The sequence below is a fragment of the Erythrobacter crassostreae genome, assembly GCF_019204045.1.
GTDB lineage: Bacteria > Pseudomonadota > Alphaproteobacteria > Sphingomonadales > Sphingomonadaceae > Erythrobacter > Erythrobacter crassostreae.
On record NZ_JAGSPC010000001.1, the window covers coordinates 1,865,483 to 2,094,410 of the forward strand.

General features: G+C 56.9%; 222 protein-coding genes and 6 tRNA genes (1 of these 228 only partly in view). 125 read left to right on the forward strand and 103 right to left on the reverse strand.

The window, feature by feature from the left end; genetic code table 11:
* A protein-coding gene (gene lepB, locus KCG46_RS09185; RefSeq protein WP_218404934.1) for a signal peptidase I crosses the window boundary here: on the reverse strand, positions 1-119 show its start. Its footprint begins 724 nt before the window's first position; only the first 119 of its 843 coding nucleotides appear in the window; the start codon lies at positions 117-119; the stop codon falls past the left edge of the window.
* Between the two features lie 49 nt (positions 120-168).
* Here lepB and pgi point away from each other — a divergent pair, with 49 nt between their 5' ends.
* The 16 genes from pgi to KCG46_RS09265 all read left to right on the forward strand — a co-directional run bounded on the left by pgi (position 169) and on the right by KCG46_RS09265 (position 19,370).
* The gene (pgi, locus tag KCG46_RS09190; RefSeq protein ID WP_218404935.1) at positions 169-1,719 is read left to right on the forward strand and encodes a glucose-6-phosphate isomerase; all 1,551 of its coding nucleotides are present in this window, start codon (positions 169-171) and stop codon (positions 1,717-1,719) included.
* Positions 1,720-1,742: 23 nt separating this feature from the next.
* Positions 1,743-2,468 (forward strand): TIGR02391 family protein, encoded by a 726-nt coding sequence (locus KCG46_RS09195; protein ID WP_218404936.1) that lies wholly within the window; start codon positions 1,743-1,745, stop codon positions 2,466-2,468.
* Positions 2,469-2,667: 199 nt separating this feature from the next.
* Positions 2,668-4,152 carry a DEAD/DEAH box helicase gene (locus KCG46_RS09200; protein WP_218404937.1) on the forward strand — a complete coding sequence of 495 codons (1,485 nt, stop codon included), beginning with the start codon at positions 2,668-2,670 and terminating at the stop codon, positions 4,150-4,152.
* Positions 4,153-4,264: 112 nt separating this feature from the next.
* Positions 4,265-5,620, forward strand: coding sequence for a glutathione-disulfide reductase (gene gorA / locus KCG46_RS09205; protein ID WP_218404938.1), 1,356 nt, complete (start codon positions 4,265-4,267; stop codon positions 5,618-5,620).
* 12 nt (positions 5,621-5,632) lie between these two features.
* Positions 5,633-6,355, forward strand: coding sequence for an SDR family oxidoreductase (locus KCG46_RS09210; RefSeq protein WP_218404939.1), 723 nt, complete (start codon positions 5,633-5,635; stop codon positions 6,353-6,355).
* Positions 6,356-6,435: 80 nt separating this feature from the next.
* On the forward strand, positions 6,436-7,968 hold the full coding sequence (locus KCG46_RS09215; RefSeq protein ID WP_218404940.1) for an acyl-CoA carboxylase subunit beta: 1,533 nt from the start codon (positions 6,436-6,438) through the stop codon (positions 7,966-7,968).
* A 244-nt stretch (positions 7,969-8,212) separates the two neighbouring features.
* Positions 8,213-8,668 carry a methylmalonyl-CoA epimerase gene (gene mce / locus KCG46_RS09220; RefSeq protein ID WP_218404941.1) on the forward strand — a complete coding sequence of 152 codons (456 nt, stop codon included), beginning with the start codon at positions 8,213-8,215 and terminating at the stop codon, positions 8,666-8,668.
* 105 nt (positions 8,669-8,773) lie between these two features.
* Positions 8,774-9,547: an enoyl-CoA hydratase-related protein gene (locus tag KCG46_RS09225; protein ID WP_218404942.1), complete on the forward strand. Its 774-nt coding sequence runs from the start codon at positions 8,774-8,776 to the stop codon at positions 9,545-9,547.
* 78 nt (positions 9,548-9,625) lie between these two features.
* A complete protein-coding gene (gene scpA, locus KCG46_RS09230) occupies positions 9,626-11,779 on the forward strand; it encodes a methylmalonyl-CoA mutase (protein ID WP_218404943.1) in 2,154 nt (717 codons plus the stop codon).
* A gap of 281 nt (positions 11,780-12,060) precedes the next feature.
* Entirely contained in the window at positions 12,061-13,068 is a 1,008-nt protein-coding gene (gene bioB / locus KCG46_RS09235; protein ID WP_218404944.1) for a biotin synthase BioB, read from the forward strand.
* A gap of 1 nt (position 13,069) precedes the next feature.
* Entirely contained in the window at positions 13,070-14,242 is a 1,173-nt protein-coding gene (locus tag KCG46_RS09240) for an alpha/beta hydrolase (protein WP_255551850.1), read from the forward strand.
* Positions 14,239-15,030, forward strand: a complete 792-nt coding sequence (locus KCG46_RS09245) for a heme-dependent oxidative N-demethylase family protein (RefSeq protein WP_218404945.1) — start codon at positions 14,239-14,241, stop codon at positions 15,028-15,030. Before KCG46_RS09240 ends, KCG46_RS09245 begins: the two co-directional genes overlap by 4 nt.
* A complete protein-coding gene (locus tag KCG46_RS09250; RefSeq protein ID WP_218404946.1) occupies positions 15,027-16,331 on the forward strand; it encodes an O-acetylhomoserine aminocarboxypropyltransferase in 1,305 nt (434 codons plus the stop codon). The genes KCG46_RS09245 and KCG46_RS09250 overlap by 4 nt, the downstream gene beginning before the upstream one ends.
* A 10-nt stretch (positions 16,332-16,341) precedes the next feature.
* A complete protein-coding gene (locus KCG46_RS09255; protein WP_255551851.1) occupies positions 16,342-16,743 on the forward strand; it encodes a lysozyme inhibitor LprI family protein in 402 nt (133 codons plus the stop codon).
* 82 nt (positions 16,744-16,825) lie between these two features.
* On the forward strand, positions 16,826-18,907 hold the full coding sequence (locus KCG46_RS09260; RefSeq protein ID WP_218404947.1) for an acetyl-CoA carboxylase biotin carboxylase subunit: 2,082 nt from the start codon (positions 16,826-16,828) through the stop codon (positions 18,905-18,907).
* A 184-nt stretch (positions 18,908-19,091) separates the two neighbouring features.
* On the forward strand, positions 19,092-19,370 hold the full coding sequence (locus KCG46_RS09265) for a hypothetical protein (RefSeq protein WP_218404948.1): 279 nt from the start codon (positions 19,092-19,094) through the stop codon (positions 19,368-19,370).
* A gap of 3 nt (positions 19,371-19,373) precedes the next feature.
* On the opposite strand, the gene KCG46_RS09270 is transcribed toward KCG46_RS09265, so the two are convergent.
* From KCG46_RS09270 to KCG46_RS09280, 3 genes are read right to left on the reverse strand one after another with little or no spacing between them, the layout of a single operon-like run.
* Positions 19,374-20,144, reverse strand: a complete 771-nt coding sequence (locus KCG46_RS09270) for a cyclase family protein (RefSeq protein ID WP_218404949.1) — start codon at positions 20,142-20,144, stop codon at positions 19,374-19,376.
* Positions 20,141-21,280 carry a 3-dehydroquinate synthase gene (gene aroB / locus KCG46_RS09275; protein WP_218404950.1) on the reverse strand — a complete coding sequence of 380 codons (1,140 nt, stop codon included), beginning with the start codon at positions 21,278-21,280 and terminating at the stop codon, positions 20,141-20,143. Before aroB ends, KCG46_RS09270 begins: the two co-directional genes overlap by 4 nt.
* Entirely contained in the window at positions 21,271-21,837 is a 567-nt protein-coding gene (locus KCG46_RS09280; RefSeq protein ID WP_218404951.1) for a shikimate kinase, read from the reverse strand. The genes aroB and KCG46_RS09280 overlap by 10 nt, the downstream gene beginning before the upstream one ends.
* A 38-nt stretch (positions 21,838-21,875) precedes the next feature.
* On the opposite strand from KCG46_RS09280, the gene KCG46_RS09285 reads away from it, so the two are divergent.
* The 5 genes from KCG46_RS09285 to KCG46_RS09305 all read left to right on the forward strand — a co-directional run bounded on the left by KCG46_RS09285 (position 21,876) and on the right by KCG46_RS09305 (position 27,455).
* The gene (locus tag KCG46_RS09285; RefSeq protein WP_218404952.1) at positions 21,876-22,061 is read left to right on the forward strand and encodes a hypothetical protein; all 186 of its coding nucleotides are present in this window, start codon (positions 21,876-21,878) and stop codon (positions 22,059-22,061) included.
* Positions 22,058-23,956 carry a hypothetical protein gene (locus tag KCG46_RS09290; RefSeq protein WP_255551853.1) on the forward strand — a complete coding sequence of 633 codons (1,899 nt, stop codon included), beginning with the start codon at positions 22,058-22,060 and terminating at the stop codon, positions 23,954-23,956. The genes KCG46_RS09285 and KCG46_RS09290 overlap by 4 nt, the downstream gene beginning before the upstream one ends.
* A gap of 8 nt (positions 23,957-23,964) precedes the next feature.
* On the forward strand, positions 23,965-24,840 hold the full coding sequence (locus tag KCG46_RS09295; protein ID WP_369410185.1) for a tyrosine recombinase: 876 nt from the start codon (positions 23,965-23,967) through the stop codon (positions 24,838-24,840).
* 52 nt (positions 24,841-24,892) lie between these two features.
* Complete coding sequence (locus tag KCG46_RS09300; RefSeq protein ID WP_218404953.1) at positions 24,893-25,837, forward strand: acetyl-CoA carboxylase carboxyltransferase subunit alpha; 945 nt, start codon at positions 24,893-24,895, stop codon at positions 25,835-25,837.
* A gap of 145 nt (positions 25,838-25,982) precedes the next feature.
* Positions 25,983-27,455, forward strand: coding sequence for a M48 family metalloprotease (locus KCG46_RS09305; RefSeq protein WP_218405401.1), 1,473 nt, complete (start codon positions 25,983-25,985; stop codon positions 27,453-27,455).
* Between the two features lie 103 nt (positions 27,456-27,558).
* Here the strand turns inward: KCG46_RS09305 and KCG46_RS09310 are convergent, their stop codons facing one another.
* On the reverse strand, positions 27,559-27,723 hold the full coding sequence (locus KCG46_RS09310) for a Flp family type IVb pilin (RefSeq protein WP_218404954.1): 165 nt from the start codon (positions 27,721-27,723) through the stop codon (positions 27,559-27,561).
* Between the two features lie 132 nt (positions 27,724-27,855).
* Positions 27,856-28,038, reverse strand: a complete 183-nt coding sequence (locus tag KCG46_RS09315; RefSeq protein WP_218404955.1) for a Flp family type IVb pilin — start codon at positions 28,036-28,038, stop codon at positions 27,856-27,858.
* Positions 28,039-28,134: 96 nt separating this feature from the next.
* Here KCG46_RS09315 and KCG46_RS09320 point away from each other — a divergent pair, with 96 nt between their 5' ends.
* From KCG46_RS09320 to folE, 3 genes are all read left to right on the forward strand, one after another.
* Positions 28,135-28,539: an NUDIX domain-containing protein gene (locus tag KCG46_RS09320; RefSeq protein WP_218404956.1), complete on the forward strand. Its 405-nt coding sequence runs from the start codon at positions 28,135-28,137 to the stop codon at positions 28,537-28,539.
* A 77-nt stretch (positions 28,540-28,616) separates the two neighbouring features.
* Positions 28,617-28,693: transfer RNA gene (locus KCG46_RS09325), tRNA-Arg, on the forward strand.
* Between the two features lie 291 nt (positions 28,694-28,984).
* On the forward strand, positions 28,985-29,608 hold the full coding sequence (gene folE, locus KCG46_RS09330) for a GTP cyclohydrolase I FolE (RefSeq protein ID WP_218404957.1): 624 nt from the start codon (positions 28,985-28,987) through the stop codon (positions 29,606-29,608).
* A gap of 74 nt (positions 29,609-29,682) precedes the next feature.
* Here the strand turns inward: folE and KCG46_RS09335 are convergent, their stop codons facing one another.
* Positions 29,683-30,162 carry a peroxiredoxin gene (locus tag KCG46_RS09335; protein ID WP_218404958.1) on the reverse strand — a complete coding sequence of 160 codons (480 nt, stop codon included), beginning with the start codon at positions 30,160-30,162 and terminating at the stop codon, positions 29,683-29,685.
* A 212-nt stretch (positions 30,163-30,374) separates the two neighbouring features.
* Between KCG46_RS09335 and KCG46_RS09340 the strand changes: the two genes are divergently transcribed.
* The 9 genes from KCG46_RS09340 to trxA all read left to right on the forward strand — a co-directional run bounded on the left by KCG46_RS09340 (position 30,375) and on the right by trxA (position 44,068).
* On the forward strand, positions 30,375-31,004 hold the full coding sequence (locus tag KCG46_RS09340; protein WP_218404959.1) for a hypothetical protein: 630 nt from the start codon (positions 30,375-30,377) through the stop codon (positions 31,002-31,004).
* 97 nt (positions 31,005-31,101) lie between these two features.
* Positions 31,102-32,520 (forward strand): adenosylhomocysteinase, encoded by a 1,419-nt coding sequence (ahcY, locus tag KCG46_RS09345; protein ID WP_218404960.1) that lies wholly within the window; start codon positions 31,102-31,104, stop codon positions 32,518-32,520.
* Between the two features lie 129 nt (positions 32,521-32,649).
* Positions 32,650-35,013: a sensor histidine kinase gene (locus KCG46_RS09350; RefSeq protein ID WP_218404961.1), complete on the forward strand. Its 2,364-nt coding sequence runs from the start codon at positions 32,650-32,652 to the stop codon at positions 35,011-35,013.
* Entirely contained in the window at positions 35,010-35,465 is a 456-nt protein-coding gene (tsaE, locus tag KCG46_RS09355) for a tRNA (adenosine(37)-N6)-threonylcarbamoyltransferase complex ATPase subunit type 1 TsaE (RefSeq protein WP_218404962.1), read from the forward strand. Before KCG46_RS09350 ends, tsaE begins: the two co-directional genes overlap by 4 nt.
* Positions 35,462-36,451, forward strand: a complete 990-nt coding sequence (locus KCG46_RS09360) for an aminoglycoside phosphotransferase family protein (RefSeq protein WP_218404963.1) — start codon at positions 35,462-35,464, stop codon at positions 36,449-36,451. Before tsaE ends, KCG46_RS09360 begins: the two co-directional genes overlap by 4 nt.
* A complete protein-coding gene (locus KCG46_RS09365; RefSeq protein WP_218404964.1) occupies positions 36,448-37,170 on the forward strand; it encodes a nucleotidyltransferase family protein in 723 nt (240 codons plus the stop codon). Before KCG46_RS09360 ends, KCG46_RS09365 begins: the two co-directional genes overlap by 4 nt.
* Positions 37,163-40,189, forward strand: a complete 3,027-nt coding sequence (gene addB / locus KCG46_RS09370) for a double-strand break repair protein AddB (protein ID WP_218404965.1) — start codon at positions 37,163-37,165, stop codon at positions 40,187-40,189. The genes KCG46_RS09365 and addB overlap by 8 nt, the downstream gene beginning before the upstream one ends.
* Positions 40,186-43,698 (forward strand): double-strand break repair helicase AddA, encoded by a 3,513-nt coding sequence (gene addA / locus KCG46_RS09375; RefSeq protein ID WP_218404966.1) that lies wholly within the window; start codon positions 40,186-40,188, stop codon positions 43,696-43,698. The genes addB and addA overlap by 4 nt, the downstream gene beginning before the upstream one ends.
* 49 nt (positions 43,699-43,747) lie before the next feature.
* The gene (gene trxA / locus KCG46_RS09380) at positions 43,748-44,068 is read left to right on the forward strand and encodes a thioredoxin (RefSeq protein ID WP_218404967.1); all 321 of its coding nucleotides are present in this window, start codon (positions 43,748-43,750) and stop codon (positions 44,066-44,068) included.
* 7 nt (positions 44,069-44,075) lie between these two features.
* On the opposite strand, the gene KCG46_RS09385 is transcribed toward trxA, so the two are convergent.
* Both KCG46_RS09385 and argJ read right to left on the reverse strand, forming a co-directional pair.
* Positions 44,076-44,888 (reverse strand): inositol monophosphatase family protein, encoded by an 813-nt coding sequence (locus KCG46_RS09385; RefSeq protein ID WP_218404968.1) that lies wholly within the window; start codon positions 44,886-44,888, stop codon positions 44,076-44,078.
* Position 44,889: 1 nt separating this feature from the next.
* Positions 44,890-46,116 carry a bifunctional glutamate N-acetyltransferase/amino-acid acetyltransferase ArgJ gene (gene argJ / locus KCG46_RS09390; RefSeq protein ID WP_218404969.1) on the reverse strand — a complete coding sequence of 409 codons (1,227 nt, stop codon included), beginning with the start codon at positions 46,114-46,116 and terminating at the stop codon, positions 44,890-44,892.
* A 106-nt stretch (positions 46,117-46,222) separates the two neighbouring features.
* On the opposite strand from argJ, the gene KCG46_RS09395 reads away from it, so the two are divergent.
* From KCG46_RS09395 to KCG46_RS09410, 4 genes are all read left to right on the forward strand, one after another.
* Complete coding sequence (locus KCG46_RS09395; protein ID WP_218404970.1) at positions 46,223-46,972, forward strand: energy transducer TonB; 750 nt, start codon at positions 46,223-46,225, stop codon at positions 46,970-46,972.
* 75 nt (positions 46,973-47,047) lie between these two features.
* A complete protein-coding gene (locus KCG46_RS09400) occupies positions 47,048-47,323 on the forward strand; it encodes a hypothetical protein (RefSeq protein WP_218404971.1) in 276 nt (91 codons plus the stop codon).
* A gap of 118 nt (positions 47,324-47,441) precedes the next feature.
* Positions 47,442-50,216 carry a preprotein translocase subunit SecA gene (secA, locus tag KCG46_RS09405; RefSeq protein WP_218404972.1) on the forward strand — a complete coding sequence of 925 codons (2,775 nt, stop codon included), beginning with the start codon at positions 47,442-47,444 and terminating at the stop codon, positions 50,214-50,216.
* A 35-nt stretch (positions 50,217-50,251) separates the two neighbouring features.
* A complete protein-coding gene (locus KCG46_RS09410) occupies positions 50,252-51,007 on the forward strand; it encodes a sulfite exporter TauE/SafE family protein (protein WP_218404973.1) in 756 nt (251 codons plus the stop codon).
* Between the two features lie 30 nt (positions 51,008-51,037).
* On the opposite strand, the gene KCG46_RS09415 is transcribed toward KCG46_RS09410, so the two are convergent.
* Positions 51,038-51,112: transfer RNA gene (locus tag KCG46_RS09415), tRNA-Asn, on the reverse strand.
* A gap of 188 nt (positions 51,113-51,300) precedes the next feature.
* Complete coding sequence (locus tag KCG46_RS09420; RefSeq protein ID WP_218404974.1) at positions 51,301-52,119, reverse strand: NAD kinase; 819 nt, start codon at positions 52,117-52,119, stop codon at positions 51,301-51,303.
* Between the two features lie 162 nt (positions 52,120-52,281).
* On the opposite strand from KCG46_RS09420, the gene KCG46_RS09425 reads away from it, so the two are divergent.
* Positions 52,282-53,124 (forward strand): EAL domain-containing protein, encoded by an 843-nt coding sequence (locus KCG46_RS09425; protein ID WP_218404975.1) that lies wholly within the window; start codon positions 52,282-52,284, stop codon positions 53,122-53,124.
* A gap of 122 nt (positions 53,125-53,246) precedes the next feature.
* Here the strand turns inward: KCG46_RS09425 and KCG46_RS09430 are convergent, their stop codons facing one another.
* Positions 53,247-54,278 carry a sugar kinase gene (locus tag KCG46_RS09430; protein ID WP_218404976.1) on the reverse strand — a complete coding sequence of 344 codons (1,032 nt, stop codon included), beginning with the start codon at positions 54,276-54,278 and terminating at the stop codon, positions 53,247-53,249.
* Entirely contained in the window at positions 54,275-55,936 is a 1,662-nt protein-coding gene (locus tag KCG46_RS09435; protein ID WP_218404977.1) for a glycosyl hydrolase family 28-related protein, read from the reverse strand. The genes KCG46_RS09430 and KCG46_RS09435 overlap by 4 nt, the downstream gene beginning before the upstream one ends.
* 169 nt (positions 55,937-56,105) lie before the next feature.
* Here KCG46_RS09435 and KCG46_RS09440 point away from each other — a divergent pair, with 169 nt between their 5' ends.
* The 9 genes from KCG46_RS09440 (at position 56,106) to KCG46_RS09480 (ending at position 66,381) form a co-directional block, all read left to right on the forward strand.
* Positions 56,106-58,955, forward strand: a complete 2,850-nt coding sequence (locus KCG46_RS09440; RefSeq protein WP_218404978.1) for a TonB-dependent receptor — start codon at positions 56,106-56,108, stop codon at positions 58,953-58,955.
* 26 nt (positions 58,956-58,981) lie between these two features.
* Complete coding sequence (locus tag KCG46_RS09445; RefSeq protein ID WP_218404979.1) at positions 58,982-59,764, forward strand: 2-keto-4-pentenoate hydratase; 783 nt, start codon at positions 58,982-58,984, stop codon at positions 59,762-59,764.
* Positions 59,761-60,765, forward strand: coding sequence for a TRAP transporter substrate-binding protein (locus tag KCG46_RS09450; RefSeq protein ID WP_369410186.1), 1,005 nt, complete (start codon positions 59,761-59,763; stop codon positions 60,763-60,765). The genes KCG46_RS09445 and KCG46_RS09450 overlap by 4 nt, the downstream gene beginning before the upstream one ends.
* A complete protein-coding gene (locus tag KCG46_RS09455; RefSeq protein WP_218404980.1) occupies positions 60,765-61,232 on the forward strand; it encodes a TRAP transporter small permease in 468 nt (155 codons plus the stop codon). The genes KCG46_RS09450 and KCG46_RS09455 overlap by 1 nt, the downstream gene beginning before the upstream one ends.
* The gene (locus tag KCG46_RS09460) at positions 61,232-62,509 is read left to right on the forward strand and encodes a TRAP transporter large permease (RefSeq protein WP_218404981.1); all 1,278 of its coding nucleotides are present in this window, start codon (positions 61,232-61,234) and stop codon (positions 62,507-62,509) included. The genes KCG46_RS09455 and KCG46_RS09460 overlap by 1 nt, the downstream gene beginning before the upstream one ends.
* Positions 62,510-62,574: 65 nt before the next feature.
* Positions 62,575-63,594, forward strand: a complete 1,020-nt coding sequence (locus KCG46_RS09465) for a LacI family DNA-binding transcriptional regulator (protein WP_218404982.1) — start codon at positions 62,575-62,577, stop codon at positions 63,592-63,594.
* Between the two features lie 128 nt (positions 63,595-63,722).
* Positions 63,723-64,355: an RpiB/LacA/LacB family sugar-phosphate isomerase gene (locus KCG46_RS09470; protein WP_218404983.1), complete on the forward strand. Its 633-nt coding sequence runs from the start codon at positions 63,723-63,725 to the stop codon at positions 64,353-64,355.
* A gap of 35 nt (positions 64,356-64,390) precedes the next feature.
* Positions 64,391-65,149 (forward strand): 2-dehydro-3-deoxy-D-gluconate 5-dehydrogenase KduD, encoded by a 759-nt coding sequence (gene kduD, locus KCG46_RS09475; protein WP_218404984.1) that lies wholly within the window; start codon positions 64,391-64,393, stop codon positions 65,147-65,149.
* The gene (locus KCG46_RS09480) at positions 65,149-66,381 is read left to right on the forward strand and encodes an alginate lyase family protein (protein WP_218404985.1); all 1,233 of its coding nucleotides are present in this window, start codon (positions 65,149-65,151) and stop codon (positions 66,379-66,381) included. Before kduD ends, KCG46_RS09480 begins: the two co-directional genes overlap by 1 nt.
* Positions 66,382-66,590: 209 nt before the next feature.
* Here KCG46_RS09480 and mfd read toward each other — a convergent pair whose 3' ends face one another.
* Together mfd and KCG46_RS09490 are read right to left on the reverse strand one after the other, a co-directional pair.
* Positions 66,591-70,076 carry a transcription-repair coupling factor gene (gene mfd, locus KCG46_RS09485; protein WP_218404986.1) on the reverse strand — a complete coding sequence of 1,162 codons (3,486 nt, stop codon included), beginning with the start codon at positions 70,074-70,076 and terminating at the stop codon, positions 66,591-66,593.
* Positions 70,077-70,135: 59 nt separating this feature from the next.
* Positions 70,136-70,432 carry an FAD assembly factor SdhE gene (locus KCG46_RS09490; protein ID WP_218404987.1) on the reverse strand — a complete coding sequence of 99 codons (297 nt, stop codon included), beginning with the start codon at positions 70,430-70,432 and terminating at the stop codon, positions 70,136-70,138.
* A 55-nt stretch (positions 70,433-70,487) separates the two neighbouring features.
* Between KCG46_RS09490 and recG the strand changes: the two genes are divergently transcribed.
* Complete coding sequence (gene recG, locus KCG46_RS09495) at positions 70,488-72,551, forward strand: ATP-dependent DNA helicase RecG (protein WP_218404988.1); 2,064 nt, start codon at positions 70,488-70,490, stop codon at positions 72,549-72,551.
* A 63-nt stretch (positions 72,552-72,614) separates the two neighbouring features.
* Entirely contained in the window at positions 72,615-73,145 is a 531-nt protein-coding gene (locus KCG46_RS09500; protein WP_218404989.1) for a hypothetical protein, read from the forward strand.
* On the opposite strand, the gene KCG46_RS09505 is transcribed toward KCG46_RS09500, so the two are convergent.
* Positions 73,137-73,622, reverse strand: a complete 486-nt coding sequence (locus tag KCG46_RS09505; protein ID WP_218404990.1) for a low molecular weight protein-tyrosine-phosphatase — start codon at positions 73,620-73,622, stop codon at positions 73,137-73,139. The genes KCG46_RS09500 and KCG46_RS09505 overlap by 9 nt on opposite strands.
* A 65-nt stretch (positions 73,623-73,687) precedes the next feature.
* Here KCG46_RS09505 and KCG46_RS09510 point away from each other — a divergent pair, with 65 nt between their 5' ends.
* Complete coding sequence (locus tag KCG46_RS09510) at positions 73,688-75,466, forward strand: DUF885 domain-containing protein (protein WP_218404991.1); 1,779 nt, start codon at positions 73,688-73,690, stop codon at positions 75,464-75,466.
* On the opposite strand, the gene KCG46_RS09515 is transcribed toward KCG46_RS09510, so the two are convergent.
* The 3 genes from KCG46_RS09515 to KCG46_RS09525 all read right to left on the reverse strand — a co-directional run bounded on the left by KCG46_RS09515 (position 75,463) and on the right by KCG46_RS09525 (position 78,032).
* Positions 75,463-76,830: an ABC1 kinase family protein gene (locus KCG46_RS09515; RefSeq protein WP_218404992.1), complete on the reverse strand. Its 1,368-nt coding sequence runs from the start codon at positions 76,828-76,830 to the stop codon at positions 75,463-75,465. The two genes, KCG46_RS09510 and KCG46_RS09515, sit on opposite strands and share 4 nt — an antisense overlap.
* A 110-nt stretch (positions 76,831-76,940) precedes the next feature.
* Positions 76,941-77,123 carry a YqaE/Pmp3 family membrane protein gene (locus KCG46_RS09520; protein ID WP_218404993.1) on the reverse strand — a complete coding sequence of 61 codons (183 nt, stop codon included), beginning with the start codon at positions 77,121-77,123 and terminating at the stop codon, positions 76,941-76,943.
* A gap of 135 nt (positions 77,124-77,258) precedes the next feature.
* The gene (locus KCG46_RS09525) at positions 77,259-78,032 is read right to left on the reverse strand and encodes an SDR family NAD(P)-dependent oxidoreductase (RefSeq protein WP_218404994.1); all 774 of its coding nucleotides are present in this window, start codon (positions 78,030-78,032) and stop codon (positions 77,259-77,261) included.
* A gap of 77 nt (positions 78,033-78,109) precedes the next feature.
* Between KCG46_RS09525 and KCG46_RS09530 the strand changes: the two genes are divergently transcribed.
* The 6 genes from KCG46_RS09530 (at position 78,110) to KCG46_RS09555 (ending at position 83,742) form a co-directional block, all read left to right on the forward strand.
* Entirely contained in the window at positions 78,110-78,565 is a 456-nt protein-coding gene (locus tag KCG46_RS09530) for a DUF3429 domain-containing protein (protein WP_218404995.1), read from the forward strand.
* A gap of 70 nt (positions 78,566-78,635) precedes the next feature.
* Complete coding sequence (thyA, locus tag KCG46_RS09535) at positions 78,636-79,577, forward strand: thymidylate synthase (RefSeq protein WP_255551854.1); 942 nt, start codon at positions 78,636-78,638, stop codon at positions 79,575-79,577.
* 121 nt (positions 79,578-79,698) lie between these two features.
* Positions 79,699-81,003 (forward strand): thiamine pyrophosphate-dependent enzyme, encoded by a 1,305-nt coding sequence (locus KCG46_RS09540; protein WP_218404997.1) that lies wholly within the window; start codon positions 79,699-79,701, stop codon positions 81,001-81,003.
* Complete coding sequence (locus KCG46_RS09545; RefSeq protein WP_218404998.1) at positions 81,000-82,058, forward strand: alpha-ketoacid dehydrogenase subunit beta; 1,059 nt, start codon at positions 81,000-81,002, stop codon at positions 82,056-82,058. The genes KCG46_RS09540 and KCG46_RS09545 overlap by 4 nt, the downstream gene beginning before the upstream one ends.
* A gap of 208 nt (positions 82,059-82,266) precedes the next feature.
* Positions 82,267-83,550, forward strand: coding sequence for a dihydrolipoamide acetyltransferase family protein (locus KCG46_RS09550; RefSeq protein ID WP_218404999.1), 1,284 nt, complete (start codon positions 82,267-82,269; stop codon positions 83,548-83,550).
* Positions 83,551-83,665: 115 nt separating this feature from the next.
* Positions 83,666-83,742, forward strand: a tRNA-Asp gene (locus KCG46_RS09555).
* 31 nt (positions 83,743-83,773) lie between these two features.
* Here the strand turns inward: KCG46_RS09555 and KCG46_RS09560 are convergent.
* The 5 genes from KCG46_RS09560 to KCG46_RS09580 form a co-directional block, all read right to left on the reverse strand.
* A complete protein-coding gene (locus KCG46_RS09560) occupies positions 83,774-84,658 on the reverse strand; it encodes a ThuA domain-containing protein (protein WP_218405000.1) in 885 nt (294 codons plus the stop codon).
* A gap of 50 nt (positions 84,659-84,708) precedes the next feature.
* On the reverse strand, positions 84,709-84,954 hold the full coding sequence (locus KCG46_RS09565; protein WP_218405403.1) for a DUF2842 domain-containing protein: 246 nt from the start codon (positions 84,952-84,954) through the stop codon (positions 84,709-84,711).
* Positions 84,954-85,529 (reverse strand): 5-formyltetrahydrofolate cyclo-ligase, encoded by a 576-nt coding sequence (locus KCG46_RS09570; protein WP_218405001.1) that lies wholly within the window; start codon positions 85,527-85,529, stop codon positions 84,954-84,956. Before KCG46_RS09570 ends, KCG46_RS09565 begins: the two co-directional genes overlap by 1 nt.
* 389 nt (positions 85,530-85,918) lie before the next feature.
* Entirely contained in the window at positions 85,919-86,410 is a 492-nt protein-coding gene (locus tag KCG46_RS09575; RefSeq protein ID WP_218405002.1) for a cell division protein ZapA, read from the reverse strand.
* Positions 86,407-86,631 carry a hypothetical protein gene (locus tag KCG46_RS09580; RefSeq protein WP_218405003.1) on the reverse strand — a complete coding sequence of 75 codons (225 nt, stop codon included), beginning with the start codon at positions 86,629-86,631 and terminating at the stop codon, positions 86,407-86,409. Before KCG46_RS09580 ends, KCG46_RS09575 begins: the two co-directional genes overlap by 4 nt.
* A 275-nt stretch (positions 86,632-86,906) precedes the next feature.
* Between KCG46_RS09580 and tkt the strand changes: the two genes are divergently transcribed.
* The 10 genes from tkt to KCG46_RS09630 all read left to right on the forward strand — a co-directional run bounded on the left by tkt (position 86,907) and on the right by KCG46_RS09630 (position 95,209).
* Positions 86,907-88,886: a transketolase gene (tkt, locus tag KCG46_RS09585; protein ID WP_218405004.1), complete on the forward strand. Its 1,980-nt coding sequence runs from the start codon at positions 86,907-86,909 to the stop codon at positions 88,884-88,886.
* A 15-nt stretch (positions 88,887-88,901) separates the two neighbouring features.
* Positions 88,902-89,909, forward strand: a complete 1,008-nt coding sequence (gap, locus tag KCG46_RS09590; protein ID WP_218405005.1) for a type I glyceraldehyde-3-phosphate dehydrogenase — start codon at positions 88,902-88,904, stop codon at positions 89,907-89,909.
* A gap of 41 nt (positions 89,910-89,950) precedes the next feature.
* A complete protein-coding gene (locus KCG46_RS09595) occupies positions 89,951-91,150 on the forward strand; it encodes a phosphoglycerate kinase (RefSeq protein WP_218405006.1) in 1,200 nt (399 codons plus the stop codon).
* Positions 91,151-91,152: 2 nt separating this feature from the next.
* Positions 91,153-91,578, forward strand: a complete 426-nt coding sequence (locus KCG46_RS09600) for a nuclear transport factor 2 family protein (protein ID WP_218405007.1) — start codon at positions 91,153-91,155, stop codon at positions 91,576-91,578.
* 6 nt (positions 91,579-91,584) lie between these two features.
* Positions 91,585-92,052: a PaaI family thioesterase gene (locus tag KCG46_RS09605; RefSeq protein ID WP_218405008.1), complete on the forward strand. Its 468-nt coding sequence runs from the start codon at positions 91,585-91,587 to the stop codon at positions 92,050-92,052.
* Between the two features lie 11 nt (positions 92,053-92,063).
* Complete coding sequence (locus tag KCG46_RS09610; RefSeq protein ID WP_218405009.1) at positions 92,064-92,711, forward strand: 2OG-Fe(II) oxygenase family protein; 648 nt, start codon at positions 92,064-92,066, stop codon at positions 92,709-92,711.
* A gap of 94 nt (positions 92,712-92,805) precedes the next feature.
* On the forward strand, positions 92,806-93,696 hold the full coding sequence (locus tag KCG46_RS09615) for a fructose bisphosphate aldolase (protein ID WP_218405010.1): 891 nt from the start codon (positions 92,806-92,808) through the stop codon (positions 93,694-93,696).
* A 65-nt stretch (positions 93,697-93,761) separates the two neighbouring features.
* On the forward strand, positions 93,762-94,181 hold the full coding sequence (locus KCG46_RS09620; protein ID WP_218405011.1) for a hypothetical protein: 420 nt from the start codon (positions 93,762-93,764) through the stop codon (positions 94,179-94,181).
* Positions 94,182-94,250: 69 nt separating this feature from the next.
* Positions 94,251-94,898: a thiamine phosphate synthase gene (gene thiE / locus KCG46_RS09625; protein WP_218405012.1), complete on the forward strand. Its 648-nt coding sequence runs from the start codon at positions 94,251-94,253 to the stop codon at positions 94,896-94,898.
* Positions 94,895-95,209, forward strand: a complete 315-nt coding sequence (locus tag KCG46_RS09630; protein ID WP_218405013.1) for a hypothetical protein — start codon at positions 94,895-94,897, stop codon at positions 95,207-95,209. The genes thiE and KCG46_RS09630 overlap by 4 nt, the downstream gene beginning before the upstream one ends.
* Here the strand turns inward: KCG46_RS09630 and KCG46_RS09635 are convergent, their stop codons facing one another.
* Positions 95,210-95,572 (reverse strand): elongation factor P, encoded by a 363-nt coding sequence (locus KCG46_RS09635; protein WP_218405014.1) that lies wholly within the window; start codon positions 95,570-95,572, stop codon positions 95,210-95,212. It lies immediately after the preceding gene.
* 223 nt (positions 95,573-95,795) lie between these two features.
* Here KCG46_RS09635 and efp point away from each other — a divergent pair, with 223 nt between their 5' ends.
* The 3 genes from efp to KCG46_RS09650 all read left to right on the forward strand — a co-directional run bounded on the left by efp (position 95,796) and on the right by KCG46_RS09650 (position 97,344).
* On the forward strand, positions 95,796-96,359 hold the full coding sequence (gene efp / locus KCG46_RS09640) for an elongation factor P (RefSeq protein ID WP_218405015.1): 564 nt from the start codon (positions 95,796-95,798) through the stop codon (positions 96,357-96,359).
* Between the two features lie 6 nt (positions 96,360-96,365).
* Entirely contained in the window at positions 96,366-97,184 is an 819-nt protein-coding gene (locus KCG46_RS09645; RefSeq protein ID WP_218405016.1) for an inositol monophosphatase family protein, read from the forward strand.
* 75 nt (positions 97,185-97,259) lie between these two features.
* A tRNA-Leu gene (locus KCG46_RS09650) sits at positions 97,260-97,344 on the forward strand.
* 261 nt (positions 97,345-97,605) lie between these two features.
* On the opposite strand, the gene KCG46_RS09655 is transcribed toward KCG46_RS09650, so the two are convergent.
* Positions 97,606-98,655 (reverse strand): zinc-binding dehydrogenase, encoded by a 1,050-nt coding sequence (locus KCG46_RS09655; RefSeq protein WP_218405017.1) that lies wholly within the window; start codon positions 98,653-98,655, stop codon positions 97,606-97,608.
* Between the two features lie 128 nt (positions 98,656-98,783).
* Here KCG46_RS09655 and KCG46_RS09660 point away from each other — a divergent pair, with 128 nt between their 5' ends.
* Positions 98,784-100,583 carry an SLC13 family permease gene (locus KCG46_RS09660; protein WP_218405018.1) on the forward strand — a complete coding sequence of 600 codons (1,800 nt, stop codon included), beginning with the start codon at positions 98,784-98,786 and terminating at the stop codon, positions 100,581-100,583.
* 24 nt (positions 100,584-100,607) lie between these two features.
* Positions 100,608-101,930 carry an amidohydrolase gene (locus KCG46_RS09665; protein WP_218405019.1) on the forward strand — a complete coding sequence of 441 codons (1,323 nt, stop codon included), beginning with the start codon at positions 100,608-100,610 and terminating at the stop codon, positions 101,928-101,930.
* A 101-nt stretch (positions 101,931-102,031) separates the two neighbouring features.
* Here KCG46_RS09665 and KCG46_RS09670 read toward each other — a convergent pair whose 3' ends face one another.
* Both KCG46_RS09670 and KCG46_RS09675 read right to left on the reverse strand, forming a co-directional pair.
* On the reverse strand, positions 102,032-102,217 hold the full coding sequence (locus KCG46_RS09670; protein WP_218405020.1) for a hypothetical protein: 186 nt from the start codon (positions 102,215-102,217) through the stop codon (positions 102,032-102,034).
* A gap of 118 nt (positions 102,218-102,335) precedes the next feature.
* Positions 102,336-103,934, reverse strand: a complete 1,599-nt coding sequence (locus KCG46_RS09675; RefSeq protein ID WP_218405021.1) for an isocitrate lyase — start codon at positions 103,932-103,934, stop codon at positions 102,336-102,338.
* 153 nt (positions 103,935-104,087) lie between these two features.
* On the opposite strand from KCG46_RS09675, the gene KCG46_RS09680 reads away from it, so the two are divergent.
* The 6 genes from KCG46_RS09680 (at position 104,088) to KCG46_RS09705 (ending at position 112,963) form a co-directional block, all read left to right on the forward strand.
* Positions 104,088-105,422, forward strand: coding sequence for a helix-turn-helix domain-containing protein (locus KCG46_RS09680; RefSeq protein ID WP_218405022.1), 1,335 nt, complete (start codon positions 104,088-104,090; stop codon positions 105,420-105,422).
* A gap of 162 nt (positions 105,423-105,584) precedes the next feature.
* The gene (locus KCG46_RS09685; protein WP_218405023.1) at positions 105,585-106,970 is read left to right on the forward strand and encodes a TIGR03013 family XrtA/PEP-CTERM system glycosyltransferase; all 1,386 of its coding nucleotides are present in this window, start codon (positions 105,585-105,587) and stop codon (positions 106,968-106,970) included.
* Complete coding sequence (gene prsK / locus KCG46_RS09690; RefSeq protein WP_218405024.1) at positions 106,970-109,096, forward strand: XrtA/PEP-CTERM system histidine kinase PrsK; 2,127 nt, start codon at positions 106,970-106,972, stop codon at positions 109,094-109,096. The genes KCG46_RS09685 and prsK overlap by 1 nt, the downstream gene beginning before the upstream one ends.
* Positions 109,096-110,460 (forward strand): PEP-CTERM-box response regulator transcription factor, encoded by a 1,365-nt coding sequence (prsR, locus tag KCG46_RS09695; protein ID WP_218405025.1) that lies wholly within the window; start codon positions 109,096-109,098, stop codon positions 110,458-110,460. The genes prsK and prsR overlap by 1 nt, the downstream gene beginning before the upstream one ends.
* Positions 110,453-111,943 (forward strand): tetratricopeptide repeat protein, encoded by a 1,491-nt coding sequence (locus KCG46_RS09700; RefSeq protein WP_218405026.1) that lies wholly within the window; start codon positions 110,453-110,455, stop codon positions 111,941-111,943. The genes prsR and KCG46_RS09700 overlap by 8 nt, the downstream gene beginning before the upstream one ends.
* A gap of 51 nt (positions 111,944-111,994) precedes the next feature.
* Positions 111,995-112,963, forward strand: a complete 969-nt coding sequence (locus KCG46_RS09705) for a bile acid:sodium symporter (RefSeq protein WP_218405027.1) — start codon at positions 111,995-111,997, stop codon at positions 112,961-112,963.
* Here KCG46_RS09705 and KCG46_RS09710 read toward each other — a convergent pair.
* Positions 112,932-114,008, reverse strand: coding sequence for a DUF475 domain-containing protein (locus KCG46_RS09710; RefSeq protein WP_218405028.1), 1,077 nt, complete (start codon positions 114,006-114,008; stop codon positions 112,932-112,934). The genes KCG46_RS09705 and KCG46_RS09710 overlap by 32 nt on opposite strands.
* 26 nt (positions 114,009-114,034) lie before the next feature.
* Positions 114,035-114,907 (reverse strand): 3-methyl-2-oxobutanoate hydroxymethyltransferase, encoded by an 873-nt coding sequence (gene panB, locus KCG46_RS09715; protein WP_218405029.1) that lies wholly within the window; start codon positions 114,905-114,907, stop codon positions 114,035-114,037.
* Between the two features lie 129 nt (positions 114,908-115,036).
* Here panB and KCG46_RS09720 point away from each other — a divergent pair, with 129 nt between their 5' ends.
* The 4 genes from KCG46_RS09720 to KCG46_RS09730 all read left to right on the forward strand — a co-directional run bounded on the left by KCG46_RS09720 (position 115,037) and on the right by KCG46_RS09730 (position 119,358).
* Positions 115,037-116,437, forward strand: a complete 1,401-nt coding sequence (locus KCG46_RS09720) for a sodium-dependent transporter (RefSeq protein WP_218405030.1) — start codon at positions 115,037-115,039, stop codon at positions 116,435-116,437.
* Positions 116,438-116,569: 132 nt separating this feature from the next.
* Positions 116,570-117,421: an ImuA family protein gene (locus KCG46_RS12670; RefSeq protein ID WP_255551855.1), complete on the forward strand. Its 852-nt coding sequence runs from the start codon at positions 116,570-116,572 to the stop codon at positions 117,419-117,421.
* On the forward strand, positions 117,363-118,946 hold the full coding sequence (locus tag KCG46_RS09725; RefSeq protein WP_255551856.1) for a DUF6504 family protein: 1,584 nt from the start codon (positions 117,363-117,365) through the stop codon (positions 118,944-118,946). The genes KCG46_RS12670 and KCG46_RS09725 overlap by 59 nt, the downstream gene beginning before the upstream one ends.
* Before the next feature lie 79 nt (positions 118,947-119,025).
* Positions 119,026-119,358, forward strand: a complete 333-nt coding sequence (locus tag KCG46_RS09730; RefSeq protein ID WP_218405032.1) for a PilZ domain-containing protein — start codon at positions 119,026-119,028, stop codon at positions 119,356-119,358.
* Positions 119,359-119,429: 71 nt separating this feature from the next.
* On the opposite strand, the gene KCG46_RS09735 is transcribed toward KCG46_RS09730, so the two are convergent.
* Positions 119,430-119,999: a metal-independent carbonic anhydrase family protein gene (locus KCG46_RS09735; protein WP_218405033.1), complete on the reverse strand. Its 570-nt coding sequence runs from the start codon at positions 119,997-119,999 to the stop codon at positions 119,430-119,432.
* 228 nt (positions 120,000-120,227) lie between these two features.
* Here KCG46_RS09735 and KCG46_RS09740 point away from each other — a divergent pair, with 228 nt between their 5' ends.
* From KCG46_RS09740 to KCG46_RS09755, 5 genes are read left to right on the forward strand one after another with little or no spacing between them, the layout of a single operon-like run.
* Complete coding sequence (locus KCG46_RS09740; protein WP_218405404.1) at positions 120,228-121,466, forward strand: putative DNA modification/repair radical SAM protein; 1,239 nt, start codon at positions 120,228-120,230, stop codon at positions 121,464-121,466.
* Entirely contained in the window at positions 121,466-122,926 is a 1,461-nt protein-coding gene (locus KCG46_RS09745; protein ID WP_255551857.1) for a UdgX family uracil-DNA binding protein, read from the forward strand. The genes KCG46_RS09740 and KCG46_RS09745 overlap by 1 nt, the downstream gene beginning before the upstream one ends.
* A 1-nt stretch (position 122,927) precedes the next feature.
* Positions 122,928-126,230 (forward strand): error-prone DNA polymerase, encoded by a 3,303-nt coding sequence (locus KCG46_RS09750; protein WP_439648825.1) that lies wholly within the window; start codon positions 122,928-122,930, stop codon positions 126,228-126,230.
* Positions 126,231-126,245: 15 nt separating this feature from the next.
* Entirely contained in the window at positions 126,246-126,419 is a 174-nt protein-coding gene (locus KCG46_RS12760; RefSeq protein ID WP_439648826.1) for a hypothetical protein, read from the forward strand.
* A 9-nt stretch (positions 126,420-126,428) separates the two neighbouring features.
* Positions 126,429-127,166, forward strand: coding sequence for an extensin-like domain-containing protein (locus tag KCG46_RS09755; RefSeq protein WP_218405034.1), 738 nt, complete (start codon positions 126,429-126,431; stop codon positions 127,164-127,166).
* 6 nt (positions 127,167-127,172) lie between these two features.
* On the opposite strand, the gene phoB is transcribed toward KCG46_RS09755, so the two are convergent.
* From phoB to recJ, 8 genes are all read right to left on the reverse strand, one after another.
* The gene (phoB, locus tag KCG46_RS09760; protein WP_218405035.1) at positions 127,173-127,862 is read right to left on the reverse strand and encodes a phosphate regulon transcriptional regulator PhoB; all 690 of its coding nucleotides are present in this window, start codon (positions 127,860-127,862) and stop codon (positions 127,173-127,175) included.
* 124 nt (positions 127,863-127,986) lie between these two features.
* Positions 127,987-128,658, reverse strand: coding sequence for a phosphate signaling complex protein PhoU (phoU, locus tag KCG46_RS09765; RefSeq protein WP_218405036.1), 672 nt, complete (start codon positions 128,656-128,658; stop codon positions 127,987-127,989).
* Positions 128,658-129,404, reverse strand: coding sequence for a phosphate ABC transporter ATP-binding protein PstB (pstB, locus tag KCG46_RS09770; RefSeq protein WP_255551955.1), 747 nt, complete (start codon positions 129,402-129,404; stop codon positions 128,658-128,660). Before pstB ends, phoU begins: the two co-directional genes overlap by 1 nt.
* Before the next feature lie 38 nt (positions 129,405-129,442).
* Positions 129,443-130,720 (reverse strand): phosphate ABC transporter permease PstA, encoded by a 1,278-nt coding sequence (gene pstA / locus KCG46_RS09775; RefSeq protein ID WP_218405038.1) that lies wholly within the window; start codon positions 130,718-130,720, stop codon positions 129,443-129,445.
* Positions 130,713-132,098, reverse strand: a complete 1,386-nt coding sequence (gene pstC / locus KCG46_RS09780; protein WP_218405039.1) for a phosphate ABC transporter permease subunit PstC — start codon at positions 132,096-132,098, stop codon at positions 130,713-130,715. The genes pstA and pstC overlap by 8 nt, the downstream gene beginning before the upstream one ends.
* Positions 132,099-132,279: 181 nt before the next feature.
* Entirely contained in the window at positions 132,280-133,485 is a 1,206-nt protein-coding gene (locus tag KCG46_RS09785; protein ID WP_255551858.1) for a sensor histidine kinase, read from the reverse strand.
* Positions 133,486-133,599: 114 nt separating this feature from the next.
* Positions 133,600-133,674 (reverse strand) — tRNA-Glu (locus tag KCG46_RS09790).
* 93 nt (positions 133,675-133,767) lie between these two features.
* The gene (gene recJ, locus KCG46_RS09795; RefSeq protein WP_218405041.1) at positions 133,768-135,549 is read right to left on the reverse strand and encodes a single-stranded-DNA-specific exonuclease RecJ; all 1,782 of its coding nucleotides are present in this window, start codon (positions 135,547-135,549) and stop codon (positions 133,768-133,770) included.
* Positions 135,550-135,630: 81 nt separating this feature from the next.
* Here recJ and KCG46_RS09800 point away from each other — a divergent pair, with 81 nt between their 5' ends.
* From KCG46_RS09800 to KCG46_RS09810, 3 genes are all read left to right on the forward strand, one after another.
* Positions 135,631-136,113 (forward strand): flavodoxin family protein, encoded by a 483-nt coding sequence (locus tag KCG46_RS09800; RefSeq protein ID WP_218405406.1) that lies wholly within the window; start codon positions 135,631-135,633, stop codon positions 136,111-136,113.
* A 195-nt stretch (positions 136,114-136,308) separates the two neighbouring features.
* Complete coding sequence (locus KCG46_RS09805) at positions 136,309-137,052, forward strand: hypothetical protein (protein WP_218405042.1); 744 nt, start codon at positions 136,309-136,311, stop codon at positions 137,050-137,052.
* Positions 137,052-137,603 (forward strand): AHH domain-containing protein, encoded by a 552-nt coding sequence (locus tag KCG46_RS09810; protein ID WP_218405043.1) that lies wholly within the window; start codon positions 137,052-137,054, stop codon positions 137,601-137,603. The genes KCG46_RS09805 and KCG46_RS09810 overlap by 1 nt, the downstream gene beginning before the upstream one ends.
* Positions 137,604-137,628: 25 nt before the next feature.
* Here KCG46_RS09810 and KCG46_RS09815 read toward each other — a convergent pair whose 3' ends face one another.
* Entirely contained in the window at positions 137,629-138,615 is a 987-nt protein-coding gene (locus KCG46_RS09815; RefSeq protein ID WP_218405044.1) for an NAD(P)H-dependent flavin oxidoreductase, read from the reverse strand.
* Positions 138,616-138,664: 49 nt separating this feature from the next.
* A complete protein-coding gene (locus KCG46_RS09820) occupies positions 138,665-139,708 on the reverse strand; it encodes an amidohydrolase family protein (protein WP_218405045.1) in 1,044 nt (347 codons plus the stop codon).
* A gap of 266 nt (positions 139,709-139,974) precedes the next feature.
* Here KCG46_RS09820 and KCG46_RS09825 point away from each other — a divergent pair, with 266 nt between their 5' ends.
* Positions 139,975-141,873, forward strand: coding sequence for a DEAD/DEAH box helicase (locus KCG46_RS09825; RefSeq protein ID WP_218405046.1), 1,899 nt, complete (start codon positions 139,975-139,977; stop codon positions 141,871-141,873).
* Between the two features lie 4 nt (positions 141,874-141,877).
* On the opposite strand, the gene KCG46_RS09830 is transcribed toward KCG46_RS09825, so the two are convergent.
* Both KCG46_RS09830 and leuA read right to left on the reverse strand, forming a co-directional pair.
* Positions 141,878-143,056 carry a serine hydrolase domain-containing protein gene (locus KCG46_RS09830; protein ID WP_218405047.1) on the reverse strand — a complete coding sequence of 393 codons (1,179 nt, stop codon included), beginning with the start codon at positions 143,054-143,056 and terminating at the stop codon, positions 141,878-141,880.
* 18 nt (positions 143,057-143,074) lie between these two features.
* Entirely contained in the window at positions 143,075-144,748 is a 1,674-nt protein-coding gene (leuA, locus tag KCG46_RS09835; RefSeq protein WP_218405048.1) for a 2-isopropylmalate synthase, read from the reverse strand.
* Between the two features lie 292 nt (positions 144,749-145,040).
* Here leuA and KCG46_RS09840 point away from each other — a divergent pair, with 292 nt between their 5' ends.
* Positions 145,041-145,601 carry a YHS domain-containing (seleno)protein gene (locus KCG46_RS09840; protein ID WP_218405049.1) on the forward strand — a complete coding sequence of 187 codons (561 nt, stop codon included), beginning with the start codon at positions 145,041-145,043 and terminating at the stop codon, positions 145,599-145,601.
* A gap of 74 nt (positions 145,602-145,675) precedes the next feature.
* On the opposite strand, the gene KCG46_RS09845 is transcribed toward KCG46_RS09840, so the two are convergent.
* Positions 145,676-146,167: a hypothetical protein gene (locus KCG46_RS09845; protein WP_218405050.1), complete on the reverse strand. Its 492-nt coding sequence runs from the start codon at positions 146,165-146,167 to the stop codon at positions 145,676-145,678.
* 280 nt (positions 146,168-146,447) lie between these two features.
* Here KCG46_RS09845 and KCG46_RS09850 point away from each other — a divergent pair, with 280 nt between their 5' ends.
* Both KCG46_RS09850 and KCG46_RS09855 read left to right on the forward strand, forming a co-directional pair.
* Positions 146,448-146,927, forward strand: a complete 480-nt coding sequence (locus tag KCG46_RS09850; RefSeq protein WP_218405051.1) for a YHS domain-containing (seleno)protein — start codon at positions 146,448-146,450, stop codon at positions 146,925-146,927.
* A gap of 112 nt (positions 146,928-147,039) precedes the next feature.
* On the forward strand, positions 147,040-147,441 hold the full coding sequence (locus KCG46_RS09855) for a hypothetical protein (RefSeq protein WP_218405052.1): 402 nt from the start codon (positions 147,040-147,042) through the stop codon (positions 147,439-147,441).
* Positions 147,442-147,577: 136 nt separating this feature from the next.
* Here the strand turns inward: KCG46_RS09855 and KCG46_RS09860 are convergent, their stop codons facing one another.
* The 5 genes from KCG46_RS09860 to miaA all read right to left on the reverse strand — a co-directional run bounded on the left by KCG46_RS09860 (position 147,578) and on the right by miaA (position 152,725).
* The gene (locus KCG46_RS09860; RefSeq protein WP_218405053.1) at positions 147,578-148,180 is read right to left on the reverse strand and encodes a DUF4329 domain-containing protein; all 603 of its coding nucleotides are present in this window, start codon (positions 148,178-148,180) and stop codon (positions 147,578-147,580) included.
* Between the two features lie 19 nt (positions 148,181-148,199).
* Positions 148,200-149,234 (reverse strand): ketol-acid reductoisomerase, encoded by a 1,035-nt coding sequence (gene ilvC, locus KCG46_RS09865; protein ID WP_218405054.1) that lies wholly within the window; start codon positions 149,232-149,234, stop codon positions 148,200-148,202.
* Positions 149,235-149,246: 12 nt separating this feature from the next.
* Positions 149,247-149,762: an acetolactate synthase small subunit gene (ilvN, locus tag KCG46_RS09870; RefSeq protein WP_218405055.1), complete on the reverse strand. Its 516-nt coding sequence runs from the start codon at positions 149,760-149,762 to the stop codon at positions 149,247-149,249.
* Positions 149,762-151,486 (reverse strand): biosynthetic-type acetolactate synthase large subunit, encoded by a 1,725-nt coding sequence (gene ilvB / locus KCG46_RS09875; protein WP_439648827.1) that lies wholly within the window; start codon positions 151,484-151,486, stop codon positions 149,762-149,764. Before ilvB ends, ilvN begins: the two co-directional genes overlap by 1 nt.
* Positions 151,487-151,768: 282 nt before the next feature.
* On the reverse strand, positions 151,769-152,725 hold the full coding sequence (gene miaA / locus KCG46_RS09880) for a tRNA (adenosine(37)-N6)-dimethylallyltransferase MiaA (protein ID WP_218405057.1): 957 nt from the start codon (positions 152,723-152,725) through the stop codon (positions 151,769-151,771).
* Here miaA and serB point away from each other — a divergent pair.
* Together serB and KCG46_RS09890 are read left to right on the forward strand one after the other, a co-directional pair.
* The gene (serB, locus tag KCG46_RS09885) at positions 152,718-153,632 is read left to right on the forward strand and encodes a phosphoserine phosphatase SerB (RefSeq protein ID WP_439648828.1); all 915 of its coding nucleotides are present in this window, start codon (positions 152,718-152,720) and stop codon (positions 153,630-153,632) included. The two genes, miaA and serB, sit on opposite strands and share 8 nt — an antisense overlap.
* Positions 153,633-153,773: 141 nt before the next feature.
* Positions 153,774-154,604 (forward strand): Coq4 family protein, encoded by an 831-nt coding sequence (locus tag KCG46_RS09890; protein WP_218405059.1) that lies wholly within the window; start codon positions 153,774-153,776, stop codon positions 154,602-154,604.
* A 28-nt stretch (positions 154,605-154,632) separates the two neighbouring features.
* Here KCG46_RS09890 and KCG46_RS09895 read toward each other — a convergent pair whose 3' ends face one another.
* Positions 154,633-155,319: a nitroreductase family protein gene (locus tag KCG46_RS09895; RefSeq protein WP_218405060.1), complete on the reverse strand. Its 687-nt coding sequence runs from the start codon at positions 155,317-155,319 to the stop codon at positions 154,633-154,635.
* Between the two features lie 126 nt (positions 155,320-155,445).
* Here KCG46_RS09895 and KCG46_RS09900 point away from each other — a divergent pair, with 126 nt between their 5' ends.
* Positions 155,446-156,273 (forward strand): Coq4 family protein, encoded by an 828-nt coding sequence (locus KCG46_RS09900; RefSeq protein WP_218405061.1) that lies wholly within the window; start codon positions 155,446-155,448, stop codon positions 156,271-156,273.
* A gap of 12 nt (positions 156,274-156,285) precedes the next feature.
* On the opposite strand, the gene KCG46_RS09905 is transcribed toward KCG46_RS09900, so the two are convergent.
* The 5 genes from KCG46_RS09905 to KCG46_RS09925 are packed head-to-tail and all read right to left on the reverse strand — an operon-like array spanning position 156,286 to position 161,207.
* Complete coding sequence (locus tag KCG46_RS09905; RefSeq protein WP_218405062.1) at positions 156,286-157,506, reverse strand: TCR/Tet family MFS transporter; 1,221 nt, start codon at positions 157,504-157,506, stop codon at positions 156,286-156,288.
* Between the two features lies 1 nt (position 157,507).
* On the reverse strand, positions 157,508-157,861 hold the full coding sequence (locus KCG46_RS09910; protein WP_255551859.1) for a DUF6122 family protein: 354 nt from the start codon (positions 157,859-157,861) through the stop codon (positions 157,508-157,510).
* A complete protein-coding gene (gene purL, locus KCG46_RS09915; RefSeq protein WP_218405063.1) occupies positions 157,846-160,080 on the reverse strand; it encodes a phosphoribosylformylglycinamidine synthase subunit PurL in 2,235 nt (744 codons plus the stop codon). Before purL ends, KCG46_RS09910 begins: the two co-directional genes overlap by 16 nt.
* A 15-nt stretch (positions 160,081-160,095) precedes the next feature.
* Positions 160,096-160,770 carry a hypothetical protein gene (locus KCG46_RS09920; protein WP_218405064.1) on the reverse strand — a complete coding sequence of 225 codons (675 nt, stop codon included), beginning with the start codon at positions 160,768-160,770 and terminating at the stop codon, positions 160,096-160,098.
* A gap of 32 nt (positions 160,771-160,802) precedes the next feature.
* Entirely contained in the window at positions 160,803-161,207 is a 405-nt protein-coding gene (locus KCG46_RS09925) for a DUF2177 family protein (RefSeq protein ID WP_218405065.1), read from the reverse strand.
* Positions 161,208-161,271: 64 nt separating this feature from the next.
* Here KCG46_RS09925 and KCG46_RS09930 point away from each other — a divergent pair, with 64 nt between their 5' ends.
* From KCG46_RS09930 to KCG46_RS09980, 11 genes are all read left to right on the forward strand, one after another.
* Positions 161,272-161,553: an exodeoxyribonuclease VII small subunit gene (locus KCG46_RS09930; protein WP_369410188.1), complete on the forward strand. Its 282-nt coding sequence runs from the start codon at positions 161,272-161,274 to the stop codon at positions 161,551-161,553.
* A 1-nt stretch (position 161,554) separates the two neighbouring features.
* Positions 161,555-162,469, forward strand: coding sequence for a polyprenyl synthetase family protein (locus KCG46_RS09935; protein WP_218405066.1), 915 nt, complete (start codon positions 161,555-161,557; stop codon positions 162,467-162,469).
* Positions 162,466-162,930 (forward strand): hypothetical protein, encoded by a 465-nt coding sequence (locus tag KCG46_RS09940; RefSeq protein ID WP_218405067.1) that lies wholly within the window; start codon positions 162,466-162,468, stop codon positions 162,928-162,930. The genes KCG46_RS09935 and KCG46_RS09940 overlap by 4 nt, the downstream gene beginning before the upstream one ends.
* Positions 162,927-163,439 (forward strand): pantetheine-phosphate adenylyltransferase, encoded by a 513-nt coding sequence (gene coaD, locus KCG46_RS09945; RefSeq protein WP_218405068.1) that lies wholly within the window; start codon positions 162,927-162,929, stop codon positions 163,437-163,439. The genes KCG46_RS09940 and coaD overlap by 4 nt, the downstream gene beginning before the upstream one ends.
* Before the next feature lie 107 nt (positions 163,440-163,546).
* Positions 163,547-164,227 carry a peptidylprolyl isomerase gene (locus KCG46_RS09950; RefSeq protein WP_218405409.1) on the forward strand — a complete coding sequence of 227 codons (681 nt, stop codon included), beginning with the start codon at positions 163,547-163,549 and terminating at the stop codon, positions 164,225-164,227.
* 39 nt (positions 164,228-164,266) lie between these two features.
* A complete protein-coding gene (gene queA, locus KCG46_RS09955) occupies positions 164,267-165,301 on the forward strand; it encodes a tRNA preQ1(34) S-adenosylmethionine ribosyltransferase-isomerase QueA (RefSeq protein ID WP_218405069.1) in 1,035 nt (344 codons plus the stop codon).
* Between the two features lie 9 nt (positions 165,302-165,310).
* Entirely contained in the window at positions 165,311-166,255 is a 945-nt protein-coding gene (locus tag KCG46_RS09960) for an ABC transporter ATP-binding protein (protein WP_218405070.1), read from the forward strand.
* An 8-nt stretch (positions 166,256-166,263) separates the two neighbouring features.
* Positions 166,264-167,031 carry an ABC transporter permease gene (locus KCG46_RS09965; protein WP_218405410.1) on the forward strand — a complete coding sequence of 256 codons (768 nt, stop codon included), beginning with the start codon at positions 166,264-166,266 and terminating at the stop codon, positions 167,029-167,031.
* A gap of 4 nt (positions 167,032-167,035) precedes the next feature.
* Positions 167,036-168,166, forward strand: a complete 1,131-nt coding sequence (tgt, locus tag KCG46_RS09970) for a tRNA guanosine(34) transglycosylase Tgt (protein WP_218405071.1) — start codon at positions 167,036-167,038, stop codon at positions 168,164-168,166.
* Positions 168,126-170,186 carry an alpha/beta hydrolase family protein gene (locus KCG46_RS09975; protein WP_255551860.1) on the forward strand — a complete coding sequence of 687 codons (2,061 nt, stop codon included), beginning with the start codon at positions 168,126-168,128 and terminating at the stop codon, positions 170,184-170,186. Before tgt ends, KCG46_RS09975 begins: the two co-directional genes overlap by 41 nt.
* A 30-nt stretch (positions 170,187-170,216) precedes the next feature.
* Positions 170,217-170,519, forward strand: coding sequence for a chorismate mutase (locus KCG46_RS09980; RefSeq protein WP_218405072.1), 303 nt, complete (start codon positions 170,217-170,219; stop codon positions 170,517-170,519).
* 146 nt (positions 170,520-170,665) lie between these two features.
* Here the strand turns inward: KCG46_RS09980 and rpsD are convergent, their stop codons facing one another.
* The 9 genes from rpsD to parA form a co-directional block, all read right to left on the reverse strand.
* On the reverse strand, positions 170,666-171,280 hold the full coding sequence (rpsD, locus tag KCG46_RS09985) for a 30S ribosomal protein S4 (protein ID WP_218405073.1): 615 nt from the start codon (positions 171,278-171,280) through the stop codon (positions 170,666-170,668).
* A 195-nt stretch (positions 171,281-171,475) separates the two neighbouring features.
* Positions 171,476-171,748, reverse strand: a complete 273-nt coding sequence (locus KCG46_RS09990) for a hypothetical protein (protein WP_218405074.1) — start codon at positions 171,746-171,748, stop codon at positions 171,476-171,478.
* A 131-nt stretch (positions 171,749-171,879) separates the two neighbouring features.
* The gene (locus KCG46_RS09995) at positions 171,880-172,725 is read right to left on the reverse strand and encodes an FkbM family methyltransferase (RefSeq protein ID WP_218405075.1); all 846 of its coding nucleotides are present in this window, start codon (positions 172,723-172,725) and stop codon (positions 171,880-171,882) included.
* A 15-nt stretch (positions 172,726-172,740) separates the two neighbouring features.
* Positions 172,741-173,478: an RNA methyltransferase gene (locus KCG46_RS10000; protein WP_218405076.1), complete on the reverse strand. Its 738-nt coding sequence runs from the start codon at positions 173,476-173,478 to the stop codon at positions 172,741-172,743.
* 4 nt (positions 173,479-173,482) lie between these two features.
* Positions 173,483-173,956 (reverse strand): transcriptional regulator NrdR, encoded by a 474-nt coding sequence (gene nrdR, locus KCG46_RS10005; protein ID WP_218405077.1) that lies wholly within the window; start codon positions 173,954-173,956, stop codon positions 173,483-173,485.
* Between the two features lie 12 nt (positions 173,957-173,968).
* Entirely contained in the window at positions 173,969-175,279 is a 1,311-nt protein-coding gene (gene glyA / locus KCG46_RS10010; RefSeq protein WP_305040798.1) for a serine hydroxymethyltransferase, read from the reverse strand.
* Positions 175,276-175,755 (reverse strand): ribose 5-phosphate isomerase B, encoded by a 480-nt coding sequence (gene rpiB, locus KCG46_RS10015; protein WP_218405413.1) that lies wholly within the window; start codon positions 175,753-175,755, stop codon positions 175,276-175,278. Before rpiB ends, glyA begins: the two co-directional genes overlap by 4 nt.
* A 78-nt stretch (positions 175,756-175,833) precedes the next feature.
* Complete coding sequence (locus tag KCG46_RS10020; RefSeq protein WP_218405078.1) at positions 175,834-176,469, reverse strand: DUF2059 domain-containing protein; 636 nt, start codon at positions 176,467-176,469, stop codon at positions 175,834-175,836.
* Positions 176,470-176,530: 61 nt separating this feature from the next.
* On the reverse strand, positions 176,531-177,151 hold the full coding sequence (parA, locus tag KCG46_RS10025) for a ParA family partition ATPase (protein WP_218405079.1): 621 nt from the start codon (positions 177,149-177,151) through the stop codon (positions 176,531-176,533).
* A 463-nt stretch (positions 177,152-177,614) separates the two neighbouring features.
* Here parA and KCG46_RS10030 point away from each other — a divergent pair, with 463 nt between their 5' ends.
* Positions 177,615-179,285: a M66 family metalloprotease gene (locus KCG46_RS10030; protein WP_218405080.1), complete on the forward strand. Its 1,671-nt coding sequence runs from the start codon at positions 177,615-177,617 to the stop codon at positions 179,283-179,285.
* 211 nt (positions 179,286-179,496) lie between these two features.
* Here KCG46_RS10030 and KCG46_RS10035 read toward each other — a convergent pair whose 3' ends face one another.
* The 6 genes from KCG46_RS10035 to KCG46_RS10060 all read right to left on the reverse strand — a co-directional run bounded on the left by KCG46_RS10035 (position 179,497) and on the right by KCG46_RS10060 (position 185,449).
* Positions 179,497-179,628: a ParA family protein gene (locus KCG46_RS10035; RefSeq protein WP_218405081.1), complete on the reverse strand. Its 132-nt coding sequence runs from the start codon at positions 179,626-179,628 to the stop codon at positions 179,497-179,499.
* Between the two features lie 32 nt (positions 179,629-179,660).
* Positions 179,661-180,092 (reverse strand): hypothetical protein, encoded by a 432-nt coding sequence (locus KCG46_RS10040; RefSeq protein WP_218405082.1) that lies wholly within the window; start codon positions 180,090-180,092, stop codon positions 179,661-179,663.
* Positions 180,093-180,233: 141 nt separating this feature from the next.
* Positions 180,234-182,261 carry an RNA polymerase sigma factor RpoD gene (gene rpoD / locus KCG46_RS10045; protein WP_218405083.1) on the reverse strand — a complete coding sequence of 676 codons (2,028 nt, stop codon included), beginning with the start codon at positions 182,259-182,261 and terminating at the stop codon, positions 180,234-180,236.
* A gap of 47 nt (positions 182,262-182,308) precedes the next feature.
* Positions 182,309-184,186 (reverse strand): DNA primase, encoded by a 1,878-nt coding sequence (gene dnaG / locus KCG46_RS10050; protein WP_218405084.1) that lies wholly within the window; start codon positions 184,184-184,186, stop codon positions 182,309-182,311.
* Positions 184,187-184,227: 41 nt separating this feature from the next.
* A complete protein-coding gene (locus KCG46_RS10055) occupies positions 184,228-184,983 on the reverse strand; it encodes a hypothetical protein (RefSeq protein WP_218405085.1) in 756 nt (251 codons plus the stop codon).
* Positions 184,984-184,999: 16 nt separating this feature from the next.
* Complete coding sequence (locus KCG46_RS10060; RefSeq protein WP_218405086.1) at positions 185,000-185,449, reverse strand: GatB/YqeY domain-containing protein; 450 nt, start codon at positions 185,447-185,449, stop codon at positions 185,000-185,002.
* A gap of 160 nt (positions 185,450-185,609) precedes the next feature.
* Between KCG46_RS10060 and carA the strand changes: the two genes are divergently transcribed.
* The 8 genes from carA to greA all read left to right on the forward strand — a co-directional run bounded on the left by carA (position 185,610) and on the right by greA (position 192,538).
* A complete protein-coding gene (gene carA, locus KCG46_RS10065) occupies positions 185,610-186,791 on the forward strand; it encodes a glutamine-hydrolyzing carbamoyl-phosphate synthase small subunit (protein ID WP_218405087.1) in 1,182 nt (393 codons plus the stop codon).
* A complete protein-coding gene (locus KCG46_RS10070; protein ID WP_218405088.1) occupies positions 186,788-187,144 on the forward strand; it encodes a hypothetical protein in 357 nt (118 codons plus the stop codon). The genes carA and KCG46_RS10070 overlap by 4 nt, the downstream gene beginning before the upstream one ends.
* Positions 187,145-187,199: 55 nt before the next feature.
* On the forward strand, positions 187,200-187,424 hold the full coding sequence (locus tag KCG46_RS10075) for a hypothetical protein (RefSeq protein ID WP_218405089.1): 225 nt from the start codon (positions 187,200-187,202) through the stop codon (positions 187,422-187,424).
* The gene (locus KCG46_RS10080) at positions 187,424-187,939 is read left to right on the forward strand and encodes a hypothetical protein (RefSeq protein WP_218405090.1); all 516 of its coding nucleotides are present in this window, start codon (positions 187,424-187,426) and stop codon (positions 187,937-187,939) included. Before KCG46_RS10075 ends, KCG46_RS10080 begins: the two co-directional genes overlap by 1 nt.
* The gene (locus KCG46_RS10085; protein WP_218405091.1) at positions 187,936-188,334 is read left to right on the forward strand and encodes a hypothetical protein; all 399 of its coding nucleotides are present in this window, start codon (positions 187,936-187,938) and stop codon (positions 188,332-188,334) included. Before KCG46_RS10080 ends, KCG46_RS10085 begins: the two co-directional genes overlap by 4 nt.
* Positions 188,334-188,624, forward strand: coding sequence for a hypothetical protein (locus tag KCG46_RS10090; protein ID WP_218405092.1), 291 nt, complete (start codon positions 188,334-188,336; stop codon positions 188,622-188,624). Before KCG46_RS10085 ends, KCG46_RS10090 begins: the two co-directional genes overlap by 1 nt.
* Positions 188,624-191,947 carry a carbamoyl-phosphate synthase large subunit gene (carB, locus tag KCG46_RS10095; protein WP_218405093.1) on the forward strand — a complete coding sequence of 1,108 codons (3,324 nt, stop codon included), beginning with the start codon at positions 188,624-188,626 and terminating at the stop codon, positions 191,945-191,947. Before KCG46_RS10090 ends, carB begins: the two co-directional genes overlap by 1 nt.
* A 114-nt stretch (positions 191,948-192,061) precedes the next feature.
* Positions 192,062-192,538 (forward strand): transcription elongation factor GreA, encoded by a 477-nt coding sequence (greA, locus tag KCG46_RS10100; RefSeq protein WP_218405094.1) that lies wholly within the window; start codon positions 192,062-192,064, stop codon positions 192,536-192,538.
* Between the two features lie 19 nt (positions 192,539-192,557).
* Here the strand turns inward: greA and KCG46_RS10105 are convergent, their stop codons facing one another.
* The 6 genes from KCG46_RS10105 to KCG46_RS10130 all read right to left on the reverse strand — a co-directional run bounded on the left by KCG46_RS10105 (position 192,558) and on the right by KCG46_RS10130 (position 195,407).
* The gene (locus KCG46_RS10105) at positions 192,558-193,046 is read right to left on the reverse strand and encodes a GNAT family N-acetyltransferase (RefSeq protein WP_218405095.1); all 489 of its coding nucleotides are present in this window, start codon (positions 193,044-193,046) and stop codon (positions 192,558-192,560) included.
* A gap of 22 nt (positions 193,047-193,068) precedes the next feature.
* Positions 193,069-193,299, reverse strand: coding sequence for a DUF4170 domain-containing protein (locus KCG46_RS10110; protein ID WP_218405096.1), 231 nt, complete (start codon positions 193,297-193,299; stop codon positions 193,069-193,071).
* 86 nt (positions 193,300-193,385) lie between these two features.
* Complete coding sequence (locus KCG46_RS10115) at positions 193,386-193,961, reverse strand: hypothetical protein (protein ID WP_218405097.1); 576 nt, start codon at positions 193,959-193,961, stop codon at positions 193,386-193,388.
* A complete protein-coding gene (locus tag KCG46_RS10120; protein WP_218405098.1) occupies positions 193,954-194,352 on the reverse strand; it encodes a hypothetical protein in 399 nt (132 codons plus the stop codon). The genes KCG46_RS10115 and KCG46_RS10120 overlap by 8 nt, the downstream gene beginning before the upstream one ends.
* Positions 194,349-194,786 (reverse strand): phage holin family protein, encoded by a 438-nt coding sequence (locus KCG46_RS10125; protein WP_218405099.1) that lies wholly within the window; start codon positions 194,784-194,786, stop codon positions 194,349-194,351. The genes KCG46_RS10120 and KCG46_RS10125 overlap by 4 nt, the downstream gene beginning before the upstream one ends.
* 21 nt (positions 194,787-194,807) lie before the next feature.
* Positions 194,808-195,407 (reverse strand): hypothetical protein, encoded by a 600-nt coding sequence (locus tag KCG46_RS10130; protein ID WP_218405100.1) that lies wholly within the window; start codon positions 195,405-195,407, stop codon positions 194,808-194,810.
* Positions 195,408-195,602: 195 nt separating this feature from the next.
* On the opposite strand from KCG46_RS10130, the gene eno reads away from it, so the two are divergent.
* A complete protein-coding gene (gene eno, locus KCG46_RS10135; RefSeq protein WP_218405101.1) occupies positions 195,603-196,886 on the forward strand; it encodes a phosphopyruvate hydratase in 1,284 nt (427 codons plus the stop codon).
* Here the strand turns inward: eno and KCG46_RS10140 are convergent.
* The 6 genes from KCG46_RS10140 to KCG46_RS10165 all read right to left on the reverse strand — a co-directional run bounded on the left by KCG46_RS10140 (position 196,853) and on the right by KCG46_RS10165 (position 200,287).
* A complete protein-coding gene (locus KCG46_RS10140; protein WP_218405102.1) occupies positions 196,853-197,449 on the reverse strand; it encodes a helix-turn-helix domain-containing protein in 597 nt (198 codons plus the stop codon). The genes eno and KCG46_RS10140 overlap by 34 nt on opposite strands.
* A 157-nt stretch (positions 197,450-197,606) precedes the next feature.
* The gene (locus KCG46_RS10145; RefSeq protein ID WP_218405103.1) at positions 197,607-197,864 is read right to left on the reverse strand and encodes a hypothetical protein; all 258 of its coding nucleotides are present in this window, start codon (positions 197,862-197,864) and stop codon (positions 197,607-197,609) included.
* Positions 197,865-198,010: 146 nt separating this feature from the next.
* Positions 198,011-198,433, reverse strand: a complete 423-nt coding sequence (ribH, locus tag KCG46_RS10150) for a 6,7-dimethyl-8-ribityllumazine synthase (RefSeq protein WP_218405104.1) — start codon at positions 198,431-198,433, stop codon at positions 198,011-198,013.
* Between the two features lie 6 nt (positions 198,434-198,439).
* A complete protein-coding gene (gene ribB, locus KCG46_RS10155; protein WP_218405105.1) occupies positions 198,440-199,687 on the reverse strand; it encodes a 3,4-dihydroxy-2-butanone-4-phosphate synthase in 1,248 nt (415 codons plus the stop codon).
* 105 nt (positions 199,688-199,792) lie between these two features.
* Positions 199,793-199,868 (reverse strand) — tRNA-Lys (locus KCG46_RS10160).
* An 80-nt stretch (positions 199,869-199,948) separates the two neighbouring features.
* Entirely contained in the window at positions 199,949-200,287 is a 339-nt protein-coding gene (locus KCG46_RS10165) for a hypothetical protein (protein WP_218405106.1), read from the reverse strand.
* A gap of 216 nt (positions 200,288-200,503) precedes the next feature.
* On the opposite strand from KCG46_RS10165, the gene KCG46_RS10170 reads away from it, so the two are divergent.
* Entirely contained in the window at positions 200,504-201,214 is a 711-nt protein-coding gene (locus tag KCG46_RS10170; protein ID WP_218405107.1) for a helix-turn-helix transcriptional regulator, read from the forward strand.
* A gap of 5 nt (positions 201,215-201,219) precedes the next feature.
* Here the strand turns inward: KCG46_RS10170 and rodA are convergent, their stop codons facing one another.
* From rodA to KCG46_RS10195, 5 genes are read right to left on the reverse strand one after another with little or no spacing between them, the layout of a single operon-like run.
* Entirely contained in the window at positions 201,220-202,335 is a 1,116-nt protein-coding gene (gene rodA, locus KCG46_RS10175) for a rod shape-determining protein RodA (RefSeq protein WP_218405108.1), read from the reverse strand.
* Positions 202,332-204,407, reverse strand: a complete 2,076-nt coding sequence (mrdA, locus tag KCG46_RS10180) for a penicillin-binding protein 2 (RefSeq protein WP_218405109.1) — start codon at positions 204,405-204,407, stop codon at positions 202,332-202,334. The genes rodA and mrdA overlap by 4 nt, the downstream gene beginning before the upstream one ends.
* Complete coding sequence (locus KCG46_RS10185) at positions 204,407-204,970, reverse strand: rod shape-determining protein MreD (RefSeq protein ID WP_218405110.1); 564 nt, start codon at positions 204,968-204,970, stop codon at positions 204,407-204,409. Before KCG46_RS10185 ends, mrdA begins: the two co-directional genes overlap by 1 nt.
* On the reverse strand, positions 204,967-205,875 hold the full coding sequence (locus KCG46_RS10190) for a rod shape-determining protein MreC (protein WP_218405111.1): 909 nt from the start codon (positions 205,873-205,875) through the stop codon (positions 204,967-204,969). Before KCG46_RS10190 ends, KCG46_RS10185 begins: the two co-directional genes overlap by 4 nt.
* Positions 205,876-205,926: 51 nt before the next feature.
* Positions 205,927-206,970: a rod shape-determining protein gene (locus KCG46_RS10195; protein WP_218405112.1), complete on the reverse strand. Its 1,044-nt coding sequence runs from the start codon at positions 206,968-206,970 to the stop codon at positions 205,927-205,929.
* Positions 206,971-207,159: 189 nt separating this feature from the next.
* On the opposite strand from KCG46_RS10195, the gene mutL reads away from it, so the two are divergent.
* From mutL to KCG46_RS10210, 3 genes are read left to right on the forward strand one after another with little or no spacing between them, the layout of a single operon-like run.
* The gene (mutL, locus tag KCG46_RS10200) at positions 207,160-208,995 is read left to right on the forward strand and encodes a DNA mismatch repair endonuclease MutL (RefSeq protein WP_218405113.1); all 1,836 of its coding nucleotides are present in this window, start codon (positions 207,160-207,162) and stop codon (positions 208,993-208,995) included.
* Between the two features lie 44 nt (positions 208,996-209,039).
* Complete coding sequence (locus KCG46_RS10205; protein WP_218405114.1) at positions 209,040-210,647, forward strand: M20/M25/M40 family metallo-hydrolase; 1,608 nt, start codon at positions 209,040-209,042, stop codon at positions 210,645-210,647.
* A 7-nt stretch (positions 210,648-210,654) separates the two neighbouring features.
* The gene (locus KCG46_RS10210) at positions 210,655-211,092 is read left to right on the forward strand and encodes a hypothetical protein (RefSeq protein WP_218405115.1); all 438 of its coding nucleotides are present in this window, start codon (positions 210,655-210,657) and stop codon (positions 211,090-211,092) included.
* Positions 211,093-211,098: 6 nt separating this feature from the next.
* Here KCG46_RS10210 and ychF read toward each other — a convergent pair whose 3' ends face one another.
* From ychF to KCG46_RS10285, 15 genes are all read right to left on the reverse strand, one after another.
* Positions 211,099-212,199 (reverse strand): redox-regulated ATPase YchF, encoded by a 1,101-nt coding sequence (ychF, locus tag KCG46_RS10215; RefSeq protein WP_218405116.1) that lies wholly within the window; start codon positions 212,197-212,199, stop codon positions 211,099-211,101.
* A 107-nt stretch (positions 212,200-212,306) separates the two neighbouring features.
* Positions 212,307-212,669 carry a PEP-CTERM sorting domain-containing protein gene (locus KCG46_RS10220; protein ID WP_218405117.1) on the reverse strand — a complete coding sequence of 121 codons (363 nt, stop codon included), beginning with the start codon at positions 212,667-212,669 and terminating at the stop codon, positions 212,307-212,309.
* A 114-nt stretch (positions 212,670-212,783) separates the two neighbouring features.
* On the reverse strand, positions 212,784-213,356 hold the full coding sequence (locus KCG46_RS10225; protein ID WP_218405118.1) for a hypothetical protein: 573 nt from the start codon (positions 213,354-213,356) through the stop codon (positions 212,784-212,786).
* A complete protein-coding gene (locus KCG46_RS10230) occupies positions 213,356-214,348 on the reverse strand; it encodes an SDR family oxidoreductase (RefSeq protein WP_218405119.1) in 993 nt (330 codons plus the stop codon). The genes KCG46_RS10225 and KCG46_RS10230 overlap by 1 nt, the downstream gene beginning before the upstream one ends.
* Positions 214,345-214,842, reverse strand: coding sequence for a P-loop NTPase family protein (locus KCG46_RS10235; protein ID WP_218405120.1), 498 nt, complete (start codon positions 214,840-214,842; stop codon positions 214,345-214,347). The genes KCG46_RS10230 and KCG46_RS10235 overlap by 4 nt, the downstream gene beginning before the upstream one ends.
* A gap of 14 nt (positions 214,843-214,856) precedes the next feature.
* Complete coding sequence (pth, locus tag KCG46_RS10240) at positions 214,857-215,429, reverse strand: aminoacyl-tRNA hydrolase (protein WP_218405121.1); 573 nt, start codon at positions 215,427-215,429, stop codon at positions 214,857-214,859.
* A 310-nt stretch (positions 215,430-215,739) separates the two neighbouring features.
* Complete coding sequence (locus KCG46_RS10245; RefSeq protein ID WP_218405122.1) at positions 215,740-216,420, reverse strand: 50S ribosomal protein L25/general stress protein Ctc; 681 nt, start codon at positions 216,418-216,420, stop codon at positions 215,740-215,742.
* A gap of 102 nt (positions 216,421-216,522) precedes the next feature.
* Positions 216,523-217,434, reverse strand: coding sequence for a TraB/GumN family protein (locus KCG46_RS10250; RefSeq protein WP_218405123.1), 912 nt, complete (start codon positions 217,432-217,434; stop codon positions 216,523-216,525).
* Positions 217,431-218,375, reverse strand: coding sequence for a TraB/GumN family protein (locus tag KCG46_RS10255; RefSeq protein ID WP_218405124.1), 945 nt, complete (start codon positions 218,373-218,375; stop codon positions 217,431-217,433). The genes KCG46_RS10250 and KCG46_RS10255 overlap by 4 nt, the downstream gene beginning before the upstream one ends.
* A 60-nt stretch (positions 218,376-218,435) precedes the next feature.
* Complete coding sequence (locus KCG46_RS10260) at positions 218,436-218,633, reverse strand: helix-turn-helix transcriptional regulator (protein ID WP_218405125.1); 198 nt, start codon at positions 218,631-218,633, stop codon at positions 218,436-218,438.
* The gene (locus KCG46_RS10265; protein WP_218405126.1) at positions 218,630-219,106 is read right to left on the reverse strand and encodes a hypothetical protein; all 477 of its coding nucleotides are present in this window, start codon (positions 219,104-219,106) and stop codon (positions 218,630-218,632) included. Before KCG46_RS10265 ends, KCG46_RS10260 begins: the two co-directional genes overlap by 4 nt.
* 16 nt (positions 219,107-219,122) lie before the next feature.
* Positions 219,123-219,497, reverse strand: a complete 375-nt coding sequence (locus tag KCG46_RS10270) for a hypothetical protein (protein ID WP_218405127.1) — start codon at positions 219,495-219,497, stop codon at positions 219,123-219,125.
* Positions 219,497-219,895: a hypothetical protein gene (locus KCG46_RS10275; protein ID WP_218405128.1), complete on the reverse strand. Its 399-nt coding sequence runs from the start codon at positions 219,893-219,895 to the stop codon at positions 219,497-219,499. Before KCG46_RS10275 ends, KCG46_RS10270 begins: the two co-directional genes overlap by 1 nt.
* Before the next feature lie 4 nt (positions 219,896-219,899).
* Positions 219,900-220,388, reverse strand: a complete 489-nt coding sequence (locus KCG46_RS10280) for a hypothetical protein (protein WP_218405129.1) — start codon at positions 220,386-220,388, stop codon at positions 219,900-219,902.
* A gap of 230 nt (positions 220,389-220,618) precedes the next feature.
* Positions 220,619-220,966, reverse strand: coding sequence for a UrcA family protein (locus tag KCG46_RS10285; protein WP_218405130.1), 348 nt, complete (start codon positions 220,964-220,966; stop codon positions 220,619-220,621).
* A gap of 297 nt (positions 220,967-221,263) precedes the next feature.
* Between KCG46_RS10285 and KCG46_RS10290 the strand changes: the two genes are divergently transcribed.
* The 3 genes from KCG46_RS10290 to ppdK all read left to right on the forward strand — a co-directional run bounded on the left by KCG46_RS10290 (position 221,264) and on the right by ppdK (position 227,204).
* Positions 221,264-222,133, forward strand: coding sequence for a glycine--tRNA ligase subunit alpha (locus KCG46_RS10290; RefSeq protein ID WP_218405414.1), 870 nt, complete (start codon positions 221,264-221,266; stop codon positions 222,131-222,133).
* The gene (gene glyS / locus KCG46_RS10295; RefSeq protein WP_218405415.1) at positions 222,133-224,412 is read left to right on the forward strand and encodes a glycine--tRNA ligase subunit beta; all 2,280 of its coding nucleotides are present in this window, start codon (positions 222,133-222,135) and stop codon (positions 224,410-224,412) included. Before KCG46_RS10290 ends, glyS begins: the two co-directional genes overlap by 1 nt.
* Positions 224,413-224,531: 119 nt before the next feature.
* Complete coding sequence (gene ppdK, locus KCG46_RS10300) at positions 224,532-227,204, forward strand: pyruvate, phosphate dikinase (RefSeq protein ID WP_218405131.1); 2,673 nt, start codon at positions 224,532-224,534, stop codon at positions 227,202-227,204.
* Here the strand turns inward: ppdK and KCG46_RS10305 are convergent.
* Positions 227,201-227,953, reverse strand: a complete 753-nt coding sequence (locus KCG46_RS10305) for a methyltransferase (protein ID WP_218405132.1) — start codon at positions 227,951-227,953, stop codon at positions 227,201-227,203. The two genes, ppdK and KCG46_RS10305, sit on opposite strands and share 4 nt — an antisense overlap.
* Positions 227,954-228,009: 56 nt before the next feature.
* Here KCG46_RS10305 and KCG46_RS10310 point away from each other — a divergent pair, with 56 nt between their 5' ends.
* Entirely contained in the window at positions 228,010-228,825 is an 816-nt protein-coding gene (locus KCG46_RS10310) for a ComF family protein (protein ID WP_218405133.1), read from the forward strand.
* Positions 228,826-228,928 lie beyond the last annotated feature (103 nt).

The following is a 228,928-nucleotide window of genomic DNA, read 5'->3' on the forward strand; positions in this document are numbered from 1 at the left end:
ACCGCTGTGACCAGTTTCAGAACGAACTTTGTGAAGCTCCACCAGCTGTCTGTGCCGGTGTCGGTGCCCGTTTCGTCTTCTACTGTGTCGACAGGTGCAGTTTGTGTCTTAACATTCATTGCGGCTCCCCTTACTCGCAGCCGGACATCGCGCAAAGGGGTTTGACACATGACATCATCCGAAACATCCGCAGCTTGGTCTCGCTTGGAGGCTATCGAGCATTCAACGCTGGCCGATCTCTTTGCGAATGATCCTGACCGCGTGAGCAAATTGAGCCAGCGGATCGAGTTCGATATTCCCGATCATGGCCCCAATGGCGTCCTGCTCGACTGGTCGAAAACGCACCTTAGCGACGATTTTCTGAGCGCGTTTGAGGCTTTGGCAGAGGCGGCGGGTTTTGACACTGCGCGCACTGCTTTGTTCGATGGCGGGATGGTCAACCCGACAGAAGGCCGCCCCGCGACCCATGGCGCAATGCGTGGCAGCGGCACCGAAGCGGATGTTGAAGAGGCAATGGCGCTGCTCGCTCGGATGGGCATGCTGGTGGATGCGATCCACAACGGCGCGCTGGGAGAGGTTAAGCACCTGATCCATATCGGTATCGGAGGTTCCGCGCTTGGCCCTGATCTCGCCGTGGATGCGCTAACCCGTGATCTGAAGCGGATGGATGTCCACGTTGTCGCCAACATTGATGGCCTCGCCTTGGAGCAGGCATTTGCGGCTTGCGATCCGGCGACGACGATGATCGCGGTCGCTTCCAAGACTTTCACGACAACCGAGACGATGACGAACGCGGCGAGCGCGCTCAAATGGCTTGGCGACAATGGCGTTTCGGACCCGAGCGGGCGCGTCGTTGCGCTGACGGCTAACCCTGAAAAAGCGGTTGAGTGGGGCGTGGACGAGACGCGCGTGCTGCCTTTCCCTGAAAGCGTCGGCGGGCGTTATTCGCTGTGGTCGAGCATCGGCTTTCCGGTGGCGATGGCTGTGGGCATGGAGGATTTTCAGGCGATGCTGGCGGGCGCGCAGGCCATCGATACGCATTTCCGAGAGGCTGAGGGCCGCGCCAACGGATCGCTGCTCGCGGCGTTTGCTGACCAGTACTACACGCGCCTTCGCGGGTGTCAGACACGCGCCGTGTTTGCTTATGACGAGCGTTTGGCGCTGCTTCCCGACTATCTCCAGCAGCTTGAGATGGAATCCAACGGCAAAAGCGTGACTGCGACCGGAGAGCCGGTCAGCGCCTCAACCGCGCCGATCACGTGGGGCGGGGTGGGCACCGATGCACAGCACGCCGTGTTCCAATTGCTGCATCAGGGCACGCAGCTTGTGCCCGTGGACTTCATCGCCAGCATCGCGCCGGGAGACGAGCTTGATCCCGCGCATCACAAAGCATTGCTGATGAACTGCCTCGCGCAGAGCGCGGCTTTGATGGCGGGCGGCAATATGTCAGCCGACGGCAAAGACCCCGCGCGGAGCTTCCCCGGAGACCGGCCCAGCGCGATGTTCCTCGTCGATGATCTGGATGCGGGCATGTTCGGCGCGCTGATCGCATTCCACGAGCACCGCACTTTTGCCAACGCCGTGCTGATGGGCATTAACCCGTTCGATCAGTTCGGCGTGGAGCTCGGCAAGAAAATGGCCAAGGATATGGAAGGCGGCGAGGGCGAGTTTGACGCTAGCACTACGGCGTTGATGAAAGCGGCTGGGTTGTCCAGCTGATAGTTTTCTCTTATCGTTGCGCAATGCCAGACCAAGAAATACTTCGTAAAGCTAGTGCTCGTGCAAGAGCGCTAAAGAACACAATGGACATGGTTTTGAATAGTAAGACCGCTGACCACGCACGATGGATGGCGTTTCCAGCGTTTTATAAGCAATACAATCCAATTGCAGAAACCTATGTTGCTGAGACTGGTGATCAAAACGTTCAGCGCTACAACATAAATAAAATTCCGAGTGCCGGAAGCGTGATTTGGCCAGTAGCAAAGGCACATTTTGATCAACTCTACACGGATGTACAAACCATCGTAGAGTTACTTTCAGACTACCAGCGGCCCGCTAGGTTGACGATTGGTTTCAACGAACTCCTGCACCCAGAAATTATTGATGTTGCATCAGCACACTACGAAAGCGGCAATTTCCGCAACGCCGTTCTAGATAGCATCGTAGCGATTATGGACAGGTTACGAGCAATTACAGGTTTAGATTTGGACGGAGACAACCTGATAAATCAAGCGTTCTCACCGGCTAAACCTCGAGTAATCCTCAGCGATATTGAAACAGAATCTGGACGAAGTGATCAGCGCGGATTCATGGAAATCTACAAAGGAGCCTATCGGGGGATAAGAAACCCAAAGGCTCATAGTCTTGTTCATGACTTAGACGAAATGAAGGTTGGTCAGTATCTCGTTTTCTTAAGTCTCCTGATGAGGAGACTCGACGAAGCGACCCTAAATGACGTCACAGATTGACTTTACGCCAACGTAAGCCCATATGCCTCGCCGAACGAGACACGCATGCCTAGCGTGAAGCGGCGGCCCTAAATACTCCGCCCCGGCGCATGTCTCCCTACCACTCTAAACTTCCCTATTCACGCGGGCGGTTCTTTAACCACCGCGACCGCGCGCCGATTATGGTGCGCGCTTCGCATATATTGCGAGATTTTTCTCAATGACTTTTGATAAACTCGGGTTGTCTCAACCCGTTCTGCAAGCGCTTGATCTCAAGGGCTATACCGTTCCCACACCTATCCAAGAACAGGCGATCCCGCCCGTTCTTGCAGGCCGCGATTTGTTGGGTATTGCCCAGACAGGCACCGGCAAAACGGCGGCATTCATGCTGCCATCAATCGACCGTTTGCGCGAAAGTGACAAACAGATCCCGTTTAAGAGCTGCCGTATGCTGGTGCTCGCCCCGACACGGGAGTTGGCGGTGCAAATCGCCGACAGCTCGAAAGATTACGGCGCGCTTGCTGGCCTGAAAGTGCAGGTCATCGTTGGCGGCACCTCGGTCAACAAAGACCGTAACAAGCTGCACCGCGGCACCGATATTCTGGTCGCAACACCGGGCCGCTTGCTCGACTTGATCGATCAGAAAGCGTTCAACTTGAACGGCGTCGAAGTGCTGGTTCTGGACGAAGCTGATCAGATGCTCGACCTTGGCTTTATCCACGCGCTGCGCACGATCAACAAACTGGTGCCGAAAGAGCGCCAGACGCTGTTTTTCAGCGCGACGATGCCGAAGGCGATTAAGGAACTTGTCAGCGGCTATTGCACCAACCCCGTGCAGGTTTCCGTTACTCCGGAAAGCTCAACCGCAGAACGCATTGAGCAATTCCTGTTCATGGTTCAGCAGGACGAAAAGCAATCGCTGCTCGAAATGATGCTGCGCGGACGGCACGAAGTTCCAGGCGAGCTTGAGCGCGTGCTGATCTTTACCCGCACAAAGCACGGCGCAGACCGCGTTGTGAAGAAACTGGGGCAGGGCGGCATCGAAGCCAACGCGATCCACGGCAACAAATCGCAGGGCCAGCGTCAGCGCGCCCTGGATGAATTTCGCCGGGGCAAGGTCTCTATCCTGATCGCGACAGATGTTGCCGCGCGCGGGATCGACATTCCGGGCGTGAGCCACGTGATCAATTACGAATTGCCCAATGTGCCGGAGCAATATGTCCACCGCATTGGCCGGACAGCGCGAGCCGGCAAAGATGGTATCGCGATTGCATTTTGCGCCGAGGATGAGCGCGCATATCTGAAAGACATTCAAAAAACGACCGACGCTCAGATGGAGCGCCTGCCGCTTCCGGAAAATTTCCGTGCTGTCGTCGAAGGTGTCGGCCCGACAAAACGCGAAGTGAAACAGCGCCAGCCGCGCGTCAAAGCCAAGCCGTTTCGTAAGAAACCGCAAGGTGGCGGCAAACCGCGTGGCGGCGGTGGCGGCGAGGGACCAAGCGATGGTCCATCACGGCCCAAGCAAAAGCATCAATCCCGCAAGGGCCGTCCAAACCACTCCGGCGGCGGTGGCGGTGGCGGCGGCGGTGGTCGTCCAGGCGGCGGCAATCGCCGTGGTGGTTCGGGTCGCCGTGGCGGCTCGGGCGGCGGCTCAGGTGGTGGCGGCGGTGGCGGCCAGCGCGGCCCACGATCCTCGCAAGGCTAAACCAGCCGAGTAACAATTCCTCCCTTTGCACCGAAAAGCGATTGTATGCGCGCGGGCGGTTGGCAACAGCCGCCGCCCGCGCCATATCGTCAGGCACAATAGGAGGACCACAATGCCCGATACCGAATACGACTATGACCTTTTCACAATCGGCATTGGTTCAGGCGGCACCCGTGCCAGCCGCGTAGCCTCCGCACACGGTGCCCGGGTTGCCGCAGCCGAGGAATACCGCGTCGGCGGAACCTGCGTCATTCGCGGCTGTGTGCCCAAAAAGATGCTCGTTTACGGCGCCCATTTTGCCGAAGACATCGAAGACGCGGCGCAATTTGGCTGGACCATCGAAGGCAAAAGCTTCGACTGGGTGAAGCTGCGCGATCATGTGCAGACCGATATCGACCGGCTCGAAGGTTTGTATGGCGAGACGCTCGACAATCACGGCGTGACCGTCTTCCGAGAACGTGCCGAGATTACAGGCGATCACGAGATCACGCTTTCAAGCGGTAAAGTCATCACCGCAAAGTACATTCTTGTCGCTACAGGCGCGCGCCCGTTTGTGCCTGAATTCCCTGGCAGCGAGCACACGATCACGTCCAACGAAGCCTTCCATCTAGACGAAGTGCCAAAGCGTATCCTGATCGCAGGCGGCGGCTATATCGCCAACGAATTTGCGGGCATCTTTAACGAATTTGGCAGTCGCGTGACCATCGTCAACCGCTCCGATGTGATCCTGCGCAGCTATGACGCGGCATTGCAGGATCGGTTGCTCAAAATCTCCCTCGCGAAGGGGATCGAGTTTTGCTTCAACGCCGAGTTCGAGAGCATCGAAAAGAATGAAGATGGCTCGCTCCGCGTGAAAATGACGGGCCATGATGCGCGTGACTTTGACCAGGTCATGATCGCCACCGGCCGTGTGCCCAATATCGAAGGTCTTGGCCTCGACAAAGTCGGCGTAGAGCTCGGCAAAAAAGGTGAGATCAAGGTCGACGAATTCAGCAAGACGAACGTCGATTACATCTATGCTGTTGGCGATGTGACAGACCGCGTCCAGCTAACCCCGGTCGCCATCCGCGAAGGGCAAGCCTTTGCCGACAGTGTGTTTAGCGACATCGAGCCATACGCGGTCGATCACTCGTGCATTCCAAGCGCGGTTTTCAGCCACCCGCCCATCGCCGCCGTCGGTATGACAGAAGGTGAAGCGCGCAATTCCCTCGGCAATATCAAAGTGTTCCAGTCCGATTTTCGCGCGATGAAGAATGTCGTGGCAGGGCGAAATGAACGCAGCCTCTACAAAATGATTGTCGACGCGGCGAATGACAAGATCGTGGGCATCCATATGATCGGCCCTGAATCGCCGGAGATCATGCAAGCGGCGGCAATCGCGGTTAAAGTCGGTTTGACCAAGGCGGACTTCGATTCCACCACGGCGATCCACCCGACCATGGCCGAAGAACTGGTCCTGTTTAAATAGGGGCCGGATAGCATGGACATCAAAGGCAAGACGGTTCTGCTCACAGGCGGAACGGCCGGTATTGGCAAGGAAATGGCGCTCAAGTTGAAAGAGCTGGGCGCCACCGTTGTAGTGACGGGCCGCAATGCAGAACGGGTTGCCGCGATGCAGGCCGAGGGATTTGAAGTGATCTCAGCGGGGCTCTCAGACGCCGCCGGTGTTGATGCGCTCGTCGCCGAATGGGGCGCACGAGAGCTCGACATTCTGATCAACAATGCAGGCCAGCTGGTCGATCATGACTTCCGAAAAGGCGCTCCCGATGCGGATGCAGCGGATGATTGCATCTATGCCAATCTTAGCGCGCCGATCCGGTTGGGCGGCGCGTTGATAGAGCACCTAAAAGCGCGGCCAGAGGCGGCCATCGTCAATGTCACAAGCGGCCTTGCGATATCGCCTGCCGCGCGTCAGCCGGTTTATTGCGCGACCAAGGCGGGACTGCGGTTTTACACGCTGAGCCTGCGCGAGCAGCTAAAAGACACAAACATCCACGTGATCGAGGCTCTACCGCCTGTAGTCGATACTCAGATGAACGATGGCAACCCGATGAAGAAAATGCCGGCCACAGAATGCGCACGGCAGATCATCTCGGCAATCGCGAAAAACCGTGATGAGGCGAATATCGGCATGACCAAAGCGCTTCGAGTGACGGAAAGCATTCACCCCGCCTTGGCGCGGAGCCTAACGCTCAAATTCTAAGGGGCACGTTTGGCCCGCTAAAGTTGACGCTTGGGCGCGGCTACGGCAACGACCTTTGATCAATCAAACAGAGGTCATCAATGTCCGCCAATATCGCCGAAATGGAACGTCGCCGTGCCGCTGCCGAAATGGGCGGCGGTGAAAAACGGATCGCCGCACAGCATGCCAAGGGTAAGCTGACCGCGCGCGAGCGGATCGACGTTCTGCTGGATGAAGACAGCTTTGAAGAGCTGGATCGCTTCGTCGAGCATGACTGCGTCGATTTCGGCATGGAAACGCAAAAGATCCCCGGCGACGGCGTTGTTACCGGATCGGGCACGATCAATGGCCGCCTCGTTTATGTGTACAGCCAAGACTTCACCGTGTTCGGCGGATCGCTGTCAAAACGCCATGCGGAGAAAATCTGCAAGGTGATGGAAACCGCCATGAAAGTCGGCGCGCCGGTGATTGGCATGAATGACAGCGGCGGCGCGCGCATTCAGGAAGGCGTGGCGTCACTGGGCGGATATGCGGACGTGTTCCAGCGCAACGTGCTCGCATCCGGCGTCATTCCGCAGATCAGCCTGATTATGGGACCATGCGCGGGCGGCGCGGTGTATTCGCCGGCGATGACCGATTTCATCTTCATGGTGAAAGACAGCAGCTACATGTTCGTCACCGGCCCCGATGTGGTGAAGACCGTGACCAATGAAGAAGTCACTCAGGAGGAATTGGGCGGCGCGATCACGCATACGACCAAGACGTCTGTCGCCGATATCGCGTTTGAAAATGACATTGACGCGCTGCTCGCAACGCGGCGGTTCTTCCAATATCTGCCTCTCTCCAACCGCGAGACTGCGCCGGTATTGCCAGTCAACGATCCGTGGGACCGTGTGGAGGAAAGCCTCGACACGCTGATCCCTGACAACGCGAACCAGCCTTACGACATGCATGAGGTGATCGCGAAGATTGTGGACGAAGGCGATTTCTTTGAAATCCAGCCGACCCATGCCGCGAACATCATCTGCGGCTTTGGCCGGGTCGAGGGGCGCAGCGTGGGCGTGGTCGCGAACCAGCCGATGGTTCTGGCGGGCGTGCTCGATATCAACTCGTCAAAGAAAGCCGCGCGCTTTGTGCGGTTCTGCGACGCGTTTGAAATCCCGATTGTGACTCTGGTGGACGTTCCCGGCTTCCTGCCCGGCACCAGCCAAGAGCTCGGCGGCATTATCAAACACGGCGCGAAGCTGTTGTTTGCCTATGGTGAGGCGACCGTGCCCAAAATCACGATCATCACGCGAAAGGCCTATGGCGGCGCGTATGACGTGATGGCGTCAAAGCACCTTCGCGGAGACCTCAACTACGCATGGCCAACAGCCGAGATCGCAGTGATGGGCGCAAAAGGCGCGGTGGAGATTATCTTCCGCCAGGATCGCGGCGATGCCGAAAAAATCGCGGAGAAAACGAAAGAATACGAAGACCGCTTTGCGAACCCGTTTGTGGCCGCACAGCGCGGCTATATCGACGAGGTGATCTACCCACGAAACACGCGCAAACGGATCGCCTTGGGGCTACGCAAGCTGCGCACGAAGCAGCTTGAGAACCCTTGGAAGAAACATGACAATATTCCGCTTTAGGTCAGAACACTGCTTGCACTCTGCTGAGTTAATCACACGATGACTGATTTAGCGACGATCTTTGCGTGCCTTTCGCTTTTCTTGTTTTGTGCCTGGATCGGATTTCTCGTTCTTGCAGCAAGGCAGAAAAAGGCTGGCACTCAAGCTGGCGCGCTGACTATAAGCTGTTCGCTTGGCTTTCAATTCTCCTCGTATTTGCTTTTGCGTTTATGACCTTCACAACCTTTGAGTTAAATGTGATCCAATGAAACTAGGCCGTCTCAACCATATCGGCGTCGCAACGCCTTCCATCGCAGACTCCATCGCGCACTACCGTGACACGATGGGCGCGACGCAGATCACGGCGCCATTCGATCTACCCGAGCAGGGCGTGAAGGTCTGCTTTGTCGATACGCCCACCCATTCGACAGGCTCAGGGTTGTCGGAAAGTGGAGGCACCCAGATCGAGCTGATCGAGCCGTTTGACGAAAGCTCGCCCATCAACGGATTCCTCGCCAAAAATCCGGCTGGCGGGCAGCATCACGTCTGTTTTGAAGTGCCCGATATCGAGGAAGCCCGCGCCGAGTTTGAAGCTATGGGCAAACGTATCCTCGGCCCGACCCGCATCGGGGCGCATGGCACGCCGATCTTCTTTCTCCACCCGAAAGATATGCAGGGCATCCTGACCGAAATTATGGAAACCCCCAAAGAGGCGCATTGATTGCTTGCGCGTGGAACCGATGACGCAGCGCGCCCTAACGGACTTGCGCAGGCTCCTCAGGCGCGCCAAAGACAGTTGCGAAACGAAACGCTTGGGAGAGCTTCTTTGACCTTTGAAACCATTCGCGTCGAAACCGACGGACCGCTCACCACTATCACGCTAAACCGGCCAGAGCGGCTCAATGCGATGCCGCCGCAAATGGCGAATGAAATCGGTCAGGTGTTCTATGATCTCGGAGATGCACGCGCGGTTTTGATCACGGGTGAGGGCAAAGGCTTTTGCTCTGGCGCCGATCTGTCTGCTCGCTCTTCGGATAGCAAGGGCGGCTCGCATGAAGCGCTTTCCAACCATTATAATCCCGCGATCAACCAAATTCTGCGCGCGAAAGTGCCGGTGATCTGCGCGGTAAACGGCCCTGCGGCAGGTGTCGGGTGCAGCCTCGCGCTGGCCGCCGACTTTACCATTGCGGGCAAGAGCGCGTATTTCCTCCAAGCCTTCGTCAATATCGGCCTTGTGCCCGATGGCGGATCGACATGGATGCTGGCCCGCGCAATAGGCCGCGCCCGTGCAACCCGCATGATGATGCTGGGTGAGAAGATCGGCGCAGAACAAGCCGAGGATTGGGGTCTGATCTATAAATGCGTGGATGATGCGGTATTGATGGACGAAGCCCGCGCACTTGCTGCGGAGCTCGCTAACGGGCCGACACTCGCTTACTCCCATATCAAGCGGAATATCGGCGCGGCTCTCGACGGTGCATTGCCGCAGGTCTTGCAGGCCGAGGCAGAGGCTCAGGCCATCGCCGGCGCAAGCGATGATGCGAAAGAGGGCGGGCAGGCATTTCTCGATAAGCGTAAGGCTGAATTTACTGGAAAATAGCGGCCCGTTCGTGCCGAGCCTGTCGAAGCACGAATTCGCCCTTCGACAGGCTCAGGGCGAACGGTTATGGAATTTCTCATGACTGACAAACGTACCCCCGCCGACTGGAAAGCCCTCGCTGACAAGGAATCGAAAGGGCGCGACCTGAAGTGGTCGACGCCTGAGGGTTTCGATATCAAACCGCTTTACACCGAAGCGGATCATGCCGATTTCGATCCGGGCCTGCCGGGCTTCGCGCCGTTCACGCGGGGCGTAAAGGCGAGCATGTATGCGGGCCGTCCGTGGACGATCCGGCAATATGCGGGCTTCTCGACCGCCGAGGAATCCAACGCATTTTACCGCCGCAATCTGGCGATGGGGCAAAAAGGGCTGTCGGTCGCTTTCGATCTGGCCACCCACCGCGGTTATGACAGCGATCACGCGCGCGTTGTTGGCGATGTCGGCAAAGCTGGTGTGGCGATCGATACGGTCGCGGATATGGAAGTGCTGTTCGACCAAATCCCGCTCGATACGATGTCTGTCTCGATGACGATGAACGGCGCGGTCATTCCGGTGATGGCGTTCTATATCGTCGCAGGGGAGCGCTCAGGAGTGCCCGCGGAAAAGCTGTCGGGCACGATCCAGAACGACATCCTGAAAGAGTTTATGGTGCGCAACACCTACATCTATCCGCCAGAGCCAAGTATGCGGATTGTGTCGGATATTATCGCCTACACTTCGGCCAATATGCCGCGTTTCAACAGCATCTCGATTTCGGGCTATCACATGCATGAGGCGGGCGCGACGGCGGTGCAGGAACTCGCCTTCACCATCGCCGATGGCAAGGAATACGCAGAAAAGGCGATGGCGACCGGCCTGGATATTGATGCGTTTGCAGGGCGGCTTTCGTTCTTTTTCGGCATCGGCATGAACTTCTTTATGGAGATCGCTAAACTGCGCGCTGCACGGACGCTGTGGTACAAAGTGATGGACGGGCTGGGCGCGCAGAGCGAGCGGTCGAAGATGCTGCGCACACACTGCCAGACGTCTGGTGTCTCTCTGCAGGAGCAAGACCCGTACAACAACGTGATGCGCACCACGATTGAAGCGATGGCAGCGACATTGGGCGGCACGCAATCGCTCCACACCAATGCCTTGGATGAGGCGATTGCGCTGCCAACGGATTTCTCCGCGCGCATCGCGCGTAACACGCAGTTGGTGCTGCAAGAGGAAAGCGGCATCACCAACGTCGTCGATCCACTCGGGGGCTCGCACTATATCGAAGCGCTGACCGCGACGCTGGTTGAAGAAGCCGAAAAGTTGATGGCGGAAGTCGATGCGGCAGGCGGGATGACCGCTTATGTCGCCACCGGCGCGCCCAAGGCTGCGATTGAACGCGCCGCAGCGGAAAAGCAGACCGGCATCGACAAGGGTGAGACCGTGATCGTCGGTGTGAACAAGTATCGCAAAGACGAAGAAGACCCCATCGACACGCTCGACATCGACAATGCGAAAGTGCGCAAGGGCCAGATCGCACGGATCGAGCAAGTGCGCGCAAACCGTGATGAAGCCGCATGTCAGGCCGCTTTGAAGGCTCTCACAGAGGGATCATTGGGCGGCGGCAACGTGCTTGAGCTCGCGGTGGAAGCAGCGCGCCATGATGCGACACTGGGGGAGATTTCGATGGCGATGGAAACGGTCTTCGGCCGCCACGATGCGACGCCGAAACCCGTCACTGGTGTCTACAAAAGCGCGTACGAATTTGATCGCCGCTGGGCTCAGGTCACAGATGGCGTTGACGCAGTCGAGCGCCGACTGGGCCGCAAACCGCGCATCATGGTCGCGAAAATGGGCCAAGACGGCCATGATCGCGGCGCCAATGTTATCGCCAGTGCGTTTTCGGACATGGGCTTTGAGGTTGTATCAGGCCCGCTGTTCCAGACCCCGCAAGAAACATGCGACAACGCTATCGAAGCCGATGTCGATGTAGTTGGAGCATCGAGCCTCGCGGCGGGGCACAAGACGCTCATCCCTGAACTCATCCGATTGCTGAAAGAAGCGGGCCGGAGCGATATCAAGGTCACAGCAGGCGGCGTGATCCCGCCGCAGGATTACGACTTCCTGCGCGAAGCAGGCGTGCAGGGCATCTACGGACCCGGCTCAAACGTGGTCGAATGCGCTGCGGACATCCTTACGTTGCTCGGGCATAATATGCCGCCGCTGGGTGAGGATCTGGACGAGGCGACGGAGTGAGCAGAGCCTTTATTGTCACGGTAGCTCTGCTCTTGACTGGCTGCGGCGATCCCGACGTTTGGAGCGGTTGGGTTTATCCGGACGGTTCCAACCTTCTGAATGACGTTCCTATTGGCGAATTTGAGAGTTTGGAGATGTGTCGCGATGCCGCGTTGTCGAAACTCGAAAGTGAAAGAAGCTTCCATGTTGGACAGCCCGTTCAGGGCGACTACGAGTGCGGCCTTAATTGTGAGCCGTCAGGCTATGGAAGTAACATCTGCGAAGAAACGAAGCGATAGAAAGTGACTCAAATACGTGCCGACTGGACCCGCGAAGAAATCGCAGACCTGTTCAATCTCCCATTTACAGAGCTGCTGTTTCAGGCCGCAAGCGTCCACCGCGAGAACCATCCCCCTGATCAGATTCAGCTGTGCACTTTGCTCAGCATCAAGACCGGCGGCTGCCCGGAAGATTGCGGCTACTGCAGTCAGTCCGTCCATGCTGATAGCGGCGTTGAGGCCACCAAACTGATGGATGTGCAGGCGGTGCTTCAACGCGCTGCGCAGGCAAAGGATCAGGGCAGCCAGCGGTTTTGCATGGGTGCAGCGTGGCGCAATCCGAAGGATCGCGATATGTCTGCAATTGTCGAGATAGTGAAAGGCGTGCGCGATATGGGTCTGGAAACCTGTATGACGCTGGGCATGCTGGAGCCGGATCAGGCCGAAATGCTCGCGGAAGCTGGGCTGGATTATTACAACCACAACATCGACAGCAGCCCTGAATACTACGAGCGAGTGATTTCCACCCGCGATTTTCAATGCCGTCTCGACACGCTGGATCACGTGCGCAAATCGGGCATCAATGTGTGCAGCGGCGGGATCATTGGGATGGGCGAAACGCGCGAGGACCGCGTTGGCTTTGTTCATACGCTCGCGACGCTGGAAGCGCATCCTGAGAGCGTTCCGGTCAATGCGCTTGTGCCGGTCAAAGGCACGGTGCTGGGCGATATGCTCGCTGATACGCCGCTTGCGCAGATCGACGACATTGAATTTGTCCGCACAGTCGCGGTTGCGCGCATCACGATGCCAATGAGCATGGTCAGGCTTTCGGCAGGACGTGAAAGCATGTCCGAAGCGACACAGGCTTTGTGCTTTCTTGCCGGAGCAAACTCGATTTTCACAGGGGACAAATTGCTGACAGCGCCGAACGCTGGTGATGACAGCGATGGAGCGCTGTTTGCGAAACTTGGCCTGACGGCTCTTCAGCGTGAGGAACCTGCAAGGGTCTGCAAAGTAAGCGAGGCCGCCTAGCATGCGCATAGCGGGCCTCTTTGTATTGGCCGGGGCAATCGCGCTCCCCGTCGATGCATCAGCCTGCACGATGTCCGGTTCGCCCTTCGAAGCCCGCGAGGAGCTTCGCGAAGATAGCGCGTTGCGAAAGATCGAGGGCACATTCTTTGTCGAAGGTGAAATCGAGTGGCCCAAGTCTTACGGTAATCCTGCGATTATCCGAGGACGGGTCGAAAGCAAATCGGGCAGGTCTTATCCGGTACAGCTGCAATATCAGGAACTGCTGGTCCAATGCGGCCTTCAGTTCACTCCGCCCAGAAACGCGAGCGGGACATTCTGGATCTCACGCAAGAAGCGCGACGGCCGATATGAAATGCAGCTTTGGGAGGGGGAATACCTTTCCGAGGCCACGCCAATCATCATCGGAGAGCAACACAGCCTCGAAGCGTTGGGCGAGCAGCGAAAACTGAACATCATTCTGCCCGCTGGCTATCATGACGAGCCCGAAAAGCGCTGGCCGGTCGTCTATATGCTTGATGGCGGCATGCAGCAGGATTTGATGCTCGTGACCGGCCTAGAGCGCTGGAACAGGCTTTGGGGGCGCAGCGAGCAGGCGATCATCGTCGGGATCGAGACCAAAGACCGGCAGCGCGAATTGCTGCCTGCGACGAGTGATCCGGCGGAGCAAGGACAGTATCCCACCGCAGGCGAAAGCGCGGCCTTTCGCAAGTGGATCGCGGGCAGTGTCAAACCATTGATCGAGCAGACATACCGTACAAGCGGCACAGATGTTCTGGTGGGCGAAAGCGCGGCGGGGCATTTTGTGGTCGAGACCTGGATGAACAGTGATGAGCTGTTCGATGGCTATGCAGCCATCTCTCCGAGCATGCAGTGGAGCAATCAAGCCTTGGCGCGCCAGATCACTGGCCCGTTTGAAGGCAAGCCGCCCATTTACCTTTCCATTGCGGATGAGGGCGGTGCCACCGAAGAAGGCATCATGGATCTTGCCGACGCTATGGAGGAGACGCAGGATGTGTGTTTTTCCGACCGGCGCAATGATCTTGTCCATGCCAACAGCTTGCACGGGTTGCTTCCCGAAGCATTGCAGTACTTGCTCCCGGCAGATGCCGATTGGCTGGATGAATACGGGCTCAAGCTGAGATGCGAGCGGTTGGGGCAATCCGGCACGCAATGAGGCTAGGGTTTTCCGTCGATGCATTGCTGCCCAAGGCGCGGGGCGGAGGGCAGCTTCGCATGGGACTCGTTCGGCTTTCGGAAGAAGAATGGCTACAGCCAAATGCGGACATTGCGGCGCGTGCGGAAGGCTTTGAGCAATGGTCCGAAGGTGTGCAGATACTACCGGAAGCCGATGTTCCGGGCGAAGAACTTGCCGAAATGCTCGGAATCGCCGGTGCGCTTCGCGAAGCTGCTCTCTCCAGACACGAAGATATGTGTTTGCTCACAAAGCGCGCAGGTGAGGATGTTTACCGTCTGATCGGAGCCGCCGTTGCATGGCCTTCTGACTGGCACCCCAAAGACAAGATCGGTCTACCACTGCGCGCGCTTCATGCGCCGATTGCGGGCTATGAAGAACACCTCGCGACCGGTGTGGACCGGTTTATGGACACGCTCAAACCGGGCGCAATCTATGGCCGATGCAACTGGTTTGTCGCGCCAACCGATAAGCGGTGCTGGCTGGCGCGAGAGTTGCCAGAGCATGCTTTTGCCCATGTCACGCCTCAAAATGCGGGCGAAACCCTTTTTGTTCGATCCGAAAGACAGACGTTGCGGCGCTTACCAGAGACTGGCGCGATCCTGTTTACGATTGGTATCTATGTCGAACCGCTCGGATCGTTGTCGCTCGCTAATATAGCTATGCTAGCCTCCGCGATAGAATCCCTCGTCAAAGGGGAGGGTGACCGGCGCGGTGCACCGTATTATGCATCCACCATGAAACAATATTGCGAAAGTGCCCTGTCATGACTGATCTGCCGCCTGAGACACGCCTCGAAACTTTGACTGTCCATGCTGGCTGCGTGCCCGATCCGACGACCAATGCACGGATCACACCGATCTATCAGACATCGTCCTATGTTTTTGACAGTCCTGAGCATGCTGCAAACCTGTTTTCGCTTGCAGAGTTCGGCAACATCTATTCACGGATCATGAACCCGACGAATGATGCGCTTGAGAAGAAAGTCGCGGCGTTAGAGGGCGGTGTTGGCGCATTGGGTGTTGCCTCGGGGCACGCAGCTCAATTGATCGCCTTCCACACGTTGATGGAGCCGGGTTGCAACATCGTTGCCGCCAAAAAGCTGTATGGCGGATCGCTCAACCAACTTGGTGAGGCGTTTAAGAAGTTCGGGTGGGAAACCCGCTTTGTCGATGCCGACGACGCGGAAAATGTTCGCGCTGCAATGGATGACAAAACGCGCGTCGTGTTCATCGAAAGCCTCGCCAATCCGGGCGGAGTTGTAAGTGATATCTCGGCGATTGCCGATGTTGCCCATGCCGGCGGTGTGCCGCTGATGGTCGATAACACCATGGCCAGTCCCGCGCTTTGCCGTCCGATTGAACACGGTGCGGATATCATTGTGCATTCGACCACAAAATTCCTGAACGGTCATGGCAATGCCATTGGCGGCGTTCTGGTGGATAGCGGCAATTTCGATTGGAAGGCGCAGGGCAACAAATTCCCTTCGCTCACGGAGCCCAATGGCTCCTATCACGGAGCAGTGTTGGTCGATGCGTTGGAGCCGATCGGTCCGATTGCTTTCATCATCGCGTGCCGCGTCCTTGGCCTGCGCGACCTTGGCCCCGCTATGGCCCCGATGAACGCGTTTCTGGCGCTCACTGGCATGGAGACGCTGCATCTGCGAATGGAGCGTCACTGTTCCAATGCGATGGCTCTAGCGGAATGGCTGACCGAGCAAGATCAGGTCTCATGGGTCAGCTACGCCGGTCTGCCGGACAACCCGTATTACCCGCATGCCCAGAAATATCTTGGCGGAAAAGGCGGGGCCGTTTTCACCTTCGGGTTAAAAGGCGGGCACGAAGCCGGTGTTCAGCTCGTCTCAAACATCAAGCTGTTCAGTCACTTGGCGAACATTGGTGATACGCGTTCACTGATCATCCATCCGGCATCCACCACACACAGCCAGCTTGAAGGCGACGAGCTCATTGCGGCTGGCGCAGGGCCTGATGTAATCCGCGTCTCTGTTGGCATCGAGCATATCGAAGATATCAAAGCCGATCTGGCGCAAGGGTTTGCCGCGCTCGATTGAGGAGAAAAGAATGTCCGCTTTATTGCTATCTTTGTTGTTGCAGGCTCCTCCTATGCCCGTGTGTGACGAAGAAAAACGCGATCAGGGCATCCAGCAAGAGATGAACATTTGCGCTGCAATTGATTACCGGTTGGCCGATGCAGAACTGAATGCCCAGTGGAAGGTCACCAGCGCCAAAATGAAGGCTCGCGATGAAGGTTGGAATCCGGAATGGGATGATCGCCCCGGATGGTTCGCCAGCTTGCTGGAGGGACAGCGGGCGTGGATCACGTACCGCGATGCCCATTGCCGCGTTGATGGATATTGGGCGCGCGGGGGAAGTTTGGAACCGCTGCTCGTTTCGACATGCAAGACCGCTTTGACAGAAGCGCGGACAAAGGAATTGAGCGAATTGGCAGATCGTCCAAGCTGACTGTGTTCCTCGATAGGTTGCCTGCCAGCGCGTGACGCGGCATAGGCGGTGCGACGCTAGTGCACCCTTTCGGAGGTTCCGTTTGTTTTCCAAGATTCTGATTGCCAATCGTGGTGAGATTGCCTGCCGTGTCATCACGACAGCGCGCAAAATGGGGGTCGCCACTGTTGCGGTCTATTCCGATGCTGATGCCCGCGCACCGTTTGTCAAAATGGCGGATGAAGCGGTTCATATTGGCCCCGCACCAGCGGCGGAAAGCTATCTGATCCCTGAAAAGATCATCGCCGCATGCAAGGAAACCGGCGCACAGGCGGTGCATCCCGGCTATGGCTTCCTCTCGGAACGCGCGAGCTTTGTGGAGGCTCTCGAAGCGGAAGGCATCGCCTTTATCGGTCCGCCAACCGGCGCAATCGCGGCCATGGGTGACAAGATTGAATCAAAGAAACTGGCCAAAGAAGCGGGCGTCAACACGGTGCCCGGCTCCGAAGGTGAGATCACATCGACACAGCAGGCGCTCGAGGTTAGCCGAGAAATTGGTTATCCGGTGATGATGAAGGCCAGCGCCGGCGGCGGCGGCAAAGGCATGCGGCTGGCGCATAACGACAAGGATGTCGAAGAAGGGTTCGAAGCCACCCGCCGCGAAGGTCTGAACTCATTCGGCGATGACCGTGTCTTCATTGAGAAATTCATTGAAAACCCGCGCCATATCGAGATTCAGATTCTCGGCGATAAACACGGCAATGTGCTGTATTTGAACGAGCGCGAATGCTCGATCCAGCGCCGCCACCAAAAGGTTGTCGAGGAAGCACCATCGCCGTTTGTGACGGACAAAATGCGCAAGGCAATGGGCGAGCAATGCGTCGCTCTATCCAAGGCTGTTGATTACCATTCTGCGGGCACGGTTGAGCTAATCGTCAGTGGTGCCGATCCAACCGGCGAGAGTTTCTATTTCCTTGAAATGAACACGCGGCTTCAGGTGGAGCATCCCGTTACCGAGGCGATCACCGGCATCGATCTGGTCGAGCAGATGATCCGCGTTGCTGCGGGCGAAGAGCTTGCGATGACGCAGGACGATATCGGGATCGACGGTTGGTCGATTGAAAACCGCGTCTATGCCGAAGACCCATATCGCGGCTTCCTGCCTTCAACTGGGCGCCTCGTTGAATACTCCCCTCCAATCGAAGGTTGGGTGGATGATGGAGAAGTGCAGGGCAAGGCCCGCCGCGGAATCGCCCACGGTGCAGGCAGCATTCGCGTTGACGACGGCGTGTTCGAAGGCGGCGAAGTCAGCATGTTCTATGACCCGATGATCGCCAAACTGATCACATGGGCACCGACCCGCGAAGAAGCCGCCGATCTCCAGATCGAAGCGCTCGACAGTTTCCGCATCAGAGGGCTCGGCCATAACGTCGATTTCCTCAGCGCGATTATGCAGCATGACCGGTTCCGGTCAGGTGAATTGACGACTGGCTTCATCGCAGAGGAATATCCCGAAGGATTTGAAGGCGCACCGGTCACAGACGACTTCCGCCGCATGCTTGCGGCCATTTGCGCAGGCAATGAATTCACGTGGCAAGCCCGTGCCCAGCGGATTTCGGGCCAGCTTGATGGATTGCAGGAAGTTACCAGCGAATGGCTCGTTAAGCTCGGCGATACACGGCATGAGGTCGTGCTGGGCGAGGGCCACGCTGTCGTCGATGGCGAGCGGGTTGACGGCAATTGCAATTGGCTTCCGGGCATGAACGAGGCGGTCGCGACGACCTCTCCCGATGGCGAAGGCGGCGACCGGTATGGCTTGATCGTTGAGCGGGATGGCAATCATTGGGTTATCACGACGCGCGGCGCATCTCACCGCGCATTGGTGGTGCCGCAGCGTCTCGCGCATCTTGAAAGCATGATGATCGAGAAGGAACCGCCTGATCTTTCTAAAATGCTGATCTGTCCGATGCCGGGAATGTTGGTGAAACTGCATGTCGGCGAAGGCGAAGAGGTGCAGCCGGGGCAACCGCTCGCAACCGTCGAAGCAATGAAGATGGAGAACATTTTGCGGGCTGAAAAGCAGGCAACAATCTCCAAAATCAACGCGGTGGAGGGCGAAAGCCTCGCTGTCGATGCAGTGTTCTCGAACTCGAATAGCCGCAACTGGCGAATCATAACTGGCTAGCGACGCGAAACTTTCGCGATTGATTACTGCTGTGAAATTGCCAAACTGTTGTATGCAAACGCCAAATTGTGCGAATTCTTGTGATTTTACACAGTATGACTCGCCATCCACCGCTTCATTAGAGACACTTTGACCGTCGCATTGGCGACACTGGCAAGGCTTGGATCTTGGAGGGATTAGGATCGTGGCTAAAAAAGGCACCGGCTACTTCGATCGTAAGGGCCAATTTTTTAAGACTGCCCGTGAGGCAACCGAAAGCGATATCGCTGCTCTGTTCGGGCAAATTGGCGAAGGTGAAAGCCTTGCGCCGGGCATCGCTCATATGCTGCTTGAGCGGCGCGCGGACGTTGAACGGCTCTTTGCGGAGCATGATGAAATGGTTGCCGAAGAGGCCGCAAACAGAGCCTCGCTAAACGATATCGGATCGAAGGTTTCGAAACTGCCGACGCGGCCTGCGGTCTAGGCTCTATTCCTCAATCATCGCCACGGCGCGGATCCATCCGGCGCTGGCTCGTTCGATCTTGACTGGAAAGCAGCTGAACGTGAAGCCATGCGAGGGCAGCGCTGCGAGATTGGTCAGCTTTTCAATCTGGTAATAGGGGCGAATACGGCCCGCCTTGTGGCCCTCCCAGATAATCGAAGGGTCACGTTTCTCAGCCCATTTTTTGGCCGTGTGGCTGAACGGAGCATCCCAGCTCCATGCATCGGTCCCGACCACTTCAACACAGCGCTCGGTCAGCCACAACGTTGCTTCTGCGCCCAAACCCACGCCCTGATCGGTAAAGTTTTCGGTGCCATAGATCGCTCCCGACTGGATCAGAACGATGTCGAGCGGCTGCAGATTATAGCCGATCTTTGCGAATGCCTCTTCAAGCTCGGCGGCGCTGACTACGTGACCACTTGGAAGATGTGAAAAATCGAGCTTCACACCCGGCCGAAAAAACCGATCCAGCGGCGCTTCGTCGATGCTTGGCGCAGGATTTACCCCACCATCGGTTGTCGAATGGTAATGCCACGGCGCGTCCATATGAGTGCCATTGTGTGTTGAAAGCTCGAGCATTTCGACCGCCCAACCTTCACCGTCGGGTAAATCCTTTTTCTCCAAACCTGGGAAGAACATCGCGATCTGTTCCCACGTATCTTCGTGCGTCATGTACTGGATTTTCGGGCGCATCACCTCTGGATCGGAGATCACATCGTTGGTGATCGGGATCGAGAGGTCGACGAAACGGGTCATTGCGCGCCCAGCTGCTCACCAAGAAATTCTGCAATGTCAGCAAGCTCTACATCACGGGCGAGGTAAGCCTGCCCGATCCCTTTAAGTAGCAGGAAGGGCAGTGTGCCGCCCTCCATCTTTTTGTCGTGGCGCATATGGTCGGCCAGTGCGGAACCGGAACAGGTTATCCCAAGCGACGCGACATTCGCGGGCAGCCCTGCATCACCGATTGCTGTTGAAGCCCGCTTGGCGTCTTCTTGCGATATGTCGCCGCGGCGCGCGGAGTATTGCGCGGCGAGAACCATGCCTGTCGCGACTGCCTCTCCATGCAGCAGCCGGTCCGAAAAACCAGTCTCCGCCTCCAGCGCGTGCCCGAAAGTGTGACCCAAATTGAGCAAGGCGCGAACGCCGGTGGTCTCGCGCTCGTCCTCTGCAACAATGGCCGCCTTGGCACGGATACTGGTTGCAATGGCATGGGCCAGCGCATCGGGCTCCCGTGCGAGAACCTTTGTACCGTTATCTGAAAGCCAGTCGAAGAACACCGCATCGCCGAGCAAGGCGTATTTAATCACCTCCGCATATCCTGCGCGCATTTCGCGGTCGGGCAATGTGTCGAGGACCATGGGGTCGATGAAAACTGCGGCAGGTTGATGGAATGCGCCGATCAGGTTTTTTCCCGCTCGCGTGTTGATCGCTGTCTTACCCCCAACGGAGCTGTCGACTTGAGCCAGTAACGTCGTGGGGATTTGGATGAATTCGCAGCCCCTTTTCAAGACTGCACACGCAAATCCGGTGAGATCACCAACGACGCCGCCACCAAGCGCGATGACATGGTCAGAGCGGGTGATGCCAAGTTCAAGCAACCAATCAGTCAGCTGTTCAAGCACAGCCCAGCTCTTCGCGCCTTCACCGGGCTCAACAACGAACCAGTCTGGTGCCAGACCTTCAGATGCTAGGCTCTGTTCGAGCGCAGCTTTGAAAATGAGGTGCGTGTTCGTATCGGCGACTACCGGCACTTTGCGAGCCTTCACAGCCCCCTTCGCACGGTAGCTCTCGAAGTACTCGGAAGCACCGTGCGCAAAATCATCAAGCACACAGCCGCGCTTGATAGTCACATCATAGCTGCGTCCGGCGAGGGAAACGGGGACTACATCCATTGGTCAATCGCCTCGATAATCGATCTTGCTGTATCTTTATGCGGCCCGTCTTCGCTCAGCACGCGAACTGGAGCCTGACTGTAAAGCGGGTTTCGCTCTTTCATAAGCTTACCAAGGATTTCGCGCGGGTCACCGTTTCTTAGAAGCGGACGGTGATTGCGCCGCGAGGTCCGCTCAACCAGGGTTTCGAGATCGCAATCTATCCAGACTGCGATAGCCTGATCTAGGATGAGAGCGCGTGTTTCCGCATCGACAAAGGCACCGCCTCCGGTTGCGATAACGCCGTGCTTTTCTTCGATGAGCCGCGCAATGACACGGCGTTCCCCATCGCGAAAATACGCCTCGCCAAATTCTTCGAATATTTCGGAGACCTTGCGCTGGGCCGCGTCTTCGATGGCGTCATCAGCATCAATAAAATCGCGGCCTAACATTGCCGCAAGCCTGCGCCCGACAGTTGATTTACCTGCGCCCATCAGACCGATTAGCACAACCGGACGGTCAATCCGCGCGGCAATTCGTACGATATCCTGATCGTTCAAAGTGGTCTCTGCAGTCATTGCGGCATGGCCTATAGATGGGGTAAGGCGCGCGCAATATGTCAAACAAGCCGAACACCTCTCTTGCACAGAACAAAGCCACGGGGCGCATACGGGTCCCGTTGCTGATCGCAGCATTAGTGGTTGGAATTTTGGCGCTTGCCTATATCGATGGCGGTGAAGAACCGATCCGCCCGATTGTCCAGACTGTGACATTGCCGGGCGCGGCTGCGGAGAGCGAATGATGCGTCGTTATTTTTGGTTGGCAAGTGCGGGTGCACTGGGCGTGCTGGGTGCGACGGGCGGCATGCTTGCGACAAGTTTGGCGACTGCGCAGGATGCACCCGAATCGCTGTTACCACCCGGTTTCGATGACCCCGCTCCTGCGCCAACTCCGGCGCCTGCGCCAACCGCTCTACCGACAGCGGCTCCTGCGCCTGCACCCAGCGGAACACGTCCGGGGACGCCTGCCGGGCCAACTGGCCCTGCTCCGTCCATTGGGCCGGGCGCTTTGCCGCCGGTGCCGACTCTTTCCGGCGAGGAATTGAGCGGCCTGCCGACTTTGGAAGAGCTGGAGGCGCTTACGCCAGACGAGCTCGACGACCGGCTCGGCCTAAAGCCAAAATTCGATATCCCGCCAGCAGCGCGGCGTTCGCTGTCACAAGTCGGAGTGATGTCTTCCGAGGAAGGCGGCATGCCGAGCGAATCTCTCGGGAGGCAACCGGCTGGACTGGTCAGAGCCGTTCTTGCCGGAACGCAAAAGCCAATGGTTTCTCGTTGGGGGCACATTATTTTGCGCCGTGCCTTAGCCAGTCGTTTGGCGGCGCCCGATGGCATGAATCCAGTCGAATTTGCGAGTTTGCGCGCGGGCGTGCTGAACCGCATGGGTGAATTCGCCGTGGCGCGGGCGCTCGTACAGGATGTCGACACCGGCAATTGGAACACAGCCCTGACAAGTCAAGCACTCACCGCTTACATCGCATCCAGCGATATGAATGGCGCTTGTCCCGCTGTTAGGCTGCAAGGTTCGGCACGCGAAGATCCGCAATGGGTGATGATGCAAGCAATCTGCAATGCCTATGCGGGTGAGGGCGCGCTTGCCGCGTCTCAGCTTGACCGCGGCATCGAAAACGAAATTGCACCGGAAATCGATTTACTTCTGGCACAGCGTTATGCCGGGGCCGCAGGCCGCGGCCGGCGAGCGGTTGAAATCGAATGGGACGGGATTGATGAGCTAACCCCGTGGCGCTTTGCGCTCGCCAATGCTGTTGGTGAAACGATCCCGCAGGCTTTGCTTGATGGCGCGCTAGAGGGGCCAAATGGCGGATACTTCGCCCGGTCTGCGGCAAGCGCGCCGATGTTGCCTTTGACGATGCGGGAACCGCTGGTTTTGCGCGCCGCGAGTGAAGGTGTTTTCTCTGCAAGCACGCTGGTTGATTTTTACAGTCAGGTTTACGCAGACAATGCGATTGGCGGCGGGATCGGCGATATGGCTGATGCACTGCGGCAGGCCTATGTCGCCCCGAATACCAATGGTAAAATCAATGCGATGCAGAGCGTATGGGGCGAAGATCGCGCCTATGCCGGTTTCATCACCACCGCGTATGCAGCGGCGCGGATTGCTCCTGCAGAAGATCTCGCCGGATATTCGAGTGGGTTGATTGCATCGATGCTTTCCGCCGGGCTTGACCGCGATGCGGCCGCATGGCGCGGAATGATGGCCGATGGCAGCCTTGGCTGGGCATTGTTGGCCGTCGGCACGCCGGGCGTTGGTACCGTTGATCTGGAAGCAATCGACACGTTTGCAGACAATGACGACAGTTCAGAAGCGTGCGCTTCTGCATTTCTCGTCGCGGGACTTGCCGGATTGGACCGGATCGGCGCGGCAGAGCGCGAGTCCATGGAAGGCGCGCTGGGCATTGATCTAAGCCGGACAACGCGCTGGACATCTACAATTGATCAGGCGGCCGAGGTTCAGAACCGGACGCTGGTGATCATGCTGGCCGGTTTGGGCATGCAGGGTGACAGCTGGTCGCAAATGACGCCGCTGCACCTCTATCATATCACCTCCGCATTGCGCCGCGTCGGGCTGGAGGCGGAAGCAAGGATGATCGCAGCGGAAGCTGTCGCGCGGGCCTGATCACGGCAGTGTCGGCATCAACGCAGGCCTTTCTAGATATGCTAGCGGCTGAACGCGGGGCGGCGGCAAACACACTTGCAGCTTACAATCGGGATCTGGCCGGGGCGGAGGAAGCGGTCGGCGATTTGGCCAAAGCATCCCGCGCGCAAATTGGTAAACTGGCCGCTGCCTGGAGCGCTCTCGCCCCGTCAACAGTCGCCCGTAAGTCTTCGGCATTGCGGCAATATTTCGGCTTTGCGGTGGATGAAGGATGGCGGGAAGATGATCCGTCGGGAGCATTGCCGAACCCGCGCACAAGCCGCCCCTTGCCCAAGGTGCTTTCGCACGATCATGTCGAAACCTTGATGGAGCGCGCCGAGCTGGAGGCGCAGAGCGGTAAGCCTGCCAGCATCAGGCAGCTTGTCTTGCTTGAGATGCTTTACGGATCAGGACTGCGCGCGACAGAGCTTGTCTCTCTGCCTCTAAGCGCGGTGCCGCGCGACGCACCGCTCATCACCGTAACCGGCAAGGGCGGTGCCGCGCGCATGGTTCCGGTAAGCGATCGTGCGCGCAGTGCGATGGAGGAATGGCTGAAAGTTCGCCCCGGCGAACCGACCTCAAAGTTTCTCTTCCCGTCGCGTGGAGGTAAGCATTTGAGCCGTGTGCGGCTTTTCCAATTGCTGAAGGAACTTGCAGCCCGCGCAGGACTCGATCCGACCGGTATAAGCCCGCATGTCCTGCGTCACGCCTTCGCCACGCACCTGCTAGAGGGCGGGGCGGACCTTAGGGTTTTGCAGACATTGCTTGGGCACGCCGACATCGCCACAACGCAGATTTACACGCATGTGGATGCGGCGCGATTGGTGTCTCTGGTGAACGCCCGGCATCCGCTCGCCAATCGGTGAAAGAGCACCATGGGCCTTGCTACACGCACAGGATGGGATTAGCGGGAAAGCCATGACTTCATATCTCGATTTCGAGAAACCCGTCGCTCAACTCGAAGAGCGCATTGCCGAGCTGCGAACTGCCAGTGAAGGTGATGAGGTAGATATCTCCAGCGAGCTTGCGCGCCTTGAGACCAAGAGCGCCGATCTCCTCGCCAGCACTTATGCTTCGCTTACGCCGTGGCAGAAAACGCAGGTTGCTCGCCATCCAGAGCGGCCGCATTTTCGCGACTATGTCGCGCATGCGTTTGAGGAATTCATGCCGCTTGGCGGGGATCGGTATTTTGGCGACGATCTTGCCATCATGGGCGGCTTTGCAAAGCTGAACGGCCGGCGTGTAATGTTGATCGGTCATGAAAAGGGCAACGACACCCAAAGCCGGATCAAGCACAATTTCGGCATGGGCAAGCCTGAGGGATATCGCAAAGCGATCCGCCTGATGGAAATGGCGGGCCGTTTCGGTCTTCCGGTTGTGACATTGGTCGATACGTCTGGCGCATTTCCAGGCATTGAAGCCGAAGAGCGCGGTCAGGCAGAAGCCATCGCCCGTTCTACCGAAGCATGCCTAGCCCTGCCTGTCCCGATGGTATCTGTCATCGTGGGTGAGGGCGGTTCTGGCGGTGCAGTTGCTCTGGCGAGTGCCGAGCGGGTTTTGATGCTCGAACATTCGGTCTATTCCGTGATTTCGCCCGAAGGATGTGCATCGATCCTGTGGCGTACATCCGAGAAAGCATCAGAAGCAGCGCAGGCCATGAAGGTCACTGCGCAGCATCTGAAGCGCTTGAAAGTAATCGACCGGATCGTGAAAGAGCCGGCGGGCGGGGCGCATCGCGATCCCACCACGATGGCGCACAATCTGGGCAAAGCATTGTCCGAAGAAATTGATGCGCTTGCCGATCTGCCAAGCGAAACGCTGATCCGCACTCGCGAGGAACGCTTCCTTCAGCTTGGCGGTTGAACGCTTCAACAATTTACATTTATCCGGTGAGGTCAAAGGGTTGCCGCGAGGCTTCGCTTGCCCGATAGTCATGTTTGAAGAGAAATAGCTTGGCCGCAATTGGTGGGACGCGGCGGTTGCCAGGAGGAGAGAGCAAATGCCGAAAATGTCACGTAAAATTCTGATCGCAGGTACAGCGCCAATGGCGCTTGCATTGAGCGGATGCATGGGCGGCGGCGGTTCTGTTCCGTCTGCTTCTACACCGATAACGCAGCAAGAGGCGCAACAAGGCGCACAATATCACCCGCAGTTGCTCTCTGAATTCGGCGGGGCAATGTCGGGATCACAGGCCACCTATGTTGAGCAAGTGGGCAAGAATATCGCTGTGCAATCCGGGCTGGGCAATGCGCGCGATAGCTTTACCGTCAGCCTGCTGAACAGTCCGGTCAACAATGCATTCGCCGTTCCTGGCGGTTACATTTACTCAACCCGTCAATTGGTCTCGTTGATGAACAACGAAGCGGAATTGGCCGGTGTCCTGGGCCATGAAGTAGGCCACGTTGCTGCGCGCCATTCTCAGCGCCGCCAGCAAGCAGCTCAGCGGAACTCCATCCTTGGGGTTCTTGGCGCGATCGGCAGTTCGATTCTGCTTGGTGACAGTTCCATCGGCAACACGGTTTCGCGCGGGTTTATGCAGGGATCACAGCTGCTTACACTTAGGTTTTCGCGCAAGCAGGAATTGGAGGCCGATGATCTCGGCATTTTATACCTTCAGCGCGCAGGCTATGATCCAAAGGCAATGAGCACCGTGTTGGCCAGCCTCGCTGCCCAGAATTCGCTCGATGCACGGCTCCAGGGACGCGGCAATGCGTCGGTTCCGGAATGGGCTTCGACCCACCCCGATCCGGCAAGCCGGGTTCGAACAGCCTTGGCGAAGACAGAAGGTTTGGGCAGCGGCGTCACCAATCGCGACACGTTCCTGTCCCGTATTGATGGCATGATCTACGGCGATGATCCGGAGCAAGGTGTGATCGAAGGCAGCCGCTTCATTCATCCCGAATTGATGCTTTCATTCACCGCGCCGCAGGGCTTCTATATGGTCAACGGTACACGAGCGGTCAGCATCAACGGGCAAAGCGGCAAAGCGCAACTGACGTTAGCGCCCTATGCCGGTGATCTAGACAGCTACATTCGCCAACAATTTAAGACTTTGGGAGGAGAGGAGCAAACACTCGCTCCGTCCAGTATTCAGCGCACGACCGTTAACGGAATTCGCGCAGCCTATGGCAGTGCGCGTGTAAACAACGGGAACAGCCAGGTCGATGTGACGATTTTCGCGTATGAATTTTCGAATGATCGCGCGTACCATTTTCAAGCGATTACGCCCGCTGGCCAATCCAACGCGTTTTCTTCGATGTTTCAATCGATGCGGCGCATTACCCAGCGTGAAGCTAGCGCGGTTATTCCGCGGCAGGTTGATGTCGTGACAGTACGGCGCGGCGATACCGTCAGCTCGCTTGCGCGGCGGATGGCCTACGATTCGAATCAGGTCGAACGGTTCCGTGTTTTGAATGCCATGGAATCAAGCGACACTTTGCGTGCAGGCCAGAAAGTTAAGCTGGTCGTTCGCGGGCGCTGATCGGGTGATCTCATAAGAATTTTCGCTCGCGAAATTTATTGCGGACAAAAGAAAAGCGGCGGGGAAAATCCCCGCCGCTTCCTTTTTCCGTAAGTCGTTAGACTTAGGCAGCCATTTCGGTCTGTACTTCCGAGAAAGTATCCGAAAGGGTCGAGCCGAGGCTCTGCATTGCGGTGATTGCTGCAACAGCGATCAGAGCAGCGATAAGGCCGTACTCAATTGCGGTTGCGCCCTGCTCGTCACGTGCAAGTTTGTTGAAGAATTTCATTGGTAGTCTCCTGGTTATGGTCTTCGTTACCCGTTGTTCAAATCGAATGGTTCGATCCGGACATTGGAGGTTGTAAGCAGCAGCTCTTGAGAAATTGCTAATTCGCAGCCTTTCAAAAGCATTAATTTTTGGTCAGCGGCTTGCTTCCTCCTGCGCAGTCTTCACGTCACTCCAAACCCGTTGGTTCTCTTCGGCTACGCCTTGGAGGGCACCAACCATTGCAATCACGATCAAACTAACAATCAGGCCGTATTCAACAGCAGTGGCACCGGACTGATCCGCTCCAATACTCTTGAAAAATGTCGCTAATTTCATGCTTCACCTGTCAATACGTTCCTGACGAGAGCCGGTATCGCCGCCGAGAATTAAGAAAAGGTTGATGCAGAGCGACAAAATGGAAAGAATTCCGACATGACAGACACGTGGCTCCCCGTAGTCGCCGGCGCTTTAAAGGGCGCTGATGGCAAGTGGCTTATGCATAAGAGGCCACCAGAAAAGCACCACGGCGGGCTATGGGAATTCCCGGGTGGGAAAGTTGAACTATCTGAAATTCCTTTGGAATCCTTGGTTCGTGAACTGCGCGAAGAGCTTGGTATCTCCGTCAATCCCGCCGATTGTGCGCCGGCAGCGTTCGCTCAAAACGTCCTTAGCGAGGACGGAATTCCGATTGTCATTCTTCTTTACAGAATCGAGCGCTGGGTAGGAACGCCCGAAGCTTTGGAAGGCGGCGAGGTTGCTTGGTTCGCCCGCGAAGGCATCGCAAAGTTGGAAAAACCACCGCTAGATTGCGCCTTGGTCGCCAGTCTTTTGGGTTGAAGCGCAAGAAACGTGGGCTTGCCTGCAAACAGAGGTTGCCAATCCCAGCCAGCCCCCTTATGTGCCGCGCTTCAAGCGCACCCGTAGCTCAGCTGGATAGAGTACCTGACTACGAATCAGGGGGCCGGAGGTTCGAATCCTTCCGGGTGCGCCAACAAAAGCCCATCCCTTGCGGGGTGGGCTTTTGTTGTTTGGGCAGTTGTCTGTCCCGCCCGCCGCCTGGCTCAAAGCCATGGCCAGGTCAGCAACGCGGATGCAAAGGACCTAACCATATCAGCATTTTGATATGGTCGGCGAAATCCGTCTGCAGTCTTTAATCCTTCTCTTTGATGCAAATTTTGCAGGGAACCCTTTGTAGACAGAGGGATTTTTATCAGTGGGATTAAGATGAAGTGGAGGATGGCCGTGCACCGGGTCCGCCTCTGTGCGTAGAAAGACGTTAGCCATGAACTATATGAACGTGCATGATCACGATGAATTTGATCCGGAGAATCCTTTGAGCAAGCCTGACGTTCCTGAAGATGTACAAGATGCGGTGCGCACTCTGATTAAATGGGCGGGGGACGATCCCACCCGTGAAGGCTTGATCGACACGCCCAAGCGCGTTGGCCGCGCATGGCTGGAATATTGCGCAGGGAATCAGGAAGATCCTGCTATCCATCTCTCACGAATTTTTGAAGAAGTCGGCGGCTATGACGAGATTGTCTTGCTGAAAGACATCCCGTTTCACTCGCATTGCGAACACCACATGGCGCCGATTAAAGGCAAGGCGCATATTGCTTACCTGCCTGACAAGAAGATCACCGGCATATCAAAACTCGCGCGCGTGCTTCACGGGTTCGCCAATCGCCTGCAGGTTCAGGAACGCCTGACTGCAGAAGTGGCCGAGTGCATCTGGGACAATCTCGAACCGCGCGGCGTTGCGGTGGTGATTCAGGCAGAGCATGGCTGCATGACTGGTCGCGGCGTGAAAGTTCACGAAGTTGAAATGCTGACCAGCCGGATGATGGGCTGTTTCCTTGAAGATCATCGCAGCCGTAAAGAAGTGATGAGCCTGATGGGCTTCTGATCGGAAGTTACTCTCACAATAAAAAAGGGCGCCTCGTTCGGGGCGCCCTTTTTGTATCTAGTGTTGGTTCGGCGTTAAAGCTGGCCGAGCATGTGCTCCGCGCTGGAGACTTTGAAGTCGCCTGGCTCTTCGACGTTCAGCTGCTCAACAACGCCGTCATTTACGACCATTGAGAAACGCTGGCCGCGCTTGCCCATGCCGAAACCGCTGCCGTCCATTGTCAGGCCCACAGCTTCTGCGAAGTCCGCGTTGCCGTCTGCGAGCATAGTAATGTCATCGCTGCCAGCGGCATTGTTCCACGCGCCCATGACGAATGCGTCGTTCACTGCGGTGCCAACAATCTCGTCAACGCCTTTAGCTTTCAGGTCTTCGGCTTTCTCAACGAAGCCGGGAAGGTGCTTGGCCGAGCAAGTCGGGGTGAACGCACCGGGCACAGAAAACAGCGCGACTTTCTTGCCAGCGAAATACTCGCTTGCCTGAACCTGCTCTGGGCCTTCGGCTGTGGCCTTAACCAGAGTCGCCTCGGGAAGTTTATCGCCTACGGAAATTGTCATGGCATCCTCCAAATATGGTGTGTGCTGCGCGGGGTAGGGCGCGCTTCACAACCGATATAGGCGCTCGCACTGCCGCGGCAATGCTTAAGCGAAAGCAAACGAAACCGGATTTGGGTTAAGGGCCCTTTACCGAGGGCTTTGAAGATCGGGTAAACATCTTGGCCATACCTCTGATGCAGCGACGGGGAATCGCGGCAGAGGAGAAACAGGAAATGCGGGTATCAAAAACATTCGGAGCCGGAATTGCGGCCTTGGCCTTATTAATGCCAGGCGGTGCGGGCGCGCAAGAGCTTGATCAGGCATATATCGGCCCGATCGCCGCGAATGCAGAGAACATCCGCAGCCTCAATATCATGCTGATGGTCACCTCGCTTCGCTGCCGCAAAAGTGCGCATGATTTTCGCGGGGAATACGATATGTTTTCCCGTAAGCATCAGCAGAATTTGGCAGAGCCGCATACCCACCTCAGCCGCAATCTTGTTGTCAGCTATGGCGAAGACGGGACGGCGCGGGCGCTCGACAAAACCGGTGTAACGATCGCGAACAGATATGGCGATGGGCACCCAACGCTCAAATGCGCAGACCTAAAGCGTGCAACATTCGACCTTGCCCGAAGTCAGGATCGAATGCGGCTTTCCAATATGGCTGACGCTTTGCTTGAGGGGTGGGCTTATCAGGATCGCCCGACCACAACTGCGCTCGCTCTAGTTGCCGGCGAGACAGCCAAGCCAGCTTTGGAATATGAAGCGCAATTGATGAATGAGTCCAATCCCACACGCACAAATGGCAGTGTTCCAGAGAAAGTCCCAGCATCGAAAGTGCCCATTTGGCTTAGGGGTTAGCGTACGACATAGAGATATAAAGAAAACTTTATATTTGATTGTCGGTGGCTAGATCGCTAGGGCGCGGTAACGCAAATTACCCCCGATGGAGACTAGAATGGCGACCGCCGCACATACGCACGAATATATCATCAAAGACATCGCGCTCGCACAATATGGTCGCGACGAGATTCATATTGCTGAAACCGAAATGCCGGGCCTGATGGCTCTGCGTGAAGAGTATGCCGCATCGCAGCCGCTCAAGGGCGCGCGCATCACCGGCTCGCTACACATGACGATCCAGACCGCCGTTCTGATCGAAACGCTGACAGCTCTTGGCGCGGAAGTACGCTGGGCGACCTGCAACATTTTCTCGACACAGGATCACGCCGCTGCCGCAATCGCCGACCAAGGCATTCCGGTTTTCGCGATCAAAGGCGAAACGCTGGCGGATTACTGGAACTATGTTGGCCGCATTTTTGATTGGTCGACTGAAGACGATGCTGATCTGACAACCAACATCATCCTCGATGATGGCGGCGATGCCACCATGTTCGCTCTTTGGGGCGCGCGGATTGAAGCTGGCGAAGAAATGCCTGCTCCGCAGAACGCCGAAGAAATTGAGATGCAGAAAGCTCTCAAAGCCTATGTTGCTGCGAAGCCTGGTTACCTGACCAAAACGGTCCAGAACATCAAAGGTGTTTCGGAAGAGACCACCACCGGCGTTATGCGCCTTTACCAGATCGCCAAGCAGGGCAAATTGCCTTTCCCGGCGATCAACGTGAACGACAGCGTGACCAAGTCCAAGTTCGACAACCTGTATGGCTGTAAAGAATCGCTGGTCGACGCAATCCGCCGCGCAACCGACGTGATGCTGGCCGGTAAAGTCGCCTGTGTCGCTGGCTACGGCGACGTTGGTAAGGGTTCTGCTGCTTCGCTCCGCGATGGCGGTGCCCGCGTTATGGTCACCGAAATCGATCCGATCTGTGCTTTGCAGGCGGCAATGGACGGCTTTGAAGTCGTATCGATGGAAGAAGCGACCAAGCGTGCTGATATCTTTGTGACCGCAACCGGCAACGAAGACGTCATCACCGGCGAGCACATGAAGAACATGAAAAACATGGCCATCGTGTGCAACATCGGTCACTTCGACAGCGAGATCCAAATCTCCGCGCTCGACAATTACGACTGGAAAGAGATCAAGGAAGGCACCGATATGGTCACCTTCCCTGAAGGCAATTCGCTGCTCATCCTTGCCAAGGGCCGCCTTGTGAACCTTGGCTGTGCCACTGGCCACCCGAGCTTCGTGATGTCCGCTAGCTTTACCAACCAAACGCTGGCCCAAATCGAACTGTTCACCAAGTCGGATGAGTACGAGAACGACGTCTACGTCCTTCCAAAGCATCTCGACGAGAAAGTGGCTGCTTTGCACCTCGAAAAGCTTGGTGTTCAGTTGACACAGCTCAGCCAGAAGCAAGCCGATTATATCGGTGTGCCTTCGGCTGGTCCGTTCAAGCCGGATCACTACCGTTACTAAGCGGTTTTGCTGAGCGAGAGCTCGGTTTATCGACGAGATAGGGAAGCCCCACGCAAATCATCGGATTTGCGGGGGCTTTTCCTTGTGAGAGCAGTTGCATCGGCGCTCTCGGCGGCATAGCTGCAACCTATGGAACTTTCGCCGCTCATTCTTGCCATCATCGGGCTTGTGCTCGCCGCTTGGGCGGCAGGTGCGGCGGTCATGATGATCCGTGCGAGTAAAAAGACGCGGCGAACCAAAGCCCTGCAAACCTCGCTTAAGCGGATGCAGCGCATGATGGACATGGCGCCGGCAATTCCGATGCTGGTGCGGGTCGATGGCCGGATCGAAGCGCCCGAGCGGCTGGCGCGCTGGCTTGGCCTGGAGGCAATGCCGAATTATTTGAGCGAGCTTGCTGCTGAGGATGAAGATGCCGGCCATCAGGGGCTTTCCGATGCTCAGGTGAAAACCCTTTCAGAAAAAGTACGCCTTACCCAGAAAAGCGCGGCACCTTTCCAGATAGCGATTACGCCGCCGGGATCAGGCCGCAGCTTGGCGTTGCAAGGCGCGCTGGCCGATCCGCAAGTCTCGCCCGGAGGGGCGGCGCTGGTTTGGGTGTTCGACTTCACCGAAAGTCAGGACGAATTGTCGCTGATGCGTCAGGCCGCTTCGCAGGCAGAGAGTGACTTTGCTGCGCTGGTGGGGCTGATCGAAGCGGCGCCGGTGCCCATGTGGTTCCGTGGGCGCGACATGCGGTTGCAGCTTGTCAATCAGGCCTATGTTGATGCGGTGGACGCTGAAGACGCAGCCGCTGTTATCGAAGGCCAGATCGAATTGCTTGAAGCGGAGGATGGCAAAAGCCCCGCCCAACAAGCGCGCGGGGTGTTTGAGGCCCTTGAGCAAAAGGAGCGCGTCACAACGGCAACGCTCCATGGTGAACGACGTACTTTGCGGGTCAGCAATCAGCCACTCGGCAAGGAAGGCGTCACTGGTTACGCAATCGATATCGAAGAACAGCAGCAGGTTTTGCGTGAATTCCGTGCCTTCCGCGAAGCTCAACGCGAAATGCTGGACCAGCTTTCCGTCGGCGTGGCGCAGTTCAATGATGCGGAAGAACTGACATTTGCCAACCAGCCATTCCGCCGGCTGTTCGAACTGCCCGATGGCGCGGTGCGTGAGAATATCCGATTTGACCGCTTCCTTTCCGAAGCGCGCGAAAAAGGTCTGACCCCTGAGGTCCGCGACTTTCCGGAATGGCGACGCGAACATGCTGCGTGGTTCGATTCCGCAGATATGCAGGAAGAGGCGTGGCCGCTTGCCGGCGGAGTGCACCTGCGTATTGTGGCGCAGCCATTGCCGGATGGCGGGATTGTCTTGGTGGCGGAAGACCAGACCGAAAGCCTTGCGCTCTCTGCAACCCGCGACACGCTGCTTCGAACCCGCACCGCAACGCTTGACAGTCTGTTCGAAGCGCTTGCGATCTTCGCGCCGGATGGATCGGTCCAGCTCTGGAACCGCAGTTTTGCGGGCACTTGGGGCCTTTCGAGCGAGTTCCTAGATACGCACCCGAGCGCCGATGCGCTGCTGGAAGCGATTGGCAAAAACCTAAGTAAGCCGTCCGAAACAAGACGGATCGGGGCAGTTGTCCGCGCTGCCACTTTGGACCGGACGGAGAAGGAAGGGCGCGTGCAGCTCTCGGATGGACGCTCGCTGCGTTTTGCCGGAGTGCCGCTTCCCGATGGCAATGGTTTGCTTACCGTCCTCGACATTACCGATTCTCAAAAGGCGGAGCAGGCGCTGCGCGAACGTGCGGTTGCGCTTGAGGAGGCGGATGCAGTGAAGGCGCGTTTCCTCGCGAATATGTCATACGAATTCCGGACGCCGCTTACGACCATCGGCGGCTATGCCGAGCTCTTGAAAAGCGGTGCGGCGGGCGAGATCGGGGACGGCGCAGGCGAGTATGTCGATTCAATTCTGACAGCGGTCGCGCGCCTGACCGAACAGGTCGAAAATGTCCTTGATCTCTCTCAGAGTGAGGCGGGGCTATTGCCGATTACGAAGGAAGATGCTGATCTGCTGACGTTCCTGACTAAGCTGGTTCGGGAACGGGAGACCGCCATTATCAAGGCTCAATTGGGATTGGACCTTAAGGGTAAGCGCGGGCGCAAAGTGGAAATTGACGCGCGTCAGCTTGGGCGTGCTGTCGGCAATCTGCTCGATAATGCAATCAACGGTACACCGCCTGACGGGCATATCCTGATCGAGATTCTTAAATCCGATCCAGAGGGCGAATGGCGCACTAGCTTTGTAATCTCTGATAACGGGGCGGGTATGGCGTCGGATGAATTAGAGCGCGCATTGGACGGCGGACGGTCAACGGAGGATGGTGATAATGAAAAGCGCACTGGCCTTGGCATTCCGCTCGCACGCCAATTGATCGCGGCGCATGGCGGCTTGCTGGAAATCACCAGCGAAGAAGGCGTGGGCACCACTGCGGTCATCCACCTGCCGTGAGTGAGCCGAAGCAATACGAACTACCGGATTTGGCGGCCATGGAGGCGTTTGGCGCGCAATTGGCCGAGCGTTTGCAAGCAGGTGATGTCATTGCGCTGGAAGGCGGGTTGGGTGCGGGAAAAACAACACTTGCCCGCGCCATCATTGCAGCGCTTGGATACGAGCAAGAGGTTCCGTCGCCTACTTTCACGATCATCGAAACCTACGATGCGCCGCCGCTGCGCGTGCCGGTCGTCCATGCCGATTTTTACCGTTTGAACGATCCGTCAGAGGTCGAAGAAATCGGATTGGATGACTACCGCGACGGCGCTGCGATGATTGCCGAATGGCCTGATCATGCGGGCGGGTTTACGCATGAGGCGAAATGCCTCTCGATCCTGTTGGAAACCTCTGGTGAAGGGCGAATTGCGATTGCGCGCGCAGGTGCCGATTGGCTAGGACGACTGCCATGAGCGAACTTCCTGATGGGCTACACGAATTTCTGCAAAAGGCCGGATGGGAGAGCGCCGAGATTAACGCGATTCCGGGTGATGCATCGTTCCGCCGCTATTTCCGGTTGCGCAAAGCCGATGGCGCAGGGGCTATGCTCATGCATGCCCCGCCGCCTCATGAAGATCCGGTGCCGTTTCTGAATGTCGCTGAATGGCTTTCAAGCGAGGGGCTTCGCGCGCCGCAAATCTATGCCTCCGATGCGCCTCAAGGATGGGTTCTGATCGAAGATTTCGGCGATGACCGGATGCGCGACTGGCTCGATGTTCACCCTGATCGCGAAACCGCAGCCTATGAAGGCGCGATCGATGCGCTGGTTGAACTGCACAAGCGACCAGCGGGTCCGTTTCCAGCCTACGACATGCCCATCTATGCGCGGGAAACCGGACTGCTCACCGAGTGGTACGCTCCGGCACAAAATCTTGCGGTCGATACCGCTGGATATGATGCCGCATGGAAGGCTGCGCTCGCGCCGATGATGCTTCGCCAGAAGCCGGGCGTGACCGTGCTGCGCGACTATCACGCGGAAAACATCATGCTGCTGGGCGATCCGGCCAAAAATGCGCCTCAGGGTCTGATTGATTTTCAGGACGCGCTGGTTGGCCACCCTGCCTATGATCTCGTCTCGCTTCTTCAGGACGCTCGCCGCGATGTGTCCGAGGAATTGGAGACTGCGATGCTCGCGCGCTATCTTGATCGCGCTGACGCGGATGCTGAGTTTCGCGCGGACTATGCGCGGCTTGGTGCGCAGCGAAATGCCAAAATCGTCGGCATCTTCACCCGCCTTTACAAGCGCGACGGCAAGCCGCGCTATCTGGACATGATCCCGCGTGTATGGGCAGCGATGGAACGGGATTTGGCGCATCCGGCGCTGGAGCCTGTCGCAGATTGGTTCGCTGTGAATATTCCGTCAGAACTGCGTGCGAGGGGTGGAGGAACGATCACATGAGCGGCGATGGTTTGGCCAGCGACACAGCGATGGTGATGGCCGCTGGTATGGGTAAACGGATGCGTCCGCTTACCGCTAGCCAGCCCAAACCGATGGTCCGCGTTGCAGGTAAACCTCTGATCGATCATGCGCTTGATCGCTTGTCAGACAATGGCATCGCAAAGGCTGTCGTAAACGTCCATTACATGGCCGACGCCCTCGAAGCGCATGTGCTTGACCGAAAAAATCCTAAGGTCGTTGTCTCTGACGAACGCGACGCTTTGCTGGAGACGGGCGGAGGGTTGATCCGCGCGCAAGCACATCTGCCTGACCCGTTTTTCTGCCTGAACGCCGACAATATCTGGCTGGACGGTCCGCGCGATGCTTTTCGTGACCTGTCTGAGCTTTGGAATCCGGAGAAGATGGACGCGCTTTTGCTGGTCGTGACCCATGTAAGGGCCGCCAATTTCAATGGGCAAGGTGATTTCTACATGGATGGCGCAGGAAAGCTCTCTCGGCGCTTGCCCGGACGGATCGCGCCTTTCATTTACACCGGCATTCAGCTGATTTCGCATCGGCTTTTGCGAGACGCGCCGGACGGCAAATTTTCGACCAATATTCTTTGGAATCGCGCCATTGAAGAGGGGCGTCTGTACGGCGCGGCCTTTACTGGCCAATGGTTCGAAGTCGGCACGCCAGAGGCGATCGGTCCCACCGAAAATGCGCTAAGACGTGGGTGAGGCGCAGACGCCTGACGTTTATTCCATTGCGGCGCACCGCGGCTTTGCAGACGCGCTGGTTGCCGGTCTGGTCCCGCGATATTCCGAAGCGGGCTTTGGTCTTGCGCGGCTGACACTGCTGGTGCCGAGCTCGCGCGCGGCCCGGACATTGTCCGAAGCTTTCGTGCGGCATTCTGGCGAAGCCGGCCTGCTGATGCCGCGCATGGTGATGGTGGGCGATCTTGAACTGGATGAAGCGCTCGGCAACCTGCTGGACCCGCTTGGCGCGAACGATATTCCGCCAGCGGTTGAGCCGACGCAGCGGTGGTTGGAGCTCGCAAATCTGATCGAAGAGGAGAGTGCCGATGATGGTCAGCCGCCGCTTCCCGGCGCTGCACGGCTGAGATTGGCGCGGGACATGGCGCGGGCGATGGACCGGTTGCTGGTCGAGGATGTCTCGCCTGACCAACTGACCGGTGAAGCTGTGCTGGACATGCTTGGCGATCTTTCGGTCCATTGGAAGAAATCGCTAAGACTGTTTGCGCGGGTTGAGCTGCGCTGGCGGGAAAGATTGGCCGAATTGGGCCGGGTTGATGCGGCAACGCGACGAAACATGCTTTTTGAACGGGCCATGATGAAATGGCGCGAACAAACCCCTGAACACCCGATTATAGCGGCAGGCGTGACGAGCGCTTCGCCTGCTCTCGCCCGTATGTTGCGGGTCATTGCTGACCTGCCCAATGGCGCGGTCATCCTGCCAGACCTTGATCTTTCGATGAGCGATGAAGCGTGGGATGAGCTTGGCCGCGCTGGTGCCTCCGTTGAACCGGGTGGTGAGGTGTTTGGCAAAAAAGACGCGCTCACCCATCCGCAATATCATCTCAAACTGTTGCTTGAGCGGATGGGCATCAACCGGGCTGAAGTGCAGCAATGGCACCGCAAGGGAGAGGGCGCAGCACCGCCAGCGCGCACTCACGCAATCAGCTCGCTATTTCTTCCGCCGCAGGCAAGCCAGTCATGGATCAGCATGGAGGCCGACAAGCGCCGCCTTTCCGGAGTGCGGCTGATGACAAATGCGACCAGTGAAGAAGAAGCGCAGGCAATTGCGATGCTGGTGCGTGAGGCGTTGGAACAGCCGGAAAAACGCATTGCGGTCGTTTCCGCTGATCGTTCGCTAGCACGCCGTGTCACGCAGCATCTTGAGCGGTGGAACATCGTTGCCGACGACACCGCTGGTAAGCCGCTTTCTCTTACCCCCGCTGGGCGGTTGTTTGGCTTGCTTTCGGGTTTGGCATCGGACGGTTTGGAGCCCGCTGCGCTCATCGCAGCGCTTGGCCATCCGCTGATCCAGCGCGAAGATGAGGACGCAAGGCGCGCCTGGCTATCAGCTCTACGGCAGTTCGAATACGAGCTGCGCGGCCCGTCGCCTGCGCCGGAATTCGAGCCGCTGCGCAACGTCGCAGACAAGGCAAAAGTGCGCGAGTGGTGGGATGGTGCCGAGGCAATCTTGTCGCCTTTGCTCGGCACTTCTGACGAGATCAGTCTCGCCGATGCGCTGGACATTCTGACAACTGCGGCTGAGGCACTGGCCGGAGAGGCCGTATGGGCACGAGAGGATGGCCGCGCTTTGTCTGCGATGGTTGAGGATGTGCGGCTTCACGCGCGCGCTCAGAACACTCGCATTGCCCCAGCAGATCTGGCCGGAGTGCTGCGGGATTGCATGGATGCGATCTCTGTTCGTCCGCCTTATGGCGGTCATCCGCGTGTGAGTATTTACGGGCTGCTGGAAAGCCGGATGGCGCGGGCGGACCTGATCATTTGCGGCGGTTTGAACGAAGGCACTTGGCCGCAGCCGCCCGGTGCCGATCCGTTGCTCGCGCCCGGAATATTGCGCGCTTTGGGTGTACCGGGAGCGGAGTTCCGCATCGGCCTTTCAGCTCACGATTTGGCTGGTGCACTCGGCGCGCCGGAAGTGGTGTTGAGCAGGGCACAGCGGGACACAGAGGGACCGACGCTTGCCTCACGGTTCTGGCTGCGGGTTGAGGCTTTGCTGGGTGAGGCATTGGCAGAGCAGCACCGCGAAACGTCAATTCCTGCTTTGATGCCCTTGCTTGATCGTGCTCCCGAAAAGCCATCTGAGAGCTATCCAAGACCAAAGCCAAAGCCGTCCGAGCAGCAGCGTCAGGTCAAGATTAGCGCAACCGCGCTCGACCGGCTTTTGGGTGATCCCTATCAATTCTATGCACGCGAGATTCTCGGATTGAAAAGCCTCGATCCGCTGGCCGCGGACCCGTTCGGCGATCCTGCTTTGCGCGGGACATTGGTGCATGACATTCTTGATGCGTGGCACAAGGCGCGGACCCACGATCCTAACTTAGCCTTGGTACCATTCGCCGAGCAGCAACTGCACGAAAAGCAAGTCCATCCGCTGTTCTGGGGGCTTTGGCGTCCGCGCATTTGCGCGGCGCTGGAGCAGTTTGAAAAATGGGTTGATGACGCCGCGAAAGAGGGGCGCGAGGTCGTCGCGACCGAGGTCTGGGGCGAGATGATGTTCGAAGGTGTGCGGGTTATGGGCAAACCTGACCGTATCGACCGCTTGCCCGATGGAACGCTGGCAATTGTGGACTATAAAACCGGCAGCCCGCCCAGCGCATCTCAGGTAGAGGCAGGATACGCACTGCAACTCGGCCTGCTCGGTCTGATCGCCGATATGGGCGCGTTTGAGACGGACAAAGGCCCGCTTTCCGGCGATGCGACGGGTTTTGAATATTGGTCTCTGGCAAAGAAGACGGGCGAGTTTGGTTTTGTCGATGTGCCAATGAAGGTCGGCCGCAAACGCAGCGGATTGCTGCCCGAAGATTTCCTGCATGAGCACGAGAGGTATTTGCGAGAAGCGATCTCCAAATACATCAAGGGCACCGCGCCTTTCACCGCCAAAGAGAACCCCGATTATCCCGGATACACTGACTATGATCAGTTAATGCGGTTGGAGGAATGGGTGGTCGGCCTTGCTTCTGATGAGTCGGAGCAAGCCGCATGAGCGGCGCCATCCAGAATCAAGGCAAGGTTTATCCGCTTGCTGACCAACAGCGCGATGCGGTCAATCCGGAGGATAATGTCTGGCTGTCCGCGTCAGCAGGCACAGGCAAGACGCAGGTCCTGTCTGCGCGTGTTTTGCGGCTTCTGCTGCGCCCCAATGTCGACCCTTCCGAAATTCTCTGCCTGACATTTACAAAGGCTGGCGCGGCTGAGATGGCGACGCGGATCAACGCGGTGCTTGCACGCTGGGTCAGGTTAGATCCCGTACAACTCGCTGGTGAGCTGGGCGACCTAGGCGCGGATATCGGGCCGAAAACGCAAGAGCGAGCCCGCACGCTGTTCGCGCAAGTGCTCGATTGTCCCGGAGGCGGATTGCGGATCGATACGATCCACGCATTTTCGCAATGGCTGCTGGCGAATTTTCCGGAAGAAGCAGACCTGCCGCCCGGCGCGCAGCCAATGGAGGACCGCACCCGCGAATTGCTCGCCCGCGATGTGCTGACAGAATTGTTGAGCGAAGCGCGCCGGACCAATGACACGCGCATCCTCGATGCGGTTACGCTTTTCACCACTGCCAAAGACCCCGGCGCGCTTCATCACTGGCTGATGCGCTGCGCCAAGGCGGAGGAGATGTGGGAAGGCGCCTCCGCTTGGCAATCGCCGATGGATGCGCGGGTTCGAACCCTGCTTGAAATTCCGTCAAACGCAGATGCGGAATGGGCATATGAAGGCTTGGGCGCGGATGCCTTCCCGGATGATCATGTCCTCGCCATGATACCGGCGCTGGAGGAGTGGGGCACGAAGACAGCCGACAAGTGCCTCCACTTCATGCGGCATTGGCTGACATTGGATCAGGCTGCACGGATAGAAGCCGTCAGCGGCTTCAAAGGAACTCTGCTTAAGGCGGATGGCACGCCAAGCCTGCAAATCAAAAAGCCGCGAGAGAACGATCCCGGTTTTGCCGATGGGCAAGACATAATCTCGCAAGCGGTGCTTCAGGTCGAAGGGCGTCAGGCGCTGCTTCAGCTTGCCGAGTTTCTGACCGCCGCGCTTGAGATCGGGCGCGATTTTTCAATCCGCTGGCAGGAGGCCAAGCGCCGCGAGAGCCTGCTCGATTTCGATGATCTCATCCGGCGCGCAGCGGCCCTGCTCAAAAACAGCGTCGCTGCGGACTGGATTCGGTACAAACTCGACCGGCAATTCGACCACATTCTGATCGATGAGGCACAGGACACCAACGAAGCACAATGGGACATCGTCTACGCGCTGATCGATGACTTCTTCAGCGGAGATGGTGCGAGTGGAGACCGCTTGCGGACCATCTTCACGGTGGGAGATTACAAACAGGCGATCTTTGGCTTTCAGGGCACCAGTCCGGAAAATTTCGCGGGCGCAAAGGCCAAGGTTGCAAAAGCTATCGAAGATGCGCGCGAAAGCGCAGCAGAAATGCGCGATGGCCGCCGCATACCTGGCTGGAAAGACCTTGATCTGGGCCGCTCGTTTCGAACGTCAAAGCCGGTGCTCGAATTCGTAAACCGGGCGATTGGATTGATCGGCCATGAGCAATTCGGGCTGGGTGAGGCCCCTTCGGATCACATCGGCGCGGATCGGCCCGGTCTGGTTGCACTTTGGAAACCGGTGACATCGGTCAGCGTGTTCGAGGAAGACGGAGCGCAGGATCGCGATTGGCTGCCCCCGCACGATACTTTGCTTGCCGACAAGATCGCAGAGCAAGTGCGCCGCTGGGTAAGCGGTGATGAACCGTTCATTCTCGCCAAGTCGGAGCCGGCCCGCCACGCGAGTGCCGGAGATGTCATGGTGCTGGTGCGCAAACGCGGAGCACTGGCGGCGCAGATCGTCGCAAAGCTTCATGCGAAAGGTGTCGCGGTTGCGGGTGTCGATCGGCTGCGTTTGGGCGCACCTTTGGCGGTTAAGGATTTGATGGCGGCGCTTAGGTTCGCTTCGCAACCACTCGATGATTTGTCGCTGGCAAACCTGCTTTCCTCCCCGCTGATCGGATGGTCACAGGATGATTTGCTAGCCCATGTGCCGCGCCCGAAAAACACATCCTTGTGGAGGCATTTGCGCAGCAGCGATGATCCGTTCGTGGCCGCTACCTGCGAAACACTGAAGTCACTACTCGCCAGAGCTGATTACCAAACGCCGCAATCCCTGCTTGCCTGGCTTTTAACCGGTCCATGGCGTGGACGCGAGAAGCTGATCGCGCGGCTGGGGCGCGAGGCCAACGATCCGATTGATGAATTGGTCAATGCTGCCTTCGCCTTTGAAAGCGCGCACATTCCAAGCCTAGCGGGCTTTATCGAATGGTTCGACGCTTCGAATGAAGATTTGAAACGCGATGCCGACAGTGCCGGTGGTCAGGTGCGGGTGATGACAGTGCACGGATCGAAGGGGTTGCAGGCACCAATCGTGATTCTGGCTGACGCGACCGGAACGCCGGGGCAGGGCGGAGAGCTGGAACTTGCCGATCTTGAGCTTGGCAATGAAACATCGCGCAGGGTTCCGCTGCCATCGCTGGCTAAAGAGCAAAAGCGGGGCCGTATCGAAACGGCTGAAGCTGGGGCCAACGCAGCAAGCATGCAGGAACACTGGCGGTTGCTTTACGTCGCGATGACGCGCGCTGAAGAGGCGCTGTATATCGGCGGTTCTTTGGGGCCACGCGACGAAAAGAACGGGCCGCACGAAGACAGCTGGTATGCGCGTCTTGAGGGCGCTTTTGATGGCGAAGAGCTGGCGGACGGGCTGTGGGGCATGCGCCGCGAATGGGGGACCCGGGCGGAACCCTTGGCCGCAATTGCGAGCGCATCAACCAATGCAGCGCGACTGGCGCTACCTCACTGGGCGACAACACCGATCGGCCCTGAACCCAAACCGCCGAGACCGCTCACACCAAGTTCGGCAGGCGAAGAGCTGGCGGCTGATCCGCCGCTGCCCGCTGACGCGGCAAAGGTGGCGGCGCGGCGCGGGGTGTTGATCCACCGCTTGCTGGAGCGGTTGCCAGATATCGATGTGGAGAGCCGCGAGAAGGCGGGGGCGGCGTGGTTGAGCCGGCAAGGAGAGGACTTGCCTGCGGATACCCGTGCAGAGATGCTCGATAGCGCGCTCAAAGTGCTCACCACGGAGGAGTTTGCCGACATATTTTCGCCCGATGCGCTCGCCGAGGTTCCGCTAACCGCGACGATTGCCGGAACAGTTATTGCGGGCACAGCCGACCGGTTGTTAATTGGAGAGGACAGCGTGACGGTGGTCGATTTCAAGACAACGCGCCGCCCGCCTCACACCATTGATGCGGTGCCGCGCGCCACGCTCAAACAGATGGCCGCGTATGCAGCGGCGCTGGAAGCGATTTTCCCCGGCAAGGCCATTCGTGCGGCTGTCCTCTACACGCAAACACCGCAATTGATCGACATTCCGCCGGTTACACTCGCCGCGCACAAGGATCATTTGGGGGACACGCAGGAAAGCTATGTCCCGCTCGATATTGAGTAACTGGGAAATCGGACTAGATAGAATGCAACCGATCTACAGGAGATAAATCATGGCCACCATCAATGTGACCGACGACAATTTCAAAGCCGATGTTCTCGAAAGCGATAAGCCTGTGCTGGTCGATTTTTGGGCGGACTGGTGCGGGCCATGCAAAATGATCGCGCCAGCGCTCGAGGAAATCAGCGATGAGCTGGGCGAGCAGGTCACAATTGCCAAGATGGACATCATGGAGAACACCGGCATTCCTGCCGAGATGGGTGTTCAGTCGATCCCGCTGATGGTTCTGTTCAAGAACGGCGAAGCGGTCGCTCGCAAAGTCGGTGCAGCGCCAAAAAACCAACTCAAAGAATGGCTTGAAAGCGAAATTTGAATTTGATTTAGTCGGGCGGATTTGAAATCCGTCCGACAAACTCATCCCAGATAGCCGGGCTGGATGCACCAACCAGTCCGGTTTTTTCGTGCTCGTCGACGCGGTATTCGCTGCCATCCGGACGCGCGGCTTTTCCGCCCGCCTCGTTGAGCCAGAGTATCCCCGCGGCGTGGTCCCACGCTAGGGTTCGTTCAAAGGTCGACACATCATTCTGACCCAGCGCGAGACGAGGATACTGCTCCGCCGCACAGCGCGGTATGTCGACCAGCGTGTAATGCGGCGCGATGGTCGCATCGACATGCGCGTTCTGTTTTTCGTTTAGGAATCCCCGTGCAATCGCCGCGATTTGAGGATCGGATCCAGTGGTTCGCGCGCGGACTTTTTCCCCATTCACGAATGCGCCTTCGCCCGCTTTTGTATGGCAGAGACGGCCTGTGATGGGGTCATACAGCCAGCCCGCGATTGCTTTACCTGCGTCAGCCAGAGCGACGATCATCCCGAACGGTTCCTTGCCTTCGGTGAAGTTCGCGGTGCCGTCGAGCGGATCGATGATCCAGCATTGCTCTGAAAGGTGGTCCAGCACGGCTTTGTCGGCATGCACAGCCTCCTCACCCACTACGGCAACCCCCGGAGCGAGCTTTGTCAGCGCATCGGTTAGGAAGCTTTCGACTTCCCGGTCGACGATAGTGACAGGATCATCCTCGCCCTTCATCTCTATTTCATCGTCAGCCAGCGCGCGAAAACGTGGCAGCATGGATCGCTCAGCAGCGAAACGAAACAGATCGCGCAATTCAGCATCCAGGGCGGAAAGCTCGCTCATATCAGCTCCGGTAGTCCGCGTTGATAGAGATGTATCCGTGGGTCAGGTCGCAGGTCCATACTGTCGCCGCGCCATCCCCGATTCCAAGGTCAACGGTCAGATCGATTTCTGCGCCTTTCAAATGCTCTGCAACCGGCGCTTCGTCATAATCTTCAACGGGCACACCATTGCGCGCTGCCCAGACGCCGCCGAACCCGATTGATAGCTTGTCACGATCAGCCGGTTCGCCTGCTTTGCCCACGGCCATCACCACGCGGCCCCAATTGGCGTCCTCGCCGGCGATTGCCGTCTTAACGAGCGGTGAGTTCGCAACCGCAAGACCGACGCGGCGCGCGCTTTCATCGTTGTTGGCACCTGAAACCTGAACAGCAATGAACTTGCTCGCCCCTTCGCCGTCGCGGACGACCAATTGGGCAAGCTGACGGCAAACGTCGGTTAGTGCGGCGGCGAACGCGTCAGCGCCGGGGCTGTCCCAATTCTCTATCCGCGCGTGTCCGGCCTTACCGGTGGCAAATGCGAGCACGGTATCGCTCGTGGATGTGTCCCCATCCACTGTGATGCAGCTATAGGTTTTGGCATTTGCGCCGTTCAGCAGCTCTTGCAGGAACGCAGGAGCGATATCGGCATCGGTGAAGATATAGCCAAGCATCGTCGCCATATCCGGCGCGATCATGCCGCTGCCCTTGATGATTCCGCATAATTCGGTGCGGGTGTCACCGATCATAGCCGAACCGTGAGCCCCCTTAGCAAATGTATCGGTGGTCGCGATGGCATCCGCCGCATCTTCCCAGCCGCATGGCTGCGCGGAAAGGACATTGGCGACGCCCTCACGCGCGCGGTCTTTGGGCAACGGCACGCCGATTACGCCGGTTGAGGATACAAACACTTGGGTCGGCGCGCAGCCCATTTCTTCACTGACTTGAGCCATGATTTGCTCCACGGCCTCGGCGCCGCGATGGCCGGTAAAGGCGTTGGAATTGCCCGCATTCACAATCAGCGCGCGCGCGCTGCCTTCCTTGATCTGTTCTCGACCAAGTTCCACCTCGGTTGATGCACATGCGCTTTGAGTGAAAACGCCTGCGGCCGATGTGCCTTCCGACAATTCGACAAAGGTCAGATCGTAGCGGTCCCATTCCTTGTAGCGAGCCCGCGCGACGCGCAGTGTTACGCCCTCAATCGAGGGCATTTCGGGGAAGGGGAGTGCAAGCGGAGATGTCGACAGTTCCATGACGCTCGCCCTAATAAGGATCGTGCTGCATCGCAATCGTCAGGGCGAAATTCCGGCGATGCGCGAAAGCTTTGCAAGCCGGAAACGGTGGTGTAACCCCCGGGCTATGAAACAATTTATTGTGCCTTCGATCGCTCTTGCCATGCTGGCTACGGCTCCTCTTCATGCCCAGTCGGCTGAGGAGGCAGCTGTTGATGCTGCGGAGGCTGTTGCTGAGGCAGCAAAAGATGCGATGGAAGCGGCTGAGGATGCAGAAGCTTCAGGCTCTCAGTCGCTTTATATACCCTCCCCCTATGACGAAGTCGGCAAAGAAGGGATCAATCCACCAAGGTTGATGGATTTTTCGGCGCTGGATGCGACCGCTGCTGATTATCCGCCTCAATCCTGGGTTGCTGGCGAAGAGGGTATGGTCGAATTCGAACTGACGGTGAACGCTGCTGGTGATGCGACATCGTGCGAGGTGATCGAGAGCTCTGGCTATGAAGCACTCGATACAAAGACATGCGAAACAGCGGTTGCGCGCGCAAAGTTTGAGCCGGGTACAGATGAAACCGGAATGCCGGTTGAATCAAAGCATCGCGACCGTCAGGTTTGGTCCAAGCGCGAGCCCGAATTTGCCGGCTCGGCGACGATTCATGTCCGCTACAACGTAGCCAAAGACGGCGAAGTGTCCGATTGCGATGTCGTCGAATTGAGCGGTGAAATCTCCGATCGCATGCGTCAGACATTCGAGCGCGAGCCGTGTCCAGGGATGAACCGGCCAGCGCGTTCCGTTTATCGGGATGAGGATGGTAACCCGATTGCGAAAACCATCGAATTGCAAGTGATTGTGAAAGCTGAAGCGATTGAGGAGTAAGGCGGGCGAGATGTTCACGGCGACGCGAAGCATTGCAGTGGACGTTTTGACCAGAAGTGCCTATCTAGGGACGACATGACGCGTAAGTTATTTGCCTTTCTGGCCATGCTTTCAGGCCTCGCTGCACTTGGTGGCACGGCCACTGCGTCCTATGCCCACCCGGCTTCTTCCTGCAATACCAGCGTTTCTGCTGCTGCTGAAAACGCATCGGCAGATCATGCAACGCAATCAACGCGTGATCCCGGTAAGGCCGCGAAACGCAAAAAAGGCTGCAGAGCAAAGAAGCCCATGCCCATGCCGCGATCAATGCGGGTGCCGGTGCTGATGGGAATTGACCGCGCCTACGAATAGGACGCGTTCTTTCTGATTTTCCGCACGCCGCAACTGGCCGTGCGATGCTCCAATTGTATTTCCAGAATTGTATTGGCCCCGGAAGCGCGGGCCAGATCCACATTAAGGCACACCTTCCATGTTTGAATCGCTAATGAAATCGGTCTTCGGTTCCTCGAATGATCGCTACATCAAATCTGTCGGCAAAATCGTAAATGAAATCAACGCGCTTGAGCCGCAGCTTCAGGCGCTTTCCGATGATGAACTGCGCGGCCAAACGGATAAGTTTCGCGGCCTTTTGGACGCGGGCAGCACCCTTGATGACATTATGCCGGAAGCGTTCGCGACCATCCGCGAAGCATCTGTTCGCGTGTTCGGCATGCGCCACTTCGATGTCCAGTTAATCGGCGGCATTGTGCTGCATCGCGGCGAGATTGCTGAGATGCGCACGGGTGAGGGTAAGACCCTGATGGCGACGCTCGCTGTCTATCTCAACGCGATTGAGGGTAAGGGCGTTCACGTTGTGACCGTGAACGACTACCTCGCCGCGCGTGACGCGGAATGGATGGGGCAATTGTACAACTGGATGGGTCTGACCATCGGTGTCGTCGTTCCGAATATGGACGAAATGGCCAAACGCGATGCGTATAATGCCGACATTACATACGGTACCAACAATGAATATGGCTTTGATTATCTGCGCGACAATATGAAGCATGAGCGCAGCCAGATGGCGCAGCGCCCGTTTAACTTCGCCATTGTTGATGAGGTGGATTCGATCCTGATCGATGAAGCGCGGACCCCGCTGATTATCTCTGGTCCGACAGAGGACAAGTCTGACCTTTATGTATCGCTTGATGAGGTCGCGAAAGAGATCCCCGAAGAGTGGTATGACAAGGATGAGAAGACCAAAAACATCCAGCTGAACGAAGATGGTCTGGACAAGGTTGAAGCTCTGCTGATCGAGAAAGGTCTGCTGGAAACAGAGAACCTCTACGACGTGGAGAACACCCAAGTCGTCCATCACCTCGATCAGGCTCTCAAAGCCGTTCACATGTTCAAGCGCGATGACAATTACATCGTGAAGAACGACAAGGTTGTTATCATTGATGAGTTCACCGGCCGCATGATGGATGGCCGCCGTTGGTCAAACGGTCTTCATCAGGCTGTCGAAGCCAAAGAGGGCGTGAAGATCGAGCCTGAAAACCAGACGATGGCTTCGATTACGTTCCAGAACTACTTCCGGATGTATCCAAAACTGTCCGGCATGACCGGTACGGCAGCAACCGAAGCGGCAGAATTCTGGGATATCTACAGCGTCAACTGCGTCGAGATTCCCACCAACCTTCCTGTCGCGCGGATCGACGAGGAAGATGAGTTCTACAAGAACACGATGGACAAATTTGCGGCAATCGCGCTGGCCATCAAAGAAAAGAACGAGATCGGCCAGCCGGTTTTGGTCGGTACGGTCTCGATTGAGAAATCCGAACTGCTCAGCGAATTCCTCGACAAAGAGAACGTGACGCACGAAGTTCTCAACGCGCGTCAGCATGAGCGCGAGGCGCATATTGTGGCGCAGGCCGGCCGTCTTGGCGCGGTGACTATCGCCACCAACATGGCGGGCCGCGGTACCGATATTCAGCTGGGTGGTAATCTTGATTTCCGGATCGAAGATGAAACCGGAACGATGGAGGGCGGACCTGAAAAGGACGCCGCCATCGCCAAGATCAAAGAGGCGGTCGCCGAAGAGAAGCAGAAGGTTCTCGAAGCGGGCGGGTTGTTTGTGCTTGGCACGGAACGCCATGAAAGCCGTCGGATTGATAACCAGCTGCGCGGCCGTTCGGGCCGCCAGGGTGATCCGGGTCTTTCGCGTTTCTACCTGTGTCTTGAAGACGATCTTCTGCGCATCTTTGGCCCGGACACGCTGTTTTCAAAAATGATGAATTCGAACCTCGAAGATGGCGAGGCAATCGGGTCCAAGTGGCTGTCAAAAGCGATCGAAACGGCCCAGAAAAAGGTTGAGGCGCGCAACTACGATACGCGTAAGCAGGTTGTTCAATACGATGACGTGATGAACGATCAGCGTAAGGTGATCTACGAGCAGCGCGGCGAGATCATGGAGTCTGAAACGGTCGATGATGTTGTGCTCGACATGCGCCACGATTCGATCAATTCGATCATCGCGGCCTCGTGCCCGCCAGGGTCATACCCGGAGCAATGGGATATCGAAGGCCTTAAGACGAAAGTCGAAGAAGTGTTTGGCCTCACCATGCCGTTTGAAGAATGGGTTGGCGAAGACCAGGTTGAACCGGAAATCTTCGAAGAGCGCCTGCGCACTGAAACCGACAGATTGATGGAAGAGAAGGTCGCCAAGAACGACCCCGCGATCTGGCGTCTTGTGGAAAAAGATGTGCTGCTGCGTCAGCTCGATTTCCATTGGAAAGAACACCTCGCCACGCTCGATGCGCTGCGTCAGGTGATCTGGATGCGCAGCATCGCGCAGAAACAGCCGATCAACGAATACAAACAAGAAGCATTTGGTCTGTTTGAAAACATGCTCGACACGCTTCGTGAGGAAGTGACGAAGATCCTGTTCAAATCTGAAATTCAGGTCGCGCAGCCACAGGCCGAGGCTCTGCCTGATCTGCCGGACTTCCTGACCGGACACATCGATCCGCTTACAGGTCTGGACAATTCGGACGATGGCGATGGTTCGGCGCAGCGTCCCGAGTTGTTCGGCTCACTTGCCGGATCGCCGCGGGCAGCTTCGGGATCGGGCGGTTCGAACACGGACAACCCATATGCAAACCTGAACGTGAGCCGCAACGCGCCGTGCCCATGTGGCAGCGGCAACAAATACAAGCATTGCCATGGCGCAGCGACGACGGCGGGTTCAAAGCTGAGCGCTGAATGAGGCGCAAACGGGCTTAGGCAGGGGATGCGCGCGCGATGATCGGAGCCGTTCCGGCACTCTTGGCGCTCGCGTTCCTGCTTACCGCGCTGCTCTACGCCAGCGTGGGTTTTGGCGGCGGTTCTACTTATGCCGCGCTGCTGGCGATTTCGGGTCTAGATTACCGGCTGCTGCCGATGGTGGCGCTGGCTTGCAATATCGTGGTTGTCGCGGGCGGAACCATCCGCTTTGCGCGTGCAGGCGTAACGCCGTGGCGCGGCGCGCTGCTTATGACCGCTCTGGCGGCTCCTGCCGCGTTTTTGGGCGGCCTGATATCTATTGGTGAAAGTAACTTCATGTTGCTGCTCGGGGCTAGCCTTGTCCTGACAGCGGCGACCATGCTGCTGCCGGTGCGCGAAGGGCAGGCCGGTGAACCAATGCGTCTTGCCCGCTATATGCCCTTGATCGCGGCGCCCCTTGGCTTTCTGGCAGGCGTCGTAGGGATCGGCGGAGGCATTTTCCTTGCACCGCTGCTCCATCTCACGCGGTGGAAAGACGCCCGCGCAATCGCTGCAACGGCAAGCCTGTTCATCCTGATAAATTCGCTGTTCGGCCTGGCGGGGCAATTGCTTAAGCAGGGGCCGGGAGCTTTTGGCGGCGCAATCGGTGCGGCGCTACCGCTGCTCGTTGCGGTCGCAATTGGCGGCCAGATCGGTAGCCTGATGGCGGTGAAAGTGCTGCCGAAACGCTGGATCAGATGGCTGACAGCGGCGTTGGTGCTTGTTGTGGGGGTACGGCTGCTATCAGTGAGCTGAAGCGGTGCCAAAACCTTCAATGTAAGAAAATGGCTCCCCGAGTTGGATTCGAACCAACGACCAAGTGATTAACAGTCACCTACTCTACCGCTGAGCTATCGGGGAACAGCAACCGGTATGTCTCTCCGGTGCGAGCAGCGCCTATATGGGCGCGCGGATTTCTTTGCAAGAGGTGTTTTGGTTTTTCCGCACACCATCCGGTGCGCGAATTCCTCGGCCCATTCGGGCCTGCGGACGGGCGGTCGCCCTTGCGGTTGCGATGCAACCGATTTGCGCCTGACTAGCAGTTTTTCTCAATCAGTTACAAATTGCTCTGATACGATGCGTTCTTCCAGCGACTGGCCTGGGTCAAACAGCAATTCTAGCTCCGTATCGCGCGCTATTTCCAAAGTAACCTCGGCAATATCTCGGAGTTCTTTCTGGTCGGCCACGGCAGCGACAGGGCGCTTCTGCGGGTCGAGCACGCGCAGCTTGATACGCATATGGTCAGGTAGGATCGCGCCGCGCCAGCGGCGGGGGCGAAACGGGCTGATTGGGGTGAGGGCAAGCAACTCACTGTCCAGCGGCAGGATCGGGCCGTTCGCAGAGAAGTTATACGCGGTCGATCCCGCAGGCGTTGCCACCAGCACCCCGTCGCCAACCAGTTCTTTAATCCGAACCCGGCTGCCCACTGTGATTTCGATCTTTGCGGTCTGGCGCGTTTCACGCAACAGTGAAACCTCGTTGATAGCGCACAGAGTTTGTGTTTCACCGTCCTGCAGGACAGCCTCCATCCTCAACGGCGCAATGCTTTTCCGGTGCGCCTTGGCAAGGCGGTTGGCGATCACGGCGCGCTTGTCATAGCGGTTCATCAGGAAGCCGACCGTACCCAGATTCATGCCGTAAGCAGGTACAATCCGCCCGGCATCCAGCATTCCGTGGAGAGCTTGAAGCATAAAGCCGTCCCCGCCCAGAACCACGGCCACGTCAGCCTCTTCAATCGGTGCCCATTCCACTTGCCCGAGAAGCGCCTCGTAAGCCGCCTGGGCTTGCGGAGTTTCCGACGCGAGGAGAGCCATGCGCGCAAACGGATTGGTCAATCCATTGGTCGCGCCGTTGGTCGCAGTAGTCATATCCGTTTTCAGGCCCCCTCAGGCATGGTGCCGATGCCGGCATATATGGGTCGACATGCCGCCGCGATCCCAAACGGCATTAGTCAGTTATCCTGATGTTCCAATTTCGGTCGGATTGCAATTGGTGTAAGCTTTCTGGAGTAAGTCCGTTAAAGGCGCGCTATGAAATCGAACCGATCATCTTTGACCCATTCGTTGAGAGAGCCAACCCGCGGTTCATTTCCCGGCGTGAAGGAGTCTGCGCTCGACAGTGATTTGCTAAGCGCGCTGGACCGACAAGAGATCGAGGTTCTGTTCCAACCACAGTTTTCCGGCAGCACCGGCGCCGTTGTCGGCGCGGAAGCGTTGGCGCGGTGGCAGCATCCGACGCTTGGCGAAATCGGCGCGCGTGATCTTTTCGCGATTGCGGAACGGGCTGCGCTTGTCGCGCCTTTGTCGCGTCATGTGGTTGCCCGCGCGCTGAAAGATGCGGCGGCTTGGCCAGAAGAGCTCAGCCTTTCGCTCAATATCACGCCTGAAGAGATGGGCGATCCCCGTTTTGCGGCGGATTTTGCTGAATTGATCGGGCAGAGCGAGATTGCTCCGTCGCGTTTGATGCTGGAAATCACGGAGGATTTGCTGCTCCGCAATCTGAAGCAGGCGGGCGAGGCGCTTGGCGCGCTGCGCAGCCTCGGTTTCCGGACCGCGCTTGATGATTTTGGCGCAGGCTTTTGCAACTTCCGTTACCTGCGTGAATTGCCGCTGGACGCGATCAAGCTGGACAAGATTATGGTCGATGGCGTGCCCAGCGATGCCAAGGCTCTTGCCGTGCTGCGCGCAATTATCGCGCTCGCCCGCGCGCTCGAACTCGACATCTATGCCGAGGGAATCGAAAGCGAAATACAGCGCGCAGCGATTATTTCGGAAGGGTGCGAATACTGGCAGGGTTTCCTGCGGGCGCAGCCGATGAAAAGCGATCAAGTGCTTGAATTGGCCAAGACAGCGCGCGGACGCGGACACGGTTGAGCGGCGTCCGATACGAGCGTCCGAAATCGGGAAGCCGAACCGCTCCGCTGAATGTCTAACATTGGGGTGGAAAGCGGACACCCGCTATGATAACAATTCCGATACCTTCGCAGATTTTACATCTACCTTTGCACTCTGCCCGAACCATCGCCGGACATGAGTTTTTTGACCTCAGGCACGGTGACCCGGTTGAAGTCGCCAAGGATGGTGTGCTTGAGCGCGCTGGCTGCGACAGCGAACTCCAGGCTCTGCTGGCGGTCTTCGTAAGCATTCAGACCATAGATCAGCGCCGATGCAAAGCTGTCACCACCGCCGACACGATCGACAATATCGGTCAGCTCGTATTTCTTCGACAGCATGAAGCCGCCTTCGCGCGTGCGCAGGCATGCGGACCAGTTGTTGCGATCCGCGTTTAGGCTCTCACGCAAAGTGATCGCGATGGTGTGCATCTTGGGATAGATGTCGAGCACCTTCTGACCCAGCGCTTCGTATTTGGCGGTATCAAGCTCGCCCGATTCCACGTCGACATCGACCGTTATGTCGAGCGACTTCTGGCAATCCTCTTCATTGGCAATGCCAACATCGACATACTTGACCAGTTCACGCATCACTTCGGGAGCGCTCTTGCCATACTTCCACAGCTTGCCACGGAAGTTGAAGTCGCATGAAACTGTTACTCCAGCCGCTTTGGCGGCCTTGAGGCACTCCATCGACAAATCAGCCGCCGATTGGCTCAATGCCGGAGTGATACCGGTGATATGCAGCCACTTCGCGCCTTTGAAGATCGTCGGCCAATCGAACTCATCCGCACCCGCATTGCAGATCGAGGAATTTGCGCGGTCATAGACGACCTTTGAGGGACGCTGGTTAGAGCCGGTCTCCAGGAAATAGATACCAACCCTATCACCCGAACGGCTTACATGTGCGGTATCGACTCCGAACTTGCGCAGTTCCATAATCGCGTTTTCACCAATGTCGTTATCTGGCAGTGCGCTGACAAAGCCTGAATCAAGACCGTAGTTCGACAACGCCACTGCAACATTGGCTTCGCCGCCGCCGAAGGTCGCTTCAAACTCATGCGACTGGAAAAAGCGCTCGTGACCCGGCGTTTTGAGCCGAAGCATGATCTCACCGAACGAAAGGAATTGAGTCATTGGGCGGCCCCTTCGGAATTTCGCTGGTTCAATTGATACTCGTAAAGCGACGGCACGGCGGTGACCTTTGCGTTCATCGACTCCACGTAAGGCTCAGGCCTGTGGTCGAGGACGATTTCGCGGTTGCCGTGCATACCGATCACCCGTGCATCGGGACCTTCCGAGCCACCAAGAATAACGACTTGCTCGTCGGGCGCAACACCGCCTTCGACAATGACTTTCACATTCCAAGCCGTGTTGTAACGACCGTGGCCGGGTTGCCAGTAACCAGCCCCCCCTGCCTTGTAGAGATCGTATAGCGGATTGCCGTCTTCACTTGTCTGGTCAGGAGTGAGGTGCACCGTCACGTTATCGTAAAGGTTCTGGTGATTTGCTCCGGCATGCTGGTCGAGTGTGGGCGTCATCCAGACGGCCGAATTGGTGTAAACCGACTTGGTCGATTGCGTGTTGAAGCTAAGCGCGTGAATGGTCGGGTTGTAGACCGTCAGATTGTCGATCAGGACATTGTGCACATTGCCGACGTGGACGCTGTAATGGGCTTTGTGTTCACCCTCGGTGACGATATTCTCGATTGTCACATTGGCTATATCATCGGTCAGGATGCCGCTATCACCATCCTTTATCCGGACATTGCGGATCCAGCCATTGTGAACGCCAGTGAAGTAAACTCCATTATAGCCAGCTTCGTTATGATGCCCGAAATAGGGGTTTTCTGGAAATTCCATCGCGAAGTCTTGCAGGCCGACATCGGTCAGATGCTCCCAGCGAGCAAAGTTTGCGGGCAATTCAGAATTGATGTCGTGCAGCAGCGGATCGGCAATCGTCACTTGATCTCCGTTGACAGCGAGGATTTTGGTAGCCTGCCGCACTAACGGTCGTTCAGGCATTTCCCAGTGGCGGCTACCGACTTTGAGCTTGGTTTCACCATAGAGTGATGCAATCAGCGGTCCGTCCGGTCCCGCACGGTTGTGCCAGTGGATTTGGAGTACTTGGCCAACGGAAAGATCACTAATGTCGGCAACGGTCAATTCTCGACCGCCGCGAACCCCGGAACCAATGTCGGCAATCACCTCGATCGGACGGTCGTAGCGTTCAAGATAGGTTGCATGCCGGCCGCCCGGAACGCGCGTCCAGATAAAGCCGGCGCTCCAGCTATAGGGCGAGAAGATGACTTCGAGATTGGCATCCTTCTGCCGTTCGTACTTGTCGTTCTCGACCAGATATTCGCGGATCTCCTTCAGCGCACCGCCGTCGTCGATCTGGTTGAGCGGACGGGGCATATGGAGGACGGTGCCGCCATCGCCCATACCCATTCCCGAAAGCACAATCCCGCTCTTCTCGATCCACAGTATCTCGGACAGCAAATAGCGCCCGGTATGCATCTGGACGCGCACAGGACCCGTCGCTTCGTGCGCCGCAGCAAGAGCCGCTTTCAAAGCAATGCTATCGTCCTTGCCATCATCGGGTATCGCACCATGGTCAGCAACATCAATGACATTTCCGACATGTGGTATGGGTTCCACTCCAAATCCGTAACCAGCATAAGAGAAGTCCGGGAGATATGTGTCCGATCCGCCACTGTTATCCGTCAGGATGGTGGGTAAATCCTGTGCAGCAAGCGGACCTGCGGTCAAAACGAGCGCTAGAGATGTCGACAAAAAATCTATCTTTTTCAACTTTCTGGCCTTGGATTTCCGCATTCTCGCATCCCTCATATCAATTTTTTCAATTTGAGTATTGACGTTGAATGGCACCGGTGTCAATTAATTAGGTAACCGGTGTCAATTGAGGGGTTGAATGGCCAGAAAGCCGGTATTGGGAGGAAATATGATGAATTCTACAGGCGCCATTGCTGCGAAATCCCGGATCGGTTCTCGCGCAGGAAAAACCGCTTTCCGGCTTGCGCTGCTCACGTCGGCGATGTGCATCGCGCTGCCCAATGCGGCATGGGCACAGGATCAGGGCGAGGCGGACGAAGGGCCACCTGTCGAGAACGAAATCGTCGTCACCGGTGAGATTGCCCGTACGATTGAAAGCTCTCTCGAAGCCAAGCGCCAGCTCGATGTGATCGGCGATGCCATTGTCGGTGACGATATTGGCGACCTTCCGGACCTCTCGGTAGCGGAGACGCTTGAGCGAGTTGTTGGCGTTACCTCGGACCGTTTCAAGGGCGGTGCATCGGAACTGTCGATCCGCGGCCTGGGTGCTTTTCTTGGCTCATCTTATCTCAATGGGCGCGAAATTTCTTCGGGCAGCGACGGGCGCGATGTCAATTTCGGGCAATTCCCTTCCGAACTGATCAATGGCGCAATCGTCTACAAATCGCAGCAGGCCAGCTTCATCGAAGGCGGGGTTTCCGGTATCATCGAACTGAAGACGCTAAAACCGCTTGATTACGGCAAGACCCGTCTACAGATTCAGGCGCTGGGCGGATATAGCGATTACGAAGACCGCGTTACCGATGGCGATCCCTTCAATTACCGTCTTACGGCTTCCTATGTAGACCAGTTCCAGCTTGGTGATGGACAGCTTGGCATTGCGATCGGTGGTCAAATTCGCCGCGACACAGCGCCGGAAGATATCTTCACCAGCAGCTCGACCTATCGTCCCTGCAACACGATCGAGGGTGTCGATCAGAGTAATAATTGCGCGTACGACACTGACGCGGCGGGTAATCCTACCGGCGCGTCGGATACATATTTCGTATCCAACCAATATATTTATCGCGCAATGAAAACGCAGGCTGATCGCGATGCGGTCATGGCGACCATCCAGATGCAGCCTTCGCCCAATTTCGAAATCACGCTGGACGCGCAATACTCCTATCGCGACGATATCGAGGAGCGGGGTAATTTGGTGGTTGCCGATGGTCGCCGCGATATTGCACCGATCGAAATTTCACCTACTGGAGCGCTGCTCGCATGGAGCGGTGAGACGCGGCTGGAGAACCAGTCGGTCTGGCGCCAGCGGACCGAGGAATACATCGGGCTTGGGTCCAACATCGCCTGGACGAGCGGCCCACTGACACTCGACGCCGACTTCTCTTACTCGCAAACACAGCGTCGGCAGGACGAGCTGGACATGCGTATCCGGACCAACCGCCGGGTGTTCTATGAGATCGATCGCCGGGGTGTGAATATTCCAAACCTTACGCTAACCGACACGAATCCGGTCTCGGATAATCTGGGCATTCCGTTCGATCTCAACAATCACGATCTCTACAACAATGGTGCTCGCGCACGTCGCCGCCTTGAGAATATCGATGACGGTATTTTCGCTGCGCGCCTAGATGCGACTTACGAGACCGAAGGATTTTTCAAGTCCTTCCAAGTCGGGTTTCGCTATGCTGACCGTCAGCGCGTTCAGGACGACGGTATCGACTCTACGTTGCCGTTGGTTGCCGGAAATTATCAAAGCGCCGGCGCCATCGCTGCTCGCAGCGATACGTTTTTGGTCGAGGACCTGTTCGAAGGCGATAGCAACACCACCATGCAAGGCTTGACCTTTGCGACCTGGGATGCGCGCGCATTGTTCGCGGCATTGACTGGCAATATCAATGCAGGTGTTCCAGCGATTGGCGTTTCAACTTTGTCGACGCAAGATACCGACGTCACCGAAAAGACCTATGCCGGGTATGTTCAGGCGAATTTCGATACGATGATGTTCGGTGTTCCCGCGCGCGGCAATATCGGCCTGCGCGGTGTGAAAACTGACCTGACATCAGTCGGAGTGAGCTCGGCGTTGGTTACCAGCCCTGGCCCCGATCCTGACACGATTACGATCACCGAGGTCGGCGATCCGGTCATCAATGTGGAACGCAATTCGTTCTGGAACTGGCTGCCAAGCGCGAACCTGATCCTTGAGCTTGACCAGGACAAGCTGCTGCGCTTCGCGGCATATCGCGCGATGGCCCGGCCTGATCAGCTCAATCTATCAGCAGCGCTTAATTTCGATGATACCGCTGATCTCGGCGATCTGGGGTCGATTGTTAGCGCCAGCGGCAACCCATTCCTCGAACCGCTAACCTCGTGGAATGGCGATATCTCGTTCGAATGGTATGCCTCGAAAACGACTTCGCTCTCCATTGCCGCCTATGCGAAACAACTGCAGACCGGCTTCCGGACCGATGTCACCCCGCTGACGATAAATGTCGACGGCGCTCCAACCGATGTCATCATTGGCCGGACGGTGAACTCGGGCGATAAGAGCCATTTGCTTGGTGTCGAAATTAACGCCCAGCACAAGTTCGACTTCGGATTGGGTTTTCAGCTTAGCTACAACTTCGCGGACTCGAATTTCGAGTTCCCAGATCCTGTGGTGGTGAGCGGCAATGCAATCGCTGACTTTACAGAGCCGGCAAACATCCCAGGCTATTCAAAGCACTCTGCCAATGCGACGGTTTTCTACGAAGCCGACTGGTTCAGCACTCGGCTCGCGTATAAATGGCGGTCCCGCTATTTCAAACCGTTCCGGACCAGCCAGAACCGCTTCACCGAAGATCAGGGCTTCCTCGACTTCTCGCTCAATGTCGACATTGTCGATGGCGTGCAGGCGCGCTTCCAGGTCCTGAACATTCTTGACGAACCGAACATCTTCTATCGTCCAACTGGTGACAGTCTGGCGCAGGCGGACTATTCTGGTCGCCGGTTTTTCTTCGGGCTGCGAGGGAAGTTCTGATTGGGCAAGGCAGTCGGCAGAGCATCATGAGCGATATGTTGACTGATTCGGATGAACGCCTTCGTGCGATCTCCAATACTCTGACCGGAGCCCGGCGTGCAGGGATTGCACTGCCGGGTTTCCCCGGCGAGCTTCCCGAAACCTTTGCGGATGCGTATGAAATCCAGCGGCTTTCACGAGAGGCGTGGTCCGATCGTGTTGCTGGATGGAAAGTCGGAGGCGTGCCTTCCGCCTTTGTCGAGCACTTTAAGGCAACCCGCCTTACGGGCCCAATCTTCGCCGGTTCGGTGGTACTTGTATCGGATGGCGAAACTGCCGAAATGCCGGTCTTCGACTGTGGCTTTGGCGCGATCGAACCCGAGTTCATCATAGAGCTCGGAGCCACACGCTCGGGGGATCGGATGTATATCGGGGCTGAAATTGCCAGCAGCCCGATACCGGCTATCAACGATGTCGGACCTATTGCCGTGATTAGCGATTTTGGTAACAACAATGGTTTGCTATTGGGCGCGGAGATCGAAGATTGGCAGTTGATCAGTCCTGACCAGACGGCTGTAGAAACGCATATAGACGGGGACTTGGTCGGCTCTCGGATGCTAGACAGCTTCTGGGCTGATGCAGGTAAGGCGCTTGCCTTCATGTTCGATCACGCGAAGGCGCATAATATCGAGCTGCCGCCCGGCACGTTCGTGTCCACTGGCGCTATCACCGGCGTCCATGAGGCAGAGATCGGTGCAAGATCGAAGTTGGATTTTGGACAGTTTGGTTCTCTCGAATTGACCCTCACCAAAGCGGAACCGCTAGCGTGACACTGATCGGGCGCAGAGATCTAATGGTCGGCGCGGCCGCCGCTGGCGGGATGATCGCGCTGGCTGGGTGCAAACCGCGTTTGTCGAACGTGTTTACCTCAGCTGACACGCATGTCAGCGACTACCCGACTGTGCAGGCGGTTGAGCGTTTCGGGCAATTGTTGTCGGAGCGGACCAACGGACGACTGGGCCTAAAAGTCTTTGCGGGCGGTCAGTTGGGTAACGAGCGTGATACGCTGGAAGTGACCGCATTTGGTGGGCTCGATTTCAACCGCGTGAACCTTGCCCCGCTCAATTCGATTGAACCGACCACGCGCGTGCCATCGCTGCCCTTCCTGTTCGAATCGACCGAGCATATGCGGACCTCGCTCGATAGCGAGATCGGCGATGAAATCCTTGCAACGCTCGAGCGGCATGGGTTGATCGGCTTGTGTTTCTACGATTCTGGAGCGCGCTCGTTCTACAATACGCGCGGTCCGATCAACACGCCGGAAGATATGCGCGGGCTCAAACTGCGCGTCCCAGGGTCCGACCTATACGTTGCGATGGTCAAGGCGCTGGGCGCGGATGCAGTACCGATGCCGCTGGATGAAGTGTATCAATCGCTATCGCAGGGTGTGATCGACGGGGCGGAAAATAACTGGCCTTCGTTCGAGAACGGCCGCCATTACGAGGTGGCAACGTATTACAGCCTCACGCGGCATCTGTTGGCGCCTGAGGCGTTCGTGATGTCCAAAGTCAGTTGGGACAAACTTTCGGCTGAAGACCAGGCAGTTGTCCGGCAATCTGCAAAAGACACGGTACCCTACATGCGCACCTTGTGGGATGCGCAGGTCGAAAAGAGCATGAAGGTCATCGCCGATGCGGGCGTCGAGGTGAACGAAGTAGACCCCGCGCCGTTCACCGCGTTGATGACCGATATGTGGGCGGATTTCATCGATACGCCCGAGCAGCAGGCGCTGGTTGATCGTATCATGGCAATGCGTGGGGGTAATAGCTGATGCGGGTCATTTCCGACTGGCTGGTAAAGTTCGGCGCTGCCGGATTGATCCTGATGACGGCGATTATCGGCTGGCAGGTGTTTGGGCGCTTCGTGCTCAATTCCAGCCCGTCCTGGTCCGAGCAGGGATCGATGGTGCTGATGATTTGGTACGTTTTCTTTGCTGCGGCAGCAGGTTTCCGCGAGGGGTCTCATATTCGTATCGGTTTGCTGGAGGATTCAGTATCTGAAAGCGCGGCGCGAAAAATCAGACTGGTTATCAACGGGGTTGTCGCGTTGTTTGGCGTGGTTCTGCTTGTCTACGGGGCCCAACTCGTCTGGCTGGTGTGGGATTTTGTTATCCCGTCGCTGGGTGTGAGCCGGGGCGCTGCCTACCTACCAATACCATTTTGCGGACTGCTAATCGTACTGTTCGCCGTGACCAATTTCATGGCCGAATGGCGCGGCGAGAAAGTGCAGGCCGACTGATGGAAATCCTTGTCCTTTTCGTGGTTCTGCTGCTGCTGCTCGCACTAGGTGTGCCGGTGGCGATTGCGTTGTTTGGCGCAGCGCTCGCGACTTTTGCCGTGATCGACATTCCGCTGGTGGTCGCAGTCCAGCGCATGGCGGCGGGGATCAGCGTGTTCACGTTGATGGCGATCCCGTTCTTCATCTTTGCCGGTGACCTGATGTATCGGGCAGGGATAGCTGAGCGGCTGGTCCGTGTTGCCGATGCTGCCTTCGGACGCATGCAGGGCGGTCTGGGTGTGGTCAATGTCGGCGCATCAATGATGTTCGGGGCCGTCTCTGGTTCTGCCATCGCCAGCGCATCTGCCATCGGCTCCAGCATGGTCCCGCTGATGGAAGAGAAGGGTTATCCCAAAGACTACTCGGTCAATATCACCGTTACTGCGGCCATCGTCGGGCTGCTTATCCCGCCATCGCACAATATGATTATCTACGCCGCTGCATCGGGTATCGGTGTTTCGATCGGTGATCTGTTTCTGGCGGGCATTGTTCCAGGTATTCTCACCGGTTCGATGCTGGCGCTGACTGCCTGGATCGTGGCCAAGCGCCGTGGTCTTCCGAAGGGCACGTTCCCTGGTTGGCGCCAGTTCTTTCGCGCGGTCGTTTACGCCTTGCCCGGCGTGATGACGGGGGTCATCATCATGGGCGGTATCCTCAGTGGCTTCTTCACGCCTACTGAATCTTCAGCCATTGCCGTGATCTACACGGCGCTAATCGGCACGTTCGTCTATCGTAGCCTGGGCTGGAAGGGTTTTACCGAAGCTGCAGCCAAATCGGTCCGTACGGCATCTATGGTGTTGTTCATCATCGCAGCAGCAACCGCCTTTGGCTTTGCGCTAGCCTTGCTGGAAGTACCGCAGCAGCTTGGCGGGTTGATTGGCATGATGACCGACAATCCGATCATGACGCTGATCATCATCAACATCATGCTGCTGGTCCTGGGAACTTTCATGGATATGGCACCGCTGATCGTGATCACCACGCCGATCTTCTTGCCAGTCGCGATGTCCACTGGCGTTGATCCAGTGCATTTCGGCATTATCTTGATGATCAATCTCGGGATCGGCCTCGTGACACCGCCGGTGGGCTCTGTGCTGTTCGTTGGTTCGGCAGTCGGAAAAATGCCCGTTCCGGCAATGGTTCGCACCATCTGGCCGTTCTATTTGACGCTGATTGCAGCCTTGGTGCTCATCACTTTTGTGCCTTCGCTCTCCATGTGGCTGCCGCAGGCATTCTGATACTTCAATTTCTCCGCTTTTGCTCTATGGTCCGTGCGGACTGAGCGGCGAAGGGTAGAAATCTAATGACGGTTAATGGCAAACCGACCATCAACGATGTGGCGCGGATTGCCAAAGTCTCGAAAAAAACTGTCAGCCGGGTAATCAACAAATCCCCGTTGCTAAGCGAAAAAACGCGGGTGCAGGTCGAGCAGGTGATAGCCGATATCGGCTATGTACCGAACCCGCAGGCAAGGGCGTTGGCGCTGCGCCGGAACTTCATCATCGCGGCGATCCACGATAATCCCAACGCGCAATTCCTGGTCAATGTGCAGCAGGGTATTCTGGAAGGGATTGCGGGTACCGAATTCGGATTGATGGTCGAGCCGGTTGATCGCAATTCACCTACCATCGTCGATGACATTCGCGGGTTTCTCGAACGCCAACGTCCTTATGGGGTCGTTTTCCTTCCGCCGATTTCAGAGAATGATGAGCTAGCCAGCCTGTGCGATAGTCTGGGGACCAAATATGTCCGCATGGTTTCGCGCGAGCTCGACAAGCCAGAGCATATCGTGATGTCGAATGACCGCGAGGCCGTGTATGGTGCGGTAAAGCACCTGATCGCGATGGGGCACGAGAAGATCGGCTTTATCGAGGGACCAGACTCACTATCGCCTGCAGAGCGCCGTGCTGGCTACGAGCAGGCGATGGAAGAGGCGGGTTTGCCGGTCCACGACTGGATGATTGCGAAGGGGCGCTACACTTTTGAATCGGGTGTTGAAGCAGGGCTGGCGTTGATTGACGGAGAAGCGCGCCCCACTGCCATCTTTGCTTCTAATGATGAGATGGCCATCGGCGCTGTGATAGCCGCGCGCCGCCGGGGCATTGAAATCCCGCGCGGCCTTTCGATCATCGGTTTTGATGACACGCCTCTGTCGAGCCATATTTGGCCTTCGCTTACCACCGTACGTTGGCCGATCGTGGAAATGGCGAAGGCAGCAGCGACAAAGATCATCGGCGGCGAAGAAGCCGACCCCAATCTTGGGGTAAAACTATCATCCACGCTTATGGAGCGAGACTCCGTCGTCCCACCCTCGCGAGTGTAGGGCATCGCTTTCGGCTTGCTTAAATTAACTGCTTGCATCACAAAATGACACCGGTTACCTAACGTCTGAAACGATGCGCTGCTGTTCGGGTCGCAAGGTGCATCACCAGATAGCCAGAGAGAGAATTTATGAAAATTGCATTGATCAGCGAGAACAGCCAGGCTGCGAAAAACGGTATCATTCACGAGGCACTGACCTCGGTTGCTGAACCGTTCGGCCACGAGGTCTTTAACTACGGAATGTATACTGCGGAAGATGACGCACAGCTGACCTATGTGATGAATGGCTTGCTGACGGGGATCTTGCTCAATTCCAAAGCCGCCGATTTCGTTGTCACGGGTTGCGGCACGGGCATGGGTTCGATGCTCGCCTGCAATTCGATGCCCGGCGTGTTCTGCGGCCTCGTGATCGATCCGACAGACGCCTTCCTGTTCAACCGGATCAATGACGGCAACGCAATTTCGATGCCGTATGCCAAGGGATTCGGCTGGGCGGCGGAGCTCAATCTGCAGGACTGCTATCGCAAGCTGTTCGAAGAGGAAGGCGGCCTCGGCTATCCGGAAGAACGGGCCGAGATTATGGCCAAGAACCGCGGTGTGCTGTCAGGTCTGAAAGACGTTACTTGTCAGGATATGATGACGGTGTTGAAGAACATTGATCAGGATTTGCTCAAATCGGCAGTCGCTGGCGAGAAGTTTGAAGAGTATTTTTACCCCAATTCGCAGGATGACGAGATCAGCGGCTACCTTCGCAGCCTGTAATATTCGCAAGAACGCCCAGACTTGAGGGGACCCCAATGCCAGATAGCAGTTTCGATCTTTCCGGCCGTGTCGCGCTCGTCACGGGTGCCAATACCGGTATCGGGCAGGGGATTGCAGTCGCATTGGCGAAGGCCGGTGCGGACATTGTGCTTACAGCTCGCCGTGATCCATCCGAAACGCGCGAACTGGTCGAGGCGCATGGCGTTCGCGCGCATGTGGTGATGGCCGACCTGTCCAGCACTGACCCTTGCGAACGGATCGTCTCCGAAACCGTCGATGCTTTTGGACGGCTGGACATTCTGGTCAACAATGCTGGGATAATCCGCCGCAATGACGCGCTCGAGTTTACCGAGGATGATTGGGATGCCGTCATGGACACCAATCTCAAAGTGCTGTTCTTCCTGTGCCAGTCGGCGGGCCGTCAGATGGCTGCAAATGGCGGAGGAAGCATCATCAACATTGCTTCTATGCTGACGTTCCAAGGCGGTATCCGCGTGGCCAGTTATACCGCATCCAAGAGCGGTGTCGGTGGATTGACCAAACTGCTCGCGAATGAGTGGGCGGCCAAGGGTATCAACGTCAACGCGATTGCGCCGGGTTATATCGCGACGAATAACACCGCTGCCCTGCAAGCAGACGAAGTCCGCAACCGCCAGATTCTGGAGCGTATTCCTGCCGGTCGCTGGGGTGATCCGGGCGATATCGGCGGAGCAGCTGTGTTCCTCGCTTCCGATGCAGCGAAATACGTGCAGGGGCACATTCTCGCCGTCGATGGCGGCTGGCTGGCGCGCTGATGGTGAAAGCTTTTCTTCGCAAGCTAAGCATCATCTGCATAGCAGTCGGACTGACTGTATCAGCGCAAACCGCTTACGCTCAGGAGGCGCAAACGTCTCCGCCTGTTTGTCGCGGTAGCGCCGGATATGCTGCTGATTTCGACGGGCGCCGCACATTTCTCTGGCGCCCCGCTTGGCTTGCGCAAATCAAGACTAGTGCCTCTACGGATGAAGCAGTTGCGTCTAAAATCCGCCGGGATGCCGACCGTGCGCTTACCAACGCGCGCTACAGCGTAACCGATAAACCGAAGCTTCCGCCGGGTGCGACGGCAAATGACTATGCCTCCATCGGTCCATATTGGTGGCCCGACCCGAAAAAGCGCGATGGCCTGCCGTATATACGCAAAGACGGTCAGGTTAATCCCGAACGTGAGGGACCGGAATTCGACAAGGATCGGCTCCGCAGCTTCTCGAACGATGTGCGCGACTTGGCGCTGGCCTACTATGTGACCGAGGATGAGCGCTATGCGCGACACGCCGCCCAGTTGCTTCGCGCGTGGTTCATCACGCCAGAAACTCGGATGAACCCACATTTCGATTTTGCACAGGGAATTCCAGGTAAGGTAAAGGGTCGCGGAGAAGGCGTTATCGAGGCTTCGCATCTCTCGACCACCATCGAGGCAATTGGTCTGCTTGGTCCGTCCGACGCGCTATCGGCGGATGAACGGCGCGCGCTACAGGAATGGTATCGCGATTTCGTCGTCTGGATGGCAACCAGCGAAAATGGCGAAGCCGAAATGAAAAAGACCAACAATCACGGTCTTTACTATGATTTCTACCTAGCTCATTTCGCATTGTTCGCTGGCGCTGATAGTGCTGCGCGCAACGTCACCACGGCGTTCCCCGAATATCGCCTTGCTCGGCAGATGGACCGCCGGGGACGTTTTATTGCGGAACTCAAACGCACGCGCAGCTGGCACTATTCTATCTATACCGTTGAAGCCGCGGCTCGCCTCGCCACGATCGCCGAATGTGTCGATGTCGACCTGTGGAATGCACAGCTTTATGACGGTCGTGGGTTAAGCACCGCCCGCGAATTTCTCGCTGGCTATTCCCATGACTTGGCCAATTGGCCGTTTCAAGACCGCGATCTCGAGCGAGGTCGAATCGATAAAATGAAGACCAGATTCGATGAGCTGATGATGCTATTTCCCGATAGCAAGCAAGAACTGACCCCTGCTTCGCTTCCATAGGAACTGTCTGGTTTCCAAGAACTCTAAATTTAGCAATCGTCGAACCTGTGGATCGCCTGATCACAGCGAGGGATTGTATTCTCTAGATAGACTGAAACCCAGTTCGCCGAATTTTCTTTCAACTACCGACCTCCAGCTTCGAACTGAAGGACTGGTATTGGGTCGTAAGCTGACTTTCCGCTTCCGGTGTGAAATTTGCGAAGTTGCCGCTAGGCAGCAGCTTTTCGCTTCGCCTTCTTCGCAATACCGCTCAAACCCTTGGTCAGCTGGAACAATCCGTTCAGGCGGCTTTCGGGATCGCTCCACGCGCGGTTGATCACCAGCTTCATGTCGGGGCGGAGCTTTGCTGTGCCTGCAAGCCGATCAACATAAGCAATCAGACCCGGTCCATCAGGGAAGTCATCGTTGTGGAACGTAACGAGCGTGCCGCGCGCGCCGACGTCAATCTTGGCAATGTTGGCGGTGATCGCCTGATGCTTGATCTCGATCAGGCGGATCAGGTTCTTGGTTGGCGACGGCAGATCACCGAAGCGGTCGATCATTTCAGCCGCCATGCTTTCAATCTCCGCCTTGTCCTGCGCCTGGTTGAGGCGGCGATAGAGCGCCATCCGCACCGCGAGGTCGGGCACGTATTCCTCAGGAATCATGATCGGCGCATCGACAGTGATTTGCGGTGAGACTTTGTCTTTCGCCGCTTCCAGTCCCATTTCCCCAGCCTTCGCGGCAAGGATCGCGTCTTCGAGCATGGATTGGTAGAGTTCAAACCCGACTTCGCGGATATGGCCCGATTGCTCATCACCCAGCAGATTGCCTGCGCCGCGAATATCGAGATCGTGGCTGGCAAGTTGGAAGCCTGCGCCCAGACTATCGAGATCGCCAAGCACCTTGAGGCGCTTTTCTGCGATTTCGGAAAGCTGCACCTCTTTCTCATACGAGAGATAAGCGTAAGCGCGCAGCTTTGACCGGCCTACGCGTCCGCGCAGCTGATACAATTGCGCGAGGCCAAAGCGGTCTGCGCGGTGGATGATGATTGTGTTGGCGCTCGGCAGATCAAGGCCGCTTTCAACGATGGTGGTCGAAAGCAGGACTTCGTATTTGCCTTCGTAGAATGCGCTCATGCGCTCTTCAATCTCGCCTGCGCCCATTTGTCCGTGCGCGGAGATCGGCTTCACTTCGGGCACATTCTTGCGCAGCCATTCTTCGACATCGGCCATGTCGGAAATGCGCGGGACCACGATAAAGCTTTGCCCGCCGCGGTGATGTTCGCGCAGCAAAGCCTCGCGCATCACCATATCGTCCCACTCCATCACATATGTGCGCACCGCAAGGCGGTCCACCGGAGGGGTCTGGATGGTCGAAAGCTCGCGAAGGCCCGTCATCGCCATTTGCAGTGTGCGCGGGATCGGCGTGGCGGTAAGCGTCAACATATGCACGTCGGAGCGCAGCTGTTTCAGCTTCTCCTTGTGCGTCACGCCAAAGCGTTGCTCTTCGTCCACGATCACGAGGCCAAGATTGCCGAATTCGGTGGATTTGGAGAGGATGGCATGGGTGCCAACAACGATGTCGATATCGCCGCTGGCAAGGCCTTCGCGTGTCTCTGTCATTTCCTTGGAGGAGACGAGACGGGACAAGCGGCCAACTTTCAGCGGAAAGCCTGCGAAGCGTTCAGTAAAGCCCTGATAATGCTGACGCGCGAGCAGGGTGGTCGGGGCGACAATCGCGACTTGCTGCCCGCTCATCGCGGCGACGAATGCTGCGCGCAGGGCTACCTCGGTTTTGCCAAAGCCGACATCGCCGCAAACGAGCCGGTCCATCGGTTTGCCGCTCTCCAGATCGCGCAAGACATCGGTGATGGCTGCGTCCTGATCGTCGGTTTCCTCCCATGGAAAACGGTCAACGAACTGGTTGAAGCTGGCTTCTTCCGCTTCGAACACTGGTGCTTTTTTCAGAGCACGCTCAGCGGCGACTTTCATCAACTCGCCAGCGATGGCGGTGATGCGTTCTTTCAGTTTGGCGCGGCGTTTCTGCCATGCTTCGCCGCCGAGGCGGTCCAGCATTACCGCCTCTTCGGAAGAGCCATAGCGGCTGAGGACGTCAATATTCTCGACCGGAATAAACAGCTTGTCGCCGCCCTTATATTCCAGCTGCACACAATCGTGTTGGCTTTTGCCCACGGGGACTGGTTCGAGGCCGAGATATTTGCCGATGCCGTGTTCGACATGGACAACGAGGTCGCCGCGTGTGAGCGCCTGCAATTCTGCCAGAAACGCGTCGGAATCCTTGCGCTTTTTCTTCCGGCGGACGAGCCGGTCGCCCAGCACGTCCTGTTCTGTCAGGATTTCCAGATCGTCATTTGCGAAGCCTGCTTCAAGCGGAAGCACCATCGCGGCGGTTTTGCCCTTGGCGGCGAGGCCTAGCGCTTCCTGCCATGTGTCCGCCCGTACGCTTTCGCAGCCTGCCTCTGACAAGATCGAGGCGATGCGGGAACGGCTGCCAGTGGAATAGGCTGCAAGCAGTGGCTTACGACCCGACTTGGCGATCTCTTTGAAGTGCTTCGCAGCGGCGTCGTAGACATTGTCACCGCGCCCCCGCTCAGGCGTGAAATCGCGTGCAGCCTTAAAGCCGAAGTCGATATTCGCGCCGCTTTCCGGTGCGGCAAAGATGCTGGCACGGTGGGCGGGAGCAGAGGCAATTGCGGCCTCGAATTCGTCCTTACCCAGATAGAGCGCGGTCGGATCAATCGGGCGGTAGCTTCCCGCCTTTTCGCCCGCGATGCGCTCGCGCTGTTTGTGGTAATCGACAATGTCGGTGATGCGTTCATCGCCCGCGCCAATCGCGGCCTGATCGATTACCACCAGATCATCATCGGCAAGGTGGTCAAAGATAGTCGCAAGGCGTTCTTCAAAAAGCGGGAGCCAGTGCTCCATACCCGCAAGCCGCCGCCCGTCGCTTACCGCTTCATAAAGCGGGTCTTGCGTTGCCGCTGCGCCGAACATCTCGCGATAGCGCGAACGGAACCGTTTGATGCTGTCATCATCGATCAAAGCCTCGGATGCAGGCAACAGTAAATGCGAATCGAGCCGCCCGATGCTGCGCTGAGTGCTCGGATCGAACAGGCGCAGGCTTTCCAGTTCATCGCCAAAGAAATCGAGCCGCAGACCGGATTCGAGGCTGGATGGGAAGATGTCGACAATCGACCCGCGAACCGCAAATTCGCCGTGATCGATCACGGTGTCTGTGCGCGAATATCCCTGACGGGTGAGCAGCGCGGAAAGGGTGTTATGCCCGATAGTGGTGCCGGATTTAAACTGGCGCACGCTTTCCCGAATGCGGAACGGTGTGAGCACGCGCTGGAGCGCCGCGTTCACGGTCGTCACTAGCAATTGCGAACCACCAGATGGATGCTGCAATTTGAAGAGCGTAGAAAGCCGCGCTGCGCTTACGGAAAGCGCCGGAGATGCTCGGTCATAAGGGAGGCAATCCCACGCAGGCAGTTCCAGCACTTCAACCTCACGAGCGAAGTACCGGGCGGCTTCGGCCACAGCCTTCATCGACGCATCGTCGGGCGCAATAAACACCGCACGCTGTTTGGCCGCCCGCGCCAGATCGCCAAGGATAAGCGGAACCGCGCCGCGCGGCAGCGACGATAGAGTCAGCGGGGTCTCCGCCGCCAGAATGCGGTTCAGATCAGGCATATATGCTCAGTCAAAGGTCGGGGAACGCAGCCGTTCCCGAATAAGGCAGGATGCAGCGCTTAGCGGGGGATATCGACGTAGTCGAGCGCCTGCATCTTTTCGATCTGCTCGCCCTTAAATTTCTCTGGAACGGGGGCCGTTTTTAGCGCCCATGCCATCACGTCCACATCATCCTCGGCGAGCAGGTCTTCGAACCATTCCAGCGTCGGAACGTCCCATTCTGCAGAATAACGATCAAAGAAACCGCCGATCATATAATCGGCTTCGCGCGTGCCGCGATGCCATGCGCGGAACTTGGCTCTCGCCATTCTTTGTTCAAATTCGGGGCGGGCTTCGAATGTGGGCATATCCGTCATGCGGAGGCAAGTAAGGCACTCGGCAATCGCGTTCAAGACGGTATAGAGTGCAGCCATGCGTCCAGAGGCACTCAATCCGCTGTTTATCGAAGCCCGCGACCTTGATGGGGTTGGGCCGAAGATGATGAAGCCGCTCGAAAAGCTCGGCCTGACGCGGGTGAAAGACCTCGCCTATCATCTGCCGGAACGGTTTGTGACGCGGCGGGTGATCAGTGATCTGGATGAAGGCAGTGAGGGCGAACAGGTCATTATCGGCTTAACCCCGACTGAGCACCGCGCCAGCCGCAATCCCGGGCGCGGGCCGTATAGTGTTTTGGCACAGGATGACGCGGGCAACATCTGCTCGCTCACATATTTTGGGCGCGCATCTTACACGGCGAAGAAACAGCTTCCTGTGGGAGAGAAGCGCTGGGTAGCGGGGCGGCTGGACCGGTATGGTGACATGCTGCAAATCGTCCATCCCGATCATATTGAGAAAGACAGCGCGGCGCATCTCGCGCGGCTTAACGAGCCGGTTTATCGCCTTTCCGAAGGGCTGACCCAGCCGCGTCTCGCCTCGCTCACCGCGCAATCGCTGGAGCGTTTGCCCGAATTGCCGGAATGGATTGAGCCGGGACAGTTTGAAAGTTCCGGTTGGCCCGCTTGGCGTGATGCAATGCATCTTGCGCACAAGGATATGAATGAGAGGGCGCGGGACCGGCTGGCTTATGATGAGCTGCTCGCGAACAGTCTCGCGCTGATCCTTGTCAAAGCCGAAGGGCGGCGGCGTAAGGGGCAGGCATTGGCGGGCGATGGCAGCCTTCGCGCGAAACTTGATCTCCCGTTTGAAATGACAGGCGCGCAGAAGCGTTCGATTGACGAGATTGAAGGCGATTTGCAGCAGGAGGCACCGATGCTGCGCCTGCTTCAAGGCGATGTTGGCGCGGGTAAGACGGTGGTGGCGCTCGCCGCAATGCTGGTCGCGGTGGAGGCGGGCAAACAGGCCGCGATGCTTGCCCCGACAGAAATTCTCGCCCGCCAACATTTTGAAACATTGCGCAAAATGGCCGCGCCAACCGGCGTCGAGGTTGCGATCCTGACAGGGCGGGCGAAGGGTAAGGAGCGCGAGGGCATTCTGATGGGTCTGCTCGACGGTTCGATTGATATTCTGGTCGGCACCCATGCGATCTTTCAGGATACCGTCGGCTACAAAGATTTGGGCCTCGTCGTGATTGACGAGCAGCACCGCTTTGGCGTGCAGCAACGCCTTGCGCTGGCGGCAAAGGGTAAGCGCGCGCCGCATACTCTGGCGATGACGGCCACGCCGATCCCGCGCAGCCTTACGCTCGCCCAATATGGTGAGATGGATGTGAGCCGCCTCGATGAATTGCCGCCGGGCAGGCAGGCAATTGATACGCGTGTTGTCCCGCAAGAGCGGCTTGAGGATATGATCGCTGGCGTAGAGCGGCATATTGCGAGCGGTCAGCAGGCTTATTGGGTGTGCCCGATGGTGCGCGAAAGCGAGACGGACGATATCGCCGCTGCCGAAGCGCGCTACGCCTTGCTGAAAGAGCGGTTTGGCGATGATGTGGTGATGGTCCACGGACAGCTGACGCCGGATATCAAAGACGCGAATATGGAGCGTTTTGCGAGCGGCGGCGCAAAATTGCTCGTTGCGACTACGGTGATTGAGGTTGGCGTGGATGTGCCATCATCGACCCTGATGGTGATTGAACAAGCAGAACGGTTCGGCCTTGCACAGCTTCATCAATTGCGCGGGCGGGTGGGGCGCGGATCGGAGAAGTCGGTGTGTGTGCTCCTGCGCGGCAACGAACTGTCCGAGACAGGGCGCAAGCGGCTGGCGTTGATGCGGGAGACGCAGGACGGGTTTCGTATTGCCGAAGAAGATCTCGAATTGCGCGGCGGCGGCGAATTGCTGGGCACGCGGCAATCGGGCGAAGCAGCATTTCGGATCGCCAATCTAGAACAGGTGCAAAAGCTGCTTCCTATCGCCCACGCCGATGCGCGGATGCTGATCGAGCATGATGGTGGTTTGAGCAGCGCGCGCGGAGAAGCGGCGCGGCAATTGCTGTATCTGTTCGAGCGCGACTGGGGTGTTCAGCTGCTACGCGGGGGCTAAGGTCACGCAAAGTAACGAAAAATCAGGACAATTTGCATAATTTCCCTTCGAACGGAGGGAACCATGTTCAAAGTGAAATATTCGCGCGCTCGTTTGAGCGTCTATCTCTTTCTTATCCTTTTAATGGCTGCCGGCGGTTTTTGGGTTTGGACTAACTTCGATGGGAAAGGCGCGTTTATGGCGCTCCTGATGGCCGTTGTGATGGTGTGCTGCATCCCTTTTGCGCTCCGCTATATCTTGCTCGATAACACCATCCTTGAGGTTCGCGGGAACGCAATTGACCACCATGGCTTGTTTGGAACCACGCGGTTTAGCAAGGAAGACGTCTTGCGCTCATCGGTCGAAACAACAACAACCAACGGCGTGGCTTCGAACCGGCATCTGTTCCTTGGAGACAGCGACAATTTCTTTTTGGGCAAACGGGTTTCCGAGCAATTTTTAGCTTCAGAATTTCGTCCGATCGAAAAACTGATCGTTACCATTGCTGAGGGCGGGCCGGCATCCGACCGTCGGAGAGCAAGGCCAGCGCAGCGTATTCAAGAATCTACGCCAGAGGTTGCACCGGTTCGCACATTCGGACGCAAATCAACCTGATTGGCGGGGGTAGCCGGTTAGCTTGGCGATCAATGCGTCTGCAGCCTCGCTGACTTCGGCCCAGGTGCGATCAAACCCGTCATCGCCGCCGTAATACGGATCGCCGACTTCATCGCCTTCGCGGTCGGGAAGCAGGTCGAGCAGTAGCGAAATTTCGGCGATCGCATCATCTGGTGCGCGCGCTTTGATGTTGCGCAGGTTGTCGCGGTCCATGGCGAAGATATGGGTGAACTCGCGAAAATCGCTCTCCTGCAATTGCCGCCCGCGATAATGGGTGATGTCGATTCCGCGCGCCGCCGCTGTGCGAATGCTTCTCGGATCAGGCGGCTCGCCAACATGATAGCCCGCGGTGCCGACGCTATCGACGTGCACGGCCAACCCCGCATCATCTGCTGCCGCGCGAAACGCGGCCTCTGCTAGCGGAGAGCGGCAGATATTGCCGAGGCAAACGAACAGGACTGATGCGGTGTGGCTCATTCGGGCAAGCTACTAGACCTCGCGCGCGGCGCGCAATAGGAAGCAGCGCCAAGAGGAGAAATTTCATGCGTCACTTCATCGCTGCACTGGCCGCCACAACTTTGCTCACCAGCCCGCTAATGGCTGGCCCCGTGGAGGATTATGAGGAGCTGCGCGAGGAGGTGTGGGAAGCGACGCTGGATAGTTCACCTTCGCTTGCAACCAGCATTGGAGACAGGCGCGGCGACGACAAGATCGGTGATCTCAGCCTTGAGGAATACGATCGCTCTATCGCCGAATCCAGAGCGTTTCTGGCGCGGCTAAACGCGATTGATCCGATCCAGCTGTCGGTCGATCTTCAGGTCGATTACGCGATCCTTAAAAGCAGTTTTGAAGACGGGCTGGCTGGCGCTGAATTCGATCACAACCGTTATATTCTCTTCACCAATCGCGGCGGCTGGTTCTCCGGCTTTGCCTCGCTGCCATACCGATCACCGTTCTTCACCAAGGCGGACTATGAAAGCTACGTTGCGCGGCTGGGCGCGTTCAGGTCGTTCAATGCGCAAGGGATCGAGCGCAGCAAGAAGGCTGTCGAACTCGGCCTGACCCAGCCATGCGAGCCAATGAAAGGGTTCGACAACCGGATCACGCAGCAGCTGGTCGATGACTACACAACATCTCCATTCTGGCAGCCATTTGCGGGCGAAAAGCCGGGTTCAATCACAGATGAAGACTGGACCGCGCTCAAGGCTTCTGCCGCAGAGACAATCGAAGGCGAGGTTCTGCCTGCCTACGAAGAGTTTCTGAGCTTTTACCGCGAAGAATACGAACCGAACTGCCGCACCGGTACGCCGGGTGTTCTCGCAACACCGAATGGCGAGGAATACTACGCCTACCGCGTGCGCAGTTTTACCACGACCGACATGACGCCTGACGAAGTTCACAATCTTGGCCTATCCGAGGTTGCGCGCATCCGCGCTGAAATGGTCGAAGTCGCAACCGAAGCCGGCTTTGATACGCGCGAGGCTTTCATCGAGCACCTGCGCACCGATCCGCAATATTACATGACGGATGAGCAGGAATATCTGGAATACACGCAGGCGCTGGCGAAGAAGATCGACGGGTTTATGCCAAAGCTGTTCGGCCGCTTGCCGCGCCAGCCATACACCGTACTTCCGATCCCTGCGGCAAACGCGGCTGGCAATACGACTGCCTATTATGAGCCCGGTTCGCTGGAAACAGGGCAGGCGGGCATTTACCGCCTCAACCTGACAGAACTGGACCAGCGCCCGCTGTGGGAATTGCCCGCGCTTGGCGTGCATGAAGCGGTGCCGGGGCACCATCACCAGATCGCACTGCAACAGGAACTCGACATCCACCCGCTGCGGGCGAACGGCACGTTCTTTACCGCTTTTGTCGAAGGCTGGGGGCTGTATTCGGAGCGTCTTGGCATCGAGATGGGGCTGTATGATACGCCCGCAAAACAGATGGGCCGCCTATCATACGAGATGTGGCGCGCGACCCGTTTGGTCGTTGATACCGGACTGCACTCCAAAGGTTGGAGCAAACAGCAGGCTGTCGACTATATGCTCGACAACACCGCGCTTTCGCCCGGCAATATCGATGCCGAGGTCAACCGTTACATGACCTGGCCGGGACAGGCGCTTGCTTACAAGATCGGCGAGCTGAAAATTCGCGAACTGCGCGCTCGTGCCGAGGAAGAGCTGGGCGCGGATTTCGATCTGCGCGCTTTCCACGATACCGTACTGGAAAACGGATCAATCCCGCTTTCCGTGCTTGAGGAATATGTCGACACGTGGATCCACCATCAGAAGCATGGCGGCGTCGAAGAGGCCAGCGACTAGGCCGCTTTTGCGGGGAGGGGCTTGGTCGATCCTAGCACCTCCTCGGTCATGCGGCGGACATTGACCTGAGCTTTTAACCGCGCGCCTAGCAGCGCGGTGCCGCTGACTTTGCGTTGGACGAAAAGCGTTTCAATCGGTGGGAAAGCCCATGTGTCTTTGTCTTGAGCAATCGCCATTCCTTCATCGCGCAGCAGCGGGATAAAGGCGCGGTCGCCGAAATCGAACGGTTTATCCTCGCGCATTTCATTGATGACGATCTCGATCATGCGGTTCACCCGCTCGGGGTATTTCTCCGCGACAATCGGCATCATGAAACCGGATTCGATGGTGGCGTTCAGCACTTCCTCCGCGTTACCTTTCAGTCCGGCGATCAGCATTTTGCGATAGCCGTTGGACACATCGGGATCGACATCGCGGCATGCGCCGAAATCCAGCAGAACAATCTCACCCGTTTCGCGGCGATAGCGGAAATTGGCAAAGTTCGGATCGGTCTGCATTACGCCGAAATCGAACAATTCGCGGGCGACGAGCCGCATTAGCTGCTCCATGGCTTCATCGCGGCGCTCGTCCGGTTCATTCTCCAGCTCTTCAATGCTGACACCCGGTTCAAAACTCATCGCCAGAATGCGGTCACGCGTCAGCTCTTTGTGAAGGGTCGGAACGACAAAACCCGGTATATCCTTGAGCTTCTCGCGGTACATTTCCATCTGCGCGCCTTCGCGGCGATAGTCGGCTTCCTCGTGCAGCTGTTTCTTCGCCTCGGCGAGCAGCGCGTCGATCTCCAGCTCTGGCGGGGCAAATCCTGCAACCTTCAGCAGCGTCATCACATTATCAACATCGCTGTCGATGCTTTCCGCGATGCCCGGATATTGCACCTTGATCGCCAATTCCTGACCGTCGCGGGTCAACGCCTTGTGCACTTGCCCGATGGATGCGGCGGCGATGGGGCGCGGGTTGAACCACTTGAATTGCTTGCGCCAATCGGGGCCCCATTCCGCCCGAAGCACGGTATCGAGCTGTTTGGCGGGCATGAAATTCGCCTGATCGCGCAGGGTCGCAAGGATATCGGCCAGTTCCTTTGGCAGGAAGTCACCGGAATCCATGCTGATCATTTGGCCCATTTTCATTGCCGCACCGCGCAGATGCGACAGGCGGTCCGTCATGCGCTGGACATTGCCTGGGGTCAGCACAAGATCGCGGGCCGAAATGCCTTCACCCTTGGCCAGCCGCCGTGCACCTTCGGCAACCATGCCGCCCGCAACGCCGCTGGCCAACCGTCCGAAACTGGCGAAACGCGAAACGCGCCCAGATGGAACAGAGCGTTCGCGCGAGCGATCATTTGTGCGGTTGGTGTCGTCTGTCATCACGCGTCCCGTAGCGGGTTTTGAAAGGGCTTGGCACTAAAACGACGAAAGCCCGGGAATGATCCCGGGCCTTGGCCGCTCGATAATCGTCGAGGAAATATTGGTTGTCGTTACGCGATAGAGCGCCTGCCGCCTGCAATGTAGTTCACATACACGGCGTGGATGAGGCCGGGGATGAAGAACAGCAGCGTTAGGATCAGGTTGATCCAGAAATCTGTTCCAAGACCCTTCTTCAATGCTACGCCAAGCGGTGGCAGAAGAACGGTGGCGATAAGTGCGATAAGTTCGAGCATGAACGGGTTTCCCTAATTGGTTTGTCTAAGGCGCTGTGTTGCGCCATCATTTGACCAATCAACGGGTGTGCCAGCTTAAAAGTTCCAGAAAAGTGTTTGGAACCAATCGCTTGATCGTGCGTTCGGCTGTGGTTCTTAGCTTATACTAAGACCGCCATCGACCGGCAGGCTCTGCCCCGTAATATAGTCGCTGTGCGGGGAGGCGAGAAAGACCGCCAATCCTTCCAAACCGGCGTGATCGCCGAAACGGCGCAGCGGGATGCGCCTTTCGATCCATTCGGCAAATCGCGGATCGGCTTTTGCAGTTATCTCGGTTTCGTAAAATCCGAACAGCAATGCGTTGGCCGTGATCTGATGCCGTGCCAGTTCAAACGCAGCGCCGCGCGTTAGAGCCGTCACGGCGGCTTTTGATGCGGCGTAGTCTGTGGAGCGGTTTACGCCCATGATCGCCTGAGCCGATGATGTCACGATCAGCTTTCCGCCTGCATCGCCGTTTTTCGCGCGCTCGATCATATGGCGGGTCACGTGTTTATAGGTGAGGGCAGGGCCGCGTGCATTTACGGCCATAGTGTGATCCCACCCTTCCTCTGTAATGTCGGGAATGGCGGTGCCTGCGCCCGAAATACCGGCATTGGCAAAGCACGCATCGACGCGGCCAAACGCGCCGAGTGTCGCTCCCATCGCATCCTCGATCTGCGCGTCTTGGGAAACGTCGCAGGAAATGGCCTTTACCTCGCCGTTTCCGATGGATTTCAGCTCAAGCAAAGCCTTTGCATTCTTATCCGCATTGCGCGCCCAGATGGCGACATTCGCGCCCGCTTTGACAAGACCCCGCGCCATGCCAAGGCCAAGGCCACCATTGCCGCCGGTGATAACCGCAACGCGGCCTGAAAGATCGAACAGTTCCATATGCGCGGTGGTGGCGGAAACTGCGCCGTCTCGCAAGCGGGCGGGAACCTGAGGCGGGGCTTGGCGATTAGGCTCGCATGGACGGATCAACTTCACTTACACCCGCCGCGCGATGGCTCGGCTATGCTGGATTGCTGCCGCAGATCATCTGCGTTGCATTGGCAGCTGCGGAACACGAATATGCATACACGGCGCTGGCAGGCGGCTTCGCTTATGCTGCTGCGATTTTCAGCTTTCTTGGCGGCGTGTGGTGGGGGCAATCCATCGCGAGCGGAAAAGCAGGTGCTGGAGCCTATGTGATCGCTGTCATGCCCAGTCTGATCGCGGTTGCATTATTCCTGCCGTGGAGTTTTGGTTGGTCATGGCCCGGGCCAGCGCTCATGTATCTCGGCGCGTTTATCCTCGCATCACCGCTGATTGACCGCGCGCTTGGCTTCGCTGCGCCGGACTTTATGCGGCTGCGCATCCACTTGTCCGTAGGGCTGGGCGCGCTCACCATTGCGCTGGGTTTTGTGGCTGAGGCTATCGTCTGACACCGGCATGTGTTGAAAGGGCAATGCGGGCGGGGTGGCAAGCGGTCAAATGGCTCCTATAGCTTTGCCTATGGCAAGCGCAGCGATTCACAGTATTCATCCTGAACAACAATATCTCGATCTGATGCGTCAGATTTGGGAGAGCGGCAGCCAGCGCCAAGACCGCACCGGTATCGGCACGCGATCCATCGCGGGTGCGATGCTGCGGTATGATCTGGCGGGTGGCGCAATGCCGCTGCTCACGACAAAGCGCGTTTACTGGAAGACCGCGACGCGCGAGATGCTGTGGTTCTTAACAGGCGAGACCAACATCCGCCCCCTGGTGCTGCAAGGTGTCAAAATCTGGAATGAATGGCCGCACGCGCAATATGTCAAAGAAAGCGGCGAAGACGTCAGCCTCGAAGAATTCGTGCAGCGCATCGCGGATGATGAGGATTTTGCGTCCCGCTGGGGTGATCTTGGCCCTGTTTATGGCAAGCAGTGGGTCGATTGGCCGACCTACCGGTATCGCAAAGACGGTCTGTATGAGCGCGGGAAGGGCATCAATCAGGTCGCCGATCTGATCGATAGCCTGACGAACAATCCCGGCAGTCGCCGTCATATCCTAGAAGGGTGGAATGTCGCCGAGCTTGACCGGATGGCACTGCCGCCGTGTCATAAGACCTATCAGTTCCATGTCGCGGGCGACCAGCTCAATTGCATGCTGTATCAGCGCAGCTGCGATGTGGCTCTTGGCCTACCGTTCAACCTTTGGTCGGCGGCGCTCTTGCAGCGCATGATCGCACAGCAAGTCGGCCTTGAGCCGGGCGAGCTTGTGTGGATGGGCGGTGACGTGCACCTCTATCTCAATCACGAGCATTTGATCACAGAACAACTGACTCGTAAGCCATCGGGTGCGCCGACTCTTGAAATCACCCGAAAGCCCGAAACAATTTTCGATTACAAAATTGAGGATTTCGTGGTGCATGATTACGCGCCGCAGGCCCCAATCAAGGCACCTGTTGCGGTTTGATCCGCGCCGCTTGACCGCGTCAAAAGCCTGACATACCCGACCTCTCAGACGCACGGGCCAGAGGCACGGCAAACGCCGCTTTCCTGCCGTGCCCACGGACTATATGTGGGAGAGCACAGCTATGGCCAATCAGGCCGATACTACGCCGCAATCCGGAGACAACCGGCCAGCATTGGCGCTGCACGTGCCAGAGCCGCGCTCGCGTCCCGGCGATCCCGTAAACTTTGCCGATGTCGTTGTTGGCAAAGCCGGTGATCAGCCGCGTCCCGATGAAAGTACCAAGCCTGAGGATATGAAGGACCTCGCCTATGATCTCGTCCGCGTGCTGGGCGATGACAACAAGGCGCACGGCCCGTGGGACCCGAAGCTCGATCCCGACACTCTGCGCACAATGCTGGGCCATATGGCGATGGTTCGCGCCTTTGATGAACGCATGTTCCGAGGCCAGCGTCAGGGTAAGACATCGTTTTACATGAAGTGTACTGGCGAAGAAGCGACCAGCGTCGCGGCTTCAATGGCTCTGGCCAGCGACGATATGGTGTTTCCATCATACCGCCAGCAAGGCATCTTGATCGCGCGCGGCTATCCGCTGATCGAGATGATCAACCAGATCTATTCGAACAAGGGCGACAAGCTGCTCGGCCGCCAATTGCCGATCATGTATTCCAGCCGCGAGCACAGCTTTTTCAGCATTTCCGGCAACCTTGCGACGCAAACCCCGCAAGCCGTTGGCTGGGCGATGGCAAGCGCGATCAAAGGCGACAGCAGGATTGCCGCTACTTGGGTGGGCGAAGGCTCGACAGCAGAGGGTGACTTCCACTCCGCCTGCACATTCGCGACCGTTTATAACGCGCCGGTGATCTTGAACGTGATCAACAACCAATGGGCGATCTCCAGCTTTTCCGGGTTTGCGGGCGGTGAACGCACGACCTTTGCCGCGCGCGCTCTGGGATACGGCATTGCCGGTCTGCGCGTGGATGGCAACGATGCGCTGGCGTGTTTCGCTGCGCAGCAATGGGCCGCCAACCGCGCCCGTGCCAATCAGGGTCCAAGCCTGATCGAATATTTCACCTACCGCGCAGAGGGACACTCCACATCGGACGATCCTTCTGGGTACCGCTCTGCACAGGAACGCGAGGAATGGCCGCTGGGTGATCCGGTGATGCGCCTTAAAAACCACCTCATCGAAATCGGTGAGTGGGATGAGGAACGTCAGACCGTGATGGACCTCAAATGCGCCGAGGAAGTCAAAGCGACGACCAAAGAGGCCGAGAAAAACGGCATCCTTGGCCACGGTATGCACCACCCGTTCCACACCATGTTCGAAGACGTGTTTGAAGAGCTGCCTTGGCATCTTAAAGAACAAGCCGAGCAAGCGACGCGGGAACGGATCACGAAATTCGGTTCGGAAAGGCCATACGAATGAGCACCGAAACGAAAACCGAAGCGCCTGTAGAGCAGGCTGAAGACCGACGGATCAACATGATCGAGGCGATCAACGAAGCTCTCGATATCATGCTGGAGCGTGACGATAACGTCGTCGTGATGGGTGAGGATGTTGGCTATTTCGGCGGCGTGTTTCGCTGCACTGCCGGGCTTCAGGAAAAGCACGGCAAAACCCGCGTGTTCGACACGCCGATCAACGAATGCGGCATTATCGGCGCGGCTGTGGGCATGGGCGCATATGGCCTGCGTCCTGTTCCCGAAATCCAGTTTGCCGATTACATCTATCCGGGCCTTGATCAGCTGATTTCTGAAGCGGCGCGTCTGCGTTACCGCTCGGCCACCGAATACATCGCGCCGCTGACGGTGCGCTCACCTTTTGGTGGCGGCATTTTCGGCGGGCAGACGCACTCGCAGTCTCCCGAAAGCCTGTTCACCCATGTGGCGGGTCTGAAAACGGTGATCCCCGCGACGCCATATGATGCGAAGGGCCTTTTGATCTCGTGCATTGAAGACAACGATCCCGTGATCTTCTTTGAGCCGAAACGTATCTATAACGGCCCGTTCACCGGCTTTTACGACAAGCCTGTCGAGCCGTGGAAGAAGCACAAGGATAGCGTCGTGCCAGAGGGGTACTACAAAATCCCGCTAGGCAAAGCGCGCCATGTCACCGAAGGCGAACAGCTGACCATTTTAGCCTATGGCACAATGGTTCACGTGGCCGAGGCCGTGGCAAAGGCGAAGGGTGTGGAGGCCGACATTCTCGACCTGCGCACGCTGGTGCCGCTCGACATCGAAGCCATTGAAGCATCGGTGAAGAAAACGGGCCGCTGCCTGATCGTGCACGAGGCCACCCGCACAAGCGGATTTGGCGCGGAGCTCTCGGCGCTGGTGACGGAGCGGTGCTTCTATCACCTCGAAGCGCCGGTCGAGCGCGTAACCGGCTTTGATACGCCGTATCCGCACAGCCTCGAATGGGCGTATTTCCCGGGGCCGGTGCGTATCGGCGAAGCGATTGACGGGATTTTGAAGGACTAACGGATGGCTCGATCCACTTTCCTACATGCACTGTTTCGTGCGATTGCAAATGCAGTCGCAAACGGCGCGAAAGGCGGAAAAGTTGGAGAAGTGTCACCCGAGCGATTTGGCGACATCGCCAGTAAAAACAATGTTTTGAGGGTGTAGGACACAGATGACATGTTGGGAAATGTGTCACCCGGTGCCTACACAAAGGATAGTTTGAAATATGGCTAAGTTCACATTCAACATGCCCGACGTGGGTGAAGGCGTTGCCGAGGCAGAGATCGTCGAATGGATGGTCAAAGTCGGCGACACCGTGTCCGAAGATCAGCATCTGGTCGATGTGATGACGGACAAGGCAACAATCGACATCGAAAGCCCCGTTGACGGCAAAGTGATCGAGGTTGCCGGCGAGGTTGGTGATGTGATCGCGGTCGGATCAATGTTGCTTGTCGTCGAAGTCGAAGGCGATGTCGCCGGAGCGGTTGAAGACGAAACGTCAGCAGCAGCGCCCGCTCCGGAACCTGAGGCAGCAGCTGCCCCTGCACCAACTCCTGCACCCGCTCCAGAGCCGGCCCCTGCGCCCGCTCCCGAGCCTGCACCCGCACCAGCTCCCGTGGCAGAAGCCGTATCAGCGGCGAAAGTCCTCGCGACCCCGGCGGTGCGCAAACGCGCCCGCGATCTCGGCATTGATCTTGCTCAGGTAAAACCCGCCGAAGATGGCCGTGTGCGCCACGGCGATCTGGATCAGTTCCTGTCATACAATTCGGGCGGCGGTTTCTCTGCTGCTGGCGCGACGCGCGAAGACGAGGCGATCAAGGTTATCGGTCTGCGCAAACGCATCGCCCAGAATATGAGCGCAGCAAAGCGCAACATCCCGCATTTCACTTATGTCGAGGAATGCGACGTTACCGAGCTGGAGCGGATGCGTACGCAGCTCAATGCGGATCGCGGTGACAAGCCAAAGCTGACCATGCTGCCGCTGCTGATTTCGGCATTCTGCAAACTGATCCCGGACTATCCGATGATCAACGCGCGCTACGATGACGAAGCGAATGTCGTTACTCGTCACGGCTCTGTCCACATGGGCATGGCGACCCAGACCAATACCGGTCTGATGGTACCAGTGATCAAAGACGCGCAGAGCCGCAATCTGTGGCAGCTTGCGCGTGAAATTGGCCGCTTGGCGAACGCAGCGCGCGATGGATCGGCGAAGTCGGATGAGCTTTCCGGATCGACAATCACGGTGACATCGCTTGGCCCGCTTGGCGGCGTTGCGACCACTCCGGTGATTAACCGTCCAGAGGTCGCGATTATCGGCCCGAACCGCATTATCGAACGTCCGATGTTTGTAACCGGCGCCGATGGCGTGGAGCGAATCGAGAAGCGCAAGCTGATGAATATCTCGATCAGCTGCGATCACCGCGTCGTAGATGGATTTGATGCGGCGAGCTTTATTCAGGACGTGAAAAAGCTGATCGAAACGCCTGTTTCGCTGCTTGCAGATTGAATGGAGAAATAAAAGAGCAATTGATGGCTCAACAGCCGTTGACAGCTTTCATCGCGGGGCTTAGAGGCCCTGCTTCCCAAGCGGTGCAAACCACAGTTTGAACGGTCAAGTTTAAGCGGGTGTAGCTCAGTTGGTTAGAGCGCCGGCCTGTCACGCCGGAGGTCGCGAGTTCAAGTCTCGTCACTCGCGCCACTTGGGAATTCTGAAATCGGTAAATGGCTTATCAGCAGGCGTCTTCGGGCGAGCTTGTTTTGCGCAATGCCCAATCGACAGCGTTGCTTAACAGCTTGCGGTTTTCAGGTACGTCATATGCTGTGAAGCTGTGGCCGATAGCGGAATAGAAAAAGCGCCCTTGTCCGGAGCAGCGCAGCCACGCAATTGGATGGCCTTTCGGACCGCCGCCCATTCGAAGGTCGGCAACATCGCCATAGACATCGTTTCGCGGCGAGTAAGTCGTCTCATCGATGCCCAGCAACACTCTGGCATCGCCGAGCTTTCCTACATCGTCGAAACTGTACCATTCCTCTTCCTGTTCCCATTCAGCAGGCAATCCCGCCATGACAGGATGCTGGGCAGAAAGGTTGACCACGCGGGCGGTTTGAAACTGCGGGTCCGCGGGATGGCCAATGAATTCGGGGCCAATCAGTTTACTGTCATACCAAGGCCAGCCCTCATGAGACGCGTCACCGGACCCGTGAATTGCGATAAAACCGCCGCCAGCCTCGACCCATGATTGGAGTGCGTTTTCCTGGCTATCAGACAGCGCATCACCGGTCACATTGTTGAAAACGACGAGAGAAAATCGGGCAAGTTGCTCTTCGTTGAAAACCGCTCCGTTCACAGTCGTGAACAATCCCATCGAACGGTCAGTCGCTATTTTGGCAAAGAACCGGTCACCGCCCGCGATCCCTTCGTTATGGCGAAAATCGCGGGTTTTGGAGAAAACCAGGATGGCAGGCTGGGCCATGTACTCAAAGATCGTTGGGGCAGTTTGATCGTGCGCAGGCTGAGCGACTGGAGCGATGGGTTCCATCGGAACGGAAGGCGCGCATCCAGAGAGAGCGACAGCAGCAGAGAGCACGGCGGCGAAAGGTGTTGTTCGTGTCATCTCGCTCAGCATAAGAGCAAGCGCTTGCCTGCCAAGCCTTTAGTGATCGATCACTTATCCGATTTAGACTCCACCACAGGCGCGCTCCAGCTGCCAGTCTCCATCCAGATCAACAGCGGTCTGAGTGGCAGGAGCCAGATCAGGCCGAGAAAAAGATAGACGACCGTTTGGGCCGCCCCGTGCCAGCTTCCGATCAAATCAGGAGCATAGCGGGCGATCAGAACGCCATAGACCATCAGGAATACAAACAGACCGATAATGCCGACCGGAATGCGCCAAGTGGGTGTTTCTCTCATCATTCCAGTCCGTAAATGCGGGTCGGGGTGACAACCGCGTCCAGCGGAATGTCATGCGGCTCGGTCGGCAAAGCTTCGCAAAGCTGCGCGTCCCATGCGAGGCCAATGGTTATCCGCCCGGGATGTTCCGCTAGCCAGCGATCATAATGCCCACCGCCTTGGCCCAAACGCTCTCTATCAGCCGTAAATCCGATAAGAGGAACGAACAGCACATCGGGTACCATCTTGGCCGCATCGGCACCGGGCTGCCGAATATCAAATGGTCCGGGCTCGAGATCTGTTTCGCCAAACGGATCGCTGTGCTCACGAAACATCATCGCAGCCTTTGGAGAGCTGAAATGAGGAAGCGCAACGGTGTGACCCGCTTCGTGAAAGAACTTCGCATAACCACCCGCAGGCGCTTCCTGATCGTTGGCGGAGTAGATCCCAATCGTTGCGTCCGATCTGATCTTTGCAAGCAGCGGAGCAGGGGGACGATGGAATAGCAGAGCGCGGATTGCGTCACTTTGCGCGGCGACATGCTCACGGCGCACTTTGCGAAGTGATTTGCGAAGGACTGATTTGGAAAGGGTCATCACGGCTCAGATAAGCCCCGACCTGAAAGGTCGCAAGGGCGTCCGCCCGTCCGCAGCAAAGCGAGGAAATCGCACATTTGATAAGGTGCGCAACCAAACAAAGCCTCGGCCCAAGGGGCCGCAAGGGCGACCGCCCGCCCGCAGCGAAGCGAGGAAAGCAAAGTGAGCGGATGCGAACGTCGGCGCTTGAGGCCAACAAAAAGGTGTAGCGGGACCACCATGGGTCGTTGCCAGAGAAATCCTCTGACGCGAAAACGTCAGGTGGGTGCCGTATGCCCAAGCCCCCAGGACGAACCCGTAAACTCAGGCAGGGACAGCTCCCGATGGATTGCTTATAGCCTCAGGGATGTTCAATCGGCTCGTGCCGGGCAGCCCCGCCATGAACAGACTTAGGACGACTGGGCCGTTCCTTCAAGCGCGGTCGCTGTCTCTTCTGCACGCAGAGCGAGTGCTTCAAGCTTTTCGATGATGTCATCACCCATGGCTGGTGCGCCAAACATATCGTGCTGATGGCTCGCCGCTTCGCGCATTTCCGAAAGCTGCTCTTTCAATTCGGCGATTTCTTCTCGGGCGCGCGCTTCGGCTTTGGTGAGCGTGTCGATCTCGGTTTTTAGCTCGGCTTTCTTTCCACCCGACTTCGCTTTTTCATGCTCGACCGTCTCAGAAGATTTCTTCGCGACCTTGCGTGCCTCGGCGAGCTCGTCAGCAAGGAACAATGCCGCAAATAGCATGTTCTGGGTTTCTTGCGGAGCGCGTGCACCGCCCAACTGTTCGTATTTCTCGTTTATCATCGCGCCCAGTTTGGCGATGTGATCTTCTTCGCCATCGGCACAATTGACGGGATAGGTGCGCGACCCAATGGTGAGTTTGACCTGACTCATGCTTCCAGATCCTCAATCAGAACATCAAGTTCCCGCATGGTATCAGCGACTTCCTCGCGCAATTTCTCATGGGCGTTGACGAGCGCCATTACCTTTGCCGAGCCACCGCTATCAGAAGATGAGCTTTCAGGAGGTGTAGGCGCGTTGGCGCGCGCTTTCGCAATCCGCTCCATCGCGGCTTCGATACGTTCCATTGCGGAGACAATTCTGGCCTCGGTCATGATGTTGTAAATATCAAGAATGCCGAGCCTGCGCAAAGCCTTGGGCTGCCCTGTTGATAAGTGATCTGGAATGATGGTGGGAGGACGCTTCGTTCAATCGAATGGGGAGCAACGCGTTACAGCAAGCGAGCACCGCTTGACCTCACCATGGTGCTCGGCAATGGCGTTCGAACGGATCGAATCGAGCGCGGTACGTCACTGGCCAGTGCTCGCAAGGTTTGCGCGGCGATATCAATCAATCCATGCCGCGCGCCAGCAGGAGGCAACAGACTCGCATGACGACTGATACTTCGCGCTTGCAGAATATGGCCAACGCCATTCGCGCGCTTTCGATGGACGCTGTGCAAGCGGCCAATTCAGGTCACCCCGGAATGCCGATGGGCATGGCCGATGTCGCGACCGTTCTGTTCCAGAACCATATCAAGTTCGATCCTTCGCGCCCTGACTGGGCCGACCGCGATCGTTTCGTATTATCGGCAGGCCATGGCTCAATGCTGATTTACAGCATGCTTCATTTAAGTGGGTATGCCCGTCCAACAATGGACGACATCCGCAATTTCCGTTCACTCGGTAGCCCGTGCGCCGGTCACCCCGAAAATTTCCTGCTCGAGGGCGTCGAATGCACCACCGGCCCGCTGGGTCAAGGTATTGCGATGGCTGTCGGTATGGCGATGGCAGAGCGCAACCTCAACGCGACATTCGGCGATGATATCGTGGATCACCGGACATGGGTGATCGCAGGCGACGGTTGCTTGATGGAAGGCGTCAATCACGAGGCCATCGGTCTCGCGGGACATCTTCACCTAGGCCGTCTCAATGTCCTTTGGGATGACAACAACATCACGATTGATGGTCCGGCAGATTTGTCGACGAGCGAAGATGTGAAGGCTCGCTATGAAGCGACTGGCTGGCATGTGGTTAGCTGTGACGGTCATGATTTTGACGATATCGAGCGTGCAATCAACGAAGCGAAAGCCGATAGCCGCCCATCGTTGATCGCTTGTAAGACGGTGATCGGTAAGGGCGCGCCCACCAAACAGGGCACAAGCGCGACCCACGGCGCACCTCTTGGTGCAGAAGAAATCACTGGTGCGCGCGAAGCGCTGGGTTGGAACGCTGCTCCGTTTGAAGTTCCGTCAGATATCCTCGCAGATTGGCGCGCGACTGGCGACGCTGGCAGCGACCTTCACGGCGCGTGGGCAGCACGGCTTGCCGGGTCTGCTCATAGGGGTGAATTTGAGCGCCGCATGGCTGGCAACCTGCCCGAAACCAATGTGATCGAAGACCATATCGCGGGATTGATTGCCGATCCCCAGGGCGTTGCAAGCCGCAAAGCGAGCGAAATGGCGCTTGATGTGATCAACCCTGCAATGCCGGAAACAATTGGCGGCAGCGCGGATCTGACAGGTTCGAACAACACCAAAGCTGGCGGCATCGAAGGCTTCACAGCCGACAATTACGGCGGCCGGTATGTCTATTACGGCATCCGCGAATTCGGAATGTCGGCTGCGATGAATGGCATGGCGCTGCATGGCGGCGTGATCCCGTATGGCGGTACGTTCCTCGTCTTTACCGATTATGCACGTGGGGCAATCCGTCTTTCCGCATTGCAAAAAGCCCGCGCGATTTATGTCATGACGCATGACAGCATCGGGCTTGGCGAAGATGGCCCGACGCACCAACCGGTTGAGCACCTCGCTTCGCTGCGGGCTATGCCGAACCTGTTGGTGATGCGTCCGGCGGATGCAGTCGAAACCGCTGAATGCTGGCAAGTTGCTTTGCAGCAAGCGGATCGTCCGGCGATCCTTGCTCTTTCGCGTCAAGGACTACCGCAAGTGCGATTGAGCGATGCCGGCGAGAACCTTTCGGCCAAAGGCGCATACCGCTTGAAAGCTGCGGGCGCTGACCGGAAGGTTGTGATCCTCGCTACAGGCGCGGAAATCGGTGTCGCGATGGAAAGTGCAAAGGCGCTTGAAGAAGCGGGCATTGGCACCGACGTTGTTTCTATGGTCTGCACGGAATTATTTGATGAGCAAGATGACGCTTACCGCGCCGATTTGCTCCCGTCGGATGCTGTGATCGTATCAATCGAGGCAGCGAGCACATTCGGTTGGCAGCGCTACACCGGTACAAATGGTCTAAACATCGGCATCGACAGTTTTGGCGCATCGGCACCGGCAAAGGACCTGTTCGCCCATTTTGGTTTCACTGCGGATGCAATCGTCCCGCAAATTCACAACAAATTGAACGACTAAGCAGGAGCTTCTTTCATGGCTACCAAAGTTGCAATTAATGGTTTTGGCCGCATTGGCCGTCTTGTTGCCCGCGCTATTCTGGAGCGCAGCGATCACGATCTCGAACTCGTTTCGATCAACGATCTTGCTGACACCAAATCGAACGCTCTGTTGTTCAAATACGATTCCACCCATGGCCGTTTCCCCGGCGAAGTGGACGTGAAGGACGGCGCGATTGTTGTTGGCGGCAAATCCATTGCTGTCACGTCAGAGCGTGATCCGGGCAATTTGCCGCACGGCGCACAGGGCGTGGACATTGTGCTTGAATGCACCGGCTTTTTTCAAAGCGACGAAGCGTGCCGCCCGCATCTTACCGCAGGCGCAAAACGGGTTCTAATCTCGGCTCCAGCCAAGAATGTCAGCGCCACAATCGTTTATGGCGTGAACCACGATGTGCTGACCGGCGAAGACGTGATCGTCTCCAACGCCAGTTGCACAACGAACTGCCTCTCGCCGATTGCCAAAGTGCTCAACGATACCGTCGGTATCGAGCGCGGCTTTATGACGACGATCCACTCTTACACCAACGACCAACGTATGCTGGATCAGATGCACGGTGATATGCGCCGTGCTCGCGGCGGCGCGCAGAATATGATCCCGACCACGACCGGCGCTGCGCGTGCTGTAGGCTTGGTTCTCCCTGAGCTTGCTGGCAAGTTGGATGGTTCGTCCGTCCGAGTGCCTACGCCAAATGTGTCGCTCGTTGATCTGGTGTTCCAACCGGGCCGCGACACTTCTGCTGAAGAACTCAACGCGGCGCTCAAAGCGGCATCGGATGGCGCCATGAAGGGTGTGCTCGATTACACTGACGAGCCACTGGTTTCGTCCGACTTCAACCATCATCCGGCCAGCTCGACCGTGGACAGCCTCGAAACAAGCGTAATGGAAGGCAAACTTGCTCGCGTCGTTTCGTGGTATGACAACGAATGGGGCTTTTCCAACCGCATGATCGACACCGCCGGTGTGATGGCGAAATTCCTGTAAACTGAACGCTTCGAAAGGGCGCGACCCTTAAAGGACAACACATGGCCGCATTCAAAACACTCGATGATTTGGGTGACGTGACCGGCAAGGTCGCGCTCGTTCGGGTTGATCTCAACCTGCCGATGAAAGACGGTTCCGCGACCGATGTTACGCGTGTCGAGGCGATCAAGTCGACTGTGCTCGAACTGGCCGAAAAGGGCGCGAAAGTGCTTATGCTGGCGCATTTTGGGCGTCCAGGTGGGAAACGTTCATCGGTGCTATCAACCAGCATGGTTGTTGGCGATGTCGAGGGTGTCCTCGGCAAAGAGCTGATGTTCATTCCCGAAGTCGCCGGACCGGTTGTGGAACAGTCCATCGGCATCCTGCGTAATGGAGATATCGGTTTGCTCGACAACACCCGTTTCTGGGCAGGCGAGACCGAAAACGATCCGAACTTTGCGCAAAGCATTGCGGCGCATGGTGATTTCTTCGTGAATGACGCATTCAGCGCCGCACACCGCGCTCACGCAACAACAGAAGGTATCACGCACCACTTGCCGTCCTACGCGGGCCGCGCCATGGAGCGCGAGCTTAAGGCGCTGGAGGCCGCACTCGGCACTCCCGAACAGCCGGTTGCCGCAGTTGTGGGCGGTGCCAAGGTTTCGACCAAGCTGGCGGTTCTCGAAAACCTGGTTGGCAAGGTGCAGCACCTCATTATCGGCGGGGGCATGGCCAACACCTTTCTCGCCGCGCGCGGTGTGAATGTTGGTAAGTCACTTTGCGAGCATGATCTTACGGATACCGCATCCAAGATCATGGATGAGGCCGACCATGCAGGTTGCACCGTACACCTGCCCTATGATGTCGTCGTATCGAAAGAATTCGCCGCGAATCCTGATAGCTTGCGCACCTGCAACGTTCACGAAGTCACAGAAGACGAGATGATTCTCGACATTGGCCCGCTCGCAACGGAAGCGCTTGCTGATGTCCTTAAGACTTGTCGAACTCTGGTGTGGAACGGGCCGCTCGGCGCATTCGAGACTGAGCCGTTTGATGCAGCGACCGTCGCACTGGCGCGCCATGCGGCTGCGCTCACGCAAGAAGGTTCACTGATCAGCGTAGCCGGCGGAGGCGACACCGTCGCCGCGCTGGCACAAGCAGGTGTGACCCAAGACGTCACCTACATTTCAACCGCAGGCGGCGCCTTCCTTGAATGGATGGAAGGTAAGGAGCTGCCCGGCGTCGCCGCTTTGAGCAAATAGGAATGGCCGAAATCGAAGCCCTGATCGAAGCGCAGGAATTGCGCTTTATGCAAAGCTGGATGCACCGCGACGCGACCGCGATCCGCGACATCGCTGCTCGTGATTTCATGATGATGGTTGGCAGCAGCCCTCCTGAACTTCTTGATCGCCCAAGCTTCCTTGCTGCGACTGCGGATGGCTTTCGCTGCATTGGGTTTCGGCTTGGCCAATCCTTTGTTAGGCGCCATGGCAGATGCGCGTGGTATGTTGCCGGAGCAAGGCTTGAGCTTGAGCTTGGCCGGATTGAATGGAGCGGCGATTTCATGCTGACCGGGCTGTGGCGCAAATCGCGTTTTCAGGGCTGGAAACTGGCCGAGCACAGCATCGCGCCATCTGCGAAAGATGGCCGTTTCAGTGAAACCGTTCGCAGTATGCAATTGTGGACGTAATTTGAAATGAGCGAACCAACCACCGAGTATGGCTATTACAACGCCGTGGAATGCACCGAAGGCGAGTTTGCGGGCTGGTACCACTGGAACCATGATCCTTACGAAACCCGTAGCGGCCCGTTCTTTATGCGCCGCGAGGATGACGGCGCATATCTGAGCGCTTTCCGCGCCGAGCAGCAGCATATGAATGGCGCGGGATCCATGCATGGCGGCTGCCTGATGACCTTTGCCGATTTTGCCTTGTTTGCGATTGCGACGGATGAGCTTGCCGGGGCGGATGCCGTGACAATGAACCTGTCGAGCGACTTCCTTGGCGGTATCCCAAAGGGGGCATTGGTCGAAGCGCGCGGTGAGGTTACTCGCGGCGGCGGTAAGACGGTGTTTGTTCGCGGTCTTATCACGGGTGACGGGAAACCCGCGCTCAGCTTCACAGGCATTATCCGCAAATTCAGCCCCCGTAAGACCTCGGGGTAAGACCTGACATTATGGCCCAGACCCACTCCTTGTTCTCCACGCCGTTTGTTGTCGATCAGCTACAGAGCGAGGCGGGAATTGCGGCGCTGCGTCAGGTAATCGAAGCCGAACAGGCGCGCGATGCGGCCGGGGTTTCGATCTCGAACCTAGGCGGTTGGCACTCGAACACACAGATGATCGATTGGGGCGGAGAGGCGGCGAAAGCGCTTGCATTCAAAGCCATGCAATTGGCTGACGCTTACACTCAGGATGACAAAAGCCCGCAAGAAAGCCGGTTTGGCTGGGTACCGGAAATGTGGGCCAATGTTTCAAGCAAAGGTAACGCCAACCAATACCATACGCATCCGGGCAGCTATTGGTCATTGGTTGCCTATGTCGATGACGGGTATGATGGGGATGATGATCCTAGCCTTGGCGGACATCTTCAGTTGCTCGACCCACGCATGCCGATGGTTCGGATGACTGCCCCCGATCTACGCGTCAAAGAAGCTAATGGAGTTCCGCAGGTCAGCGAGATGTCCATTCGACCGAAGACCGGAATGATCGTGATGTTTCCCAGCTGGCTGCAACACGCGGTCCGGCCATTTCAAGGGCAGGGGACGCGGATCAGCATTGCGATCAACCTCACTCCCGGCTTGAAAGCGCAAGGCTCCACTTGAAAACCAGTGTTAACGGCGTTGCCCCACGGCGCGCCTCTGGCTAAGGCGCCAGCGAACCCTTGATGCATAGGTATGCACCCTGAAAGGACGATTGATGAACACCGAAGAGATGACCGCCAAGATTGCCAATGGACAAGGCTTTATCGCCGCACTGGACCAGTCGGGCGGCTCGACGCCAAAGGCGCTGCGCGGTTACGGTGTTGAAGATGGTGAATGGAGCGGTGACGATGAAATGTTCGCTCAAATCCATGCGATGCGCAGCCGTGTGATCACATCACCATGCTTTGGCAGCGGCAAAGTCATCGGCGCGATCTTGTTTGAAAGAACCATGGATGGCAGCGTTGAAGGTAAGACGACCGCGGATGCTCTGAAAGCGCGCGGCATCGTGCCTTTCATCAAGGTCGATCAGGGGCTCGCCGACGAAGAAAACGGCGCGCAGATGATGAAGCCACTCGATAAGCTCCCAGCTCTGCTCGAGAAATCAGTTGGCCACGGTATGTTCGGCACCAAAATGCGCTCTGTGATCAAATCGGCCAATCCTGTTGGTATCGCCGCTGTCGTTGAGCAGCAGTTTGCCGTCGGAAATCAGATCGCTGATGCGGGTCTGATGCCGATGCTTGAGCCGGAATATGATATCACCGCCGGTGACCGCGAAGCGGGCGAAGACATTTTGCTGGCCGAGATCATGAAGGGCCTTGATGCACTTTCGGAAGGCCGCAAGGTCATGCTCAAGCTCTCGATCCCGGTAAAGGCTGGGCACTATGCGCCAGCGATCAATCATCCGAATGTGCTGCGCGTCGTTGCTCTTTCGGGCGGTTTTTCGACCGATGATGCGTGCGAGCGCCTGGCGAAGAACCCGGGCATGATCGCGAGCTTCAGCCGAGGCCTGTTGCAGGATCTACGCAAAGGTCAGTCGGATGATGAGTTCGATGGCACGCTGGGCAGCGCGATCGAGAAAATCGCCGGAGCCAGCTGCGCTGGATAATTGATACGATGTGCGGACCGCGACACTTTGACTATTATCAGGGTGTGGCTCCTATGATGTGGGTGATGTTTGCACTATCGCTGCTCGAATTGGTTGCGGTGCACTTTTTCGTTGCGATCAAATGGCCCTATATCGGTTGGCCATTGACGATCCTATCGGCGATCGGCGCGCTCTGGATACTGGTCTGGATACGATCTTTCCGGTCGAGGCCGCATAGCCTGTCTGGCAACCAACTGACGCTTAATTTCGGCAACCTCAAATCTGTGCAACTCGATCTTGCGAACATCGCCCGGATCAAACGCGGTTGGGAACAAGGCGCGCTTGAAAAGAAAGACCATATCAATCTGGCTGGAATTGCGTTTCCCAATCGCTGCATCGAATTGCTGGAACCGTTGGAGAAGGGACGCAGCCGCGTGTTTGTGCGGGTTGATGATCCCGGCGCGTTTGATGATGCCTTGGGCGATAGCGGCGTTGTGTTTGAATGAACAGTTTGCGCACGGCGCGGCAAAAGCTGCGCTTGGCCTTGGCACGAAGCATCGCTAAGCGCGTAGGCGATGATTGAAACACAGCTTTACCTTGTATCCCCTCAAGAGGTCGGCGGAGACTTTCCCGCACGGCTCGAACGCGCGCTTGTCGCCGGGAAAGGGATCGTCACCGCGTTCCAGTTCCGTGTCAAAGGAGCCGAGGATCAACACCAATTGGCAGCCCTGGCTGAGCCTTTGCAAACGATCTGCGCGGCCCATGATGTTGCCTTTATCGTCAATGACAGCGTCCCGCTTGCAAGGCGTCTCAAAGCGGACGGCGTGCATCTGGGGCAGGGCGATGGCGACCCCAAAGAAGCGCGGGAAGAGTTGGGCCGCGACGCACAGATTGGCGTGACCTGCCACGCATCCAAACATCTCGCGATGGATGCGGGCGAGGCTGGCGCAGACTATATTGCCTTTGGTGCTTTTTTTGAAAGCACGACCAAAGATAAAGGGGATGCTGAGCGTCCGACGGTTGAGACAATCGAATGGTGGGCGACGCTGTTCGAGATTCCCTGTGTTGTGATCGGGGGCATCACTCCAGACAATTGTGCGCCATTGATCAAGGCGGGCGCAGATTTCCTCGCTGTTTCTGGCGCTGTTTGGAATGGTGACGAGGTTGCAATCGTTGAGGCATTTGTACAAGTGATCAACGAGACTGAGAGGCCCAAGCCATGAAATTCTTCGATCGTATCCTCACCATTGTGATCACCGCAACGCTGACATCAGCGGCTTGGATTATTTTCGGTGGGACGGTCTTCGAAATGGCGAGCGACCGTCAAGATGAAGCTGCGCCACCGGTTGATACGCCGGAGCCGGTCGTTCCAACGCCGGCTGTAACAGCCGCGCCTTCTGCGCCGTCAATTGCGGCTCCTGATGTCACAGAAACGCCAACGGTTGCTCCTACGACAGCACCGACACCGCCCGCCGTGCCGGAGCCATCGCCATCACCCGAAGCATCTGAAGCGCCGGAACCAACCGAAGCGTAACTAGGATTGACCACCTAGGCGCGTGCAGATCAGCTTCCCGCGCTTTAGCTGGTTGGTGCCCACACGCGAAAAACGCTCACCCTTTTTGGGGCCGCGCGTGAAGGTCAAAGACTTACCTCGGAGCAGGTAAATGCCTTTGCCCGCAGTGTTCGTATAGCTGGAAGCCGAGCCGAGGCGGAATTCTTCTTCTTTTACTACGTCAAATGCTTTGCCGCCGACATCGCCCGGCAGCGCGCATTGGTACGTGCCGTGCGGCATCGTCGTAAGCTTGCCGCCGACAGGTTTGTCCTGCGCCATCATGGGCGCGGCAGCCGCGACACCAGCCGCAAACGCAGTGAGAAGAAATATGTATCGTGTTTTCATAGCGGTGTACTCTTAGTGCGCACCGGAGTAACATTATGTGGCGTCACTATCCATGCTGTTAACCATCGTAAGGTGAATTGCGGCTGACATTTTACGACAAGTTACCTTCCGCCTCCGGTGTGCTTGCCGAGAACTCCTACCTCCGCTATTGGCGCGCATCACAGTTATCTTGAGCGCGCCGCCCTTGCCGCGCGCCACATCTCCGACAAAGGCAGCAGGCCCCATGAAAATCAGCGGCGTAGACATTCGTCCCGGCAACATCATCGAATATGAAAAAGGCATCTGGAAAGTTGCCAAGATTCAGCACACCCAGCCGGGTAAGGGCGGGGCGTACATGCAGGTCGAGATGAAGAACCTGCAAGATGGCCGCAAAACCAACGTTCGTTTCCGCAGTGCAGACACTGTTGAAAAGGTGCGCCTCGATACTGCTGATTATCAGTTCCTCTATGAAGACGGCGACATGCTCGTTTTCATGGATCAGGTGAACTACGAGCAGATCATGCTGCCGAGTGACCTTTTGGGCGATGCACGTCCATTTCTTCAAGACGGTATGCAGGTCATGCTTGAGCTGTGGGAAGAGAAACCGATTTCGGTTCAGCTTCCAAACCAGATCGAAGCTGAAATCGTAGAAGCCGATGCGGTTGTCAAAGGGCAGACCGCTTCGTCCAGCTACAAACCTGCAGTGCTCGACAATGGTGTTCGCATCATGGTTCCGCCGCACATCGGCAGCGGCACACGCATTGTTGTCGATGTGTATGAACAAACTTATGTCGGCAAAGCGAGCTAACCCAGAATGTCGATGTTTTCAGGCCTGATTCGCGTCATGGAGCGCGCTGCGCGTAAAGCGGGCGGCCGCTTGCGCCGCGATTTTGGCGAGGTTGAACACCTGCAGGTGAGCCGCAAGGGCCCAGCCGACTTTGTGTCCAAAGCGGATATGCGGGCCGAGCGTATCCTTTATGATGAGCTTCTCAATGCTCGGCCCGGTTGGGGCTTTGTTTTGGAAGAAGCTGGCGTCATCGAAGGCGATCCCGGCATGCCGCGCTGGATCATCGATCCGCTCGATGGAACAAGCAACTTTTTGCACGGTATTCCGCACTTTGCGATCAGCATTGCTGTTCAAGAACCGCGCCTTGATGGCAAGGGCTGGGGCGATGTCACCGCCGCTGTGATCTACCACCCAATCAACGACGAAACGTACTGGGCCGAGAAAACCCGCGGTGCGTGGCTGCAAGATGCGCGTTTGCGTGTTTCTGGTCGCCGCCATCTTGATGAAGCATTGATCGCGACAGGTATTCCGTTTCAGGGTCACGGTGATTTTGCCGAGTGGAGCCGGATTTTCGGCGCGATCGGACCTGAAGTTGCCGGAATCCGCCGCTTTGGTGCCGCGTCGCTCGATATGGCTTATGTGGCGCAGGGCCGTTTTGACGGTTTCTGGGAAAGCGGCCTCAATGACTGGGATACAGCCGCTGGCTGTCTTTTGATCCGTGAGGCAGGCGGGTTTGTTAGCGATTATCGCGGGCGTTCGAACCCGATCCATTCGGCTCAGGTTCTGGCGGCGAACGACGCGCTGCATTCCAAACTGCACAAACTGCTGGCGACATCGCTTAAGTAGTTTGAGCACGAGAACGGAAACGCAGCTTGAAGTCCGAGCAGAGCGGCGCTAACAGCGCGTCCTCTGCTCAGGTGTGCCCCTGTGGTGGAATTGGTAGACGCGCTCGACTCAAAATCGAGTTCCTAACGGAGTGCCCGTTCGAGTCGGGCCAGGGGCACCAAATTTTGAAAAAATTTGGTTTGTTTGTTTGCGTGTCGCATCCGCGACGCGATTTCCTCGCACCTATTGGTGCTGCGGGCGGGCGGTCGCCCTTGCGGCGCTTCGCGCCGAGCTCCGCAGCGAACCATTATTCTAGAACAATTTCGACGCCGCAGGCGTCGCAAGCGCGACTGCGCGCCCGAGCCTATGCGAGGGAAGCCAAACGGGCCGGATGGCCAGCGCCCGGCGCTTGAGGGCGCAAACGAAGCGCGAAACAAAAACGCTAGCCAACATCAATGCGTAGCTTGATCACGCCGTCTTCGCGGCTGTCGAACAGGCGATATGCTTCTGCGCCTTCGCTGAGGTCGAATTGGTGGCTGAATAGCCCATCGGCTTTGATCCGGCCTGACTGCACCAGCGGGACAAGGTGTGGCCACATGTTCTGCACGTCGCAAATGCCGCCGCGAACAGTGATGTTTTTGAACATGATCAGCGGCAGCGCCAGCGTATCATTTGGTTCGGGAATACCAATGAAGCTGGCATTGCCGCCGCGTGCGACCATCGGCAGAACCAAATTGATCGCGCCTTTCGCGCCCGAGGCTTCGAACACGGATTGCACGCCGGCGCCGCCCGTTGCCTCCATGATCTGACCAATCATGTCTGGTGAAGGGGCAAGTGTCGTTGCACCCAACTTCGCCGCCATGTCGCGGCGCGATGCAACCGGATCAATTGCAAATACCTGAGCCGCGCCCATTAGAAACGCCAGCTCAACCGCGATTATGCCGATTGGGCCAAGGCCAACTACGGCAACACTGCCGCCAGGTTTTGGATCGGCGCGGGTAAGCCCGAAATATGCAGTTGCCATGCCGTCTGTCAGCAGCAAAGCCTGCTCCGTTGTGAGGCCATCTGTTGAATAGAGGGTCGTATCGGCGTTAGGCACGTTCACAAATTCGGCCTGCCCACCCTGAAGGCCGGTGCTGAGGCCGAATGCTGTCGCCTCCTTGCACGACCAGACGTTGCCGGTCAGGCAGTGCTGGCACGTTCCGCACCCAGTGCCGCCCGCCGCGAGCACTTTATCGCCAAGCTTGAAGCCGTGAACCGCATCGCCCGCTTCAACTACCTCGCCCACAAATTCATGCCCGACGCAAAAGCGCGGCGTGTCAGTGCCATATTGCGTATTCCCAATGTGCGCGCCGTGATACATGTGCAGATCACTGCCGCATATCGAACAGCTTTCCACTTTGAGAATTGCGCTGTTTGCGCTGCGCAATTCCGGGTCGGTGTAGCCTTCATAGCGAATGTCACGCGGACCATTGAATACCAGTGCCTTCACATTCTTACCTTCCAAATCCCAAGTATGCAGGCACCATCGGGGTATGAAGGGAGAGGAGCAAGTGCCCCGTTCAGCTAAAATCGCTTGATCTTATGAGCGATAGTTGAAAAACCCCGCAGCACAGGCTCATGCTGGAAATTCCTTCTCCTCACGCCATTGCGGCAATGGTCATAACGATCCTCATGTTTGTGGGCTTTGTCCGCGGACGTTTGTCGATCGAGATCGTTTCGCTGCTCACGATCGCGGTGATTGCGGTTGGATTGTACTTCTTCCCGTTGGAGAACACGCGCCCGATTGATGGGCTTGCGCTCGCATTTGGCGGGTTTGGACATTACGCGCTTATTACGATTTGCGCGCTGATGGTCATGGGCAGAGGGCTCGTTGTTACCGGTGCGCTGGAGCCAGCTGCCCGTATCCTTGAGCGGGTGTTCAAGATCAATTTGCAGCTCGGTCTGCTCATATCGCTGCTCATCGCGTTCTTTCTGTCGATGTTCGTTAACAACACGCCGGTTTTGGTGCTGATGATACCGATCTTCGCGGCGCTCGCTGCGCGCGGGGCCTTGCCGACATCTAAGACGCTGATGCCGCTCAACTCTGCCTCCTTGATTGGCGGGTTGGCGACGACGATTGGCACCTCTACCAACATTCTTGTCGTGTCGATTGCGGTCGATCTGGGCATGCGTGAGATTGGCGTGTTTGATTTCACCCCGATTGTCTTGCTCGCAGGGCTTGTGGCGCTGCCATACATGTGGCTCGTTATGCCGCGATTGCTGCGCAACAACCGGGTCGAGGCGGAAGAGAATTTCCGCCGGTTCCACACACGGCTCCGCATCGGCGGAGACAGCGATCTCATCGGAATGAGTGTTGCCGACATTCTTCCAAAACTGCCCAAGAATATCCAGTTCCATGGCCAGCATACCGGTGCGCTGCAGGCGCAAGACCGCTTGCATATCTCCGGAACTCACGAAGGATTGGAAGACGCCGTTCGCGTGCTCAAGGGCGAACTGGCGCCAAACTGGGTGCTCGACCGGATCAAGCGGAATGCCTCTGCCAAGGATCAGGATATTCTTGTCGTCGAAATGACGGTGACTGCGGATTCGCGTCTGATCACACGGACATTGCCATCTTCGGGCATCGCTGATCTTTACGGTGTCGCGGTACTCGGCATTCACCGTCCGGACCGGCTGATCGGTGAACGGGATCAATATTCCGACGGCGGCGATCTGCGCATGGTTGAGGGCGATGTGCTGTTGGTCATGGGCCTCGAGCAGGACCTTCAAAGCTTTGCGCGGGCAGACAGTTTGCTAATGCTCGAAGGGGCACGAGAACTGCCTCGCCGTTCGAAAGCGTTGCTTTCCGCAACAATCATGGGCGCTGCGGTGGTTGTGGCATCGACGGGCTACGTACCGATTGCAATTTCTGCATTGGCGGGCGCGATCCTGATGTTTGTGACCGGCTGCGTGAAGTTCGACCGTGTGGGGAGGGCGCTATCAGGACAAGTCATTGTGCTCGTTGCGGCGAGTATCGCCATCGGACGCGTGATTGATGAAAGCGGCGCGGCGGATTGGTTGGGGCAGGCCCTGTCGCTCGGCCTTGGTTATTTGCCTCCAGCACTCGTTCTCGCCGCGATCATGGCATTCGTGACCGTGCTGACCAATTTTGCCTCTAACGCGACAGCGGCGACGGTCGGTACGCCGATTGCGTTCAGCATTGCTGCACAGCTCGGGCTGCCTCCAGAGCCGCTGGTTCTGGCCGTCCTGTTCGGCTGTAACCTGTGTTACGCGACGCCGATTGCCTATCAAACCAATATGCTGATCATGGCGGAGGGGAACTACGACTTTTCGGATTACGTCCGGACGGGTGTTCCGCTCGTGGTGTTGATGGTGGCCACGCTTTCTGTGTTGCTGGCGCTCTGGTACGGGCTTTAGAACTATCGAGAATAGGGGATTGGTATGAGGATCGGATTGGCTCTCGCAGGAGTATGCGGGCTTGCATTCGCGGTGCCTGCACAGGCGGATGAACTTCGCGATGCTCTGATGGAGGATATGCCCGAACTGATGGAGGTCTACAAAGACCTGCACGCCAATCCTGAATTGTCGTTTCAGGAGTTCAATACTGCCAAAAAACTTGCAGCTCGTGCTCGGGAACTTGGCTTTGAAGTGACCGAAGGTGTCGGCCAGACCGGCGTCGTCGCAGTTATGAAAAATGGCGACGGCCCGACGGTCATGCTGCGCGCTGATATGGACGGCCTGCCTGTGAATGAGCAAACGGGACTGCCCTATGCCTCAAAAGCACGCGGAGTTCCTGAAAGCGGTGTCGAAAGCGGCATCATGCATGCTTGCGGTCATGACACTCATATGGTGGCATGGGTCGGTGCGGCGCAGCTTTTGGCCGAACGCAAGGATGAATGGTCCGGCACACTCGTAATGATTTTACAGCCTGCTGAGGAATTAGGGCTGGGCGCGGTCGCGATGCTGGAAGACGGTCTGTACGAACGTTTTCCGAAGCCAGACTATGTGCTCGCCTTTCACGATGCGGCAGCGGCCCCTGCGGGCTTTATAGGCTACACGCCCGGCTTCGCGCTCGCCAATGTTGATAGCGTCGACATCACCGTGAAAGGCGTCGGCGGACACGGGGCCTACCCGCACACCACCAAAGATCCGATCGTGATCGCATCCAGTATTGTAATGCGGCTGCAGACACTGGTCAGCCGGGAGACTAGCCCACTCGATTCCGCTGTCGTGACTGTCGGGAGCTTCCGCTCTGGGGCAAAGCACAACATCATTTCAGATGAAGCCAAGCTGCAACTAACGGTGCGATCATACAGTGACGAAACGCGTGCGGCTTTGCTCGAAGGAATCGAGCGGATCGCCAAAGCTGAATCAATGGCCGCGGGTCTGTCAGGTGACTTGCTACCTGTGGTCGAAGTGAAAGACCCATACACCCCAGCAACCTATAATACGCCAGAGCTGACGGCAGATGTCGCTGAAGTGCTAACCGCGCGGTTTCCCGGCCGCGTGTTCGAAACCGATCCGGTAATGGGCGGCGAGGACTTCAGTCAGTTCCGCCGCGCAGATCCCGACAATGTGCAAACGCTCATCTTCTGGGTTGGCGGCGTGCCTCAGGATCAGTGGGAAAAAGCGCAAGCAGGCGAAGCGGAACTGCCCTCGCTGCATTCGCCATTCTGGGCACCCGACGCGGAAAAGGTGATCGCGACCGCGACCGAAGCGCTGACAGCAGCGACGCTCGATCTGATGCCGAGAAGCGGCGGCTGAATTGAACCCAAAAATAACGGCCGCCGAACCGGATTGCTCCGGATCGACGGCCGTATTCTCCTCCCCAGGAGAACTGTTAAACGGGGAAATGTCTCTGCTGGTTAGTCAGCCGACGGCACGTATGTGCCCAGACGGTGGTGCAGAGCGTTGATCTTGGCAATTTCCTCGCGGTCTTCGGTTGCGCGGGCATGGCTTTCCAGAGCGCGGCGAAGCAGTTTCATATCTGCTGTCGAAAGAAGCGCACGAGCGCGGGCTGGTTCGGTCTTTGGTGTATCTGTATCGCTCATAGTGTCTCTCCCTTATCCCTTCGCGGGGTTGGTGATGATGACAAAGCTAATGGAGGGCTTGGAGGGTTCCCGCAAGGCCGGATTGTTGATCCAGCCCTGCAGGGTAACCTGAACCTGCTTACGCGGCGGCGAACTGGTTCATGGTGTTGTCCTTGCCGCCCGCTTTCAAAGCGGCTTCGCCAGCGAAATATTCCTTGTGATCATCGCCGATGTCACTGCCGGCCATGTTCTGGTGCTTCACGCAGGCGATACCCTGACGGATCTCTTCGCGTTGAACGTTCTTCACGTATCCAAGCATCGCCTGATCGCCGAAGTACTCTTTCGCAAGGTTGTCGGTGCTGAGCGCAGCGGTGTGATAGGTCGGCAACGTAATGAGGTGATGGAATATGCCGGCACGTTTCGCGGCATCAGCCTGGAACGTACGGATTTTCTCATCGGCTTCGATGGCCAGTTCAGTCGTATCGTAATCGATACTCATCAACCGGTCGCGATCATACGCTGACACGTCTTTGCCTGCTTCTGCCATTGCATCAAAAACTTGCTGGCGGAAGTTCAGCGTCCAGTTGAACGATGGCGAGTTATTGTAAACCAGTTTGGCATTCGGGACGACTTCGCGGATGCGGTCAACCATACCCGCGATTTGTTCAACGTGGGGCTTTTCGGTTTCGATCCAGAGCAGGTCGGCGCCTGCCTGAAGCGAGGTGATTCCGTCCAGCACGCAGCGATCCTCGCCAGTGCCGGCGCGGAACTGGAACAGGTTCGAAGGCAGACGCTTTGGGCGAAGCAATTTGCCATCACGGCTTAGGAATACGTCGCCATTCTTGATGTTCGACGGGTCAACTTCTTCGCAATCGAGGAAGCTGTTATACTGATCGCCGAGATCGCCTTCTTCTTTGGTGTAGGCAATTTGCTTGGTCAGGCCAGCGCCGAGGCTGTCTGTACGGGCGACAATTACCCCGTCTTCAACGCCCATTTCCAGGAAGGCGTGGCGACAAGCGCGGATTTTCTGAGCGAAATCCTCGTGCGGCACGGTAACTTTGCCGTCTTGGTGGCCGCACTGTTTCTCATCCGAAACCTGATTTTCGATCTGCAGAGCGCAGGCGCCCGCTTCGATCATCTTCTTGGCCAACAGATACGTCGCTTCGGCGTTGCCGAAACCGGCATCGATGTCAGCGATGATCGGAACAACATGGGTTTCATAATTGTCGATCTGGTTCTGAATGTCCTTCGCCTTGATCTCGTCACCTGCATCACGGGCGGCATCGAGTTCGCGGAACAAGCCGCCTAGCTCGCGTGCGTCCGCTTGCTTGAGGAAGGTGTAGAGCTCTTCGATCAGCGCGGGAACGCTGGTCTTTTCATGCATTGACTGATCCGGAAGCGGGCCAAACTCACTGCGCAGCGCCGCAACCATCCAACCCGAAAGGTAGAGGTAGCGCTGCTTGGTGGTGCCAAAATGCTTCTTGATTGAAATCATCTTTTGCTGAGCGATAAAGCCGTGCCAGCAACCGAGCGACTGGGTGTAGTCCGCTGGGTTAGCGTCATAGGCCTCCATATCGGCGCGCATGATCTTCGCAGTGTACTTTGCGATATCTAGGCCGGTTGGGAAACGATTCTGGATCGCCATGCGTGCGGTGGCTTCGGCATCGATAGCGCCCCAGCTTGGGCCGTTTGCTTCGATGATACCCTGCATCTGGGCGATTGTGTTCTGATAGGTCATGAGAGGTCTCCGAATTCACAGGGGAGGGAAGTGATGACCTCTTCTGGAGTGGTGCAGCGCAACATAACAGGAAAACTTACAGACTTTCTTGTCTGTATCGGTCATTTTTCGGTAATTGTTGTGTAATACTGTAAACTTATTTACAAGCGAAATATGACCGATAATGCACTCCTCGCTGGGCCAGCTTTGCGCCGTTTGCGCAAGCGTGAAGGGCTAACACAAGCAGCAATGGCTGCCTCCCTGGGTATCTCACCGAGCTACCTCAACTTAATCGAGCGCAACCAGCGTCCGCTTTCTGCGCGCGTGTTAGTACAGGTGATCGAACGGTTTGATTTCGACCCTCGTTCCCTGCGTGAGGATGAGGCTATCGGCGGGATCGACGGGCTTGTCAGGCGGATGACTGACAAGCGTTTCGCCGATCTGGGAATTGACCGTGAGGAGGTGCAGGAGTTCTTGGCTGCCGCACCGCAGGCGGCCGCTGCCTTTGCGCGATTGTATGATACAGCCGGGGATGCTGCCGTTCGTTCCGACGATCCGATTGCTGTCACGCGTCAGGCGATAGAGCGCTGGCAAAACCATTTCGCGGACCTCGACCATTTAGCTGAGGCGATCTCGGACGACCTTCGGCTCTCGCGGTCGGATACAGGGGCGGCTTTGGCTGATCGTTTGCGCGAAAAGCATCAGCTCTCCGTTCGAATATTGCCCGCCGAAGTGATGCCCGGACTCGTCCACCGCCTCGATCTGCACAACCGGCAATTGCAACTTTCGGAGATGCTTCCGGGAGCAGCACGCCGGTTTCAGATTGCTCGCCAGGTCGGCGCGTTGGAGCTTCGCGACGAAATTGAAACGCTGACTGAGGGCGCAAATCTCGGCTCAAACGAGGCGCGTAAACTTTTTCAAGAGCATGTGACCGACTATGCGGCGGCAGCCTTGTTGATGCCGTACCGCCGGTTCCTGCGCGCCTGCGAACAAACAAATTATGATGTGAACATCCTGCAGCGGAGGTTTGCTTCGAGTTTTGATCAGATCGCGCAGCGGCTCACGACATTGCAGCGCGTGGGGGAGCGCGGCTTGCCATTCTTCTGCGCGCGCTTTGGCCGGACAGGGCGGATCGTTCACTACACTGCGGGGGCGAGCGGAGCGGTGCATCCAATTGACGGCGCGCGCTGGCCCGCTTGGGTGCCCTATGCGGCGTTTGAAAGTCGCGGTTCGCTACTGACACAGGCAGTTACGTTTGGTGAGGGGGAAGCCATTCCAAAGCACTGGTTTACAGTTGCGCGCACGGTTGAAGTTGACGGGGCAGCGTGTTCAGCTCGGAAAGCCGTGGTCTTGGGGCTTGAGGCGCGTTTCGCGGGTGAGTTAGCGCACGCTCGTGGTATTTCGCTTGATCCAAAAGACGCGGTGCCACTCGGCGTCGGGTGCCCGCGCTGCGGAAGGGTCGATTGCTTGACACCGGCGCCGCCTAGATTGGCATCCACAGCATTCTGAAAACGCATACCGCTTGGCTGGCTAAATGCTTACCTGTCTCTTTACCTTTCTCTGCGCTGGAAAACCGTGCTTTCGTGAAGTGGTTGTAAAATTTACCGACACTTAATTTCTCGCGCGTAAAGGCAGTCTCGCAATAATTTTTGTGAGTGATGACGCGCCAACATGATCCGCTTGTTTAAACACTACATCCCGCATGCCGTGATCCTTCTCGGACTGCTGGATTTTGGCCTGCTGTTCCTAGCTGGTGAGCTCGCATGGCAAGTCCGTGCGGGACAGATCGGCATGGATGCCGGACCATTTGCGGATCGCTGGCTGGCTCTTGCCGGATCAGCGGCTGTCGTATGGCTGGCGATGATCTCTGTCGGAGTCTACGGCCCCTATGCGCTGCGATCACTGCGATTTGCGGGCGCGCGGTTATTGGTCGCGATTAGTCTGGGCATTATCGCGCTCGCCTTCATCGATTTCATCATTGCGAGCAACGCATTCTGGCGTTCAACTCTTCTATACGCGATGGGTTTCGCGATCCTGGTGCTGGTCGTCGATCGGTTGGTGCTGAACAGTTTTCTGGGATCGTCTGCGTTTCGCCGGCGGGTTATGGTTCTGGGCGCGGGTGATCGCGCAGAGCGTCTGCGCAAACTGGCGGATAAGCCAGAAGCTGGTTTCGTCATTGTATCGTACATCGCGATGAGCGAACCCGAGCGTGTTGTTGACGAAGCCATCGCGCGTGAGGCGATCCACGACCTTGGCCGGTTTGTTGAAAATCTCGGCGTGAGTGAGGTCGTGCTTGCGTTGCAAGAACGCCGAAACGCGCTTCCGCTAAAAGATTTGCTCCGCATCAAAACCAAAGGCTGTCACGTCAACGATTTTTCCAGCTTTCTTGAGCGGGAGACGGGCAAAGTCGATCTGGACACGGTCAATCCGAGCTGGCTGATTTTCTCGGACGGTTTTTCCAGCGGACGCATGTTCTCTAGCGCGGTAAAACGTGTTTTCGACATCACGGCCAGCTTCATATTGTTGTTGCTTACCTTCCCAATAATCGCGCTGTTCGCGGTGCTGGTGAAGCTCGACAGCAAGGGGCCAGCGTTCTTCAAACAAGAGCGCGTTGGCCTGTATGGTCAGACATTCTATCTGCACAAATTGCGCTCCATGCGCACCGATGCTGAGAAAGATGGCTCTAAATGGGCCGAAGAAAATGACCCTCGCGTCACCCGCATGGGCCGTTTCATCCGCAAAGTTCGGATAGACGAGCTTCCGCAAACATGGGCCGTGCTGAAAGGGCAGATGAGCTTTGTCGGGCCGCGGCCCGAAGTGCCTAATTTTGTCGAAAGCCTTGAGGAAGAAATTCCGTTCTACGGTGAGCGGCATATGGTGAAACCCGGCATTACCGGTTGGGCGCAAATCAATTACCCATATGGCGCATCGACAGAGGACAGCCGGAAAAAGCTCGAATTCGATCTGTACTATGCAAAGAACTACACGCCGTTCTTGGATTTTGTGGTCCTGTTGCAAACGGTGCGTGTGATCCTTTGGCCAGAAGGTGCGCGGTAATGCCATCTTTGGGAGGCCTTGAGCTGTATGCCAGCCTTGTCTGCTACATTGCAGGCGGCGTCCTGAGCGCAGGCGCCGGCGTATGGATTCTGCGATTTGGTGATCGCCAGCGTCCGGATCGCGGGCCTTTGCTGCTTTCGTGCTTTGTCACGGCCATATGGTGCGCGCTTGCTGCTGCGTTGGGGCCGCAGCAGCCCATAACAGCCTTGGCAGAAACAGCTCGCAATCTTGCCTTTATCGGTGTGATTTTCCGCCTCTTCGCTGCCGATGGCCGCGACGAGAGTTTGAAACCGATCAGGCCAGTGATTATCGCGCTCGCTTTGGTGCAGTTGTTCCAGCCTGTCTTGCTGCTTATCCATTACCGCGCTGGATACGTTCCTGAAATCGCATCGCTGATTTTCGAGGTATCCTCTGTTCTGAACATGCTGGTTGCGATTGGCGCATTGGTTCTGCTTCATAACCTGTACGCAGGCGCAGCAGCGGCGTCGCGGCAAGTGCTGCGCTGGAGCGGGATCGCTCTTGCGTTTAGCTTTGGCTACGATCTCAACCTCTACACGATCGCTTATCTAGTCGGTGAATACCCCGATATGTTGGTTTCGCTGCGCGGTGCGATTGCTGGCATTGCCGCTGCCATGCTCGCCTTTGGCGGCAGCGCAGCGGGCCGCGCGATGCAGTTCCGCCCTTCACGAGCGGTCACGTTCCAAACGCTCTCACTTTTGGTGATCGCCAGCTATCTGATCATCATGGTGCTGGTGACACGGTCACTGACCTTGATTGGCGGCGATTTGGCGCGAGCAGGGCAGGTCGTGTTCCTCGTCCTCGGAATTTTGATTGCTGCAGTCTGGATCCCGTCAAAACGTGTTCGCGGATGGTTGCGAGTTACGGCCACAAAGCACCTCTTCCAACATCGTTATGACTACCGCGAAGAATGGCTCCGCTTCACGCAGACCGTTGGCCGCGGTTCGAATGCCGACGCCAGTTTTCACGAGCGGGCGGTGAAGGCGATTGCCGATATGACGGACAGTCCCGCCGGATTGCTTCTGGTTTCGAATGAAGAGGCGCAGTTGGAACTGACCGCGCGGTGGAACTGGCCAACGTTGGAGGTGCCCGGCATCGCGGGCGAATACGAGCTGACCGCGCTGCTGGAAAAGCACAATTACATCCTGGATCTGGATGAAGTACGTAGCGGTGTGGAGCACCACGGTGAGCTGCCCTACGTGCCTGCTTGGCTTAGCGAAGCTGAAGATATTTGGGCTGTTGTGCCGCTCATCCACTTTGACAGGCTGGTCGGCGCTATCGTCTTGGCGCGGCCACGGATTGAGCGCGGTCTTGACTGGGAAGACTTTGATCTACTGCGTGTCGCTGGACAGCAGCTAGCGAGTTATCTTGCAGAGCAGGCCGGGCAACAAGCTTTGATGGATGCGAGCCGTTTTGACGAGTTCAATCGGCGGATGGCGTTTGTCATGCATGACATTAAAAATCTCGCGAGCCAGATGTCGCTGCTTTCGGCCAATGCACAAAAGCATGCAGACAACCCTGAATTCCGCGCGGACATGCTTGTTACGCTTCGCAATTCTTCGGAAAAACTCGAAGGCCTTCTTGCGCGTTTAGGGCGTTACGGGTCGGGACCGGTTGAGCAGCTGCGAGAAGTTCGGCTTGACGATTTGGTCCGCCGTCTTTCGGACCGGTTTGTTGGCGTACACCCCGTGTCGATTGCTCAAGCTGAGAAAGTCGCGGTTCTGGGCGGCAGTGAGGGACTGGAACAGGCTCTGATCCATCTGATCCAGAACGCTATCGACGCCAGTGACAACGGTAATCCGGTTTACATCAGCGCGTCTTTGCAAGGCCTAAGCGGCCAGATTGAAATCGTCGATTCCGGCCAAGGCATGACACCTGAATTTGTCCGCAGTGGACTGTTCAAGCCATTCATATCGTCCAAGCAAGGCGGCTTTGGCATCGGGGCGTTTGAAGCCCGCGAAATGATCAAAGCCATGGGCGGACGTGTCACTGTCGAATCCCGCGAAGGCGTTGGCACCCGTTTTATTGTGATGCTGCCAATCGCCGAGACACGAAATCTCTCGTCCCATACGAATATACCGGCTGAAATGCCCAATGAGGTCGCATAATGGCTGATAAAAAACCAACGCTGCTGGTCGTGGAAGACGACGAGGGCCTGCAGGCGCAGCTCAAGTGGGCGTATGAGGACTTTGATGTCGTCATTGCAGGTGATCGGGAAAGTGCGATTGGCGCCCTCAGGAGCGAAACACCGGCTGTGGTCACCTTGGATTTGGGGCTTCCGCCTGACCCTGATGGCACCACGGAAGGCTTCGCGGTGCTTGATGCCATTATGGAGTTGAAGCCGGACACAAAGGTCATCGTCGCGAGCGGCCATGGTGCACGTGAAAGCGCGCTGCAGGCAATCGAGCACGGCGCGTATGATTTCTATCAGAAACCTGTCGATATTGATGCGCTCGGCCTGATTGTTCGCCGGGCTTTCAATCTGCATGAGATCGAAGAAGAAAACCGCCGCTTGGTGGCAAATTCCAGCGTTGATAAAACTGTTCTCGGCCGTCTCATCACGGGCGCGCCGGAAATGGTGAAGGTGGCACGCACGATCGAGCGCGTGGCCAGCACCAGCGTTTCTGTAATGCTCTTGGGCGCCAGTGGCACCGGTAAGGAACTGCTTGCTCAGGGTCTGCATGATGCCAGCGACCGGGCCGAGGGACCGTTTGTCGCGATCAATTGCGCGGCCATTCCTGAAAACCTACTCGAAAGCGAATTGTTCGGGCACGAGAAAGGCGCGTTTACCGGAGCGGTCAAAACCACCGAGGGTAAGATTGAGAGCGCCAATGGCGGCACGCTGTTCCTCGATGAGGTGGGCGATATTCCGCTGCCGCTTCAGGTGAAGTTGCTGCGTTTCCTTCAAGAGCGGACAATCGAGCGGATTGGCGGGCGGAAAACGATTGCCGTCGATACACGCATCGTCTGCGCGACTCACCAGAACCTCGAAGCGATGATTGGTGAGGGCACATTCCGCGAAGACTTATTCTATCGCCTCGCCGAAATCGTCGTTCGTATTCCGGGCCTGGCCGAACGACACGGCGATGCTGTGCTCCTCGCCAAGGCTTTTCTGAAGAAATTCTCTGCGGACATGAACCCGTCGGTCACCGGTTTCGCGCCGGACGCGCTTGCGGCAGTCGACAGCCATCAATGGCCGGGCAATGTGCGCGAGCTGGAAAACCGCGTGAAGCGCGCTGTGATTATGGCGGATGGTAAACTTGTGAATGCCGGTGATCTCGATTTTAGCGGTGATGAAGAGGAAAATGCCGAGGTATTGAACTTGAAAGCTGCGCGAGAGCAGGCGGATCGCAAGGTTATCCGTCACGCACTCGCACGCAGCGAAGGTAACATTTCGAACACGGCCAAGCTGCTCGGAATAAGCCGCCCGACTTTGTATGATCTTCTCAAGCAGTATGATCTCCATGCGTAAGCTCACACCCCAATCCCTCGGGCTCTGCGTGGGCGCAGTGCTGGCGCTGTCCGCCTGTTCAGAGGGGAGTGACGGGTCCATCAACGGAACACCCATGACGTTTGAAGTCGAGCGGCTGGTTGAAGATGCGCGTTTCGAGATGGAGCAAGGCAACCTTGCGGATGCCGGCGCCCTCTATGATCAGGCGCTTGCTATCGACCGAGAAAACCCGGCGTTGTGGGTGGACATTGCACGTCTTCGTTATCGCGGCGGCGAGCATGTTGGCGCTTTGGAGGCGGCTGACTTCGCTTTGGAGCTGGATACGCAATTCGCGCCCGCACTTTTGATGCGAGCACAGTTGGTACGCGACGCATATGGGCTCGACGCTTCTCTGACATGGTTTGAAAGCGCGTTGGCGCTCCATCCGGAAAATCCCGACTTGCTCGCAGAATATGCCGGTACCCTCGGCGATCTCGGCCGCAGCAAGGATATGCTCGCCGTTGTTCGCACACTTGCCGAAGTCGACGCTAGCGATCCGCGTGTGCACTATCTTCAGGCTGTCTTGGCTGTACGCGGCAATGATCCTGTCCTCGCGAGCAGCCTGTTGAAGCGCAGCGGAATGCGCGAAGCTGGTGTGCCCTCGGCAATCGTTGTTGATGCGCTGGGTGAAATGCAGCAGGGCAACTTTGATACGGCGGCGACTTCGCTTGACGATCTGCTTGCGCGCCAGCCGGGCAATGTTCGCGTCATGGAACTGCTTGCTCGCGCAATGTGGCTCAATGGCCGCGACCGTGAAATCGTTGATCGTTTCGCAGCGCGTGCAGCTGCAGACGACGCATCGCCTTACGTCACGATGCTGGTCGGGCGATCATTCGAGCGGTTGGGTCAACGCGAACGCGCCAACGAGTTCATTGAGAAAGCCTATGCGGGGCGCAGTGGAAATATCGCAGTCCTTGGCGTGCCCGATGCTCTGCGCGGCGCCGTGCCCGAACCAACGCGTACGGTTCGGGATATGATCGCATCTGGTAACGCTAGTGGTACGCGAGCCTACACAAACCAGCTGGTCTCGCGCTTCCCCGGCTCGTCCGATATTCTAGCTCTCTCTGGCGATGCCGCCTTTGCTCGCGGAGACACTGTCAGCGCGCTTGATCTCTACAGCCGTGCATCGACGATTCGCCGCCCTTGGCCGCTTACCCGCAAAATCATCACAACCTATCGCGCCGCCGGAGACGACGATGCCGCCGACACGCTGCTGATCCGACAGGTGCGGTCTGAGCCGCTGAACACCGAAGCCTTGGTCATGTTTGCTGAGCAAAGCGCGCTCAACAACGATTGGCTGCGCGTCGCCGTATTGCTCGACAACGCCATCGCAAACGGGGCAGGCAACGATCCGAAGCTGTTAGAACTAAGACTCGAAGCTGCACGCTCACTTGGCAACGAAGCCGATGTAAACAAGTTCGCCAATAGGTTGGCTCAGGTCAGCCCGGTCGCTTTCCTAGACTAGCAAAGCCGCTGCGCTCGACAATCGAGCGCCAACGGGGCAGGGCGCATCGCCATGCCAAGGTGGATAGTCAAACTAGCGGACCCGATGATCGCGGTGCTTGTCATCGCGACGCTGCTTGCCTTGGTCCTTCCTCTCTCAGGCGAGGCAGGAGAAGCCGCGCAGACTGTCTCTAACGTATCGATCTTCCTGCTATTTCTCGTCAATGGAATGCGGATTGCGCGCGGTGAGATATTCACGGCGATTGCGAATTGGCGATTCTTCGCGCCGCTCGTGCTGTTTGTGTTTGCCGGTATGTCTGCCATGGGCACTGGCTTTTCACACCTTGCCGCTCTCTATGTGACGCCAGAGATAGCGCTCGGCTTTATCTTCCTCGGCGTGCTGCCGTCGACAATCCAGTCAGCGACCAGTTACACAACGCTTGCTGGAGGCAATGCAGCTCTTTCAGTTGTCGGCGCGGCTCTGATTAACATTTTGGGTGTTTTCATCAGCGCGCCGTTGTTTGCATTTCTTGCGGGTAGCGAAGCGGTCAATCTGGGCACAGACACGATTGTCCGCATCGGAATGATCTTGTTGCTGCCATTCGTCATCGGTCAGGCGCTTCAGGGCTTTACGAGAGAATGGCTGATCGATCGCAAATCGCAGGTCGTCTGGCTCGACCGGATCGTGATCGGAATTGCAGTTTATGTCGCAATGTCCGGCGCGGTTTCGCAAGGATTGCTGTCGAGCATGTCACCTGAGGCAGCGGGATGGCTGACATTCGTCACAATTGCATTCTTGATGCTGGCCTATGGCTTGGCATGGAAACTTTCAGGCATTGCTGAATATCTTCGTGCCGACCGGATCGCATTCGTCTTCGCCGGGCCTCAAAAAAGTGTTGCGATTGGCGCACCGCTTGCTGCGATCCTGTTTGAGCCCGCAATGGCCGGTTTCGTGATCGCGCCGCTGCTGCTGTATCATTTGCTACAGCTGGCTGTGGCCGCGCCGCTTGCTACTCGCCTTGCGCAGCACCCGCAGAATTAGCAGCCGCTTCTTTGCGGTTGTGGCGGATTGACCACCAAAGCGAGAGACCAATCATCACCGCGCCGATTAGGCCCGTGAATGTCTCCGGGATGTGATACTTCGCAGAAACCAGCATGATGATGCCGAGTGCGATGATTGCCCAAAACGCGCCGTGCTCCAGATATCGGAACTGTGACAGCGTGCCTGCGCGCACCAGATGGATTGTCATAGAGCGAACAAACATCGCGCCGACCGACAGGCCAATCGCGATCACAATCATATTGTTGGAGAGCGCAAAGGCTCCGATCACTCCGTCAAAGCTGAAGCTCGCATCGAGCACTTCGAGGTAAAGGAACCCGCCAAGCCCGCTGCGCACCACTTCGCCCGCCGCTTTTTTCCTCGCTTCGCCCTGTTCAATTATTTCGCCCAGCGCATTCACTCCAATGAATGTCAGTAGGCCCAGAACGCCAGCGGTGAGGAAAGTTAGAGCTTCGTCGGGCGTCAAAAGGGTAGAAACCCCGTACAGGATCGCCAATACGAACCCAAGCTCCATGGCTGGAATGCTGGAGAAACGATTCACCGCTCGCTCGACAGCACCGATCCAGTGAATGTCTTTGTCTTCATCAAAGAAGAACGACAGGCCCACCATTGCCAAAAAGGCGCCGCCAAATCCGGCAATGCCGATATGTGCTGCGGAGACGATCCGCTCATACTCTTCGGGATCGCCTAGCGACAGCTCAACAGCTTCCCAAGGGCCGATCTGCGCCGCGATCGAGACTATGGCGATGGGAAATACGATGCGCATCCCGAACACCGCGATCAGGATCCCGATTGTTAGAAAGCGTTGTTGCCATACGGGATCCATCTCGCGCAGCACGGTTGCATTCACGACGGCGTTGTCAAAGCTCAACGACACTTCGAGGATCGACAGGACAAAAATGATCCAGAGGATCGATAGCATGCCTGTGACGGTGCCAGTGCTGGCATAGCCATACCAGCCGCCTAGCGCGAAGCAGAAGGCAGTGAATACCAACGAGAACGTGTAATAACGCAGCAGCGTTTGCATTGGATTCTAGGCCTCTGAAAGAGAGATCAGCTTTTCGGCTGGTACGTCTGTTCTTCGCCGGGGAAACTGCGATCCCGCACTTCCTCGGCATAGGTCGCAACCGTTTTTTCGATCATGCCTGCAATGTCATCATACTTCTTCACAAAGCGCGGGACGCGTTCGAACATGCCCAGCATGTCTTCGGTCACCAGAACCTGCCCGTCGCACTTTGCCGATGCGCCAATGCCGATTGTGGGGCATGATACGGCCTCCGTCGCAGCGATAGCGATGGGTTCAACGACACCTTCGATCACAACCGCAAACGCGCCGGCTTTATCCAGCGCAACCGCGTCAGTCACAATCTTGTCAGCTTCCGCATCTGAGCGCCCGCGCGCCATGTAACCGCCCAGCACATTCACCGCTTGCGGGGTAAGGCCGACGTGCCCCATCACCGGAATGCCGCGCGAATTGAGGAATTCAACCGTTGGCGCCATTGCTTCACCGCCTTCCAGTTTAACCGCAGCGGCGCCCGTTTGCTTCAACAGATAAGCTGCACTTTCAAAGGCTTGTTCTGGAGAGCTTTCATACGATCCGAATGGCATATCGACTACGACAACAGAGTGATACGATCCGCGCACTACAGCGGCTCCGTGATTTGCCATCATCTCCAGCGTGACAGGAATGGTAGAGGGCAGGCCGTAAATCACCTGACCCAGCGAATCGCCGACCAGTAACAAATCGCAATGCGCATCCAGCAATTGCGCCTGCCGCGCGGTGTATGCAGTGAGCATCACCAATGGTTGCTCGGTCGCGCCATCCTTCTTGCGCGCGCGAACACGCGGCACCGTCAACCGCTTCATAGGCGCGGGGGTGGGATTTGCTCTGCTTGTGCTCGTATCGAGCTGAAAGGTCGTCGACATGGCCGCGCGTTTAACGTCCAGACGGGATAAACGCAAAGCTTCCCCCTTGGCGCGGGCGCAAAATCATTGCAGAGAGGGCGCATATGGGATGGCGCGTCGGGGGATGCGCCCAAAAGGATAGAGAGATTCATGGCAGCATCGGGTAAAGGCCACGAGAATTGGTCGTCACGTAGTGCGTTTATTCTGGCCGCGGTCGGTTCGGCGGTTGGCCTTGGCAATATGTGGCGCTTTCCTGCCGAAGCGGGCGAGAATGGCGGCGGCGCATTTGTGCTGTTCTACATGTTCTGCGTGCTGCTGATCGGTTTGCCAGTTCTGCTCTCCGAAGTTTTGATCGGGCGTCATGGGCAATCGTCTGCTCCTGAAAGTGTTCGCCGTCTGGCTCGCGATTCCAAAGCGGGCGAGGGGTGGAGCATTCTTGCCTCGATGGGTGTGTTTGCCGCGTTCCTAATCCTCAGCTTTTATTGCGTCGTGGGCGGCTGGGTCGTCTATTATATCGGTGTTTTTGTAAGTGATTTGTTCCAGACCGGCGTTGCTGGCGGAGCTTTTGACGGGCGCGCTGCGTCCGATGTCGAAGGGTTGCTTCCCGGATTGTTCGGTAATGGCGGATTGATGGTCGGCCTCAATCTCGGCTTCCTTGCGGTTACGATGTTCTTTGTCGCACGCGGTGTGTCGAGCGGTATTGAGTGGGTTGCCGTTTATCTGATGCCGCTGTTCTTCGTCCTATTTCTTGCCATTACAATTTACGGGGCGTTCACCGGGAACTTCGGTGATGCGGTAACTTACCTCTTCACGTTCGACGCTTCGAAATTGACAGGTGAGGTGATGCTGGCCGCTGTTGGTCAGGCGTTTTTCTCCTTGTCACTCGGTGTGGCGGGCATGATGACATATGGTGCTTACGCGAACCGAGACACCAATCTGGGTGAGACATCCGGTATTATTGCTGGCGCTGATACGGCGGTTGCCTTGCTTGCCGGCCTTGCCATTTTCCCGATCGTATTTGCGGCGGGTCTTTCCGCGAGTGCCGGTCCGGGCCTGATGTTCCAGTCATTGCCTATTGCGTTCCAGGCGATGCCGTTCGGTTCGCTCATCGGCTTGGCGTTCTTTACGATGATTTTCTTTGCAGCGCTGACCAGTTCGGTCTCTCTGCTGGAGGCGCCAACTGCTTGGATGTTTGAAAAGTTCAATATGTCACGTGCTGTGGCGACTTTGATCGTGGGCGGCGGCGCTGCTGTGCTGGGCGTGCTTTCTGCTCTGTCATTTAACGAGATGGCAGAATTCTATCCGCTCGGGTTTATTCCGCTTTTCGCAGAGACCAATTTCTTCGACACGCTGGATGGTGTGACAGCCAAACTGTTTATGCCAATCGGCGCGATCCTGACCTGTGTCTTTGTTGGCTGGATTGCCGATGCCAAGCTGGTTGATCAAGAAAATGGTCTGGACGGCGCTCTGCACCAATTGTGGCGCGTTCTGGTTCGTTTTGTGTGTCCTGTGATCCTTTCGGTGATCCTGATTTACGGCATCTTTGGCTGAGGTAGATTGATGGGGCGGTTGCGGTGCTGTGCCGGGCCGCCCTGATCCAGGCATTGCAATTGTTCTGCAAGTATGGAACAAAATAGGAACAAGGCGTTTCATTCAATGAGTCGCCTGCAATGAACTGTTCCTATGTCAGACACGCAAACTTCCTCCGGCGCGAACGCGCTTCAGTCCCTTTCTGTCCCTTTTCAATCGAAGGTGACGGCTTCTACACGGCTGTCTGCCGATGATATCGCTGCGCTTGGAAAGACGCGGGAAGGGCGCTGGCAGCCCGGGCTGACAGACCAGCCGCTGCATAGCGAGATTTTTGCGAGCGCCAGCGACGGCAGCGGAGCAGGATTGGCGCTTGCTTTGGCGCGCGATGCTATCCGTGTTGCAGGTGAAAACAGCGACCCACTCACGGATGCGCATGACCGGCGGCAAGTGCTGTGGGTACAGGATACCCGATCAATCCAGCGCAGTGGGCGTCCCTATACTCACGGTCTACCAGCGGAGCTGCGTGACCGTTTAATCCACGTCGAAGCGAAGGCACCCGAAGATGCGCTGTTTGCGCTCGAAGAGGGGCTACGCTGCCGTGATCTTGTCTGCGTGATTGGAGAGATCATCGGCAATCCGCGTGCGCTCGATTTTACTGCCTCACGCAGGCTTAGCCTGACTGCGGAAAAGCACGAGGTTCCGTTGTGGCTGATACGGTTGGATGCAGCACCCGAACTGTCTTCTGCGCGGATGCGTTGGCAAGCGAGCTGCGCACCTTCATTGCGCCCGCTTTGGAACCTGAATGCTCCCGGCACCCCTGCATGGAAGGCAGAATTGTTTCGTGCCCGCAGTCACGCGCCTGGAGAATGGATTTTGAGCAATGACGACGGACGATTGCACACACGTAAACGCTACAAAGCACCGGTCGCCGCCAATACGCAGGGTCTTGGCGATCTGGTTCGCCCAACTGTCGGTCGATCGCTGGCGGCATACGCTCGCGCCTGAGGCAGGCGGCGTAAATCCGGGTGAGGGTGCCGACGCTCTTCCCACAGTACTGATCATTGAAACCGCACATGGCCCGCGCATCGAAGCGGTGAACACGGCAGGCCATGAGGCAGGCGCGCGGGTGGGCATGATGCTGGCCGATGCGCGCACTCTATGCCCCGATATTCAAACTGCGCCCGCTGACCCCGCAGGTGATCTCGACTTTCTGGAGAAGCTCGCTTTGTGGTCCCAGCGCTGGGGCCCGTGGAGCGCGCTTGACCCGCCTGATGGTGTCTTGGTGGATATTACCGCAGCAGCGCATCTGTTTGGCGGTGAAAGGCGATTGCTGGCCGATGTCGAAGAGGCATTTGCACAGCGCAAGCTGCATGTCCGGACAGCCATCGCGCCAACCGCCGGAGCGGCATGGGCGCTGGCGCATTTCGGCCCGCCTCGCGCGATCCTCGGCGCAGAGGCCAATGGTATACAGCGCCTCGCCGATTTACCTGTGGCTGCGCTGCGCCTTGATACTGACGTGCTCACAGTGCTGCGCAGATTGGGCCTTAAGCGTCTGGGCGACCTCGCCGCCATCGCTAGCGGACCTATCGATCAGGCAGAGGCCGCCGCGCGTGATGCGATCCATCGCCGGTTTCGCAATCGCAAATCCCCTTCCGCCAATCCGCTGGTCCGGCTTGATCAATTGCTTGGTAAAGTGCCCGAACCTCTTCTGCCGATCGTGCCTCAACATGCGCCGCTGGTGCAGCGCCGGTTGATGGAGCCGATCCGCCATCGCAGCTTGCTCGATCAGGTGCTGAGCGACCTTGCCGATGATATGGTGCGCGAGCTGGAGGCGCAGAGACAAGGCGCAAGGCGGCTTGAGCTGGGACTGTGGCGTGTGGACGGCGAAGTGACGGTAAGGCGGCTTGAATTGGCGAGCGCCACGCGTGAAGCGGAGCACATCACCCGCCTGTTTACAGACAAGCTTGAAGGTATTGATGCGGGTTTCGGGATTGAAACTGTGCGTCTGCGCGCCAGTTGGACGGAACCTCTTGGCGCTTCACAAGGCGATGTGGAGGAGGCGGCAGAGCGTCACGGTACGTCTCTGAATGCCTGTATCGATAGGCTGACTGTTCGTTTGGGGCCGCACCGTGTTCGCCGTCCGGTGTCCTACCCCAGTCATCTGCCCGAACGCGCACAAAGGTGGCAGCCGCCGTTGGACCCCGAACCTTCTGCGTTGTCACCGTTTGCACTGCGCGATAGGCCTTTGAAATTGCTGGATAGAGCCGAGGCGATTGCGGTCCTTTATGCATCGCCGGATGGCCTGCCGCAGCGGTTCCGCTGGCGCGGCAACGTACATGAAGTGGCGCGGGTGGAGGGCCCCGAAAGGATCGCACCTGAATGGTGGCGCGAGAAATCGACCGTGCGTCTGCGTGATTACTACAGGATCGAGGATGCCGAAGGACACCGTTACTGGATTTATCGCCACGGTATCGCAGGTGATGGCCGGGGAGGCGCACCGGATTGGTATTTGCAGGGGATCTACGCCTGAAACCTCGTTGAAGGGCGAAAAACCGATAGCTGGGTTAGTAATTTTTTTGCAATTCATTGCTAACCAATTCACCATGAACATGCACAGCATCTCGCGCGCTGCACAGCGCCGCTCGCTCAGCCTGATGATAAGGGGCCGTGTAAAGTCGCGTCCGGTCTATTGTGACTTGATTGATATTTCCGAAGGTGGCTGCAAGGTTCGCGGATCAGCTGGCTTTGCCAGTGTCGGTGATCGCATGACGATGAAGGTAGGCGGAGTGAACGCACCTTTGGGCCGGGTCGCATGGGTAGACGGGAAATTTGCTGGCATCTCTTTTGAAGGCGAGATGCATGCCGCTGTGATCGATCATCTGATCCAGCAGCAAGACCAAAAATTTGCAGATGACGCGGTCGAAGATCGCCGCCGACTCTGAAAATTCAAACCTCGACAAAAAAGGGGCCGCTGCGATTAGCGGCGACCCCTTTTTTGTTTGTGATCAGAGGATCAGTTTGCCGCGAATGGCAGCGAGCTGTGGTGAAGAACAATCTTCAGATCGCCAGCATCATCTTTTTCATAGGCGAACGAATACTCAACCTTGGTGTCGTTTCCGTCAGCGCCGGTGAAGAAGTAGTTGCCCATTGCAACAGCCATGTCGCCGCTATCTGCGATCACGGTGCCATTGTTTTCCCAGCGCACAGCTGTGTACGGTGCAATTGCGAAGCCGCCATCTTCGGTTCCTTCGGTGCCTACGAAGTAGCTAAGCGCTTCTTCGGTGCTTTCGCGGAACTGGTCTTCTGCAGCGAGGGTCGGCTTGAACAGAATTGTTGAGTCGTCGCCGTAGGCGTAATGTGTAGCTATGTGCTCAGCTGCGCGTGCGCTGAAGTCACCTTCTTCGGTGAAGGTCTGGCCGATGGCAACGATGCCTTCACCCCAAGCTTGTTGAGCTGCGGTTACTTCTTCAGCAGTGATCGGGTTAGCTGTTTCGGCTGTAGCTGTGGCTGCTTCATCTGAACCACAAGCTGCAAGTGCGAGGGTGCTGGCGCCAAGAACAGATGCGTAAACGAACTTTTTCATTTCATACTCCCTTGAAGGGAGCCTGCACGGCCCCCTTATAAATCAGGCGGCTTAAGAGCCGCAGGTTACGTCCGACATCACGAGCAGGATTGCTCGCCAGAGGGGCCCGGTCCGTGGCGGTATTACGTATCATTCGAGATTGGGTTCCCATCAAATTGCACAATTTGCATTTGTTGGATTTAGATTAAGAACATATAAGGAACAAAAAGGTGTTCCATGTCTCGATATATGACTCAGCAAACGCTCCGACAAAAGCTTGAAATCCTTGCCGATGCGGCGAAGTACGATGCATCCTGCGCTTCTTCTGGCACGGCGAAGAAAAATTCGCTCGGCGGGAAGGGTATTGGTTCGACCGAAGGGATGGGCATTTGTCATGCCTATGCGCCCGATGGACGCTGTATCTCTCTGCTCAAGGTGCTGCTCACCAATCACTGCATCTTTGATTGCCATTATTGTATCAACCGCAAGAGCAGTAATGTGCGCCGAGCGCGCTTCACCCCGCAAGAGGTCGCGGACCTCACGATCAATTTCTACAAGCGCAATTATATCGAGGGACTGTTCCTTTCCTCGGGTATCATCAAAAGCTCGAACCATACGATGGAGCAGATGGTCGAATGTGCGCGGATATTGCGCGAGGAATATGACTTTCGTGGCTACATTCACCTAAAGACTATCCCAGAGGCCGATCCCGGGCTGATCCATCAGGCAGGGCTGTTTGCGGACCGTGTCTCGATCAATGTCGAGCTGCCCACCCCCAGTGGCCTGACGCGGCTCGCGCCGGATAAAGATGCAGCGCAAATCGAAGGCGCGCTGGCGAAGACCAAGTCGCGCATTATTGAGGCAAAGGACGAGCGCAAACGGTTCAAACACGCGCCGCGTTTCGCCCCTGCAGGGCAATCAACTCAGATGATCGTGGGGGCGGATGATGCCTCTGATGCGGATATCGTGGGCAAGGCGAGCAACCTGTACGGCAATTTCGGGCTGCGCCGGGTATATTACAGCGCGTTTTCGCCGATCCCTGATGCGAGCGCGGTGCTGCCTTTGAAACGGCCACCTCTGATGCGCGAGCACCGATTGTACCAGTCGGACTGGTTGATGCGGTTTTATGGCTATGCTCCGGGCGAAGTGGCGCAGGCGACGGACAGGCATGGCAATCTGCCGCTCGACATTGATCCGAAGCTTGCTTGGGCGCTTAAATTCCGCGGTCAATTCCCGGTTGATGTGAACCGTGCTTCGAAAGAGCAATTGCTGCGGGTGCCGGGATTGGGGACGACGGCTGTCGGGCGGATATTGGCGGCGCGGCGGCACCGGACTTTGCGATTGGACGATGTGGCGAAGCTGACCCAGTCGATTGCCAAGGTCCGGCCGTTTCTGGTGGCGCTCGATTGGCGGCCTACCACCCTTACAGACAGAGCCGATCTGCGCGCATTGTTGGCGCCGAAGCAGGAACAGCTGGAGCTGTTTTGATGATGGTCGCGCAAAGAGTTTCAGGACAAGATATCAACCTTAGCGCGCATTACACCGTGCACTTGCCTGCGCCCGATGATTTCGCGTTCTGGCGCGAACGGGCGCGTGCCTTGACCCAGAGCGATGTCCCACCGGACCGCGTCAGCTGGGTCGAGCCCGGCGGAACAGGCGATCTGTTTGCACATGGAGGGCCTTCTCCCGAAGACAAGCCCCTGCCTCTGCCGAACAAAGGTGCAGCAGCTGTCCGTGCCAGCAAACGCTTTTTGAGGCTTGCCCGTAACGCTGCGCTGCATTCCGATACAGAGCGGTTCGGCTTGCTCTACCGGATGCTCTGGCGGCTGCAGTCAAAGCCGCGCGTGATGGAGGATAAGGCTGATCCCGACGTGCGCCGGATCGAAGAACTCGACAAATCTGTGCGCCGTGACAGTCACAAGATGCACGCTTTCGTCCGCTTTCGCGAGGTAGAGAGCGATGAAGGCGAACACTACATTGCCTGGTTTGAGCCGGACCATCACATCGTGCGCGCGAATGCCGGTTTTTTCAGACGACGCTTTGCCAATATGAATTGGTCTATCCTGACCCCGCGCGGCTGTATCCATTGGGACGGCGAGACGATGCGCGAAAGCGGCCCTGCGCAGCGCTCGGACGCGCCATCCGACGACCCGACCGAGGATCTGTGGAAGTCCTACTACGCATCCACTTTTAACCCCGCCCGTTTGAAAGTCGGTGCGATGATGGCAGAGATGCCCAAGAAATACTGGAAGAACATGCCAGAGGCGGAGCTGATCCCTGATCTGATCGCCAGCGCGCAGGCCCGCGAAGCTGGAATGGTGGCCGCAGGCGAACGCGAGGAGCGCGAGCGGCCACAAACTCTCGCAGAAATCAGCGATGCGATCTCTGCCTGTCGCGATTGCCCGATTGCGGAGTGCGGAACGCGTGCGGTTATGGGGGAGGGGCCATCCGATGCACCCTTAATGATCGTCGGCGAACAACCCGGTGACCAAGAAGACCAACAAGGCAGACCGTTTGTAGGGCCAGCGGGCCAGCTGCTTGATGAGTGTTCAGAGCAAGCTGGTATTGATCGAAGCGCGGCCTACGTCACAAATGCGGTTAAGCACTTCAAATACACTCAGCGCGGTAAGCGCCGCATCCATCAGTCGCCCACGGCGAAGGAAATCGACACCTGCCGCTGGTGGCTGGAGGCCGAGCGCGCTTTGGCAAAGCCGCGCATAGTGCTGGCATTGGGAGCAAGCGCGGCGCGCAGCCTGCTCGGTAAGACGGTGAGCATTTCCAAGGCGCGAGGCACGCCGCTCCCGCTCGACGACGGCAGCGAGCTATGGGTGACAGTTCACCCGTCCTATCTGCTGCGTCTGGATGGGGCTGCGCGTGAGGAGCAGGGTGCATTGTTCGCCCGCGATCTGTCAGCAGTCACAGCACGGCTTAAGGAGCTTGGGGCGTGACATGCCAGAGGCTCCGCTTACCCCTGACAAACGCACGTTGGAGATTGATCCTGACCTGATCGAGGCTCCACCGCGCGCACCATTTGTGGAGCTGGGGCTGGTCAGCTGTTTCAGTTTTCTGCGCGGTGCCTCCGATGCGGTGGATATCGTGATGACTGCCCGCGCGCTTGGTTATGATGCGATCGGGATTGCCGATGCCAATTCTTTTGCCGGCGTTGTGCGCATCCATACCGAAGCGGCGACGCTCAAATTGCGGCCAGTGATTGGTGCGCGAATTGAGACGGTCGAGGGACTGGCATTCCTCGCCTATCCGAAAAATCGTGCTGCTTATGGCAGGCTTTGCCGGTTGATCAGCGCGGGCCGGATGCAGACGCTTTCGGGAGAATGGCAGGAAAAGGGCACCTGTGAGATCGATTGCGCAATGCTGGCGGAACATTCTGATGATGTGCAACTGATCCTGCTGACTCCAGATGATCTGGAGGCGGAGTTCACCATCCCTGCCTGGGCCAGCAATGTCATTGCACTCGATGGCAGCGAGCTCGCCAGCCATGTAACAGGCGCCTTGCCTGATCTGCTGCCGCATCTGGTGCGCGGGCTGCCTAGTTTGCGCCACTTGGCCGCAAGTTACCTTTATCGCGGAGATGATACGGCGCGGATCGACCGCCTCGATGCGCTGGCGCGGGTAAACGGCCTGACGCTGCTTGCCACCAATGATGTGCATTATCACGCGCCCGAACGCCGCCCGTTGCAGGATGTGATGACGGCTATCGCGAACAAGACCACGGTGGCCGAGGCAGGGCACCTGCTTCATGCGAATTCTGAAAGGCACCTGAAAAGCCCAGAGGTGATGCAGAGATTGTTTGCCCGATGGCCGCACGCAGTCAAAGCCACACGAGAAGTTGCCGATGCTTGCGGCTTCTCGCTCAACGAGCTGCGTTACGAATATCCTGAAGAAATCTACCCCGATGGCATGTCTCCGCAAGAGTATCTGGAGATAGAGACATGGCGCGGGGCAGAGCGGCGGTATCCAAGCGGGGTGCCCGATAGTGTTCAGCAGACGCTAGAGCGCGAGTTGAATTTGATCGCGAAACTTGATCTCGCGCGGTATTTTCTGACGATCAAGGATATCGTCGACTTTGCGCGCGGGGTAGAGCCGCCGATCCTGTGTCAGGGGCGGGGGAGCGCCGCCAATTCGGCTGTTTGCTATTGCCTTGAAATTACCAGCGTGGATCCGGCCAAGCATCAACTTTTGTTTGATCGCTTCATTTCCGAAGAACGCAAAGAGCCGCCCGATATCGACGTCGATTTCGAGCATGAACGGCGCGAGGAAGTGATCCAGTACATTTACAAGAAATATGGCCGTCACCGCGCGGGCCTGACGGCGACGGTTATTCATTACCGCCCGCGTATGGCGATCCGCGAAGTTGGCAAGGTGATGGGTTTGAGTGAAGATATCACAAGCTCCCTTGCGCGCACCGTATGGGGCGGACATGGGCGAGAGATCGGCGAGGCGCATGTCGAGGATATCGGCATGAAGCTGGAAGATCCGCATCTCAAACGTGTGCTTAAACTGACCGAACAGATGATCGGGATGCCGCGCCACCTTTCCCAGCATGTCGGCGGGTTCATCCTGACCGAAAGCGCGCTGACAGAAACGGTGCCGATCGGGAATGGCGCGATGCCGGATCGCAGTTTTATCGAGTGGGATAAGGACGATATCGAAGCGCTCGGCATCCTTAAGGTCGATGTGCTGGCGCTGGGCATGCTGACCTGCATCAAGAAATGCCTCGACCTGCTGGAGGTGCACCATGGCCGCGCTCTGACGTTGGCCACGGTCCCGCGTGAAGACCCGGAGACATACGCCATGCTGCGCAAAGGGGATTCGCTGGGTGTGTTTCAGGTGGAAAGCCGTGCGCAGATGAACATGCTTCCGCGCCTGCGTCCGCGCGAATTTTACGACCTTGTCATTCAGGTCGCGATTGTACGACCCGGCCCGATTCAGGGTGATATGGTGCATCCCTACCTCAAGCGGCGGCGCGGAGCAGAGCCGGTGCAAATTCCGGCGCCATCTCCCGCCCATGGTCCGCCTGATGAGTTGTCGAGTATTCTTGCCCGCACTTTAGGTGTGCCCATCTTTCAGGAACAGGCGATGAAAATCGCGCTCGATGCAGCCAAATTCACTTCATTGGAGGCTAACCGGCTGCGAAAGGCGATGGCGACATTCCGTAGCCGCGGCATGGTAGATGAACTGCAAGATATGATGGTCGAACGGATGGTTACGCGCGGCTATGAGCGCGATTTTGCGCAGAGGTGCTTTAACCAGATCCGCGGCTTTGGCGAATACGGCTTTCCCGAAAGCCACGCGGCCAGCTTTGCGCATCTGGTCTACGTTTCAAGCTGGCTCAAATGTCATTTCCCCGCCGCCTTTGCTGCCGGGCTGCTCAACTCTCAGCCGATGGGCTTTTATGCCCCCGCACAGATCGTGCGTGATGCGCGCGAGCACGGTGTTGAGGTGTTGCCTACAGATGTGAACCACTCACAGTGGGATTGCACGCTTGAAGAGATTGGGACGTCGCAGGAAGGGCAATCGGGACGACTTGATCGCAATATCGCTTTGCGGCTTGGCCTGCGCCAGATCGATGGACTGCACGAACATATCGCCGCGCAATTGATCGCAGAGCGTGAGGATCGCGGTCTCTACCGCGACGTTGCTCAATTGCGAGAGCGGGCGGGGCTGTCTCCTGCGCATATCGAACGCTTGGCGAGCGCGGATTGTTTTGGTTCGATGCAGCTTTCACGCAGGCAGGCCTTGTGGGATGCGCGCAGTCTGATCGCGGGTCCAGATTTGCCATTGTTTCGTGCGGCTGAAGAGCGTGATGAAGGTGCCGAGCGTATGCAGGTGCAATTGCCGACTATGCCGATGTCCGAAGAAGTGGTCGCCGATTACCAGACCACCCGGCTCAGTTTGAAAGCGCACCCGATGGCATTCTTGCGCCCAGGATTGGCGGAGCGCGGATTTGTGCGGGCTTGTGACCTGCGAGATCGCAAGTTTCGTAGCATGGTTCAGGTCGCCGGAGTGGTCCTCATCCGGCAGCGTCCGGGCAGCGCGAAGGGTGTGTGCTTCATCACCCTTGAAGATGAAACTGGTGTGATCAATCTGGTTGTCTGGCCGGACCTTAAGGAGAAGCAGCGGCGCGTTGTGATGGGCGCGCGGTTGATGGAGGTGCGCGGACGGGTCGAGTATGACGATGAGGTGATCCACGTGATTGCCCAGAATATGACCGACGCAACAGATCAGCTTTAACGGCTTTCTGATGATATGTTGAATGCACCGGTGGCACGGGCAGACCATGTCAATGCGCCGCTTATCAGCCGCAAACCGTCGGGCGAGAAAGAGCCGTTGAAACCGCGAGATATGATCGATCAATTGCCAAACGTGACAGGCCATCCGCGCAATCATCGGATCATTCCCAAATCACGCGACTTTCATTAAGCGCCGAGTATGACTCGCAAAAACGCATTTAAGATCAGCCGGAAGGTTGGGCGCTTTAAGGGTGATCGAAGAGCGATCTGGCTCTTGGCCCTCTTCGCAGTCGCTATTGCTGGTTGGGGTTGGTTGGAGCGCCATCCGCAGCATAATCCATGGGCACCGCTCGATCTGCGCGATCCGATTGGAATGGCGACAGCGACGAAGATGGTGGCGCTCAAAGATAATGTTGAAATGTGCAGAGCCACGCTGGAGCGGAGCGAAGTGGTTTTCGGAGTCTTGCCGACCAGCGGAGACGGCGCATGCGAGCGCAGCGACCGAACCCAACTGTCAGACTATCCTCTGGCGCCAAGCACGCCCGCTGTCACATGCCCCGTTGCCGCCGGTCTGGAAGTGTGGCGCGCGAAAAGCGTCGCGCCAGCAGCTCGTACAATCTTTGGAAGTGATCTTGCGACGATTGAGCACCTCGGCGCATATTCCTGCCGCCGCCTATATGGCCGCGACGAGGGGCCGTGGAGCGAACATGCGACAAGCAACGCCATCGACATCGCGGCCTTCGTTCTGAAGGATGGTCGCCGGATCAGCGTTCTGAGGGATTGGAACGGTGACGCGGACGAACGCAAATTCTTGCGCGAGGTGCGTGATGGAGCCTGCGGAGCATTCGCCACAGTGCTCTCGCCCGACTACAACGCGGCCCACGCAGATCATTTTCATTTTGATCAACAGAGCCGCTGGAGCGGCGCGTGCCGATAGAGCCTGTCAGCTAGGCTCAAGCGCGTATCCGGCAGAGCGAACCGTACGGATCGGGTCCTTCACCCCATCTACTTCGATTGCCTTGCGAAGGCGGCGAATGTGCACATCCACAGTGCGCAATTCGATGTCGGAGCCTGTACCCCAGACACCATCGAGCAATTGGCCACGGCTGAACACACGGCCTGGGCTTTCCATAAAGAATTTCAGCAGCCGGTACTCTGTCGGGCCAAGCTGGAGCGGCTGCCCGCGCCGCTGCACTTTGTGTGCAACAGGATCGAGCATTATGTCACCAGCTTCAATGGTTTCCCCAGCCAAGGCAGGGCGGATCCGCCGCATAACCGCAGCAACACGGGCCAGCAGCTCTCGCGGACTGAAAGGCTTGGTCAGGTAGTCATCCGCACCGGTTTCCAAACCACGCACGCGGTCATCTTCGGCTTCGCGGGCGGTGAGCATGATGATCGGCACATGCGATGTTTCTTTGTCGCGGCGCAGGCGGCGGCACACTTCGATCCCGCTGGTGCCTTCGATCATCCAATCGAGGATGATGAGATCGGGCACATCTTCGCTCGCCAGGACCAAAGCTTCATCGCCATCGCTGGTCGTGCGAACATCATAGCCTTCATTTTGAAAGCGGTATTCGAGCAATTCGGAGAGAGCCGGATCGTCTTCGACAAGTAGCAATTTGGCCGCAGACATGTGAGAGAATCTCCCTAACCCCTAGCTTGCGAACGCAATCGCAAGCGCTCCGGACACTATGTTTCCCCTTCGCTACAGTTTGATGAAAAGCGCCTCGGCAACTTATCCCCAAACCCGAAAGCAATCAGTTTTCGTCGTCTTCTGGCGGATAGAAGCCTGTCGCAGCAAAGTGAACCATCTCGGCTACGTTGGTGGCGTGATCACCGATACGCTCAAGATTACGAGCCACGAAAAGCAACTGGGCCGCACTCGAGATTGTCGCAGGATTTTCAACCATGTGACTGACAAGGTTGCGGAAAATACTGTTGTAAAAGGCATCGACCTTTGCATCTGTCGCAATCACTTCTCGCGCCAGCTCCGGATCACGCGCCGCATAGGCGGTGAGGACATCATGCACCATTTCGCAAGCAAGATCACCCATTGCTGGGATCAGCGTCAGCGGCTCAAAACGGTCGCGACCTTCAATCATGTTCACACGTTTGGCGATGTTCTTGGAATAGTCACCAATCCGCTCAACGACGCCTGCAATTTTCAGTGCGGCAATCACTTCGCGCAAGTCGTCCGCCATCGGTGCGCGCAAAGCGATGATACGAACGGCCAGCTTGTCGACTTCGGATTCGATCGCGTCGATCTTCTTGTCGCGGGCGACCACTCGCTCGGCCAATTCGGCATCGCCGCGGATCATCGCGTCGAGAGCTTCCTGAATTGCCACTTCGGCGAGGCCCCCCATCTCCGCGATCAATCCGCGCAGCCGGGTGATGTCCTCATCGAAAGCTTTGACTGTATGCTCTGCCATCAGCCGTACCGTCCTGTAATATAGTCTTGCGTTCTTTGTTCGATCGGATTGGTGAAGATGTCCGAAGTACGTCCGTATTCCACCATCTTACCAAGGTGGAAAAAAGCGGTACGCTGCGAAACGCGGGCTGCCTGTTGCATTGAGTGCGTCACAATGACGATCGCGTAGCGGCCTGACAGCTCATCAATCAGTTCTTCGATCTTTGCCGTTGCAATGGGATCAAGGGCTGATGCCGGTTCATCCATCAGGATCACTTCGGGATCGACCGCAATTGCCCGCGCAATGCAAAGCCGTTGTTGCTGGCCACCAGAAAGGGCGGTGCCTGAGTCTTCTAACCGGTCTTTGACCTCGTCCCAAAGGCCCGCGCGTGTCAGAGACTTTTCGACAATCGCATCAAGGTCAGGTTTCTTCTCGGCGAGGCCGTGAATTTTCGGGCCGTAGGCGATGTTGTCGTAGATCGATTTTGGGAACGGGTTCGGCTTTTGAAACACCATTCCCACGCGCGCGCGCAATTGGACGACATCCATCACATTTGAGTGGATGTCTTCGCCTTCAAGCTCAATCAATCCATCCACTTTCGCGATAGGGATCGTATCGTTCATGCGGTTAAAGCAGCGAAGGAAAGTCGATTTTCCGCAACCTGACGGACCGATGAAGGCCGTCACATAGTCGGGCGAGATATCGATCGATACCTCATCAATCGCTTTCTTATCGCCATAATAGACCGAGACATCGCGAGCCCTCATCTTGGCTTCGGTGTCGTTCAGATTTTCGTGAATTACAGTCACCAGCTCTTCTCGAACTTGTTGCGGAGGTAAATTGCGACGCCGTTCATCAACAGGAGGAACAGCAAGAGGACGATGATGGCAGCGCTAGTACGTTCTACGAAGCCCCGGTCAATTTCATCGGACCAAAGAAAGATTTGCATCGGCAATACCGTAGATGGGGAGGTAAAGCCATCCGGTGGTGTCGCGACAAAGGCGCGCATACCGATCAAGAGCAGTGGAGCCGTCTCTCCCAAAGCGCGGGCCATGCCGATGATTGTACCGGTAAGCATGCCCGGCATGGCGAGCGGGAGCACGTGATGGAATACGACTTGTACCGGTGAGGCCCCGACTGCGAGCGCACCATCGCGGATCGACGGCGGCACTGCTTTGATCGCGTTCCGACCGGAAATGACGATGACCGGCATCGTCATCAGCGCGAGTGTCATACCGCCAATCAGCGGTGCAGAGCGCAAATTCGGAAACAACCACAGAAACACAGCGAGGCCCAGCAGACCGAAGATAATCGACGGCACAGCCGCGAGATTGTTGATTGAAACCTCAATCAAGTCAGTCCAGCGATTCTTCGGCGCGTATTCCTCAAGATAGAGCGCCGCCATCACGCCGATTGGAAAGGCCAGCACGAACGTCACGATCATTGTCAGGATCGAACCTTTAAGCGCTCCCCAAATACCAGCAGATTGAGGGCTTGTCGCATCCGAACGAGAGAGGAAACCTGCATCCCAGTTTTCCGCCAATTTGCCCGACGCGGCTAGATCTTTTGCCAAGGCTTGCATCTCGGGCGAGCCTTCGCCGGCAAGGCCGGATGCAAGATCAGACGATGCAGGGAGGTAAAACGTTTCAGTCTTGCCGAGTAGCGAGGGGTCTTGAGTGAGCGCCAGGGCGACGTCGCGCCATGCCTCGTCGCTGACCTCGGCTGAACCTACTTCGCCCAATTCCTTTTCGGCAAAGAATTGCACCACGTCCGGCAGCCCTTGCGCTTCCAGCATCTGTATCGCCCTTGGCTCCGCCAAAGAGGTTTCGTCGCCCGCGATACCGGCATCGGCAAAGTCGATCGACACTTCGAGCTCAGCGCGTTGGAAACCGCCTATGCCGTTGATGAACATATTGCCGAGCAAGAAGACCAGAACGGCGACCGAAAAAATGATCGCCCCTTGTCCGACGCGCTTGAAATTGCGCTCCTTGCGGTATCGTTTCGCAAGGCGCTTTTCGAACTCAGGGGTTCGTGTCGGGCCCAGCTCGTGGGCTGAGGCTGTGGATGATGCGATATCAGTCATAGGCTTCACGGAACCGCTTAACGACGCGCAAGGCGATGATGTTGAGAACCAGCGTTACGAGGAACAGCGTAAAGCCGAGCGCGAACGCGCTAAGATAGGTCGGGTGATCGGTGCTTTGTTCACCGGTCAGCAGTTTGACGATTTGAACCGTAACCGTTGTCATGCGGTCCAGCGGATTGGCGCTGAGGTTGGCGGCGGTGGATGCAGCCATCACGACAATCATTGTTTCACCGATCGCGCGGCTGATCGCCAGCATGATGCCTGCGACGATTCCAGGAAGCGCAGCAGGGAAAAGCACCCTTTTGATCGTTTCGGATTTTGTCGCGCCCATGGCATAGCTGCCGTCGCGCATCGCGCTGGGCACAGCAGCGATTGAATCGTCAGCCATCGACGATACGAATGGAATAATCATCACGCCCATCACAACACCGGCTGCAAGTGCGCTTTCTGTAGAGGCTCCGGATATCCCGATAGCCACAGCCGCATCGCGTATGGCGGGCGCCACCGTGAGCGCTGCGAAGTAACCGTACACGACGGTCGGAACACCGGCGAGAATCTCGAGAGCAGGCTTAACCCATGCGCGCAAGCGGGGGTTGGCATATTGCGTAAGGTAGATCGCGCTCATCAATCCAAGCGGGATCGCAACAATCATCGCGATGATAGCACCGATGAACAATGTGCCCCAGAATAGAGGTATCGCGCCGTATTTTGCACCATCGGGATTGTCGGCGCTGCTCATAGGGTCCGGGCCCCAGAATGTGCCAGTGAAGAAATCGATCGGCGACACCATCCCGAAGAACCGGATTGTCTCAAATACAAGACTGGCGAAAATGCCGAATGTTGTGAGGATCGCAACGAGGGAAGCCAGAAGCAAAACCGCCATGACGGTCCGTTCGACCCGCGTCCGAGCACGGAAATCCGGGCGGATCCGAAGGAATGCATAGGCACCACCGGCAAAACCGATGAAGATCGTTACCAGCACACCGATCAGGCTGTAACGGTCAATGGCTTCACGGAATGGCTCAATCAGAGGCTTTGCAGCATCATTGAATACGCCAATCGCATTGCCGCTTGCCACGGCGCGGGCTTCCGAAAGCCACGCTTCGCGCTGAAAACCAAATTCCGGCAGAGCGGCTGCAGCAGGTGATGCGAGCACGCTTTGTGTCACAAGCTGCGGTGCGAGAATTGACCAGATCGCTACGAAAATCAGGACAGGAATGACAATCCAGACTGCCACATACCACGCGTGGTACACCGGCCGGGCAACTGGACGCGCTTCCGGATCAGCTTTTTGGAAACTCCACGCTTTCGCGCGGCCCGCCAGCCATCCGACGAGACCCAGCCCAATGGCAATCAGAATGAGCGTGATAGGCGACATCAACTAAACCCTGTTCCCCTGACGGCCCCGTGCAATGCGGGCATTCTATTCTGCTTTGTCACGCACGGATTTCTTATCTGATCCCGTGCGAATCTCTATCGACAGCATTCAATTTCGGTCTTTGTAACTGCGATGTTGAGGAAATAAGACAATGCGATGACAATTCTTCGGCGGACGTTCTTTAATTCGCTGTTTCTGCGTTCGCAGGCGTTTTTGTATGATCATCTGCAAGTGGCAGTCGAACGATGACGCTCGTCCCTTTGCCGAGTTCGCTCTCAATGCCAAGACGGCCTCTGTGACGTTCCACAATATGTTTGACGATCGCCAATCCCAAACCGGTGCCGCCAGAGGCTCGGCTGCGGCCAGGATCAGTCCGATAAAACCGGCGTGTTAGGTGCGGGATTTGTTCAGTGGCGATGCCTTCGCCCTCATCCACAACCGAAATACGCGCATGGTTGTCCCTTGCGAAATCAAGCATCACTTTAACCGGCGTGCCAGGTGCGCCGTATTTCAACGCGTTGTCGACCAGGTTGCGGATCAACTGTTCAAGCTGTTGCATGTCACCATGCACAGACGCTTCGCAATTGAGTGCAAATTCAAGGCGGTCAATCCGATCAGTGCCTGCAGCATCGGATGCGGCCCTTATGACGAGCGGTCCAAGAGAGATCAGATCGCTAGGGAGATCGTGCTTCTCGGCTTCGACACGCGAAAGGCTCATTAAGTCACTGATCAGGCTTTGCAGGCGTTTGCCTTCACGCTCAATCGTACCCAGGAATTTCTGGGAAGTCGGCGAATCCAAACTGTCACCGCTCTCGCTAAGGGTCTCAACATAGCCGAGGATTGCAGCAAGCGGCGTGCGCAGTTCATGGCTGGCATTGGCCACAAAATCCGTATGCGCGCGGCTGATGTCCGCCTCTGCGGTTTGGTTGATCAATTCAATGACAGCCATATTCTCGTCAATGGATTGGCGGTTTATTTCCCATATATCCTGTCGCCGAACCAATCCGCGCACGATGGCACGCCCATTGCGGTTCTGACCCAGCAGAGAGATTGCTTCGGGTTGGCGAAATGCCATCCGGGCATCCTGACCAAGCATATGCTGACCTAGCATGCGCCGCGCGGCCGCATTGGCCATCGCAACACTGTTTTTCTCGGTGATCATAATCGGCGTTGATGAATTCTCGATCAGACTGCGAATCGAATCGAGGCTGAAGGATTTTTTGACCACGACTTTGGGTGCTTCTGCGGGGCGCACAGAGATCAGCAAAAGTGATCCCGTCCAAACCACAAACACAGCCAGCGAGACGATCGGGTCCAAGCCAAGCAGGATCATCGCAACGAAGGTTACGCCAGCCAGCAATACGCCTGCTACGGGAAATGTCTGCATGGTACCCATTGCAATAACCTGTACTGGCAAGCCTCGCAGCTTGGAAGATCAGCATTTGCAATTTTTGGGGAGGGCCTTCCAAAAAAAGTCATACAACTTTTGAGCGAAGGGAGGTGGTGACCCCTACGGGAATCGAACCCGTGTTTCAGCCGTGAAAGGGCCGCGTCCTAACCGCTAGACGAAGGGGCCACGCTTATTTGCGAGAGCGCGCATCTAGGGGTGGAGGATGAATCGGTCAAGCCCGTATCCATCGGTTTCTTGAAAATTTGTGCAGATGCCCTCTCAATCGGCGAATGCAGCGTCTTCGAGATGGAGTTCTGCGGCAGGACGAGGGCCCCAATCATCAATCTTTACACGGCCAGCGAGATGGAACCGGCGCCCTTTGCTTCGATGTAGCAGCGTTTGAGCCAATTCGGTTTCGGCTGCGCGAAAGGCGATACCTTTGAATGACCGGCCATCTTCTCCGGAGGCAATGATGCGAAGGTGGTCTTTTCCGACGATGTCAGCCTTCACAATCCGGACAGGGCCAACGGCCACACGCGGCGCAGGCCAGCCGACTCCATATGGCCCGGCGGTTTCTAGCGTATTGACCAGATCCGGCGTTAACCCTCCGGGCGTAAGGGACAAATCAAGCTTCATGGATTGCTCGGCCCGCGCTCGGTCCACATCGCGTGCAAGCCGCGTGTCGAGAAATTCTATGAATGCGGTCAGGTTCTCAGTCGGAAGGGTGAGGCCGGCGGCCATTGCGTGACCGCCGCCTGCGACCAATAGTCCTTGCTCACGTGCAGCTATGATCGCTGCGCCCAAATCGACGCCGCTGATTGATCTCCCAGAGCCTTTGCCAGTTCCGTCAGAATCGTTGGCGATCACGATGGACGGCTTGCCGGTTTTCTCTTTAATTCGTCCGGCCACGATCCCGATTACGCCAGGATGCCATCCATCACCGGAGACGACATGAACTGCCATATTGTGCTGACCTGCGAGTTGGGACTCGGCTGCTTCCTGAACTTCGGCCTCGATGGCTCTGCGTTCTTCATTTAACTTCGAAAGTTGCTCCGAAATTTCGCGCGCTTCCTCGGGATCTTTTGTGGTGAGCAAACGGACGCCAAGAGTTGATTCGCCAATCCGACCGCCTGCGTTGATACGGGGGCCGAGTGCGAAGCCCAGGTCGCTGGCTTGAGGTGCGCGTTTAAGACGGCTGGCATCCATCAAAGCAGCCATGCCAATGCGATCGCGGCGGGTCAGGACTTTTAGACCTTGAGAGACAAATGCGCGGTTTAGCCCGTGAAGCGCGGCAACGTCGGCGACGGTTCCCAACGCGACAAGATCAAGCAGAGCCATCAAGTTCGGCTCTTTGCGATCTTGGAAGTAATCTTTCGCGCGCAATGTTCTGACCAGAGCTATGCCGAGCAGGAATGCGACACCGACCGCCGCGAGGTGACCAAAACTTGCCGCCAAATCGCTTTCGTCGAGCCTGTTCGGGTTAACGAGTGCGGCAGTCGGAGGAAGTTCTGCGGAGCATTTGTGATGGTCGACTACAATCACGTCGAGACCTACATCGCGGGCCATGGTAAGTGCTTCGAACGCCATTGCACCGCAATCAACGGTGACGATGAGGCTCGAGCCCGCTTCACTTAGCTTGACCAGTGCCTCTCCGCTTGGGCCATAGCCTTCTAACAATCGATCAGGGATGTAATAGCTTGCCTCGAGCCCGAGGTTTCGCAGTAGCTCTACGAGAAGAGCAGCGCTCGTCGCACCATCAACATCATAGTCGCCGTAGATAGTGACTTGCTCTTTTTCGAGCACGGCCTTTGCAATCCGCTCTGCAGCCTGATCCATGTCTCGAAATTCGGACGGATCGGGCAGGAAGTCCCGCATGGTCGGCGCAGCATGGCGGCCAACGTCATCTTGCGCCACTCCGCGCGTGATGAGGAGCTGTGACAATATGTCGTTCTCAAGGCTTTGCGCTTCACCCAAATCCATATTCCCGCCGCGCCAAAGCCACGCTTTTCCGGAAAGAGATTTAGAAACGCCTAGGACGTGGGAAAGGGAATGGGATGGCATGGCAAAGCGTTACCCTATTGCCGCCAACCAAAACAGAGCATGCCATTGACAATCGACAGGCCGGTGTTGTTCGTGCCTTTTATGTCAAATCCAACAGTATTTCTGGTCATCTGGCACAGCCGCACCGGCGCGAGCGAGAGGATGGCACATGCGATTGCCGAAGCTGGTGGTGCCAAACTGGTGAGGGCATACGACGTCACGTCCGACATGTTGACCGCTGCAACGGGTTACGTTTTTGTGTGTCCGGAAAACCTTGGCGCATTGAGCGGCGAGATGAAGGAAATGTTCGATCGGGTTTATTACGATGTGCTCGGTTTGATCGAGGGCCGGGCGTATGCAACGGTCATTGCTGCTGGATCTGACGGGGAAGGAGCCCAACGGCAACTCGACCGCATTGTAACCGGCTGGCGCCTCAAGCGAGTGATGGAGCCGAAGATCGTCAACTTCGCTGCGCAGGAGCCGGAGGACATTCTCGCCACGAAGTCGGTGCCAGCCAAGGTGTTGAAGGAATGTGAAAATATTGGCCGCGGTTTCGAGGAAGGTTTGAAGCTCGGGCTTTTTTGATCCAAACGTGCCGAGCGGTGTGGGCTATGGGGTATTGTAGACTCGACGCTGCGAACATTTCACGTCAGGATCATTTCGAGATATTGAGATGCGCTTGCAAGACTAAGGGGGTCTTGGACAATTACGCAGAACGTTGATGTTCCCGCCACTGGGCTGCGCTTGCTGTTTGCATCAGGCAAACGGCCCAACCGGACTTTGATTAGAGAATTTGCGGATGCTCAGTCATCAACATCCCTAAGCCACGATCCGCTGGCCGATCAACCGCTTCAGCTTGTTGTGAACGAAGGTGAAACACTCAAAAGGTCTAAGGCATCACAAGAGGACGAAACTGAGGAGTTTTGGGTTGAGCTTCTGCGTGATGGTTTGACGTTTGATCTAAGAGGTCTTGCCCCGGGAGAAGCGGAATCGATTCCGGCGACGGATTATCGGTATGATGTTGACCAGTCGCCTGCTGCTCTCCGTTTAGAAGCCATTCATTTGTTGCCTGGCCAGCATCTTGCGGGCGGTGCCAATTCGGTTCCAGTTTTGCGAGGTTTGATTGCATTGGCATGCGACCTGATCCGTCACTTTGATGATTTGGTTGCGATTGTTTGGGAGCCCGCCCGCAGCCTGATTGGACGGCGTTATTTCGAATCCGTGGCATCTGCTTGGCTGGAAGGCGGCGCATTTCCTGCGCTTGGCCTCACTTCCTTTCGGGAAACGTCGGACGGCGCGTTGCAAACTGTTGGCCTTGATTTTTGGATTGGCCAAGAATTGCGCATCGAGGCTCCATTGTCGTCCGAAAAAGTCGAGGCCACGCGATTGGGCGCACGGATTGTCAATCAACTCGTGATCATCGGCGGGCTAGAACAAAGCGAACGGATCACCGCACCCGATGGCTCTCATTTGATCATGCGCCCCTCACGCAATGGCAATTTTGTACGGGTTATGCGCGAATAATGAAGGCTGCGACGGGAGGCTTATCTAGCAGATTTTCATCGTTAAGATGCGGGAGCAACCGAAGAAGCGTTTCGTTTCGAAGCGTCAATCGCAGCCATTCCGCAGGTTACGATCCAGAACTTCAACGGCACCATCTTCTTCCGCTCCAGCTGCTTTCAAAACCGTGCTTCGGTTCGATGTTCGCGGTAATCGGCAGAAGCTCGGTCGGTTTTGACGATTTCCGCTTCAACGGTTTGTTGCTGCCCGCAAGTGAAGCCGCAACTTTGCGAACAGGGATGCCGCTGCATCGCGGCCCCCATCGCTCCTACAATGAACTTGTCTGCGAGCGAGTGGGAAGCATTGAGGCGCATTGGAAGTCAGCAATCGCGGCGAATGCCGAAGATGCGATAGACGATGTGCTAATGCGTTTGCGGTTGCTGCAAACGGCATTGAGGCGAAGGCTGCTTCAAGAGCGTCGCCGGTTTATCTTGAATCGAAAAGACCCGCTTGGCACTGGTTTTGATTTTGCGGAGCTGGACGCGATGGCCGAAAGTCTATGGGAAGCGACTTAGGCCGCTTCCCAATCGGATCGATGATTTAGTCTTGCCAAGACGTGTAGTCAGAGTCAGCTAGCATTCGCGCTTTCGCAGCGTGGTACTCGCGCTCTATACGGGCGACCATGTCCTCGACAGTACCCAGTGTTTTGACCGCTCCGATGCCTTGGCCAGAACCCCAAATGTCTTTCCAGGCTTTTGCCTTGGTGTTGCCACCGGAACCGAAATTCATTTTCGAAGGATCACTGGTCGGCAAATCATCGGGATCAAGGCCAGCATTTTCAATCGATGAACGCAGGTAATTCCCGTGAACGCCCGTGAATAGGTTTGAATAGACGATGCCTTCTGCTGAGCCATCAACGATGCCTTGCTTGTAAGCCTGATCCGCATTGGCTTCTTCTGTCGCGATAAACGCGCTGCCGGCATAGCCAAAGTCCGCGCCCATTGCTTGTGCAGAGAGAACCGAAGCGCCATTGGCGATGGAACCTGACAGCGCGACCAAACCATCGAACCATTCGCGGATTTCCTGCATCAAAGCGAAGGGCGATTGCGTGCCTGCATGACCGCCCGCACCCGCGGCAACCGGGATGAGACCGTCAGCACCTTTTTCGATCGCCTTGTTAGCAAAGCGGTTGTTGATGACATCGTGCATCGAGATGCCGCCCCAGCCTCGCACCGCATCGAATATCTCTGTACGGGCACCCAATGACGTGATGACTAGTGGAACCTGCCATTTCTCACACGTTGCCATATCGGCCATGACTCGGTCATTCGACCTATGGACGATTTGGTTTACCGCGAATGGAGCCGCAGGACGATCTGGGTTCTCGCGGTTGTGCTTCGCAAGTTCCTCAGTGATTTGGTGCAGCCATTCATCAAGCAGCGTTTGCGGACGCGCGTTGAGAGCTGGGAAGCTGCCAATGATCCCGGCCTTACATTGTGCGATCACCAATTCGGGGCCGGATACAATGAACAACGGCGATCCGATCAGGGGTAGGCGAAGGCGATCAAATGGGGCGGGAAGTGGCATGCGTCTCTCCTAGAACATTCTTGCCTGCGCGTTAGGTTGCAAATTGCAATCAGGCAAGAATGTCTTCAACGCGGTAGAAGCGTGCTGCGTTCCCAGCAAAAAGCGCTGCCTTCTCATCTGCGCTCGCGCCGCTCGCAATTCGTTTGAATGCGTTCCAAAGTACTGGGTAGGTCGCACCCCAGCGATCCACCGGATAATTGCTTTCAAACATCGCCCGGTCTGTGCCGAAAGCTTCAATACACGTCTCGATGTACGGCTTCCAAAGTTTGGCAAGTTCTTCTGAACCAATGCCCGCTGCAGGGCCCTTTTCCGGCATTGCGCAATTGTGCATCGCCAATCCGCCAAGTTTGATCATGACATTGTCACACTTGCCCAGCTCGATAATGTTTTCTCGCCATATGCCGAAACGCTCTTCCAGCTTTCCGGTATAACTCGCCATGCCAAGAGGAGTGCCGCAATGGTCAAGGCAGATCGGTGTATCGGGGAAGGCGCGTGCGAGATCGATCACATCGGGCAATTGCGGTTCCAACACCCACGCATCAAAACTCATCCCGCGTTTGCCAAGCTCGGTAAAACCTTCGCGAAACTTCGTGTCTTTGTAGAGTTTAGGCGGTGCGTGGAAGGGAGGGCCTAACACTTCGGTATCCGCATCCCAGGCGCCCTGATGACGGATGCCTTTGAAACGGTTTGGAGACGCGGCGAGCAATGCATCCAAAGCCTCACCAGCAGAGGACCCCAGTAATAAATCTGCATGCCCGACAATGCCTGCGCAAAGGCGGGTATTCCCGTAAAGACCACTCGCTGATTGTGCCGCTACGCCGTTCACAAACTCGACTTCGCCGACAGATTTCTTCGCATCTCCATAGGCCGCATTATAGAATGCGCCGCACTCCATGAAGATGGTCGCGAGGATATTATGACCGCTCGCCACCTCCTCATTGAATTGGTCAAATGTATAATGCGCAACGGGCACCAATCCGTCGATGAACCGATGGCGCGGCTCCGGGAACATCGGCAGCATCGGCCGTAAATCCCACAGGTGATGATGGGGATCGATAATAGGCCAATCGGGTTCGAGGATGGCTTCGTTCATGCTAGTATTCTTTCCCGTCGCGTAGCTTTTCAGCGTATCGCTTTTGATGAAACTTTGTGGGTCTGACATACTCATAGGGCAGAAGAAAGCAGTGACGCATTTTGCGCTGCAGCATTTTTCGCAAGCCAAACGGGTTATCTTCGCCTATAGGTGCCTCATCTATCGCGAGACGTGTTGGTCTCGCCCGCCAGCTTACATCCATTCTGTCGGTCAATCTTTCCCGTTCCGCGCAAAGCATGCGCGCGTGCGCAGCCAGAGTTTTACCTATGTCTTTCCCCGATCTTCCCGCGACGCTTGCCGATGCTTTAACCGAACGCGAATATACGGCCGCCACAGACGTGCAGTCCGCTGTTCTGAAGCCGGAAGCACGCGGGCGTGACTTGGTCGTTTCTGCGCAAACCGGATCCGGCAAAACTGTCGCATTCGGATTGGCGTTTTCCGATGAGCTCTTGGACGAGAACGGCAAAGTTCCCTTTTCGATTGCTCCGAAAGCGCTTGTGATCGCGCCGACACGTGAGCTTGCACTGCAAGTCAGCCGCGAACTCGGCTGGCTTTACGCCAAAGCCGGCGCGCGCGTTGCAACATGCGTTGGCGGAATGAACCCTTCGCAGGAACGCAAAGCGCTTCGCAGCGGCGCCACCATCGTTGTTGGTACGCCTGGCCGTCTTCGCGATCACCTTGAACGCGGTGCTCTCGACCTGTCCGAGCTCGCCGTTGCCGTATTGGATGAGGCAGACGAGATGCTCGATATGGGCTTCCGTGAAGAGCTCGAAGCAATTCTGGACGCGACACCTGAAGGCCGCCGGACGCTCCTGTTCTCCGCCACGATGCCGCGTCCAATTGAGGCTCTGGCGCGCCGTTATCAGCTTAACTCGCTGCGGATTGCCACGATCGGCAAAGAGCGCGGTCACGGCGACATCACGTACCAAGCGGTCACTGTTTCACCGCCGGAAATCGAGAATGCCGTCGTAAACCTCTTGCGCTTTCACGAAGCTGAGACAGCAATTCTATTTTGCGGGACGCGCGACAAGGTGCGTCATCTTCACGCAACGCTGCAAGAGCGCGGTTTTGGCGTGGTCGCTCTTTCAGGCGAGCATTCCCAGCAGGAAAGAAATCAGGCGCTTCAGGCGCTGCGTGATAAACGTGCCCGGGTTTGTGTGGCCACTGACGTTGCTGCGCGCGGGATCGATCTTCCGAGCGTCAGCTTGGTTGTGCATGTCGAAATTCCCCGCGATGCCGAAACACTTCAACACCGTTCAGGCCGGACCGGACGTGCAGGTAAGAAGGGTACGGCTGTACTGATCGTGCCGTTTTCGCGCCGCCGCCGCGTCGAAAGTATGCTGCGAAATGCGAAGATCAATGCGGAATGGACTGATGCCCCTGATCGTGATGCGATCAAGGCAAAGGATCACGAACGTCTTCTTTCCAAACTTATGGAGCCGGTCGAGATCGACGATGCTGACCGCGAAATTGCCCAGAAGATTCTCGCGGAACGCAGCGCAGAAGAAATTGCGTCAATGCTGGTCCAAACACATCGCGCAAAAATGCCTGAGCCCGAAGAACTGACGGCAAATACGCCGGAAGCGCGCAAGGCTGCGCAGAAGGATAAACTTCGTCCAGGCTTTGAAGATACGGTCTGGTTCAAGATGGATATCGGACGCCGCCAGAACGCGGATGTCCGCTGGATATTGCCCCTTATTTGCCGCCGCGGGCACGTGACCCGAAACGAGATCGGAGCGATCCGTATCTCGCAAGGCGAAACCTTCTTCCAAATCCCGAAGGCGCACGCTGAGAAGTTCAACGACGCCATTCAGCGTACAGCTGAGTCGGACAAAGATGATCAGCCTGTCCATATTGAGCAGTCAGACGAGGCACCGCGCGATGCTGGCCGGCGCAATCGCCGCGAAGGTTCGGGTGAGCGCGACTTTGAGCGTGGCGGTCAGCGCGGCGGGCACATGAAACCAAAGCCATTCCGCAAAGGCGGCGGCAAGCCGCATGACAACGCAAGTGGCAGCCCAAGTGGGAAGGGTAAACCATGGGAAGGCGGCGAAGGGAAGCCAGGCAAAAAGCACAAACCGAAAGGCAAATTTTCTGGAAAGCCGAAAGGTAAACCCGCAGGTAAAGGCGGTTATCCCAAAAAGGGCGGCAAGCCTTTCAAGGACTAAGTTTTCAGCGAGCCATCAATGCATCGCCAATCGCTCTGTTAAGATAAGACGACGACGCGGTGTTGGCTGATACGACTACAACACGCCTTGCAGTTTCTGTCGTTACCGCGCGAGCGACAAAATATGAACGGTAACCCGCGTTCGCGCCTGTGTGCCAAACATCAGTTTGGTTTTTGGCATCGTCCACCGTCAGAACTATGCCCAAGCCATAGAACGACCCCGGTTCCCATTTTGTCTCCGCCTGAGGAGTGACCATCGCGGTCGCGACTTCTGTCGGAATGGCATTTTCGGTTCCGGTTGCTGCATCCATCAGTGCTGCAATGAACCGGGCGTAGTCGCGTGACGTGGTCCAAAGGCCTGCTGCTGCTTGCTCTGGATACACATGCCAGCTGTCTTCAAGTGAGCTGAAAACGCCTTCGGTCGGGTCAAAACCTGCATCGGCGCCAACAATGACAAGCGGAGCGATCGCAGCCTCATCAATCGGTTGTGCGAATGTGCTTTCGGCCATGCCCAGCGGTTTGAGCAAGACCTCCTCTGCCAATTTGTGGAAGGCTTTGCCCGTGACATCTTCGGCCCACAATTGTGCAATTGTATAGCCTCCACCCGAATATCGGAATTCTCCCGGTTCGCCGTCAAAGGCTAGCTGGCTCTCAAATATGCGTGGGGGGTCATTGATGACCTCCGCAGTGCTGGGCAGCGAAGCGTCACGCGCGTAACCGGGGTATCCGGACTGTGACGCACCAGTTGAATGCGACAGCAACTGGCGGAGAGTGACAGGCCGATCGCCGCCTTCGAGTGCGGCAATGTCGAGCGAGGTGATCTGTTCGCGAATATCATCATCAAGCCCGACACCTTTTTGATCAGCCACAATCAAGATAGAGGCGGCGGCCGCAGCCTTGGACAGGCTGGCGACTTGCATCAATCCGTCCGCTCTGGCGCGTCCGACATAGTGGCTCTCGGGCGCCTGATCGCCGTCTATCACCGTAATGCTCACAGCTGTAACACCAAGCTTGGCTGCCTCTTTCGCAATCAAGCTCTGCATTTCGTCTGGCGTCGCCGCCGTCAAATTTTTCTCGAAATCAGGATCAAGAGACGGTTCGAATATGCTGGCAAGCACCAATGCGCCAATGGAAAGCGCAAGGACGGCGAATACAGATAATCCGATTTTTCGCCGTGTAGTCATCTATTGTCTCGCCACAAGTTAGCCGACCGAAGAATTCGCTGCGCTCAGCACGGCCCGGACACTTGCAGTTGCGATGTCTTCGTCAATTCCGCATCCCCAGATCACCTTATCGCCGGATTGGCACATCAAATAGGCTGCAGCGCGTGCGTCACGGCCAGTGCCCATCGCGTGCTCCGAGTAATCAAGCACCTTGATGTCAAGGTCGAAGGCGGCCTCCAAAGTGCTGACCACGCTGGAAATTAGGCCATTGCCGCGGCCCGAGACGCTTTGTTCGCCGCCATCAACTGCGATCTTGCCTGCAAAGATCCGCGTACCGTCAGAAGCGCGGCTTTCTTCATAGTCAACCAGGCTGAACCGGCGGTCATCGGTCTTCACATGATAGGCGTTTTTGAACGCGTCCCAAATGTCGGCTGCGTTCAATTCTCGGCCAAGTTGATCGGCCATGAGCTGCACGTGTTTCGAGAAATCGGCTTGCATCTTTTTCGGCAGTTTAAGCCCCTGATCCTGTTCCAGAACCCACGCAAATCCGCCTTTGCCAGACTGCGAATTCACACGGATCACAGCCTCATAATCTCGGCCAAGATCGGCGGGGTCGATTGGCAGATAAGGCACGCGCCATTGTTCATCATTTTGCGCTGTGTTGGCCTCAAACCCCTTCTTGATTGCGTCCTGATGTGAGCCGGAAAATGCCGTGTAGACCAGTTCTCCGCCATAGGGGTGCCGCTGATGCACGGGCAGATCATTGCAATATTCGACCGTCTCGATCACCCGGTCGATATTGGAAAAATCAATGCCAGGATTGATGCCCTGAGTGTAGAGGTTGAGCGCCATGGTCACGAGGCAGCAATTGCCGGTGCGTTCACCGTTTCCGAACAGGCAGCCCTCAACACGGTCCGCGCCGGCCATCAGGCCCAGCTCCGCCGCCGCAACGCCCGTTCCGCGATCATTATGCGTATGGAGTGAGATTATAGCGGCCTCGCGACTTGGCAGATTGCGGCAGAAATACTCTATCTGATCCGCATAAATGTTGGGCGTCGCAGCCTCGACCGTTGCCGGCAGGTTGAGAATGATTGGCTTGTCTGGAGTGGGCTGGAGCACCTCCATAACAGCGGCGCATACATCAATGCTGAAATCAAGCTCCGCAGTCGAGAACGTCTCTGGCGAGTATTGGAAATGCCAGTCAGTCTCTGGGCGCTTTGCCGCTTCATCTCGCATGATCTTGGCGCCCGCGACGGCAATCTCGCGCACTTCGTCTTTTGACATACGAAACACGATATCCCGCCATGCCGGGCTTAGGGCGTTGTAGAGGTGGACGATGGCTTTCTTTGCGCCCGCAAGGCTTTCAAATGACGTGCGTATCAGATCTTCGCGCGACTGCGTGAGAACCTGTACTGTCACATCGTCAGGGATCGCACCCGACTTTACTAATCCCGAAATGAAGTCGAATTCGGTCGCGCCTGCGCTCGGAAAGCCGACTTCGATTTCTTTAACGCCAATCTCGACCAAGAGATCGAAAAAGCGGCGCTTCTTAACCGCGTCCATCGGATCGATGATGGACTGGTTGCCATCGCGTAGATCGGTAGAGAGCCAACGCGGCGCTTGTTCGATAAGGCGCGATGGCCATTGGCGATCAGGCAGATTTATCTGGCCAAATGGACGGTATTTTGCGGAAGGGTTCTTGAGCATGGTCATGGAAACAGGAGCTTTGCGAATGGTATCTGAAAGATGTGGCGGCCTATCCCTTGGAAGTTAGGCCGCATTCACTCGCACGCAGCCTGTCACCCCCAAGGGCGCATAAGTCGCAGGTCTAGGCTGTTGAACCGTGTCATTCCTTACGTTCTCGCCGATTTGTCCGCGCGGCTCAAGCTTTTTGGAAGAAATATCCGCATTGCTGTAACTTGCGGTCTGGTGAGCGCGAATACACCGATGTCAGCAGGCAACAGGCAGCCAGCACAATGACAATGTTTTTTGGAGGAATACCCCTATGAAGAATTCAGTTTTTAAATCCGCACTTGTCGGCGCTTTGTTGGCGACAGTCGCAGCGTGTAATGCACCAGCAACTGAAACCACTGATGGCGGTGATACGACCGAATTGGTTGCAGAAACCGGTTATTATGCCGACCTTGGCGGCGAGCCGACAGGCCCGACTCACACAGCGACAAAGGACGATGCGCTCGCCGTGTCAGGATATGACGTTGTCAGCTATTTCTCAGGTGACGGCGTTCCTGTCGAAGGCGCTGAAGAGTTTACCGTTCGCTACAATGGCTTCGATTATCGCTTTGCGTCTGAAGACAATGCAAAGACCTTTATCGAAGATGCAGCGAAGTATGCCCCTGCTTATGGCGGTTACTGTGCATGGGCAATCGGGGCCAACGATGCGCTCGCACCTGGTGATCCCGAAGTTTACGAAATCGTCGATGGCACGTTGTACCTGAACTTCAGCGAAGATGTTCAAGGACGTTGGGAAGAAGACATTCCTGGCTTCATAGCTGCCGGTGATACGAACTACCCAACCCACTCACCTGACGAACACTTTCAAGACTAAATAGCACCCTTAGTGCTCGCAAAGACCCCGTTAGCGCGAAAAGCGTTGGCGGGGTCTTTCTATTGCAAGGATGTTTATCCGCAGCGTGCGTCGCGGATGATGTCTTGAGTATCCAGCATAATGTTCAGACGCGGACTCGCCGCATCTGTATTGAATGCTGGGGCGTTGGGCCGGAGCCAACGGATTTCCCGTCCCAGAAGAACCACGTTCTCAATATCAGTTTGCGTCGGCGCATCTGCCACGCGGCCTATAAACGGTCCCATCCTATTTGCATCGCATGTTGCGGAATTCGGGTCGGTTGCGGTGCCTGCTACAAATGGGCCTGCGGCTGCGTTGGGCAGCGGTGGGGCAACAGTAGGAGCGCCAGAGGGAGAGCCTTGAACCGCCGTGGCAGTCGTCGCTGCGGGATTGGCTGCGTCGTCGCCCGCTTCTGTCGCTGGCCCATTGATGCGTGCGGCGAAGTCTTCTGCCGCCGCAGTGGTGCTATCGGATGAATTGGGCGTGTTTCCACATGCGGGCAGAGCCAACATTGCAAGTGCAGCGATTGAAGCGCGTTTGATGGCCATGATCTGTCCCGTCCAAATTGCGAATTCTCAGCGCGTGAAACGTGTTTAGTTTTTCCGGCTCATGACAGTCAATGCGCGATTTCTCCCATGTGGAGCGAGAAATTCGAACTTTTTTCAAATGAGGTGTCACCAATCGCGAAGTCCCCGCGAACTCCATGATGTAAGCGGCCATTTGGTAGCTCTCAGGACCACCCGCCAGTTCCCCTGCTGGTTTACCCCTGATGACTCCTCCTGAAAGCCAACCGAATGGTCGCTGCACAGAGTTTTTAGGAGACCCCCGATGAAGTTTCGCACAATCCTTATCGCCGCTGCTGCGCTTGCCGCGCCAATTGCTGCGATCGCCCCAGCACATGCCGATGGCGGCATCTTTGTGGGCGTAAATCAAGGCAGCATTGCCGTGGGCGGATTTGATACCGTCAGCTATTTTCAAGGCGATGGCGTGCCGGTGAAGGGCGATGCTCGCTTCACTGTCCAGTACATGGATGCTGAATGGCGTTTTTCGAGCCAGGCAAACGCAGATGCCTTCAAAGAAAACCCTGCCGCATATGCCCCGCAATTTGGTGGCCACTGCGCTTGGGCGATGAGCCGCGGCTCGCTCGCACCCGGTGATCCGCAAGTCTACAAGCTCGTCGATGGCAAGCTGTATCTGAACGTGAACAAGCAAGTTCAATCGATGTGGCTGAAAGATATTCCTGGCTTCATCGCAAAAGCGAATGTTGCCTGGAAAAACATCCCAACCGGGCAGCGTTTCGGCGACTGATCCCATCCCCGAATTGAGCGCCCCGGTTTAACCCTGACCCCCAATCCGCTGGGGCGCTCAATACCCACAAATTTTACCACCCCTGAGAGAGAAGCCCGAAAGGAATACCCCCATGTCAAATTCAAAGAGCCTCACCAAAATGTTGATGGTTGCTGGCGGCCTTGCTGTTGCAACAGTGGGCACACCTGCCCTTGCTGATGCCCCATGCGGTCCGAGCACCAGCGCTTCAAGCGCATCTTCCGGAGTTTACGGCGGCAACCGTGCCGCTGAAGCACGCGCTGAACGCAAAGCGCGTAAGGCAGCTAAGAAAGCCGCCAAAAAAGCAGCCAAAGCAGAAGCTTGTGCCGCAGCAGCTTGTGCAGCGAATGCGTGCGCAGCGTCTGCATGCGGTGCAGCGACCTGCGGTGCAGCGACCTGCGGTGCTGCCGCGTGCGGCGCTGCCGATTGCGCCGCGGCGGCTGATGACTGTGCAGCGAGCGCTTGTGCAGCTGGAGCTTGCGCACCGAAAGCCTGACGGTGCGCTCTTTGGGGTGCAGCAGGCCTATACTTCCTCCTAGGTGGGTCGGCTGCATCCCTTTTTTTCAAAGAGTAGGCTTAGGAGGATAGTCGGCCCGCGAAGCGATTGCTTCGCGGGCCGTATCTATTTGGGGTCAGCAATCTGCTGAATTGTCCCGAAACCGGTTCATCAGGGCAGGGATGTCGTACTCGCGCTCAGGCGCGTAAGCCTCGCACAATTCGTAGTTCGGGTCTTGGGCAAGGCATCCTTCGCCGCAGACCATTTGGGCTACTTCGCGACTGCCGTCGATCCACCAGAAGCGGCCACCGGGGGTGGCAAGGTAACCGTCCATCCCGAGGGCGGAATCGCTCCGTAGATCAAGCACCGACGGCACTTCGCTGTCATATCGCTCGTTTTGTGCAGCGTGCGTGTGAAAACTGGCGAGAGGCTTCATGCCCGGCTCGTCAAAGAAAGCTATGCCGCAACTTGCTTCGTCACCCGGCTTGGGAGAGGACGCGCCGAGTTCGCCATTGCTGCGTTCAAAGATGATGCCGCACAGCTCGATATCTTCGGAAAAGGATTGCTTTTGCAGAGCATCTAGCTGCGCCCGAGCGAAGGCTTGGACTTCATCCTGTGTGGTTGTAACCACGAAGTCCTCTGGGCCTTTGACGTTGAAGTAGGCGCGCCCGACAATGACGGCCCATGCAAGGCCGCAGAGTCCAAAAATCAAAAGGGTGGTGGAGCGGGTGTTGTTCATGTCACCCGCTCCGGTGCCCTTAGTTCTTTGATTTGTCGACCAGCTTGTTTGCGCTGATCCACGGCATCATCGCGCGAAGTTCGGCGCCAGTCTTTTCAATTGGGTGCGCTTCGGCGCGCTTGCGTGACGCTTTCAGTTCAGGTTGGCCAGCGCGATTGTCGAGAACAAAGTTCTTCACGAAACGGCCCGACTGGATGTCTTCAAGTACGCGCTTCATTTCGGCTTTGGTCTCATCAGTGATAATCCGCGGGCCGGTCACGATGTCCCCGTACTCGGCAGTGTTGCTGATCGAATAGCGCATGTTGGCAATGCCGCCTTCATACAGCAGATCGACGATCAACTTGGTCTCATGCAGACACTCGAAATATGCCATTTCAGGGGCGTATCCCGCTTCGGTCAATGTCTCAAAACCAGCTTGGATCAGGTGTGTGATCCCACCGCACAGAACGGCTTGCTCGCCAAACAGATCGGTTTCGCATTCTTCGCGGAAGTTGGTTTCGATCACGCCGCTGCGACCGCCGCCCATTGCGCTCGCATAGGAAAGCGCGAGCGATTTTGCGTAGCCATTGCCGCCGCTAGATGTGCCTTCCTGATGCACCGCGATAAGGCAGGGAACCCCGCCGCCGCGTTGGTATTCGCTACGCACGGTGTGGCCGGGGCCTTTTGGCGCAATCATAATCACGTCAATGTCATCAGGCGGTTCGATAAGGCCGAAGTGGATGTTCAAACCGTGCGCAAAAGCGAGGGCGCTGCCCGGTTTCATATGACCGGCCATTTCATCGGCCCAGATCGCAGCCTGATTTTCATCGGGCGCGAGAACCATGACGAGATCGGCCCACTGCGCCGCTTCTGTGGCGTTCATCACTTTGAAGCCAGCTTCTTCGGCTTTTTTGCGAGTGGACGAGCCTTCGCGCAAGGCGACGGCTACTTCTTTGACACCGCTATCGCGCAAGTTCTGTGCGTGGGCGTGGCCTTGGCTGCCATAGCCAAGGATGGCGACTTTCTTGTTCTGGATCAGATCAAGATCGGCATCAGCGTCGTAATAGACTTTCATCTTTGTATCTCCTTAGGCGCCCGCCGCGCCGCGTATCATTCCTACAACGCCCGAACGGCCAACCTCGACAAGGCCGAGGCCGCGCATAAGGGCGATGAAACTATCAATTTTGTCCGGCGCTCCGGTGAGTTCGAACACGAAACTTTCGGTGGTGGTATCGACCACGCTGGCGCGGAAGATATCTGCAACGCGTAGCGCCTCAACGCGCGCATCGCCTTTCCCGCTTACCTTAATCAGCGCAAGCTCTCGCTCAACATGCGGGCCTGCTGTGGTGAGATCGGTTACGCCGTGAACCGGCACAAGCCGTTCAAGCTGAGCCTCGATCTGGTCAATCACTTCTGGCGGGCCGTTTGTAACAACGGTGATCCGGCTGATCGCGTGATCGTCCGATATATCGGCCACGGTAAGGCTGTCGATGTTGTAACCGCGCGCCGTGAACAGGCCGGTGATCTTCGCCAGAATACCGGGCTCGTTATCGACAGTTACGTTCAGGACGTGGCGCTCAGATGCTGCGCTTTGAATTTTCATCAGACAAGTGCCTTCGCTTCATCATCCATCGTTCCATCTACCTGATCGCCATAAAGCAGCATTTCGGTGTGCGCAGCACCGGAAGGGATCATTGGCAGGCAGTTAGCATCTGCGGCCACGCAGCAATCGACAATTACCGGCCCATCATATTCCATCATGCTCAGAATGCCCGCATCAAGGTCTTTCTCGTCCTGAATGCGGATGCCTTTCCAGCCATATGCTTCGGCCAGCGCCACGAAATCAGGCAGGCTGTCAGAATAGCTGTTTGAATACCGGCTTTCATAGGTCAGTTCCTGCCACTGACGCACCATGCCCATATATTCGTTATTCAGGATGAAAACCTTGATCGGCAGACGATACTGGCTGGCTGTGCCGAGCTCCTGAATGTTCATCTGGATCGAGGCTTCGCCTGCAATATCGATCACTAAAGCATCTGGGTGGCCAAGCTGCGCGCCAATGGCCGCTGGCATGCCGTAACCCATCGTGCCGAGGCCGCCACTGGTCAGCCATTTGTTCGGCTTGTCGAAGCCGAAATATTGCGCCGCCCACATCTGGTGCTGGCCGACTTCGGTGGTGATGATCGGCGAACGATCTTTGGTCAGAGCATAGAGGCGCTCAACCGCTTTTTGCGGCATGATCGCGTCGGGGTTCTTTTTCGATTTCTCCGGATAGGCGAGACATTCCCGTGCACGCCAACCGGCGATGCGTGCTTTCCATTCACCAAGGTCCTGCGCCTTGCGCTGACCCCATGCCTCAATCATCTGACCGAGGACGGTCGCGCAATCGCCGACAATGCCTAGATCAACGGGAACGTTTTTGTTGATCGAGCTGCGGTCGATATCGACATGAATTTTCGTGCTATCGGGCGAGAATGCGTCGAGCCGGCCGGTTACACGGTCGTCAAATCGTGCCCCAATGCAAACCATCACGTCAGCACGGTTCATGGCCATGTTAGCTTCGAATGTCCCGTGCATCCCCAGCATTCCAAGCCAGTCGGGATGCGTGTTTGCAAAACAACCGAGGCCCATAAGGGTCGAAGTGACAGGTGCGCCGGTCATATCCTGCAATTGGCGCAGCAATTCGGTTGCTTCCGGGCCGGAATTGATCACGCCGCCGCCGGTGTAGAAGATCGGGCGCTCTGCCCCTGCGAGCATGTCGACCGCTTCGATGATCTGCTCCGCCGGAGCTGCCATTTGCGGGGCATAGCGATGCGAAGCTGTAAGCTTTGATGCACGGCTTTCCGAAGGAACGGCGATCTGTACGTCCTTTGGAATGTCGACAACAACCGGACCCGGTCGGCCCGTTGTCGCGATGCGGAAAGCCTCTTCAAGAGTTGCTTTCAAATCAGCAGGGTCTTTGACGAGGTAGTTGTGTTTTGTGCAGTGGCGCGTGATTCCAACTGTGTCAGCTTCTTGGAACGCATCAGTTCCGATCAAGGCAGTTGGGACCTGCCCGGTGATGACAACCATCGGGATCGAATCCATAAACGCATCGGCAATGCCGGTTACGGCATTGGTTGCCCCTGGACCCGAGGTGACTAGAACTACGCCCGGTTTGCCTGTGGCGCGGGCGTAACCCTCGGCAGCATGCGCTGCTCCGGCTTCATGACGGACCAAAATATGCCGGATACGCTCTTCGCCAAACAGCTCGTCGTAAATGGGCAGCACCGCTCCACCGGGATAGCCGAATACGAATTCGACTTCCTGATCGACGAGGCATTCCATCAACAAGGCGGCTCCTGAGCGCTGCGCCAACTTACTTCTCCCAAATGAAAAACGGCCCGAAGCGGATATTCGCATCGGACCGATCTGGACGTATTCTATTCGAAGAATCCTAGATCAATCCGTTCTCTACTACGAGTAGTACGATAATCATGGTCTGGATGCCTTCACCTATAAACTGCGGTCATCATTAACGGTAATCAGATGTGAAACCAAGGATTCATTGTGCACCGCGGTAACGGCGCTTGATCACCCGATATAAGGCACAATCTATCGCGTCAACGGTTAATCGTGTAATAATGATGCAAAAATAGTCTCAATATCGATATTTTGAGATTCAACTCGGTGCCACTCATCAGGCGATTGATTGCGGAACCATGTGAATTGCCGTTTTGCGTAATTCCGTGTTGCTTGTGCTCCGCGAGCAATCAAATCTTCTCGCTCAATTTGGTCGGCCAGAAACGCTGCGATCTCCGGAACGCCAATGGCTCGCATAACCGGCAAATCAGGCAGCAGATCGCGCTCTAAGAGTGCCTCAATTTCGGCAATTGCGCCTGATTTCAGCATCGCTTCGAACCGAACTGCGCACCTATCATAAAGCCACTGGCGTTCAGGCAGCAGAACCGCTGCGGTCAAATCGACATCGTCGCCAATGCCGCCGGTCTTTGCGAGTTGCCAATCTCCCAGCGTCACTCCGGTAGAACGTTTCACTTCCAAGGCGCGCGCGATGCGTTGACTGTCGCCGGGCTCCAACTGACTTGCGCGCTCGGGGTCTTCGATCATAAGCGCAGCGTAAGCGGAGGCTGTTTCGAGCGAGCGAACAACTTCACGGATTTCCGGATCAATCTCGGGAATAGGCGCGATTCCCTCTATCAGCACCTTCATATACATGCCGGTTCCGCCAACCAAGACAGGAAGAGCGCCCGCATCATGGGCCTTGGCTATCACGCTTCGCGCCTGCTTCGCCCATTCCGCCGCAGAGCAGCTTTGATCACCATCCCATGCACCGTAGAGGTGATGAGGGCACAGGGATTGTTCTTCTTCAGTGGGTGCGGCGGAGACAATCGGGATGTCCCGATACACTTGCATACTGTCCGCATTGACAATCCAGGTGTCGAGTTTGGCTTTTGCGCGCGCTTTTGCCAGATCAAGCGCAACTGCGCTCTTGCCGCTGGCGGTTGGCCCTGCGATGAGCGCGAGCCTGTTTTGCGGTGAAGTCCTTGGAGATGATGTAGTGCTCATTGCGCGTCTGATAGCAGACACTGGCGGCGGGGAAACGGTTGATCTTGAAACCCGGCTTGATGCGGCGGCCGATGCCTATGCAGCGGAGGGCATGCCGTTGACCTCTGCGGTGAAGCTCGATTTCGCCTCTTCAGCGATTGAAGGCGACGTTTTGCAGCTGAGCTTTGCCGAGGGTGATCCGCAAAAAATCCTCGCGGGGATCGACAGGTTCTTTGCTCCGACCGATGCGTTGGTAACCGAATCCGAGATTATCGTGCCGCAATTGTTTGTGTCCGACATGGATTCTACAATGATAGAACAGGAATGCATCGATGAGCTTGCTGACTTTGCAGGGCTCAAAGATCAGATTTCTGACATCACAGAGCGTGCAATGCAGGGAGAACTCGATTTTGAGAGTGCCTTGCGCGAGCGTGTGGCATTGCTTGAGGGTTTGGATGAAAGCGCGATCGCAACCTGTCTGGCCGAACGGATCAGAGCAACACCGGGAGCGAAAACACTCACCGGAACTCTGGCCGCGCAAGGCGCGAGATGCGTTCTAGTCACCGGCGGGTTCCATCACTTTGCAGACGCGGTGGCAGAGGAGCTCGGGTTTCAGCGTGTTGTTGGAAACCGTCTGGACGTGGTCGGCGGAAAACTGACGGGTAAGCTCCTTGGCGGGATCACTGACGCGCAAACCAAAGCCGCTGTCCTTAAAGAAGAGCTCGGCAAGCTTGGTCCCGCTGCGCACAGTTTGGCAACTGGTGACGGCGCGAATGACATTCCCATGATCGAGGCCGCGAATTACGGCTTTGCCTATCGCGCAAAGCCAAAGGCGAGGGCAGCCGCAAATGGCAGGGTGGATCGCGGTGACCTGAGCGTGATCCTCGCGCTGCTTGGGATTCCCCCGAAAGACTGGATTACGGGTTAGTACCTGCGACAAGTCGCAAGATTTTACAGGTGGTTTGAGGAAAAAGGGTTTTCGTTCGGGACTGAAACCTGTTATTTACACTGGTGTAAGTAAGGGTTGCTTGAACGCGACCTGATGTCGACTCAAAAGGCCCGAAGACCCATGACCGCAACAGACTATTCTCTGCAGTTTGCCAATGACGGCACTGTCCTGCGCCACCCAGAACGGCCGCAGCCGCGTTACTCGCTGCCGCGCGCGATCAAGAACTTTCGCCTTTTGATGAAAGACAAGGAAGACACCAGCCTTGTCTTCAAAATCTATGAATCGCTTCCTTCAAGCGATTTCATGCCGCGTGTCCGCGATTTGGCCCTTTCTGAGCGCGGCGAAGACCTCCGCCGCTCAGAACCCAACCTGCCAGATATTCTGGATGACCACGAAACCTTACGGAAAACTCCAAAGGGCAGCCTTGGGCACGCATATTGCGACTTCATGGAAAGCGAAGGTTTGAGCGCAGCGGGGCTCGTCGCCGAGTCCGACAAGCTTGGCCGCACAAAATACGATGATCTGGTCCAGTGGTTTGGTGACCGTTCACGCGACACGCATGATCTTTTCCATGTTCTGACCGATTACGGGCGCGACGCGCTGGGCGAACAATGTGTGCTGCTGTTCACGCACGGCCAATCGCCAACTCAGGGTCACCTTCTGATTGGCTATGCCGGCTCTGCCAACATCAAGAAGATGGCATGGGGCAGCAAAGCTCCGGTCATGGGCGCTGTGCGTCAGGCAAAGAAGACCGGCAAAGGCGCACCGCGATTGATCGAGCAACCGATCCGCGAATTGCTCAAATTGCCGCTCGAAGATGTGCGAGCCGCGCTCAACATTCCGGAACCGACCGAATATCGCGAATGTCACCGTATTTGGCGTGAAGAAGGGATCGATCCGATGGATCTGCTCGCCAGCGCGAACACTTCGAACGAACTCGCTTCGGCTTGAGCCGACAAATTGGCGAAATGAAAAGCCGCTAGAGCCAGCTCGCAATCTGGCTCAGCGGCTTTTTCTTTACCGCATGCGCTGGAACGGTTGCGTCCTTTGTCGGACGTCCGACGACGACGATCATCAACGGCTTCTCCCACTCAGGGCGTTCGCATGCTTCGCGCAGGAATCCCATGGGTGAGGGCGTGTGGGTTAGCGTGGCCAGACCCGCTTCGTGCAAAGTCGCGATCAGCATTCCGCAGGCTATTCCTACACTTTCATTGACGTAGTAATTCTGCGTCTTGCCGTCTTCCTCGATGCCGCCTTTGCGCTGCGCGAATACAACAATCAGGTACGGCGCTGTTTCAAGAAATGGTTTGTCCTCATCAGTACCGAGATCGCTCAAGGCATCGAGCCATTCATCAGACGCTTTTGGATTGTCGCCATCCGCGCCGTAAAACCTGCGCTCTTCGGCTTCGGCTGCCTCGCGGATCGCGCGCTTTTTCTCTGGGCTCGACACGACCGCAAAATGCCAGGGTTGATGGTTCGCGCCATTGGGGGCGGTTCCTGCCGCTTCGATAGCGGCTTCGATGGCGTTCCGCGGAACGGATGCATCGGAAAAATAGCGGCACGTTCGGCGCTGCTTCAATTTGTCCCTTAGGGCCTGAGCTCTGGCGATGCTTTCATCGTCGTTGAGAGTTTCCAACGAGTATGGAATTGTGTCGTGTTCACGCATGCAATCCCTATGATCAGTAGCGGGTGCAAAGGGAAGGGTGACGTAGCGGAAATCTATCTTGACAGCCGCTGACATCAATGTAAGTTGCAATTCGTGAACCTAAATTTTGTTTGATAGGAATACCCGATGTCGACCCTTGATCTCCCTTTGATCGCTAATGACCGCGACATAACCGGTTTCAGGCCCTTTAAGGCGTTGCATCATTTCCGAAATCTGATCGCGGATAAGGAAGATACCAAAGAGGTTTTCTTCATTATCGAAGCGCTCAAGGGATGGAAGATCCGGCAGCAAGCAGAAGCATTCTTGCGTTCTGACAAGGCAAGAGACTTCATTGTGCGCGAAGATAGGCTACCGATTGCGAATATGCTCGACGATCACAGCCGGTGGGCAGATTGCGGCCCGGATACCGTGGCGCAGCATTATACAAGGTTTATGGAGCGCGAGAAACTGACCGCCAATGGTCTTGTGGATGAAAGCTATGAATGGCGTCCGCGCGAAGATCGCCCAGCCGATCAGGTAGAATGGTATCTAAACCGGCTTCGTGACACGCACGATCTTTTCCACGTGCTGACCACCTATGGGCGTGATGCGTTGGGTGAAGCTGCATTGCTCGGCTTTTCATTTGAACAAAACCACAATCTTGGCGTGAAATTCATCGCTTATGCCGGCGCGCGGCAAATAAAGAAGGTCACCGGCACATCGGCGCCGCTATACGCTGCGATCAAAGAAGGTCGCGCGCTTGGCAAAGCCGCCAAAAAACTGGCGCATATGGATATCGAAGCGGTGATGCGCGAAGACATCGAAATAGCCCGCGCTCGTCTGGGTGTTGGGCAGCCAGTGGTATACCGCGAGTGTCTCCGCATTCTCGAAAACGAAGGGCATGTGGCTGAAGGTCTAGGCCTCAGCGAGCAATCTCCAGACATGTGCTGCGATAGCGGCGCACAAGCTGCGTAAAAATTGAGTGGGCTACGTTCTCGCTAGATTTCTGCGCAGCGCGAAAAATGCCAAGATCAGAATGATCACAGAAAGAAGGAATGGCGCACCGGGAAAGAAAATCCCGGTATCGTCGGCATAGATACCGAACAGCGTGGTCATCATGATCGGACCGACAATGCTCGTCAGGCTGATCATGGACGCAACGGCCCCCTGCAGCTCGCCTTGTGCGTCATCCGAAATGCGTTCTGACATAAGCTGCTGCATCGCGGGAAATGTCAGCCCAGCAAAGCTGCCTAGCACGACCCCCATTATCATTGCCCAACTTCCCGGCGCAAAAGCGAAGAGTACGTAAGCAGGTATAGCGAATACAATACCCAGCACGCATGTGGCATTAGGGCCGAATCTGGCGGTCGACTTGCCGGTCAGCGCGCCCTGAACGATAGCCAACAGCAATCCATAAAGAGCGACGCTTAGCCCGATTTCGATCAAATTCCATTCGAATTTCAGAATGTTGTAGTAGGCCCAAACTGTAAACGTGGATTGCGATGCGAGTTGCATCAGAAAAATCACGCCAAGGAATGAGAGAACCACAGGCGTCTTCGCCATCTGGATTATCGTTCCAAACGGATTGGCACGGGACATTGTGAAGCGCCGCCGTCTGTCTGTGGGCAGCGTTTCACGAAGGATGAAGTATCCGAGCATCGAACCGGCGATGCAAAGCACGGCTGCGGCGATAAATGGCAACCGGTCACCATAGCTGCCCAGCAATCCGCCCACAGCCGGGCCGACAACAAAGCCGCTCGCCCCTGCGCCGCCTAGAATGCCGAAGTATTTGCCGCGTTCCTCTGGTGTGGCGACATCGGCAACACAGCTGTTCGCCGCGGCCCAGCTCGCGCCCATTACTCCGGAGAGGATCCGGCCAGCAAAGAGCCACCATAGGTCAGGTGCAAGCGCCATGATGATATAGTCAATGCCGAGCAGGAACAGCGTGAACAGCAATATTGGCCGACGGCCATAGCGATCAGACAGGCCGCCCATGATCGGCGCGAACAGGAACTGCATTACGGCGTAAGCGAACAGCAGCCAGCCGCCGATTTCTGCCGTGCGATCAACGCCTTCACCAGTAAGGTTCTCAAGAAGGGTTGGCATGACCGGGATGATCAATCCGATGCCGACCATATCCACAAACACAATGAAAGCGACGAACGCCAAAGTCGTATTTTTGCCGTTTGAGGGTGTTTCGCTGCTCACATCAGCATGCCTGCATCAGGCAATCGCCATAATCCACCGCCAAATGCCACAGGGCGCCCACGGCAAATGCGCGCACCCACCATCGCGGGATCAATAGCATCAGAACATAGGCGAGGGCGGCTTCCCACCCGTGGAGCAAGTGAAATCCGATTGAGCAACGCTCCGGATCGAAAATCGGATCGGCGAGCAGATGATCAAGATCAATCAGATTGGCCGCCGCGATCACGGCTCCATTGCGTAGCCAATTTCTACGCCAAACAATGGCCGCGATCAGAAACGGGGCGAGCCAGTGCCCGCCATAATGTAGAATTGGTTGGAGCAGGTCCACGCGCGCGGCGTCTAGCTGCCCATCCAATCATCAAAGAAGCTTCGATGTGCATCACGCAAGCTATCAAGTGATTGGCCCAGCAGATTGTCACCGCAGACTGTTCCAACACGTTGGAAGCCGATTTGCGCTGTCTCGCTATCGCGTGTGCCTTTTGCGAGCGCAGCGTTGAGCGCTTCAACATCGGGCACAGTGATCAGGTAACGGCCCTGATCTTCACCGAACCACCATTGAGCGGCGGTGTAGTCCGCACTTGCCTCAACATCTGCGCCCATGCCGCCTGCCATTGCCATTTCGGCAAGGCCAACGGCCAGGCCGCCATCAGAAAGATCGTGAACGGCATTCACCAGACCGTCCGCGATAAGTTCGTGGATGATCGCGCCTGCATTGCGCTCAACCACGAGATCGGTTGGCGGCGTGCGGCCTTCATCACGGCCTTTGATCTCTTTGAGCCAAAGCGATTTGCCGAGATGCGAACGGGTTGGATCCGGTGTCGCCCAGAATTCTGGCCCAACAAGATAAATCGCGTCGCCTGCCGATTTGAAAGCCATCGTCATCATCTGGCTTGCGTCTTCGATAATGCCAACGCCGCCAATTGCAGGCGTCGGTAGAATGGCCGAACCGCCGCCTGTGGCCTTGCTTTCGTTGTAGAGCGAGACATTGCCCGAAACGATCGGGAAATCGAGCGTGCGACATGCATCGCCCATACCTTCCAGAGCGTGGACGAATTGCGCCATAATCTCTGGACGCTGTGGGTTCGCAAAGTTCAGGCAATTGGTCACGGCCAGCGGCTTTGCGCCAACAGCGCAAAGGTTGCGATACGCCTCTGCAATGGCTTGCTTGCCGCCTTCGTATGGATCGGCATGGACATAGCGCGGCGTACAATCTGTGCTTATCGCAAGGGCTTTGTTGGTCCCGTGGACACGCACAACACCGGCATCGCCGCCTGTTTGCAGCGTATCGCCCATCACCTGACTGTCATACTGCTCTGAAATCCAGCGGCGCGAGGCGAGGTTGGGTGTTGCCATCAACGCAAGCAGGTCCGCGCCCGGATCATCGCTGTCAGGTACGTCCTGCATCGGCGTGATTTCAGCCCACTTGGTGTACTCCTCTTTCGAGAGGTAAGGGCGGTCATATTCCGGCGCATCAGCAGCAAGCGGGCCGAGCGGAATGTCGCACACCACTTCGCCATCAAATTCGAGAACCATGTGCCGCGTGTCGGTCACTTCGCCGATGATCGCGAAATCAAGCTCCCACTTTTTAAAGATCGCTGCGGCCATCTCTTCCTTACCGGGCTTGAGCACCATGAGCATCCGCTCTTGGCTCTCGCTCAGCATCATCTCGTAAGGGGTCATGCCCTCTTCACGGCACGGCACCATATTCATGTCGAGCCGGATACCCGCTTTGCCGTTGGTCGCCATCTCAACGCTGGAAGAAGTCAGGCCAGCCGCGCCCATATCCTGAATCGCAACGATCGCATCGGTCGCCATCAATTCCAGGCAGGCTTCGATCAGCAGCTTTTCCGTGAAAGGGTCGCCGACTTGAACGGTTGGTCGCTTGGCTTCGGCGTCCTCTTCAAAATCGGCGCTCGCCATGGTTGCGCCGTGGATACCGTCACGGCCGGTTTTGGATCCGACATATACAATCGGATTGCCGACGCCGGTCGCAGCGGAATAGAAAATCTTATCTGCATCGGCGACGCCAACTGTCATCGCGTTGACGAGGATGTTCCCGTCATAGGCCGGGTGAAAGTTTGTCTCACCGCAAACCGTAGGAACGCCCACGCAATTGCCATAGCCGCCAATTCCCGCGACCACGCCTTGCACAAGGTGTTTCATCTTCGGATGATCGGGACGGCCAAACCGCAGCGCATTGGCGTTTGCGACCGGTCGCGCGCCCATTGTAAAGACATCTCGCAAGATACCGCCAACGCCGGTCGCAGCGCCTTGGTAAGGCTCGATGTAAGATGGGTGGTTGTGGCTCTCCATCTTGAAGATCGCCGCCTGACCATCGCCAATATCGATGATGCCGGCATTCTCGCCCGGGCCGCAAATCACCCAAGGCGCTTCCGTTGGAAGCTTCTTCAAATGAAGACGGGATGATTTGTAAGAGCAATGCTCCGACCACATCACCGAGAAGATCCCCAACTCAACGAGATTGGGTTCGCGGCCAAGCCCGGCGAGGACGCGTTCGTATTCTTCTGGAGAGAGCCCGTGCTGCTCGACGATTTCAGGTGTGATCTGACTCATGCCGAGCCGTTTAGATCACACGCTCGGCGCAGCCAAGCCACCTCTTCGCACGAAATAGCGGTTCTCCCCGACCCACGCAGCAATTCCAGTAAGAATTCCGAATGCAACCAGTGATTGAATGTACAGGAACGGTCCGGCTTCGGTCGGTGCAGGCCCAAACCAATTGATCGCCTGAAACACGAGAAGGACCGACAGGAGAATAAGTGGAGGGCCAATCGGTCCGCGCGATCGGCGCATATAGAAAATGAACGCCGCGAGCGTGATTCCCAGCTCAAGAGGAATGGCGATTGCCGGATAGTTCCAGAGGCCCAAGCCATAGGTCGCCTCGCCTCCAGCCATTGTCAGGTCTGGGCGGTGCGTAATCCAATCCAGCACCCAGTGCGACATGACAACCAAACCAGCCAGAAAGCCGCCCATGGCATTTCTGGTCCAGAGCATAACGATCAATGCAAACGCGATCGCCCAAATCCCAGTTCCAGCCAAGCTATGAGTGTAGGGCATATAATAAAGATCGAGCGGCACCATCGCCGTCGCGCCCGGCTCAACCCGCATTTTTTCAATGCCTCCCAATGCGAAGGCGAAGAAACCCCAATCAACCAATTGAGCAGCCAGAAAAGTTGTCGCGAGTTTGGGCGCACGTGGTCCAAGGGCAGCCGCGACAAAGGCGGGCGCGAAGTGTCCGATAAACATGCGATTTTCCCCTGTGCGCCCCTGTTGCGTCTCTACTTAGTAAACCGAAGAGCAACGAATGTCGCTACCGCGCTAGTCATACCAGTAGCAAACCCGCCCCAGATGATGTCCATGACCGTTACTTTGGTTGCCCACACTTTGAAAACAGCCTGACTGGTAAGATCGAAAGTGGCGTAGCAAAGCGCGCCCAGCAACACGCCGTTCAACAAAGCAACCGCGACTTTGCCGCTTTGAATCCCCGGGCGGATTGCGAACCAGACCATACCGAGCAGGTATAGGAAATAGAAGGTGCCAGCAGCCGCCAGGTTGAAGTTTTCGGCCATGATTTCGCCAATGATTGGCCGATAGAGATTGGGACCAGCCCAGCTGAGCCACATCGCATCAAGCGCGCCGAACACAAATGCTGCGCAGATATAGGCAATGACATATCTCGGCATTCGCGATTCCCCGATTGTGGTTCGTATTTTTCGAGAGCCTTGACCGTGCCGTTAGTCGCGGTCAATGCTTCGAAGCATGGATGAGGGTAATGGTCCCGCAGGAAATGCGGCAGATATCGCAGAGATGAGCTTTGAACAGGCGCTGACCGCGCTTGAGGGCATTGTTCAGCAATTGGAGCAGGGCGATGTGCCGCTCGACGATTCGATCACGCTGTATGAGCGGGGTGAGCAGTTGCGCGCCGCGTGTCAGAAGCGGCTTGATGCAGCGCAGGCCCGGATTGAGAAGATCGTGACGGGTGCAGATGGTAAGCCAAGCGGGACCACTCCGCTGGACGGGGCCAACTGATATGGCGCTGGTCGGGGTTGAAAGCGATTTGCTGGGTGATGGGCTGAAGCGCGTTCAGGGCGAAATTGATTCGGTCTTTGATGCGTTTCTACCGGTGCCTGATGATACCCGCGCGCGGTTGGTTAAGGCAATGCGCTATGCCGCGATTGGTGGCGGCAAGCGGGTTCGCCCGCTACTCCTCGTCAGCACCGCAGAATTGTTTGGCGTCGACCGCACCGCCGCATTGCGAGCAGGCGCGGCGGTTGAGGCGATCCATGTCTATTCGTTGATCCACGATGATTTGCCTTGCATGGATGATGATGATTTGCGCCACGGCAAGGCGACGGTTCACAAGACCTTTGACGAAGCAACCGCTGTGCTCGCCGGGGATTCGCTCCACGCGCTGGCGTTTGAAATTCTTGCCGATACTGGAACGAGTTCCGATCCCTTTGTGCGCAGCGAATTGATCGCCACGCTTGGCACGGCCAGCGGCATGAACGGTATGGCCGGTGGCCAGATGATGGATATGGTCGCGGATGACGAGGGCATTGAATACGACCTGCATTCGATTACCAAATTGCAGCAGCTGAAAACCGGAGCATTGCTGGCGGCGTCCGTCGAAATGGGCGCGATTCTTGGCAAAATCCCGCATGAAGGCCGCGCACATTTGCGCGCCTATTCGCGCGATATCGGACTTGCGTTCCAGATCGCAGACGATTTGCTGGATGTGACCGGTGATCAGGAAAAGGCTGGCAAGGCGCTCCGCAAAGATGAAGAGCAGGGCAAGCAAACGTTTGTCACGCTGATGGGGGTCGATCAGGCCCGAGATCAGGCCAGCGCGCTGGTCGAACAAGCGGTTGCGCATCTCGGATCGTACGGTGACGAGGCCAATCTGTTGCGTGCACTCGCACGCTTTATTGTGGAGCGTGATCGGTGAGAAATTCTGTCATCATTTTGGCCGGAGTGACGGTATTTTTGGCTGCTTGTTCAGCTGAACCTGGTACTTCGGAAGGCTCGCCCCAAGCCGAAGCATCATCGAGTGCTGATCCGCATGACGGGCACCATATGGGCCCTTCCAAAGAGGCCGCACGCGAAAAACAAGAATTCGCCGAGGCGCTTGCAGATCACTTCGATGCGCAGGAATGCCGTAGTTCAGAGCTTATCGGAACGATGCGGCGAACAGAGCCGGATGAAACGGGATTGTACGTTCGGTCGTATCAAGCCTCTGCCGTCTGCGCAGATGAATTGAAGGTCGCAATCGAGGCCCGCGGTTTTAGTGAAGCTGAGCCTGGTCGTTACATCAATGAACCTGACGGCGGTAAAACTGAGCGGGTCGTGATCAGAATGGCGGATGATGGCTCCACGGCCGGCATCGAATGGGAGGTCGAAACGAAATGACCCAACGTATCGGAATTTATCCCGGAACATTCGATCCGATTACATTGGGACATGCCGATATTATCCGGCGCGGGTCCAAGTTGGTCGATAAACTGATCATCGGGGTCACAACGAACCCTTCAAAAAATCCTATGTTCACCACGGAAGAACGTTTTGCGAGTGTTGAGCGTGAGGTGAAAAACCTCGGCGTTAAAAATGTCCAAGTGGTTGGCTTCAATGCTCTGCTGGTGAAGTTCGCGCAAAAACAGGGCGCCAGCGTGATTATTCGCGGACTGCGTGCGGTGGCGGATTTCGAATACGAATATCAGATGGCTGGCATGAACCAGCAGCTTGATGACGATATCGAGACAGTCTTTCTGATGGCGGACGTTTCCTTGCAACCGATTGCCAGCAAGTTGGTCAAGGAAATCGCATTGTATGGCGGTGATATAGCACCGTTCGTAAGCGATTCTGTACGCGGAGAGGTGAATGCGCGGGTCGAGGAAATCGGCCGTAAGGGCGATTTCTGATTCCATTCGAACGTGGGCAAGTCCGACGGTTGGGATACTCATTCATTGAAGTGTCAGGCGCGCCCCGTTAGAGCCTGCGTTAACAGAACCAATTCATGAAGATAATGATGATCAAGAAAACTCTGGGCGCGATGGCCGCTCTCTCGCTGTTTGCCGCACCAACTGCCGCTTTTGCGCAGGATGACGAAGAAGTCGTTGCGCGGCCGAGCGTTTTTTCGCCAATCAATTATGACGCGACCGAAGACGTTGAAGATGTCTGGGTTCTCGACTTATCGAATGGTGAGCGGGTGAAGGTCCGCTTGATGCCTGAATGGGCGCCTAATCATGTCGAACGGATCAAAACGCTGACCCGGCTGGGCTTTTACGATGGCATCATTTTCCACCGCGTGATTGACGGTTTCATGGCCCAAGGCGGCGATCCGACCGGAACCGGCCAAGGTGGCAGTGAGCTTCCTGATCTTAAGGCCGAGTTTAACCCGATGCCGCATGTTCGTGGATCGCTTGCGATGGCGCGCGCGACCGAAGAAGACAGCGCGAACAGTCAGTTCTTCATCGTGTTTTACCCGCGTTTTAGCCTTGATAAGCGTTACACAAATTTCGGTCGTGTGATCGAAAACATGGCTGGCGTGGATAGCATAAACCGCGGTGAGCCGCCTCAGGAACCGACCCGTATTCTTCAGGCATCTCTAGCAAGTGACAACAAAGCGCCGCCCGTGGCGCCGAGTGCCCCGGCAACTGCTGACACTCCAGTGACTGCCGATATGCTAAGCGCGCCGATCCAGCAGTAACGCTTTCCCTGAAGCACGAGCACCGCTAGGCGCACGCCGATGCGTGTAGATCTTTTTGATTTTGAACTCCCGCAAGAGCGGATTGCGCTGCGGCCTGTGCGACCGCGCGATGCGGCGCGGATGCTGCTTGTGCGCGGCGATGAGGCATTCTCTGACAAGGGCGTGCGCGATCTTCCCGATCTGCTTGATCCAGGCGATGTCCTTGTTTTCAATGACACTCGGGTCATTCCGGCGCAGTTAGAAGGCCGCCGCGCCAATGGCGAGGCAAGGATTGGCGCCACTCTGCACAAGCGTATCGATCTGCGCCGCTGGCAGGCGTTCGTCCGCAATGCCAAGCGGGTAAAGCTCGGAGATCAACTGGTGTTCGGCGGCGGTGTTACAGCAATCGCACAGGACCGGTTTGAAGACGGTAGCCTGACACTGATGTTTGAAGGTGATGAGCCGGTAGAGGTTTTGTTGGACAGGGCAGGCACTATGCCTCTTCCCCCATACATTGCCCAAAAGCGGGGCGTGGATGAGCAGGATTTGTCCGATTATCAAACGATGTTCGCAAAGGAAGATGGCGCGGTTGCAGCGCCCACGGCGTCTTTGCACTTTACGGAAGAGCTGATCGCGGCGATCGATGCGCGCGGCATTCGGCGTGAAACGCTGACACTCCACGTAGGGGCGGGGACGTTCTTACCTGTGAAAGCGGACGATACCGACAACCACGCGATGCATTCGGAGTTTGGCCGGATTACTAAGGAAACTGCCGAACGGTTGAATGCGGCGCGTGCAGCGGGCGGCCGAATCATTGGCGTTGGCACAACAGCGCTTCGATTGTTGGAAAGCGCCGCGACGCCTGACCGCATTATTCATCCGTTCGCGGGTGATACCGACATCTTCATCACGCCCGGATACACATTCAATGGTGTTGACGGGTTGATGACCAATTTCCATCTGCCCAAATCGACTTTGATGATGCTGGTCAGCGCTCTTATGGGGCGCGATCGGATGATGGCGGTATACAAACATGCGATTGCACAGGGATATCGTTTCTATTCCTATGGTGACTCCTCGCTGCTGCTTCCCTAATCGGGTTGCATGTCCGAACCGATCCTTTCCATTTCCGGCCTTTCGAAAACCTATAAAGGCGGCGTCAAAGCGCTCGACGATGTGCAGCTTGATATTCGCAAGGGTGAGATTTTCGCTTTGCTCGGGCCCAACGGTGCGGGCAAGACGACGCTAATTGGGGCCGTTTGCGGCTTGGTTCGGCCAACTGCAGGAACGATAAGTGCGTTCGGCCATGACTTGGCGATAGATTGGCGGGCAGCGAGGGCGCGGATCGGCTTGGTTCCGCAAGAGCTGAGCACGGATATGTTCGAGACAGTCTACCGTGCGGTATCCTATTCCCGCGGTCTCTTTGGCCACCCGCCGGACAAAGCGCGGATCGAAGAAGTCCTTCGCAGCCTTACTCTGTGGGAAAAGAAGGACAGCCAGATTCGCGAGCTTTCTGGCGGAATGAAGCGACGTGTTTTGATTGCAAAAGCGCTCGCTCATGAGCCCGAGTTGCTGTTCCTTGATGAACCTACCGCCGGCGTCGATGTGGATCTGCGTAAGGATATGTGGAAACAAATCGCGGCGCTGCGCGAGCGCGGTACAACGATCATCCTCACGACGCACTATATTGAAGAGGCAGAAGAGATGGCCGACCGCGTCGGTATCATTCGCAAAGGTCAAATTCTTATGGTGGATGATAAAGACGCCATTATGCAGCGCATGGGCCGGACAGAAGCGGTAATTGAATTGAGCGAGCCGCTTGCCGAACTGCCAGCTAGCATTGCTGAATTTCCGGTTGAACTGCGTGAAGACGGGCAGGAGCTTTGCTATCGCGGCGGCGACGGAGCAGGCGGCGGACGCGAAGATGTTGCGCGATTGACCAAAGCTCTTATCGCGGCGGGTATCGATTATCGCGGGATCGACATCCACGACAGTTCGCTTGAGGATATTTTTGTCGGCCTTGTATCTGAGCAGGAGGCCGCACAATGATGACCGGGATGGGTTTCAATTTTCGCGGCGCGTGGTCGATTTACCAGAGAGAGTTGATGCGGGCTTTCCGCACGGCATTCCAGTCTCTGATCGCTCCTGTCATCACAACGTCGCTGTATTTCATCGTCTTCGGGTCAGCGATCGGAAGCCGGATGGAGCCCATCGGCGGGGTTGAATACGCGGCCTTCATCATACCCGGTTTGTTGATGCTGACCTTGCTTGGCGAGACGACCAGCAATTCCAGCTTCGGCATTTATATGCCGCGCTTCACGGGCACGATCTACGAACTGCTATCGGCACCGGTCGGGGTGGCCGAGACGCTGATCGGTTTTGTCGGGGCGGCCGCGACCAAGAGCTTGATCCTAGCGGCAGTCATCCTTGGCACGGCGACACTGTTTGTCGATTATGAGATCAAGTATCCGCTGTTCGCATTCGGATTCATCATGCTTGTCGCGGCGAGCTTTTCCCTGTTTGGTTTCATTCTGGGAGTTTGGGCAGATAGCTTTGAAAAACTTGGGATTATCCCCGTTCTAATCCTTACGCCGCTGACATTCCTTGGCGGCACATTCTATTCTCTCGAAATGTTGCCAGCGCCGTGGGACAAGATAGCCTTGGCCAATCCGATCGCCTTTCTGGTGAGCGGGCTGCGATGGACATTTTATGGCACAGCGGATGTGTCGATCGGAGTGTCCCTTGGCCTGACTTTGGGCTTCCTTGCGGTCTGCACTGCAGTCATTACCTTTATCTTCAAAACCGGTTGGCGTTTGCGCGAGTAATCTGATGGCTTCCCGTTTTTCATTCGACCTGAAAGCGACGGATGGTCGCGCGCGGACTGGCACGATTTCGATGCTTCGCGGAAACATCCAAACGCCTGCTTTCATGCCGGTCGGCACGGCGGCGACTGTGAAGGCGATGAAGCCGGAAGCGGTTCGTGCTCTTGGTGCGGACATCATCCTTGGCAACACCTATCATCTGATGCTGCGCCCCGGTGCGGAGCGAGTGGCGAAGCTGGGCGGGCTGCATAAGTTCATGAATTGGGATCGCCCCATCCTTACCGATAGCGGTGGCTATCAGGTGATGAGCCTGTCCGATCTCAACAAATTGACCGAGGATGGCGTGGAGTTCCGTAGCCATCTGGATGGGTCAAAGCATATGCTCACACCCGAACGCTCGATGGAAGTTCAGCGTTTGCTGGGCAGCGATATCGTCATGGCGTTTGACGAGTGCCCGCGCGCAGATCGCCCGCCTGATGAGATTGCCGCCAGCATGGAAATGTCGATGCGCTGGGCAAAGCGCAGCCGTGAGGGCTTCGACAGCGGTGAAGAGCACGCGTCGCGCTCTGCATTGTTCGGCATTCAACAGGGATCACTCGATCAGGAATTGCGTCAGATCAGCGCGGAAAAACTCACCGATATCGGTTTCGATGGATACGCGGTTGGCGGCCTGGCTGTGGGTGAAGGGCAGGAGGCAATGTTCGAGGTGCTCGAATACGCGCCCGAATTGCTTCCCAAAGATCGTCCACGCTATCTGATGGGGGTGGGCAAGCCCGATGATCTTGTCGGGGCGGTTGAGCGCGGTATCGATATGTTCGATTGTGTCCTGCCGACACGATCAGGACGAAACGGTCAGGCATTCACTTGGAATGGGCCGGTCAATTTGCGCAATGCGAAGTTTAAGGAAGACACCGCGCCGCTCGATGAGCGCTGTGAATGCCCCACCTGTGCTAGCTATTCCCGCGCCTATTTGCACCATTTGCAAAAGTCGGGAGAAATCCTTGGCGCGATGCTCGTGACGGAGCACAATCTGGCATTTTATCAGGCCTTGATGCGGACCATGCGTGATGCCATTGTGAAGCAACAATTCACTGATTTTGCTGCGCGTTTCAGGGCTGATTACTACGCTGGCAAGTGATCCGCCCGTTTCGGGCGCAATTGGGGGCAATATGTATTTCAAAGCCGTTTCGCGCGCGTTCGGTGCGCTTTCTGTTCTCACGCTATCGGCAATTGCTGCCCCGGTTTTTGCGCAGGACAGTGAGGCCGAAGAGCTGGCAGCCCGTTTTGGTGCGCGACCCAGTGTTCTGGATATCAGTCTTTCGCCGTCCGGGAATAAGATTGCTTACATTTCCTCTGACAATGCGACGACTGAACTGTTGTATGTTGTTGATCTCACCTCCAACCCAGAGCCTCAACTCATAACCAGCTTGGATGATGCCAATGCCGAACTGACATCCTGCAATTGGGCAAATGACGTCTGGTTGGTTTGCAATGTGCTCGGAATGTCCGTTGTCGATGGCCAAACGCCGATATACATCAGCCGCCTACTGTCAGTTGCGACGGACGGTTCCAAGCCCAATTTGCTGACTTCGCGCGACTCCACACGGGCGAGAGGTATCCAGCAAAATGGTGGACGTGTTCTGGCGCTCGATGTGGAAGGCGAAGAAAACCGAATTCTGGTAACGCGTCAGTTTCTTGAAGGAACGGCGCTGGGAACACGCCTTGGTAATGCCGACCCAGGTCTGGGCGTCGAAATGATCGACGTGACGAAGAACCGCCGGCGCACAGTCGAAAAGCCCGATGAAGAAGCGTCCCGCTACGTCGCAGATGAGAATGGCGAAATCCGCGTAAAAGTGCGGAGCCTAATGGATACAAGGGGGCAATTGGCAGGCGAGTACCGGTATTTCTATCGCAAGCCAGATTCCGATAAATGGGAGCCGTTTGCAGAGGACCTGTCGAGCTTTCGCCCCGTCAATGTCAGCGCAAAAGACAACATTGCTTACGGATACATGCGAAAAGATGGGGTCTGGGCTCTCTATGGAGTGCCGCTGGATGGAACAGGTGAAGTCAAAGAGGTTGCCGCGCGAGGTGACGTAGACGCCGATGGACTTCTAACCATTGGGCGGAAGCAGCGTGCAGTGGGCGTGAGCTGGGCAACCGAGAAGCGGCAAGTCGAATATTTCGACAGTGATTTGGCTAAGCTAGCACGCGGATTGCAGAATGCGCTGCCCGGAAAGCCATTGATCAGCATTATCGATGCCTCAGCTGACGAAAACACGCTGCTAATTGTTGCATCAAGCGATGTTGACCCCGGTATGACCTACCTTCTGGAGCGCGACACTAAGGCTCTTTCTCCGCTTCTTCCGTTACGAGATCCGCTCGTAGAGCGGCAAATGGCACCGATGAAACCGATCAACTTCTCTGCTGCCGACGGGACTGAAATTCCTGGCTACCTGACTTTACCTTTGGGGGCTGATGGCCCTGTTCCTGCAATCGTCTTGCCGCATGGCGGACCGGGATCGCGCGATTATTGGGGCTTTGACTGGATGGTCCAGTTTTTCGCGGCGCGCGGATATGCGGTGCTCCAACCGAATTTTCGCGGTTCTGCCGGTTACGGTGAGGCATGGTTCGGTCGCAACGGTTTCAAGGCGTGGGACGTGGCAATCGGCGACGTGAATGATGCGGGGCGCTGGCTCGTCAAAGAAGGCATCGCCAACCCCGATCGTATGGGCATTGTTGGCTGGTCCTATGGCGGATATGCCGCCTTGCAATCACAAGTCGTCGATCCCGACTTGTACAAATCGGTTGTCGCGATCGCACCGGTTACAGATCTGCGCCTGACGATTGAAGAGGCACGCGATTACACGAACTTTCAGGTCACGCGTGAATTCATCGGCGAAGGCCCGCATTTGAAAGAAGGCAGTCCTGCGAACTTTGCAGAGCGGTTTAAAGCGCCGGTTCTATTGTTCCACGGTACGCTGGATATGAATGTCGGCTATCTACAATCGCGCCGGATGGAAGATCGGTTGCAAGATGCAGGGCACCCTGTGAAGTACGTCGAGTATGAAGGGTTCGACCATTTCCTAGATCATGGCCAAGTGCGCGGAAATATGTTGTTGGCGATTGATAATTTCCTTACCGAACATCTCGGCGAATAATCACCCCTGATCCCCGAAAGGTTTTGCGATATGGCGTTAGCGCCCGATGATTGCACCACAATGCTCGAAGTGCGTGCTGGCGTGGACGAGACCGACCGTGAATTGGTGGCTCTTTTGACGCGCCGGTTCGGTTATATGCGGGCCGCTGCGCGGATAAAGCCTACCCGTGACGCGGTGCGCGATGAAGATCGCAAAGCGAGCGTTATCAATGCAGCGGTTAAAGAGGCGGAGGCCGCCGGCATCCCGTCAGAAGTGATTGCAGACATCTGGGAACGTCTGGTGGAGGGCTCAATTGCGTATGAATTTGATAAGTGGGATCGAATCCGGAAGTGATGCGTATTTATGTTACTCATTACGAGGCACATAGGAAGGCGGTCCATTCGGGGCCGCCTTTTTTAGTTTTCGGTGTGAGCATTCGGCACAAACAAAAAAGGGCGGCCCCGCAGAACCGCCCCATTTGATTTGGTTTCCCGCAGCAATTAGCGCGAGTAGAACTCGACCACGAGGTTTGGTTCCATAGTGACCGGATAGGGCACTTCATCAAGCTTAGGAATGCGGGTGAAAGCGACCTTGTCGTTGCCTTCTGGAACAACGTAGTCAGGAATTTCACGCTCTGGCAGGCTCTGTGCTTCGATGACGAGAGCCATTTCCTTGGCTTTGCTGCCCAGGCTGATCACATCACCCAAATCGCAGCGACGCGATGGAATGTTACACTTCACGCCGTTCACATAAATGTGGCCGTGGTTCACGATTTGACGCGCAGCAAAGATCGTAGGAGCGAACTTTGCGCGGTACACGATCATGTCCAGACGGCGCTCAAGCAAACCGATCAGGTTCTGGCCGGTATCACCCTTAAGGCGAGTCGCGTCTTTGTAGGTGGAGCGGAACTGTTTCTCGGTAACGTCGCCGTAATAGCCTTTAAGCTTTTGTTTGGCGCGCAGCTGAAGACCGAAGTCGCTCATCTTGCTCTTGCGACGCTGACCGTGCTGGCCCGGGCCGTAGGAACGCTTGTTTACCGGAGAATTCGGACGACCCCAGATGTTTTCGCCCATCCGGCGGTCGAGCTTGTACTTGGCGCTTTTGCGCTTTGACATAGTCTTTCCTTCAATTTTGCAGGGTCGCCCATTTGGCAACCGTTTAACCCGGCATCGCACCACAGAACCATATCTGTCCTGTGCGGCTACCGCTTCACCGGGATGCGGAGCCAATTGCGAGCGCGCCCATTAGCACGAATGGGAGGCCCGTCAAGTTTCGCATGCAGTAGGTTCCAGTTGAAACCTGTGATCGAATCAGCGGCGCTGGTTAAACTCGCGCCATTCGTTCTTGGTTTTGCAGACTTTAGTCGCGCGGCGGCTGCTGGCGTCTGTTCTGACACGGCGGCAAATGCGCTTCTCTTCTTTCGCTTTTGGCTCGGCTGTAGGAACGCTTTCTTCCTTCTTGCCAGCCTCAGTCGCTTCTGCAGCCTCGACACCTTTCGCTTGATCTTCAGGTTGGGCAGCAAGAGCTGGAACTGCGAGCAGCAAAGCGATGGGCGCCGCAGCACGGCCAAAGGTGATTTTCATCAATGATCTCACGGGGTTTGATTAGAGGGTATGGTCGTATGCTATCGTCACGGACGGGGCATGTCTACGGCGACTTTTGGCGATTGAATAAACGAAACTTCATTCCGCATCTTCGCGCAATTCTTGAAATATTAAACCCCTAAAGGCGTGGCGAGAACATCATAGTGTTTGCCGCGTCCGTAAATTCTAGAATGCTCAAAGCCAGCATCGTCCAACAAAGCATTTACAGCGCCTTTATCCGTCCACCTGTCGTCATGCTCATAAAAGATCGCAATGATGCGTTTCGCATGGGGTGATTGAAGAAGCTCGCGGATCACCGTTTCTTCGTGGCCTTCCACATCGATCTTTACGAAGATCGGCAGATACTCGGGCAAATGACCGGCCAGCGCATCCATGGTTTGAAGGCGGACACTGGCTTGAGTGTGCTCTCTACTCAGCTGCATACCGTGATCGCCCAGAGTGGCGAGGCCGCTATGCCCCTTGCTCAGAGTGATCGGGAACTCACCGACTTTATCGGAAAGGCCGAAATTGAGCGCTTCCGAACGTTCGTCCAGTTCGTTTGCAGATAGGTTTGCAACCAGCCGCTCATAGGTTGGACCAACAGGCTCCAATGCGATGATTTTCGCGCATGATGCGTTCTGCCCGGCGACCAGCGAAAACAACCCTTGGTTTGCGCCGATGTCCACGAAACAGAAAGGCTCACGGACCGAGGCAAGTAAGTCCGCCAGATAGCTGCCATACGTGCCGTAGTGGCAATAGGCGTAAGTCTTGTCGCCCCAGTTGGACCACATCTTCACACCATAGGTCGTGGTGACGGGGGTCGATCTCCCGCCGCCCAGCAAGCCGCGAATATGCCGCATCGTCCGTGCGCGAACGACACGAAGGTGACGCCACAACAGAAAATCGCGGGCCATCCGCTTCGGATCATGTTCGGGCCACGCAGATCGAAAGCTGCCGGCAGGCTCAAGACGGTTCATAATTGGTCCACGGCGTTAATCGCGCCGCTCCCGACCAAGCGTTCTGAGAATCCCTCTGAAAGTTCGCACTTCGAGATGATTCCAGCCCGGTTTTGTTAGAACACTGCGCAAGGTCTGGCGCGTGGCATCGGCCCGTGCTTCGGGCAAGAAATATCCGCGCGGCCTCAGCATTTCCTCGAATTGATCGACCAACCCGTCAAGCTCTGCTTGCGGGGCAGGGGGCAGCAATTCTTCCTCGGCAGTGGGTTGGACTAGATCGCTGTCGGCGCCTGTCTTGCGCGCAATTCTCGACCACTCATAGGCAGTCAGAATTACAGCCTGCGCCAGGTTAAGAGAACCGAATTCAGGATTGATCGGGACTGTCAGAATATGACGAGCGAGGGACACATCTTCAGTCGCAAGGCCCGATGCTTCGCGGCCGAACAGGACGGCATGCCTACCTGCTTTGGTGTGCATCAAGCGCGCCGCATTATCTGGGCCGACCACGGGTTTGGTCACCCCGCGTTTGCGCACTGTGGTCGCGTAAATATGTTCGCAGTCGGCAACTGCTTCAGCTGTTGTCTCGTACACTTTGGCGCGATCCAGAACGATGTCTGCTCCGGCTGCAGCGGGGCCGGCTGATGGGTTAGGCCAGCCATCTCGCGGGGCAACGATGCGCATTTCGGTAAGCCCGAAATTGAGCATAGCGCGGGCCGCTTTGCCAATATTCTCGCCCAGTTGCGGACGCACGAGCACGATGATCGGCGGATTCAACCGATCAGTCCTTGGCCGCTTCTTGAACGGTGCTGGCAAATTCCTCAAAATCGCGCGCTTCAGAGAAATCGCGATAGACGCTGGCGAACCGGATGTAAGCGACGCTGTCGATCTGCTTCAAACCGTCCATCACCATCTCTCCAATTTTGGAAGACGCGACTTCTGGTTCACCTGCGGTTTCAACCTGTCTTTGAATGCCAGAAATTAGTTGATCGATCCGCTCTTGGCTGACGCCGCGTTTACGGCAGGCGAGGGACACCGATTGCTCGATCTTTGATCGGTTGAAGGTCTCGCGGCGTTCTTCGCCCTCGGTTCCCGATTTCACAATCGTAACCTCGCGCAATTGCACCCGTTCAAACGTTGTAAAGCGCGCGCCGCAAGACGAGCATTGCCGTCGCCGCCTGATCGAGGTCGAATCCTCGGTCGGACGTGAGTCTTTCACCTGACTGTCGTCAAAGGCGCAGAAGGGGCAACGCACGGTCGGCGGCTCTTATGCGTTCGGATACACTGGGAAGGCGGAGCAAAGGTCTGCCACGCGGCCACGCACGCTTTCCTCAACCTGAATGTCACCTTCGGCACCGTTCTTGGCCAGACCATCGACGACTTCCGCGATCAGTTTGCCAATGACGCGGAATTCCGCTGGGCCAAAGCCGCGCGTGGTGCCTGCCGGCGTTCCAAGGCGGATACCGCTGGTCACAAATGGTGATCGTGTATCGAACGGAATGCCGTTCTTGTTGCAGGTCAGCCAGGCGCGATCGAGGCCTTTTTCAGCGTCTTTGCCAGTCACATCTTTGGCAGTCAGATCGACCAGCATCGAGTGGTTATCTGTTCCGCCAGAAACAATCCGCAGGTCGTTCTCTTCAAGGCTTGCCGCGAGCGCGCGGGCATTCTCGACTATGCGGTGAGAATAGCTTTTGAACTCCGGAGTGAGCGCTTCGCGGAAAGCCACTGCTTTTGCCGCGACCACGTGCATCAGCGGGCCGCCCTGAAGGCCGGGAAAGACCGCCATGTTGAGCGGCTTGGTAAATTTCTCATCATTCCACAGGATGATGCCAGAGCGCGGACCACGAAGGCTCTTATGCGTAGTCGAAGTAACTATATCGCAGTGCGGGAAAGGCGAGGGGTGCGCGCCGCCTGCCACTAGACCGGAAATGTGGCTCATATCGCACAGGAGGATCGCACCCACTTCATCTGCAATCGCGCGGAAAGCGGAAAAGTCCCATGTCCGCGAATAGGCAGTGCCGCCGCAAATGATTAGTTTCGGTTTGTGCTCACGCGCGGTTGCCGCGACTGCATCCATATCGATCAGCTCGTCCTCGGCGCGAACGCCGTAGCTTACCGGATTGAACCACTTGCCGCTCATATTGACTGGCGAACCGTGGGTCAGGTGGCCACCCGAGTTAAGATCGAGGCCCATAAAGGTATCACCTGGCTGCAAAAGCGCGAGGAAAACCGCTTGGTTCATCTGGCTGCCGCTGTTCGGTTGGACGTTGGCGAATTCGCATCCGAACAATTCTTTCGCGCGGTCGATAGCCAGTGTTTCAACTACGTCAGCATAGTCGCAGCCGCCGTAGTATCGCTTGCCCGGATAGCCTTCGGCGTACTTGTTCGTGAAGACGCTGCCGGTCGCTTCGAGCACAGCTTTAGAGGCGATATTCTCACTCGCGATCAGTTCGATTTTGTCCTGCTGGCGTGCCAGTTCATTACCGATGGCTGCCGCGATTTCGGGATCCGCTGTCGCAAGATCATCGTTCCAGAATGAATCCATGGAGTTCAGTACTTCGGAGGGATGGGTGCTCATTGGTGCGTCTCGATGTGATCGGTAGAAACAGGTGGGTTGCCGAGTTTTGCAACACGGCGCTGGTGGCGACCGGCGGGGTCGCCTTCGTCGGCAAATTCGGTGTCTAGAAATGTAGCTACGCAGCTCTTGGCCATTTCGATGCCTATTAAACGCGCGCCGAGGGCAATACAATTTGCATCATTATGTTCGCGCGCGAGTGCAGCTGAAAGCGGCTCTGATACCAGCGCGCATCGGACACCGGGATGGCGATTAACGCTGATCGAAATTCCGATCCCGCTTCCGCATAGGGCAATTCCGCGCTCTACGGTCCCGTCGGCAACAACACTTGCCAGCTTATATCCGTAATCCGGATAGTCGACGCTTTCGCCCACATCGGGGCCAAGGTCGGCAACTTCGTGTCCGGCGTCCATCAACCATTCGGCAAGTTCAGCCTTTAGGTCGGTCGCGGCGTGATCAGAGGCAATGGCAATACGCATGCGGGCCATATAGTGGCACACGGCGTAACACTCCACCCCGTGAAACCAGCTTTTCTACCGTCTGATTGCGTATTTCACTCAAGTCGTCTCGGAAGGCTCGTCTTTGCTTTCCTGATGCTCGCGCAGTTGATTGAGCAATTCGCGTTGGGCTGGAATGACAGACGCCATGCTTTCATCGAGATATGCCTGATTGGCATCTGCAAAACTGGCCGAGCCTACAACATCGGGCATACGGTCAAAGAACTGCTTACCGCTGGGCGTTTGCACAAATGCAAGGATGTCGCGCAGCTCTTCTTCAGAAAACAGATCGGCATAGGCGGCGGTCATACCGTCCATAATCGAAGGGATATGTTTGCGCAGGATGACCTTCGATTCTTCGGTGTATTTGACGATCCATTCATCGAATATCTTCACTGCTTCCGGATCATCTTCAGGCATAAAATCGCCGAGCGCTTGGCGCAGCTGAATAATAGTCTGATCCATGGACCCAAAGAACAAGGCCTCACGGGTTTCCTTAGGGTATCCGATCGTTACGATTTGTCCGGCTAGATCGAGAGAAGCGGTATCGAGTTCAGTTAGACTTGTCTCGCTTTGGTCTTCTGTTTCCGAAAAAGGCGATGGTTCCGAAGGCTGCTCTTGCGCCAAGGCAGAGATGGGCGCGGCCAACACGGCAATTGGGAGGGCGCGGAGCGATACTGACTTAATTAAATGCATGTAAACAGACTGACCAAATGGAGATATTGATGCAAGAACGGATCGACAAATTGCGGTTTGATCAGCCGAGTTTCTTCTTCAGCCACTTCCACAAGGCTTCGACTTCCTTCGCTGCCTTGCTGTCCGGCTTGATCTCGGACGCTGTTTCGCCGCGGGCAGAGGAACGATGGAATGGCGCACGGTCGCCCAATTCGACCGGGCAGACTTCTAGACCCATCTCCTTGGCTGTGGCGCGGGCTTCTTTGGTTAGGACTGTTGCGCCTGATGGCACGGCGTTGAGCACCACGTAGGCGGGCTTCTTCGCAAAGCTGACGAGATCTGCAATTGGTTCCAGTGCATGAAGATCGAATGCGCGCGGTTTGGTCGGGATAAGGACGATATCCGCTGCCTTAATCGCTTCGCGCGCGGCGGCGTCTGCGTGGGGCGGGGTATCGACTACGATGAAATCGACGCTGTTCTTCTTCGCGCTTTCAATCGTACGGCCCAGTCGGGCGGGCGGCGCTGTCACTACAACCGGCAGAAAATCACCGCGCCAATCACCCCAAGCCGCTGCAGTCGCTTGCGGATCAGTGTCGATCACACAGCTTTCATATTTCGCGGCGGCTGCACGCGTGGCAAGATGGACAGCAAGAGTTGTCTTTCCGGAGCCGCCTTTTTGGCTGACGATGGCGATTGTTGGCATCTGTGAACTTTCTGTCAGTCAGAGGCTGCAAGTAGAATCGTGGGACAGTCGGAACGGTCACTGCTATCAAACGACCATTCGGGCGGGCCTCAAAGATATGCAAGTTTGTCGTGCAACTTGTCCGCAAGATCCATGCGATCCTCTGGATGTTTCACTGCCACAAAATTGGCCTCATCAAAACGTTAAGATAATTCGGGTACCCGCGCTTCTCAAAATGGACGGGGCGTAATCGATGACACTGGGTATCAAAAAGGCGAGCCGGATTGGGCTCGCTCTTTCCGCTTTTGCTGTGATGACAGCGTGTGGCGGTGGAGGAAATTCGTCCTCGCCTGGCGCGGTTGGATCATCGCCGCCGTCTTCGTCGGCGCCTACGCCGACAGAGCCAATCAATATGACTCTGTCATTTGCGCAAACACACGTGATCCCAAATGCAGGGCGGGATTTTGCATTTTCTGATGACCCAATGTCTTTGCGTCTGGTCGGCAATCGTCCGGCGCTCGCGCTGGTCCAGCTTGACCGTGGTGATGCATCTGCACCCAAGTTGCTCGGCATCCAAAACGGTGAAGTTTTTGGCGAGATTGCATTGAATGTCCCGTCCGCTCTGCCTGCGACCGCTGGTGACGGCGCTTCATACGCTGACAATGTGTATAGCGCGGCCATTCCGGCTGAATGGGTTGTTCCGGGAGTGCAGCTGGCGGTGTCCGCCGACAATTACCTTCGGGGCGATGCTCGAGACATGGAGGTGGGCGCGGCTTCCAAATTGAATATTGCGATGCTGCCATTCTATCTGTTTGGTGCGAATGAAACCAACACGCAAACGCTGGAATCAGCCGGTGATGTTGACCAAGTCATCGCCGACGAAATGCTGGCTAAATGGCCGGTGGCTGAATTGGAAGCGGAACGGCATCCTGCTGAAAAAGTATCGCTGCCCAGCATCGTAATCCATCCGCGCAGCGGCGGTCAGGCTTACGCGATCAATTCTGCCGATCAAAAAAGAGACGGCTTTGCCATCATGTCGTCTGTGCTGCGCATGGCGAAGGCGATCCGGACGGCAAATGGTGAAAGCCCTACGGCCACATTGTATTATGCGCCGCTATTGGCGGTGAATGCTCCCAGCATGACCTATGCCAGTCCGGGCGGCGGTTTAGGCGGCGGCGGCGGCGCCACAGGAGACTATCGCCAAGCGGGTGTTTTCTTCCATGAACTTGGCCACGCGATGGGCTTGGCGCACGCCAACGACGCCTACAATGCAGGGCGTTATCCCTATATTGGCGGAAGTCTGCTTGGGTCCGCATGGGGCTATGACGGGTTCAAAAATTTGATGCAGAGCCCGCAAATGCCGGAGGGGGCGAGCAACTTTGGCAGATGCGCCGCCGGCAGCCGCCAGATTGACGAAAATGGCGTCTGCTACCGGCAGGACCCGATGCAAAGCGGGAGCGGTGATCAAGCGGACGGTTTCCGCTTTGCGATGCACGGCGACGGGAACGTCGCCCGATTACAGCGATGGTTCGAAGGCGTCGCCAGCGATGGCGCAGGGGGCCGTGAGTTCTCTGGGGGACGCATTTTCGTCGATGAAGAAGGCCCCAATCTTTATACACGCTGGGACAGCATCGATAACGCAATGCGGCTTCACACGCCGACCACGGCAAGCGGCGGATTGTACGGAACAGATGGCGGTCTGCCAGTCACGCGCAACGTCGATGTTCACACAATCATGATCGATTTCAGTCGTGCGGGGACTGTTGGAGCTTCGCAAATCTACGCACCGGTTAGCTATCGCGGAAACTTGCTTCGCCGGTTTGATCCTACAATTGCAGCAGACCGCGCGGCGTTTGAAACCGATCGGGGTGAATATTACTGGTATTGCAAGGGCACCGGCTGTGATTACACGCTGCGTGTCACCTATGCCGATGGATCGGTCTTGCACAGGGTTCTGAAAAACGCCTTCCGACCATGGTTCACGCCGCGCGACCCGGTTCGCGACAGCGCGTTTGATCCGGCGGATGGCGACAGCCAGCGGCTTTGGGCAATCAATGTTCCGGGTGATCAAGCGATCGCAAGGCTGGAATTGCTGGATACGCCGCGCGTGTGGGAAGGCATGCCTGCTAATCCCGCGGTCTTGCTATCGCGATAAGCACTGACCGGATCGTCAGGGCGGACAGGTTTGGTCGGGACAAGGACGATGTCACCTGCCTTTATCGCTTCAGGTGCCGCTGCATCCGCATGAGGAGGCGTGTCGACAATGATATGGTCGACCTTTTCCTCCCTAGCGCTTTCGATTGTGAGGCCAAGACGGGCCGGGGGAGCTGTTTCAGCAACGGGCGCTAGTTGCCGTGCCAATCACCTCAAGCCGCCGCAGGATCGGTGTCGATCATGCAGCTATCATGTTTCTCCTGCGCTGCACGCGTGACGAGGTTAACCGCGAGCGTGATCTTACCGGAACCGTCTTTCTGGCTGACGATGGCGATGGTTGGCATCGAGTGTTTTATCCCTGCACACTCGCCAACGCCTATTCGTCCGTATCAATAATTGAAATTGTTTCGCCAAGAACGTCGAGAAAGAATTTTTGCGTCGCTCTTCCTTCGTCGGTCAGCTTCGCATTTAAAAATTGTCCGTCAGGGCAGCTGTCGCCGATGATTGGCGAAATGGCTGATTTGGTAGAAATGAGGTTCAGTTCCACAAGCTTCGCATAGCTTTCCGTTGCAGTTGATGGCTGACCATCAGGAGAAACACGGCAATAAGTGTTGTTGAAGTTTCTCGGCACTCTCAACAATTTTTGTATATCGGACGACGTTAGACTCGGCAGAATTTCTACTATTTCCTCGGGAGGATTGAGTTTGGACACAGCTTGCTTGTCTAAAGCGATCGTTAGTCCGCTCGTTCCTAGCCCAATGTTCGAAACTGATGCGTCGTTAAATGCCCCTCGAATGGTGCCGATCATTGAAAAAAACAGGATTAAGACAACGATTGGCCAAATACTGGTTCTCAGTACATCAATCCATATTGCCGGTCTTGTATCTGACATTTAAGTAATCCCCCTGAATTTTCGGGACTACGTCAGACAAAATATTCCTGTCAATTCCTACTGATCCAAGAAACTCCGCATTTTACGTGAGCGGCTTGGGTGCTTCAGCTTGCGTAGCGCCTTAGCCTCAATCTGGCGGATACGCTCACGGGTAACCGAGAACTGCTGGCCGACTTCCTCAAGCGTATGATCGGTGTTCATGCCGATACCGAAACGCATGCGTAGCACGCGCTCTTCACGCGGGGTGAGAGAGGCGAGGACGCGGGTGACCGTTTCCTTGAGGTTCGCCTGAATTGCGGCGTCCACAGGGATGATCGCGTTCTTATCTTCGATGAAGTCGCCCAGGTGGGAATCTTCCTCGTCGCCAATCGGCGTTTCGAGAGAGATCGGCTCTTTCGCGATCTTCATAACCTTACGCACTTTTTCAAGCGGCATGGAAAGACGCGCTGCCATTTCCTCAGGGGTCGGCTCGCGGCCTTCCTCGTGCAGGAATTGACGTGATGTGCGGACCAGTTTGTTGATCGTCTCGATCATATGAACCGGAATACGGATCGTGCGGGCCTGGTCGGCAATCGAGCGGGTGATTGCCTGACGGATCCACCACGTCGCGTAGGTCGAGAATTTGTAACCGCGGCGATACTCAAATTTGTCGACGGCCTTCATCAGGCCGATATTGCCTTCCTGAATAAGATCAAGGAATTGCAGGCCGCGATTGGTGTATTTCTTGGCGATAGAAATCACGAGGCGAAGGTTCGCCTCAACCATTTCCTTCTTGGCGATACGCGCTTCACGCTCGCCTTTTTGCACCATGTTAACGATGCGGCGGAATTCGGCCAGCGCCATGCCGGTTTGCGCAGCAATGTCGGTGATTTCCGCACGGATGCGGTCGATTGCGGCCTCTTCCTTCTCGGCAAAGGCTTTCCACTTCTTGTCCTTCTTCGCATTGGCGATGATCCAGCTGTCGTCCAGCTCGTTGCCAACATAGGATTTCAAGAAGTCGATGCGTTTGATTTTATGACGCTCGGCAAGGCGCAGCATCTGGCCGCCAAGTGCGGTCAGGCGGCGATTGAACGCATAAAGATTGTCGACCAGGAATTCGATCTTGGTCGCGTGGAATTGCATGCTTTCCACTTCGGCGGTGAGTTCTTCGCCGAGGTTCTCGTACTTGTTTTCTTTCGCCTTCGGAAACTCGCCGCCAGCAGCGAGCGTTTCCACACGCTCAGCTTGCAGCTTTTCAAAGGTTTTGAAGAGCTTCGTAATCCGTGCAAAACGCTCGATAGCGTCCGGCTTAAGAGTGGCTTCCATCTGGGCGAGGGAGAGAGTGTTGTCCTCCTCTTCCTCTTCTTCCTTTTTGGACTCGCCGCCTTCGCCTTCTTCGGCGTCAATGTCTTCAGAATCGGAATCGTCTTCGTCATCGTCACGAATTGTCGGGCCAGCGGTCTCTTCCGAGATCTCGCCGTCGTCGTCTTCGTTTTCCTCTTCCATCTTGTCAGGCGGCGGCTCTTTAGAAAGCATCGCGTCAAGATCGAGGATTTCGCGCAGCTGCATGTCTTCAGCGTTGAGCGCTTCCGACCATTGGATGATGGCGTGGAATGTAATCGGGCTCTGGCAAAGACCCATGATCATCATGTCACGGCCGGATTCGATCCGTTTCGCAATGGCAATCTCACCCTCGCGGCTGAGCAGCTCAACAGCGCCCATCTCGCGCAGATACATGCGCACCGGATCATCGGTGCGGCCATCGGCAGCGGCCTTTTTAACAGGCGCGGCCTTAGCGTCTTTCTTGGTGTCTTTCTTGTCGGCGCCAACAGCGATTTCTTCGACTTCGTTTTCTTGCTGAGCTTCCGCTTCGGCTTCCTCGTCATTCTCGACGATCTGCACGCCCATTTCGGACAGCGCCGTTTGAATGTCCTCGATTTGGTCAGGGCTCATCTCTCCCGAAGGCAAAGCAGTGTTGAGCTCATCATACGTGATGTAGCCCTTCTTCTTTCCCTTGGTCATAAGCTTCTTCACTGCCGACTCATTAAGATCGATCAATGGAGCGTCTTCGTTATCGGACTTATTCTTTTTAGCGGTCGTGGCCATGTATCGCTATCAATCCATTTCGCGGTTTGCCTGCGGGAAGGGCTGGTTTAGCCGTCCGAAGACACCGAATTTTCATCTCGCGCCGCATTGGTTGCGGCCTTTTTTCGCCCAAATGCTTTTAGACGTTCTTCAACTGTTATGAGCTGCTGTCGCAACCGGGCCTGCTCTGCAAATGACCCTTCCGGATCATCATCAAACCTCGCAATCGTCGCCGCCATAGCAGCTTCGAGCGCTGGTTTATGGGCCAGCAACGACACAGCTTCAGCCAATTCCTCGCGCGCTTCACCGGGGGGCGTGCCTTCTCTGAGGAAGGTGTAACGATTGTCTACCGGTGGGGCAGGATAGCCTTGCCCATCTGATATGGCGTTTGTGCTGTCCGAATCAAGCGTTTCCGATAGTTCAATCAGCGATTCAATTGCGGGTGCGGCAATCGAGTCGTGCCGGGCAAGGGCGATGAGGGTCTCTGAATGGCGCGAAATTTCCTGTGGATGGCGCAAAAGGCCCGCGACAATTGCACCGAACAACTCCGATCGCTGGCCGCCCGCCATCGCCTTTTGCAAGGTCGCGCGTGCATCGTTCGATAGTGTGCGCGGAGCCGCAGTTTTGCCGTTCCATGGCCCGCGCTGCGGCTGTTGCCCGAATGCCTTCTTTGGCGCGCGCGGCGGATAGGCAAAGGCTGAGAACCGGTCGAGCAGTTCGCGGCGATAGAGCGACTGAATATCGCGGTCCTGAATTGTGTCGACGTGCTCCATCAGGCGCGCCTTAAGACCCGCTTTCGCTTCAGGGCTTTGCAATGGCTGTGAAGCGAGTTCGTAATCCCACAACATGTCGAGCAATGACCTTGGCGCAGACAGAAGCTTTTCCATGGCACCTGCTCCTTGTTCGTTGATCAGGTCATCAGGGTCTTTTCCGGTTGGCAATTGCACAATGCCAAGGGACCGCATCGGGGCCAGCATCGGGAGCGCGCGGCCAATGGCTCGCATCGCCGCCTTTTGCCCAGCCGCATCACCGTCAAAGCAAAGCACCGGGACCTCGACCATGCGCCACAGCATTTCGAGCTGCATTTCTGTAAGCGCCGTGCCGAGCGGTGCGACAGCATCCTCGAATCCAGCCTGAGCGAGCGCGACCACGTCCATGTAACCTTCGACCACAATAACGCGGCCCGATTGGCGTGAGGCCGGGGCAGCGCGGTGCAGGTTGTAGAGTGTCCGGCCTTTGTCGAACAGCGGGGTATCCGGCGAGTTTAGATATTTCGCGACGCCATCGCGTTTATCCAGAATGCGCCCGCCAAACGCGATTACCCGCCCGCGTGCATCCTGAATGGGCAGCATGATGCGCTCTCTGAAACGGTCATAGGTGTTGCCGTCATCCGTGCGGATGCGCATGCCGGTATCGACCAGCATTTCCTCGTCAAAGCGGGTAAGGGCGCTTTTCAAAGCCTGCTTGTTCTCGGGCGCATAGCCGAAACCGAACTCGCGCAGAACATCAGGTTTAAGGCCGCGCCGCTTGAGGTAGCCAAGCGCTTCGGCTCCGTCGCTGGTGTGAAGATTGTGAACGAACCATTCCTGCGCCTCGGTCGTCACATCGATCAGGCTGGCGCGCTTTTCAGCTTTCTTTGCCGCGATAGGGTCAGGCGCAGGAACTTCCATTCCCGCTTCCGCCGCGAGCTCCTTAATCGCGTCGATAAAGGAAAGCCCGCGCTGTTCCGTCATCCAACTGATCACATCGCCATGCGCGCCGCAGCCAAAGCAGTGGTAGAACTGTTTCTGATCGTTGACGTAGAAGCTAGGCGTCTTCTCGTCATGGAACGGGCAGCAGCCCTTCCATTCGCGCCCCGCTTTGGTGATCTTGTCCGTGCGCAGGATGACCGTTGATAGGGTCACGCGTGCGCGCAGCTCGTCCTTCCATTGCGGGGTGATCGTCATGCTAGGCAAATGCGCCCCGCACGCCAATCATTCAAGCGTTCTTACGATCCGTCTGTGGAGGAAGCTGTGCAAGCATTGGTCACGCCTGACTTCATCTTAGGATAAGGACCTGGGCCTGTCGCAAAGGTGTCGTTCGCTTCGATCATATACGCCTCTGCCGGACCTTCGGGAGGCAATGTTGATTGCCAGAAGAACGTCAGCGGCTCCGCCTGCTCCCATTGATTGCCGCCATCACCGGCATTCACCGTCCATGATAACCCGCCATCAACGCAGGTGATTATCACATCAACTGCCTCGTTCACCGCGGCGATTGCCTCCAGCTTGGAGTAGCCTGCGTCACCGGTAAAGCCGTGAGCGGGGCTCGTCATGCGAAAGCCAGTCGCACTTTCGACAAAAGAGCTGTCCGCGCCTGCACCGCTGCCTGTGCTCGGATCGCTATCTTCGCCAGGAAACACAATGTGTACGTAGGTGTAGATCGTCCCTTCAGGGGCGGTATTCGGGTCGCATTCTTCCATCCCCGATGGGCATGCGACGTAAGATGTAATGTCCGCAAAAGCGCCTACTTCATTGGCCAAGCGCTGCTTTACTTCCGGCCCTTGTGGTCCCACAATTTTGGCGCCGAGATCCAGGTCGGCAAATTCGAGCGAAGGGAATTTAGCTGCCATGGCCTCTGCTTCCCCGTCGGTGGTCGCGACTTCCAGATCTGTCGCGTCTCCGGCTGTGTTGTCCGGGTCAACTTCGTCGCTGCAAGCGGCGAGCATAATGACAGGTGAGAGCAAAAGCGCGTTGCGGATCATGTGAGGTATTCCTCTTCTAAAAACTCTTTTTCAGGATGGCACTCGCGGTGCCCATATCCACAACAGCGCCGTATTTGCTTTTCAGTTCCGCCATAACTTTGCCCATATCCTTAATGGATGCAGCGCCAACTGTTACTTTTGCCGCTTCGATGGCGGCCTTCGTTTCTTCCTCGCTCATCATCTGAGGCAGAAACCCCTCGATGATGGCAAGTTCGCTGCGCTCTTTGTCGGCCAGCTCTTCGCGGCCACCGTCAACATACATGGTTATCGACTCGCGCCGCTGCTTGGCCATTTTCTGCAAAACGGATGTGACCAGCTCATCGTCAGGGATTTCTTTCCCACTGGTGCGCTCGGCAATATCGCGATCTTTAATCTTGGCTGAAATCTGGCGAAGCGTCGCTGTGCGCTCCTTTTCCTTTGCCTTCATCGCGGTGATTGTCGCGGCCTTGATGTCATCACGGATCATGGTGTTTCGCTTCTTTTTGTCATTAGTTGTGGATGGATTGGTATATGGGCGCGCTCTAACGCATTGCGACCCCTCGGGCTAGGTTGACGGGGAGGCAACACGCGCTTAGCCGATGGGACTTAGCGACATTGCTGGAAACACCTGACTCGGAGAGCCCCGAATGGCTTCTGCTGCCTCACGTCCTGCGCAACCCAACGGTGCGACGGGAATCCTGGTTTTGGCCGATGGTTCGGTCATTTGGGGAAAGGCATTCGGAGCAACCGGAAGCCAGGTTGGCGAGGTGTGCTTTAACACCTCGATGACCGGGTATCAGGAGGTGATGACCGATCCATCCTACGCGGCTCAGATCGTGACCTTTACATTCCCGCATATCGGCAATGTCGGCGCGAACGCCGAAGATGCCGAAAGCGCGGTCGAAGGTGCAGTTGGCTGCATCGTGCGCGAGGATGTGACGGAGCCGTCCAACTTCCGCAGCTTGGAACGCTTCACCGAATGGATGGAGCGGCACGGCAAGATCGGCCTGTCCGGTGTTGATACCCGCGCTCTGACCCGCCGCATCCGCATGTCAGGCGCGCCCAATGCCGTGATCGCGCACAGCCCCGACGGCAAGTTCGACGTGGATGCGTTGATCGCACGCGCGCAGGAATGGGCCGGGCTTGAGGGGATGGACCTCGCCAAGCGTGTTACCCGCGATGCTCAAGAAAGCTGGGAAGGCGGATATTGGCGGCTGGGCCATGGCTATGGCCGCGCATCCCGCGATGCCACCCCGCATGTGGTCGCGATTGATTACGGGGCGAAGGACAACATCTTCCGCAATCTTGTGAAAGCGGGCGCGAAGGTAACGGTGGTTCCGGCCAAGACGACGCTGGACGAGATTATGGCGCTGAAACCGGACGGCGTGTTCCTTTCCAACGGCCCCGGCGATCCTGCGGCGACGGGCGAATATGCTGTGCCAGTGATTAAGGCTCTGCTGGAGGCGGATATGCCGCTGTTCGGTATCTGCTTGGGCCACCAGATGCTCGCCTTGGCTGCGGGCGCAAAGACGGTGAAAATGCATCAAGGGCACCGCGGCGCAAACCATCCGGTTCAGCGTGTGGGAGAAGCTTGGGGCGAAACCAGCGGTCTGGTGGAGATCACCAGCATGAACCACGGCTTTGCAGTGGACGGCGACACGCTGCCCGACACCCTTGAGCAGACGCATGTGAGCCTGTTCGACGGATCAAACTGCGGTATCGCGGTAAAGGGCAAACGCGCTTTCGGTGTGCAGTACCACCCGGAGGCCAGCCCGGGCCCGCAGGATAGCTTTTACCTGTTCGAGAAGTTTGTTGGACGGTTGAAATGAAGATCTATTCCGTATTGCCATTACTCGCTGTTTTGGGCGCTTGCTCAGGGGCTTTTTCGTCAAGCGAGCCAGGGCCAATTACTGATGAGCAATTTGCCGAACTCAAAGACGAGTGTGGGATCAGCGATGCAACGCTTGCGACAGGTGATCGCAGTGTGAGCTTTACGACCGACGACGGAATTCCTGTGACGGGAACAATCGAAGGTGAAAGCGCAGAATCCAAAACCGTCATCTTAGGCAGCGGAAAATCGCAGCAGGAAATGGTTGGACTGATTATCTGTCTGGCGGAATTTCAAGAACGCACCGGCGCACAATTCGAAACCGATGCCGGCGCGTCGGGAATCGAGTTTTGATGTTAGGGTCAGGCGGCTGGCAGGTTGTGTTCATGTACAGATTGGTGGTTTCATAATGGCGATTGTAAGAACGTTTGATAAACTCGATCTCAAAGCTAATGCACGTCACACCGAGACAAATGGCGGTTGGTCGATCCAAGGTCAGGACGGCGAGAAGTTTCTTCAGATCAATACAGTTGGTTCGTCAGATCGAGAGATCCCCGGCAAAGTGTCTCAAACACTGCGCCTAAGCAAAGACGCAGTCGAACAGCTAGCTGATCTGGCAGAAAAGCACCTCTAATGTGGTTTCTGAGACTTCTCCCGGCATTCCTGCTGCTCCCCGCATGCTCGCTGTTCGACGACAGCGATCCCCGTGAAGGCGCCGAAGAGCAAAACGTCTGCATTGAGCGCTACATCAACACGCTCAACCGGCAGGATCGCAATCTGTTGATCCAGTCGCAGGATGTGGTTGTGCCGGTCTTCACCTATGATGTGACCAAGATGGACCTTGAGGCGATGAATGCTTTGATGGTTGAGGGCAGCGACCAATCGGCTGGTATTCGCCTAACCCAGCAGTTTAACGAGGTTTCCACTGCCGTCGCCCGATTCAAAGCGGAACCAGTGGATGAGAAGGGTGCCTTCTTCCTAGGCCATGACCCCGCGCTGTACCGTGTGCGCGGCGAAGCCATCCAGCTCGATCAATTGCTCGCCGCTGCCTGTGAACGCCAGCAAGCTGATATGCGACTGGTTGATCTGACATATGAGCCAGCGCGGGCCAACGCAGACAATGTCGAAGTGGAAGGAACGCCGGAATGAAGCTGCTTTTTGTCCGACTGTTGGCCGCTTCTGCTCTGATCGCGCCTACTGCTGCGTGTGCGCATGAAAAAGCGCCTGAGACGTCTGCGATTGTCGACTATGAATATGCCAAGCACGATGATCTGGTGAAATACGCAAGGTGGCAGATCATCATCCATTCGGGCGCAGGGATTCCCGGATCGCCTGGCGCAGGCGAATACTACCGTCAGCCCAAGAAGGTACTGCAAGCGATTGTCGACAATTGTGAGCTTGGCCGCACGGTCTATGCCGTCGCGACCGATGGCGTGTCGGTGCTAACCATTGCGAACGATGACCTTTCCGAAAAGCAGGTCGCCTGCATTCGTTCGGCAGAGGACAATGGTCTGCGGCTCAGCGACAAGGGTGTGCGTTCGTGATGCGCGCTGCTGCAATCTTGCCCGCGACATGCGCGCTGGGAGCTTGCGGCCTATACCCGTTTGGTGATGAGGGCCACGCGCCTTCCGCCAGCAAAGACCAACTCACCGCCTTTATCGCCGCGTGCGATTTGCAAGGTGCTAAAATTGAACAAGGCGCACTTGATGGAGAGACCGAATGGGTCGTCTCCATGGGTGAGCAACCGCAGGCCAAGTGGGACTGCTACGAAGAACAAAAACGCCAGGCAGGGGTTATGGCCACCTCCTGGGGATCGGTTACGGAAAACAAGTAATGCCCAAACGCTCTGACATATCCTCCATCCTCGTCATTGGTGCTGGCCCGATCATCATCGGCCAAGCGTGCGAGTTCGATTATTCGGGCACTCAGGCGATCAAGGCGCTGAAAGAGGATGGCTACCGCGTCATTCTGGTGAACAGCAATCCAGCTACGATTATGACCGATCCGGAGTTCGCAGACGCAACTTATGTAGAGCCGATCACGCCGGACATCGTTGCGAAGATTATCGCCAAGGAAAAGCCGGACGCGTTGCTTCCTACCATGGGCGGTCAGACGGCGCTCAACTGCGCTTTAGCTTTGGATGCTGATGGCACGTTGGAGAAATACGGCGTCGAAATGATCGGCGCAAAAGCCGACGCCATCGACAAGGCGGAAAACCGGCAGCGTTTCCGTCTGGCGATGGATTCTATCGGCCTGGAAAGCGCGCGGAGCGGAGTGGCGAACACACTGGAAGAAGCCCGCGCTCTGATCGACCACACGGGACTGCCAGCAATCATCCGCCCCAGTTTCACACTCGGCGGGACGGGCGGGGGCATCGCTTATAACAAGGCGGAGTTTGACAAGATTGTGGGGGAGGGGCTGGACGCGTCGCCCACCACGGAAGTCTTGATCGAAGAATCTCTGCTCGGCTGGAAAGAATACGAGATGGAGGTTGTGCGCGACAAAGCCGACAATGCCATCATCATTTGCTCCATCGAAAACGTTGATCCGATGGGTGTCCACACCGGCGATTCCATTACGGTCGCGCCTGCTCTGACGCTGACGGATAAAGAATACCAGATCATGCGCACCGCCAGCATCGATGTGCTGCGTGAAATCGGTGTCGAAACCGGCGGTTCAAATGTTCAGTTTGCGGTGAACCCGAAAGATGGCCGTCTGATTGTGATCGAGATGAACCCGCGCGTGTCGCGATCCTCCGCGCTTGCATCCAAGGCCACCGGCTTCCCCATCGCACGCGTCGCGGCAAAACTGGCTGTGGGCTACACGTTGGACGAGATCACGAACGAGATCACCGGCGCAACCCCGGCGAGCTTTGAACCGACAATCGACTATGTCGTCACCAAAATCCCGCGCTTTGCCTTCGAGAAGTTCAAGGGGGCGCAGAATAACCTTTCCACCGCGATGAAGTCGGTTGGTGAAGTTATGGCGATTGGCCGCAACTTTCAGGAATCGATGCAGAAAGCGCTGCGCGGGTTGGAAACCGATCTGGACGGTTTCAACCGTGTGACCGAACTTGAAGGGGTCTCGCGAGAAGTGATTACGGCGGCTATCTCTCGCCGCACGCCAGACCGATTGCTGCAAGTTGCGCAGGCATTCCGCGAAGGTTTTACCGTTGAAGACGTGCAAAACGTTACCGGTTATGATCCTTGGTTCCTGCGACAGATCGAAGCAATTATCGCCGCCGAACGCGAGATTCAGGAAGATGGTCTGCCGCAAGACGCGGCTGGGTTGCGCCGTCTGAAATCCATGGGCTTCTCCGACAAGCGGCTGGCGACCCTCGCGGTTCGCTCTGTTGGTGTGGCTGGCGGCATGGCCGAAACGCAGGCGCGTGGGTCTGGCCTGTTGCATGATGCGCTGCAGGCCATGGCGGGCGCGACCAGTGAAAGCGAAGTGCGCGAACTGCGCCAAAAGCTCGGTGTTCTCCCTGTCTTCAAAAGGATTGATAGCTGCGCTGCCGAATTCGAGGCGATTACGCCGTATATGTACTCGACCTACGAAGCGCCGAGCTTTGGAGAACCAGAATGCGAGGCTGATCCATCCGAGCGCAAGAAGATCGTGATCCTTGGCGGCGGGCCGAACCGGATCGGGCAGGGCATTGAGTTCGATTATTGCTGCGTCCACGCCTGCTTTGCGCTTGCCGAGCAGGGCTATGAAACGATCATGGTCAACTGCAATCCGGAGACGGTTTCTACCGATTATGACACGTCAGACCGGCTCTATTTTGAACCGCTGACCGCCGAAGATGTGATGGAAATCTTGCGTGTTGAGCAATCGACTGGCGAACTCGTTGGCGTGATTGTCCAATTTGGCGGTCAAACGCCGCTTAAACTGGCTCAGGCTCTCGAAGATGCCGGCATTCCAATCCTCGGCACGTCACCCGACGCTATCGACCATGCTGAAGATCGCGAACGGTTTGCCAAGCTTGTTGATCAACTCAACCTCAAACAGCCGGAAAATGGCATTGCCTACACCCGTGACGAAGCCGCCGCGGTTGCAGCGCGGATCGGCTACCCGGTCTTGCTGCGCCCGTCCTTTGTTCTGGGTGGCCGCGCGATGGAGATCGTCGATTCCGAGGCTCAGCTTGATGACTACATCAAGACGGCGGTGAACGTATCGGGCGAAAGCCCAGTTCTGGTCGATCAATATCTGCGCGATGCCATTGAGTGCGATGTTGATGCCCTGTGCGATGGCGATGAAGTGCGCATTGCTGGCGTAATGCAGCACATAGAGGAGGCTGGTGTTCACTCCGGCGACAGCGCCTGCACCTTGCCGCCATATTCCTTGCCGCAGGAAATCGTCGAGGAAATGGAACGTCAAGCCGACGCACTTGCCAAGGCGCTAAAGGTGCGCGGCCTTATGAATGTGCAATTCGCTGTGAAAGACGGCGAAGTTTACCTGATCGAGGTCAACCCTCGCGCCAGCCGCACCGTGCCATTTGTCGCGAAAGCCATCGGGCAGCCCGTCGCAAAAATCGCAAGCCGTGTGATGGCGGGCGAGAAGCTGGCTGATTTCGAGCCGCTCAAGCGTGATCTGGATTACATGGCGATCAAGGAAGCCGTTTTCCCATTCAGCCGTTTCCCTGGCGCTGACCCGATCCTCACGCCGGAGATGAAATCCACTGGCGAGGTTATGGGGATCGACATGACATTCCCGGCTGCATTCCTGAAATCGCAAATCGGCGCCGGAATGGCGCTTCCGCGCGCTGGAACCGTATTCGTTTCGGTCAAGAATACAGACAAGCCTGTTATCGTTCCCGCAGTGAGAACTCTGATTGAACAGGGATTTTCCATTGTCGCCACTTCGGGAACCTTTAGCTATCTGATCGAGCAAGGGCTTGCGGTCGAAAAGGTGAATAAGGTCGCCGAAGGGCAGCCGCATATCGTTGATAAGATCATCGATGGTGAAATTGCACTTATCTTCAATACAACAGAGGGTTGGCAGTCACTTTTGGACTCCAAATCGATCCGAGCGACGGCCTTGGAAAAGAAGGTTCCGTACTACACAACGGCGGCCGCATCGCTCGCCGCTGCGCAGTCAATTGCAGCGATTACACCGGAGCAGCTTGAAGTCCGCAGCTTGCAAGACTATCATAGCTAAGCATTCAAGACGTCTTTCCCGACATTTTACCACGCCAAGGCCGCCTCTCATGGGCCGGTCAGACTTGAATTGACGCGGTAAAAAGCAGGGCAGCGTCCCATAGAAAGAATTGGAATGGCTACGATGGAAAAAGTTCCGATGCTCGCCGAGGGGTACGAGCGTCTGACTGCTGATCTCAAGACGCTTCGCGACGAGCGTCCACGCATCGTCGATGCGATTGAGGAAGCACGTGCGCACGGTGATCTCTCGGAAAACGCCGAATACCACGCCGCAAAAGAGCGTCAGGGTCAGGTCGAAGCCATGATTGGCGACATTGAGGGCAAGATCAGCCGCGCGCAGATCATCGACCCGACTACGTTGACGGGTGACAAAGTCGTTTTCGGCTCCACTGTCACACTGCTCGATGAAGACGACAAGCCTGTGAAATACCAGATTGTTGGCGAGACCGAAGCGGATGCCGCATCAGGCCGTATCTCGTTCAGCTCACCTTTGGCGCGGGCTATGATCGGTAAACAAGTCGAAGAAGAGATCGAAGTTACGGTTCCTTCGGGTGACAAGTTCTATCTCGTCCAGAAGATCGAATTCATCTGATTCTGCCGGAGTAAGCCTCCTAATTCAGAGGCTTTTCCATTGCATAATTATGGATCGCCACGGCTCCGCCCGCGTGGGGGATGTCAAAGTCACGGCGATGCTGAACGATATATCCCGCGCGTTCAAACGCGGGGCGAGCGAGTTCGCTGGCTTCGGTGTAGAGCTGCGACATAGCGTTTGCGCGTGCGTGCTGTTCGGACGCGGCTAGCAGTTCATCGGCCAAACCGCGGCGTGTGTGGTCCGGATGGCAATACAGCATATCCAGATGCCCGTCCGATTCCAGCAGGGAATAGGCAACGGCGTTGTCTCCTGAGTCTGCGGCGACGATAATGTGATGGCCCGCCGCTGCCCGATCAAGAAATCTACGCGCGCCCGGATGTCGATCGGACCAAGCGGTCACTTGCTTAGGTGTATAGCTTTTCGATCCGACGGAGCGGATCGCCGAAAGCGTTAGATCTGACAATGCGGGCGCGTCCCGATCAGCAAACGGGCGAATTATGTAAGCCATAACAGGCCCTCCAGCCTGTGAATTACGCGTCCGGCGTAAGCAATTTATGAATGTGGACGATGACGTATTTCATTTCCGCATCGTCAACGGTCCGCTGCGCCTGAGCGCGCCATGCGTCCACTGCGGCGTCATAAGAACTGTAAACACCGACGACATGAAGGCTTTCAGGATCCTGAAATTCGATGCCACGCGGGTCAGTCACTTTGCCGCCCATTACTAGGTGAAGCCGCTGTTCCGGAGTTGTTTCTTCCATATCTGCTGTCCTTGGGCAGGTGTGTTGAGTTGCCCGCCCTTTACCGGAAAGCGCGCCGTGAGCAAGAGGGCCGCATCGCTATGGGCTCAGTTCGCTACCCGATCCTTAATATCACGGACGGCACGTTCCGCACGTCGGCGCGTGCGCTGTGTGACCGCGCGGCCTTTGTCAGCAGCGGTTCCTGCAAAGTAATCCGCTTCTCGTCGTACTTCGCGAGCCCTTGCGGTTGCACTGTCGCTAATGTCTTCGATTTTGTCCTGACCATTTCGCGCCGTGTCGAGAGCGCTGTCGATCAACTTGATGCCGTAAGCGACAAGCGCATCTGCGAGTAGGGAGCCATAGGCTGTACCGCGTTTCTTTGCCGCTCCGCTTACGCTCTTTGCTGCGCCGGATGCAGCGCCGCTAACCGCGTTTGCCACGCCTGTGGCTGCGCCGCGCGCTGCACGGCGGCCCGGATTTGTCATCGCACCGATAACAAGACCGATAGCGATCGCTCCGCCAAGAACGGTGAGCGGGTTTTCCTTCACATATGTGGTCGCCGCGCTTGCCACTTCTTTCGCCTGATCGGTCACAGTGCGTTCGGCGATGCGCCGTTCACTGGCTTCAATCTTGGCGCGAAGTTCGTCGCGCTTGTCGATATGAACGAGATTTGTTTCAGTCATCACTGTCTCCGGGAGGGGGAGGTTCGGGTGTAGTTTCATCGGTATGAAGCTGCTCTGAATCGGTTTCGGCATCTTCTAATTCGTCTTCTGGAGTTGCCTCAATTTGGTCCTCAGCTTCTTCTAGACCAAGAATTTCCAAGATAGGTGCGCGGGTAAACCATAGGACCAGCGCACCGATTAATGCCGCGATGATGCCGCGGTTATCGTCGCTATGAACCTTGGCGACTTCGAAGACGTCTTTCGCTCCGTCGCCGACCCGGCCAGCCACACGGCCAGCGATGCCTTTGCCCGAAAGCGAGACCTTTGCGTGAGCAATGTCGGCCATCAAGACCTCACGAGCGGCGTCACGCAAGGCACGATCCTCGTAAAACTGTTGGTCAAGCTTACTCATGCGCCATCTTCCTTGCCGGAAGATCCGAACATCATGCCGAGCCTGCCCGCGTGCCCCTTTGCCGCCAAACCGAGAAGAACGGTGGCGAGCAAGAGGACGCCTACAACGATCGCAATAGCGCCCCAAATCGTGACCAGCGGCGCCAGTGCCATCACCATACCGACAGCAAGCGCCAGTACAGCGATATGCAGTGTGATAATGGCCACCACCACATATGCGATCGCGAAACCGACGCTTTTTCCAGCTATCGCCGCGCGCGTTTTCTGAAATGCAAACTCAGCTTCGGCATAGGTGCGGCCGTCATCAATCAACGCCGCAATCTCTTCAGTCAGAGATTCGTCGTAAGAATTGCCGGAGGCAGTGTCTGCGTCATCTGAGGCCGTTGGATCAGGACCGTCATGGTCCTCACCCGTTTGCCGTTCATCATCGCGCATCCACTGCCCCCTAAGTTGTGATTAGTCGCGCGATCCGCGGAACAGGCGCGCAATGATAAATCCTGCAACTGCCGCGATGCCAAGCGCTGTGCCCGGGCTCTTGCGAACGAACTCGCGTGCGTCGTCGCCGATTTCATCAACGCTTTTCGCATCCAGCTTGGCCGATGTTTCAGCGAGCGTGCGCGATGCAGAACGTGCATAATCACCATATTGCTCGCCCAGCCGCTCATCGATTTGCGGTGCAGTATCGGCAATCACTTTGCCGATCGATGCGATGCCATCGCTGGTTGCTGATTTTGCGTCTACGGCAAGATCGCCGGCGCGCGCCTTGGCTTGTTCGCCATAGGCACGGGCTTCACCCACCAGATCGTCGCTCTTGTTCATTGCTTGCTCCCGATATTCTCCAGCACGCTCGCCAGCTTCGGCGCGCAGTGCAGCTGCACCGGCCTTAGCCTCTTCCAGTGCTGCGTTGAAGCGGCTCTTTGCTTCTTCCGCAGGTTTTGCGGTTGCAGCGGTCTTTTTCGGAGCTGCTTTTTTCGCAGTCGTCCGCTTTGCAGCGGGTTTACGGGTGGTTGATTTGCTTGCAGTCTTGGTGGTTTTGGTGGTTTTTGTGTCAGCCATAGTGTTTCTATTGCCCTCCAATGTGTTGCTTTTCCAGATAGAAAAGGCGGGGTTCGTGTTTTTGAATCAACGCGCCTTGCGCCCTCTGGTTCCGGCGAATAGGGGTTCGTGAAACTGACAAAGGCGGCGCGTGCCCTGCACGGATCGCAACAGGGTGTGTTATCCCTATACAACACTTTTGTATTGGAGCCAAGTATGACTGCGATTATCGACCTGCATGGACGCGAAATTCTCGACAGCCGAGGCAACCCAACCGTTGAAGTGGACGTATTGCTCGACGATGGCAGCTTTGGCCGTGCGGCGGTCCCATCCGGTGCCTCTACCGGCGCATACGAAGCTGTCGAGCTGCGCGACGGTGACAAGGATCGGTATAAGGGGAAGGGTGTCCTCAAAGCAGTCGACGCGGTGAACAACGAGATCCGCGATTTGCTGATCGGTGCGTTCGATGCTGAAGATCAACGCGACATCGACCTGTCGATGATCGCTTTGGACGACACGCCAAACAAAGCGCGCCTTGGTGCGAATGCGATTCTAGGCACCAGCCTTGCGGTCGCAAAGGCAGCGGCGAATGCCCGCGGTCTGCCGCTTTATAGCTATCTCGGGGGCGTTTCTGCGCACGTTCTGCCGGTTCCGATGATGAACATCATCAATGGCGGAGAGCATGCAGACAACCCGATCGATATTCAGGAATTCATGGTCATGCCGGTGGGTGCTGATAGCCTTGCCGAAGCCGTGCGCTGGGGCTCCGAAATTTTCCACACGCTGAAAAAAGGTCTCTCTGACAAAGGCTTGGCAACAAGCGTTGGTGATGAGGGCGGCTTTGCTCCTGACCTTGCCAGCACCCGTGCTGCGCTCGATTTCATTATGGCATCGGTGGAGCAAGCCGGTTTCAAGCCGGGCGAAGACATCGTTCTCGCGCTGGATTGCGCTGCCAGCGAGTTCTACACGAACGGCAAGTACGAAATCTCTGGCGAGGGCATTAGCCTCGATGGGGCAGGCATGGCCGATTACCTCGCCAAACTGTGCGACGATTACCCGATCAAATCGATCGAAGACGGCATGGATGAAGACGACTTTGCCGGTTGGAAAGCAGTGACAGACGCAATCGGCGATAAAGTTCAGCTGGTGGGCGATGATCTGTTCGTGACCAATCCGGCTCGTCTCAGCGATGGTATCGAACAAGGTCTGGCGAACTCGCTTCTGGTGAAGGTCAACCAGATCGGCACACTGACTGAAACATTGGCGGCGGTCGATATGGCGCACCGTGCGCGATACACCACTGTGATGAGCCACCGTTCGGGTGAAACCGAAGATGCGACAATTGCCGATCTCGCTGTCGCAACCAATTGCGGTCAGATCAAAACCGGATCACTCGCCCGATCTGACAGGCTCGCGAAGTACAACCAGCTTATCCGGATTGAAGAAGAGCTGGGCGATAGCGCAGTTTATGCAGGCCGGGGCTGCTTTGGCGCTTTGTAAGCCGACGCGTCGAGGCTGCTGAAATAGCTATCCATCGCTTCCAAACCCGCTTCTGAAAGGCGCACGAGTACCCGGCGTTGATCGTCGTGGTCTTGTTCGCGAACGACCAGCTCGTGCTCGGCGAGAATTCCAAGCCAGCGCAGCCCGGTTGTCGATGGTGCGGCAGAACCGATGCAGGCGCTGGAAACTGACACTTTTTTCGCCTCCGCATGGGCAATGTAGAGATCGAGCAGGATGTCCCATGCGGGCTCTCCGAAGAGTTCGGAGTTGCCAAAAATGCTCTCCCGCTTGCGGCGCGTGATGTAAAGGTTGCGGGCCAGCGCGACAAAGGGTCCTCGGTTTTGTCCCGGACCCTCGGTATCTTGCGCAGGTTCACTGCGCACCAGAACCGGATGACCCGGCTGCACGCCACGATCCGTTTTTACAGGACTTTCACTGCGCAGCCGATTGGCAATCGCAGTGAGCTGTTCCGCTAGGTGCTTAAGATCCAGATCGCCTGTTGAAGAAAGCTCAAAGGCGCCGCTTCCGCTGGCAGGGCCGGTGTCGAATGTCGGTTTACCCATTTCGGCACGTCAACCTGCTTAAGCGCGAGCATAAGCACTTGTTTGTATTACCCTGCTTCAAGCCGCCTCCTGATAGATGAGGCACCTGCTCAAAGCCAGTGAGCCGCCATCGTCCTGTCAGTTTGCTAGCCCAGCGTTAGGCAATATACATTACGGACTAATCCCTAGTGCTGCCGAATTTCGGTTTTGAAGGGCCGGTTTGTGCCTCGGGAATGAGGCAGATCAAAGCGGGGTCAAATGATCCCAAATCGTTGTCATTGACGACGGCGAGGTTGCTTTGCAGTTGCTCGATTGCAGCGTTCACATGCACCGCCCCGATACCCGAACCGATTTCATCCAATCGTTTCAATTGCTGTTCCAACGTTTGGATGATCGAAAACAGTTCATGCGCTTTCGGCAGCGGCATTTGTGCCATGGTTAGGTCCCGTCATATTATTGTTTTGCGCCCTATTGGCCGACAGGCGTCCTGCCTGCCGGTTGATGGGGGTTTAGCGAGACCTTATGAATAGCTGTATACGGGCAACTACGTAGTCGAGCGGTTTGGCGCTCGGTGGGGTGGTTCTAACGACCGAAACGCTCGGTCAGTTCGAGCAGGGCAATCGCTGCTTTTGCGGCTTCTCCGCCTTTATCCTTCTGCCCTGCATCCGCGCGAGCCAAAGCCTGAGCTTCGTTTTCGACTGTGATAATACCATTGCCGATGGGGATGCCGTCCATGGTCAAAGCCATGATCGCGCGGGCGCTTTCACCCGCAACAATTTCAAAGTGATAAGTCTCACCGCGGATTACGACACCGATAGCGACGAAGCCATCGAACTGGCCGCTTTCGACTGCGAGTGCAATTGCACCGGGGATTTCCAGAGCGCCGGGAACAGTCAGCACTTCTGCTGCGTGACCGGCAGCTTCAAGCGCGCTTTTGGCGCCCGCGATCAGCATGTCGTTCAGCTGTGAATAAAACCGTGCTTCGACAATCAGGAATTTGGCCATGGGGAATTACTCCGGGATGGATTGGAAGTCTGAGATGGTCAGGCCATAGCCTTCGATCGCGACAAGGTCAGGACGGGAATTTGAAAGCAAGATCATGTCATTCACACCCAAATCCGCCAGTATTTGTGAACCGATGCCGATATTGCGAAGCTCTTCATCTTCGGTCCATTCTCTGCCCCCGATCCGGCTTGTTAGAATGACGATTACGCCGGAACCATGTTCACCAATTGCCCCCATTGCGCGTTGCAAGGTGCGCTTTCGGGCGCCGGGTTGGCCAAGGATATCGTCGAAGACCGAAATCGGATGAACGCGGGCAAGAGTGGGGGAGGTCGGATCAACATTGCCTTTTTGCAAGACGTAAGCCTGATCATTCGCAACGCGGTTGCGATAGGTGATCAGGCGCCATTGGCCGCCATAATCGCTTTCAAAACTGCTTTCTTCTAACCGCTCAACCAGATGGTCGTTGCGCATCCGGTAAGCGATCAAATCGCGGATCGTGCCGATCTTTAGGTCATGCTTGCGGGCAAAGGCGACCAGATCATCCAGACGCGCCATCGTGCCGTCTTCGTTCATGATCTCGCAGATGACACCGCTCGGATTGAGGCCAGCGAGGCGCGAAATATCGACGGCGGCCTCGGTATGGCCAGCGCGGACCAACACTCCGCCATTTCGCGCAGTCAGGGGAAATACGTGGCCGGGTGTAACGATGTCGTCCGCACCTTTGTTGGCATCAATCGCCACGGCTACGGTACGTGCACGGTCAGCTGCGGAAATGCCTGTGGTTACGCCTTCCTTTGCCTCAATCGAGATCGTGAAAGCGGTTTGCATGCTCTCTTTGTTGTTGCGGCTCATCGGCTCTAGGCCGAGCTGATCCACGCGAGCCTTATCCAGTGCAAGACAGATCAAGCCGCGCCCGTGGGTCGCCATGAAATTGATCGCTTCGGGAGTGGCCATCTGGCCGGGAATGATCAGATCGCCTTCGTTTTCGCGGTCTTCGTCATCGACAAGGATGTACATCCGGCCATTGCGCGCCTCATTGATGATTTCTTCTGCGCCGACGAGCACGGGGCGGTCGTCATTGGCGTCAAGGAAGTCCTGAAGTTTTGCAAGAGTGTCTGCGGTTGGGTTCCAATCCGGTTCTGCGGCATCGCGCAAAGTGTTGGCGTGAAGCCCCGCCGCACGGGCAAGGCCGGCTTTGGTGAATTCACCGGATGTGACGAGGTCGCGAACGCGTGTGATCATTGATGTGTTCATAGCGGCTTGGTATCACATTGAAATGTGATTGCAAGTGCGGGTGATCACATTGGTGCGGGTTTGCCCTTCCGAAAAGGCCGGGAAAGCAACTAGCATGTGAAGGAATGGTGGACCCTGTTGGGATCGAACCAACGACATTCTGATTAAGAGTCAGACGCTCTACCAACTGAGCTAAGGGTCCATTCCGATCAAGAAAGCAACAGGGCGTCCCGAATCAAGGAAGGCGCTGCATATAGCGACAGTTTCAACGATGAAAAGGCATTACGCCGCGTCACGCGCCAGCGCGCGACTTAATGCTGCGCGCATATCGATGTTGAGAGTCACTGTGGATTCGAGCGCATCGTGCATGTTTTGCTCAATGTGGACGAAGCCCGAACGCTCTAAGCCGGACACCGCACGCAGCGCTTTCGTCTGCGATATCTCGGTGATCGTGTGGAGCTGTCGCAGATTCGTTGGTGTGCCTGCGCGCTCGCGCTGGAATATGGCGCGCACAACTGTCGCCGGATCGACCAGCGAACCGTCAACATCCTGTGCTTTGCCATACGCCACATCAGCGATCTTTTGGCATAACGAATCTGTCTTCGCGCGGGAGCGAAACATCGAAACCTCCAAAATTTAAACTCGTGCCTGGCGACAGTTCCATAAGGGGGGGAATGCTGCCGCCAGGTCTTTTCACGTCCAACTAAGCCTTACGGGTGACCGCTGGCCTGCGACCCGAACGCGGGTGCTCTTTCGAACAACCACAGCCCTTATGATCGACCCTTACGTTTACGGAAAGTCGCCTAATCGGGTGACGTCATGTAAACTGGTGTAACGATGCAGGGATATTTCGGTAAAATCGAAGCACTCATCGATGTGGGGGAAGTGCTCTGGTACGCAGTTGGTGTCTGCGAAGAACTGGGAGTCGTGCGCCAAAGCTATCATTTTACACCATTATTTGATTCACCGACATCTGAACGCACCGTTGTGCATGCGCATGGCTTCGATCCAGCTTGGTTGAAGTATTATGACGAATCGGATTTCAGGAAGAGCGACCCAATTCCAGAGCGTGTGATGGCTTTTGGGGCGATGCTAACGTGGGAGGAGGCAAAAAAGATTGCTCCTAACTCGTCGGAAAACGAAGTGTTCTTTGACGCAATGCGAAAAAATGGCCTGATCCATGGGTTCGGTGTGCCGCTTTTTGGCCCGCGCAGCCGAAACGCCTACGCCTCGTTTGATTTCGGATTTCCAATTGAACGCGTGCCGGAAAGAAAGCTCGGCATTGTAAGGAGCGTTTCGCAAGCGGCGCATCAACGTGTTTGCGTTCTTCTTGAATCGACACGCGACAGGGTCGAATTGTCACAACGCGAAGAGGAGGTCCTAACATGGATTGTGCGCGGCAAGTCACTTTCGGTGATCGGCGACATCCTCGATTTGTCGCCCGACACCGTTAAGACCTATGCAAAGAGGATCTATGCAAAACTGGGGTCAACCGACAGGGTTGGTGCGGTGGTAAAAGCGCTTAAGCTCGGGCTCGTGACCGCGTAACTTTCTTACGAAAGCCCGCCGCGCGGATTTCTGCGGTTCCAACTGTTCACCATCATCAATGCCCCGATGCAGATCATATTGGTCAACATTGAAGAGCCGCCATGGCTCATAAACGGCAAGGGTATGCCGACGACTGGGGCAAAGCCCATAACCATCAGAAGATTGACCGCGATGTAGAAAAATATGGTGGCGACCATTCCCGCGGCAAGCAGGCTTGAAAACCGGTCCTGAGCCGCGCGCGCTACATCCCATCCCCAGCGCAGGATAATGCTGAATACGGCAAGGACGAACAGCCCGCCGATTAAGCCCCATTCTTCAGCCATGGTGGCGAATACGAAATCGGTGTGAGGTTCGGGCAGATATTGCAGATGGCTTTGCGAGCCATTGTTGAACCCTTTGCCAAAAATTCCCCCTGATCCGATAGCGATTTTGGACTGGATGATGTGGTAGCTCGCGCCCAGGGGATCGGCTTCGGGATCGAACATCGTCAAAACGCGCCGCTGCTGGTAATCTTGTAGGCCAAAAAAGAACGCCAGCGGCGCCGCCAAAGCAGCGGCCCCGCCGCCGAAGACAAACCAGCGTATCGGCAATCCTGCGAGAAGCATTACGACGCCTCCGCCAAATGCGATGGCCAGCGATGTACCCAGGTCTGGCTGTAGCAAGACAAGCGCGACTGGCAGCCCGATCATGGCGCCGGGTATGATCAATGCGCGCCAACTGGCAATCAGACCAACGGGCAACGAAGAGTAAAAATAGGCGAGGGTGATGACGACCACCGGTTTCATCAATTCAGACGGTTGCAGCACCATAAAGCCGAGATCGAGCCAGCGCTGGCTGCCGCCGTCTACCCGGCCAATGACCTCAACCGCCACCAAGAGGACCAGAACGCCAATATAGGCCGGATAAGTCATGAACTTCACAAATTCGCGCGGCAGGGACGCGATGATCGAAGCCATCAGAAGAAATACCGAAAAACGGACGAGGTGAGAGGATGCGTAAGGCTGCATCGCTCCACCGGCTGCCGAATACAGCACCGCAGCGCCGAATGCGACGAGCAGAAACAGCGGTATCAGCATCGCCCATGGCTGGCGCGCGATGGGCGCAGGGATAATCCCGTTCATTCGCCAGGCCCGTTAGTGGGCGGAGGCGATCCGGAGGCGACGGGGTTGGGGCGAGGGGCAATAAATTCCTCGCCAATCTCTTGCGTTCGTTCTGCTTCAAGCCGAGCCTCAGCCTCAACGCGATCAAATATATCCTCGTCCCGTGCTGGGGGCGGGGCGACGCTCGCACCGCGCTCGCTTGCATACGCGGCATAGCGTTTCTCAAGCCTTTGCTGCGCAGTACCGCCCCATTGTCTTTCGAGAGCTTGAAGCTTTTCCAGCCCCTTCGCCGGATCGAACATGAAGGTCATCACATCGCGCGCAATCGGATAGGCAGCACCCGAACCGCCGCCATGCTCAATCACCACCGCGCCGGCATAGCGCGGATTTTCGAGCGGTGCAAAGAACGTGAAGAGGCCGTGATCGCGATATTTCCAAGGGCCACTGCGACCGTCGGACACGCTCAGTGACACAACCTGCGCGGTTCCGGTTTTGCCTGCCATTTTTATGTCGGGGAAGGGCAATCGGCCCCGGCCTGCGGTTCCCGGTCCGTTGACCACATCGCTCATCGCCTGGCGAATGTAGTTTATCTCGTCATCGCGGAAATTGTAGCTGGCAGGATCATTGCTCGACCCGTCCAGAACGAGGCGCGGATTAAGCCGCTTTCCCGTTGCGAGCCGCGCGCTCATTACGGCGAGTTGCAGCGGGCTGGTCAGATAGTAACCCTGTCCGATGGAGGCGTTGACCGTATCGAACGGTGCCCATGCTCGGTCGAATTTCTCTTGTTTCCAATCTGGCGTCGGAACAGTGCCATAAAACTGGGACTGCACCGGAAGTGGGTACTGTTTTCCGAGGCCCAGATCGCTCGCCATGGCAGCGACTTTATCGAAGCCGATTTGCTGCGCGAAATGATAGAAATAGCTGTCACAGCTTTGATAGATCGCCTTGCCCATGTCGACGACGCCGTGATTGCTCCAGCAGTTGAAGAACCGGTTGCCAATCCGCCTACCCCCCCCGCACACTATGGATTCGCTGGGTTGAATACCTGCTTTCAAGAAAGCCATGCAGTGCATTGGTTTCACAGTCGAACCGGGCGGATAGAGACCTTGGAGCACTTTGTTACGCAGCGGAACACGGCGGTCTTCGCGTAGCATTGAATATTCAAGGCTGCCGATCCCGGCCGAAAAGCTGTTCGGATCGAAGCTGGGCATGCTCGCCATGCAAAGCAGATCGCCCGTCAGACAATCCATCACCACCACAGACCCACTTTCGAGGCCAATTCGGCGCGCGGCATAATCTTGCAAAGGGCCATCGATGGTCAATTTGACAGCGTCACCCTGGATATCGTCACGTGTCTCTAGGTCGCGAATGATACGGCCTGCGGCTGTGACCTCCACACGTCTGGCACCCGGCGTGCCGCGCAAATCCTGTTCGAACTGTTTTTCAAGTCCGTCTTTGCCGATTTTGTAGCCGGGCGTGATCAGGATTGGGCTGCGATCTTCTTCATATTCCTCAGCCGAAGCGGGGCCGACATATCCGATCAAATGGCCGACAGTCGAAGCGGTCGGATAGAAACGGGAAAAGCCGCGCTGCGGAACGACGCCTTGTAGATCGGGCAAGCGAACGCTGAGCGCGGCGAATTGTTCGTAATCCAACCCGCTGGCAATTTCGACCGGAGCAAATCCGCGCGCAGCGGTCACTTCCTGCTTCAAGTCGGCGATGCGGTCTGCTTCCAAATCAAGCAGCGAACCGATCTGGTCGATTGTCGCCTCGGCATCTGTCAGGCGCTCCGGAATGACATCAACGCGGAAATCGGCACGGTTGGATGCGAGGGGCGCGCCGTTGCGATCCAGTATCCAGCCGCGGCGCGGCGGAATCAAAGTCAGATTGACGCGGTTGCTTTCGGACTCGAGCCGGTATTTCTCGTTTTCGGCAATCGCGAGGTAACCCATGCGGGCCGCAAGCAGTATGCCGACGCCGCCCTGAATGGTTCCAATCACAACGCTGCGGCGATCAAATTCGCCTTTCAGCTTAGACGCATTCATGGTCGGGCCGCGCCGTTTGGGCCCTTTACGGTTAAACAGGCCAGACATCAGCCGACCCTTCGCGCACGGGCAAGCCTGAACAGGTCAAGCCGCGCGATCAAACGGGCGAGAAGCGGATAGAGCAGCACTGCCATCACAACCTGCGGCAAGGCAGCCGAGAGCATCGGAAGTGTAAGTGTTGCGCCGGAAACCACCATTGCGACAATGATATAGATCACCAGCGCTAGACCTGCGGTGAACCAGTCTTGCCAAAATCCGCGCCACGGGAAGCGGCTTTCAATCAATTCGAGCACTATCATCGCAACCGACCATAGCAGAATGGCGCTGCCAAATGGTTGGCCGCTCACCAAATCATCAACGGCACCGAGCGGTACACCTACCCACAGGGGTAGAAAACCAGGACGCATAATCCGCCACGCAATCAGCATCATAAAGCCAAGCGGTGGCAGCACAGGCATCACATCGGCAAGCAGTATGACCGGCAGAAGCGACGCGATGACGATGGAAGCATAGGGTATCGTCTGCGCGCGCCACGGCGACTGGACACGGTTGATACCGCCGCCAAACCGGTTCGCACTATGCTGAGGAGGAGAACGGAGCCGGTCTCTCAATCCTCGTTCTCCGCCGCGACAATCGAATCCTGCGGTCCAATTTCGGAGGCATTCACCGCTTCGGGTACGTATATCGGTTCAACGGAGACGAAGTCCGTTGCCGAAGGCGCTGCGACGAGCCGCGCGAGGCCCCCGTCAGGAGAGAGTTCGGTCAAAACGGCAACGGCAACACCGGGACGGTAATACCCGCCAGCGCCGCTGGTCACGAAAACGTCACCGATTTCGAGCGGGTTCAGGCCCAGATTGATTAGCCGGATGCGGACCATCCCGTCTCCCCGCCCTTCGGCAAAGGCCACGGTGTCGTCGCTTGATCGCCGAACCGGAAGTACGCTTTCGGAATCGGTGAGGAGGAGAATGCGAGAAGAACTGCGCGCCACTTCGAGAACGCGGCCTACCACACCGCGCGGGCTGCGCACGGGCATGCCTACTTCGATCCCTTGCAAACGGCCTTTTCCGATGTACGCGAACCTCCGGCTGCTCGTAGCGCTGGAGCCAACGAGACGGGTTACGGCGACTGGTTCAATTTCACTCTCCGCAAGCGCGACGAGCGATTTGAGGCGCTCGTTTTCCTGCGCCACGGCTTCGGCTTCAGCGAGTTTGATCCGGGCAAGCTCGACTTCTTCACGCAAAGCCGCGTTCTGGCTGCCTGCGTTGAAATATCCTTTGATCGAATCCCAAGTGCTGCCACCGGCATTGCGGGCTACCGCTGGGCCTTCACCAACGGTTGTGACAACGTCCTGAGCCCCGCCTCTAAGCGGGGCAAACGCAGACGGCTGCCAAAGTGACAGTGCAAGAAGGCCAAGGCCAAGCAATGCGCCAAGCCCGGCGAGCAAATAGCCGGTAAAAACCGAGTACTGGGCCCTTTTCGAAAAGCCCGATGATCGGCGCGATGACGGCGGCGCCATGCCCGCTATCCCCTTTAATCAAGCATCCGGTCCACCGCCGGATGGTAATGTTTATGCGGTCATTAATACGCCGCGATAAATCGGATCTTCCATCGCCCGGCCGGTGCCAATGGCAACGCAGGTGAGGGGGTCTTCGGCGATGGATACCGGCAACCCGGTTTCTTCGCGAAGGTGCTCGTCAAGACGGCGGATCAATGCGCCGCCGCCGGTGAGAACAATACCTTGATCAACAATGTCAGCGGCCAGTTCTGGTGCCGTGTTTTCCAACGCAATCCGTACACCTTCGACGATGGCCCCGATTGGTTCGGAAAGAGCCTCCGCAACATGGGCCTGATTGATCGTGATCTCTTTTGGCACGCCGTTCACAAGGTCGCGGCCTTTGAGAGTGATTGTCTCGCCAATGCCGTCTTCTGGCACAACTGCAATACCGTAGTCTTTCTTGATCCGCTCTGCAGTCGCATCACCGATCAGCAGGTTGTGATGCCGGCGCACATACGAAACAATCGCTTCGTCCATCTTGTCGCCGCCGGTGCGAACCGATGTGGTGTAGGCAAGGCCGCGCAGCGAAAGCACCGCGACTTCGGTCGTACCGCCGCCAATGTCCACGACCATTGAGCCAACCGGCTCTGTCACAGGCATATCGGCGCCAATAGCAGCTGCCATCGGCTCAAGGATAAGGTGAACTTCCGAAGCGCCCGCATTGGAAGCTGCATCGCGGATCGCGCGCTTTTCAACAGAGGTCGAACCCGATGGCACACAAATCACGATCTCGGGATAGCGGAACAGGTTCCGTTTGCCGTGCACCTTGCGGATGAAGTGCTTGATCATTTCCTCGGCAATTTCGATGTCGGCGATCACGCCATCACGCAGCGGGCGGATCGCTTCGATGCTGTCCGGCGTCTTGCCCATCATCATCTTCGCATCATCGCCGACAGCCTTGACGCGTTTGATGCCGTTGATCGTTTCGATGGCAACAACGCTCGGCTCATTCAGCACGATGCCTTGATCCTGAACATAGACCAGCGTGTTCGCCGTTCCGAGGTCAATCGCCATGTTCTGCGAACCGAATTTGAAGAAGTTTGAGAGGAAACTCATTTTGTCGTTTTTTCCGTTAAGTCGGGGTGGTGTCTCGCAGACCCCCTGCAAGACGTGTGACCCCATATTCACAATATGTAATGCGCCTAGCGAATGCGTGGCAAAAACGCCAAAATAATTGTTGACGCGAAACGTAATTTTGCACGGTTGCCCTCGAATTTGCGGCGCATGACGTCTAGTTTGCGACAAATGCCGCAAATTCGCCGCCTTCCAGAGACTTTAGTGAACCGTATTGCCGCCGGAGAGGTGGTGGAACGGCCCGCTTCTGCGCTTAAAGAGCTGGTCGAGAACGCGATCGATGCCGGATCGGCGCGAATCGCTGTGGTGCTAACCGATGGCGGATTGAGCCGTTTCGAGGTTACCGATGACGGCTGCGGCATGGACCGTGACGATATGATGCTCGCTCTAGAGCGGCATGCAACATCCAAATTGCCGGATGAGCAGATCGAGATGGTGGCGACCCTTGGCTTTCGCGGGGAAGCTCTGCCGTCCATCGCCAGTGTCGCGCGGCTGACCATCGAAAGCCGCGTGCGCGGGGCCGATGATGGCTGGCGCATGGTGCTGGATCACGGCGAGGTCGTGGAAGAGGGGCCAGCCGCGCTTCCACCGGGAACGCGGGTTCGCGTTGAGAACCTCTTTGCCAAGATACCAGCGCGCCGCAAATTCCTTCGCACACCGCGCAGCGAATACATTGCTTGCCTCAATATTGTTCGCAGACTTGCTATGGCGCGGCCTGAAATCGCATTCACCCTCGAAAACGGGGCAGAAGGCAAGACGCGCAAAGCGTTGACCACGCAGGCCGACGAACCGCTTGCAACCCGTGTGTCTCAGATCATCGCGCGCGAATTGAAAGACAACGCAGTCGCCATCGATATGATGCGGGAAACGCCTCACGGTGAAATGCGGCTGACGGGTATTGCGGGCCTGCCGACATACAATCGCGGCGTCGCCGATCATCAATATCTGTTTGTGAATGGCCGCCCGGTGAAAGACCGCCTGCTAACCGGAGCCGTTCGAGGCGCATACTCAGATATGCTTGCGCGGGATCGGCACGCAGTGCTCGCGCTGTTTCTCGATGTTCCGCCGCAAGATGTTGATGTGAATGTCCATCCCGCGAAAACGGAGGTGCGGTTCCGCGACGCCAGTGCAGTGCGCGGCTTTATTGTGTCTGGCCTAAGGCAAGCGCTCGCAACAGGTGACCGCCGCAGTGCGCAGGGGCCGGATCGCAAAGCGATGGAGCGTTGGCAGCAGGAACCGGCTCAGGCCGAACCTGCGCCCGCACTGAGATCCATGTTCGAGGGCCGCGATTGGTCCGCTTCGCAATCCCGCGTTTCGGAATCGCGCCCTGAATGGACACCGCAATCATCCGATGCATTGCCAACGGGGCGCGCTGAAGAGGCGGCGCCAATTGCTGAAGGTGATCAGGATTATCCGCTCGGCATCGCACGTGGCCAAGTCGCCAACACATACATCGTCGCCGAAAGCAAAGACGGGCTGGTGCTCGTCGACCAACACGCCGCGCATGAGCGCCTCGTTCTCGAACGTTTGCGGGCTGCGGGCACGGGCGACACAATCTCGCGCTCTCAGGCCTTGCTGGTCCCGGACGTTGTCGAAATGGATGAGGCGGACTGCGACCGTCTGGAAGACGCAGCCGAGGGCCTTGCTCGATTTGGTTTGAATGTCGAACGTTTCGGCCCAGCTGCGATGCTGGTCCGCGCCGTACCGGCGGCCATTTCAAAGGCGGATTCGGGCAAGCTGCTGCAAGACCTCGCCGATGACATCGCCAAGCACGGCAAGAATGAGGAGAGCGGCGCGCTGCTGCTCTCTGAAAAGCTGGAATATGTTCTCGCAACCATGGCGTGCCATGGATCGGTACGGGCAGGGCGGGTGCTTTCGGTCGCCGAAATGAACGCGTTGTTGCGCGAAATGGAGGCCACCCCGCGATCAGGCCAGTGCAATCATGGCCGGCCCACTTGGGTTAAGCTCGATATGGAAGATGTAGAAAAGCTTTTCGGACGGCATTGAGGCGGTTAAGCAGGCCTTCAATCCGAATTTGGGGGCGCAATTCCATGAAATCTCTTCGTACCGTTCTTGCGTGCAGCGCGCTTGCTTTTGCTGTGGTTCCTGTCGGTGCTTTTGCCGAGGAAGCTGGCGACAACGCGCAGATTATCGATGAAGGCCTGAACCGCTCGCAAATTCAGCAGATGGCGCACGAACTGGTCGACGATATCGGGCCGCGCCTCACCAACTCCACCAATATGCGCAAAGCGGAAGCGTGGGCCGTTGCGAAGATGAAAGAGCTGGGCCTCGAAAACGTCCGAAAGGAAGGGTTCGAGTTTGGCCGCGGGTGGGAAGTGATTTCCTCGAACGTCGAAATGATGGGGCCGCGCCCTCTGGAACTCACTGCGATTCCTGTCGCATGGACGCCGGGCACAGAAGGTCCGGTTGAAGGCGAAGTGATCGTTGCGCCAATTTCCAGCCCCGGTCAGTTTGAGGCTTATCGCGGCAAGCTGGAGGGCAAGATCGTCCTCATTTCGCGTCCGGGGACGGGTAACGAGCCATCACAGGTGACGTTTCGCAGGCTCGAAGATGATGACATCAGTTCGCGTGATTTGATCGCCATTCCTCAGCACAATCCGGATGGCCCCGGAGGCTTTGCGCGGTTCGTGAATTCGATCAAAACGTTCCCGAAACAGCTGGATGAATTTCTTGCCAGCGAAGGAGCAATTGCCTGGGCGAAAATCTCTTACCGGGATGCCAAACTGCTCCACGGAACAGGCTACAACCACGAGGTCGGCAATACGCAGACCCTTCCGGGTGTTGAAATCGCGGCTGAGGATTACCGTCGTCTGGCTCGCCTCGCGATCGGCGGCGAGGCCCCGCGGCTGCGGGTCGATACGCGTGTGCGTTTCATCGATGGCGATACGAAATCCTACAACATTATCGGCGAAATTCGCGGCACCGATCCACGGGCCGGATACGTGATGGCCGGCGCGCATATCGATAGCTGGCATGGCGCAGATGGCGCGGTTGATAATGCATCAGGCGTTGTGACAGCTTTGGAAGCGGCGCGGATTATCAAGACGCTGGGCAAGCGGCCAAAGCGGACAATTCGCATCGCTCTTTGGGGAGCGGAAGAGCAAGGGTTGTACGGGTCGCTCGCCTATGTTCGCCAACACATCGTTGAGCGAGCGGGCGAAGAGGGGCTGTCTAACGCTGAACTGCTCGCCAATTGGAGCACGCTATATCCTGTCACACCGAAGCCCGGCTTTTACGACATGAAAGCCTACTTCAACATGGACAATGGATCGGGCAAGTTTCGCGGCATCCACGCAGAAGAAAACATCGGCGCGATCCCGATGTTAGAGAAATGGATGAAGCCGTTTAATGGTCTTGGGGCCAAGCATGTGGTGGCAGGCGCGACCGGCGGCACAGACCACATCATGTTTCAGGCTGTCGGGCTTCCTGGATTTCAATTCATTCAGGACCCACTCGATTACGGCTCGCGCCTGCATCATACCAACGCCGATACGTTCGACCATTTGCGGCCAGACGATTTGCGTCAGGCTTCGGTTGTGATGGCAGGGATGTTGCTCGCAGCGGCGAATGATAAGGATACTTTGCCGCGCGAACCGCTGCCGCAAAAGCCGACCAACACCAATCCTTTCGGTCAGTGATCGGCGCATGATCCAGCGATCGATCAAAACCTTGAATCGCCCAAGCTTGTTCGCAGCGTGCGCGCTCGCTTTGCTTCCATCGAGCGCGCTCGCAGCGCAAAGCAGTGATCTGGTGCGAGACGCTGCTCGTGCAATTATGGCGAATGACGTCGCTGCGCTCAAAGAAATGCGGTTTCGCGCATATGGTCTCGATCACAAACCAATTGCGGTTGATGCGCTACTCGCCATCACGTCGAAATGTATACGAGACGCCGATGCACGCGAACGTGCTTCCCCGAGAGAGCTACATTATGAATGCGAGGCTTTACAGGACCAGCGCGACAAGTGCGACGGGCCAATCCTGATCGTTTCAATAGACCGCGCAACATCGCCCGATGTCTTCGCGCAGCTTCGGTTCAAACGTCAGGAAACGGCGGAATGCGCGTTGCCAGCGCTTCCGGGATAGCAGTCGCTAAACGTTGAATTTGAACAGCATCACGTCGCCGTCCTGAACGACGTATTCTTTGCCTTCCTGACGCAGTTTGCCGGCATCGCGCGCGGCGCTTTCGCCGCCCAGTCCGACGTAGTCATCATAGGCGATGGTTTCGGCGCGGATGAAACCGCGTTCAAAGTCCGTGTGGATCTCGCCGGCCGCTTGCGGTGCTTTCGCGCCATCGGGGAACGTCCATGCTCGCGACTCTTTCGGACCTGCGGTGAAGAAGGTTTTCAGGCCGAGCAGCGTGTATCCAGCGCGGATCACACGGGCGAGGCCGCTTTCTTCAAGGCCAAGCTCGGTCAGATATTCGGCGCGATCTTCCATCGGCATCTCGACCAGTTCGGCTTCGATGGCGGCAGAGACGACGACTGCCTGTGCGCCTTCGGCTTCCGCTTTGGCGAAAACTTTGGCTGACAGATCATTGCCTTCTGATGCTTCTTCTTCGGCGACGTTGCAGACATAGAGCACCGGCTTTGCGGTCAGCAGCTGCGCTTGTTCGAACAGTCGCTCTTCCTCATCGTCCTTTGGCTCGGTCAGGCGCGCAGGCTTGCCATCTTTGAGCAATTCGAGCGCTTGGCCCAAAACGCTGGCGAGCGCTTTGGCTTCTTTGTCGCCAGCTTTGCCGCGTTTCTCGGCATTGGGAACGCGCTTTTCGAGGCTTTCGAGATCAGCGAGCATCAGCTCGGTTTCGACCACCTCGGCATCGGCCAGCGGATCGACTTTGTTGGAGACGTGCTGAATATCGTCGTCTTCAAAACAGCGCAGCACGTGAACAATCGCGTCAACTTCACGGATATTGCCAAGGAACTGGTTGCCTAGACCTTCGCCAGCGCTCGCACCTTTGACGAGGCCCGCAATATCGACAAAACCAAGCTGCGTAGCTATCACTTTCGCGCTGCTGGCAATGGTGGCAATCTTGTCGAGGCGTTCATCCGGAACGGCGACCTGGCCGACATTCGGCTCAATCGTGCAGAATGGATAGTTTGCAGCCTGCGCAGCCTGCGTCTCTGTCAGTGCATTGAAAAGGGTGGACTTGCCCACATTGGGAAGGCCCACGATCCCGCATTTGAAACCCATGATCGCTCTCGGATGTATAAAATTGTTTGAACGAACGCGCCTGTAGACGGGGCAGTCCGGTTAAGCAATCTTTGGAAGCAGGGTTGCCTTGCGAGTTACCGCTCCAGTCAGCAAGCGAGCTTGCGGCGGCGCCTCAATGACCGGCCAGCGATCAATCCCAATCCCAAAAGCATCAGCGCCAATGCCGATGGCTCTGGCACTTCTGTGCCGATCGGAGTCAAGCCGCTATCGGGGCCGCAACCTAGACCGCCGGGAATGCAAAATCCCGATGTTGTGGAGGTGCCGCCAGTGGAGCTGATTGGCAAATTCGGATTGAGTGTGCCGGTTGTGCTTGATGTGCTGCTTGTAACGAGCGATCCGTTGCTCGAATTCCCCGAAGTCATATCGTCCGCAGCCAAAGCAGGTGCGGACAGGCAATTGGCAAGGACGAGGCCGCCTAGGCCAATTCGAATAGAGCGGCGTATGAACATCGGGAACTCCCACAAAGCGTTTCACGCGGACGGGTAAGTTCTGTTTGAATAACGACAAGTTTGATTGGGGCTCTGCGTCAAAGCGGGACGCAATTTCGATCTGTCTCGCCGCGCTCAGCGCGTCTTGCCGATTACTTTCGCAATCATACCCGCTACGCGGCCGGCAATCGTTGGAGACTTGCCCGCTCGGTAATTATGGATTTGCTCTTTTACCGATAGCGGAGCGGAAAAGCTCCATTCGGTATCGTCATATTCGATGTCGTCACCTGCGCCGAGCCCTTCATTGGTGAGCGCCACGAGGCAATCGCAGGTCACGATCAGACCCTCGCCGGACTTCTCAAATGCGATCCTGTGAAGATCGATCAAGTGATGACGGTCACCGAGATACACGCTGCCTGTAAAGGCTTCCAGATTTTCCCTTTCCGGGCGGAACTCCGATCCGGCTAGATCTTCTGCGGTTCTGAACGGCAACGTCGCTTCCAGCGAAAGCGTTGTCCCGCGGTCCCGATCGATTATTGTCCAATCCGTCAGATCCCCGGGCAGCTCTGCATGCAGGATTGGAAATTCGAGGACAGCCCCTTCGATCAGGCTGTCTTCAAATTCCTTTATCCAGGTCAATTCGCCTTCTTGCGGTGATAACTTCTCAAACGGAAAGGGTATGTCTTCGTACCCGTCGAGATGCGTCATCAGACGTTATGAACTGCCTTGATCCACGGCCCATACCCTGACTCGCCGAGCCAACCGACCTGCACCTTTGCCGTGAGATCGTTGATCGGAAGCTGCGGTTTCGCACCGGGATGCACAGCGCGGCGAAGCGGGCGCGTACCGGCGGGCATGGCAATCACTTCCGCCATCGCGCGCGGGACATCCATTGGATCGGTTGAACCGCCGCCGGAGCGGCTACCAAGCTGTTCGATCAATGCCGCATAGCCAGCGGTGTGTTTTTCCTCTGCGCGGCCAAGCAATGCCAAGCTGTTTTCGTTGGCGTTCTTCCAGATCATCGTCGGATAGCCGCCCGGCTCGATCACGGTTACTTCAATGCCGTGTGGGACTAACTCATACGCCAGGCTTTCGCTCATCGCTTCGAGTGCAAATTTCGTTGGAGAGTATTGACCGTATGCAGGCACGATTACCCGACCAAGCTGCGATGACACGTTGATGATCAGGCCACTTTTAGCCTCTCGCATTGACGGCAGAACGGCGCGGGCCATCCGATGCGGCCCAAACACATTGGTGTCGAATGTCAGCTGCGTCGCCTCCATGTCCTGAATCTCGATAGGCCCGCCAAAAGAGATACCGGCATTGTTGATCAGCACGTCCAATGGGCCGCCATTGATCTCCATTGCCTTGGCCACGCCCACTTCGACTTGCTCATCCGAAGTCACGTCGATTTCGATCACATGCAGATCAAGCTGCTCGTCGATAGCGATCTGGGTCAATTCTTCGGCTTCGGCGCGGGGGACGTTGCGCATCGTAGCGAAAACGCGCGCGCCCATACGAGCGTAGTACTCAGAAGCCATTCGGCCAAAACCGGTCGAGCAGCCTGTGATCAGGATGCTTTTGCCTTCGAAATTCGGCTTCGCAGTGATCACATCTTCAGCAGAAAGTGTGGAAGTCGCGGCGAGGGCGCCCGTTGCGGCTGCTCCGGCAAGAAGTGTGCGGCGGTTGATCTGGGTCATGCTGTGGTCTCCAGTGAATTGAGCCATGCCTCCAAGGCATCAGGGTGTTTGAAGCGCAGTATCGGCGTTTGTGTCTTTGCCAGCAAGGCCTCTGTTATGGGGCGCACCTTGCGGTTCCAATTGATGATGTAGAGGAAGAATTCCGGATCGAAGCGTTCTGGGCAGCCTTCAGTCATGTCTGGACGGCTGCGCCCGTGATACTTCCAAACGCGTTTTACAGCGCGCCAGAAGCAAAGGGGGATGGGGTAATCGAGATATACTACGGTGTCCGCACGCTCCAACCGGACATCCATTGATCCTTTGTAATTGCCATCAATGACCCAACGATCCTGCGCGGTGATCGACCCGAGTGAGGTCTTTAGTTCTTCACGGCCACCTTCAACCCAGCCGGCGCTCCAGTGGAGCTGATCGATATGGATCAACGGCAGATCCAGCATGGCCGCCAGTTTGCCGGACACCGTGCTTTTGCCCGCGCCGCAGGGGCCGATGACCATTATCCGCTGCATGATTAATCGGCCTGCATCCGCAGGGCCATCTCGCTCATGAAGCGCGGGTCGTTGCCCTCGGCAAGCCATGGTGCCTCTGCGCCAAGTCCGCCGAGCATTTGCGCTAGATCATCCTGTTCCGACTTTGCATAGTTGCCGAGGACATGGCCGTGCACCCGATCTTTGTGGCCGGGGTGGCCGATGCCGATGCGAACACGGCGGAAATCGGGGCCAAGGTGGCTATCGATTGATCGAAGGCCGTTATGCCCTGCGTGGCCGCCGCCTTGCTTTACCTTCACTTTAAAAGGCGCAAGGTCTAGCTCGTCATGGAACACGGTGAGTGCATCGGTTTCGAGTTTGTAAAAGCGCAAAGCCTCACCAACGCTGCGTCCGCTCTCGTTCATGAATGTCGCGGGTTTAAGCAGCAGGATTTTTTCCGTCCCGATCCGGCCTTCCTGAACCCAGCCAGAGAACTTTTTCTGGATCGCGCCAAAGTCATGCATGTCAGCGATAACATCCATCGCCAAAAAGCCGATATTGTGCCGGTGAAGCGCGTAACGCGGTCCGGGATTTCCAAGGCCTGCCCAAATTTGCATTTTTGTTCTTTAGCAGGCTTTGCCTGCCCCTCAAGCGCCGGGCGCGGGCCATCCGGCCCGCTTCGCTTCTCCGCAATAGCTCGGGCGGCCAGTCGGCCCTGCGGAACCTTTCGGTTCCGAAATTGAATGATGCACATTGACTTGGTCGAGCAGCTCGGTCGCGCCAGCGACCGCTAGCCCGACCGGGCGCCCGCAGGCCCAAAAGGGCCGAGGAAATCGCATGCGCGGATGCGCATGCGGAAACAAAAATGCCGAACCCCGCGAAGGGCCCGGCATCTTGGTGATTTGTGCTGGAAAGAAGTGCGTCAGCTTATTGGCTGTCGCCGCCTTCTTCGTCAGCTTTCTGAGAGGTGGCTTCAACAGCGTCAGCTGCCACTTCTTCGCCTTCGCCCTCAGCTTCTTCCTCATCTTCGCTCTTCTTGAGCGCTGACGGAGCAACGAGTGTGGCGATGGTGTAGTCACGATCGGTGATGGCGCTTTCGCTGCCATCAGGAAGAGTGACTTCGCTGATGTGGATCGAATCGCCGACTTCCTTGCCGGTAACGTCGATTTCGATCTGATCAGGGATCGCATCCGACTTACAGATAAGGTCGAGATCGTGACGGACCACGTTAAGAACGCCGCCCTTCTTAAGGCCAGGCGATTCTTCTTCGTTGATGAAGACAACCGGAATCTGAACTTCGATCTTCGCGTCTTTCGACAGACGAAGGAAATCGACGTGGATTGGGCGATCGGAGACCGGATGCAGAGCAACGTCTTTCGGGATGGAACGAACCGGATCACCACCAATTTCGACCTGAACGATCGAATTCATGAATTGACCGGTCATCAACTGACGGACCAGTTCTTTTTCTTCGAGGTGGATTTTGATTGGTTCTTCGTTCCCGCCATAAATAACAGCGGGTACCCGACCTTCGCGGCGAAGTGCTCGGGAGGCTCCCTTGCCTGCCCGTTCGCGCGTTTCAGCCGGCAGTGTAAGAGCGTCGCTCATGATACGTGCCTTTCGAATGCGTGTTTGAAATACTTCATTGCAATGTCCGCCTCCAGGGATGACCGAGACATCGAAGAGCGGGCCGTTACAGGGGGAAGGGCGCTATGGCAAGGGAATTTGCTCTATCCGCCGGACGGTGAAACCGCGCGCTTCGAGCATCGAGTTGAGGCTGTTCGCGCCAACAAGGTGTCCTGCTCCCACAGCGATTAGAGGCTTTGCCGGCTTGGCGAGCGTCACTTCGATCTTTTCCGCCCAGTCTTCGTTGCGGTCTTGTATTAATGCCTGATGCAATTCGGGATCGGCCATGATGCCCGTTCGGGTGGCTTCCTCCAGAACAGAATTGTCGCCAGTCAGCCATGCGTTGCGCAATTGCGCTGGATCGCTTTCTTCGTCGATTGACGCCGTTACGACCCCCTCCAAAAGAGCGCGTTGGTCTTCTTCGTCCAGCCCGTCGAATATCCGCAACTGATTAAGCGCGCCTTCGAGCTCGATCACGCTGCGATCTGCGAAGTCGCTGATAATAGCGCGGTCGACACCGTTGGCCGGATCGCCGGTTGATTGCGTTCGGGCGAGCATCAACGCAGCGGCCCAAGTTTCCGTCGCTGAAAAGTCGTAGTCGGAATAGTCCGACTTCGCGATCAGTTCATACAAAGGTGTCTTAAGCTCTTCATTCACCCTTTCGGGCAATTCAGGTTGCTGCTGGGATGTTACAGCGAGAACAGTGAAAACTGATGAGATTGCAGTGCTGTCATTCAGATTAGCGACCTCAACAATTGCGAAGTCTGCGCGGTCAATCACTCCCTCAATTGCGTCGGTACGCCATTCCACCCCGTCGGGCAGGGCGTGGATCGTGCCCAGCATCCATCCTTCAACATCGCCGTCTGCGTTGCTGATTTCATAAAGCGGCGGATTGGGGGGCGTCTGCGGCTCGTTATCAAGGGAAGACTCGGAGCAACCGGCAATAGCCAGCGCTCCGAGTGTCAGTCCGCATACTCGCAAAAGGCGCCTGATCATTGCACTCGCGTGGCCTCAATGTCGCGGTTGGCGAGGTACTCCTGAACGCTGCGTTCACCGGCAAGGTGGCCAGCGCCAACCGCGATGAAAACGGTACCCGGTGTATCCAGACGCGTGTCGATCCATTCGGCCCAGTTGGCGTTGCGCTCATACAGCAGGCGTTCGGCAAGGTTCGGGTGCGTCATGAAACCTTCGTTCATCATTACGCCCAACTCTTCGACTTTGCCCGATGCCCAGACGCCGACGAGCTGGTTGAGCGTTTCGATTGCTGCAAGCGGATCCTCCGCTCCTTCGAGTAGGAACAGAACCTGCTGGTCCATCGGCAATTCGTCAAACACAGAGATCTGGAAGTCGATTGTTTCCAATGCGACGCGCTCGGTGCCTTCACTGATGGTGGACTCGAGCACTGTTTCAACGCCTTTGGAATCGTCAAATCCCGATGCTTGCGTAACAACTTGCAGCATGGCGATTGAAGCGAACCATGGCTCCAACTTGTCGAATGCAGCGGCAGGAATACCGATTTTGCCAAGACCAGCCTCGAACGTAGCGCGCTGCTCATCATTCATCAGTCCGCGCAACGTTTGGCCATCAGTCAACATACCTTTCGCGGCCATCATTTGACCAGCCGCTTGCATGCTTTCAGGAGTCATATCGATTTCGGTGACGAGCGAATCCGAACTCGCGATTGCAGCGCTCACGGTCTCGGTTTTCCAGTTTACATCATCCGGCAGGGTGTGAACCGTGCCGAAGAGAAAGATCGTCGTGTCTTCATCCGCGACTTTCCACATCGCGGGCACGCCGGTGGCCTCTTCCATCTCTTTTTCAGAGGCGAGGACTTTTTCGTCCTCAACAGGCTGAGTGGTTTGTTGAGCGATGGCTGGCGCGCCCGCAAACAGAGCGGCAGCGGCGGCAGATGCGGTAAGGATTGAGCGGAGTTTCATGGAGGTAGTCCTTTCAAGGGAGCTTTAGAATATGGGTTGTGGCCGTAAGTTTAACGGTGGCTATGTTGCTTCGTCGTCGAACACTTGCTCAATCGACATGTCGAACAGCCTTGCAATCCGAAATGCCAGAGGCAGGGAAGGGTCGTGCTTGCCCGTTTCAATAGCGTTCACCGCCTGACGCGACACATCAAGCTGGACAGCCAGCTCGGCCTGACTCCAGTCACGTTCCGCACGGAGGACTTTGAGGCGGTTCTTCATCGGCTATCGCGCCAACGCAGAAACTGGAAGATGCCAACAAAGAGCAGCATAAACGTCAGCCATGTCTTTCCTATAACAACATAGGCTTTGAAATCCTGATCGTAGAAGAAATCTTCAAACGCCAGGTAGCTCGCGGGTAGGCTGATGTCGAAGGGGCTGAAAGACCAATAAAGAACCCAGGGGGCGATGACGAGTATGGGGGGAACTATGGCGACGCCATAGGCCAAAATCACAAGCGACCGCCGCCAAAGGCCCTCGGCATAATCGTCCCGCATGAATTTCGCGACCATTAGGAATAGCGGCACTAACCCGTTGAAAAAAAGCACCAAAACTGCGAGTATATCATACCAACCGGGCGCGTTACCTGGATCGTATGGATCAATGATCCAATCGACGAGGCCGAATGCCGCGAAGAAAAGGCATATGTCCATCAGCCAGAAATAGGCGCGAAATCGAAGCTTAGCTTTTGTCAATTTAGCAGCTTCCATCTCAGTAACCTCGCAGCCGAGCCGCCGCGAAGGCTACGTGAAAAATTGCGGCGATGGCTGTCAGGCCGATCAACGGATCAGATATCCATTCATCAGTGATCGGGCCGATAGCTATAAACAACCATATGCCCACCGCAGCGCATGCCCATCGCGCGGCGAAAGCGAACAGCCGTTGGAAATATTCGTCATGATGCCCAACAAAGACCAGACCGATCAACGTTCCAGCGGTGAACCCGCCTGCCAACGTATCAACTGCATCGAGAAACCCGAACACCGCGCCAGCCAACATCAATAGAGAACCGGCAAGGCCGACCCACATCATATTTAACGCGAAACTGCGGTCATCAGTTGAAATTGCTTTGGGATCGTAAGCCATCAAATTCCTCCCCGCATACGCTTCCAGAATAGACCGATGTAGAACGCGATGATCGCAAGGGCGATGCTGGCAATGGCCGGAATATCCCGTTCATTGTTTTGGCCTGGCGTGCCTGCACGGGTGGATTGGAACCCGTCATAGACACCTTCTGCAAAGGGCAGGCCTAGGAACAAGATCAACAGGGTGGCAAACGCCATGCTCGCGCCGGACGTCCAAAGTCCGCGCGTGTATTCATCTGCGTTTCTGGTGAACAGCATCACCCAACAGCAAGCAACGCAAATCAATAGCCCTGCGATCAATATGGCTTCGGGAATGGACACAAGTGCGCCGAGAAAAACAGCGAGAAGGGCGGCCAAACCGGCCCAACCTGCGCCTAGAAAGATGTTCACCTTTTGCATGAGGTTATCCCCTGATCCTTTTGATCTGAAAACCGATGAAGAATGCGGCAAGAATGACGGAGGCGGCGAAACGGCCGATTATGTCGGTGCTTTCTACCTGCTCAATCTCATTGAGATTCACGCCGTCAGCTTTCGCCGCTTCGTATGCTTCGCCCGCGACCATACCATCGATAAATATCTCTACATATCCGCCAAGGACCAGCCAGAGTATCGCGGCGAAGAACGCATAGGTTGTGCCGCTGTGAAACATAGCCAGCGTGAACTCATCAGTTTTACGGCGCAGGAACACGTAAAAAATCGAATAGGTTTCGGCGATTAGATAGGTGATCGCCGCCAAAAATAGCAGCGCGGGTATGATAAGATCATCGCCATCCTCGTAACCGAGAAAGACCGTGCCCATTGCAATGTGCAAGAAGGGAAAGGCAATCGCAGCGGCGGTGCCGATATTTGCGGCCCTGAGATAGCGATCCACTTTTTTCTGACGATCAGACATCGCGCCTCAGGCTCCGATTGCATTCATGAATTTGGCTGCAATGGTGCCAATCGCATAGCCCGAAAGGCTGATGAGGATGAAAAGCTGCCACCAGCGGAGGGGAAGTTTTGATGGCAGTGTTTTCATTGCGGGGTACTCTTTCAGCATTTCGGATCGGTTGGGGGAATGTTTGGGCGTTCCCGGCGGATAAGGACAGCGGGGAGGCCACCTCATCCACCAGGAACTTTTCATCAGGCTTCCGGCGCAACTGGAGTGTTGGTTGAAGCGAGACGAACTCGGTTGAGATTGGCATTGGCGATGGCGACGCGGATTTGCGTTTCAGCCTGAGCGAAGGCGGTGCTGCGGCATTGACGTTCCAACCGCAGCGATACGCTGTCGCGGCCTCCATTGGCGCAGTTTTTGCGAATGATTGTCTTCACGCGCTCATCCAGAACAGCGACGCCTTTTTCGGTGGTCAGGTCCAGATCATCGTGAGCGACAGGCGCGTCGAAATCTGCCGTGTTCGGGCCAGCGGCAACGGCCGGAGCAGCGATAAGAGCAAGAGTAGGAGCGGCGATAAGAGCGGTAAGTTTCAGCATTGGTGTTCTCCTGGGGAGTGAGAGATTTGTAACCTCAACCTTCCGTTATGTCAGGTTACCCTTACTTTATGTCGCGATTCGCTGACTATGTCAACAACACCTGACATTTCGTAATGCTGACCTGACGAAAACCGCAGATTTGCGAGGGTTTGGAGTAGGCAAAACCGGTCATGCTGCGCTGCGGCATTGACGCTGTCGGGGGCATCCGCCATTGCCCGAATCATGGAATCCGAGGTCAAAACCGCACGCCCCGAATCGTCAGGAATAGTCCGCGATCCGACTCGTTCGTTTCAGGACATGATCCTGACGCTGCACGATTTCTGGAGCGCGAATGGATGCGTCATCCTGCAACCCTATGACATGCGCATGGGGGCGGGCACTTTTCACACCGCGACAACCCTGCGCGCACTCGGGCCAGAGCCGTGGAATGCGGCCTTTGTGCAGCCATGCCGCCGCCCGACAGACGGGCGCTATGGTGAGAACCCGAACAGGCTGCAGCATTACTATCAATATCAGGTCATCCTGAAGCCATCGCCGTCCGATATTCAGGAGCTTTACCTCGACAGCCTGAAGGCCATTGGCGTCGATCCGCTGAAACACGACATCCGCTTTGTCGAAGATGACTGGGAATCGCCGACACTGGGCGCGTGGGGGCTGGGCTGGGAGGTTTGGTGTGACGGGATGGAAGTCACCCAGTTCACATACTTCCAGCAAATGGGCGGGTTTGACTGCAAACCTGTCGCGGGTGAGCTCACCTACGGCCTCGAACGGCTCGCCATGTATATCCAGGGCGTCGACAGCGTCTATGATCTCGCCTTCAACCAGCACGGCGTAAGCTACGGCGACGTGTTTCTCGAGAATGAGAAGCAGATGTCGAAAGCCAACTTTGAAGTGTTCGACACCGACCTGTTATTCAAGAAGTTCGAAATGGCGGAAGCCGAATGCCGCAACCAGATCGCGAATGACGTTCCCATCGCTGCCTATGAAGAGGCGATAGAGGCGAGCCACATCTTCAACTTGCTGCAAGCCCGCGGCGTGATCAGTGTTCAGGAACGCGCGAGCTATATGGGCCGGGTGCGCGATCTGGCGCGGGGCTCTTGCGAGAAATATGCCGAGCTGAAAGCGCCCGAATGGGCCGAGAAATATCCGGAATGGAGCCTGCTCTGATGGCCGATTTCCTGCTTGAACTCCGATCCGAAGAAATCCCTGCTCGCATGCAAAAGGGCGCGCGCGGCGAACTGGAAAAGCTGTTCCGCCGCGAGATGGACGCTGCCGGTGTCACCTCTGGCGATCTGACGGTGTGGTCCACACCGCGCCGCCTTGCTTTGATTGCGCGAGGGCTTCCGACCGAGACGGAAGCTGTGCGCGAGGAAGCCAAAGGGCCGCCTGTTGGCGCTCCGGATCAGGCCGTTGATGGTTTCTGCCGCAAGAACGGCGTGGATCGCGGTGCTCTGGAAGTGCGCGAGGTGAAGGGCCGCGAGACGTATTTCGCAGTTATCGAAAAGCCGGGACAGGCCGTCGCCGATCTGCTTGCCGCTGCGATCCCTGCGATCATCCGCGATTTTTCTTGGCCCAAAAGCATGCGCTGGGGCGATGCCTCGGTCAGCAGCGAAAGCCTGAAATGGGTGCGGCCATTGTCCGGCATCATTGCGCTGCTCGATGGCGAAGTGGTGCCCGTCGTCGCTTACGGTATTGTCAGCGGCAATGTGACACGCGGGCACCGTTTCCACTCCGCTGGCGAAATCGCGATTTCCGGCGCGGACACTTATGCAGGCAATTTGCGCGAGGCGTCCGTGATTGTCGATCACGAAGAACGCGCCGCGATCATTCGCGAAGGCGCGCGCAAAGCCGCCGAGGCTGCGGGTCTGAAACTGGTCGAAGATGAAGGTCTGGTAGTCGAGAATGCAGGCCTGACTGAATGGCCAGAGCCGCTGCTTGGCCGGTTTGAGGATGATTTCCTCGATGTGCCGCCGGAGACGATCCAGCTCACGGCGCGTGTGAACCAGAAATATTTTGTGTGCGAAGATGCGGACGGCAATCTGGCCAACGCATTCATCTGCACCGCCAATATCGACGCAGCCGATCCGGCGGTGGTGGTGGACGGCAACCGCAAGGTTCTGGCCGCACGGCTTTCCGATGCGCGGTTCTTCTGGGAATTGGATCAGAAGAAGAAGCTCAAAGAGCACGCCAAGGGTCTGGAGCGGATTACCTTCCACGAGAAACTGGGCACGGTCGCCGACAAGGTTGAACGGGTCGCAAAGCTGGCGCGCTGGCTGTGCGAAGAGGGCATTGTGACGGATAGCACCGTTCGTCCTGAGCCTGTCGAAGGGCGAAATGGCAGCGAGGTTCGTACTTCGACAAGCGCAGCACGAACGGCCGATGAATTGGCCGACCTCGCCGAACAGGCCGCGAAGCTGTGCAAGGCCGATCTGGTCACCGAAATGGTTGGCGAATTTCCCGAACTGCAAGGCCTGATGGGCGGATATTACGCTGCCAAAGAAGGCCTGCCAGTCGAAGTGTCAGACGCGATCCGCGATCACTACAAGCCGGTGGGGCAGGGCGATGATGTGCCGACTGCGCCGGTGACGGTTGCGGTAAGTTTGGCGGATAAGCTGGATACGCTCGTTTCGTTCTTTGCGATTGATGAGAAGCCGACAGGATCGAAAGATCCGTTTGCGTTGCGGCGCGCCGCGATTTCAGTACTCCAACTGCTAGAAGCTTCTGACATTCGCCTAAGACTCGCTGTTTTCATTGAGTGGTTTTTACCCATCGTAATTGATGCTCGGGTAGAGTCGGAGATTGTCGACAAAGTTGTGACCGACATAACTACCGTCCAGAAAGTACGAGGAGGCACCACAGAGGACGAGATTCGAGCCTATTCGAAGCAGTTCGCTCGAGATTCACAACTCGTGGCAGAGATACCTTCTCAGGTTGAAAAGGCATTTTCGACCATTCAGTTTTTCGCCGACCGCCTCAAAGTCCAGCAACGCGAAGCGGGTGTTCGCCACGATCTGATCGACGCTGTGTTTGCGCTTGGCGGTGAGGACGATCTCGTTCGTCTCCTCGCCCGCGTCCATGCGCTTCAGGCATTTGTCGAAACCGAGGACGGCACAAACCTCCTCGCCGGATACAAGCGCGCCGCAAACATCCTCAAGAAAGAAGAGTGGGAATCGAAAGAAGTTTCCTACTCGCCCGAGCCAGCCGAAAAGGCTCTTATCGATGCGCTCGACGCTGCCGAGCCAAAAGCGGCCACGGCGATTGAGGCGGAGGATTTCGCCGCTGCCATGTCCGCTCTCGCGACTTTGCGCGCGCCTATCGACCGGTTCTTTGAAGATGTGATTGTCAACGCCGATGAGCCGCATATCCGCGCGGCCCGGCTCGATTTGCTCGCACGGTTCCGCGATGCGGTGCACCGTGTGGCGGATTTCAGCCGGATCGAAGGGTAGCCATGTTGGACAGTTGTCATGTGTGTCATACATGGCGATTTGGAAGTAAATACAGCCGCTTAAATGTGTATGAAATGGGTGACATGTTGGAAAATGTGTCAAGCAAAGTAGGAAATTAAATGTCGCAGCAAACGGTCTACACTTTCGGCGGAGCAGCCCCGCACGACGATCCCCGCCAGCGCGACAAGACGATCACCGGCGGCAAAGGCGCGAACCTGGCCGAAATGGCGAGCATCGGTCTGCCGGTCCCTCCCGGTTTCACGATCACGACCGAAGAAAGCGTCCGGTATCTGCGCGAAGGTGCGGATTTCTCCGACGCGCTGCGCAGCGACGTGGCGAACGCGCTCAAACATATCGAAGCCGCCGTGGGCAAGAATTTCGGCGACGCAGCCGATCCGCTGCTCGTGTCAGTCCGATCTGGCGCGCGGGTTTCGATGCCGGGCATGATGGACACCGTGCTCAATCTCGGCCTGAACGATGCGACGGTTGAAGGGCTGGCGAACACATCCGGCGATGAACGGTTCGCATGGGACAGCTATCGCCGGTTCATCCAGATGTATTCGGATGTGGTGCTGGGCCTAGATCACGGATTGTTCGAAGAAGCGTTGGAAATCGTCAAGGAAGACAATGGTTTCTACGCCGATACAGAGCTTTCTGCCGATGACTGGCGCGCTCTGGTTACCGAATTCAAAGCTCTGGTCGAACAAGAGCAGGGCAAGCCTTTTCCGCAGGATGTGACCGAGCAGCTATGGGGCGCAATCGCCGCTGTGTTCGACAGCTGGGATAGCGACCGCGCGAAAGTTTACCGCCGCCTAAACGATATTCCCGCCGATTGGGGCACCGCCGTCAATGTTCAGGCGATGGTGTTCGGAAATATGGGCGACACATCAGCCACCGGCGTCGCCTTCACCCGCGATCCGGCGACCGGAAACCGCGCCTATTACGGCGAATATCTGATAAACGCGCAGGGCGAAGATGTCGTCGCGGGCATCCGTACGCCGCAATATCTGACGAAAGATGCGCGCGAAACCGCCGGTGCCAAACCGCTCTCGATGGAAGAAGCGATGCCCGATGCTTACGGAGAGCTGGCGCGCGTGTTTGACCTTCTCGAAGCGCATTACAAAGACATGCAGGACATCGAGTTCACCGTGGAGCGCGGTAAGCTGTGGATGCTGCAAACACGATCGGGCAAGCGGACCGCGAAAGCGGCGCTGAAAATGGCGGTCGAGATGGTTGGCGAGGGGCTGATTGATGAGCAAGAGGCGGTGCGCCGCGTTGACCCGATGGCTTTGGATCAGTTGCTTCACCCGACACTCGATCCGGATGCGCCGCGCGATGTTATGACCACTGGCTTGCCTGCATCGCCCGGCGCGGCAGCAGGTAAGATCGTGCTGGATGCCGACACGGCGGAGCAATGGTCGCAGCGCGGCGACAAAGTGATCCTTGTCCGTGTGGAAACATCGCCAGAGGACATTCACGGCATGCACGCGGCACAAGGCATCCTGACGGCGCGCGGCGGCATGACGTCACACGCCGCCGTTGTGGCGCGCGGTATGGGCCGGCCATGCGTTTCGGGTGCCAGCGCGGTTTCGATTGATCGCGACACGCGGACTTTGCGGATCGGCGACAAGGAATTGAAAGAGGGCGACGAAATCACTCTCGACGGGGCGAAGGGTCAGGTCATGCTTGGCATCGTACCGACCGTTGAACCTGAGCTGGTTGGCGATTTCGGCATCCTGATGGACTGGGCGGACAAATTGCGCCGGATGCGGGTGCGCACCAATGCGGAAACTCCGGACGATTGCCGGATGGCGCGTCAGTTTGGCGCGGAAGGCATCGGCCTTTGCCGCACAGAGCATATGTTCTTCGACGCGGGCCGGATCAGCGCGGTGCGCCAGATGATTCTTGCCGAAGACGAAGCTGGGCGGCGCAAGGCGCTTGAAGTCTTGCTGCCCGAACAGCGCGCGGATTTTACGGCGATTTTCGAAGTTATGGCGGGGCTACCGTGCACGATCCGACTGCTTGATCCGCCCTTGCATGAATTTTTGCCGCACAGCGATAGCGAGTTTGCAGACCTAGCCGATGCGACCGGCCTTGGTGTCGATCACCTGAAACGCCGCGCGGGCGAATTGCACGAATTTAACCCGATGCTGGGCCATCGCGGTTGCCGCCTCGGGATTACCTTCCCCGAGATTTACGAGATGCAAGCGCGCGCCATTTTTGAAGCTGTTTGCGCCGTTCAAAAGGAAAGCGGCGAAGCGCCGCTGCCCGAGATCATGATCCCGCTGGTGGCGACACGCCGTGAGCTGGAAATTCTACGCGCTTTGGTTGAGCGCGTCGCGGAGGAAGTGTTTGAAGAGCAGGGCGCTCGCGTTGACTATCTCGTTGGCACGATGATCGAGCTTCCTCGCGCTGCCTTGATGGCCGGTGAGATCGCGCATGAAGGCGCGTTCTTCAGCTTCGGAACCAACGATCTGACGCAAACGACGCTTGGCGTATCGCGGGACGATTCCGCGCGGTTCCTCGCGCCGTATGTTGATAAGGGCATCTTCCCGCGCGATCCGTTTGTCAGTCTCGATATTGATGGCGTTGGCCAGTTGGTCGAGATGGCGGCAGATCGGGGCCGGGCGACGCGGCCCGATATCAAGCTCGGCATCTGCGGTGAACATGGCGGCGATCCGGCGAGCATTTCCTTCTGCGAAGAAGTCGGTCTCGATTATGTCAGCGCATCGCCATACCGCGTGCCGATTGCACGGCTTGCGGCGGCTCAGGCGGCGCTGGCTAAGGCTTAACGCCAGCCAGTCAGGACAAGGATTTCGAAGGTCTCGGTGACTTTACCGTCTTCGTCGCGAAGGGTTTCAAACAGGTCGCGGGCACGCTGCCACCCTCGGCGGGTGATCGGCGGAGCCGGGCTGGCAAGCGAGCTGGTCAGGCCGTGGTCGCGGAGGTCGGAGACTAAAGTGTCCAGCGAACTGAAACGGACTTTGATCGGGTAGGAATCGACCACTTGCCGTGAAAAACCGGCCCGTTCCAACAAGGCGGTACCGGCGCGAATGTCGACTTGCGGATGAATGCGAGCAGCGGGCCTTTCACCATCGGCCGCCAGAGCGAGCTGACGAAGCTTCGGGACGCTGCCCGCACCAGGAAACGCGGCAATAAACAAACCGCCTTCGCTAAGCGAATTGCGAGCATGAATTAACGCACCGGGAAGATCGTTGACGACTCCAAGACCGAGCAGGTGGATAATGCCCTCGAAGGCTTCCGGAGGGCCGGGGCGCTCCTCGTCGAAATCACCGAGCAGACCCATATTGCCTGCACCACCTTTGGCATCAAGCGCGGTCAAAAGCTTGTGATTTGTATCCCCGATGACCAACGTCTTTTTTGGGGCGAAGTTCATAAAGTCGAGCCGTTCGGCGATATCGTCGGCAACCGCTTCCACAAGATAGGTTGCGCAATCCACCCGGTTCTGGCGCGCTCTTGCTCGATTCCACTTTGCAGCAGACTTTCGGCGATCAAATATTTGAGGCGGAGCCCGTTTCATAGCCAGCCCCCTGCCGTGCTTGCCAGCGCAGTGCAAGCCATGCGAGGTCTATGCTCATGACATTGGGGCGCAATATTGCCGATGGTTTGAAACCAATCGTGGATCTCGTTTACCCGCCGCGCTGCCCGCTTTGCGGAGACGCGGTCGCGGACCAAGGCGGCTTGTGCGCTGATTGTTGGAGGCAGTTGGAAGTGCCGGGAGAGCCAGCCTGCTCTGCGTGCAATCGTCCAATGGGGGATACAACGGTAAAGGGTTACGAGCGCTGCTTTGTGTGCGAGGCTGACCCGCCGATGCATGACGGCATCCACGCGGCGACGTTGTATAATGATGCGTCTCGAAAGTTGATCCTGACTTACAAACACGGTCGCAAGATTGCACTCGCCCGGCTTCTTGCTCGCCTGATTGCAACGAAGATTCCGGACAGCGGTGATGACCTGCCGTTGCTTGTTCCGGTGCCATTGCATCGATGGCGGCTCTGGACGCGCGGCTTCAATCAGGCGGCTTTACTGGCGCAGGAGCTGGCAAAGTTGGGAAAGGGTCAAGTTCTAGTGGACGGGCTGATCAGGCGAAAAAGGACGCCAAGCCTCGGCGGATTGGGACAGCGCGAGCGCGAGAGGGCGTTGCGCGGGGCAATCTCTGTTCGCTCTTCGCGTGCTAGGGTGATTGCGGGTCGTGATGTTATTCTTGTCGATGATGTCCTTACGAGCGGGGCGACGAGCAATGCGTGCGTAGAGGCGATCCGCGGCGCAGAGGCGAAGTCCGTACGGGTCGCGTGTTTTGCGCGTGTTGTGGATGGGGCAGGAATGCGGGGCGGCAAAAAGCAACCGGAAAACACAACGCCCGAGGCCATTACGACCCCGGGCGCCACGTGACGAAATGGTTTGGAACCGCTCATAAAGAGCTCAGAAACCGACCCCCTAACTTCGGCCTCAGGATCCTATCCCTCATCGTTCAACCGGACCAATCCAACACCCC

Coding starts and splice junctions, on each gene's coding strand:
- queA (WP_218405069.1), top strand. CDS start 164,267: ATGCGTGTAGATCTTTTTGATTTTGAACTCCCGCAAGAGCGGATTGCG.
- leuA (WP_218405048.1), bottom strand. CDS start 144,748: ATGACCATGCTCAAGAACCCTTCCGCAAAATACCGTCCATTTGGCCAG.
- KCG46_RS09315 (WP_218404955.1), bottom strand. CDS start 28,038: ATGAAATTAGCGACATTTTTCAAGAGTATTGGAGCGGATCAGTCCGGT.
- KCG46_RS09675 (WP_218405021.1), bottom strand. CDS start 103,934: ATGACCTATCAGAACACAATCGCCCAGATGCAGGGTATCATCGAAGCA.
- KCG46_RS10105 (WP_218405095.1), bottom strand. CDS start 193,046: ATGGCTTACATAATTCGCCCGTTTGCTGATCGGGACGCGCCCGCATTG.
- KCG46_RS09700 (WP_218405026.1), top strand. CDS start 110,453: ATGCGTAAGCTCACACCCCAATCCCTCGGGCTCTGCGTGGGCGCAGTG.
- carA (WP_218405087.1), top strand. CDS start 185,610: ATGGCTTCTGCTGCCTCACGTCCTGCGCAACCCAACGGTGCGACGGGA.
- KCG46_RS09630 (WP_218405013.1), top strand. CDS start 94,895: ATGAAATTCTTCGATCGTATCCTCACCATTGTGATCACCGCAACGCTG.
- glyS (WP_218405415.1), top strand. CDS start 222,133: ATGGCCGATTTCCTGCTTGAACTCCGATCCGAAGAAATCCCTGCTCGC.
- KCG46_RS09540 (WP_218404997.1), top strand. CDS start 79,699: ATGGCCAATCAGGCCGATACTACGCCGCAATCCGGAGACAACCGGCCA.
- rodA (WP_218405108.1), bottom strand. CDS start 202,335: ATGAACGGGATTATCCCTGCGCCCATCGCGCGCCAGCCATGGGCGATG.
- KCG46_RS09635 (WP_218405014.1), bottom strand. CDS start 95,572: ATGAAAACACGATACATATTTCTTCTCACTGCGTTTGCGGCTGGTGTC.
- KCG46_RS09895 (WP_218405060.1), bottom strand. CDS start 155,319: ATGCGTGAACACGACACAATTCCATACTCGTTGGAAACTCTCAACGAC.
- KCG46_RS09560 (WP_218405000.1), bottom strand. CDS start 84,658: ATGACACGAACAACACCTTTCGCCGCCGTGCTCTCTGCTGCTGTCGCT.
- pstC (WP_218405039.1), bottom strand. CDS start 132,098: ATGTCGCCTATCACGCTCATTCTGATTGCCATTGGGCTGGGTCTCGTC.
- KCG46_RS09525 (WP_218404994.1), bottom strand. CDS start 78,032: ATGGAACTGTTCGATCTTTCAGGCCGCGTTGCGGTTATCACCGGCGGC.
- KCG46_RS09735 (WP_218405033.1), bottom strand. CDS start 119,999: ATGAAAAAGTTCGTTTACGCATCTGTTCTTGGCGCCAGCACCCTCGCA.
- scpA (WP_218404943.1), top strand. CDS start 9,626: ATGACTGACAAACGTACCCCCGCCGACTGGAAAGCCCTCGCTGACAAG.
- KCG46_RS09505 (WP_218404990.1), bottom strand. CDS start 73,622: ATGAGCCACACCGCATCAGTCCTGTTCGTTTGCCTCGGCAATATCTGC.
- ahcY (WP_218404960.1), top strand. CDS start 31,102: ATGGCGACCGCCGCACATACGCACGAATATATCATCAAAGACATCGCG.
- KCG46_RS09745 (WP_255551857.1), top strand. CDS start 121,466: ATGATGGTCGCGCAAAGAGTTTCAGGACAAGATATCAACCTTAGCGCG.
- coaD (WP_218405068.1), top strand. CDS start 162,927: ATGACCCAACGTATCGGAATTTATCCCGGAACATTCGATCCGATTACA.
- KCG46_RS10130 (WP_218405100.1), bottom strand. CDS start 195,407: ATGGCTGACACAAAAACCACCAAAACCACCAAGACTGCAAGCAAATCA.
- KCG46_RS09215 (WP_218404940.1), top strand. CDS start 6,436: ATGTCCGCCAATATCGCCGAAATGGAACGTCGCCGTGCCGCTGCCGAA.
- KCG46_RS10310 (WP_218405133.1), top strand. CDS start 228,010: ATGACATTGGGGCGCAATATTGCCGATGGTTTGAAACCAATCGTGGAT.
- KCG46_RS10060 (WP_218405086.1), bottom strand. CDS start 185,449: ATGATCCGTGATGACATCAAGGCCGCGACAATCACCGCGATGAAGGCA.
- KCG46_RS10120 (WP_218405098.1), bottom strand. CDS start 194,352: ATGAGTAAGCTTGACCAACAGTTTTACGAGGATCGTGCCTTGCGTGAC.
- KCG46_RS09550 (WP_218404999.1), top strand. CDS start 82,267: ATGGCTAAGTTCACATTCAACATGCCCGACGTGGGTGAAGGCGTTGCC.
- KCG46_RS09950 (WP_218405409.1), top strand. CDS start 163,547: ATGATCAAGAAAACTCTGGGCGCGATGGCCGCTCTCTCGCTGTTTGCC.
- KCG46_RS09240 (WP_255551850.1), top strand. CDS start 13,070: ATGCGCATAGCGGGCCTCTTTGTATTGGCCGGGGCAATCGCGCTCCCC.
- KCG46_RS10245 (WP_218405122.1), bottom strand. CDS start 216,420: ATGAGCGACGCTCTTACACTGCCGGCTGAAACGCGCGAACGGGCAGGC.
- KCG46_RS09965 (WP_218405410.1), top strand. CDS start 166,264: ATGGGTTTCAATTTTCGCGGCGCGTGGTCGATTTACCAGAGAGAGTTG.
- KCG46_RS09665 (WP_218405019.1), top strand. CDS start 100,608: ATGAGGATCGGATTGGCTCTCGCAGGAGTATGCGGGCTTGCATTCGCG.
- KCG46_RS09320 (WP_218404956.1), top strand. CDS start 28,135: ATGACAGACACGTGGCTCCCCGTAGTCGCCGGCGCTTTAAAGGGCGCT.
- ilvN (WP_218405055.1), bottom strand. CDS start 149,762: ATGAAAATTCAAAGCGCAGCATCTGAGCGCCACGTCCTGAACGTAACT.
- KCG46_RS09685 (WP_218405023.1), top strand. CDS start 105,585: ATGATCCGCTTGTTTAAACACTACATCCCGCATGCCGTGATCCTTCTC.
- KCG46_RS09755 (WP_218405034.1), top strand. CDS start 126,429: ATGACTCGCAAAAACGCATTTAAGATCAGCCGGAAGGTTGGGCGCTTT.
- KCG46_RS09935 (WP_218405066.1), top strand. CDS start 161,555: ATGGCGCTGGTCGGGGTTGAAAGCGATTTGCTGGGTGATGGGCTGAAG.
- KCG46_RS09360 (WP_218404963.1), top strand. CDS start 35,462: ATGAGCGAACTTCCTGATGGGCTACACGAATTTCTGCAAAAGGCCGGA.
- phoB (WP_218405035.1), bottom strand. CDS start 127,862: ATGTCTGCGGCCAAATTGCTACTTGTCGAAGACGATCCGGCTCTCTCC.
- KCG46_RS09510 (WP_218404991.1), top strand. CDS start 73,688: ATGCGTCACTTCATCGCTGCACTGGCCGCCACAACTTTGCTCACCAGC.
- mrdA (WP_218405109.1), bottom strand. CDS start 204,407: ATGTCTGGCCTGTTTAACCGTAAAGGGCCCAAACGGCGCGGCCCGACC.
- KCG46_RS09645 (WP_218405016.1), top strand. CDS start 96,366: ATGTCGATGTTTTCAGGCCTGATTCGCGTCATGGAGCGCGCTGCGCGT.
- pstA (WP_218405038.1), bottom strand. CDS start 130,720: ATGACTGATATCGCATCATCCACAGCCTCAGCCCACGAGCTGGGCCCG.
- KCG46_RS10275 (WP_218405128.1), bottom strand. CDS start 219,895: ATGCAAAAGGTGAACATCTTTCTAGGCGCAGGTTGGGCCGGTTTGGCC.
- KCG46_RS09845 (WP_218405050.1), bottom strand. CDS start 146,167: ATGGCCATCAAACGCGCTTCAATCGCTGCACTTGCAATGTTGGCTCTG.
- KCG46_RS09480 (WP_218404985.1), top strand. CDS start 65,149: ATGGTGAAAGCTTTTCTTCGCAAGCTAAGCATCATCTGCATAGCAGTC.
- KCG46_RS09490 (WP_218404987.1), bottom strand. CDS start 70,432: ATGACGGATATGCCCACATTCGAAGCCCGCCCCGAATTTGAACAAAGA.
- KCG46_RS10020 (WP_218405078.1), bottom strand. CDS start 176,469: ATGCATTTAATTAAGTCAGTATCGCTCCGCGCCCTCCCAATTGCCGTG.
- KCG46_RS09300 (WP_218404953.1), top strand. CDS start 24,893: ATGACTTCATATCTCGATTTCGAGAAACCCGTCGCTCAACTCGAAGAG.
- prsR (WP_218405025.1), top strand. CDS start 109,096: ATGGCTGATAAAAAACCAACGCTGCTGGTCGTGGAAGACGACGAGGGC.
- KCG46_RS12670 (WP_255551855.1), top strand. CDS start 116,570: ATGTCAGACACGCAAACTTCCTCCGGCGCGAACGCGCTTCAGTCCCTT.
- ychF (WP_218405116.1), bottom strand. CDS start 212,199: ATGGGTTTCAAATGCGGGATCGTGGGCCTTCCCAATGTGGGCAAGTCC.
- KCG46_RS09250 (WP_218404946.1), top strand. CDS start 15,027: ATGACTGATCTGCCGCCTGAGACACGCCTCGAAACTTTGACTGTCCAT.
- KCG46_RS09830 (WP_218405047.1), bottom strand. CDS start 143,056: ATGACTACACGGCGAAAAATCGGATTATCTGTATTCGCCGTCCTTGCG.
- purL (WP_218405063.1), bottom strand. CDS start 160,080: ATGAGTCAGATCACACCTGAAATCGTCGAGCAGCACGGGCTCTCTCCA.
- KCG46_RS09600 (WP_218405007.1), top strand. CDS start 91,153: ATGGCCGAAATCGAAGCCCTGATCGAAGCGCAGGAATTGCGCTTTATG.
- phoU (WP_218405036.1), bottom strand. CDS start 128,658: ATGGCAGAGCATACAGTCAAAGCTTTCGATGAGGACATCACCCGGCTG.
- pth (WP_218405121.1), bottom strand. CDS start 215,429: ATGCAAATTTGGGCAGGCCTTGGAAATCCCGGACCGCGTTACGCGCTT.
- KCG46_RS09740 (WP_218405404.1), top strand. CDS start 120,228: ATGACTCAGCAAACGCTCCGACAAAAGCTTGAAATCCTTGCCGATGCG.
- addA (WP_218404966.1), top strand. CDS start 40,186: ATGAGCGGCGCCATCCAGAATCAAGGCAAGGTTTATCCGCTTGCTGAC.
- KCG46_RS12760 (WP_439648826.1), top strand. CDS start 126,246: ATGTTGAATGCACCGGTGGCACGGGCAGACCATGTCAATGCGCCGCTT.
- KCG46_RS09455 (WP_218404980.1), top strand. CDS start 60,765: ATGCGGGTCATTTCCGACTGGCTGGTAAAGTTCGGCGCTGCCGGATTG.
- mutL (WP_218405113.1), top strand. CDS start 207,160: ATGCCGCAAATTCGCCGCCTTCCAGAGACTTTAGTGAACCGTATTGCC.
- prsK (WP_218405024.1), top strand. CDS start 106,970: ATGCCATCTTTGGGAGGCCTTGAGCTGTATGCCAGCCTTGTCTGCTAC.
- eno (WP_218405101.1), top strand. CDS start 195,603: ATGACTGCGATTATCGACCTGCATGGACGCGAAATTCTCGACAGCCGA.
- KCG46_RS09595 (WP_218405006.1), top strand. CDS start 89,951: ATGGCCGCATTCAAAACACTCGATGATTTGGGTGACGTGACCGGCAAG.
- KCG46_RS10075 (WP_218405089.1), top strand. CDS start 187,200: ATGGCGATTGTAAGAACGTTTGATAAACTCGATCTCAAAGCTAATGCA.
- KCG46_RS09285 (WP_218404952.1), top strand. CDS start 21,876: ATGTCAAACAAGCCGAACACCTCTCTTGCACAGAACAAAGCCACGGGG.
- tkt (WP_218405004.1), top strand. CDS start 86,907: ATGACGACTGATACTTCGCGCTTGCAGAATATGGCCAACGCCATTCGC.
- KCG46_RS10290 (WP_218405414.1), top strand. CDS start 221,264: ATGATCCTGACGCTGCACGATTTCTGGAGCGCGAATGGATGCGTCATC.
- KCG46_RS09710 (WP_218405028.1), bottom strand. CDS start 114,008: ATGCAAACGCTGCTGCGTTATTACACGTTCTCGTTGGTATTCACTGCC.
- KCG46_RS09210 (WP_218404939.1), top strand. CDS start 5,633: ATGGACATCAAAGGCAAGACGGTTCTGCTCACAGGCGGAACGGCCGGT.
- KCG46_RS09410 (WP_218404973.1), top strand. CDS start 50,252: ATGATCGGAGCCGTTCCGGCACTCTTGGCGCTCGCGTTCCTGCTTACC.
- KCG46_RS09200 (WP_218404937.1), top strand. CDS start 2,668: ATGACTTTTGATAAACTCGGGTTGTCTCAACCCGTTCTGCAAGCGCTT.
- KCG46_RS10270 (WP_218405127.1), bottom strand. CDS start 219,497: ATGGCTTACGATCCCAAAGCAATTTCAACTGATGACCGCAGTTTCGCG.
- KCG46_RS09290 (WP_255551853.1), top strand. CDS start 22,058: ATGATGCGTCGTTATTTTTGGTTGGCAAGTGCGGGTGCACTGGGCGTG.
- rpiB (WP_218405413.1), bottom strand. CDS start 175,755: ATGCGTATTGCCATTGCCTCTGATCACGCCGCGACCGACCTAAAGGCT.
- parA (WP_218405079.1), bottom strand. CDS start 177,151: ATGCCAACAATCGCCATCGTCAGCCAAAAAGGCGGCTCCGGAAAGACA.
- panB (WP_218405029.1), bottom strand. CDS start 114,907: ATGTCGACGACCTTTCAGCTCGATACGAGCACAAGCAGAGCAAATCCC.
- KCG46_RS09820 (WP_218405045.1), bottom strand. CDS start 139,708: ATGAACGAAGCCATCCTCGAACCCGATTGGCCTATTATCGATCCCCAT.
- KCG46_RS09605 (WP_218405008.1), top strand. CDS start 91,585: ATGAGCGAACCAACCACCGAGTATGGCTATTACAACGCCGTGGAATGC.
- KCG46_RS09900 (WP_218405061.1), top strand. CDS start 155,446: ATGTCGACCCTTGATCTCCCTTTGATCGCTAATGACCGCGACATAACC.
- KCG46_RS10205 (WP_218405114.1), top strand. CDS start 209,040: ATGAAATCTCTTCGTACCGTTCTTGCGTGCAGCGCGCTTGCTTTTGCT.
- mfd (WP_218404986.1), bottom strand. CDS start 70,076: ATGCCTGATCTGAACCGCATTCTGGCGGCGGAGACCCCGCTGACTCTA.
- KCG46_RS10250 (WP_218405123.1), bottom strand. CDS start 217,434: ATGATCAGGCGCCTTTTGCGAGTATGCGGACTGACACTCGGAGCGCTG.
- kduD (WP_218404984.1), top strand. CDS start 64,391: ATGCCAGATAGCAGTTTCGATCTTTCCGGCCGTGTCGCGCTCGTCACG.
- KCG46_RS09815 (WP_218405044.1), bottom strand. CDS start 138,615: ATGCCACTTCCCGCCCCATTTGATCGCCTTCGCCTACCCCTGATCGGA.
- KCG46_RS09310 (WP_218404954.1), bottom strand. CDS start 27,723: ATGAAATTCTTCAACAAACTTGCACGTGACGAGCAGGGCGCAACCGCA.
- secA (WP_218404972.1), top strand. CDS start 47,442: ATGTTTGAATCGCTAATGAAATCGGTCTTCGGTTCCTCGAATGATCGC.
- KCG46_RS09470 (WP_218404983.1), top strand. CDS start 63,723: ATGAAAATTGCATTGATCAGCGAGAACAGCCAGGCTGCGAAAAACGGT.
- KCG46_RS10260 (WP_218405125.1), bottom strand. CDS start 218,633: ATGAAGAACCGCCTCAAAGTCCTCCGTGCGGAACGTGACTGGAGTCAG.
- KCG46_RS09465 (WP_218404982.1), top strand. CDS start 62,575: ATGACGGTTAATGGCAAACCGACCATCAACGATGTGGCGCGGATTGCC.
- KCG46_RS10165 (WP_218405106.1), bottom strand. CDS start 200,287: ATGTTTCGCTCCCGCGCGAAGACAGATTCGTTATGCCAAAAGATCGCT.
- KCG46_RS10220 (WP_218405117.1), bottom strand. CDS start 212,669: ATGTTCATACGCCGCTCTATTCGAATTGGCCTAGGCGGCCTCGTCCTT.
- KCG46_RS10255 (WP_218405124.1), bottom strand. CDS start 218,375: ATGAAACTCCGCTCAATCCTTACCGCATCTGCCGCCGCTGCCGCTCTG.
- KCG46_RS09705 (WP_218405027.1), top strand. CDS start 111,995: ATGCCAAGGTGGATAGTCAAACTAGCGGACCCGATGATCGCGGTGCTT.
- KCG46_RS09920 (WP_218405064.1), bottom strand. CDS start 160,770: ATGTTTATCGGACACTTCGCGCCCGCCTTTGTCGCGGCTGCCCTTGGA.
- KCG46_RS09850 (WP_218405051.1), top strand. CDS start 146,448: ATGAAGTTTCGCACAATCCTTATCGCCGCTGCTGCGCTTGCCGCGCCA.
- KCG46_RS10055 (WP_218405085.1), bottom strand. CDS start 184,983: ATGATCCGCAACGCGCTTTTGCTCTCACCTGTCATTATGCTCGCCGCT.
- KCG46_RS09340 (WP_218404959.1), top strand. CDS start 30,375: ATGCGGGTATCAAAAACATTCGGAGCCGGAATTGCGGCCTTGGCCTTA.
- KCG46_RS10085 (WP_218405091.1), top strand. CDS start 187,936: ATGAAGCTGCTTTTTGTCCGACTGTTGGCCGCTTCTGCTCTGATCGCG.
- KCG46_RS10115 (WP_218405097.1), bottom strand. CDS start 193,961: ATGACTGAAACAAATCTCGTTCATATCGACAAGCGCGACGAACTTCGC.
- KCG46_RS10145 (WP_218405103.1), bottom strand. CDS start 197,864: ATGGCACAAATGCCGCTGCCGAAAGCGCATGAACTGTTTTCGATCATC.
- KCG46_RS09280 (WP_218404951.1), bottom strand. CDS start 21,837: ATGACTGCAGAGACCACTTTGAACGATCAGGATATCGTACGAATTGCC.
- KCG46_RS10035 (WP_218405081.1), bottom strand. CDS start 179,628: ATGCCAACCATCGCCATCGTCAGCCAGAAAGACGGTTCCGGTAAGATC.
- KCG46_RS09990 (WP_218405074.1), bottom strand. CDS start 171,748: ATGAAAATCACCTTTGGCCGTGCTGCGGCGCCCATCGCTTTGCTGCTC.
- KCG46_RS10125 (WP_218405099.1), bottom strand. CDS start 194,786: ATGCGCGATGATGAACGGCAAACGGGTGAGGACCATGACGGTCCTGAT.
- KCG46_RS09810 (WP_218405043.1), top strand. CDS start 137,052: ATGAAGGCTGCGACGGGAGGCTTATCTAGCAGATTTTCATCGTTAAGA.
- KCG46_RS09255 (WP_255551851.1), top strand. CDS start 16,342: ATGTCCGCTTTATTGCTATCTTTGTTGTTGCAGGCTCCTCCTATGCCC.
- KCG46_RS09620 (WP_218405011.1), top strand. CDS start 93,762: ATGTTTGCACTATCGCTGCTCGAATTGGTTGCGGTGCACTTTTTCGTT.
- KCG46_RS09860 (WP_218405053.1), bottom strand. CDS start 148,180: ATGAACAACACCCGCTCCACCACCCTTTTGATTTTTGGACTCTGCGGC.
- KCG46_RS09995 (WP_218405075.1), bottom strand. CDS start 172,725: ATGAACCGTCTTGAGCCTGCCGGCAGCTTTCGATCTGCGTGGCCCGAA.
- KCG46_RS10235 (WP_218405120.1), bottom strand. CDS start 214,842: ATGGTCATCGGCCCCTGCGGCGCGGGCAAAAGCACGGTGTCCGGCAAA.
- KCG46_RS09395 (WP_218404970.1), top strand. CDS start 46,223: ATGAAACAATTTATTGTGCCTTCGATCGCTCTTGCCATGCTGGCTACG.
- KCG46_RS09385 (WP_218404968.1), bottom strand. CDS start 44,888: ATGAGCGAGCTTTCCGCCCTGGATGCTGAATTGCGCGATCTGTTTCGT.
- KCG46_RS09430 (WP_218404976.1), bottom strand. CDS start 54,278: ATGACTCAATTCCTTTCGTTCGGTGAGATCATGCTTCGGCTCAAAACG.
- KCG46_RS09750 (WP_439648825.1), top strand. CDS start 122,928: ATGCCAGAGGCTCCGCTTACCCCTGACAAACGCACGTTGGAGATTGAT.
- KCG46_RS10070 (WP_218405088.1), top strand. CDS start 186,788: ATGAAGATCTATTCCGTATTGCCATTACTCGCTGTTTTGGGCGCTTGC.
- KCG46_RS09245 (WP_218404945.1), top strand. CDS start 14,239: ATGAGGCTAGGGTTTTCCGTCGATGCATTGCTGCCCAAGGCGCGGGGC.
- recJ (WP_218405041.1), bottom strand. CDS start 135,549: ATGCCATCCCATTCCCTTTCCCACGTCCTAGGCGTTTCTAAATCTCTT.
- thiE (WP_218405012.1), top strand. CDS start 94,251: ATGATTGAAACACAGCTTTACCTTGTATCCCCTCAAGAGGTCGGCGGA.
- KCG46_RS09545 (WP_218404998.1), top strand. CDS start 81,000: ATGAGCACCGAAACGAAAACCGAAGCGCCTGTAGAGCAGGCTGAAGAC.
- aroB (WP_218404950.1), bottom strand. CDS start 21,280: ATGGATGTAGTCCCCGTTTCCCTCGCCGGACGCAGCTATGATGTGACT.
- KCG46_RS09615 (WP_218405010.1), top strand. CDS start 92,806: ATGAACACCGAAGAGATGACCGCCAAGATTGCCAATGGACAAGGCTTT.
- KCG46_RS09400 (WP_218404971.1), top strand. CDS start 47,048: ATGACGCGTAAGTTATTTGCCTTTCTGGCCATGCTTTCAGGCCTCGCT.
- KCG46_RS10110 (WP_218405096.1), bottom strand. CDS start 193,299: ATGGAAGAAACAACTCCGGAACAGCGGCTTCACCTAGTAATGGGCGGC.
- KCG46_RS09570 (WP_218405001.1), bottom strand. CDS start 85,529: ATGACCCTTTCCAAATCAGTCCTTCGCAAATCACTTCGCAAAGTGCGC.
- KCG46_RS09580 (WP_218405003.1), bottom strand. CDS start 86,631: ATGACCGAGGCCAGAATTGTCTCCGCAATGGAACGTATCGAAGCCGCG.
- KCG46_RS09575 (WP_218405002.1), bottom strand. CDS start 86,410: ATGAGTCAGGTCAAACTCACCATTGGGTCGCGCACCTATCCCGTCAAT.
- KCG46_RS09500 (WP_218404989.1), top strand. CDS start 72,615: ATGTTCAAAGTGAAATATTCGCGCGCTCGTTTGAGCGTCTATCTCTTT.
- KCG46_RS10040 (WP_218405082.1), bottom strand. CDS start 180,092: ATGATCGGCACCATTCGAGGGGCATTTAACGACGCATCAGTTTCGAAC.
- KCG46_RS09785 (WP_255551858.1), bottom strand. CDS start 133,485: ATGCAGACATTTCCCGTAGCAGGCGTATTGCTGGCTGGCGTAACCTTC.
- rpoD (WP_218405083.1), bottom strand. CDS start 182,261: ATGGCCACGACCGCTAAAAAGAATAAGTCCGATAACGAAGACGCTCCA.
- KCG46_RS09445 (WP_218404979.1), top strand. CDS start 58,982: ATGAGCGATATGTTGACTGATTCGGATGAACGCCTTCGTGCGATCTCC.
- KCG46_RS09855 (WP_218405052.1), top strand. CDS start 147,040: ATGTCAAATTCAAAGAGCCTCACCAAAATGTTGATGGTTGCTGGCGGC.
- KCG46_RS09515 (WP_218404992.1), bottom strand. CDS start 76,830: ATGACAGACGACACCAACCGCACAAATGATCGCTCGCGCGAACGCTCT.
- KCG46_RS10285 (WP_218405130.1), bottom strand. CDS start 220,966: ATGCTGAAACTTACCGCTCTTATCGCCGCTCCTACTCTTGCTCTTATC.
- ilvB (WP_439648827.1), bottom strand. CDS start 151,486: ATGGAATGCCTCGTCGATCAGGAAGTCGAATTCGTATTCGGCTATCCC.
- KCG46_RS09460 (WP_218404981.1), top strand. CDS start 61,232: ATGGAAATCCTTGTCCTTTTCGTGGTTCTGCTGCTGCTGCTCGCACTA.
- KCG46_RS09565 (WP_218405403.1), bottom strand. CDS start 84,954: ATGAGAGAAACACCCACTTGGCGCATTCCGGTCGGCATTATCGGTCTG.
- KCG46_RS09680 (WP_218405022.1), top strand. CDS start 104,088: ATGACCGATAATGCACTCCTCGCTGGGCCAGCTTTGCGCCGTTTGCGC.
- mce (WP_218404941.1), top strand. CDS start 8,213: ATGAAACTAGGCCGTCTCAACCATATCGGCGTCGCAACGCCTTCCATC.
- ilvC (WP_218405054.1), bottom strand. CDS start 149,234: ATGAAAGTCTATTACGACGCTGATGCCGATCTTGATCTGATCCAGAAC.
- KCG46_RS09365 (WP_218404964.1), top strand. CDS start 36,448: ATGAGCGGCGATGGTTTGGCCAGCGACACAGCGATGGTGATGGCCGCT.
- KCG46_RS10305 (WP_218405132.1), bottom strand. CDS start 227,953: ATGAAACGGGCTCCGCCTCAAATATTTGATCGCCGAAAGTCTGCTGCA.
- KCG46_RS09825 (WP_218405046.1), top strand. CDS start 139,975: ATGTCTTTCCCCGATCTTCCCGCGACGCTTGCCGATGCTTTAACCGAA.
- pstB (WP_255551955.1), bottom strand. CDS start 129,404: ATGAGGGCTCGCGATGTCTCGGTCTATTATGGCGATAAGAAAGCGATT.
- KCG46_RS09960 (WP_218405070.1), top strand. CDS start 165,311: ATGTCCGAACCGATCCTTTCCATTTCCGGCCTTTCGAAAACCTATAAA.
- tgt (WP_218405071.1), top strand. CDS start 167,036: ATGGCTTCCCGTTTTTCATTCGACCTGAAAGCGACGGATGGTCGCGCG.
- recG (WP_218404988.1), top strand. CDS start 70,488: ATGCGTCCAGAGGCACTCAATCCGCTGTTTATCGAAGCCCGCGACCTT.
- KCG46_RS09195 (WP_218404936.1), top strand. CDS start 1,743: ATGCCAGACCAAGAAATACTTCGTAAAGCTAGTGCTCGTGCAAGAGCG.
- KCG46_RS10190 (WP_218405111.1), bottom strand. CDS start 205,875: ATGGCGCCGCCGTCATCGCGCCGATCATCGGGCTTTTCGAAAAGGGCC.
- KCG46_RS10170 (WP_218405107.1), top strand. CDS start 200,504: ATGCAGGGATATTTCGGTAAAATCGAAGCACTCATCGATGTGGGGGAA.
- trxA (WP_218404967.1), top strand. CDS start 43,748: ATGGCCACCATCAATGTGACCGACGACAATTTCAAAGCCGATGTTCTC.
- rpsD (WP_218405073.1), bottom strand. CDS start 171,280: ATGTCAAAGCGCAAAAGCGCCAAGTACAAGCTCGACCGCCGGATGGGC.
- KCG46_RS09980 (WP_218405072.1), top strand. CDS start 170,217: ATGGCGTTAGCGCCCGATGATTGCACCACAATGCTCGAAGTGCGTGCT.
- KCG46_RS10140 (WP_218405102.1), bottom strand. CDS start 197,449: ATGGGTAAACCGACATTCGACACCGGCCCTGCCAGCGGAAGCGGCGCC.
- ribB (WP_218405105.1), bottom strand. CDS start 199,687: ATGAACACATCAATGATCACACGCGTTCGCGACCTCGTCACATCCGGT.
- KCG46_RS09925 (WP_218405065.1), bottom strand. CDS start 161,207: ATGCCGAGATATGTCATTGCCTATATCTGCGCAGCATTTGTGTTCGGC.
- KCG46_RS09730 (WP_218405032.1), top strand. CDS start 119,026: ATGCACAGCATCTCGCGCGCTGCACAGCGCCGCTCGCTCAGCCTGATG.
- KCG46_RS10280 (WP_218405129.1), bottom strand. CDS start 220,388: ATGTCTGATCGTCAGAAAAAAGTGGATCGCTATCTCAGGGCCGCAAAT.
- thyA (WP_255551854.1), top strand. CDS start 78,636: ATGGCAAGCGCAGCGATTCACAGTATTCATCCTGAACAACAATATCTC.
- KCG46_RS09660 (WP_218405018.1), top strand. CDS start 98,784: ATGCTGGAAATTCCTTCTCCTCACGCCATTGCGGCAATGGTCATAACG.
- KCG46_RS09720 (WP_218405030.1), top strand. CDS start 115,037: ATGGCAGCATCGGGTAAAGGCCACGAGAATTGGTCGTCACGTAGTGCG.
- KCG46_RS09425 (WP_218404975.1), top strand. CDS start 52,282: ATGAAATCGAACCGATCATCTTTGACCCATTCGTTGAGAGAGCCAACC.
- KCG46_RS09335 (WP_218404958.1), bottom strand. CDS start 30,162: ATGACAATTTCCGTAGGCGATAAACTTCCCGAGGCGACTCTGGTTAAG.
- dnaG (WP_218405084.1), bottom strand. CDS start 184,186: ATGACGATCACCCCGCAATGGAAGGACGAGCTGCGCGCACGCGTGACC.
- KCG46_RS09800 (WP_218405406.1), top strand. CDS start 135,631: ATGTCAAATCCAACAGTATTTCTGGTCATCTGGCACAGCCGCACCGGC.
- folE (WP_218404957.1), top strand. CDS start 28,985: ATGAACTATATGAACGTGCATGATCACGATGAATTTGATCCGGAGAAT.
- argJ (WP_218404969.1), bottom strand. CDS start 46,116: ATGGAACTGTCGACATCTCCGCTTGCACTCCCCTTCCCCGAAATGCCC.
- KCG46_RS09270 (WP_218404949.1), bottom strand. CDS start 20,144: ATGACCCGTTTCGTCGACCTCTCGATCCCGATCACCAACGATGTGATC.
- glyA (WP_305040798.1), bottom strand. CDS start 175,279: ATGAGCACCCATCCCTCCGAAGTACTGAACTCCATGGATTCATTCTGG.
- KCG46_RS09930 (WP_369410188.1), top strand. CDS start 161,272: ATGCTTCGAAGCATGGATGAGGGTAATGGTCCCGCAGGAAATGCGGCA.
- KCG46_RS09420 (WP_218404974.1), bottom strand. CDS start 52,119: ATGACTACTGCGACCAACGGCGCGACCAATGGATTGACCAATCCGTTT.
- KCG46_RS10210 (WP_218405115.1), top strand. CDS start 210,655: ATGATCCAGCGATCGATCAAAACCTTGAATCGCCCAAGCTTGTTCGCA.
- gap (WP_218405005.1), top strand. CDS start 88,902: ATGGCTACCAAAGTTGCAATTAATGGTTTTGGCCGCATTGGCCGTCTT.
- miaA (WP_218405057.1), bottom strand. CDS start 152,725: ATGAGCACTACATCATCTCCAAGGACTTCACCGCAAAACAGGCTCGCG.
- KCG46_RS09840 (WP_218405049.1), top strand. CDS start 145,041: ATGAAGAATTCAGTTTTTAAATCCGCACTTGTCGGCGCTTTGTTGGCG.
- KCG46_RS09350 (WP_218404961.1), top strand. CDS start 32,650: ATGGAACTTTCGCCGCTCATTCTTGCCATCATCGGGCTTGTGCTCGCC.
- KCG46_RS09440 (WP_218404978.1), top strand. CDS start 56,106: ATGATGAATTCTACAGGCGCCATTGCTGCGAAATCCCGGATCGGTTCT.
- KCG46_RS09520 (WP_218404993.1), bottom strand. CDS start 77,123: ATGCTCGAACTTATCGCACTTATCGCCACCGTTCTTCTGCCACCGCTT.
- KCG46_RS10225 (WP_218405118.1), bottom strand. CDS start 213,356: ATGACGCATCTCGACGGGTACGAAGACATACCCTTTCCGTTTGAGAAG.
- gorA (WP_218404938.1), top strand. CDS start 4,265: ATGCCCGATACCGAATACGACTATGACCTTTTCACAATCGGCATTGGT.
- KCG46_RS10030 (WP_218405080.1), top strand. CDS start 177,615: ATGTCTTTGCGTCTGGTCGGCAATCGTCCGGCGCTCGCGCTGGTCCAG.
- KCG46_RS10230 (WP_218405119.1), bottom strand. CDS start 214,348: ATGACCCAGATCAACCGCCGCACACTTCTTGCCGGAGCAGCCGCAACG.
- KCG46_RS09530 (WP_218404995.1), top strand. CDS start 78,110: ATGGACGGATCAACTTCACTTACACCCGCCGCGCGATGGCTCGGCTAT.
- pgi (WP_218404935.1), top strand. CDS start 169: ATGACATCATCCGAAACATCCGCAGCTTGGTCTCGCTTGGAGGCTATC.
- ribH (WP_218405104.1), bottom strand. CDS start 198,433: ATGGCCAAATTCCTGATTGTCGAAGCACGGTTTTATTCACAGCTGAAC.
- greA (WP_218405094.1), top strand. CDS start 192,062: ATGGCTACGATGGAAAAAGTTCCGATGCTCGCCGAGGGGTACGAGCGT.
- carB (WP_218405093.1), top strand. CDS start 188,624: ATGCCCAAACGCTCTGACATATCCTCCATCCTCGTCATTGGTGCTGGC.
- KCG46_RS09305 (WP_218405401.1), top strand. CDS start 25,983: ATGTCACGTAAAATTCTGATCGCAGGTACAGCGCCAATGGCGCTTGCA.
- KCG46_RS09890 (WP_218405059.1), top strand. CDS start 153,774: ATGACCGCAACAGACTATTCTCTGCAGTTTGCCAATGACGGCACTGTC.
- KCG46_RS09670 (WP_218405020.1), bottom strand. CDS start 102,217: ATGAGCGATACAGATACACCAAAGACCGAACCAGCCCGCGCTCGTGCG.
- ppdK (WP_218405131.1), top strand. CDS start 224,532: ATGTCGCAGCAAACGGTCTACACTTTCGGCGGAGCAGCCCCGCACGAC.
- KCG46_RS10080 (WP_218405090.1), top strand. CDS start 187,424: ATGTGGTTTCTGAGACTTCTCCCGGCATTCCTGCTGCTCCCCGCATGC.
- KCG46_RS10195 (WP_218405112.1), bottom strand. CDS start 206,970: ATGAGTTTCCTCTCAAACTTCTTCAAATTCGGTTCGCAGAACATGGCG.
- KCG46_RS09610 (WP_218405009.1), top strand. CDS start 92,064: ATGGCCCAGACCCACTCCTTGTTCTCCACGCCGTTTGTTGTCGATCAG.
- KCG46_RS10090 (WP_218405092.1), top strand. CDS start 188,334: ATGCGCGCTGCTGCAATCTTGCCCGCGACATGCGCGCTGGGAGCTTGC.
- efp (WP_218405015.1), top strand. CDS start 95,796: ATGAAAATCAGCGGCGTAGACATTCGTCCCGGCAACATCATCGAATAT.